Source organism: Photobacterium sp. GSS17 (genome assembly GCF_028621875.1).
GTDB lineage: Bacteria > Pseudomonadota > Gammaproteobacteria > Enterobacterales > Vibrionaceae > Photobacterium > Photobacterium ganghwense.
In genome coordinates, this window is the sequence record NZ_CP117518.1 from 1,499,183 (window position 1) to 1,729,868 (window position 230,686).

The 230,686-nt window shown below is 50.4% G+C and carries 209 protein-coding genes, 3 tRNA genes, 2 pseudogenes and 1 riboswitch (2 of these 215 cut by a window edge); of the genes and pseudogenes, 101 read left to right on the forward strand and 113 right to left on the reverse strand.

Annotated elements, in window-relative coordinates; translation table 11 throughout:
• Both PGW97_RS23120 and PGW97_RS23125 read right to left on the reverse strand, forming a co-directional pair.
• Positions 1 to 297 carry the start of a DEAD/DEAH box helicase gene (locus PGW97_RS23120; protein WP_207103858.1) on the reverse strand. It extends 1,182 nt beyond the left edge of the window, so 297 of the gene's 1,479 nt are visible here — the first part of the coding sequence; it begins with the start codon at positions 295 to 297; the stop codon falls past the left edge of the window.
• Between the two features lie 265 nt (positions 298 to 562).
• Positions 563 to 653 (reverse strand) — tRNA-Ser (locus PGW97_RS23125).
• Between the two features lie 184 nt (positions 654 to 837).
• Between PGW97_RS23125 and PGW97_RS23130 the strand changes: the two genes are divergently transcribed.
• The 7 genes from PGW97_RS23130 (at position 838) to PGW97_RS23160 (ending at position 9,270) form a co-directional block, all read left to right on the forward strand.
• Positions 838 to 1,161 carry a MazG nucleotide pyrophosphohydrolase domain-containing protein gene (locus PGW97_RS23130; RefSeq protein ID WP_207103859.1) on the forward strand — a complete coding sequence of 108 codons (324 nt, stop codon included), beginning with the start codon at positions 838 to 840 and terminating at the stop codon, positions 1,159 to 1,161.
• A gap of 530 nt (positions 1,162 to 1,691) precedes the next feature.
• Positions 1,692 to 3,302 carry a peptide ABC transporter substrate-binding protein gene (locus PGW97_RS23135; protein WP_273860649.1) on the forward strand — a complete coding sequence of 537 codons (1,611 nt, stop codon included), beginning with the start codon at positions 1,692 to 1,694 and terminating at the stop codon, positions 3,300 to 3,302.
• Positions 3,303 to 3,519: 217 nt separating this feature from the next.
• On the forward strand, positions 3,520 to 4,440 hold the full coding sequence (oppB, locus tag PGW97_RS23140) for an oligopeptide ABC transporter permease OppB (RefSeq protein ID WP_047886266.1): 921 nt from the start codon (positions 3,520 to 3,522) through the stop codon (positions 4,438 to 4,440).
• 10 nt (positions 4,441 to 4,450) lie between these two features.
• Positions 4,451 to 5,380 (forward strand): ABC transporter permease subunit, encoded by a 930-nt coding sequence (locus PGW97_RS23145; protein ID WP_047886267.1) that lies wholly within the window; start codon positions 4,451 to 4,453, stop codon positions 5,378 to 5,380.
• 54 nt (positions 5,381 to 5,434) lie between these two features.
• Entirely contained in the window at positions 5,435 to 6,466 is a 1,032-nt protein-coding gene (locus PGW97_RS23150; protein WP_273859966.1) for an ABC transporter ATP-binding protein, read from the forward strand.
• Positions 6,467 to 6,476: 10 nt separating this feature from the next.
• A complete protein-coding gene (locus PGW97_RS23155) occupies positions 6,477 to 7,472 on the forward strand; it encodes an ABC transporter ATP-binding protein (RefSeq protein ID WP_273859967.1) in 996 nt (331 codons plus the stop codon).
• Positions 7,473 to 7,482: 10 nt separating this feature from the next.
• Positions 7,483 to 9,270, forward strand: coding sequence for an aminopeptidase P family protein (locus PGW97_RS23160; RefSeq protein WP_273859968.1), 1,788 nt, complete (start codon positions 7,483 to 7,485; stop codon positions 9,268 to 9,270).
• Positions 9,271 to 10,028: 758 nt separating this feature from the next.
• Here PGW97_RS23160 and PGW97_RS23165 read toward each other — a convergent pair.
• The 3 genes from PGW97_RS23165 to PGW97_RS23175 all read right to left on the reverse strand — a co-directional run bounded on the left by PGW97_RS23165 (position 10,029) and on the right by PGW97_RS23175 (position 14,449).
• A complete protein-coding gene (locus PGW97_RS23165) occupies positions 10,029 to 12,332 on the reverse strand; it encodes a M9 family metallopeptidase (RefSeq protein ID WP_273859969.1) in 2,304 nt (767 codons plus the stop codon).
• A 316-nt stretch (positions 12,333 to 12,648) separates the two neighbouring features.
• Entirely contained in the window at positions 12,649 to 14,055 is a 1,407-nt protein-coding gene (locus tag PGW97_RS23170; RefSeq protein ID WP_273859970.1) for a glycoside hydrolase family 1 protein, read from the reverse strand.
• Between the two features lie 91 nt (positions 14,056 to 14,146).
• On the reverse strand, positions 14,147 to 14,449 hold the full coding sequence (locus PGW97_RS23175) for a PTS glucose/sucrose transporter subunit IIB (protein WP_273859971.1): 303 nt from the start codon (positions 14,447 to 14,449) through the stop codon (positions 14,147 to 14,149).
• 362 nt (positions 14,450 to 14,811) lie between these two features.
• Between PGW97_RS23175 and PGW97_RS23180 the strand changes: the two genes are divergently transcribed.
• Positions 14,812 to 15,582, forward strand: coding sequence for a transcriptional regulator (locus PGW97_RS23180; protein WP_273859972.1), 771 nt, complete (start codon positions 14,812 to 14,814; stop codon positions 15,580 to 15,582).
• Positions 15,583 to 15,604: 22 nt separating this feature from the next.
• On the opposite strand, the gene PGW97_RS23185 is transcribed toward PGW97_RS23180, so the two are convergent.
• The 16 genes from PGW97_RS23185 to PGW97_RS23260 form a co-directional block, all read right to left on the reverse strand.
• Positions 15,605 to 16,711 (reverse strand): phosphatase PAP2 family protein, encoded by a 1,107-nt coding sequence (locus PGW97_RS23185; RefSeq protein WP_273859973.1) that lies wholly within the window; start codon positions 16,709 to 16,711, stop codon positions 15,605 to 15,607.
• 79 nt (positions 16,712 to 16,790) lie between these two features.
• A complete protein-coding gene (locus tag PGW97_RS23190) occupies positions 16,791 to 17,375 on the reverse strand; it encodes an outer membrane beta-barrel protein (protein ID WP_273859974.1) in 585 nt (194 codons plus the stop codon).
• A gap of 33 nt (positions 17,376 to 17,408) precedes the next feature.
• Positions 17,409 to 18,050, reverse strand: coding sequence for an OmpA family protein (locus tag PGW97_RS23195; RefSeq protein WP_273859975.1), 642 nt, complete (start codon positions 18,048 to 18,050; stop codon positions 17,409 to 17,411).
• Between the two features lie 30 nt (positions 18,051 to 18,080).
• Complete coding sequence (locus PGW97_RS23200; protein WP_443147129.1) at positions 18,081 to 19,340, reverse strand: TadE/TadG family type IV pilus assembly protein; 1,260 nt, start codon at positions 19,338 to 19,340, stop codon at positions 18,081 to 18,083.
• A gap of 2 nt (positions 19,341 to 19,342) precedes the next feature.
• The gene (gene tadF, locus PGW97_RS23205; protein ID WP_273860651.1) at positions 19,343 to 19,885 is read right to left on the reverse strand and encodes a tight adherence pilus pseudopilin TadF; all 543 of its coding nucleotides are present in this window, start codon (positions 19,883 to 19,885) and stop codon (positions 19,343 to 19,345) included.
• A complete protein-coding gene (locus PGW97_RS23210) occupies positions 19,869 to 20,366 on the reverse strand; it encodes a TadE/TadG family type IV pilus assembly protein (protein ID WP_217393720.1) in 498 nt (165 codons plus the stop codon). Before PGW97_RS23210 ends, tadF begins: the two co-directional genes overlap by 17 nt.
• Entirely contained in the window at positions 20,353 to 21,129 is a 777-nt protein-coding gene (locus tag PGW97_RS23215) for a hypothetical protein (RefSeq protein ID WP_273859976.1), read from the reverse strand. The genes PGW97_RS23210 and PGW97_RS23215 overlap by 14 nt, the downstream gene beginning before the upstream one ends.
• Positions 21,119 to 22,000, reverse strand: a complete 882-nt coding sequence (locus tag PGW97_RS23220) for a type II secretion system F family protein (protein ID WP_273860652.1) — start codon at positions 21,998 to 22,000, stop codon at positions 21,119 to 21,121. The genes PGW97_RS23215 and PGW97_RS23220 overlap by 11 nt, the downstream gene beginning before the upstream one ends.
• On the reverse strand, positions 22,000 to 22,923 hold the full coding sequence (locus tag PGW97_RS23225) for a type II secretion system F family protein (protein WP_273859977.1): 924 nt from the start codon (positions 22,921 to 22,923) through the stop codon (positions 22,000 to 22,002). Before PGW97_RS23225 ends, PGW97_RS23220 begins: the two co-directional genes overlap by 1 nt.
• On the reverse strand, positions 22,920 to 24,203 hold the full coding sequence (locus PGW97_RS23230) for a CpaF family protein (RefSeq protein WP_217393714.1): 1,284 nt from the start codon (positions 24,201 to 24,203) through the stop codon (positions 22,920 to 22,922). The genes PGW97_RS23225 and PGW97_RS23230 overlap by 4 nt, the downstream gene beginning before the upstream one ends.
• Positions 24,204 to 24,205: 2 nt before the next feature.
• Complete coding sequence (locus PGW97_RS23235) at positions 24,206 to 25,435, reverse strand: AAA family ATPase (RefSeq protein ID WP_217393712.1); 1,230 nt, start codon at positions 25,433 to 25,435, stop codon at positions 24,206 to 24,208.
• Positions 25,436 to 25,439: 4 nt separating this feature from the next.
• The gene (locus PGW97_RS23240) at positions 25,440 to 25,946 is read right to left on the reverse strand and encodes a hypothetical protein (RefSeq protein ID WP_217393710.1); all 507 of its coding nucleotides are present in this window, start codon (positions 25,944 to 25,946) and stop codon (positions 25,440 to 25,442) included.
• Positions 25,943 to 27,229, reverse strand: coding sequence for a type II and III secretion system protein family protein (locus PGW97_RS23245; protein ID WP_254463273.1), 1,287 nt, complete (start codon positions 27,227 to 27,229; stop codon positions 25,943 to 25,945). Before PGW97_RS23245 ends, PGW97_RS23240 begins: the two co-directional genes overlap by 4 nt.
• A 52-nt stretch (positions 27,230 to 27,281) precedes the next feature.
• On the reverse strand, positions 27,282 to 28,088 hold the full coding sequence (gene cpaB / locus PGW97_RS23250; protein ID WP_217393706.1) for a Flp pilus assembly protein CpaB: 807 nt from the start codon (positions 28,086 to 28,088) through the stop codon (positions 27,282 to 27,284).
• A 9-nt stretch (positions 28,089 to 28,097) separates the two neighbouring features.
• On the reverse strand, positions 28,098 to 28,535 hold the full coding sequence (locus PGW97_RS23255) for an A24 family peptidase (RefSeq protein WP_217393704.1): 438 nt from the start codon (positions 28,533 to 28,535) through the stop codon (positions 28,098 to 28,100).
• Positions 28,536 to 28,539: 4 nt separating this feature from the next.
• Positions 28,540 to 28,749 carry a Flp family type IVb pilin gene (locus PGW97_RS23260; RefSeq protein ID WP_217393702.1) on the reverse strand — a complete coding sequence of 70 codons (210 nt, stop codon included), beginning with the start codon at positions 28,747 to 28,749 and terminating at the stop codon, positions 28,540 to 28,542.
• A 606-nt stretch (positions 28,750 to 29,355) separates the two neighbouring features.
• Here PGW97_RS23260 and PGW97_RS23265 point away from each other — a divergent pair.
• Positions 29,356 to 30,225, forward strand: coding sequence for a LysR family transcriptional regulator (locus PGW97_RS23265; RefSeq protein WP_273859978.1), 870 nt, complete (start codon positions 29,356 to 29,358; stop codon positions 30,223 to 30,225).
• Between the two features lie 109 nt (positions 30,226 to 30,334).
• Here the strand turns inward: PGW97_RS23265 and PGW97_RS23270 are convergent, their stop codons facing one another.
• The 3 genes from PGW97_RS23270 to PGW97_RS23280 form a co-directional block, all read right to left on the reverse strand.
• The gene (locus PGW97_RS23270) at positions 30,335 to 32,389 is read right to left on the reverse strand and encodes a PhoX family protein (RefSeq protein WP_273859979.1); all 2,055 of its coding nucleotides are present in this window, start codon (positions 32,387 to 32,389) and stop codon (positions 30,335 to 30,337) included.
• Positions 32,390 to 32,578: 189 nt separating this feature from the next.
• A complete protein-coding gene (locus PGW97_RS23275) occupies positions 32,579 to 33,400 on the reverse strand; it encodes an SDR family NAD(P)-dependent oxidoreductase (protein WP_217393696.1) in 822 nt (273 codons plus the stop codon).
• Positions 33,401 to 33,469: 69 nt separating this feature from the next.
• Entirely contained in the window at positions 33,470 to 33,976 is a 507-nt protein-coding gene (locus tag PGW97_RS23280) for a 2,4'-dihydroxyacetophenone dioxygenase family protein (RefSeq protein WP_047886277.1), read from the reverse strand.
• A gap of 267 nt (positions 33,977 to 34,243) precedes the next feature.
• On the opposite strand from PGW97_RS23280, the gene PGW97_RS23285 reads away from it, so the two are divergent.
• From PGW97_RS23285 to PGW97_RS23335, 11 genes are all read left to right on the forward strand, one after another.
• Positions 34,244 to 35,302: an AraC family transcriptional regulator gene (locus tag PGW97_RS23285; protein WP_273859980.1), complete on the forward strand. Its 1,059-nt coding sequence runs from the start codon at positions 34,244 to 34,246 to the stop codon at positions 35,300 to 35,302.
• A gap of 136 nt (positions 35,303 to 35,438) precedes the next feature.
• Positions 35,439 to 35,720 carry a hypothetical protein gene (locus PGW97_RS23290; protein ID WP_273859981.1) on the forward strand — a complete coding sequence of 94 codons (282 nt, stop codon included), beginning with the start codon at positions 35,439 to 35,441 and terminating at the stop codon, positions 35,718 to 35,720.
• 591 nt (positions 35,721 to 36,311) lie between these two features.
• Complete coding sequence (locus PGW97_RS23295; RefSeq protein WP_047886279.1) at positions 36,312 to 37,298, forward strand: TRAP transporter substrate-binding protein; 987 nt, start codon at positions 36,312 to 36,314, stop codon at positions 37,296 to 37,298.
• A gap of 75 nt (positions 37,299 to 37,373) precedes the next feature.
• A complete protein-coding gene (locus PGW97_RS23300; protein WP_273859983.1) occupies positions 37,374 to 37,898 on the forward strand; it encodes a TRAP transporter small permease in 525 nt (174 codons plus the stop codon).
• Entirely contained in the window at positions 37,891 to 39,198 is a 1,308-nt protein-coding gene (locus tag PGW97_RS23305) for a TRAP transporter large permease (RefSeq protein WP_207103863.1), read from the forward strand. The genes PGW97_RS23300 and PGW97_RS23305 overlap by 8 nt, the downstream gene beginning before the upstream one ends.
• An 18-nt stretch (positions 39,199 to 39,216) precedes the next feature.
• Positions 39,217 to 40,359 carry a beta-galactosidase BglB gene (bglB, locus tag PGW97_RS23310; protein WP_207103864.1) on the forward strand — a complete coding sequence of 381 codons (1,143 nt, stop codon included), beginning with the start codon at positions 39,217 to 39,219 and terminating at the stop codon, positions 40,357 to 40,359.
• A 287-nt stretch (positions 40,360 to 40,646) separates the two neighbouring features.
• Positions 40,647 to 42,155, forward strand: coding sequence for a rhamnulokinase (rhaB, locus tag PGW97_RS23315; RefSeq protein WP_273859984.1), 1,509 nt, complete (start codon positions 40,647 to 40,649; stop codon positions 42,153 to 42,155).
• Between the two features lie 11 nt (positions 42,156 to 42,166).
• Positions 42,167 to 43,459 carry an L-rhamnose isomerase gene (locus PGW97_RS23320; RefSeq protein WP_217392050.1) on the forward strand — a complete coding sequence of 431 codons (1,293 nt, stop codon included), beginning with the start codon at positions 42,167 to 42,169 and terminating at the stop codon, positions 43,457 to 43,459.
• Positions 43,460 to 43,485: 26 nt separating this feature from the next.
• On the forward strand, positions 43,486 to 43,827 hold the full coding sequence (gene rhaM, locus PGW97_RS23325) for an L-rhamnose mutarotase (protein WP_207103866.1): 342 nt from the start codon (positions 43,486 to 43,488) through the stop codon (positions 43,825 to 43,827).
• A gap of 18 nt (positions 43,828 to 43,845) precedes the next feature.
• Complete coding sequence (gene rhaD, locus PGW97_RS23330; RefSeq protein ID WP_273859985.1) at positions 43,846 to 44,670, forward strand: rhamnulose-1-phosphate aldolase; 825 nt, start codon at positions 43,846 to 43,848, stop codon at positions 44,668 to 44,670.
• Positions 44,671 to 44,886: 216 nt separating this feature from the next.
• Complete coding sequence (locus PGW97_RS23335; RefSeq protein WP_047886287.1) at positions 44,887 to 45,693, forward strand: helix-turn-helix domain-containing protein; 807 nt, start codon at positions 44,887 to 44,889, stop codon at positions 45,691 to 45,693.
• A gap of 105 nt (positions 45,694 to 45,798) precedes the next feature.
• On the opposite strand, the gene PGW97_RS23340 is transcribed toward PGW97_RS23335, so the two are convergent.
• Positions 45,799 to 47,169 (reverse strand): L-serine ammonia-lyase, encoded by a 1,371-nt coding sequence (locus PGW97_RS23340; RefSeq protein WP_273859986.1) that lies wholly within the window; start codon positions 47,167 to 47,169, stop codon positions 45,799 to 45,801.
• Positions 47,170 to 47,180: 11 nt separating this feature from the next.
• Positions 47,181 to 48,722, reverse strand: a complete 1,542-nt coding sequence (locus PGW97_RS23345) for a sodium:solute symporter family transporter (RefSeq protein ID WP_217392046.1) — start codon at positions 48,720 to 48,722, stop codon at positions 47,181 to 47,183.
• Between the two features lie 339 nt (positions 48,723 to 49,061).
• Between PGW97_RS23345 and PGW97_RS23350 the strand changes: the two genes are divergently transcribed.
• Complete coding sequence (locus tag PGW97_RS23350) at positions 49,062 to 50,366, forward strand: MFS transporter (protein ID WP_273859987.1); 1,305 nt, start codon at positions 49,062 to 49,064, stop codon at positions 50,364 to 50,366.
• Positions 50,367 to 50,463: 97 nt separating this feature from the next.
• Entirely contained in the window at positions 50,464 to 51,480 is a 1,017-nt protein-coding gene (locus PGW97_RS23355) for a nuclear transport factor 2 family protein (protein WP_273859988.1), read from the forward strand.
• A 549-nt stretch (positions 51,481 to 52,029) separates the two neighbouring features.
• Here PGW97_RS23355 and PGW97_RS23360 read toward each other — a convergent pair.
• The 4 genes from PGW97_RS23360 to hisD all read right to left on the reverse strand — a co-directional run bounded on the left by PGW97_RS23360 (position 52,030) and on the right by hisD (position 55,879).
• Positions 52,030 to 52,743 carry an alpha/beta fold hydrolase gene (locus tag PGW97_RS23360; RefSeq protein WP_273859989.1) on the reverse strand — a complete coding sequence of 238 codons (714 nt, stop codon included), beginning with the start codon at positions 52,741 to 52,743 and terminating at the stop codon, positions 52,030 to 52,032.
• Position 52,744: 1 nt separating this feature from the next.
• Positions 52,745 to 53,758, reverse strand: a complete 1,014-nt coding sequence (locus tag PGW97_RS23365) for a cupin domain-containing protein (protein ID WP_273859990.1) — start codon at positions 53,756 to 53,758, stop codon at positions 52,745 to 52,747.
• A gap of 92 nt (positions 53,759 to 53,850) precedes the next feature.
• Positions 53,851 to 54,585 carry an SDR family NAD(P)-dependent oxidoreductase gene (locus PGW97_RS23370; RefSeq protein ID WP_047886294.1) on the reverse strand — a complete coding sequence of 245 codons (735 nt, stop codon included), beginning with the start codon at positions 54,583 to 54,585 and terminating at the stop codon, positions 53,851 to 53,853.
• Position 54,586: 1 nt separating this feature from the next.
• Positions 54,587 to 55,879: a histidinol dehydrogenase gene (gene hisD, locus PGW97_RS23375; RefSeq protein ID WP_047886295.1), complete on the reverse strand. Its 1,293-nt coding sequence runs from the start codon at positions 55,877 to 55,879 to the stop codon at positions 54,587 to 54,589.
• A 289-nt stretch (positions 55,880 to 56,168) separates the two neighbouring features.
• On the opposite strand from hisD, the gene PGW97_RS23380 reads away from it, so the two are divergent.
• From PGW97_RS23380 to PGW97_RS23405, 6 genes are all read left to right on the forward strand, one after another.
• Positions 56,169 to 56,918 carry an HpcH/HpaI aldolase family protein gene (locus tag PGW97_RS23380; protein WP_273859991.1) on the forward strand — a complete coding sequence of 250 codons (750 nt, stop codon included), beginning with the start codon at positions 56,169 to 56,171 and terminating at the stop codon, positions 56,916 to 56,918.
• 136 nt (positions 56,919 to 57,054) lie between these two features.
• Complete coding sequence (locus PGW97_RS23385; RefSeq protein WP_047886412.1) at positions 57,055 to 58,008, forward strand: LacI family DNA-binding transcriptional regulator; 954 nt, start codon at positions 57,055 to 57,057, stop codon at positions 58,006 to 58,008.
• A 489-nt stretch (positions 58,009 to 58,497) separates the two neighbouring features.
• Positions 58,498 to 59,472 (forward strand): nuclear transport factor 2 family protein, encoded by a 975-nt coding sequence (locus tag PGW97_RS23390; RefSeq protein WP_273859992.1) that lies wholly within the window; start codon positions 58,498 to 58,500, stop codon positions 59,470 to 59,472.
• A gap of 51 nt (positions 59,473 to 59,523) precedes the next feature.
• Positions 59,524 to 60,519, forward strand: a complete 996-nt coding sequence (locus PGW97_RS23395; RefSeq protein WP_047886297.1) for a nuclear transport factor 2 family protein — start codon at positions 59,524 to 59,526, stop codon at positions 60,517 to 60,519.
• Positions 60,512 to 62,245, forward strand: coding sequence for a sodium:solute symporter family transporter (locus tag PGW97_RS23400; RefSeq protein WP_217392039.1), 1,734 nt, complete (start codon positions 60,512 to 60,514; stop codon positions 62,243 to 62,245). The genes PGW97_RS23395 and PGW97_RS23400 overlap by 8 nt, the downstream gene beginning before the upstream one ends.
• Before the next feature lie 326 nt (positions 62,246 to 62,571).
• Positions 62,572 to 63,579 (forward strand): LacI family DNA-binding transcriptional regulator, encoded by a 1,008-nt coding sequence (locus PGW97_RS23405; RefSeq protein WP_047886299.1) that lies wholly within the window; start codon positions 62,572 to 62,574, stop codon positions 63,577 to 63,579.
• Positions 63,580 to 63,599: 20 nt separating this feature from the next.
• Here PGW97_RS23405 and PGW97_RS23410 read toward each other — a convergent pair whose 3' ends face one another.
• The 4 genes from PGW97_RS23410 to PGW97_RS23425 all read right to left on the reverse strand — a co-directional run bounded on the left by PGW97_RS23410 (position 63,600) and on the right by PGW97_RS23425 (position 69,827).
• Positions 63,600 to 65,558 (reverse strand): M13 family metallopeptidase, encoded by a 1,959-nt coding sequence (locus PGW97_RS23410; protein ID WP_273859993.1) that lies wholly within the window; start codon positions 65,556 to 65,558, stop codon positions 63,600 to 63,602.
• A 378-nt stretch (positions 65,559 to 65,936) separates the two neighbouring features.
• Complete coding sequence (locus PGW97_RS23415; protein WP_273859994.1) at positions 65,937 to 68,018, reverse strand: protein-disulfide reductase DsbD family protein; 2,082 nt, start codon at positions 68,016 to 68,018, stop codon at positions 65,937 to 65,939.
• Between the two features lie 82 nt (positions 68,019 to 68,100).
• Entirely contained in the window at positions 68,101 to 69,156 is a 1,056-nt protein-coding gene (locus PGW97_RS23420) for a redoxin domain-containing protein (protein ID WP_273859995.1), read from the reverse strand.
• A gap of 47 nt (positions 69,157 to 69,203) precedes the next feature.
• Positions 69,204 to 69,827 (reverse strand): FMN-dependent NADH-azoreductase, encoded by a 624-nt coding sequence (locus PGW97_RS23425; RefSeq protein WP_273859996.1) that lies wholly within the window; start codon positions 69,825 to 69,827, stop codon positions 69,204 to 69,206.
• A 109-nt stretch (positions 69,828 to 69,936) separates the two neighbouring features.
• Between PGW97_RS23425 and pdxR the strand changes: the two genes are divergently transcribed.
• Positions 69,937 to 71,316: a MocR-like pyridoxine biosynthesis transcription factor PdxR gene (pdxR, locus tag PGW97_RS23430; protein ID WP_273859997.1), complete on the forward strand. Its 1,380-nt coding sequence runs from the start codon at positions 69,937 to 69,939 to the stop codon at positions 71,314 to 71,316.
• 86 nt (positions 71,317 to 71,402) lie between these two features.
• Here pdxR and PGW97_RS23435 read toward each other — a convergent pair whose 3' ends face one another.
• Positions 71,403 to 72,605, reverse strand: coding sequence for an NAD(P)/FAD-dependent oxidoreductase (locus tag PGW97_RS23435; protein WP_273859998.1), 1,203 nt, complete (start codon positions 72,603 to 72,605; stop codon positions 71,403 to 71,405).
• A gap of 162 nt (positions 72,606 to 72,767) precedes the next feature.
• Here PGW97_RS23435 and PGW97_RS23440 point away from each other — a divergent pair, with 162 nt between their 5' ends.
• A complete protein-coding gene (locus tag PGW97_RS23440) occupies positions 72,768 to 73,286 on the forward strand; it encodes an RrF2 family transcriptional regulator (RefSeq protein ID WP_273859999.1) in 519 nt (172 codons plus the stop codon).
• Between the two features lie 901 nt (positions 73,287 to 74,187).
• Here PGW97_RS23440 and PGW97_RS23445 read toward each other — a convergent pair.
• The 7 genes from PGW97_RS23445 to PGW97_RS23475 form a co-directional block, all read right to left on the reverse strand.
• Positions 74,188 to 74,264 (reverse strand) — tRNA-Asp (locus PGW97_RS23445).
• A gap of 41 nt (positions 74,265 to 74,305) precedes the next feature.
• Positions 74,306 to 74,396: transfer RNA gene (locus PGW97_RS23450), tRNA-Ser, on the reverse strand.
• Between the two features lie 116 nt (positions 74,397 to 74,512).
• The gene (locus PGW97_RS23455; RefSeq protein ID WP_047885138.1) at positions 74,513 to 75,205 is read right to left on the reverse strand and encodes a DUF4336 domain-containing protein; all 693 of its coding nucleotides are present in this window, start codon (positions 75,203 to 75,205) and stop codon (positions 74,513 to 74,515) included.
• Between the two features lie 185 nt (positions 75,206 to 75,390).
• Positions 75,391 to 75,816, reverse strand: a complete 426-nt coding sequence (locus tag PGW97_RS23460; protein WP_207103883.1) for a universal stress protein — start codon at positions 75,814 to 75,816, stop codon at positions 75,391 to 75,393.
• On the reverse strand, positions 75,816 to 77,138 hold the full coding sequence (locus PGW97_RS23465; protein ID WP_047885136.1) for a TRAP transporter large permease: 1,323 nt from the start codon (positions 77,136 to 77,138) through the stop codon (positions 75,816 to 75,818). Before PGW97_RS23465 ends, PGW97_RS23460 begins: the two co-directional genes overlap by 1 nt.
• On the reverse strand, positions 77,135 to 77,821 hold the full coding sequence (locus PGW97_RS23470) for a TRAP transporter small permease subunit (protein ID WP_273860000.1): 687 nt from the start codon (positions 77,819 to 77,821) through the stop codon (positions 77,135 to 77,137). The genes PGW97_RS23465 and PGW97_RS23470 overlap by 4 nt, the downstream gene beginning before the upstream one ends.
• A 135-nt stretch (positions 77,822 to 77,956) precedes the next feature.
• Positions 77,957 to 78,985: a TRAP transporter substrate-binding protein gene (locus PGW97_RS23475; protein WP_047885135.1), complete on the reverse strand. Its 1,029-nt coding sequence runs from the start codon at positions 78,983 to 78,985 to the stop codon at positions 77,957 to 77,959.
• A gap of 114 nt (positions 78,986 to 79,099) precedes the next feature.
• Here PGW97_RS23475 and PGW97_RS23480 point away from each other — a divergent pair, with 114 nt between their 5' ends.
• Complete coding sequence (locus PGW97_RS23480; protein WP_273860001.1) at positions 79,100 to 79,249, forward strand: hypothetical protein; 150 nt, start codon at positions 79,100 to 79,102, stop codon at positions 79,247 to 79,249.
• 197 nt (positions 79,250 to 79,446) lie between these two features.
• Here the strand turns inward: PGW97_RS23480 and PGW97_RS23485 are convergent, their stop codons facing one another.
• The gene (locus PGW97_RS23485; protein ID WP_207103885.1) at positions 79,447 to 80,898 is read right to left on the reverse strand and encodes an NAD-dependent succinate-semialdehyde dehydrogenase; all 1,452 of its coding nucleotides are present in this window, start codon (positions 80,896 to 80,898) and stop codon (positions 79,447 to 79,449) included.
• A gap of 143 nt (positions 80,899 to 81,041) precedes the next feature.
• Here PGW97_RS23485 and PGW97_RS23490 point away from each other — a divergent pair, with 143 nt between their 5' ends.
• On the forward strand, positions 81,042 to 81,965 hold the full coding sequence (locus PGW97_RS23490) for a LysR family transcriptional regulator (RefSeq protein ID WP_047885133.1): 924 nt from the start codon (positions 81,042 to 81,044) through the stop codon (positions 81,963 to 81,965).
• Between the two features lie 267 nt (positions 81,966 to 82,232).
• On the opposite strand, the gene lhgO is transcribed toward PGW97_RS23490, so the two are convergent.
• Positions 82,233 to 83,483, reverse strand: a complete 1,251-nt coding sequence (lhgO, locus tag PGW97_RS23495) for an L-2-hydroxyglutarate oxidase (RefSeq protein ID WP_207103886.1) — start codon at positions 83,481 to 83,483, stop codon at positions 82,233 to 82,235.
• Between the two features lie 113 nt (positions 83,484 to 83,596).
• On the reverse strand, positions 83,597 to 84,556 hold the full coding sequence (glaH, locus tag PGW97_RS23500; protein WP_047885131.1) for a glutarate dioxygenase GlaH: 960 nt from the start codon (positions 84,554 to 84,556) through the stop codon (positions 83,597 to 83,599).
• Positions 84,557 to 84,802: 246 nt separating this feature from the next.
• On the opposite strand from glaH, the gene PGW97_RS23505 reads away from it, so the two are divergent.
• Entirely contained in the window at positions 84,803 to 85,696 is an 894-nt protein-coding gene (locus PGW97_RS23505; RefSeq protein ID WP_273860653.1) for a LysR family transcriptional regulator, read from the forward strand.
• Between the two features lie 256 nt (positions 85,697 to 85,952).
• Positions 85,953 to 87,272 (forward strand): aspartate aminotransferase family protein, encoded by a 1,320-nt coding sequence (locus PGW97_RS23510; protein WP_047885130.1) that lies wholly within the window; start codon positions 85,953 to 85,955, stop codon positions 87,270 to 87,272.
• 328 nt (positions 87,273 to 87,600) lie between these two features.
• Here the strand turns inward: PGW97_RS23510 and PGW97_RS23515 are convergent, their stop codons facing one another.
• Positions 87,601 to 88,083, reverse strand: a complete 483-nt coding sequence (locus PGW97_RS23515) for a DM13 domain-containing protein (protein WP_047885129.1) — start codon at positions 88,081 to 88,083, stop codon at positions 87,601 to 87,603.
• 201 nt (positions 88,084 to 88,284) lie between these two features.
• A complete protein-coding gene (locus tag PGW97_RS23520; protein WP_047885128.1) occupies positions 88,285 to 89,178 on the reverse strand; it encodes a LysR family transcriptional regulator in 894 nt (297 codons plus the stop codon).
• Positions 89,179 to 89,364: 186 nt separating this feature from the next.
• Here PGW97_RS23520 and PGW97_RS23525 point away from each other — a divergent pair, with 186 nt between their 5' ends.
• The 3 genes from PGW97_RS23525 (at position 89,365) to PGW97_RS23535 (ending at position 91,810) form a co-directional block, all read left to right on the forward strand.
• The gene (locus PGW97_RS23525; RefSeq protein ID WP_273860002.1) at positions 89,365 to 89,802 is read left to right on the forward strand and encodes a PACE efflux transporter; all 438 of its coding nucleotides are present in this window, start codon (positions 89,365 to 89,367) and stop codon (positions 89,800 to 89,802) included.
• Positions 89,803 to 89,982: 180 nt separating this feature from the next.
• A complete protein-coding gene (gene tyrS, locus PGW97_RS23530) occupies positions 89,983 to 91,197 on the forward strand; it encodes a tyrosine--tRNA ligase (protein WP_273860003.1) in 1,215 nt (404 codons plus the stop codon).
• Between the two features lie 373 nt (positions 91,198 to 91,570).
• Positions 91,571 to 91,810, forward strand: coding sequence for a hypothetical protein (locus tag PGW97_RS23535; protein ID WP_047885125.1), 240 nt, complete (start codon positions 91,571 to 91,573; stop codon positions 91,808 to 91,810).
• Positions 91,811 to 92,209: 399 nt separating this feature from the next.
• Here the strand turns inward: PGW97_RS23535 and PGW97_RS23540 are convergent, their stop codons facing one another.
• A complete protein-coding gene (locus tag PGW97_RS23540) occupies positions 92,210 to 92,938 on the reverse strand; it encodes a hypothetical protein (RefSeq protein WP_273860004.1) in 729 nt (242 codons plus the stop codon).
• Between the two features lie 99 nt (positions 92,939 to 93,037).
• Positions 93,038 to 93,697: a hypothetical protein gene (locus tag PGW97_RS23545; protein WP_108092377.1), complete on the reverse strand. Its 660-nt coding sequence runs from the start codon at positions 93,695 to 93,697 to the stop codon at positions 93,038 to 93,040.
• Between the two features lie 226 nt (positions 93,698 to 93,923).
• Between PGW97_RS23545 and PGW97_RS23550 the strand changes: the two genes are divergently transcribed.
• The 8 genes and pseudogenes from PGW97_RS23550 (at position 93,924) to PGW97_RS23585 (ending at position 102,048) form a co-directional block, all read left to right on the forward strand.
• A complete protein-coding gene (locus PGW97_RS23550) occupies positions 93,924 to 94,181 on the forward strand; it encodes a hypothetical protein (RefSeq protein WP_273860005.1) in 258 nt (85 codons plus the stop codon).
• A gap of 907 nt (positions 94,182 to 95,088) precedes the next feature.
• Positions 95,089 to 95,742: a thermostable hemolysin gene (locus PGW97_RS23555; protein ID WP_047885122.1), complete on the forward strand. Its 654-nt coding sequence runs from the start codon at positions 95,089 to 95,091 to the stop codon at positions 95,740 to 95,742.
• A gap of 114 nt (positions 95,743 to 95,856) precedes the next feature.
• A pseudogene (locus tag PGW97_RS23560) lies at positions 95,857 to 97,545 on the forward strand (AMP-binding protein); the annotation flags it as partial.
• 135 nt (positions 97,546 to 97,680) lie between these two features.
• Positions 97,681 to 98,403 carry a TenA family transcriptional regulator gene (locus tag PGW97_RS23565; protein ID WP_273860654.1) on the forward strand — a complete coding sequence of 241 codons (723 nt, stop codon included), beginning with the start codon at positions 97,681 to 97,683 and terminating at the stop codon, positions 98,401 to 98,403.
• Positions 98,400 to 99,218, forward strand: a complete 819-nt coding sequence (locus tag PGW97_RS23570; protein WP_273860006.1) for an SDR family oxidoreductase — start codon at positions 98,400 to 98,402, stop codon at positions 99,216 to 99,218. Before PGW97_RS23565 ends, PGW97_RS23570 begins: the two co-directional genes overlap by 4 nt.
• Positions 99,219 to 99,243: 25 nt before the next feature.
• Positions 99,244 to 99,900 carry a tetratricopeptide repeat protein gene (locus PGW97_RS23575; RefSeq protein ID WP_443147130.1) on the forward strand — a complete coding sequence of 219 codons (657 nt, stop codon included), beginning with the start codon at positions 99,244 to 99,246 and terminating at the stop codon, positions 99,898 to 99,900.
• 2 nt (positions 99,901 to 99,902) lie between these two features.
• Positions 99,903 to 100,562: a response regulator gene (locus tag PGW97_RS23580; protein WP_047885120.1), complete on the forward strand. Its 660-nt coding sequence runs from the start codon at positions 99,903 to 99,905 to the stop codon at positions 100,560 to 100,562.
• Positions 100,549 to 102,048, forward strand: coding sequence for a sensor histidine kinase (locus PGW97_RS23585; RefSeq protein ID WP_273860007.1), 1,500 nt, complete (start codon positions 100,549 to 100,551; stop codon positions 102,046 to 102,048). The genes PGW97_RS23580 and PGW97_RS23585 overlap by 14 nt, the downstream gene beginning before the upstream one ends.
• A gap of 228 nt (positions 102,049 to 102,276) precedes the next feature.
• Here the strand turns inward: PGW97_RS23585 and PGW97_RS23590 are convergent, their stop codons facing one another.
• From PGW97_RS23590 to PGW97_RS23610, 5 genes are all read right to left on the reverse strand, one after another.
• Positions 102,277 to 103,698, reverse strand: a complete 1,422-nt coding sequence (locus PGW97_RS23590; RefSeq protein WP_273860008.1) for a DUF1835 domain-containing protein — start codon at positions 103,696 to 103,698, stop codon at positions 102,277 to 102,279.
• Positions 103,699 to 104,035: 337 nt separating this feature from the next.
• On the reverse strand, positions 104,036 to 104,773 hold the full coding sequence (locus tag PGW97_RS23595; RefSeq protein ID WP_217393044.1) for a GntR family transcriptional regulator: 738 nt from the start codon (positions 104,771 to 104,773) through the stop codon (positions 104,036 to 104,038).
• Between the two features lie 161 nt (positions 104,774 to 104,934).
• On the reverse strand, positions 104,935 to 105,219 hold the full coding sequence (locus tag PGW97_RS23600) for a DUF1330 domain-containing protein (protein WP_047885116.1): 285 nt from the start codon (positions 105,217 to 105,219) through the stop codon (positions 104,935 to 104,937).
• Between the two features lie 190 nt (positions 105,220 to 105,409).
• Positions 105,410 to 106,441: an LLM class flavin-dependent oxidoreductase gene (locus PGW97_RS23605; protein WP_047885115.1), complete on the reverse strand. Its 1,032-nt coding sequence runs from the start codon at positions 106,439 to 106,441 to the stop codon at positions 105,410 to 105,412.
• A gap of 76 nt (positions 106,442 to 106,517) precedes the next feature.
• Positions 106,518 to 108,131 carry a BCCT family transporter gene (locus tag PGW97_RS23610; RefSeq protein WP_047885114.1) on the reverse strand — a complete coding sequence of 538 codons (1,614 nt, stop codon included), beginning with the start codon at positions 108,129 to 108,131 and terminating at the stop codon, positions 106,518 to 106,520.
• 504 nt (positions 108,132 to 108,635) lie between these two features.
• Between PGW97_RS23610 and PGW97_RS23615 the strand changes: the two genes are divergently transcribed.
• The 8 genes and pseudogenes from PGW97_RS23615 to ribB all read left to right on the forward strand — a co-directional run.
• On the forward strand, positions 108,636 to 109,238 hold the full coding sequence (locus PGW97_RS23615) for an amino acid synthesis family protein (RefSeq protein WP_217393998.1): 603 nt from the start codon (positions 108,636 to 108,638) through the stop codon (positions 109,236 to 109,238).
• A gap of 8 nt (positions 109,239 to 109,246) precedes the next feature.
• Complete coding sequence (locus PGW97_RS23620; RefSeq protein WP_273860009.1) at positions 109,247 to 110,077, forward strand: alpha/beta fold hydrolase; 831 nt, start codon at positions 109,247 to 109,249, stop codon at positions 110,075 to 110,077.
• Positions 110,067 to 111,545, forward strand: coding sequence for an aldehyde dehydrogenase (locus tag PGW97_RS23625; protein WP_273860010.1), 1,479 nt, complete (start codon positions 110,067 to 110,069; stop codon positions 111,543 to 111,545). Before PGW97_RS23620 ends, PGW97_RS23625 begins: the two co-directional genes overlap by 11 nt.
• Before the next feature lie 13 nt (positions 111,546 to 111,558).
• Positions 111,559 to 112,071, forward strand: a complete 513-nt coding sequence (locus PGW97_RS23630; RefSeq protein ID WP_273860011.1) for a flavin reductase family protein — start codon at positions 111,559 to 111,561, stop codon at positions 112,069 to 112,071.
• A 22-nt stretch (positions 112,072 to 112,093) separates the two neighbouring features.
• Positions 112,094 to 113,551: an NAD-dependent succinate-semialdehyde dehydrogenase gene (locus PGW97_RS23635; protein ID WP_273860012.1), complete on the forward strand. Its 1,458-nt coding sequence runs from the start codon at positions 112,094 to 112,096 to the stop codon at positions 113,549 to 113,551.
• Positions 113,552 to 113,618: 67 nt separating this feature from the next.
• Positions 113,619 to 114,005, forward strand: coding sequence for a 4-carboxymuconolactone decarboxylase (pcaC, locus tag PGW97_RS23640; RefSeq protein ID WP_273860013.1), 387 nt, complete (start codon positions 113,619 to 113,621; stop codon positions 114,003 to 114,005).
• A gap of 33 nt (positions 114,006 to 114,038) precedes the next feature.
• Positions 114,039 to 114,629: an NUDIX hydrolase gene (locus tag PGW97_RS23645; RefSeq protein ID WP_047885107.1), complete on the forward strand. Its 591-nt coding sequence runs from the start codon at positions 114,039 to 114,041 to the stop codon at positions 114,627 to 114,629.
• A gap of 129 nt (positions 114,630 to 114,758) precedes the next feature.
• Positions 114,759 to 115,391, forward strand: a pseudogene (gene ribB, locus PGW97_RS23650) (3,4-dihydroxy-2-butanone-4-phosphate synthase); the annotation flags it as partial.
• A 108-nt stretch (positions 115,392 to 115,499) separates the two neighbouring features.
• Here the strand turns inward: ribB and PGW97_RS23655 are convergent.
• Both PGW97_RS23655 and PGW97_RS23660 read right to left on the reverse strand, forming a co-directional pair.
• The gene (locus tag PGW97_RS23655) at positions 115,500 to 116,438 is read right to left on the reverse strand and encodes an arginase family protein (RefSeq protein ID WP_273860014.1); all 939 of its coding nucleotides are present in this window, start codon (positions 116,436 to 116,438) and stop codon (positions 115,500 to 115,502) included.
• The gene (locus PGW97_RS23660) at positions 116,425 to 117,027 is read right to left on the reverse strand and encodes a hypothetical protein (RefSeq protein ID WP_273860015.1); all 603 of its coding nucleotides are present in this window, start codon (positions 117,025 to 117,027) and stop codon (positions 116,425 to 116,427) included. Before PGW97_RS23660 ends, PGW97_RS23655 begins: the two co-directional genes overlap by 14 nt.
• A gap of 450 nt (positions 117,028 to 117,477) precedes the next feature.
• Between PGW97_RS23660 and rnk the strand changes: the two genes are divergently transcribed.
• On the forward strand, positions 117,478 to 117,891 hold the full coding sequence (gene rnk, locus PGW97_RS23665; protein WP_047885104.1) for a nucleoside diphosphate kinase regulator: 414 nt from the start codon (positions 117,478 to 117,480) through the stop codon (positions 117,889 to 117,891).
• A gap of 264 nt (positions 117,892 to 118,155) precedes the next feature.
• Here the strand turns inward: rnk and PGW97_RS23670 are convergent, their stop codons facing one another.
• Positions 118,156 to 119,268 (reverse strand): M28 family metallopeptidase, encoded by a 1,113-nt coding sequence (locus PGW97_RS23670; RefSeq protein WP_217391820.1) that lies wholly within the window; start codon positions 119,266 to 119,268, stop codon positions 118,156 to 118,158.
• A gap of 572 nt (positions 119,269 to 119,840) precedes the next feature.
• On the opposite strand from PGW97_RS23670, the gene trpS reads away from it, so the two are divergent.
• A complete protein-coding gene (trpS, locus tag PGW97_RS23675; RefSeq protein WP_273860016.1) occupies positions 119,841 to 120,923 on the forward strand; it encodes a tryptophan--tRNA ligase in 1,083 nt (360 codons plus the stop codon).
• Between the two features lie 255 nt (positions 120,924 to 121,178).
• On the opposite strand, the gene fliJ is transcribed toward trpS, so the two are convergent.
• The 8 genes from fliJ to PGW97_RS23715 are packed head-to-tail and all read right to left on the reverse strand — an operon-like array spanning position 121,179 to position 129,157.
• On the reverse strand, positions 121,179 to 121,622 hold the full coding sequence (gene fliJ / locus PGW97_RS23680; RefSeq protein ID WP_273860017.1) for a flagellar export protein FliJ: 444 nt from the start codon (positions 121,620 to 121,622) through the stop codon (positions 121,179 to 121,181).
• A gap of 12 nt (positions 121,623 to 121,634) precedes the next feature.
• Complete coding sequence (gene fliI / locus PGW97_RS23685; RefSeq protein WP_443147145.1) at positions 121,635 to 123,008, reverse strand: flagellar protein export ATPase FliI; 1,374 nt, start codon at positions 123,006 to 123,008, stop codon at positions 121,635 to 121,637.
• Positions 123,009 to 123,012: 4 nt separating this feature from the next.
• On the reverse strand, positions 123,013 to 123,783 hold the full coding sequence (fliH, locus tag PGW97_RS23690) for a flagellar assembly protein FliH (protein ID WP_273860018.1): 771 nt from the start codon (positions 123,781 to 123,783) through the stop codon (positions 123,013 to 123,015).
• Between the two features lie 3 nt (positions 123,784 to 123,786).
• Complete coding sequence (locus tag PGW97_RS23695; RefSeq protein WP_047885174.1) at positions 123,787 to 124,812, reverse strand: flagellar motor switch protein FliG; 1,026 nt, start codon at positions 124,810 to 124,812, stop codon at positions 123,787 to 123,789.
• Entirely contained in the window at positions 124,784 to 126,502 is a 1,719-nt protein-coding gene (gene fliF, locus PGW97_RS23700; protein ID WP_047885099.1) for a flagellar basal-body MS-ring/collar protein FliF, read from the reverse strand. Before fliF ends, PGW97_RS23695 begins: the two co-directional genes overlap by 29 nt.
• 3 nt (positions 126,503 to 126,505) lie before the next feature.
• The gene (gene fliE / locus PGW97_RS23705) at positions 126,506 to 126,892 is read right to left on the reverse strand and encodes a flagellar hook-basal body complex protein FliE (protein ID WP_273860019.1); all 387 of its coding nucleotides are present in this window, start codon (positions 126,890 to 126,892) and stop codon (positions 126,506 to 126,508) included.
• Positions 126,893 to 126,905: 13 nt separating this feature from the next.
• On the reverse strand, positions 126,906 to 128,267 hold the full coding sequence (locus PGW97_RS23710; protein WP_047885097.1) for a sigma-54-dependent transcriptional regulator: 1,362 nt from the start codon (positions 128,265 to 128,267) through the stop codon (positions 126,906 to 126,908).
• Complete coding sequence (locus PGW97_RS23715) at positions 128,267 to 129,157, reverse strand: MotY family protein (protein ID WP_084712541.1); 891 nt, start codon at positions 129,155 to 129,157, stop codon at positions 128,267 to 128,269. Before PGW97_RS23715 ends, PGW97_RS23710 begins: the two co-directional genes overlap by 1 nt.
• A gap of 493 nt (positions 129,158 to 129,650) precedes the next feature.
• Here PGW97_RS23715 and PGW97_RS23720 point away from each other — a divergent pair, with 493 nt between their 5' ends.
• From PGW97_RS23720 to PGW97_RS23805, 18 genes are all read left to right on the forward strand, one after another.
• Positions 129,651 to 130,496: a FliM/FliN family flagellar motor switch protein gene (locus tag PGW97_RS23720; protein ID WP_053061813.1), complete on the forward strand. Its 846-nt coding sequence runs from the start codon at positions 129,651 to 129,653 to the stop codon at positions 130,494 to 130,496.
• Complete coding sequence (gene fliN / locus PGW97_RS23725) at positions 130,493 to 130,870, forward strand: flagellar motor switch protein FliN (protein ID WP_273860020.1); 378 nt, start codon at positions 130,493 to 130,495, stop codon at positions 130,868 to 130,870. The genes PGW97_RS23720 and fliN overlap by 4 nt, the downstream gene beginning before the upstream one ends.
• A gap of 60 nt (positions 130,871 to 130,930) precedes the next feature.
• Positions 130,931 to 131,671: a flagellar type III secretion system pore protein FliP gene (gene fliP / locus PGW97_RS23730; RefSeq protein WP_217391823.1), complete on the forward strand. Its 741-nt coding sequence runs from the start codon at positions 130,931 to 130,933 to the stop codon at positions 131,669 to 131,671.
• Between the two features lie 12 nt (positions 131,672 to 131,683).
• On the forward strand, positions 131,684 to 131,953 hold the full coding sequence (gene fliQ / locus PGW97_RS23735; RefSeq protein WP_047885095.1) for a flagellar biosynthesis protein FliQ: 270 nt from the start codon (positions 131,684 to 131,686) through the stop codon (positions 131,951 to 131,953).
• On the forward strand, positions 131,953 to 132,729 hold the full coding sequence (gene fliR / locus PGW97_RS23740; RefSeq protein WP_273860021.1) for a flagellar biosynthetic protein FliR: 777 nt from the start codon (positions 131,953 to 131,955) through the stop codon (positions 132,727 to 132,729). The genes fliQ and fliR overlap by 1 nt, the downstream gene beginning before the upstream one ends.
• The gene (gene flhB / locus PGW97_RS23745) at positions 132,726 to 133,853 is read left to right on the forward strand and encodes a flagellar biosynthesis protein FlhB (RefSeq protein WP_273860022.1); all 1,128 of its coding nucleotides are present in this window, start codon (positions 132,726 to 132,728) and stop codon (positions 133,851 to 133,853) included. The genes fliR and flhB overlap by 4 nt, the downstream gene beginning before the upstream one ends.
• Before the next feature lie 145 nt (positions 133,854 to 133,998).
• Entirely contained in the window at positions 133,999 to 136,092 is a 2,094-nt protein-coding gene (gene flhA / locus PGW97_RS23750; RefSeq protein ID WP_273860023.1) for a flagellar biosynthesis protein FlhA, read from the forward strand.
• A complete protein-coding gene (locus PGW97_RS23755; RefSeq protein ID WP_047885091.1) occupies positions 136,085 to 136,894 on the forward strand; it encodes an EAL domain-containing protein in 810 nt (269 codons plus the stop codon). Before flhA ends, PGW97_RS23755 begins: the two co-directional genes overlap by 8 nt.
• A gap of 347 nt (positions 136,895 to 137,241) precedes the next feature.
• Positions 137,242 to 138,114: a lateral flagellin LafA gene (gene lafA / locus PGW97_RS23760; protein WP_047885090.1), complete on the forward strand. Its 873-nt coding sequence runs from the start codon at positions 137,242 to 137,244 to the stop codon at positions 138,112 to 138,114.
• 566 nt (positions 138,115 to 138,680) lie between these two features.
• The gene (gene fliD / locus PGW97_RS23765) at positions 138,681 to 140,021 is read left to right on the forward strand and encodes a flagellar filament capping protein FliD (protein ID WP_047885089.1); all 1,341 of its coding nucleotides are present in this window, start codon (positions 138,681 to 138,683) and stop codon (positions 140,019 to 140,021) included.
• A 12-nt stretch (positions 140,022 to 140,033) separates the two neighbouring features.
• Complete coding sequence (gene fliS, locus PGW97_RS23770) at positions 140,034 to 140,423, forward strand: flagellar export chaperone FliS (protein ID WP_273860024.1); 390 nt, start codon at positions 140,034 to 140,036, stop codon at positions 140,421 to 140,423.
• Positions 140,416 to 140,730 carry a LafD gene (locus PGW97_RS23775; protein WP_273860025.1) on the forward strand — a complete coding sequence of 105 codons (315 nt, stop codon included), beginning with the start codon at positions 140,416 to 140,418 and terminating at the stop codon, positions 140,728 to 140,730. The genes fliS and PGW97_RS23775 overlap by 8 nt, the downstream gene beginning before the upstream one ends.
• A 3-nt stretch (positions 140,731 to 140,733) precedes the next feature.
• A complete protein-coding gene (locus PGW97_RS23780) occupies positions 140,734 to 141,942 on the forward strand; it encodes a flagellar hook-length control protein FliK (RefSeq protein ID WP_273860026.1) in 1,209 nt (402 codons plus the stop codon).
• Between the two features lie 52 nt (positions 141,943 to 141,994).
• Positions 141,995 to 142,480, forward strand: a complete 486-nt coding sequence (locus PGW97_RS23785) for a flagellar basal body-associated FliL family protein (protein WP_273860027.1) — start codon at positions 141,995 to 141,997, stop codon at positions 142,478 to 142,480.
• 7 nt (positions 142,481 to 142,487) lie between these two features.
• A complete protein-coding gene (locus tag PGW97_RS23790; protein ID WP_047885085.1) occupies positions 142,488 to 143,216 on the forward strand; it encodes a FliA/WhiG family RNA polymerase sigma factor in 729 nt (242 codons plus the stop codon).
• An 8-nt stretch (positions 143,217 to 143,224) separates the two neighbouring features.
• Positions 143,225 to 144,082 carry a flagellar motor stator protein MotA gene (gene motA / locus PGW97_RS23795; RefSeq protein WP_207103895.1) on the forward strand — a complete coding sequence of 286 codons (858 nt, stop codon included), beginning with the start codon at positions 143,225 to 143,227 and terminating at the stop codon, positions 144,080 to 144,082.
• A complete protein-coding gene (locus PGW97_RS23800) occupies positions 144,082 to 145,212 on the forward strand; it encodes a flagellar motor protein MotB (RefSeq protein WP_273860028.1) in 1,131 nt (376 codons plus the stop codon). Before motA ends, PGW97_RS23800 begins: the two co-directional genes overlap by 1 nt.
• A 236-nt stretch (positions 145,213 to 145,448) precedes the next feature.
• Positions 145,449 to 145,739 (forward strand): hypothetical protein, encoded by a 291-nt coding sequence (locus PGW97_RS23805; RefSeq protein WP_047885083.1) that lies wholly within the window; start codon positions 145,449 to 145,451, stop codon positions 145,737 to 145,739.
• 119 nt (positions 145,740 to 145,858) lie between these two features.
• Here the strand turns inward: PGW97_RS23805 and PGW97_RS23810 are convergent, their stop codons facing one another.
• The 13 genes from PGW97_RS23810 to flgB all read right to left on the reverse strand — a co-directional run bounded on the left by PGW97_RS23810 (position 145,859) and on the right by flgB (position 157,403).
• Positions 145,859 to 147,049 carry a sugar transporter gene (locus tag PGW97_RS23810; RefSeq protein ID WP_273860029.1) on the reverse strand — a complete coding sequence of 397 codons (1,191 nt, stop codon included), beginning with the start codon at positions 147,047 to 147,049 and terminating at the stop codon, positions 145,859 to 145,861.
• Positions 147,050 to 147,176: 127 nt separating this feature from the next.
• Positions 147,177 to 148,232 carry a flagellin gene (locus PGW97_RS23815; RefSeq protein WP_273860030.1) on the reverse strand — a complete coding sequence of 352 codons (1,056 nt, stop codon included), beginning with the start codon at positions 148,230 to 148,232 and terminating at the stop codon, positions 147,177 to 147,179.
• A gap of 14 nt (positions 148,233 to 148,246) precedes the next feature.
• Positions 148,247 to 149,143 (reverse strand): flagellar hook-associated protein FlgL, encoded by an 897-nt coding sequence (gene flgL, locus PGW97_RS23820; protein ID WP_047885080.1) that lies wholly within the window; start codon positions 149,141 to 149,143, stop codon positions 148,247 to 148,249.
• Positions 149,144 to 149,169: 26 nt separating this feature from the next.
• Positions 149,170 to 150,537: a flagellar hook-associated protein FlgK gene (flgK, locus tag PGW97_RS23825; protein ID WP_047885079.1), complete on the reverse strand. Its 1,368-nt coding sequence runs from the start codon at positions 150,535 to 150,537 to the stop codon at positions 149,170 to 149,172.
• 5 nt (positions 150,538 to 150,542) lie between these two features.
• Entirely contained in the window at positions 150,543 to 151,121 is a 579-nt protein-coding gene (locus PGW97_RS23830; protein WP_273860031.1) for a rod-binding protein, read from the reverse strand.
• Positions 151,122 to 151,130: 9 nt separating this feature from the next.
• A complete protein-coding gene (locus PGW97_RS23835; RefSeq protein ID WP_373689499.1) occupies positions 151,131 to 152,264 on the reverse strand; it encodes a flagellar basal body P-ring protein FlgI in 1,134 nt (377 codons plus the stop codon).
• The gene (flgH, locus tag PGW97_RS23840) at positions 152,264 to 152,941 is read right to left on the reverse strand and encodes a flagellar basal body L-ring protein FlgH (RefSeq protein WP_047885077.1); all 678 of its coding nucleotides are present in this window, start codon (positions 152,939 to 152,941) and stop codon (positions 152,264 to 152,266) included. Before flgH ends, PGW97_RS23835 begins: the two co-directional genes overlap by 1 nt.
• 10 nt (positions 152,942 to 152,951) lie before the next feature.
• On the reverse strand, positions 152,952 to 153,737 hold the full coding sequence (flgG, locus tag PGW97_RS23845) for a flagellar basal-body rod protein FlgG (protein WP_273860032.1): 786 nt from the start codon (positions 153,735 to 153,737) through the stop codon (positions 152,952 to 152,954).
• 183 nt (positions 153,738 to 153,920) lie between these two features.
• Positions 153,921 to 154,652 (reverse strand): flagellar basal-body rod protein FlgF, encoded by a 732-nt coding sequence (flgF, locus tag PGW97_RS23850; protein ID WP_047885075.1) that lies wholly within the window; start codon positions 154,650 to 154,652, stop codon positions 153,921 to 153,923.
• 27 nt (positions 154,653 to 154,679) lie between these two features.
• Positions 154,680 to 155,876, reverse strand: coding sequence for a flagellar hook protein FlgE (gene flgE, locus PGW97_RS23855; RefSeq protein ID WP_047885074.1), 1,197 nt, complete (start codon positions 155,874 to 155,876; stop codon positions 154,680 to 154,682).
• Positions 155,877 to 155,917: 41 nt separating this feature from the next.
• A complete protein-coding gene (gene flgD, locus PGW97_RS23860; RefSeq protein WP_047885073.1) occupies positions 155,918 to 156,601 on the reverse strand; it encodes a flagellar hook assembly protein FlgD in 684 nt (227 codons plus the stop codon).
• A complete protein-coding gene (flgC, locus tag PGW97_RS23865) occupies positions 156,598 to 157,035 on the reverse strand; it encodes a flagellar basal body rod protein FlgC (protein ID WP_047885072.1) in 438 nt (145 codons plus the stop codon). The genes flgD and flgC overlap by 4 nt, the downstream gene beginning before the upstream one ends.
• A gap of 5 nt (positions 157,036 to 157,040) precedes the next feature.
• Entirely contained in the window at positions 157,041 to 157,403 is a 363-nt protein-coding gene (gene flgB / locus PGW97_RS23870; RefSeq protein WP_047885071.1) for a flagellar basal body rod protein FlgB, read from the reverse strand.
• Between the two features lie 60 nt (positions 157,404 to 157,463).
• Here flgB and flgA point away from each other — a divergent pair, with 60 nt between their 5' ends.
• The 4 genes from flgA to PGW97_RS23890 all read left to right on the forward strand — a co-directional run bounded on the left by flgA (position 157,464) and on the right by PGW97_RS23890 (position 160,327).
• Positions 157,464 to 158,300, forward strand: coding sequence for a flagellar basal body P-ring formation chaperone FlgA (flgA, locus tag PGW97_RS23875; RefSeq protein ID WP_273860033.1), 837 nt, complete (start codon positions 157,464 to 157,466; stop codon positions 158,298 to 158,300).
• Between the two features lie 191 nt (positions 158,301 to 158,491).
• A complete protein-coding gene (gene flgM, locus PGW97_RS23880; RefSeq protein WP_273860034.1) occupies positions 158,492 to 158,773 on the forward strand; it encodes a flagellar biosynthesis anti-sigma factor FlgM in 282 nt (93 codons plus the stop codon).
• Entirely contained in the window at positions 158,766 to 159,251 is a 486-nt protein-coding gene (flgN, locus tag PGW97_RS23885) for a flagellar export chaperone FlgN (protein WP_273860035.1), read from the forward strand. Before flgM ends, flgN begins: the two co-directional genes overlap by 8 nt.
• Positions 159,251 to 160,327, forward strand: a complete 1,077-nt coding sequence (locus PGW97_RS23890; RefSeq protein ID WP_273860036.1) for a lytic transglycosylase domain-containing protein — start codon at positions 159,251 to 159,253, stop codon at positions 160,325 to 160,327. Before flgN ends, PGW97_RS23890 begins: the two co-directional genes overlap by 1 nt.
• 11 nt (positions 160,328 to 160,338) lie before the next feature.
• Here the strand turns inward: PGW97_RS23890 and PGW97_RS23895 are convergent, their stop codons facing one another.
• Together PGW97_RS23895 and PGW97_RS23900 are read right to left on the reverse strand one after the other, a co-directional pair.
• Positions 160,339 to 160,758, reverse strand: coding sequence for a GNAT family N-acetyltransferase (locus PGW97_RS23895; protein ID WP_207103904.1), 420 nt, complete (start codon positions 160,756 to 160,758; stop codon positions 160,339 to 160,341).
• A 199-nt stretch (positions 160,759 to 160,957) separates the two neighbouring features.
• Entirely contained in the window at positions 160,958 to 161,695 is a 738-nt protein-coding gene (locus PGW97_RS23900) for a complement resistance protein TraT (RefSeq protein WP_273860037.1), read from the reverse strand.
• 768 nt (positions 161,696 to 162,463) lie between these two features.
• On the opposite strand from PGW97_RS23900, the gene PGW97_RS23905 reads away from it, so the two are divergent.
• The 7 genes from PGW97_RS23905 to PGW97_RS23935 all read left to right on the forward strand — a co-directional run bounded on the left by PGW97_RS23905 (position 162,464) and on the right by PGW97_RS23935 (position 170,625).
• On the forward strand, positions 162,464 to 163,624 hold the full coding sequence (locus tag PGW97_RS23905) for an endonuclease/exonuclease/phosphatase family protein (RefSeq protein ID WP_273860038.1): 1,161 nt from the start codon (positions 162,464 to 162,466) through the stop codon (positions 163,622 to 163,624).
• A gap of 372 nt (positions 163,625 to 163,996) precedes the next feature.
• Positions 163,997 to 164,536, forward strand: coding sequence for a diaminobutyrate acetyltransferase (gene ectA / locus PGW97_RS23910; RefSeq protein ID WP_242551929.1), 540 nt, complete (start codon positions 163,997 to 163,999; stop codon positions 164,534 to 164,536).
• A gap of 23 nt (positions 164,537 to 164,559) precedes the next feature.
• The gene (gene ectB, locus PGW97_RS23915; protein WP_273860039.1) at positions 164,560 to 165,828 is read left to right on the forward strand and encodes a diaminobutyrate--2-oxoglutarate transaminase; all 1,269 of its coding nucleotides are present in this window, start codon (positions 164,560 to 164,562) and stop codon (positions 165,826 to 165,828) included.
• Between the two features lie 9 nt (positions 165,829 to 165,837).
• Positions 165,838 to 166,227: an ectoine synthase gene (locus tag PGW97_RS23920; RefSeq protein WP_273860040.1), complete on the forward strand. Its 390-nt coding sequence runs from the start codon at positions 165,838 to 165,840 to the stop codon at positions 166,225 to 166,227.
• Positions 166,228 to 166,293: 66 nt separating this feature from the next.
• Complete coding sequence (locus tag PGW97_RS23925) at positions 166,294 to 167,745, forward strand: aspartate kinase (RefSeq protein ID WP_273860041.1); 1,452 nt, start codon at positions 166,294 to 166,296, stop codon at positions 167,743 to 167,745.
• 314 nt (positions 167,746 to 168,059) lie between these two features.
• A riboswitch (Lysine riboswitch) is annotated at positions 168,060 to 168,229 on the forward strand.
• Positions 168,230 to 168,313: 84 nt separating this feature from the next.
• Entirely contained in the window at positions 168,314 to 169,906 is a 1,593-nt protein-coding gene (locus tag PGW97_RS23930; RefSeq protein WP_273860042.1) for a Na+/H+ antiporter NhaC family protein, read from the forward strand.
• Between the two features lie 302 nt (positions 169,907 to 170,208).
• A complete protein-coding gene (locus PGW97_RS23935) occupies positions 170,209 to 170,625 on the forward strand; it encodes a hypothetical protein (RefSeq protein ID WP_207103908.1) in 417 nt (138 codons plus the stop codon).
• 147 nt (positions 170,626 to 170,772) lie between these two features.
• Here the strand turns inward: PGW97_RS23935 and PGW97_RS23940 are convergent, their stop codons facing one another.
• Entirely contained in the window at positions 170,773 to 172,128 is a 1,356-nt protein-coding gene (locus PGW97_RS23940; RefSeq protein ID WP_047885059.1) for a GntP family permease, read from the reverse strand.
• A 316-nt stretch (positions 172,129 to 172,444) separates the two neighbouring features.
• Between PGW97_RS23940 and PGW97_RS23945 the strand changes: the two genes are divergently transcribed.
• The 4 genes from PGW97_RS23945 to PGW97_RS23960 all read left to right on the forward strand — a co-directional run bounded on the left by PGW97_RS23945 (position 172,445) and on the right by PGW97_RS23960 (position 177,887).
• A complete protein-coding gene (locus tag PGW97_RS23945) occupies positions 172,445 to 174,034 on the forward strand; it encodes an acyl CoA:acetate/3-ketoacid CoA transferase (protein ID WP_273860043.1) in 1,590 nt (529 codons plus the stop codon).
• A 103-nt stretch (positions 174,035 to 174,137) separates the two neighbouring features.
• Positions 174,138 to 175,082, forward strand: a complete 945-nt coding sequence (locus tag PGW97_RS23950) for a LysR family transcriptional regulator (protein ID WP_047885057.1) — start codon at positions 174,138 to 174,140, stop codon at positions 175,080 to 175,082.
• A 239-nt stretch (positions 175,083 to 175,321) separates the two neighbouring features.
• Positions 175,322 to 176,329: an HlyD family secretion protein gene (locus PGW97_RS23955; RefSeq protein WP_273860657.1), complete on the forward strand. Its 1,008-nt coding sequence runs from the start codon at positions 175,322 to 175,324 to the stop codon at positions 176,327 to 176,329.
• 31 nt (positions 176,330 to 176,360) lie between these two features.
• Entirely contained in the window at positions 176,361 to 177,887 is a 1,527-nt protein-coding gene (locus PGW97_RS23960; RefSeq protein ID WP_273860044.1) for an MFS transporter, read from the forward strand.
• A 32-nt stretch (positions 177,888 to 177,919) separates the two neighbouring features.
• On the opposite strand, the gene PGW97_RS23965 is transcribed toward PGW97_RS23960, so the two are convergent.
• Both PGW97_RS23965 and PGW97_RS23970 read right to left on the reverse strand, forming a co-directional pair.
• On the reverse strand, positions 177,920 to 178,843 hold the full coding sequence (locus PGW97_RS23965) for a LysR family transcriptional regulator (RefSeq protein ID WP_273860045.1): 924 nt from the start codon (positions 178,841 to 178,843) through the stop codon (positions 177,920 to 177,922).
• A gap of 75 nt (positions 178,844 to 178,918) precedes the next feature.
• Positions 178,919 to 179,551, reverse strand: a complete 633-nt coding sequence (locus PGW97_RS23970) for a TetR/AcrR family transcriptional regulator (protein WP_248827373.1) — start codon at positions 179,549 to 179,551, stop codon at positions 178,919 to 178,921.
• Between the two features lie 207 nt (positions 179,552 to 179,758).
• Here PGW97_RS23970 and PGW97_RS23975 point away from each other — a divergent pair, with 207 nt between their 5' ends.
• A complete protein-coding gene (locus tag PGW97_RS23975; RefSeq protein ID WP_273860046.1) occupies positions 179,759 to 180,904 on the forward strand; it encodes an amidohydrolase in 1,146 nt (381 codons plus the stop codon).
• A gap of 361 nt (positions 180,905 to 181,265) precedes the next feature.
• On the opposite strand, the gene PGW97_RS23980 is transcribed toward PGW97_RS23975, so the two are convergent.
• The 17 genes from PGW97_RS23980 to PGW97_RS24060 all read right to left on the reverse strand — a co-directional run bounded on the left by PGW97_RS23980 (position 181,266) and on the right by PGW97_RS24060 (position 199,912).
• Complete coding sequence (locus tag PGW97_RS23980) at positions 181,266 to 181,655, reverse strand: hypothetical protein (protein ID WP_047885052.1); 390 nt, start codon at positions 181,653 to 181,655, stop codon at positions 181,266 to 181,268.
• Positions 181,656 to 182,084: 429 nt separating this feature from the next.
• Positions 182,085 to 182,810, reverse strand: a complete 726-nt coding sequence (locus PGW97_RS23985; RefSeq protein WP_047885051.1) for a 3-ketoacyl-ACP reductase FabG2 — start codon at positions 182,808 to 182,810, stop codon at positions 182,085 to 182,087.
• On the reverse strand, positions 182,807 to 183,286 hold the full coding sequence (locus tag PGW97_RS23990; RefSeq protein WP_047885050.1) for a hotdog family protein: 480 nt from the start codon (positions 183,284 to 183,286) through the stop codon (positions 182,807 to 182,809). Before PGW97_RS23990 ends, PGW97_RS23985 begins: the two co-directional genes overlap by 4 nt.
• Positions 183,286 to 184,488, reverse strand: coding sequence for a beta-ketoacyl-[acyl-carrier-protein] synthase family protein (locus PGW97_RS23995; RefSeq protein ID WP_273860047.1), 1,203 nt, complete (start codon positions 184,486 to 184,488; stop codon positions 183,286 to 183,288). Before PGW97_RS23995 ends, PGW97_RS23990 begins: the two co-directional genes overlap by 1 nt.
• Positions 184,488 to 186,080, reverse strand: a complete 1,593-nt coding sequence (locus tag PGW97_RS24000; RefSeq protein WP_273860048.1) for an HAL/PAL/TAL family ammonia-lyase — start codon at positions 186,078 to 186,080, stop codon at positions 184,488 to 184,490. Before PGW97_RS24000 ends, PGW97_RS23995 begins: the two co-directional genes overlap by 1 nt.
• 82 nt (positions 186,081 to 186,162) lie before the next feature.
• Positions 186,163 to 186,570 carry an ApeI family dehydratase gene (locus PGW97_RS24005; protein WP_273860049.1) on the reverse strand — a complete coding sequence of 136 codons (408 nt, stop codon included), beginning with the start codon at positions 186,568 to 186,570 and terminating at the stop codon, positions 186,163 to 186,165.
• A complete protein-coding gene (locus PGW97_RS24010) occupies positions 186,567 to 188,303 on the reverse strand; it encodes an AMP-binding protein (protein WP_273860050.1) in 1,737 nt (578 codons plus the stop codon). The genes PGW97_RS24005 and PGW97_RS24010 overlap by 4 nt, the downstream gene beginning before the upstream one ends.
• A gap of 422 nt (positions 188,304 to 188,725) precedes the next feature.
• Positions 188,726 to 188,995, reverse strand: coding sequence for a phosphopantetheine-binding protein (locus PGW97_RS24015; protein WP_273860051.1), 270 nt, complete (start codon positions 188,993 to 188,995; stop codon positions 188,726 to 188,728).
• A gap of 58 nt (positions 188,996 to 189,053) precedes the next feature.
• Positions 189,054 to 189,809: a beta-ketoacyl synthase chain length factor gene (locus PGW97_RS24020; protein ID WP_273860052.1), complete on the reverse strand. Its 756-nt coding sequence runs from the start codon at positions 189,807 to 189,809 to the stop codon at positions 189,054 to 189,056.
• Between the two features lie 673 nt (positions 189,810 to 190,482).
• Complete coding sequence (locus PGW97_RS24025) at positions 190,483 to 191,715, reverse strand: anhydro-N-acetylmuramic acid kinase (protein WP_273860053.1); 1,233 nt, start codon at positions 191,713 to 191,715, stop codon at positions 190,483 to 190,485.
• Positions 191,716 to 191,758: 43 nt separating this feature from the next.
• Entirely contained in the window at positions 191,759 to 192,769 is a 1,011-nt protein-coding gene (locus tag PGW97_RS24030) for a M23 family metallopeptidase (protein ID WP_047885043.1), read from the reverse strand.
• A 9-nt stretch (positions 192,770 to 192,778) separates the two neighbouring features.
• On the reverse strand, positions 192,779 to 193,159 hold the full coding sequence (locus PGW97_RS24035; RefSeq protein WP_047885042.1) for a PilZ domain-containing protein: 381 nt from the start codon (positions 193,157 to 193,159) through the stop codon (positions 192,779 to 192,781).
• A gap of 603 nt (positions 193,160 to 193,762) precedes the next feature.
• Entirely contained in the window at positions 193,763 to 194,962 is a 1,200-nt protein-coding gene (fabV, locus tag PGW97_RS24040; protein ID WP_273860054.1) for an enoyl-ACP reductase FabV, read from the reverse strand.
• Positions 194,963 to 195,181: 219 nt separating this feature from the next.
• Entirely contained in the window at positions 195,182 to 195,640 is a 459-nt protein-coding gene (locus PGW97_RS24045) for a methylated-DNA--[protein]-cysteine S-methyltransferase (protein WP_273860055.1), read from the reverse strand.
• Positions 195,640 to 197,061, reverse strand: a complete 1,422-nt coding sequence (locus tag PGW97_RS24050) for a DNA-3-methyladenine glycosylase 2 family protein (RefSeq protein WP_273860056.1) — start codon at positions 197,059 to 197,061, stop codon at positions 195,640 to 195,642. Before PGW97_RS24050 ends, PGW97_RS24045 begins: the two co-directional genes overlap by 1 nt.
• A gap of 208 nt (positions 197,062 to 197,269) precedes the next feature.
• On the reverse strand, positions 197,270 to 199,033 hold the full coding sequence (locus PGW97_RS24055) for a SulP family inorganic anion transporter (RefSeq protein ID WP_047885038.1): 1,764 nt from the start codon (positions 199,031 to 199,033) through the stop codon (positions 197,270 to 197,272).
• Positions 199,034 to 199,459: 426 nt separating this feature from the next.
• On the reverse strand, positions 199,460 to 199,912 hold the full coding sequence (locus PGW97_RS24060) for an Lrp/AsnC family transcriptional regulator (protein WP_217392806.1): 453 nt from the start codon (positions 199,910 to 199,912) through the stop codon (positions 199,460 to 199,462).
• 111 nt (positions 199,913 to 200,023) lie between these two features.
• On the opposite strand from PGW97_RS24060, the gene rarD reads away from it, so the two are divergent.
• Complete coding sequence (rarD, locus tag PGW97_RS24065; RefSeq protein WP_273860057.1) at positions 200,024 to 200,923, forward strand: EamA family transporter RarD; 900 nt, start codon at positions 200,024 to 200,026, stop codon at positions 200,921 to 200,923.
• Positions 200,924 to 201,492: 569 nt separating this feature from the next.
• On the opposite strand, the gene PGW97_RS24070 is transcribed toward rarD, so the two are convergent.
• The 4 genes from PGW97_RS24070 to PGW97_RS24085 are packed head-to-tail and all read right to left on the reverse strand — an operon-like array spanning position 201,493 to position 204,348.
• Positions 201,493 to 201,774: a SemiSWEET transporter gene (locus PGW97_RS24070; RefSeq protein WP_273860058.1), complete on the reverse strand. Its 282-nt coding sequence runs from the start codon at positions 201,772 to 201,774 to the stop codon at positions 201,493 to 201,495.
• Complete coding sequence (locus tag PGW97_RS24075; protein WP_217392807.1) at positions 201,771 to 202,541, reverse strand: inositol monophosphatase family protein; 771 nt, start codon at positions 202,539 to 202,541, stop codon at positions 201,771 to 201,773. The genes PGW97_RS24070 and PGW97_RS24075 overlap by 4 nt, the downstream gene beginning before the upstream one ends.
• A 9-nt stretch (positions 202,542 to 202,550) precedes the next feature.
• The gene (locus tag PGW97_RS24080; RefSeq protein ID WP_273860059.1) at positions 202,551 to 203,588 is read right to left on the reverse strand and encodes a LacI family DNA-binding transcriptional regulator; all 1,038 of its coding nucleotides are present in this window, start codon (positions 203,586 to 203,588) and stop codon (positions 202,551 to 202,553) included.
• A 19-nt stretch (positions 203,589 to 203,607) separates the two neighbouring features.
• Complete coding sequence (locus PGW97_RS24085; RefSeq protein ID WP_273860060.1) at positions 203,608 to 204,348, reverse strand: MBL fold metallo-hydrolase; 741 nt, start codon at positions 204,346 to 204,348, stop codon at positions 203,608 to 203,610.
• Between the two features lie 182 nt (positions 204,349 to 204,530).
• Here PGW97_RS24085 and PGW97_RS24090 point away from each other — a divergent pair, with 182 nt between their 5' ends.
• From PGW97_RS24090 to PGW97_RS24110, 5 genes are all read left to right on the forward strand, one after another.
• Entirely contained in the window at positions 204,531 to 205,538 is a 1,008-nt protein-coding gene (locus tag PGW97_RS24090; protein ID WP_047885161.1) for an ABC transporter ATP-binding protein, read from the forward strand.
• A 44-nt stretch (positions 205,539 to 205,582) separates the two neighbouring features.
• Entirely contained in the window at positions 205,583 to 206,731 is a 1,149-nt protein-coding gene (locus tag PGW97_RS24095) for an ABC transporter substrate-binding protein (RefSeq protein WP_273860061.1), read from the forward strand.
• 68 nt (positions 206,732 to 206,799) lie between these two features.
• A complete protein-coding gene (locus tag PGW97_RS24100; RefSeq protein WP_273860062.1) occupies positions 206,800 to 207,633 on the forward strand; it encodes an ABC transporter permease in 834 nt (277 codons plus the stop codon).
• Positions 207,634 to 207,650: 17 nt separating this feature from the next.
• A complete protein-coding gene (locus tag PGW97_RS24105; RefSeq protein WP_047885029.1) occupies positions 207,651 to 208,496 on the forward strand; it encodes an ABC transporter permease in 846 nt (281 codons plus the stop codon).
• Positions 208,497 to 208,623: 127 nt separating this feature from the next.
• Entirely contained in the window at positions 208,624 to 209,727 is a 1,104-nt protein-coding gene (locus PGW97_RS24110) for a hypothetical protein (protein WP_273860063.1), read from the forward strand.
• Between the two features lie 336 nt (positions 209,728 to 210,063).
• On the opposite strand, the gene PGW97_RS24115 is transcribed toward PGW97_RS24110, so the two are convergent.
• The gene (locus PGW97_RS24115; protein ID WP_273860064.1) at positions 210,064 to 212,043 is read right to left on the reverse strand and encodes an alkyl/aryl-sulfatase; all 1,980 of its coding nucleotides are present in this window, start codon (positions 212,041 to 212,043) and stop codon (positions 210,064 to 210,066) included.
• Positions 212,044 to 212,225: 182 nt separating this feature from the next.
• Here PGW97_RS24115 and PGW97_RS24120 point away from each other — a divergent pair, with 182 nt between their 5' ends.
• Positions 212,226 to 213,110: a LysR family transcriptional regulator gene (locus PGW97_RS24120; protein ID WP_273860065.1), complete on the forward strand. Its 885-nt coding sequence runs from the start codon at positions 212,226 to 212,228 to the stop codon at positions 213,108 to 213,110.
• 199 nt (positions 213,111 to 213,309) lie between these two features.
• Here the strand turns inward: PGW97_RS24120 and PGW97_RS24125 are convergent, their stop codons facing one another.
• The 3 genes from PGW97_RS24125 to PGW97_RS24135 all read right to left on the reverse strand — a co-directional run bounded on the left by PGW97_RS24125 (position 213,310) and on the right by PGW97_RS24135 (position 216,542).
• Positions 213,310 to 214,878, reverse strand: a complete 1,569-nt coding sequence (locus tag PGW97_RS24125) for an ABC-F family ATP-binding cassette domain-containing protein (protein WP_273860066.1) — start codon at positions 214,876 to 214,878, stop codon at positions 213,310 to 213,312.
• Positions 214,879 to 215,398: 520 nt separating this feature from the next.
• Positions 215,399 to 215,713: a YbjQ family protein gene (locus tag PGW97_RS24130; protein WP_047885025.1), complete on the reverse strand. Its 315-nt coding sequence runs from the start codon at positions 215,711 to 215,713 to the stop codon at positions 215,399 to 215,401.
• Positions 215,714 to 215,801: 88 nt separating this feature from the next.
• Positions 215,802 to 216,542, reverse strand: a complete 741-nt coding sequence (locus PGW97_RS24135) for a dienelactone hydrolase family protein (RefSeq protein ID WP_273860067.1) — start codon at positions 216,540 to 216,542, stop codon at positions 215,802 to 215,804.
• 238 nt (positions 216,543 to 216,780) lie between these two features.
• Here PGW97_RS24135 and PGW97_RS24140 point away from each other — a divergent pair, with 238 nt between their 5' ends.
• Complete coding sequence (locus PGW97_RS24140) at positions 216,781 to 217,755, forward strand: glycosyl transferase family protein (RefSeq protein ID WP_273860068.1); 975 nt, start codon at positions 216,781 to 216,783, stop codon at positions 217,753 to 217,755.
• Between the two features lie 196 nt (positions 217,756 to 217,951).
• Here PGW97_RS24140 and PGW97_RS24145 read toward each other — a convergent pair whose 3' ends face one another.
• The 5 genes from PGW97_RS24145 to PGW97_RS24165 form a co-directional block, all read right to left on the reverse strand.
• Complete coding sequence (locus PGW97_RS24145; protein WP_273860069.1) at positions 217,952 to 219,970, reverse strand: methyl-accepting chemotaxis protein; 2,019 nt, start codon at positions 219,968 to 219,970, stop codon at positions 217,952 to 217,954.
• Positions 219,971 to 220,471: 501 nt separating this feature from the next.
• Positions 220,472 to 221,029: a GNAT family N-acetyltransferase gene (locus PGW97_RS24150; RefSeq protein ID WP_273860070.1), complete on the reverse strand. Its 558-nt coding sequence runs from the start codon at positions 221,027 to 221,029 to the stop codon at positions 220,472 to 220,474.
• 114 nt (positions 221,030 to 221,143) lie between these two features.
• Positions 221,144 to 221,617, reverse strand: a complete 474-nt coding sequence (locus tag PGW97_RS24155) for a GrpB family protein (protein ID WP_273860071.1) — start codon at positions 221,615 to 221,617, stop codon at positions 221,144 to 221,146.
• Positions 221,618 to 221,933: 316 nt separating this feature from the next.
• Entirely contained in the window at positions 221,934 to 222,569 is a 636-nt protein-coding gene (locus tag PGW97_RS24160; RefSeq protein WP_273860072.1) for a response regulator transcription factor, read from the reverse strand.
• A gap of 118 nt (positions 222,570 to 222,687) precedes the next feature.
• Positions 222,688 to 225,054, reverse strand: a complete 2,367-nt coding sequence (locus PGW97_RS24165; RefSeq protein WP_273860073.1) for a PAS domain-containing sensor histidine kinase — start codon at positions 225,052 to 225,054, stop codon at positions 222,688 to 222,690.
• 231 nt (positions 225,055 to 225,285) lie between these two features.
• On the opposite strand from PGW97_RS24165, the gene PGW97_RS24170 reads away from it, so the two are divergent.
• From PGW97_RS24170 to PGW97_RS24185, 4 genes are all read left to right on the forward strand, one after another.
• Positions 225,286 to 226,905, forward strand: coding sequence for an acyl-CoA synthetase (locus PGW97_RS24170; RefSeq protein WP_273860074.1), 1,620 nt, complete (start codon positions 225,286 to 225,288; stop codon positions 226,903 to 226,905).
• A gap of 96 nt (positions 226,906 to 227,001) precedes the next feature.
• Positions 227,002 to 228,372 (forward strand): solute carrier family 23 protein, encoded by a 1,371-nt coding sequence (locus PGW97_RS24175; RefSeq protein WP_047885017.1) that lies wholly within the window; start codon positions 227,002 to 227,004, stop codon positions 228,370 to 228,372.
• A 143-nt stretch (positions 228,373 to 228,515) separates the two neighbouring features.
• Positions 228,516 to 229,382 (forward strand): MBL fold metallo-hydrolase, encoded by an 867-nt coding sequence (locus tag PGW97_RS24180; RefSeq protein WP_273860075.1) that lies wholly within the window; start codon positions 228,516 to 228,518, stop codon positions 229,380 to 229,382.
• A gap of 730 nt (positions 229,383 to 230,112) precedes the next feature.
• Positions 230,113 to 230,686, forward strand: the 5' portion of a protein-coding gene (locus tag PGW97_RS24185; RefSeq protein ID WP_047885014.1) for a TDT family transporter. 401 nt of this gene lie beyond the right edge of the window; the window shows 574 of its 975 coding nt (coding positions 1-574); its start codon is at positions 230,113 to 230,115; the stop codon falls past the right edge of the window.

A 230,686-nucleotide genomic window follows, 5' to 3' on the forward strand; every position in this document is an offset into this window, starting at 1 on the left:
GTGACGGCTGTAGGTGTACACGTTTTCCTGTACCTGAGCCGCCAGTTCGCGGGTTGGCGTCAGGATAAGGGCACGGATGTGATTGCCCTTGACTCGCGGGCCATTAGCCAGGCGATCCAGAATCGGCAGCGTGAAGCCTGCGGTTTTACCTGTCCCAGTCTGAGCTGCAGCCATGACATCTTTGCCTTCCAGCACGGCAGGAATCGCCTGCGCCTGAATAGGTGAAGGGGTATCGTATCCTTTTTCCTGAACAGCTTTAAGGATTGGTGCAGAAAGACCTAACGAGGTAAAACCCATATTTGATTCTCAATTGTTGTTGATATAAACATTCGTCGCCAACGATAGTGACGAAAAGTCCGACATTCTGAGGTTTTCACGGCGGTGTAGCAACCAAAAATTGTCTTTTGCCCACCAGAAAGCAGGAAATCAGGGGGAAAGTGGGATGGACTGGAAGGTTACTTAAGGGAAATGAGCGGCACTGGCCTCTCTGGTTACATCCCAAGCAGTGGTTACCTGTCGCCAGATACGAAAAACCCCAGCATCTCTGCTGGGGTTTAGAATGTGGCGGAGAGATAGGGATTTGAACCCTAGATACGCTATTAACGTATGCCGGTTTTCAAGACCGGTGCTTTCAACCACTCAGCCATCTCTCCGTAAGTGCGGTGAATATTACGAATCCCGCGGTAGCTTGTAAAGGCCAAAATTACCCACACCGAATCAAGTGATTAAGGTTGCAGCGATAACATGGATTTTGTCGCCTTTCCGATCATTTCACCGGCTATTTTTCATGCATAATACCGTCAGATGTCAGGAATATTCAGTTAATCAGGAGACGTGATGCCTACCCTTACTCCCCAACCAACCATGAGTGACTTCCAGCACTATGTCGCGGAATTGGAAATCGAACGCAATTTTGCCCAGCAACCGGTGCTAGCAAAATGCCTGTTAATGGGTGAAGAAGTCGGCGAACTGTTTAAAGCCATTCGCAAAGCAGAAGGAATCGCCACCGATCCTCACTCAACAGTCGGCGACATTGGTGATGAGCTGGCTGATGTGTTTATCTACCTCTGCTCACTGGCAAACCGCTATGACATAAACCTTGAACATGCCTTTCGCCAAAAAGAAGAGAAAAATAAACAGCGCACCTGGTCAACCCGCTAAGACCGGGATGACCCACCAGAATTTCGGTGATCAGCTTCGGTGCCAAATTCTAAATTGATGATTCTGGATTGAAGTCGCTGAATTTGAGGCGCTGGATTGAAGATATTGGAGCTATATACAGGAAAGGCTTGGCAATGTTGCCAGCCCTTACCCGATGAGCATCCAACTACCTTGTTGTAACACTCGCACTCGAAGAAAACAGGGCGTAGTTTGAAGTGCGAGCCGCTTACTGTGACTTGTTTGTACGGGTTTTCTCAACTCCCCTCTCTGTTTTCTATTTTCTTTTCTCTGCTTTCTTTTCTCAATTGTTTTTCTCTGCTGTCAGTCCTCTGTTCTCAGCTCGCCCCTTGAAGCACTCGTCATTTAACCCTGTATGCTAAATCGGGTAGCACACTGAGAGTCTCACTTTTTAATCCTGCCAGTCTCAAATAACGGCCCTTTGTTAATGAGATGTAACCTTTTGTTGTGAGCGTTTTGTATACAATATACATTTTCTATCAGACCCACTCACACGGAAGTAAACGGATATGATGAAAGCCAAGAAGATCGTACTGCTCAGTACCCTGATAGCGAGTTTGCTTTGCCCGGCGGTAATGGCCGCCCCCTATCCGGCGGGAACCCAACTGGCCAAGAAACAGGAAATTACCCTGAATAATGGCGCAGAAGTCACGTCCATCGATCCGGCCAAGCAGGCTGCTGAACCGGCATTTAATCTGGGACGCGACTTATTTGAAGGGCTCACCACGCAGGATAAAACCGGTAAAACCATTCCGGGTATCGCGACCCGCTGGGAGGTTAACGACGACAATACGGTGTATACCTTTCATCTGCGCCCTTCCCGTTGGTCAAACGGTAAGCCACTGACTGCACAGGATTTCGTGTACAGCTGGCAACGTCTGATCAATCCTGAAACCGCCTCGCCGTATGCCTGGTTTGCCGCCATTCCCGGTATTGTTAATTCGAAGGCCATCATGAACGGCCAAGCTGATCCCGCCACCCTTGGCGTGAAAGCCATTGATGATCTGACGTTTGAGGTCACGCTGGAGAAGCCCGTGCCGTTTTTCGTCAAATTGCTGAGCCATCCGGTGCTGGCACCGGTGCCGCGTGAAATCGTTGAACAACATGGCAGTGCCTGGACCCAACCGGCACATATCGTGACCAATGGCGCTTTCACCGTTGCCGAATGGAAGGTGAATGAAAAAATGGTGATGGTGAAAAATGCCCACTACTGGAACACCGATGAGGTGGTGCTGGATAAAATTACTTGGCTACCAATTGGGGATGCCAACGTGTCACTGAACCGCTTCCTGGCGGGTGAGATTGATGAAGCCCTGTCGATCCCGGCAGCACAAAAGAACCGCATCCTGAAACAGTTCCCGGAGAAGGTCGCCAATACCGGTGCGTCACTGGGTTCGACATTCTACTACCTGAACACGCAATCCGGTGCGACCCAGGATTTGCGCGTGCGTCAGGCTCTAGCCTACGCCATTGACCGCGACATCATGACCCAAGCGGTGGTGAAAAACGGCGGGGTGCCAATGTATACCCTGGTGCCGCCGCAAACAGACGGGTTCCAGAGTTTTATCCCGGAATTTGCCACCTGGACACAAAAAGTCCGCAACCAGAAAGCCAAGCAACTGCTGACGGACGCCGGTTACGGCGCAGCAAATCCTCTTAAGCTGACTTTCACCATTCCAACGTTCTCTACTGACGTCAAAATCGCCACGGCGATGGCGGGCATGTGGAAAAGCGTGCTGGGTGCTCAGGTGGAAATCAAACAGCTGGAACCCAAGGTGTTCTATGCGTTGAAAGAACCGGGCAACATCAGCCGCGGCGGCTGGACGGCTGATTACAACGAAGCCTCAACCTGGCTGGATATCTTTGTTTCCAACGGCGAGTACAACGATTCCCGCTACAACAACCCGCAATATGATGAATGGATGCAGGAGTCCAAGTCCCTTTCCGATCCCGCCGCAATCTACATGCAGGCTGAAAAACAGTTGATCGCCGATATGGCCGTCATTCCGATGTTCCGCCCGGGCGATGATCAGTACCTGCGCCAGCCTTATATCGGCGGCTATGAACGCACAAATCCAGAGTCGGCATTCTATCGCAAGAACGTCTACGTCAAGGCGCACTAATGCCTCTGCCGGCGCACGTTTCTCGGTTTATAACCCGGTATTGAACTTGGCATGGCGACGCAGCCGGCACCCTGACCGCGCTGCCCGCTATGCCATTTTCTGCAAGCGTTATGGTCAGACTTCCACTGGCTGGGCTCTTCAGCTGGTTGAGAGGTTGATGTTGATTATGCGCTTCAAGGAAGCCGACATCGTTCAAATCGGTCAATAAGGTGACCTAATGTTTCTCTATATTTTTCGTCGTATGTTAATCGCCATTCCGACTCTGCTGTTCATCGCACTGGTGTCGTTCTGGCTTATGCACATTGCACCCGGTGGTCCATTTGATATGGAACGGCCAATGCCGGAGATCGTTCGCGCCAATATCGAGGCCAAGTTTCACCTGAACGAGCCATTTTTAGTGCAGTTTTTCATCTATATCTCAAACTTTGTTCAGGGCGATCTGGGGCCGAGTTTTGTTTATCAGGACTTTACCGTCACCCAGTTGGTCGCCCAGTCCTGGCCGGTTTCCGCCATTCTGGGATTGCTGTCGTTTGTAATTGCTGTCCCGACCGGCATGTTTCTCGGCACGGTGGCGGCTCTGAATCGCAACAGCCGACTGGATTACCTGCTGATGTCCCTGTCGATGACAGGCATCGTGATTCCGGCATTCGTACTGGCTCCGGTGTTAGTAACGGTGTTTTCTGTACACCTGGGCTGGCTGCCTGCCGGTGGCTGGGAAGGCGGCAAACCCGCATTTCTGGTGCTGCCGGTACTGAGTCTGGCCATCGGCTCCATCGCCAGCATTGCCCGGGTCATGCGCGGGGCGATGATCGAAACCCTGAACCAGCCTTACATCCGTACCGCCAAGGCCAAGGGGCTCTCAACCCGCTATATCCTGATTCACCATGCGCTACGCCCCTCACTGATCCCCATCATTGCCATGCTGGGTCCCAGTTTTGTCGCCGTGGTTACGGGCTCAGTCATCATTGATATTTTCTTTGGTACCGGTGGTATGGGTCAGCACTTTGTCTCTGGCGCACTGAACCGGGATTACGGCCTGGTGATGGGAATTACCCTTATCGTGGCCACGCTCACCATCCTGTTTAACCTCGTGGTCGACATTCTCTATACCGTCATCGACCCTCGCATTCGTATGTAGGAACCCGAGCATGTTAACGAAAAAACTCGACACACAGGCACTCACTGAATCACTGACCCAAACTCCCGATGCGGTAGAAGGCCGCAGTCTGTGGCAGGACGCCTGGGGGCGGTTCCGGCAGAACAAAGCGGCCATGGGTTCAGTAGGTGTACTACTGCTGATCGTCCTGTGCATCTCCTTTGGCCCATCCCTGTCATCGTTCGCCCACGATGAAATTGACTGGAGCGTAGTGGCAGAGCCCCATGAGCTGGGCCGACCGTCCCTGAGCTCCGGCCACTATTTCGGCACCGACGATCTGGGACAGGATCTGTTTGCCCGCACCATGCAGGGTGGTCGGCTGTCGATCATGGTTGGCTTCCTCGGCGCACTGGTGGCCGTGGTGATCGGCACCTTATGGGGCAGCATCTCCGGCTTTGTCGGAGGAGTCGTCGACAGCGCCATGATGCGGGTGATTGAGGTGCTGGACTCAGTACCCTTTATGTTCATGGTCATCATGTTTGTGACCCTGTTTGGCAACAATATCTATCTGATTTTTATTGTCATAGGCATGGTGTCCTGGCTCGGTATTGCTCGGGTGGTACGGGGCGTCACATTCAGTCTGAAAAAACGCGAGTTCATCGAAGCCGCGCATTCGATCGGGGTATCGCGACTGACCATTGTCCGCCGCCATATTCTGCCGAATGTTCTGGGCATTGTGATGGTGTATTCCTCGCTGATGGTGCCCGGTTTCATCATGTTTGAATCGTTTCTCAGCTTCCTTGGGCTTGGCGTGCAGCCGCCGGATACCAGTTGGGGCGTCCTGATCTCAGAAGGTGCGAAAACTATCGATGTTGCCATCTGGCAGCTGCTGTTTCCGTCTCTGTTTCTGGTTGCCACGCTGTTCTGTTTTAACTTCATCGGCGACGGCCTGCGTGACGCACTGGACCCGAAAGACCGTTAATCCGCGCAGCGCGTGAAAGCGCTGCTCACAAGGAAAAGTTCGCAAGGATAAGCAATGACGATTTTATCTGTAGAAAACATGAATGTGCGCTTTCGCACCCCTGACGGGCTGGTGCAGGCGGTCAGTGATCTGTCGTATTCCGTCAGCGCCGGCGAAACCCTGGGCATTGTCGGCGAATCCGGCTCAGGCAAAAGCCAGTCGGTTTTTGCCCTGATGGGGCTGACCGCAGACAACGGCATCACAGAAGGCCAGGCAAACTTCCACGGCACCAATTTACTTGGCCTGTCTGCTCGTGAGCTCAACCATATCCGCGCGGAAAAAATCGGGATGATCTTTCAGGATCCGATGACCTCGCTTAACCCGTTCGTCAAAATCGGTAAACAGCTGGCTGAAGTGCTGTGCATCCATAAAGGCATGAGCCGAAAAGAGGCCAACCTTGCGGCGATTGCCATGCTGGATGCGGTGCGTATTCCTTCCGCAGCAACGCGGATGAACCAGTATCCGCATGAGCTCTCCGGCGGTATGCGCCAGCGGGTGATGATTGCCATGGCCCTGTTGTGCAAACCTGAACTGCTGATTGCCGATGAACCGACTACCGCTCTCGATGTGACGGTACAGGCACAGATCCTGGCGCTGCTACGGGATCTGCAAACCGAATTTAACACCGCCATCATTCTGATCACCCACGACATGGGGGTGGTCGCCGAAATGTGTGACCGGGTGCTGGTCATGTACGGCGGACGTAAAATGGAAGAAGCGGAGACCTTCACGCTGTTCGATCGCCCAGCGCATCCTTATACGCAAGGACTGCTGCAAGCGATTCCGTCCATTCATGAAGACATGGATCGGTTGCCGACCATCCCGGGTAACCCACCCAGTGCGCTGATCAATCATCAGGGCTGTCCGTTTAAGAATCGCTGCAGTCTAGCTGAATCCGTCTGCCACCAGCAAATACCGGATTTTACCCGACTGTCTGCGACGCAAGCACTCGCTTGTCATCTCAAGGAACAGGCTTCTCACCTTGCTGGTGCGGCATCCCTGTCATCGTACAACGCCGTTCAAAACCCTGTCGTGAAATCAGCCTGAGGAAAACACCATGGAACACCAACCAACCTTGCTGTCGGCACGCGGATTGAAAGTCCATTTCCGCACAGGTCAGACAATTCTGCCACGCTGGCTGTCGTCGCATCGTCCCGAGGTGAAAGCGGTGGACGGCATTGATTTAGACATCTATCAAGGAGAAACCCTGGGGATTGTCGGTGAGTCCGGCTGCGGCAAATCGACCCTGGCACGCGCCCTGCTGCGTCTGATTGAACCGACAGATGGCAGCCTGTACTGGCAGGGAGAGGACATGCGGGCGTACAACAAATCGACGCTGACCCGCAAACGGCGTGACTTTCAGATGATTTTTCAGGATCCCTCCGCGAGTCTGAACCCGCGTCTGACCATCTCAGAATGTATCGCAGAGCCGCTGCTTACCCATGAACCCCAGCTTTCCCGTCGCGACCGCGAGCAACGCGTGTTCCAGATGATGGACAAAGTGGGTCTGCTACCCAGCCAGAGAAACCGTTATCCCCATGAATTTTCCGGCGGACAGTGCCAGCGGGTTGGCATCGCCCGCGCGCTGATCCTCAATCCCAAACTGATCGTGTGTGACGAACCCGTCAGTGCACTCGATGTGTCAATTCAGGCGCAGGTCATCAACCTTCTCAGCGACCTGCAAAAGGAGATGGGGCTGACCATGGTCATGATTGCCCACGACCTGAGCGTAGTACGCCACATCAGCGATCGGGTCATGGTGATGTATTTGGGTCGCCCCATGGAAATCGGCCATTTCCGGGACGTGTTTGACGATGCCCGTCACCCTTACACTCAGGCACTGCTGTCCGCCGTGCCTGTTGCCAACCCACAATTGGCCAGAACCCGGGATATTCAGCTGCTGCCGGGCGACCTACCGTCACCGCTGAATCCGCCGTCGGGCTGCGTGTTTCGTACCCGCTGTCCGCAAGCAACAGAGGACTGCGCCGAGCAACGTCCGCCACTGACCGGTAAAACCGGCCACCATATTTTCTGTTCACAACTTGATGTTTAAGGAAAAACTCATGAACCAACCGACTGTTTCGCAACGCCTTGCTCAGCTGCGCTCCCAAATGGCAGAGCACCGGTTAGATGCCTATATTGCGACCAACTACGACCCGCACGCCAGCGAGTATTCAGCTGCTCACTGGCTGGCCCGCCAGTGGATCACAGGATTCACCGGTTCTGCTGGCGAAGCGGTAATTCTGCCGGAAGGCGGCGGTTTATGGACCGATGGCCGTTACTACATTCAGGCCGAAGAGCAGTTAAACGGCAGCGGACTAGACCTGTTTAAGGCCCGCCTGCCGGAAACGCCGAGTATTCCGCAATGGCTGGCTGATACCCTGCCGTCCCAAAGTCGCATTGGGGTAGATGGGCGCACCATCAGCTATCATTTTTATCTGTCCCTGCAGGCGGCGGTGGCTGGCAAAGGGATCGATATTGTCCTCACTCACGATTTGATCGGCGCAGTCTGGGCTGATCGCCCTGCGCGTCCGGCCACGCCGGTGTTTAATCACCCACTTAAATATGCAGGACTGACAACGGCCCAGAAACTGGCGCAGGTACGCCAACTGATGTCTCAGGACAGCGTCGACGAACTGCTGGTTTCCACGCTGGATGATGTGATGTGGGCACTCAATATTCGTGGTGGTGATACCCTGTACAGCCCGATTTCGGAATCGTACCTGCTGCTGTCAGAGACTCACGCGACACTGTTTATTGACCTGCAAAAACTGCCGACAGACGTTGCCGCCCACCTTGAAACCCAGGGGGTGACATGCCAGCCGTATGAGGAGATTGCCACCGCCCTTTCCGGTCTGGCTGCCGATCGCCATTTCCGCTGTTGTGACCTTCACACGGATGCTCTGCTGGTCAGCAAATTGCCTGACACCGTCACACTCAGCCACCGATTAAGTTATTTCACTGAGCTCAAAGCCATCAAAAACGAGACTGAGCTGTGCAACATGAAAGAAAGCTTACGTCTGGATGGCATCGCAATGGTGAAGTTCATGCACTGGCTGGATCAGCAAGTGCCTGGGGGCAGCGTGACCGAGCTGAATGCTGAGCAGCAGTTGCAGGCATTTCGCTCCCAACAACCGACATATATCGGCGACAGTTTCCGGACCATTGCCGGTTTTGCCGCACACGGAGCCAAAATGCACTATGCCGCCGACATCGAAAGCAATGCCAACGTCGATGAATCTAACTTTTTCCTGGTCGACTCCGGTGGTCAATACCTTGGCGGCACGACCGACATCACCCGTACTTTCAGCTTTGGTCAGCTCAGTGAGCAACAGCGCACCGATTACACCTTGGTGCTAAAAGCGGTTATTCGCCTGACCCAGACCCGATTTTTGAAAGGTTCAACCGGGGCCAACCTGGACATTATGGCGCGAGGGGTACTCTGGCAGCATGGTATTGACTACAAGTGCGGTACCGGCCATGGCGTTGGCCTGTGCCTGAACGTGCATGAAGGACCACAAAACTTTTCTCAGTCTCACAAAGAAGTAGCACTGAAACCTAACATGGTGATCACTAACGAGCCGGGCGTTTATCGTGAAGGTGAATACGGCGTACGTATAGAAAACATCATGCAGGTTGTGGAATGTGAAGAAACAGCATTTGGTGCGTTTTATGGCTTCGAAACCCTGACTCTCGCGCCGATTGCCACGCAGGCTCTGAACCTGGAGATGCTGGACAACACAGAGAAACAATGGCTGAACACCTATCACGCACAGGTATATGCCGTGCTCAATGAGGCGTTGACGCTGCAAGAACGAAACTGGCTTCAAACGGCGACCGCACCGGTGTAAGCGCGGTGAGTGAAGTCAACGCATAGCCACCGGGTTTGTCTCCGGAAGCGATGGCGTTTACCTATATCCTTTGTGTCCCTCATTGCCAGCCACTGCCATCGTTTAAGGCTGGCCCTCACTTTCCTTGCTTCTGTTATGTTTTGCCGGCCCTGGAGCCGGCTTTTTTTCATCGCCCCAAGATGTGAATCTCCCCCTCACCATGTCATGCCATGATCAGTGACTTCAACAGAGACTTAAACTCGCTGCCGTTCACGCTGTGAGCCCTTCTGAGACGCCAACCAACTGACCTTTTAACGCTATAGCCAAGATATTCAGGGTCTTTATGCCGCGGCTAACATTGATCTGGAGGCATTGTTCTGGAGGCATTGAGGTAGCTGATTTTGAAGTGACTGGTTTTGAAGTAACTGGATTTGAAGTGGCTAGTCTTGAAATGGTTTGTTTTCAAGTTGATGGCTTTGATGTCGCTAATTTCAAGTGCCCTGGCTTTAAGCAATCAGAGTTTGAAGGACTTTGTTTCAGGACGTTCGTTTTAGGCCGATCTATAGCGAACAAACTTGGTGGCGAGCCCCATTATTCGGGCCTTTTCCATTATTCGGAGCATTATCGGTTTTGTGTGAGTCATATATCGGTAACGCGGCACGACAGCCCGTAGCCCTGCCACTTTTCGCCTTTCTTTCATCTACCTGGAGTCATGCTTTACATTCAGAATCAAAAAAGCCCGGCAAAAGCCGGGCTGCGAGAAGCACCACTGAAACGGGTTACTGACGACACTGGTTACTGCCAGCCTCTACCCGTAACGCTGCATTTTCAAAGGAACCCGAGACTTTCAGATATCCCCAGTAATTCGCCTGATGTTCCAGAATAATGCATTCACTGTTACCCATATTTGCCGATGATGCCTGCACATTGGTACCATCTGGCCAGTTCAGGTTGCTGTATTCCAGCGTCAGGTCGCCAGTCCCGTTGCCCGCCGTAATGGCAATGGTCTGATATTCACTGACAGCCGGAATACTGAACCACAATACGTCAGACGCTGAAGCCGTGTCGGCCAGACAGGCCGCTTCATCCAGTGCTAAACGCCCATCACTGATTTTTGGCAGTACTGCGCAGTTTTCCGGCAAGCCGGTATTACCACCAGATTCACCGCCCCCTTCATTACCGGAGCCTGTCCCCTCACCGTTCCCAGCGCCACTCTCACCCTTCACCAGCGCCTCGGTCCATTGGGCAAATTCTGACTGATACTGATTTGCCCAACCGTTAATGATCGCCTTGTATTCAGCCCAGCGTCCCTGTCGGGTGGCACTCAGCATACGTTGAACTTCATCAGGATGACGTTCAAACATGAACCGCACCGCCAGATATCCCCATCGGTAGATGCGATCCACATCAAAACCGTCATACGTCGTGTCAAACACCTGCGCCAGAGTGTACGTGCTACCATCCTGGATGGTGGCAATCGCCTGAGGATTATCATTTACCCGCGACACATACTCGGCCACCCCTTCGCTCCACCAGACCACAAGCTCGGTAGGCGTACCAAAATCGCCATACATATTGAACCGCCCATCCAAATAGTGGACGTACTCGTGCTCAAGATTCCAGACAAAATGGTCCGGGTTGGCATAGCTGGCTTCATACGCGATGAAATTGGGAATATTGCCCACATTGGCCGGATTCCCCTCGAGGTACATACCGCCGTTGTTGGTATCAATCCCAAATATCGGACCGGCATATTTACCGTAATCGGTATCGGAATCAAAAATATTCACCTGCAGCTGCGTATTATGATCATCAGCCACCGGCTGATTACCGGTTTCAAGCGTGGTGTGGAAAAATGACTCTTCATAAGCCATTTTGTCGCAAGCCGCGAGATGCTGTGCCTGCGACATATCCTGTGAGCGAATTTTAATCGTATCACTACAGATAAAAGTCTGGTTCAGCGCCGCATCACGCAGCGCGTCTTCAAAGCCACAGATGTTGAACTGGCTGCAATCAGCATAATAAGAGGCCGTATCCGCCGCCCCCAGCCAGATAGCATCTCCATCGCCATAGGACGGATACTGGCCGAAGATCGCGGTTAATCCTTCCGTGACTTTAGGCGCAATGGTCGCGTCCGTGTAGCGAGCTAACCGCCCCAGTTCTCTGGCCGCATTGGCCGCCATAAACTCCGTTGGCGAATTCACTTTCGTACGGTCCAGCGCAAATGCCTGTAAGGCCGTCACCAACGCAGTCTGCTCGCCAATCAGGCTGGTGTACTGATTGTTCCACTGCCCGCCAAACAAAATAGTAAAGACACCATTGACCGCGTTTCGCATATACCAGTGCTCGGCATATTGCGCATTCCAACGGGTCAGCCACTGCGTCACTACATCGAGATAGGCATGCTGTAGCCCAGCACTGTCCATCGTGATGATCACCTCGTTCAGCACCTTGCCATGAGCGTCGCCGTTGTCATAAAAATGGGTATTCTGGACAAACGCATCCACGGCACCTTTCACTGCCGGCGTCACCCACGACAGGAACGTGATATTGCTGTTATAAAACTCAGCGTAATACCCCGCCCGAAGATACAGATACAAGGCTTCCAGCTCATCACTGCCCCCGCCCGCATATTGCTGCGCCAGTGTTCGGGTATATTGTGCGACGTTATACATGTGGTTGGACGAAAACGCGGCTTCCTGTACTCCCGTGTCAGCACTAAACAAGGCATTGACACAACTGGCGCCCTGCTGGCGAATCGCGGCCATCAACTGGTTACTGCTGGTCGTCTGAAACTGGCTGAGATCACACTGTTCAACCGCATCCTGCTGAACCGATACCTGACGTTTCAGTAACGTTGGTGGTTCCGGCTGCTGAGTAGCATCTGTCGGACGATATTGCCGATCCGTGCGTTCAAGCCCGTGGATATGTTGCTCTGGCTGAAGCCTGGTACTTTGCTGCAGCAAATTTGGCTGCAACTTTTGTTGAACCGGCATGCCCGGGTGAGAAAACACCTCAGATGCATACACCGACTGACCCACAAGCAGGGCTGATACCGTTAACGCAAGTGCTTTAAGTTCCATCTTTTTCTTCTCTTGAAGTTAATGTTGTCATCCTTCAACGACTTCAAACAGGATGTGTAAATGCTATCACCAGGGTGACAGAAGGTAATGGTGGTATATTGTATACAATATGCAAATATGCAATCCCGGAAAGTCAAAGGCGGTGATGGAAATGAGAACCGTATTCAATTACAAAGCGAGAGGTTTCAGAGAAACACAAATTTAATGTGCATTCGGTTTTATAAAGTTTATCCGTTCATTGCGTTATCCGCAGAACATGAAAAACAGAAAAGGGCGCCTCTGCGCCCTTTGTTGAAAGTAAATTTACTCGGCTTCACTACCGGGTTAACGATGCCCCCTGTGTCCGAATCACATCCTGATACCAGTAAAAGCTCTTCTTGCGCTTGCGTGCCAGCGTACCGCTGCCATCATCATGGCGATCCACATAGATAAAGCCGTAACGCTTACTCATTTCTGCCGTCGAGTTTGCCACCAGATCAATCGGCCCCCAGCTGGTGAACCCCATCAGTTCAACGCCATCTTTGACCGCTTCATGCGCCTGTACCAGGTGATCATTCAGGTAAGCGATGCGGTAATCATCCTGAATCTCGCCGTTTTCATCCGGCTCATCACGAGCACCAAGGCCATTTTCGACAATGAAAAGTGGCTTCTGGTAACGGTCATACAGGAAGTTCAGCAAAATACGCAGCCCCTTCGGATCAATCAGCCAGCCCCACTGGCTTTTTTCCAGATACGGGTTTGGCACGCTGTCGATGATGTTACCCACTTCTTTCTGCTTCGGATCTGCACTGGCACACCCGCTGGCATAATAGCTGAAAGACACAAAATCAACGCTGGCACCGGCAATCTCTTCCAGATCCCCCGCGGCCATGGCTATTTCAATGCCTTTCTCACGAAAATAACGCAACATGTAACCTGGGTATTTACCGCGAGTCTGCACATCGCCGAAAAACAGCCATTTGTTGTTTTCATGCATGGCCGCCAACACATCATCAGGGTGACAGGTATACGGGTAGTTCATCGCACCCAGCAGCATATTACCGATTCGGGCATCCGGAATAATTTCATGACACAGTTTTACGGCCTTGGCATTAGCCACCAGCTGATGGTGGATGGCCTGATAGATTTCCTGCTCCGATGCCTCTTCAGGCAGACCAACGCCGGTAAACGGCGCATGAAGCGACATATTAATTTCGTTGAATGTCAGCCACAGTTTGACTTTGTCTTTATAGCGCTCGAACACCGTACGCGCATAACGGGCAAAGAAATCGATCAGTTTACGGCTGCCCCAGCCTCCGTATTTTTCGGTCAGGGCAAACGGCATTTCATAGTGCGAGAGGGTCACGAATGGCTGCATACCATGCTTGGCCAGCTCATCAAAAATCTTATCGTAGTACGCCAGCCCCGCTTCATTCGGCTCTGATTCATCGCCATTCGGGAAAATCCGAGTCCAGGCGATCGACAACCGCAGGCAGGTAAACCCCATTTCCTTGAACAGCACAATATCCTCCGGGTAACGATGATAAAAATCGATCGCCAGATCCTTGATCCCCGGTGTACGTTCATTACGAGGCTGATGCGGGCTCAGAATCCCCTTAGGCAGCATGTCTGACGTTGACAGCCCCTTGCCGTCAAGATCGTAGGCGCCTTCCACCTGATTGGCCGCAATGGCGCCGCCCCATAAAAAGTGCTTTGGAAATGTTGTCTCAGCATGTGTCGTCATGACGCTATCCTGCCTGTTAAGTTACCAACTGGCCCCATCCTATCCCAACCGCTATCAGAAAAATGAGGTCAGGAATGAAAAGCAATTGTTCCTATTTTAGCTGCTGCAACTTTTGCTCGATCAGCTGTGAGTAGCTGTTTGCTTTGAGGCCAAAAATAACCTGTACATTCTGATTATCCAGACGCACGACACCGAATGCGCCCAACTGTTTCAGGGCTTCACTGTCCACACGCCCGGTATCGTTAAGGTGCATTCTCAACCGGGTCGCGCAGGCTCCCGACTGAAGAATATTGTCCAGCCCGCCGAGAGCAGCTATTACGTCATCCACCTCCTGCTCAATATTCGGATTGGTTTTTGTCAGAAAATGGAAGAATTGTCGTAACCGATTGAGCATGTTTCCCCCTGTCATCCGCCGTTTGGCGAATCGCCTTGTCAGAATCTTTACCGCCAGCCCTAGCCACGCCATTCATTGCCGTAGCCATTAATTGCTCTATTTATACCATTCTTCACTGACTGGCGACTGTTCATGCGCCGCTCTGAAGTGCGAGGTTTCTCAAGAAACCACAACGACAAATGCAGTTCGCATACAATATACAATTTTGATCGTTATACTTCCTGAACGAGTCAGCGTGACAACTTAGGTACCTTGGGCACCTATGAGGGAACAAACTGACCGTCTTCTCAGCGACTCATGGCTCAGCGACTCGTGACGGCGACACCATTTGGTAATGAAAGATGTAAGACATGGAGGGAACCATGACGGTATCAGCCCAGTATTTACTGGCGGCTTTGCGGGAAACACTGAAGGTACGCAATATCAGTTACGCGCAGTTATCAGAATACTGCAGCGTGCCAGTCAGCAGTCTGAAGCGCCAGTTTCATAATCCGAGCCTGGGCATTGATAAAATCACGTTTTATGCCAGTTACCTGGACACCGATTTAGTGAAACTGTCGGAGCTGGCAAACCGTATTCAGCAACGGGACATTAAAGCCATCTCGCCGAATAATAATGCCATCTTCGCAAAACACCCGTATCTGTACGATTTCATTTACCTGCTGACATCGTTAGGCTGGTCGGTCGAGGATATTCAGACACACTTTACCCTGTCAGAACAGTCCATCATCCACTACCTGCGGGCGCTGGAAATGATGGGCTACGTGGAGACGATCGAAAAAACCCGGGTAAAACTTAACCCTCAAAAACGTTTTATTACGGAAGAAAACAGCCCCTTAGACAAGCTATTTGTGGCGCGTTTCAAAACCAGCCAGGACCGGCATCAGCAACGCCCCGCCATTTGCATGGCCCGGATTAAACTGACCGACGAGCAAATCCGCAAAATGGAAGGACAACTGTACGAACAACTGGTCAATTTCCACACCCAAAATCAGCAGAACCCGGATGCCACCCTGAAAAACGTGATGCTCTCTTTTGTCCCTGGCGAAGCCATCCGGCTCAGTGACACCCTACCCGAAGTTGACGGTGAGTTATTAAGAGAGGTGCTGAGGTTGCAGGGAGCGCAAGCTTAAAGGGCAAGCACTGCCCTTAAGCTCAGTTATCACCTAAATCAAAATGACGGAGGCAATATCCGCAAAGTCTCCAGATGACATATGTCAACGGCGCACTCACTAAACCATCAACAGCATAGTGCCACCCCAACATAAATGAACCAATATAAATAATGACGGCATAAATCCAGAATACCCAACCTAGCATTTTATTGATTGAATACACTCCCAACGCCATCAAAACGGCCATAGACACATGCATACTAGGCATAGCTGAAATACCACTTCCCAGCATTTCTTTGCCAGTTGAGTACGACTCCCATAATGCATCCTGAGTGCTAAGCGCCCAAAGTGATACCCAAGACCCATGTTCTATTAACCAAGCATCATGGGCATGAAGCAAACTCATTAATGGTTCATAGGTTGTATTTAATGGTTCTAACAAAGACACAAATGCAGGTCCGGCCGACGGTAAAAAATAGGCCAACGCATTTCCCAGTAAGGACCAGCTCAACAACCAAGACATTAGATACTGAAGTCTTAATTTTGAGATCGGATAAACCAAAAATAAACAAAGTACGACCCAAACACATATTAACCAGAAATTATAAAGGATATTCAATCCCAGTGTTATCCAAGGTGATTGAAAAAATCCATGAGCAATTTTCCAAGGCTCAACACCTGAGAAGAGAAACAAATCTAAACGGTGAAATAACTCATCAAAGGAAAATGGATTAAGTAATGGAATCAAAGCCTTCACCGTTGAAAAGCATGATGTGAAAGCACTAATGGCTGTTAATAGAAAGAAACTAGTAATAATCCGATTTCTCAGTTCATAAATTTTTATTAACTTAATCCAGAAGCAGAATAGCGGCCTTTTCTCAAGTCGTATTACTAATAAAAATAAATAACCGATAGAACTAACACATAAGGAAATGGATATTACAATAGGCAGTATTTCCATATATGATGTGAGTTGTATTTTACTTTCATATCCATTTACATTAGAAAAAATAAAAACAGCCATTATGTAAATAGCAATAAAAATATATATTGGTATATCAACTTTTAGACTTTCATACAAAATAAAAAGATCTGAACGCCAACTTATATTTTTAAAGTTTGAATAAAACTGAGTTATGACATTCATAAAAAAACCGAATAAGAGTTACTCATAAAAAGGACTCAGAGATTAATGAGCAGCCTTAAGTGATCCAACTAGTACCTAGTCAGAAGTGATAACCGACTAATAGCGAAATATTCTCTTCTATGAGAGAGTCACTAACATCATCGCCATCTAAGCTAGCTCGGCTCCATCGCAAACCAACACGATAATCAGAGAATACAGAATCAACACCCACTCCCCACTTGGGACCATAAATTGTTTTTTTATCACTGCTGCTAAGGTTCAATAAATTGTAACTACCTTTTAGGCGAGTCATGCTAAAACCCACCAATCCATAAAGATCAACAACCACCTTGCCTGTAACAACAAAACGCATTCCAATAGGCATGTTGGCGGCTATTGCATATTGCTCTTCAATTGTTGCAGAGAGAATGGAGCCATCTATGTTCTCCGTGTCACTCGCTTTATTATCGATATAGGATGCTTCCAGTTCTCCACCTAAAAACCAGTTATGAACATAATAATTCCGCGAACCCCAAATAGCGGAATACTGAGTGCCTTTCTCACTTTCCAATTTATGGGAAGCAGCTCCTACTGCAAGATAAACTTCCTGATTGTAGTCAGAGTTAATTTCTGATAAGGCAGGGCTTGACAAAAAAATTGATAAAACAAAAATAGACTTATTCATAATCATTCTCTACTATTTTTCGTCTTTAAAAACTTATAAAGAGAGTATCTCAACACGGCGGTTCTCTTCTCTACCAAGATTTGTCTCGTTGCTACTTATTGGTTCAGATTCACCTTTCGATGAAACAATCAATTTATTTGATATTGCACCTTTCTCTGTCAGATAGACTTTAACATTGTTGGCACGTTTCAGGCCTAATTGGTAATTATACGGCTCAATACCTGTTGAATCAGTATGACCTTCAACTAACCATATAGAGTGTTCACTTTTAATTTTGGTAAACAATCTATCTAAAACATATTTTGACTGCTCTGTTAAATTATATTGGTCAAATTTAAAGTATACTCTTGCAATAAGATCGCGGTTCTTAACTGATTCAATTATAGAATGACTAAGTAAAAAATCCGTACACTTTTTATCAATATCCAATTGACTTAATTGTGACCGAACAAATTCTTCTTCAGGGTCAACAAAATTTAACTCTTGAATCTGATAAAAACCACCTTGATTAAGATACAACTTATTTCCTTTCCCGACATGCACATCTTTCTGATATTCATCGCCTGAAATGTTACAGTACATTGTTATAGAGTCATTTAGGTGTGCATCATTTTCAGCATTCACACTCAGCGATACTGCCATCGCAAGTACGGCTGCTAATATATTTTTATTCATATTTGTCATTCTCCTCTTTATCTATGCGTTCTATTTAAGGTGACCAATCTCTTCAGTAATAAGCTCTAAGATTTTGTTGAGGATTTCGTCACGATTCTGTGCTTTGTAGACATTTCCTTCTCCTACACAGTCTTTCAGTGCTCTGTTTTCATGTGGATTATAATCAAACCCAATTACAGCTAGGCGAGCTTTAATTGGGCGATCATCTTCAGTCCTGTCTGACTCAAGACCCATTTTTATTTTTGAACACATTTTTCTATCCACTAAATTTTCAGCTACTTTTTTTTCTGAATCATTACCATCAGAAAGAACTATTAATAAACGACGAGAATTTTTACCACCTCTGAGAATTTGTGCACCTCTAATCAAAGCTTGATATGATGCAGTTCCTCCTTTAGGATAGAAATCATTAACTTTATAGTTAAATGAACTGAAATTGTCCGTTAATGAAATATCATAAAAATAACCACTATCATATCGTTCATTGCAATATTTTTTTGACTTTTCAACCCAAATAGTATTTATAGTCTCTTGGTAATCAACACCTTTATTAGAAAATTTAGCTTGCTCAAGATAGCACCAACCAGAATTCCAATAATTACTACCCGAGTACTTAGAATATGTATAGTAATTAAATGCTGAAATTCCGACCTTATTATTATTCCCAAGTTCTAATTTGTTAAATTTATCTAATTCATGTGTTACTTCTTTTATAATATCTATAAGATCTCTATATTTTCGTTGATAACCACCGGACCAATACCACTCCATAGATCCAGAAAAATCTGCAGCAAACATTACATCGACAGCTTCACTTTGGTATTTACGCGCTAAAGAGTGCCCTCTGGTAGAAAAAGTTTCTCCCATTCCAGAAATACTATCATTACCGGGAAACCATGACTTTTGAGCCGTTGTTACGTCAACTTCGTACTCAAAAAAACGAGATTCACCTTTTTCTAATCCTTTGACGCAATCACTAATTTGTTCGCAAGCTCGTTTATACACTTTAAGATCCGTAATAGACTCAATATCATTGATATATGCTTGAACAATATTCGTGGCTATAGATCTGTTTACTGCACTTGCATTTCCAGAGTTATTAGTACTTTGGTTAGGATCATTGTGTGCAGCAATTGCTAAAGCAGCAACTTCCGATGCATCTTCAATTCGTGCTTTTGTTTGAATGGCACGAGCACCATCGCTGGCCAAGGTGAAAATGCCAAACAACGCCGGGATCATCATGGCAAATAACAGTGCGGCATGCCCTTGTTGTTGTTTATAGTTGTTCACTATTATCTCCCAATCATAACTGATGAAGAGCTTACCCGTGCATAGCTTTCATTAATTAAAGAACCAAAAGTATTATCAGTTCGATAACATAGTGTCACTCGATACAAAGTTGCTTGTCGATCCCAACTCGTTACAACCGATAAATATTCAAAATCTTTTATAGTTTGAGAAAGAGAGCAAGAGTATGCACCAAAAATATATGTTTTAGGTAAATTAGCATGCCCTATGCTTTTAAAAGTCAGTTGTTCAACTACAGCACCAAAGCGTGAACTTTCATAACTGTTCAGAGTCCGTTGCAATGAATTGCTTGCAATTGTATAAATAATATTCGCTTCACTAATATTCTTAATTTCGTAATCTTCATCATATAATTGCGTACGCTCTTTTAGTACATTAACCAAAGAAAACGATAACCTATCCAGTTTTCCTCGAATAGATAATTTAACAATAACATCTGCACTAAAAACAAAGATAACACTCAGTACAATACCGACAATCGCAAACTCAACTGAAAAATTACCGCGTTGCTTAAATTTCAAATGCATCACGCTCATATTCCTGAATAACAATAACTTCACGGCTAAATATACTTTCTGCGTCCAGAAAATATGAAAAAACAGAAGAAAATCGATAATCAATGCGATAAACAGCTATAGGCTTATTTTTTTCAGGACCACCACACTCATTAATAACCTTATCATTAGGAACCTCGCAAGGTTCAATCCATAATCCAAGCCTATTTACACTATCCAAATACTGAATCGACATCGTAAATTTATTCGGATCAATAATGTTACCCCAAATTGATTGATGTCTACTTATGGCAGACCTGAATGAACTACGATATTCGGACTCTTCAGTTTTCGCCTCACGAGCAGATTCTGAGACAATTAAATCGCTCACTGCAGAAATATATGACATATAGCTCATCTCTACCCATGCCATACACATAATCCAAAAAGCCATGAAACCAAGAACAAATTCAATACTGGCAACACCCCTGACCCTTCTTTTACTGTACGGCATTATGTTCATCCACCATATCTGGATCTGCCGTACTCATTGCAACCCCTGTTGACAACGGTTCTGCACCTTTTAAGGCTAAATAGCGTTCTGTAATTTCTCGCTCATTAAATTTAAGCGCCAATACCCGCTTCATAAGATCAAAATCACCAGCCTTAGCCATTGCCATCATCAAATTGGCCTGAACCTGATCATCGAGTTTCTCATTCATATAAACTGGTAATAAGCGCTTGATAGCCACTTCATACTGTCCTTCAACAATATCCAGAACTGCCAGATTATTTTTGATTTTTATATCGTCATAAAGATGCTTACGAGCCAAATTAAAGTAGTGTCTTGCTTGAGTAATATCCCCCTCACTGGCATAAATAACGCCCAGTAAGTTCTCAACTTCCGCATTATCATCCTCTAGTTCATAAGCTCTTTTTGTCGTAGCCAAAGCTGCAAGAATATATCCCTGTTCAAATTCACTATTTGCTTGGATTAGTAATGAATTTATAGTAGGAGATTTCTCATTTAACTGCTCAATTGTGAACAACGCCGACTCAGCGTCGCCATAATCCAAGTAAGTTTGTGACAGTTTTTCTCTTACATCCCTAGTATTTTTTTCTCTAAGTTGAGATTTATAAAAAGAAATCAATTCCGGGTAATTTTTTGTATTAACCAACATTGTTTCTTTCGCGGAGTTAGTATCAAAACTGGCGTTGGATACACAGCCAGTTAAAGTTAAGAGTAAAACGGCAACATTAACATACTTAATATGCACCAGACATCATCCTCATAACCCCTGGTGCTGCAATCAAAATCACAATAGGCACCATGATGAAAACAATTAACGGAATCGACATCTTCGCTGCCAATTTCCCTATTTTTTCTTCAAGGCTAAGCATACGCACGTTACGTATATCTGCAGCCAACCGACTAAGCACACCATAGATAGAGCTTCCGTAATGCAGACTCTGTTTAAGAGTCATAACAAAACTTCGCATCTCATTTGTAGGTACTTTGGTATATAGTTCATCCAAAGCCTGATCAAGCCCGACAATTCGAGCACGATCATTGGTGCGATTAAGCAAGTGTGCAATATCCTTATCAAAACCCCGCATCTCCTGCGCCAAATAACTCATTGATGATTCAATGGTCATACCGGTTTGGACGCACATCGCGAGCAAATCAAGCAAGTAAGGCAGCTGGCTTGATAGCTTTTCCTGAAGCGCATTAGCTCTTACACTAAGAATCGTATCTGGGACAGAAATGCAGATCACCAACCACACGCACATATAGGCGATGATTGTGAGTGATGATGTAGCATCACTTATCAACCAATATATGAATCCTGCACCTATCGTAGCAGCCAGATATTTTGCAGGCATATAAAGATGAGCCAGTTTAAAATCATAGAATCCAGCGGAATAAAACTTACGTTCTATTTCTTCTGTATTCGTAGATACTGCATTTGGTAGTAGTTGATCAATTTTCTCAAACAGACTCTCTTCTATATTTTTTGATGCACCGCTAATAGAGAAATGACTTAATGTTTTTTTTCGCTTAACTTTACGCAACAGCAACCAGGCAAAAAGTGAAACCCCAAAAAATACAGACGTTAAAGCGATGAAAATAGTTTCTTGAGATGCCATCATGAGCGAACACCTCGCATCAAGGCCCAAATAATAAACATACCAATAGCTTCACTAACCAAGACATAATATAGAATCGGTTTGCCGTCAGGATTAAACATGACATATTCGTAGTTTTCTGGGCTCAGGTACTGAAGCATGAACAGAAAGACAAAAGGAATAGCCCCGACAATTTTGGCTGATGTCCTGGCTTCAGAAGTCAACGCATACTTTTTTTTCTCAACTGCGCGAGCATCGAACATAAGGCGATTTAATCTTGTTATGACTTCCTTCAACTGCCCACCACGGTGCATGTTTGCTCGTAATGTGATTACAAAGAATTGAAATGAAGGGTATGGAAATCGAGTACAGGATTTACGAAACACACCATCTGGTGACTCACCCAATTGCAACCTTTCTCCCATCAACTTGAACTCTTTCCCCACATCTCCTTCCAATGTTCGCCCTACAAACATGATGGCATGCATAATACTTTCACCAGAACTCACTGCGCTTGCCAGCATATTCAGCGCATCGGGAAAAGCTTCCTCAAACTGATTACGTTCACGCTTGCGTAACCAGAAAACCCCCGACACCATACCCAACGCTTCTACAATGCTCAGAACTATCAGGAGATTACCCTGGATAAAATTACGATTTAGATACAGCGCAAGCATTGCTAACAACACACAAAAAACCACAACTTTAACGACCGCTAATGTTCCGATTTGTCGGTATGTGTTATTAAAAAATCGGGATAGTTTTTGGCTGAATGTTTCGTCCGACAGTGACGTTAAATTCACAGCCTGGCGATCGTTATCCAATGTCGCAACAAGAATGGTTTTGTTAATTTCTTCTAGGTAATCGTAATGTTTCCTTTTCTGCGGCATTAGCAAAAAAAGAACAATCCCCCCACCAAGAATTAAAGCCAACCAGTAAATCATGCTGGTTCACCTAACTTGAAAGCTGCATTTAGCTGTCTTTCTAGTCCAAAGAAACGTGCTTTTTCAACTAAGACAGAGCGCTGCATTAAACCAGCTGTAAGGTAGTGCCCCCGAACTTTACCATCCTGACCATGTTGAGCCGATGGTTGAAATTTAAAAATTTCTTCCAGTACAACGTTGCTGCCTTCCAAACCAATGACTTCGGAAATACTCATCACTTTACGGCTACCGTCATGCAAGCGGCTTATCTGGATGACGAGGTCAACTGCGCTTACAATGGTACGTCTGATGGCTTCCAAAGGAAGATTATTCGTTGCCATCATGACCATGGCCTCAACTCGGGCAAGAGCATCACGAGGTGTATTAGCGTGCAAAGTTGACATTGAGCCATCGTGACCAGTATTCATTGCCTGAAGCATTTCAAATGCTTCTCCGCCACGACACTCACCAACAATAATACGATCAGGTCGCATCCTGAGTGCATTGATTACTAAATCTCGCTGCGTAATTGCACCAGTGCCTTCAATACCTGACGTCCTGGTTTCCAGACGTACAACATGCGGTTGGAGTAATTTAAGTTCAGCAGCATCTTCAATTGTTACGATGCGTTCTTTCTCAGAAATATACTGTGAAAGAGCGTTTAGCATGGTAGTTTTACCTGAGCCAGTACCACCCGAGATAAGAATATTCAGACGACAACGCGCTGCTATCATTAGTATTTGGGCCATCTCAGGGCTCATCGCACCAAACTCAGTCAGCTTATCAAGCCCAATACTTTGTTTTTTAAATTTACGAATTGATATTGAGGTGCCGTCAATAGCAATTGGTGGAATAACAATGTTTACCCGGCTTCCGTCTTGGAGTCGAGCATCACATGTTGGTGAAGAGTCATCAACACGTCGGCCAACTCTAGAAGCTATTCTCTTAGCGATATGAAGTAATTGGTTCTCGTCAATAAAACTGACTGGCGCTCGCTCAACTAAGCCATTTCGCTCAATGAACACCAGGTTATGACCATTAATCATGATATCGCTAATAGACTCGTCATCCATTAAAGCTTGCAGTGGCCCAAGTCCATGTAATTCATCAACAAGACTTTTAACATATTCAGCACGGACTACTGCGGCAACGGACCATCCCTGCCTTTCAATAAGCAAATCAACCGCGTTGCCTAACTGTTTACTCAGCTGCTCTTTTGACAAAGAGTTAACAGCTTCAGCTTCTAATGCATCAAAGATCTGATTACGAATCGCGACATAAATTGACTTATTCTGATCCATGATTATGCTCTCTGGGTCAGTCGTTTAAGCAGACTTTCTTTTGTAGGTTTTATAGCTTCACCAAGAAGCAGAGAGGTTATCTGACTAAAGCTGTTGCTGACAGGCATTTTCTGGGTATATATATTTTCTCCTCGCAATAGTGTCTTGCCCAGTTTAGGCTCAAACGGACAAACAACATCAACACTTTGATGTAGATATTTTTCTATTTCAGGAAGTTCAACCGTCGCACATTTCTCAGGCTTTGTATGATTAACAACAATGATACAGCGTGCTGTCGAGTTTTTTTCTTGAAGCACATTCATCACTCGAGTAGCGTCACGCAAGCTGGATACCGTAGGTTCAGTAACCAGCAAAACAACATCAGCCTGAGACGCAATATACTCTAAATCAGCCTTGCTGCTTGTCGATCCAGAAAGGTCTTCAATTATAAAGTTGGTTTGCGATGCTAGTTGAGCAGATAAAGTACGCGCATATTCTTTTAGCTGAGCATCGGATAGATCATCAGATTCAATCGCTAAAAGCGATAACATGCCATTCACTTTAGTTGCCATATTACTGGCATAGCCTGCATCTAAACTTGCGGTCAGTGCCCCAGGGGCAACCTCACGTTTTTTGAACTGTTTAAGTCCCAGCATAATATCCAGATTGCCGCCACTGAAATTATGGTCAACAATCACACATGAACTATTACGCTTTTCTGATAATTCTTTACTGAGTTCTGCAGTCAGCAACGAAACACCCACTCCACCTTTCGCACCCAATACGGCGACCTTTTTGGCACTTCGGTTTTTTCCCAATCCACTATTTCGCAGGCGGTTTTCGTTTACGTTGCGCACAAAATCAATTAGTTCAGTTTTTGTGATAGGCCAGAACAAATAGTAAAAACCCATCGCCTTAAGGTTACGAATCGTAGAAATCGCATCTTCACTGCCAATAACGATGACTGATGCACTGTTAGGCAATAGATGGCTAATGTGCTCCATATCCTTCGTCACATTACTGCTTTCATTCAGCTCCACCAGTACAATTTCAATGGTGGACTCACGAACGTGTTGACGAATATTGTCATCGTTATTATTGAGGATTGCCGGTGTCGTAATACCTTCAAAACGGAACGCTTCTTCAACCAACTCACGGCAGGCTTCCGTCTGATGAAATAACACCGAGGTAAGTTTTTCTTCTTTGGCTGGCTGCGTTTCTTTGTTTTTAAGTAAATCAACTAAATCAAACATGTATTCACTCACTTACAGACGTTGAAGTCACAGTGCTAGCCAACATTTTTTGTGGATTGACCATAGATGCCCATCGTGCATTCTCAGTAATACACCCATCAGCCGTACGTCCCATCATGCCTACACCCATTGGCTCACACAGCCCAACTCGAGCCGTATAACCTGTTGTTCCAAGTACAACATCAAATCTTGATGCTTCCCCAATACCCGGTATGACTTTGATTTGCTCTCGAGCTACACCTTTTTTTATAAACTGATTTTGAATTTGAGCCGCCAAGGTTTTTCCTCTTTGGCTTATCCATTGAATAGTTATCCCTTGCGAGAGCACGGCATGTCTGTGATCATTCCAAAAGGTATCCAGTAATAACTGAGAATCCGATGAACTTTTAATAGCGACAGAGTACGAAATGGGGAAAACGTCTACCGTCGTGCCATTACGTTCACCCACTTTTTCCGCACATCCCCCAACCAAAAGTAAAAGAAGCAACCATGAGCCTTTGACATTGATCATTTTTTAAATCCTCCAGTCGCTAACAACTCTTTAGCCCACTGCTCACCAGCACTCGGATAAGATTCTTCAAGCGCAAAAAATCGGCTCAGTGTTGTCGTTCTTTTCATCATTGGCAGTTGAACCTGAGAAGGATGAATTGGCTGAACGAGATTGACTGTGGCCACAATAATCAGCTCATTTTTATTACGCTGTGTTTGTGAATTTCGAAAAAGCGCACCAAGAATTGGAATATCACCAATGAATGGGACTTTCTTCAGGCTTTCTCTGTCTTCGGAGTTAAGCAACCCGCCAAGCACGAAGCTCTGTCCATCGCCCAGTTCTACTGTTGTCCTCGCACGGCGGGTTTTTAATGCTGGTAGGTTATAGGTATCATTTTCGTACTGAGTATCAAGAGAGCTCACTTCAGGAATAAGGGAGAGGGTAATCTTGTTGTCTTTTTTTACCTTAGCCATTAGCTCAAGACGTACGCCAAACTCTTTATAGGTGACATTCGTTCCACCATCGACGATAGTCACAACCGGTAACTCTCCTCCCACTAGGAAGCTTGCACTCTCGCCGGAGATAACCGACAAGTTAGGCTCTGCCAGCACCTGACCAACAGTGTCATCGCCGATAGCTGTAATGACTGTCATAATGTCAGAAGCACTGAAGCTTTTTAGTGGATTAACGAAAACCCCTGGCACATTGGCGCTAGTTCCGTATTGCACCCCAATCTGCTCTAAAAAGGATTGTGATACTTCAGCAATCGACAGCTTCACATTGACCTGTTTAGTTGCTGCCACCTCAATATTATTAACAATCCCCTTGTAAGTGGTTTGTTCCATAAAAGGAACCTCAACATCCTGCTCTGATATATTCCACTCATATTTTAATTTTTCGGCGCTTTTTTCCAACAACTCCCCGACCAATGCATAAATCTCATCTTTTTCCTGCTCAGTAGCCACTGTTCCATTCAGTACCACCTGATCACCGAGATTAAACAGGTCAACATTTGCATTGGGATACTTAACTGAGATGTACTGCTGTATTGTGCTCAGGCTTTTGTTTATCACCAGTTTGCGGCTTGCCAACGTACTACCTTGTTGATCAAAAATCAGCACTGAGCTGTGCCCCATCTTTTTGCCATAAACGACAACTTTACGTTTATCGATAACCTGATAGTCAGCAACCTCAGGGTCAGAGACAAAAACGGATGCAATATCTTGATTAACCGTAATAGTTTTTGCATCACCTTCAGCCATACTTATGACACTACCAGCATGGCCTGCCATTGAAACGACCATAAGGCTTACAGCAGTCAATAGTCGGCGAATTATCTTCCACATCACATTATCCCTATTTAATTATTGTTTTATTCGCGCGGTATTCGGTAATAGCCTTAAAATCCTGCAGTACATCTCCGGCGTCAGCATGAAGATCCAGGGGATTGTAACTACCTATAGATTTATGCACTTCAATGTCGGCAATTTTCTTGGCTACGGTCATTTTTACTGCCTGCTTTCGAGTAAGTTCCAAAATCAGAGTTACTTCTTCTGCTTCAGGTTGATTTCGCGTAGCTGAGATGACTGAACGCTTAACTTGAAGTACTTTGATGGCAGTTAAAATGGGTGTAATTGAAATAGATTGTTTAACCGCGCTATCAGCGTGTCCAACATTCACGGAGACTTTTCCCTTCGAACTAGTCAATGCCAACAGATCAATCAGGCTGCCATGATCAATCACTCCCCCCACCACAGCCGATGAGTCAACCGTTACTGGAAATGGCACGCGTTCAGGGGCTATTACATAGTCGATGTAACCGTCCTGTTTAGGCTCAATAATGTCATCTGAGGTGATGTATCCACCAGCTGTTAAAGATTGTCTGAATACGGTTCCCTGCTGCCAACTTAAATCAACATCACCGACAAAACCAAGTTCGTTGGCTTCTGACTCTGGTAAACGCTCTAACGCTAGCATCCGGCGCTCTATTCTCTCACCCGTTACAACATCTTGCTTCAAACGCCAGACTTGAATTTTTGGCTCCTCAGGCAGAGGTCTATCTTCAGTCTGTATTGGAACTGGTTGAGATAAGCTACCGGCCAAGCCATATAAGCCAAATAAAATGGCAGCGGCCGCCAGAGAAAAAATAATTTTAGTTCTCACAAATAATTCCTAAATCGACGCAGCTATACCCAGTAAACTGCCAATACAAATAGGCACCCCATAAGGGACGCCATACTGACTTTTAATACTTCTACAATTTTTTTCCAAAAACCACTGAGTACAACCAACCATGCCACCAAAGATAAGAATAGAAACTACGGTTAGCAGAAGATATTCTGGTGAAATAGCCACCGAGAAAGCTGCAAATAACTTTACATCTCCCGCTGCGATGGCTTTCAGTATGAACAGGACGAAGCCGATGAGAAAAATAGGAACGATATACACTGTAGCTGCATAATTGTCAGTTAAAAAGCAAAGCACGCTACAAACTGCAAAAACCGCGCAACATGAACGGTTAGAGATTATCCTACGAAGGACGTCCTGATAACAAATGTAAATAGAGATGGTGGCTAGCAGTAGCCACCACTCCAAAGAGTAATCACTCAAGCAATTAACCAGCTGAATTTGCTTTTGTAATATTACTTGAAATTGTGCTCATTGCGCCATCAAGCGCATCTTTAAGATCACCATTAAAAACAGCAAGTACAATTGCAGAAATAGCTACGCCAATAATCGCATATTCGATTGCTGTAACACCACGCTGATCGTTTTTAAAATTTTCCAGAGCGATTTGAGTTTTAATTGCCAGTTTAGTTAGCATTTTTTTTCCTTTTGGATGACGTTGTCAAATTTATGGCACATGCTAGTCGATAAACTGATGTTGTAAAGAATAGGTACTATAGGATTACATTATAGATTCATTGTTAATTTGTATAACAAAATTAACAAACGCCAATTAAAATATTAATTTCATATACTTACATTAACAATGATGTAATTAGTGATATTTAAAGTAAAATCAAACAATATTCTTTAAATATATAATGGTTTAAATCGTGCTTACGATCACACAAAAATACTTATTATATTCATTAACCACCGTTGAAAATTTATATAGCTCATGTTTAACCCAACCATATCTCACCCATAGTTATACCTAAAGGGAAATTATTCCTATTGAGTATTTTATTGATGTGATACTCATCCAGAAAACGTCACAAAACATTGATTCGAGTCACACTTTTTCCCCTTGCGACAAAACCGTACAATCGTTAATAATATTTAAACATTCTACCATTCCTTAGCTTTCTTAATTAATGTAACATCATGAGAATATTATTAATTATAGATTCTCATTGATTATATGAATCCTTGAACATAAAACATTAATGATAACAACCTTATAAATAAGAATAAAACTCATACAATGCAAACTAATTTAAAGCTTCAAGTGGACAGCATATTAGCGTTTGTTACGGTAGCCGAAGAAGGTTCATTCAGTGCCGCTGCAAGAAAGCTTAAAAAGTCTCAACCTTCTATTAGTGTGACAGTTCAGAATCTGGAGTCAGACTTAGGTTATAACCTGTTTGATAGAGTAAAAAACAAACCAGTATTAACGCACAAAGGAAAAGAACTATTTCAGGCGTCAAAATCATTAATCGAACAATATCAGGCATTAATAACAACTGCTGACACATTGGTTCGCTATGATAATAAACGTCTCGTTATTGGGATTGATCCCCTTGTCTGCTGTGAAAACTGTCAGTCCGTACTTTATAGTCTTTCTGATCGGTTCTCAGATCTTGAAATTGAAGTCTTACAACAGCCCAGTAGCATGTTGGCAGATAGCTTAGATCAAGGGATTATTAACATTGCTTTTGGGTTTCTTCAGCCTGAATTCGCGTCGAAGTTCGATCATATAGAAGTGAGCCAAATCAAATGCGCTTGGGCCGCTACACCAGAGTATTTTTCTCAATCCAGGCAATCCCATCACACACTCATTTTACATAATACTCTGGCCGATTTACGGCCTTATAGTCACAGCCGCTATCGAGTATGGAAGTTCGATCGCTTCAATTCAATCATCGAGCTATGCCTACAGGCTAAGGGACTGACCTATTTGCCGGAACACTATCTTTCTCACCATTTTAACTCTGGCCGTTTGGTACGAGTCTCTCAAAACGAACCACAGTCAGTAAAGCACCTTATGACATCCATTTTCTGGAGTCATAACATCCCTTTGACCAAAGAAGCAGCCTGGTTACTCGGTGAATTTAGAAAAATGAGAAATCACTGAAACCCTTAACAACTAAAACCCGCCAATGCGCAGACATTGGCGGGTTTTAGTTTAGTGGTTTGAGAATAAACGTTGAGGGTTAAGGGGGTTCAACGTTTAAAGCGCAGCGTTATACCGCCAGTTCACCACCGTCCTGACGACGAATGACGACAATCGATGCGCGAGCACGGACTGTGGTGCCATCGGGGGCGGCTTCAGCGGCATTGTCGCTGTATGGCCAGTTGCCTGGATGCTGGATTGATACAAACATCGAACGGTAATCAGGGCTGATGGTAAAACCAGTGACCTCGCAGCCATTCGGGCCGACAAAGAATCGTTTGAGTTCACCCTGATTGCCGCTGCCAATAGTTTGCTGATTACCGGCTTCATCCATCAGGTTGGATGGAACCACAGCCAGCATCTGGTCATTGGTATAACTGGTGACTTCTTTGGCGCCGTTGTCAGTCTGAATCCACAAAATACCGCGCTGATCGAAAGCCAGGCCATCCGGGCTGGCAAACTGGTTCATTTCATCCAATCCAGACAGGTTCACATCCGCAGTTGCGTCGGCAGATGAGCCAAAGACAAAGATATCCCAGCTGAAATCTGTGTGGTTTTCGGTTTCATCCCAGCGAATGACGTGGCCGAACTTGTTCAGCAATCGTGGGTTGGCCGGGTTAGTGCCGGTCTCTTCTGTACGCTTGGTGTTGTTGGTCAGTGTCAGGTACACAGAGCCGGTGATCGGATCCACCGCACACCACTCCGGGCGATCCATCGGTGTTGCCCCAACCAAATCTGCGGCACCTGCAGTGTTCAGGATGATGTCCGCCAACGTCGCGAAATGATCGGCCAGCATACCGCCGTCTTTGGTCAAGGCATCCAGTGTCAGCGGTAGCCATACGCCCTTACCGTCGGCATCAAAACGGGCAACATACAGCGTCCCGTCGTTCATGTACTTATCACCGGTAGCCAGACGGTCTGCAGGAGTTGCATCTGCCGCATCCCAAATCGCTTTCGAGACAAATTTGTACAGGTACTCGAATCGCGAGTCATGGCCCGAGTAAAACGTCAGCGGCTTGCCTTCTTCCAGTTTCCCGAAAGTACAACCTTCGTGACGGAAGCGCCCCAGCGCCGTACGTTTTACCGCGCGGGAGTTGGCGGTGTACGGATCAATCTCGACGATGTAACCATGGCCATTGGCTTCATGACGGTAATCGCTCAGTGCACTGCTGCCGGTTGGCGTGATATCAAAGCGACGGAATTCGTCCATTTGCTCGTCCGCGTGTCCGGCCAGGGTTTCCCAACGATAACGACCCGTTGCATCCGCACCAAGTGTGATACCGATACGTTCCTGATCGGCCGCCGCCGTTCCCTGATTCACAAAATATCCCGGCCAGTTTTCTTCGCAGGTCAGGTACGTCCCCCATGGGGTGTAGCCGTTGCCACAGTTGTTCAGGGTACCGCGCGCCTGGCTGCCGTCAGGTGAATAAGGAGTTACCAGATGCGAACTGTTCGCCAGCGGTCCGGCGATATCCATTGCCGTTGCCCCGGTATAGCGGCGGTTGCGGGCATCCTCTTTCACCACCCAGTTGCCGTTTTCCAGCGCGATATGAATAACGCTGACACCATGGGCAAAAATCTCTTTTCGTACCGCGTCAACATCAATACGGTCACCTTCGGCGTTAAACGTCGCATCGAAATCAGGATGCAGCTCAGCGGTCTCAATATATTCGTGATTGACGCAAAGCAGGCCTTCAGTCGCGCTGTCATTCAATGGGAAGAAATGCAGCCCGTCATGGTTCATGCCCACGGCATTCGCCTGATCAATCGCGGTGTTGCTGCCATCATTTTTCCAGTCCTGAGCAATGGTATTCAACGGGGTTCCCCAAGGCGCCAATACCTGAGCAGTATAGCCTTCTGCGACACTGACGGCATCCGTCAGCGAGCCCGGAATCGACTCAAATTTCAGTGATACGCGTGTCAGCGCGTCCGGCGTGTCGGTTGTGGTATTGCCGGAATCGGAGTTACAGCCGGTCAGTCCAAACGCTCCCATGGCCGCCATAGCGCTGAGGCCCATGCCCCCTTTCAGAATCTTGCGGCGGGAAACAAATGCATCCAGTACATCATCGAAGGTCGCGTTGTCACTTTTATTAAAACGAGTCGGGTTAAAAATTGCCTTGCTCATTGACTATCCTTGGCTGTCTTTAGTTTAGTGGTTGTTTTTAAACGCGCTAATCCTGAAGTGCCAAAGTGACAGCAGTATTGCCCTTTGATTAAAAGTGGAATAACAACATGTTGCATTGAGCATGTTGCAGCAAAGAGTCACGAGGTTCAGGAGAGCGCTTAACGCCCTCCCGTCGGACAATAAGGCCGGTTAAATGTCAGTTTGAGGTGTCTGAGACTGTCGAGCCAGCCCTTTCGCAATGATTCTGTCGACAATTCCGAACATGATGCTGTCCGGCGCAAAGCGGTTAATCAGGTAAATGATCTTCGCCCTGAACCCCGGAACCACCACGTGTTTTCGGGTGGCTAAGCCCGCGGCGATTTTCGAAACGGCCTCTTCTACCGTCAGCACCCCGGCCACCATTTTTTGTTCAAGGCAAATAGGGTCAATGGTCTGGTGCTCTTTTACCACCATAGGTGTGGATACTTCCGGCGGACAGATCACCGAAACATCGATGCCACGTGGCTTCAACTCCTGTCGCAACACTTTCGCCAGCCCCATCACACCAAACTTTGATGCACAATACGCCGCATAGGTATACACCCCGCTAACGCCTGCCATTGAAGAAATCATGGAGACATGCGCCCCCTTTTTCATGAACGGCAATACCGCACAGATAAAATTACGGGTGCCGAACAGATTGATCGCGACCACTTGCTCAAATTCAGACTGCGGCAGTTCAGTAAATCGTCCTGCCCGTAAGATTCCGGCGCAGTTGATAACCAGATCCGGGCTGCCCAGAGTATTAACCGCAGCCTCCACCTGCCCACTCAGTGATGCCATGTCACAAACATCAGCCTGCAAGCTGACAAGGTTTTGCGAAGCCCCCTGATACGGATACAGCTCTTCCAGCACAGATTCTGAAAATGACAGATCAAACAACGCAACGTTATGGCCACTTTTCAGGTAATGCTTCGCCAGTTGAAGACCTATACCGCTCGCTCCACCCGTAATAAAAATGTTTTTGCTCATCGATGATTCCTCGGAGAGTCAACAAGGCCGGCTCAAAACCGGCCTTTTATCAAAACGATAGAGGGGAGATTACTTCGTGGAGTAATCCGTTTGCGGTGGACGGATATACTTGGCCGGATCCAATCCATTGTCAGCGATGTGCTTTTCCAGAGTGGCAACGATAAAGTTAGCATCCAGCATGCCCAGATAGTTTCCTTCATCGTCAAAGTTGATGTTGGCTCCCTGAATAATCATGAGTGCTTCGGTCAGTTCTGTATTCGTTTCAGGTGTGATGAACTGATGAATTGAGCTGCCCGGTTCGTACAGGTAGCAACCTGCCGTTTGCGGCTGGTCCGGGTACTCTTTGTAATACCATTTACCCGACAGCGTCCAGAAGTGCACATTGCCGGTATGGTAGTGTGCCGGCAGCACCACACCCGGTTCAAACTGTACTCTCAGTGCCCAAACACCGTTGACCACATCAAGAAATTGCGGCTGAACATGCACCCCCGGTAAGAGGTCACGGTAAATCGGCAGGTCGTTATTGTTCAGGGTCAGTAGCTCATGGTGCTCATTCACTAAAAATGGAAATCCCATATTGCGTTCCTTTCTGTTCTTGTTGTCCAAATCATCATTCTCACAACAAGATTGAAACAAAATAGCAAACTTAGCATTGATAATTCACGCCAAGTTTTATACAAATACTGCCTGTGGTAATTATTCATACCGCAATGGCATTTTCCATTCATCGACAGACAGAAGGCTCAATAGCGTGGTTAAAACTAAAACATGTGCAAAAGCTAAAGCTGGAACACTGACTGAAAACAGGGTTTGAAACCAAGAGAGAAAGGATTCAGGGAAACGATGAAAAACTTATACATCCGCGGAGCAAACATCGCTCGGTTTGATCAGTTTGCCACTCAGCACCAGGTCAACCATCATGCCTTACTCAATGCGGTCGGGTTATCGGACGATGTGTTTTCCCACCCTGAAGCTCTGATTTCTTATCATCAGTTTTTGCGCCTCATTGAGCTTTCCCAACGCCACTTCTCCTGCCCACTGCTCGGGCTGGAATTCGGACTGTTTCAGAGCATTGCCGCTATTGGCCCGTTATTTCACCTCATAAACAACGCCCAAACCGTAGAACAGGCGCTAAGCGAGCTGATCAGCTATTTCCACTGGCATTCTCAGGGGGCTACCCTGCAGTTAACAGAAAAAGAAAATCAGATGTTGCTTTGCTATGAGCCCAGCATTTTCCTCGAGCAGCACGATCATGCGCAATGTACCGAAATAGCAATTGGTGTGGGGCTAAAATTGCTCCAGCTCTTCTTTGGTCATGCTTGGAAACCCAAGGCAATTTACATTCGTCACTATCCTCTGGCATCCGTCACGGAGTATCAGAAGTTGCTCCCTGTTACTCCTCATTTCAACGCTTTTCTGACCGGCATCGCGTTTGAGAAAAGTGCCCTGAAAACCACCCTGAACCATGCCGACCCGTCGCTGCACGCTCTGATAGAAAACCATGTCCACGCGCTGACCAATCTTACCGTTGAGGAGTTGCCGGACTATGTCCGCTATGTGCTCCATCACTTATTGCCTTCCGGAAAAAGCACAGTGGGCCAGGTAGCAAAATACATGATGCTCAGTCCCCGAACCCTGCAACGCTACTTGCAGGCTGAAGGCACGTCATTTCAGGCTATCCTGACAGAGACCCGGCAGCGGCTGGCGACACGTCATCTGACAGAATCCAACATGAGCATGGCTCAGCTAGCTGAATTATTGGGCTACAGTGACGCTTGCGCTTTCTCACGCGCTTTTGTGTCATGGTTTGGCATCGCCCCACGGCAGTGGCAACAACAAAATGCCGAGCGTAAATCACCCCGGATTCATTGTCGGCTACCTGCAATGCTCACCAAGCAGTGATTGCCTTGCGCACCACAAAAGCTCAGGAAAAACGCCTTGTTACGGCCCCTCCAAAAAAATTACCCACTTTAAAGGTATGGTTTAATCCGGTAGGCAGGGTAAAATATGTCGCTTTCATCTGCCAACTGTCGTTACCATGAGTAAAAAACCTGACAGAATCACCGCCATGCAGCAGATCATTGATGCGGTTAAAGAGGAATTTCCACTGTATCAGGATGATACTTTTGTCTGCGGACCGGATAACACCTGTGTCGGCTGCCCGAAAAAGTTAATGGAGCTTGTCGATTCTGAACTGTCTTACTGGCAGCACCAGCTCAACCGCGGCCTTCCGCCCACTTTCGACGAACTATACAGCTTTGGCAAACTGTGTAAAAACGTCCGCCGGGCACTGGTGAGAAATGGCAGGATTGCAGCGTAGAACGAACTAACGCCTGGTCAATGTTACGGGCGATCCGGCTTTCACATAGCGGGATAAATTAAAGACATCCCACTGATTTTTGACTGTCATTTTATTTACCTCAGCACCCGTTATCGTCCGCATTGTTTGCTTTAAAACCCGCTCGCACACTTTATGACTTACGGGTATCAACTTACTGGTATCCGCTTACTGCTCCCTTTCCTACCTATATTTTCTTTTCCTTTCTATGTTGCCTACCACAACGTCTCCCTTCGTGACAGGCCTCTTAAGTGTTTGCCATTATGGCAAAAGCACTGGTTTATACTTCCGTGGTTTTCTTCCTGCACTGCCAACATTTGTTCGATGTCAGAGGGAACGTCCATTTAGCCCCTCCCGTCTCCTCCCAATGAAGGCTCGCACCAAACTGTGATTAAAACATCGAAAAAGGGACAAAATCACCGTCACATTTTATCAGGTTGGCAGAATTACAAAGGTGGAGGACTTTCCAGGCTGCGATGATGACAAGGCTTAATACAAATCATCAACTGCTGCCAAAGTTACTGACCACCAACAACAGGCAGCGGAATAAAGACAAAAGTGTTTGGAGGATCCATGTCCGCTACCCGTACCCCACTGAAACTCATACTAGCGACATCTTTATTGCTACCACTGAGCAACGTCGCGCAGGCAGCAACGGTATTAAAACTGGCTTATGCCGAGAATAGCCAGCCTGTTAAAGAAGCGCTGCAATATATCGGCAAGGCTGTATCCGAGAAAACCAAGGGCGAAGTCACCATTCAGTATTTTCCCGACAGCCAACTGGGGGGCGAGCGAGAATTGGTGGAAATGGCACAAGTTGGTGCCATCGATCTCACCAAAGTGTCATCCGGTTTGCTGGAAAGCTTTTCACCCTATTACGGTGTCTTTTCATTACCTTACCTGTTTGAAAACCAAGAGGCCTTCTACAAGGTGATGGACAACCCGGACATTATGACCCCGGTTTACCAATCTACCGCCGGACAGGGTTTTACCGGTGTGGGTTGGTACGATTCAGGTGCACGTAGCTTCTACATGAGTAAAGGTCCCATCAAGACCGTTGATGACTTGAAAGGGAAAAAAATTCGGGTAATGCAAAGTGAAACCTCCATTAACTCGATGAAACTTCTTGGCGCGTCCCCGATCGCGATGAGTCAGGCTGAAGTCTATACCTCGCTGCAACAAGGCATCATCGATGGTGCTGAAAATAATGAATTTGCCCTCACTATTGCCCGCCATGGTGAAGTTGCAAAACATTACAGCTACGACATGCACACCCGCATTCCTGACATCATCGTAATGAGCAATCTGACCACCAGCAAACTCACGCCTGAACAGATGTCTGCGCTAAACGAAGCCATTCAGGAATCCATTGAGGTAGAAAAAAGCGCCTGGCAGAAAGAAATGAAGAAAACACGTGAACTGGCTCAATCCCAGTTTGGCGTTGAGTTCTATGACATTGACACTAGCCCGTTCAAAGCCGCCGTTCAGCCTATTTACGACCAGCTCCAAAATAAACCTGAACTTTATCAGTTGTTCCAACAAATCAGTCAGGTCAACTAAGCGTACCATGCTGCAGAAGGCCAGGCTGCCTGTCAGCCTGAGGCCTTCTCTGCACCAATATGGTCAGAGGTTATTATGAAAAAACTTAGACACTGGCTGGACCGAACCATAGAGATGTTCAGCTGTAGCCTTATCTGTGTCATGGTTCTGATTGCTTGTTGGCAGGTAATCAGTCGCTATGTATTTAACACGCCCAGTACATTCTCCGAAGAGTTCCTGCGCTTCTCGCTAGTCTGGCTCTCTGTCATCGGGCTGGCCTATGTTGCTGGAAAAAGTGAGCATATCAGCCTGACACTGTTTCTCGACAAGTGCCCTCAATCACTAACCACTTACTGGCAGATTGCCATTCAAGTGGTATTCATACTGTTCTCCGCCTACATCCTAGTCATAGGCGGCTGGAAAGTCTCATCCAATGCCATGCTGCAAATCTCTCCAGTTCTGCAATTGTCTATGGGCAAGGTCTATTACGCCCTGCCACTCTCCGGCGTACTGACAATTCTTTACTGCCTGCTCAATATTTCCGATCTGATTACTTCATTACGAGCAGCAGCATCAGACACGCCTGTATCCAATGAACTGGCAGGAGGTCGCTATGATTGATCCCGTCATCGCCTCTGCCATGTTGGTCGGGGTGTTTGTGCTGTTACTCGTCTTGGGTACCCCGATAGGGTTGTGTATCGTCATCGCTTCCGGAAGCACCCTGATGCTGGTATTGCCCTTCGATATCGCGATGTTCACCACCGCCCAAAAAATGTTCTCCAGCCTTGACAGTTTTGCCCTACTGGCTGTGCCGTTTTTTATTCTGTCCGGCGTCATCATGAATAATGGCGGCATTGCGACCCGTCTGGTCAGCTTCGCTAAGCTTTTCACCGGTCGCATTCCAGGCTCTCTGTCCTATACCAACATTGCCGGAAATATGATGTTCGGCGCAGTATCAGGGTCTGCCATCGCAGCCTCCACGTCTATCGGTGGTGTAATGATTCCGATGAGTGCTAAAGAAGGCTATAACCGTAACTTTGCCTCAGCAGTCAATATCGCCTCAGCTCCAACCGGTATGCTAATCCCGCCGACAACAGCCTTTATTCTCTATGCCTTGGCCAGTGGCGGGACGTCCATCGCGGCCTTGTTTGCCGGAGGTCTCGTTGCCGGCAGCTTATGGGGAATCGGATGCATGGCTGTGACCTATGTTGTGGCGAAGCGCAATAACTACCGTAATTTCTTTTCGCTGCAAAAAGGGATGGCACTGAAAGTCACCCGCGATGCGTTGCCCAGCCTGCTGCTAGTCGTGATTATTGTCGGCGGGATCGTACAAGGAATTTTCACTGCCATCGAAGCGTCGGCCATTGCAGTGGTGTATACCGCGTATCTGACGCTCATTCTTTATAAAACGCTGACGTTGAAAGACCTTCCCAAAATATTGATTCAGACTTTCATCATGAGCGGCGTAATCATGTTCTTGCTGGCTACTTCTTCGGCAATGTCATTTGCCATGTCGATGACAGGTATTCCCGGCGCATTAAGCCAGATGATTCTCGGAATTTCCGACAACCCGGCCATCATCCTGCTGGTTGTCACACTGTTCATGTTAGTCGTCGGCGCCTTTATGGATATTGGCCCTGCAATCCTCATTTTTACGCCGATTTTACTGCCCATTGTGCAGAAGATCGGGGTTGACCCCGTCCATTTCGGCATCCTGATGGTCTTTAACCTTGCCATTGGCACCATCACGCCACCGGTCGGTAGCGGTTTGTACGTGGGCGCCAGTGTCGGACAGGTAAAAGTCGAACATCTGATTAAACCCTTACTGCCATTTTATGCCGCGATCATCGTGATGTTGTTGCTCATCACCTATATCCCGGATCTCACCCTGTTTCTGCCAAAACTGCTTGGCGTAATGTAATTTATTTCTGAGGACGTTATGAACGTATTTCCCGTAAAACACAGTGATCTTCTTCGTCGGGTTGAACGCCCCCATCCACGCAAAGTGATTGTTGATAAAATCACCAGCCTGATTAACAACCTAATCAATATTCAAGATGAAACCGGTGAATTTCTGCTGCATCTTGATGATGGCCGAACCATTGATACCAAAGGTTGGGCAGGCTGGGAATGGACCCATGGTATTGGCCTTTACGGCATGTATAAATACTATCAGCAGACAAACGACCAGAGCGTGCTGAACATCATTGATGAATGGTTTGAAGACCGGTTTGCCGAAGAGCAAGCCACAAAGAACGTGAATACAGTCTGCCCATTTCTGACACTGGCATACCGCTTCGAAGACACCAAAGACCAGTCCCTCATACCTTACCTGGAAACCTGGGCGGATTACGTGATGTACCAGATGCCACGCACAGCAAGCGGAGGTATCCAGCACATTGTCTACAACAGTGAAAACCCGCAGCAAATGTGGGATGACACCCTGATGATGAGTGTCATGCCGCTGACAAAAATCGGCCTGTTGCTCAACCGTCCGGAATATGTTGAAGAAGCGAAATACCAGTTCCTGACCCATATTCAGTATCTGATGGATCGTGACACCGGCACCTGGTTCCACGGCTGGACTTTCGATGGTAACCATAATTTTGCCAATGCACGCTGGGCTCGTGGCAACAGCTGGGTCACCATTGTAATCCCGGATTTTCTGGAACTGCTGGATTTACCTGAACACGACGCTTACCGTCGCCACCTTATCCATATTCTTAATCGACAGGTGGAGGCACTGGCCCGCTACCAGCAAGCAGGAGGCCTTTGGTGCACCCTGCTGGATGATGAAGGCTCGTACGTTGAAGCCTCTGCGACCGCAGGATTTGCTTACGGCATTCTTAAAGCAGTACGAAAACGCTATATCGATCCGAAATACGCTGACATAGCCCATAAAGCCGTCGATGCTCTGGTCAGCGACTTCATCAGTGATTCGGGCGAACTACTCAATGTCTCGTTTGGCACCGCGATGGGGGATGATCTCGACTATTATCGTCAAATTCCACTCACATCTATGCCATACGGGCAGGCAATGGCAATTTTATGCCTGTCGGAATACCTGCGAACCTATCTTTGATACCTCTGGATACACGCCGTTTGCCCCACCTCTGGTGGGGCTTTTTTCGGCCGCTCATCTGCGCATCACGACTTCGATTTAATAACAATCATAATCAATAACCCTTCTGAATTCCTTTGTTAACCCACCGCAACAAGCACCAAATCGCTTAAAACAGGCAAGTGTGATGTAACGCACGCGGATATCGATAAAACTGACATTTCACCGTCTAAACCGGTCGTTTTTTTAAGTCTGACCTTCGCCGCTTTTCTGATAATGAGCCCATGAACGATACTCAGGAAATCCTTATGACCAATCAAGTGATTGCTATCGACATCGGCGCCTCCAGCGGTCGGATTATGGTCGCCACATTGGACGGCAAACGACTCTCATTGCAGGAAGTACACCGTTTTCCTAACCGACTGTGTCACCGAAATAATCAGGTATGCTGGGATACGGATGCGCTACTCGCTGAAATTTATCTCGGTATTCAGCACGTCCTCGACGCGGGCATTACGCCAGCGTGTATCGGCATAGATACGTGGGGAGTCGATTTTGTTTTACTGGATAAAGAAGGGCATCGCCTGGGTCAGGCTGTGTCTTACCGCGATAGCCGCACAGACGGTGTCATGGATGCATTTCTTGCAGAGCACCAGAATAAAGCAGAAGTGTATACCGAGACCGGCATACAGTTCTTGCCATTCAATACCCTGTATCAGCTTGCTGCCTTGCTCAACCCTGACTTACTTCCCCTTGAATCAGCGTCTTATCGCGGGACCCGTACTGCACCTGAGTGGCTGGGCGAAGTGGCGACTCTGCTGTTTATTCCGGATTACCTCAACTTCCGTCTAACCGGGGTCAAACACTGTGAATATACCAACGCTTCCACCAGCCAATTGCTAGGCAGCAACTCCCGGCAGTGGAGTTCGGCCTTGTTGGACAAAATCGGGGCACCGTCCCACTGGTTTCTGCCGCCACAACAGCCAAATCAGATTATTGGGCACTATCAAACCCAGGATAAAGAACGTCAGTCTCATCAGATACCCGTAGCGTCTATTGCCAGCCACGATACCGCCTCAGCGGTCGTTGGTACACCACTATCAGAGACCGGCGCCGTGTATCTGTGCTCTGGCACCTGGTCGCTCATGGGTCTTGAGCGTGCGGCACCAATCATCAATGCACTTTCACTCAACGCGAATATCACCAACGAAGGTGGCAGTGAAGGCCGGTACCGAGTGCTGAAAAATATCATGGGCATGTGGCTGATCCAGCGCTTGCAACAACAGTACCCGGCTTACAGTTTTTCCGATCTGGCTGCATTAGCAAAACAGGCACCAGCATTTGCTTACCTGATCAACCCTGACGACAAGCGTTTCCTGCATCCAAACAACATGGAACAGTCGATCATTGACTACTGTCTGGATACCGGCCAGGGCGCACCTGGTTCTTTGGGACAGATCGTCCGTTGCATCTATGACAGCCTGGCTCTACGTTACCGTCAGGTATTTTTGGAATTACAGCACCTGTCAGACTCACCACTGTCACACATCCACATCGTCGGTGGCGGAGCTCAAAACCATTTTCTCAATCAGTTATGTGCTGATATTTGTGAGGTGCCCGTGTGCGCCAATCCTACCGAAGCCTCTGCCATCGGGAATGCGCTTGGCCAGCTGGTTGCCATTGGCCGAATTGCCAACATATCGGAAGGTCGCTGCATCGTCCGCCAGTCATTTGAATTAACACAGTATTCTCCGAACGCCATTGCGGGGCTTAAACCTGCCATCACCTGTTTCGAACAATTAACTCAAACTCAGTAAAGGAAGTCACCATGCCAGTCACCGCGACCAGCACTCTGTCACCAACTCATGCCATTGAAACGGCCTATCAGTTAGCCCAAAACCACTTTGCGAAGCTCGGTATTGATACCGACAGCGTAATTCAGGCTGTTGATAACATCCCTATTTCTATTCACTGTTGGCAAGGCGATGATGTACGAGGATTTGAAAACCCGGATCAGACCTTGAGCGGCGGCATTCAGGCCACCGGTAATTATCCCGGACGAGCCCGTACCCCAGAGGAATTACGTCAGGATCTCAATCAGGCATTCAACCTGATTCCCGGTTGCAAACGCCTGAACCTGCATGCGCTTTATCTGGAAGCCGATGAACCGGTATCGCGCGATCACATTCGCCCGGAACACTTTGCAAACTGGGTCGAATGGGCCAAAAAAACCGGTACCGGACTCGACTTTAACCCATCCTGTTTTTCACACCCGCTGAGTGAAGATGGTATGACCCTGTCTCATCCCGACCCTGTCATTCGCCGATTCTGGATTGACCACTGCAAAGCCAGTCGCCGCATCTCTGAGTACTTTGGCAAAGAACTGGGTACCCCGTCGGTGATGAACATCTGGGTTCCAGATGGCATGAAGGATTTACCCTACGACAGACTGGGACCACGACAGCGGTTGATGGCTTCCCTGGATGAAATCATCGCCGAGCCTATTGATGTGAAATACCACAAAGATGCGGTCGAGAGTAAGCTCTTTGGCATTGGTGCCGAAGCCTACACCGTTGGCAGCAATGAATTTTATCTCGGTTACGCCAGTTCGCGAGACATCCTGCTGTGCCTCGATGCTGGCCACTTTCATCCGACCGAGGTCATAAGTGACAAGATCAGCGCCTGCTCTTTGTATGTCAAAGAGTTTCTGCTTCATGTCAGCCGACCAATCCGTTGGGACAGCGACCACGTCGTACTGCTTGACGATGAAACCCAGGCGATTGCCAATGAGGTTGTCCGTCATCAACTACTCAACCGGGTAAATATTGGGCTGGATTTCTTCGATGCCTCAATCAACCGGATTGCGGCCTGGGTCATCGGCACCCGCAACATGCGAAAAGCCCTGCTCAAGGCCATGCTGGAACCTCAGCACCAGCTTCAACATGCCGAGATTGATGGCGACTACACCGCTCGCCTCGCCTGGATGGAGGAATCACGCACCGCCCCCTGGTCTGCCGTTTGGGACTATTACTGCCATCAGCAGGGCGTACCCGTAGGTATCGACTGGTTGCAGCATGTTAAAGCGTATGAAGAAACCATATTGCGTCACCGCGAAGGCTAACCCGATTCAGCAAAAGGCAGAAAAAGATGACTCAGCAACAAAGTCAGCGACCAAAATTGCGGCTGGCATCGGTGATGCAGCTCAAACCCGGCACAGAACAAACATACAAAGAACGCCATAACGCACTCTGGCCAGAAATGGCCACTTTGCTGAAAACCCATGGTGCCCATCAGTATTCGATTTTTCTCCATCCGGAGACATTACAGCTGTTCGCCTACCTGGAAGTGGACGATGCCGCTCGATGGCAGGCTATCGCCGACAGCGAGGTGTGTCAGCGATGGTGGTGTTATATGTCGGACATCATGCTCGTCAATGACGACTTATCTCCGAAACACACCTCACTAACCGACATGTTTTATTTTGAGTGACGACAAGCAGGCAACCACATGAAACAACTGATTCTGAATGATGCCGTTCTGGCAGAAATCGCGAAAGTCTCTGAAGTGGCAGACTATCTTTGGCAACGGGAATGGGCAGAACGCAACGGGGGAAACATTTCCGTTTTACTGACAGATATTTTTGGCGAACTACCCGATGATCTTAATAGCTATCCATACCAAACGCTGGCGATGATTGGAGATGATACTTTCCCGCGTCATAGTGCCGGACACATATTTTTCGTTAAAGGTACTGGTGAGCGCATCCGCGAACTTCGCCGTCCCGATTTAGCCGGCTGTATTCTGCGCATTGATGATGAAGCCAAAGGTTATCACCTTCTGTGGGGAGGGGGTAACCGCTGTGACTTTGCTCCGACAAGCGAGTTTATCTCACATGTCGAGATTATCATGGCCAAACGTCATAGCGGCTCCGACGATCGCTGCGTCGTACATACCCACCCACTGGAATTGATTGTCCTGTCACACCACCCTGACTATGCCCATAGCGATACAGCTTATACCCACGCTTGCTGGCAAATGTTACCGGAAGTCAGAGCCTTTGTTCCCCGTGGAATTGGTATCGTGCCCTACTGCATGCCAGGGAGTAAAACAATGGCTGACGGCACCCGTGACAAATTGCTTCAACACGATGTTGCGGTATGGGAAAAACACGGCGCTGTAGCCACCGGCAGCGACGCATTAACCGCTTTCGACTACATTGATGTCGCCAATAAAGGGGCCAAGCTATTCCTGAAATGTCTGGCAAGCGGGTTTATACCGGAAGGAGTCAGTGTCGAAAATATGCAGGCATTGAAGGACACCTTTAATCTTTGAGATAACAAAGGCCTCTAATCGAGCAGTAGACAATCTGACGATGCCAATCTCAGTATCAAAAAGCCTGTCAGCGAAATTCATCACTGCCAGGCTTTTTTAAGCAAGATCACACTCAGGATATTTCCATTTTTTCTACATCATATCTATGATCTGCATCACTTGAGCCTATTGAGTGTTTTATCTACTTTAAAAGCTCAAGACCCCAGGAATGAAAATATGTTTCAATTAAATTGTGAAGACTTTTTCAAAACGTCTGACAGTACAATTTGTACCGAAATACGCTCGCCTCAGGAAGCCTACCCTGAGCATGCTCACGATTTTCATGAACTTATTATTGTGACCAAAGGAGCTGGTCAGCATATTATTAACGACGTGCCGACTAATTTGTCACAGAACTATATTTGCTACCTTTCCCCAAAAGACCGTCATCTGTACGAACAAGTCGATAACCTACATTTGACCAATATCTTGTTCAAGAAAAACAAGCTGGCCTACTCCCCGCTGCTGAAAAGCATGCTGCCCAAGGATGAAGACGAACAAAACAGTTGGTTCATTACTGCCGAGAGCATGAAAAAGGTAAACCTGTTACTCAACCAAATTGAGTATGAATCCCAGCATCACACCGTGGATTCACGGCTAATGACTGAAGCCTTGTTTCAACAGTTGGTAGTGGAACTCTCTCGTGGCCGATTATCATCAGCCTCTAAAAACGAAGCGGATAACAGTATTCTTAAGGTCATCGACTGGATTCAAAACAACTATGCGGAAGAAATTAGCATTAACACGGTGGCAGACCAGTTTAACGTATCATCACGAACATTGAGCCGCCGCATAAAGCAAATCACTAATCTTTCATTCAATAACTACGTTCACCGTGTACGCATCAACAACGCGATGAACCTGCTGCACTATTCAGAGCAGTCAATCACTGACATCGCCTTTCAGGTTGGTTACAAAGACAGCAATTATTTCAGCACCAAATTCAAACGCTTTACCAACCAGACACCGTCAGATTTTCGATAAAGAATGCAAACGCGCCCCAGAGCCGGGACAAAATTAAAGAGCAGGGCGAATAGCATACAGCCCCAGCGAATCTCACACCGAGGCGGTACAGATGTGATTGGCTGGTTATTCGCAAGGTGGCGCGATGTGAATCAGTGCCAGCCCACCCAGCGACGTTTCACGATATTTCTTATTCATGTCTTTGCCGGTCTGATACATAGTCTCAATAACTTTATCCAGAGAGATAAGGCATTTGCTGGTACGCTTTAACGCCATTCTTGATGCATTGATCGCTTTCATGGCCCCCATGGCATTTCGTTCAATACAAGGCACCTGCACCAGGCCACCGATCGGGTCGCAAGTCATTCCGAGTGAATGCTCCATAGCAATTTCCGCCGCCATGCAGATTTGTTCGTTACTGCCGCCACGCAATGCCGTCAGCCCCGCGGCAGCCATTGATGATGAGACCCCCACTTCACCCTGACACCCTACTTCCGCACCAGAGATCGAAGCATTGGTTTTATACAAAATACCGATTGCGCCTGATACTGCGAGGAAATCTTTCAGCTGCTTGGTATCCAGCGCCTTTATAAAACGATGGTAATACATCAATACTGCCGGAATGACGCCTGCGGCACCGTTCGTCGGCGAGGTCACAACCTGTCCGCCAGCCGCGTTTTCTTCACTGACCGCAAACGCGAACAGATTGATCCAGTCCATGATCTCCATCGGATCATTTTCAATGGCGGCATTGGCTTCCAGCTTTTTCAGCAAATTAGGTGCACGCCGGGTGACATTCAGCCCACCTTCCAGAATGCCCTCTGTTTCAAAGCCGCGTTCCATACAATGAGTCATCACACGCCAGATTTGTTCGGCTTTGGTGTTAATGGCTGCCATATCCTGAAAAGCCAGTTCATTTCGCAGAATCATGCCACCCAAGCTCATCCCATTCTTTTCAGCCCTGAGCAGCATTTCATCGGCAGAAGAAAAAGGAAACTCGACAGCGACCGGTTTCTCTGTACAGCCATTTTGCAACTCATCGCCAGTAGCAATAAAACCGCCGCCAATGGAGTAATAGGTCTCAAACGCCACGATTTGCCCCTGGCTGTCCAAAGCGGTAATGGTCATCCCATTTTCATGCAGAGGCAGATTTTCCTGATGAAACCGCATATCCGTCTGATAATTGAAGGCTATTTCATGACGGCCATCGAGCAACAACAGCCCCTTATCCATAGCTTGACGCATCGCCTGATTGGCACTTGAGATTTTGATGGTATCCGGCTTATTGCCCAACAGCCCCAGTATCGTCGCCCGGTCGGTATGGTGCCCGATCCCAGTCAGTGACAGTGACCCGTACAGATCCACCTGAACCCGAACTACCGATTCCAGTTTTGAATTAAGCAAACGCGTGAACTGGAATCCCGCAATCATTGGCCCATTGGTGTGTGAGCTCGAAGGCCCGACCCCAATCTTGTAGATATCAAAAATAGACAGCATAAACTCACTCATTATGTCAGTGCAGAATAAAGCCAATCAGGAATAACCATACAAAATGCAATGGTTGCGGCCGCAAACATCAGCAAACCGTAGTGGCTGGCAGTTGGCTTTGCAAAAAGGGACTTTTGATTTTTGAAGAAGGTTTGCTGTTCCGCCGTATTGCTCCCCCACCAATAACTGGTGACGATGCCACATAACAGGAACACAGCGGTACCGACAGGAGCAAACCAAGGCCAGGCGATGTTCAGCATCATGCAGCCAAATACCGCAGCCACGCTGGCAACACTGCCCACGATAATGCCCACCTCATTCGCGCGGGCACAAAATAACCCCAACAAAAATGAGCCCAGTCGAATACCGACAAAAATCGAAGTTAAACTCGCAATGGTTTTGAGTACAGATTCATTAGAAACCGCCAGCAATGCCGGAACAACCACTAAAGTGGCAGCTAGCAGGCTCATTCTACGGGCAATGCCGTCATAGTGACTACCCGGGGCTTCGGGGCGTACAAAGCGCTTATAAATGTCGAAAGTGACAACGGTCGCCATCGAATTATATGTAGAATCCAATGTCGACATAGCCGCTGCCGCCAACGCAGCAATCACCAGCCCGATGATGACGGGGTTGGTATGGTAAAACACAAAATCGAGGATCACTTCGTTACTGTTTGCAAACGTTGTGTCCTGATAGAACAGGCTTAACAATACCCCCAGTATCGAAAAAAACAGATAAATGAAAAAAGCGCCATAGCCGCAAAGCAGCATCGACTTCTGAGCTGTTTTTTCGCACTTGGTGGCTAAGGTACGCTGGATAATTAACTGGTTGGTGCCATACACGCTGAGGTGCAAAAAGCTGACTGCCACCACGCCCGCCCACAAGCTAGTGTCGACCCCCAGGTCAAACGTCAGGTTGACAATATTGAGGTGATCTCGAGACAGCACACTCGCGGTATTCACTTCCATCAGCAACACCGCAAAAATGGCGATACTGCCCGCCACTAACACCGCCGATTGCAGCATATCCGTCCATATCACCGTCGAGATACCGCCGGCATAGGTATAACCTGCAGTAAAGATACTGATGTAAATAATGGCCTCGGAGATACTGATAGGAAGCACCTGCACCAGAATCAACGACACCGCATACAAGATGACACCGGCTGAAATGCACTGCACAACAATAAACACGACAGAGTTTATTGTTCTGGCATACACCCCAAACCGATGTTCGAGATACTCATAGATTGACGTCAAACCCAGCTTGTAAAACACCGGCACAAAGAAGACTACGGCGAAAAAGATAACAATGGGATAGTTAAGATGAACGCTCATCGCTTCCATACCTGCGCTGTATACCCAACCGGGCATACCGACAAATGTCATCGCACTGATGTAAGTCGCCAGGATCGACACACCAGCGGTAAACCAACCAAATTGTTTGCCACCGGTAGAAAAGTCGCCACTTACCTTGTCGCGTCGATTCACTAAATAGCTGATTAAAATGGTAATTGATACGTATAACGCGATCACCACAAAACTTGAGTACGTAACCATTTTAAGGTTTTCCTAATCCCTGTCAGTGATTGATTTTCGAGCCATATTACTTAAAAAAACCCACCATGGATTAAACACCAACCATAACTGTGACTAGAATCACCAAGATTACTGAGAGACTATTCAGTAAGTGTATAACCAGTTCCTGAGTGAGATCCAGATCACCAAAACCCACAAAATGGGTACGCACTCATTTTAAACTTGATAATGATCACAGATCATTTAACCGGAAAAAAATTACTATCCTCAACGCAATGAAAACGGGAAGGATCCTTGAGCGATCATTATCCGTGAACTTAAAAGTCCACAAATCCTAATTGAAGTAGAGGTTTATCGGTCATGAATGCCAAACGACACATGAGCGAAGTTCCTATGATTCAAAGGGTAGCGGCCTATCTAGCGATTCTGGTCGGTTACTTTTTTTATTGTTATAACTTTGTAATTATTGATTACGTACGCCCATATATTGTTGAAGCTTACGACGGGATCAGCCTGTCAGATACAGCACAGTTCTATACCTGGCAATCCGTCGGTGCCTTGATTGGCGCATTGAGCTGTGCCTGGTTCGCCACAAAATTTGGTAAGAAATCCACGCTGATCGCCATCACTGCGTTAAACGGTGGCGCGACCATCATTAATATGATGTTTACCGACTACTCAACCTGGGCAGCGATGCGTTTCATTATTGGTCTTTCTCTGGGAGGCTATTTTACCGTTGCTGTCAGCCTGATGATTGGCCTGTTTACCCCGACAGTACGCGGGAAGCTGACCGCATTTGCTTCATCAATGTTCTCCGTTGCCCTGATGATAATGGGTGCGTATGCCGCCTTTATTTCAAGCGTTGACGCCCCTTGGGAAAGTTTGATGTGGGTCGGGGGTGTTCCGCCTCTGGTCGCCGCCGTGGCCATGGTATTTGTGCTACCGAGCGATAAAAAAGTGATCGCTTACGGGGAAGAAGATCAAGACATGGGATCACAGGCAGATCCTACCCAATCGAAAGCTAAACAAGGCTCCTGGGGCGAGATGCTGAGCAAACCCTATCGCATACTCACCATCACCTGCCTTCTTCTTGCGGGTCTGAACTTCTACGGCTACCAATTTTTCAGCGGCTTCGTAACAACGTACCTGAAAGAAGTGCGTGAGTTCGACGGCTCCACCATCGGTGTCATTTTCTCCATCTCAGCGTTTGGTTCTCTGTTTGGTGCCTGGGTTTGGGGGGCTATCGCCGATAAATTTGGCCGAAAAGTGAATGCCTTTGGCTTCATTTTGGCGGGCATCATGGCGTCGGTCTTCTTTGTAGCACCGGGAGATCTGATGATTGGCAGCCTCAACATGCTGGCTATTCTCGGCCTGATTTACAACTTTGGCCTCTCGGCTTCTGCGGTGTGGGGCGGTTACTTCTCTGAACTGTTTCCGGCTCATCTGCGCAACTTTGGCGCAGCCTTGTTCCACGGAGGCCGAATCATCGGCATGTGGGCGCCAATGGTACTGATCTTCATTCAAGAGCGTACGGATCTGCAAACGGCGATGTGGGGTTCCCCTGTTGTATGGATTGCGGCGGGTCTGTTGTGGCTGTCCCTACCAGAAACACTCAAAGGCGGTCTGTTCGACAAGAACAAGAAAGCACAAACGGCAAAAGCCTGACTGAAATGACATATCCGGTTGGTACAACCAGCCGGAACCCCAAACATCTTCAAGCCCTGCGCCCAAGCGGGCTCGACAGCAAACAAGAGAGATTACAATGGCGAAATATCAAGAAGCTAAAAGTGTTGTTCGCAACTATTTTTCGGCGATGGAAAACGCAACCCATGAAAACGTGGCCGAAGTGCTGAAGGCTCATACGTCTGACGACTATTTATGGCGCGGCGTGTACCCGTTCCGCGAACAGCAAGGAGCCCAAGCCGCCGCTGACGTTTTCTGGTCACCGTTGATGAAATCAATGACTCGCATGCAGCGACGTCAGGACATCTTTATCGGCGGTAATAACGAAATCAATCCTGATGAAATCTGGGTAATGAGCATGGGCCACTTCATGGGGCTGTTTGATACGGAATATCTGGGAATGCGCCCAACCGGAAAAATCATGAACATCCGATACGCAGAATTTAACTGTGTTGAAAACGGTAAAATCACGAAAACAGGTTTGTTCTTGGATCTGCTAGGTGTCATGGATCAGGCAGGTTGTTACCCACTACCACCATCAACCGGCAAACACTACGTGTATCCGGGCCCACGTAACCATGATGGCCTGCTGTTTGAGGATGCGGCATCCGAAGAAGGCATTGCCACACTGGCTCTGGTTAACAAGATGGTTGATGACCTGTCAGCTCTTAACGACAGCGGCGCGATGGGTTGCCCGCCGGAAGTGCTTGAAAAAAGCTGGTCGAAAGACATGATTTGGTACGGCCCGTGTGGTATCGGCGCTTCCTATACCATTCCACGCTACCAGCAGCAGCACCAGCTTCCCTTCCGTAATAACCTGAAGGATAAGAAGTTTAATGGCCACGTTTGCCGCTTTGCTGAAGGCAACTTTGCTTGTTTCTTCGGCTGGCCGAACCTATCTAATACTCCGATCGGCGGCTTCCTGGGAATGACTGGCGGTGAAATCCGTGCCGATATGCAGGTGGTCGATGTTTACTACCGTGACGGTGACAAACTTTCTGAAAACTGGGTACTGATTGACCTGCCATACTGGCTGAAACAGCAAGGCCTGGATGTGTTCGAGCGCACACAGAAGATCATGAATCCTCCACTTTAAGCCAGTCCTCAAGCCAATCTTACAATCAGTCCCAGCGTCCGAACGCTCCTCTGTTCGGGTGTCAGTACCCAACTTGTGCCTCATCATGGATGAGGCACTCTTTACCTCGACCTGTTGCCTCCGTCTCGACTGACAGTCTCTCATTGATTCAACAAACACGGACGAGAACCCACAGTGGTTCTCTTCAGCAAACATTCTTCAACAAGTTTTCTTCAAAAGCTTTCTTTAGCAAAAATTAAGAGACTGAGCAGAGCATCTGGCTCCAGATAAATGGCGATCAGATGTGGCTACTGCTCACGGGGAGAATGCTTCGATGGGGGATTTTTATATTGGCGTGACCTTCCACGTCGACGATAAGAGTTTGAATCACCTGTGATGCTAAAACTCTATTCCGACCGGGTCTAATGTCTGATTTACAATGACTCAGGCCGAGATCAGGTTGTCACTCAGAGACAGCCATCGCTCAGCCAAAGTGGTACGTTAAGAAAAGTGGCAAATGAACCAAAGTCGTGGAGGAACATAAATAGTGGAGGAGCCAAAGCGATCAAGTTAACTAAAGTGATGACTTAACCAGGCATTGATCCGTTGACCCACATTCACAGGCTGCTCTAACGTTGACAGGTGGCCACAATCCGCAATGATGTGTAAAGTGACGTCAGGTATCTGCTCTGCCATTAAAAGATGGTTACCGATAGGACAAAGCAAATCGTCCCGGCCAGTCACCACCAGTGTCGGCACACTTATATCACGTAGCAGCGGTCGGGCATCCGGACGTGAAGCCAGAGCATTTGCATGCGCCTGAAAAGCGTCGATACCCACATTAATGGCCATAGTCGAAATGCAGTCAGTCAACCGCGTGTCACCCAACCGACTCGGATGGATCAGCAGCGGCATCAGAACATCCGGTGTAATGGCCTCAAACTCACCATTCAGCGCGCGTTCCACCAGCGCATTGCGTCGCTCGCTCACCTCTGGTTTTTCATCAGCCGCATTAGTGTCCAATAAGATCAGCCCTTTCACCCGCTCGGGGGCCTGACGATATACTTCAAATGCGAGGATGCCCCCCATCGACAATCCGCCAAGCACAAAGTGCTCCGGGGCTTCCTGAAGCACCTTACTCGCCAGGTGCGTCATCGAGTCCAAATACCCCAGCTGAGCCGTCTCTGGCCTCACCCATTTCGGTAATGTCTGATTCACCTCAGCAAACAACGTCTCATCACACAGTAGTCCGGGAAGCCAGAGCAAAGACAGAGGCTGTGCCATGTTACACTCCTTTTGAACATCCCGGTTTACCCGGCAGATCCGATCCCATCACAGAGTAGGTAAAACTATTGCCACGAAGATTTTTCAGTGCATAAGATGCCCCTTCCGGCACACTGAATACATCCCCCCGAGTCAGTACCAGACGGGCCTCTTCGCCATCCTGTTCGACACAGACTTCGGTATCACCGTCAAAGTTAATAAGCACTTCTTTGACGCCACGATTGTGCGCTGGAATCGAGGCTCCTTCCGACAGCTCATACGCCATAATGCTTACGTCATCGGCACTCTTTACCTGAAAATCGTATTCCGCGGCCGGATGACCGGTTAACGCATATTGCTTTACGCCAGAAGAAGAAAAATCGCTGCTGATCGTGTGATAGTCACGCCGCAACGCAACAAATGGCATCATCTCCTCAGTAGTGTAGTTATCAAACGTGTTCAGCTCGTCTTGGGTCAGTAGCGGCATCAGCTCCTCCGTGTTCGGGATAGGATCACCGTCAACGGTATCCACCAGTGAACCATCTGCTTTGAGATACAACCCATAGCCCTGACTGTCTTTGATTACGTTTGGGTGCCAAGTTACGCCACCACCAGAGTCATCGCCACCCAGTACCGAGAACATGAAACCATAGTCACGCCCCACTACCTCGAAACCACGGAACAAGTTGGTCGGGATAGAGATAACATCACCGTGAGACAATACCGCTTCGTGTTCACCATTGTTGCCCCAGTAAAAACGGAACAGGCCTTTAAACACAATAAACAACTCCGCAGTGCGGTGTGAATGCAGAGAGTTTTTAATACCCGGCGGCTGACCGGCCGCCCCTATGTTAAATCCTGCCGTCTCACGGATATGGACATGCTGACGACTGCTTTCCGCAACGCCGGCACCAATAATACAAAAGTTGTCTTTCATATCGCTGCCCGGCGTACGGGCATCAATGAAGGCACTCGTACCGGGAATCAGCTCCAGGTAACGCACCAGGTTACGATCAATTGCTTGTTGCAGAGACATAATAAGAATCCTTTCATCCATTACAGCGCTTTTAGTCAGACGCTTTTTATAAAACGTCCTTTGTAAGATGCACTTTTGTTAAAGCTAAAGGCTCAGTTTCCCAGCGGACGGCCACCATCAACGGAAATTGTGTTACCCGTCGAAAACGTCAGCACTTCCGCCGCCGCATAAACGGCATTCGCCACTTCATCATCACTGGCCAGGCGTTTCAGCGGCGTCGACATTTCTTGTTGATTTCGCCAACTGTCATCTAAGCCTTTGACGAATTCGGTATCGACGAGGCCAGGAGCAACGGCCAAAACACGAATATCCGGCGCCAGTGCGCGGGCCAATGAGCGAGTCATGTTTTCCGTCGCCGACTTACTGGCACAATAAGCAATGTTGCTGCCCATGGCCGTCTGCGCCGCAATAGACGTGATGTTAACCACACAGCCACCAGCGTTTCTGAGTAAGTGAGTAAACGCCCTGACCATCGCAAAGGGGGCCCTGACATTGACTCGGAAGATCTGATCAAACAACGCATCACTCAACCCATTCAGATCGGAGTGAGCAACAAATTTGGTCATACCTGCACAGTTCACTAACAAGTCCAGCTTGCCGCCGATTTCAGAGACCTGAGCGGCCAGATTCACGATGGCGGACGAATCTTCAACATTGAGCGAATAAGCAAGATGGCCGCCCCCCGGCAACACAGAGAGCAGTTCCTCCGCCGCCTGTTTGTTACTGTTGTAAGTCAGGACAACACGGTAGCCGGACTGCGCCAGTTTTCGACAAATGGCAGCACCTAAGCCGCCACTGCCGCCTGTTACTAAGGCAATTTTTGACATATCACGCCTCTTCGACTTTGCCTTTGTAACGGCGAACCCGGATATCAGCCTGCTCTTTGTGGCCGGCAAACCCTTCAAGCGCACACAGCCGTGAGCAGTACTCACCGACTTTCAGCGAGGCAGCTTCACTGACACGCTGGTAAGTACAGGTTTTAATAAACTTGCCGACCCACAATCCACCGGTGTAGCGCGCCGCTTTTTTGGTCGGCAGGGTATGGTTAGTCCCGATACACTTGTCGCCATAAGACACATTGGTTTCACGCCCCAGAAACAGCGCTCCGTAATTTGTCATGTTAGTGAGGAAATATTGAGGGTCCCGAGTCATCACCTGCACATGCTCAGAAGCGATCTCATCCGCCACAGCCACCATCTCTTCATAGCTGTCACACACGATAACCTGACCATAATCGGCCCATGCTTTGCCTGCCACTTCCGCCGTCGGAAGAATCGTCAGCTGACGCTCAACCTCTTTGATGGTTTCTTCGGCAAATTGCACACTGTTGGTCAACAGCACTGCCGGTGAGTTATAACCGTGCTCAGCCTGGCCCAGCAGATCAGCAGCAGCCAGTTCAGGATCACAGCCTTCTTCATCGGCAATCACCAGGGTCTCAGTCGGCCCCGCAAACAGATCGATACCCACACGGCCAAACAGCTGGCGCTTTGCTTCTGCCACAAACGCATTGCCCGGGCCGACAATCATATCGACCGGGGCAATCGTTTCGGTTCCCAGAGCCATAGCACCCACGGCCTGCACGCCACCAAAGCAATAAATTTCATCCGCCCCCGCCATCGCCATCGCCGCAACAATCGCGACATTAGGCTGGCCATTAAACGGAGGGGCACATGCAATAACACGTTTCACGCCAGCCACTTTAGCCGTCAGGACACTCATGTGTGCTGAAGCCACCAGCGGGTATTTCCCCCCAGGGATGTAGCAACCCACACTGTTGACCGGAATATGTTTGTGGCCCAGCACGACACCCGGCAGGGTTTCCACTTCGACATCTTTCATCGAGTCACGCTGGATCTGCGCAAAGTTACGCACCTGCTCCTGAGCGAATTCAATATCATGACGAGTAGACTCATCCAGAGCATCGACACACGCCTGAATCTGCTCAGGTGTCAGACGAAACTGCTCTGGTGACCAATTATCAAACTGCTCTGATAGTGCGCGTACGGCACTGTCTCCACGATTCTCAATATCCGCCAGAATGTTCTCCACCGTCTGACGCACTTTCGCGTCGTTTGATGCTGAGACTTCTTCCGTGATTCCGTTTTTCAAAATGCGAGCCATGCGACTTTCTCCTTAATGAGCTGAGGCAAACGATAAGTTAATTTCGATATTTGGATACGAATGCAAAATAACGATAAACATAAAATTAACATTAAGCAAGATACTGTCTCCACCATCAAAAAATCCATCAAAGCACTGATTTTTATTGATTTTCGTTTAAATTATGAAGATTTTCAGGTGTCTGAATTCGATTTCAACCTCATTAATGATAAATAGATCACACAAATTTCACTCTTTATTTACAACTTTAAATGTTAGATTTTGCATACCTTTGCAACAGGAGATAACAATGTTCAATTTCAAACAATCAATCAGTGAGCAGGTTCTGTTAGGCACGTTTGTCAAAACCCCTCACCCGCACATCATCGAAGTGCTGGCAATAGCGGAACTGCCTTTTATTGTGCTGGATGCCGAGCACGCCCCTTTCGACAGGGCAAGTCTTGATGTCTGTATTCTGGCTGCAAGAGCACATCAGTTGCCTTGTCTTGTCCGGGTACCGGACAGCAACCCATCGACCGTGCTCAATGCTTTGGACTGCGGTGCGACTGGCGTGCAGATCCCCCATGTCTGTACAGCGCAACAAGCCGAAGACATCGCAAGAATGTGTCATTACGGAGAGCGTGGAAGGGGCTATGCCGGCTCAAGTCGGGCAGCATGCTACACCACCAAACCAATGGCACAGCACCTGTCAGACAGCAAAGCAAAAACGGTGGTGATTGCTCAGATTGAAGACCCGGAAGGCGTTGAAAATAGTGAGCGTATTGCGCAGGTTGAAGGGATTGATGCGCTTTTCATCGGACAGGTGGATTTAACCGTCGCCTATGGGGCAAGCAGTGTGAATGACGATCGTGTGACTCAGGCCAGTATCCGGATTATTGAAGCTGCAAAAGCGAGCCATAAACCGGTGGGCATGTTTGTCGCGACAGCCGAAGCAGCAAAACAGTGGGCAGAGCTGGGTGTGCAGTTTTTCTGTGTCGGATCAGAGCATAAGATGATCATCGACGGCTTCAAAAGAGAAATAAATGTGATGAATTCATAAGTTTTTTCTTCTACTTATTGAGGATTACCGGTCTCGACTAGACACGCAAATCATTCAGCTCATACACTCTTGGCTTACGCTAAGTTAGAGGAGTATCACCATTAAAGCGAAAGTGACTTCGATGGACGTCGCCAAAATGCTCGGCGTCTCACAATCGACGGTATCCCGGGCATTCAGTCCGACAGCAAGCATCAGCGAGAAAAAGCGCAAAATGGTGATGGATGCTGCGGCTAAATTGGGTTACACGCCTAACGCAATCGCCCGCGGCCTGATCTCCAACCGCTCCGGACTGGTCGCTATTGCCTTAGATAGCGAATCGAACCCGATGTACGATCTCCAGTCCCGGGCATTAGCACTCGAAATCCAACGGCGTGGCGGTCAGGTTGTTCTGTGCCCAATCGACAAAGATGATCTCGACCTGGCCATCTCGCGCGCCATTGAATATCAAGTGGATGGGTTAATCATTGCTACCAGTCGACTGACTTCTCGCGCTTTCGCCCAATGTGAGAAATTTGGGGTACACCTCAGCCTGATTAACCGTTATGCGGAAGGGATTAATGCCAATATCACCGGCATTGATAATCAGCTGGCAGGTAAACAAGCAGCAGAGTACCTCAGTCGCAAGGGACACAGGCAGTTAGCCTACGTCAGTGGTGATGCAGGCTCGATGACCAGTGAAGAACGCTGGCGAGGTTTTTCGTCTACATTGCAGGCACTGGGGTTACCATCCCCCATTTTTATCCAGGCCAAATATAGCTTTGAAGCGGGGCTGGCGGCAGCCAGTGAAATTTTGGGGCATGGGATGAAGCCCGATGCCATCTTCTGTGCCAACGATATTCTGGCCATGGGCGTAATGGACGGTTTGCGGCAAAAAGGCGCGGTGATTCCTCAAGATTATGCCGTCATGGGGGTTGATAACATTCCTATGGCAGCATGGCCGAGCTACAACCTGACCACCATCGCCCAGCCAATAGATAAAATAGTGAAGCGCACCGTCGAAGATCTGATGAACCGGATTAACGCTAATCAGGATGCAGAAGGCGCTTATCTGTTCGAAGAAGGTACTCTGATCGAGCGCGGCAGCGTTTAGGCACTTCAATCTGCTCGAACGGCAAAGATGCCGTTTTCACAAACACTAAAAAGCCCTGCCTTCTTGGCAGGGCTTTTTTATTGCCATCCCGTCACGTTCACCTTACTGCTTTCTGCTTTCTGCTTTCTGCTTACGCATAACGTGCTGGGTCCATCCCCCAACTGAAAAAGCCACATTGGATTCGTATCCAATTTAATTCGTCAGGATGAGGTAATCATCACTCGCCGTAAACGTCACTCCCCCACAGTTCTCCTCCCCATACGGTAATGGTTGAATATTCATAATCAGTGCCAACAAACGAATAGATTCATGCCATAGACGACGATTATTTCCTGTCAAAACGCTATTTATTATTTTATTAAAAACCCGATCGCGAGCACAAACCACACACACAAGAAAAACATTCCATTGACATAAACGCAACATTCTACGATTTTGGATACGTAATCAAAAACCAATTACAGCATGCATTCAACAAGGAGAGAGTTTATGGCTATGGCAGGCTTTGACCCAAAGTGGCGTGATTTTCCCGATTACATTCTGGGAATCACGAAAGAGATCTGGGAAGACAGAGGGCTGCACACTTTACAGCACTATTACGCGCCAGACATTATCGTACGGACGCCGCTTTCCATTGTGAAAGGTAACGACAATGTCATCAGTGCGACCATGGGTACACTCGCGGAATTTCCCGATCGCACCCTGTATGGCGAAGATGTCATTTGGTCTGGTAATCCCGAGCAAGGCATGCTTTCTTCCCACCGCATTATTTCAACCGCCACCCATGCCAACCATGGCGCATTTGGTCAAGCTACCAACAAGAAACTCCAGTTTCGCATCATCGCCGACTGCCACGCCATTAATAACCAGATTAACGACGAGTGGATGATCCGCGATGTGGCTGCCATTGCCCACCAGTTAGGGATAACTTCAGAAGCGTTCGCACGCCAGCAGATTGAACAGGAAGGCGGCGTTGAATCCAGCCCTTTCCCGTTTACCCCTGAGCAGGATGTCGCCGGCCCTTACACCGGCATCGGCAATGACAACGAATTCGGCCAGCGATACGAAGATATTCTTCAACGTCTGATGCGCGCTGAGTTTTCTGTTATTCCTCAAACATACGACCGGGCCTGTATCGGCGAATACACCGGCGGCCAAACGGCACTTTCTCACGCGGGTATTGATCAGTTCTGGATGTCACTCCGTTCAGCTTTCCCTAATGCCACCTTCAAGGTTCACCATCGCATTGGCCGTAACGACGACATGATGTCACCACGTGCAGCCATTCGCTGGTCACTAGAGGGCAAACATGAAGGCCACGGCATCTTTGGGAAGCCGTCAGGCAAGGACGTTTACATCATGGGTATCAGCCACGCCGAATTTGGTCCCTGGGGACTACGTCGTGAATTCACCCTGTTTGATGAAACCGCCGTATGGAAACAAATTTTGCTCCAACAGGGATAAACCGGCCCCCTCGATTAAGCCGTTCATACTCACATAATGTAAGGAAACACCATGTTTTTGAATAAAATAGAGCAGTTTTACCACGACTACTTTCGCGCTTCTGCCGATGAAAAAGCATCTATCGCCCAACAGTACTTGAACCCGGATGTGAAATGGTGTGTGGCTCACCCTGTTAATGATCTAAACAACCCTCAGTCTGCGCATGAGCAGTTCCTCATCCAGTTGCAATCCGCCTTGCCGGATATTGAGCGCCGCCCGCAAATCGTCATGGACGGCGAGTACGAAGGCCGTACCTGGTACAACTCGACAGGTTACTTTGTCGGTACGTTCGACAATGCCCTGTTCGGTATCCCGGCGACAGGCAAGACACTGTATTTACGTTACACCGAGCTTGTGTGTATCGAAGACAATCAGATCACCGAATCTTATATGATTCCGGATTTCATCGATGCCATGAATCAGGCCGGTGTGAACCCGCTGCGCAAGAGCCTGGGACACGACGGACTGGTTCCGGCACCGGCAACCTGTGACGGTTTTAACCACGGTGCGGTTTGCCCTGATCGCAGCCAGAAAAGTCTTCAGTTAGTACTGGATATGCTGGCCTGCCTGGGTCGCTTTGATGGCAAAGACCTGTATTCGATGGATCTCGAAAACTACTGGCATGACGACTTCATGTGGTACGGCCCGGCGGGTATTGGCACCACACGGGGCATTAAAGGTTTCCGCAACCACCACCAGGCACCATTTGTATTTGCGTTCCCTGATCGCGGGGTGACTGTAGACATTAATATTTTGGCTCAAAATGACTACGTATCCACTGGCGGTTGGCCTCACATGTTCGGTACCCATACCGGGCACAGTGGCTGGCTGGGCATGGCACCAACCAGTAAAAGAATCGATCTTCGTGTCATGGACTTCTGGCGTCGGGAAGGCGATTTACTGAAAGAAAATTGGGTCGCGATCGACATTATCCACATGCTGCTGCAACTGGGTTACGACGTGTTCGCGCAAATGAAAGAGCAACTGGAGGGGCCAACGTATGCATGAATTCGGCACACTCAACTGGTTAATTCTTGGCAGCTACATTGTGCTCACCCTTATATTGGGCGCGGTGATCGGTAAGAAAGTCACCTCAGCGAACCAGTTTGCGCTGGGTGACAAAAACATCCCATGGTGGGCCATAGGTATCTCAGTCGTGTGTACCTATGTGAGCGCCATGTCATTCCTTGGCGGACCGGCTTGGTCCTACAAGGAAGGGCTGTCAGTCATTGCCATTCACCTTAACTACCCATTGGTGATATTTTTCATCGTGTCGGTATTCATGCCATTTTTCTACGGCAACGGATTGACCTCGATTTATGAATACCAGGAACGCCGTTTTGGTAAGGCATCCCGCCTGACGCTGTCAATGATCTTCCTGATCAAGCAAGCCCTGAGCTCTGCCGCTGTACTTTATGCGACCGCGATGATTCTAGAGTTCATTACGGGTATCGACGTGGTGTATTGCATCGTCATCGTGACCGCTATCGCGCTGATCTACACCGTCATGGGCGGCATTGCGGCAGTGATCTGGACAGACGTGATTCAGGCCTTCATTCTGTTCGCCGGTGCCTTTATCATCATCGAAGCGGTATGGAACGGCATGCCTGCCCCCATGACGGATATTATGGTCAAGCTCAAAGCGGACGGCATGACCGATGCCCTGTTAACCAGCATGGATTTGAGCCAGGTGACGACCGTTTGGGCTGGTGTGATCGCAATGACCATGTTCCACACCACGGTCTACGGCGGTAACCAAATGATGGTACAGCGTTGCATGGCAGCCAAAAGCATGGGCGATGCAAAAAAAGCAATGCTGATGATGGGTTATGTAGCGTTCTTCATCTACTTCGTGTTCATTCTGCTGGGTGTGTTGTTCTACGCCTATTACGACGGCAAAGAGTTTGAAAACGGCAACACTATCATTCTGCATTACGCCAGTGAATACGGCATGCCGGGCCTGATGGGGATCATCGCAGCCGCCATTCTGGCCGCCAGTATGTCGAGCCTGGATTCCGCGTTCAACTCCATGGCGACCGTTTCGGTGGCAGACTTCTACCGCCGTTTTTACAAGCCGGAAGAGTCGGATGAGCATTACCTCAAAATGTCACGCGTCTTTACCGTTGCCTGGGCCATTTTGGTTATCGTGCCAGCGCTGATGTTTGCGACCAGTACCGGATCAGTGCTGGAAGTGTTGAGTAAAGCCGGTTCCTACTTTGTAGGGGCGAGTTTCTGTATGTTTGTGCTGGGTTTCTACTCTAAACACATTACAGAAAAAGGACTGCTGATCGGGGTCGCAGCAAGCTTCATTGCGATTTGGTATGTGGCAGTGGCCACCGACATTTCATGGCCATGGTACTGTGTGATTGGTGTGGTGGTGAACAGCGTGGTTGCCTATGTTGCCAGCCTGGCGTTGTCCGGCAAGCAGAAAACCATGCACCTGTATACGGTCAAAGGCCAGCAAGCTGAATTTGCCCGCCTGAACAAGCCCATCAAGCAAGACGGCTGGTATGTGGTGCCGGGTAAAATCGATGCACCCTGTTACGGCCTGCTGGTGATGTTTGCCTTCTCTATCGTCTTGCTCTGGGGCATCAATGAGTTTATCGATAATGCGCCGCTATTAATCAATTTTGTCCGAGGCTGCTCCGTGCTTATCGTACTGAGTTTGATTGGCTATATCGCTTATTCTTTCCGACGCCCGGCTCGCACTCAGGATGTCGAGCAAACCAATTAGTCGTAGTGATTATTGATAAGCGTACGTTATCAATAAACGAATCTTGGTTAACATTGGCAGATACAAGCCGCTCAAGTACCGCAAATGCTTGAGCGGCTTTTTTCACCAGCACTTTTGGTCAACACCGTTGCCGATCGTCGCGATTAACCGCTGTTATAATGCGATCCACCCGCTCGATAGGCCTGTTCAGAATTGGATTAACCCAAACCCATGAGTAAACTCTGCTTTACCCCTTTAAATTTCGAGTGTTAACCTGCCTCTATTTATGAATACGTACCTATTTATGTTACTCTACCGACTCTTCATCAGGCTGGTAAGCAACACACATGAATTCACCAAAAAACACGGTTACATCCAAAGATGTCGCTAAGTTAGCAGGCGTTTCTCAGTCCACGGTTTCCCGGGTATTTATACCGGGCAGCTCTGTATCCGAAAAAACCAAGCAGAAAGTGTTTGAGGCCGCAAAAGCTCTCAACTATCGGCCCAACGCCTTTGCGCGCAGCCTGACCACCAACGAATCCAGACTCATTGGTCTGGTTTTTCCGGATGCCGACTACCCTATTCATATGAAAACCCTGCAGCTGATTTCCAGTGAATTACAGAAACAGGGCTACTCGACGGTCTTAATCCCCTGGCAGGTTGACGAAAAAGACAATCACTCAATTCCGAACATCTTCCAGTACCGGGTTGATGGTGTGATTGCCGCTTCGGCCACCTTTAATAAGACCCTGTATGAAGAATGTGAAGAGTTCAATATTCCGGTAGTGCAATACGCGCGGGTGGTGGAAGGAACCAGAAGCAGCTATGTCATCAGCGACAACTATGAGGCAGGGCAACAAGCCGCCCAGCTCTTGCACAAAACCGGCGTTACGTCGGCCGTGTACCTGACCGGTGAAGTGCCAACATTTACTAACGTTGAACGAAAAAATGGCTTTATTGCTGAATTTGAAGAGCTAGCCGGGCAGACACCAAGAGTGGTTGAGGCGTCCTACGATTACACCAGCTCGCTGGATACCATCCGCGAGCTGTTACAAACATCACAGCGACCAGAGGCCGTGTTCTGTGCCACCGATAACCTTGCGATGGCTGTAATGGATGTTGCCCGCTTGGAATGTGGATTAGACATTCCTGACGATTTGCAGGTGATCGGGTTCGACAATATTCCGCAAACCGAATGGCTGAGCTACCAGCTAACAACGTTCCGTCAGGACTTTAAACGTCTGGCGCGCGAGTCGGTCAAAATCATCGTGGATCAAATCTGCAATCAGAACAGCAGCCTGGTCAAGATGATGGTCCCGGTCAAACTGATTGAACGTAAGACCACGAAGGTCTGATCACAGTCTTTCCTGGCGAACTACCAGATTTTCAGCCTGTCTGACGGCGGTAAGTACATGCCGTCGCCGGGGCTGATCTGGTAGGTATCATGGAACGCATCCAGATGGGGGAATATGCCGTTCACCCGGTATTTCCCCGGCGGATGCCCATCGATTTCCAGAAACTTCAGCAACGTAGCCTCGCGAAGATGGCTACGCCATACTTTCGCGGCCTGCTCAAAGAAATCACGGTTGGCTTTTTCTATCTGCAGTTTGAGCTCATTTTCATTGGCACTTCCCGCCGCTTTCACCATGCGAAGGTTGGCACGATGAGCAATATGCAAGCCGTTCAGATCCCCCAGAATTTCCCCCAGTTCCAGCTCACCGTTGAGGTAATGTCCCGGCAAAATCTCATACGCATTGGCCTGTGTCACCGCCCTTTTCGCTACCGCGTTAAATTTTTTTCTGTCCTCTGGTGTCCACCAGTTTCTCAAATTTCCCTCGGCGTCATACTGGCTGCCTTGGTCATCAAAACCGTGGCCGATTTCGTGACCGATAATAAAACCTATGCCTCCCATCTGAGCCGCATCGCTCCAGGACGCATCAAAGAACGGTGGCTGCAAAATCGCCGCCATTAGCATGAATTTGTTCGCTGAAGGCTGGTAGTAAGCATTTACCATGGTTGGGGCCTGAAGCCATTCATCCGGGTCGACAGGTTTGTTCAGCTTGGCCACCATTTCCTCATGGTCAAACAACGCAATCCGTCGTGTGTTGCCAATCAGATCATCCGGGGTAATTGTCAGTGCGCTGTAGTCCTTCCAGGTTTTGGGATAACCAATATAAAACCGCATTGCCTCAAGCTTGGCGAGTGCCTGTACCTTGGTCGGCTCACTGAAGAAGGTTGAATCGGTTATCGCACTCCGGTATTCCTCTTTAATGGCCTGAATGATTTTCTGGATCTGGGCCAGTTCGTCATCACTGAAATGATGTTCGACATATACCCGGCCAACCAGCATGTCGGCTTTTTCTTCCAGGAAAAAAACCGAGCGAAGCCATTGCGGCATGTCTTTCCCTGCGATACCCATTTTCCGGCGATAAGCATTTACTTCATCCTGAAAAGCGCTCGACAGCAACGCGGCATGCTCAGCAATCAACCGCATTCGAAGGTAGTCCTGCCAGGTTTCGATTCTGGTGTTGGCAAACAGCGCATTGAGCGCGACAAGGTATGACGGTTGCTTGACGACCATGTCCAGTTCAGGCTCAAAACCCAGAACCGACAGCATATCTTTCACCGGGAAATGGGGCAGAGTTTGTTGAAGTTTAGCAGTATCAAACAGGTTATAAGTTTTCTGAGGGTCCCGGTTCTGAGCAGGAGTCCATTGAATCTGCGCCAGCTTCTGTTCCAGATTGATTACCCGTAATGCCCTTTCCTTGCCGTCATTAAAACCCGCCAGAGTTAACATGTTTGAGATGTGCTCCTGATACAACGCCCGAATCTTCTGTGAGCGATCATCGTCGCCTACCAGCACGGCCTGCGTCTGGCCCAGACCGTACTGCACCACGGTGGCAATGTAACGAGAGGAATTTTTAGCATCATTGGTCACGCCAATAATCAACGGGCCACCCACTCCTAATTTTTCCAGTTCGGCGAAGGCTCTGGCTATGCATGAGTGATCCTTACAGTTATCGATCATCTCGAGCTCCGTAGTGAGCGGACGGATCCCCAACTTATCGCGCTGTTCGATATCGTTGTAAGAAAGGTATAAGTCCAGCAACTGCTTCTCGTACGGCGCTAACGGAGACGTTGCCTTACGCAACGTTTCCAGCGTATCCCATACCTGCTTGTTCACATTCAGAGTTACTTGCGTAAAGTTGTCGATGCCCGGTAAATCCTCCGGAATAGGCGTCTTTTCCAGCCAGTCGGCATTTACATATGTGTAGAAGTCATCCTGTGGCCGAGGCTGAGTCGCCGCCGTTGCAAAAGGAACAGATAACGTCATTAGCAGCCAAATTGATACAAACAACCACAGCAGACTGCAAACCGATTCAAAAACAGATTTCACATGCATGATTACGCCCTCTGAAGGCAGGCTACGCCATATCAATACCGTATAGTTTAGGGTAGTTGGTGAGGGTTGGTTTTGGGGAGAGTTGACTTCTGGGAAGAGTTAGGGGCTAGATAGAAGAAGGGGAAATTGGTATTGGACCATTTATGAGTTAGGGAGTTAACTGGGTTTACAGGTTACCGATCGTTTCAGTGTATGCATCACTGCCGGTAGATAATTGATTTGATTTAAATGAAAGGTATGCTGAGTTAAATGATTTTCGATTAGCTCTATACCAAGCCATATAAACATAGTTATATGGCTTGGATTTCATTACTGTTCGGACAACTGATTAAGAAGAATGTTGGGGGTTAATATCTGAGGCAGAATCTCTGGAACGTCTGACCCTTTTCGATACCATAAATAAAGTGGTACACCCGAGCGTTTATGCTTTGTCAGGAATTGAGTGATCACACTGTCACCATTGGTCCAGTCGCCGACCATGGATACCACACCCTGTTGATTAAACACCTCTTTCACGCTGTCTCGTTCTATCGAGGTGCTTTCATTCACTTTGCAAGTCAAACACCAATCCGCCGTGAAGTACAAAAACACATCGTGCTCAGTTTTCAACTCATCCAATTTTGCTTGATCGAACTGCAAAGCATTGGGCTCGATTTGAGATGGCTGTGCCAATGCATCTGAATCCCACGAGACCATCACTAACAGAGGTAACAGGCTCAACACAATGGCTGGCCACCAACGCATCTTGCGTTGTGAGACTTGCCATAAACCGGTTAGCCACAAGCCAAATGTTGACAGCATGGTCGCCGAAATGACCAACAGTGTGAAATCGCTGCTGGCCTGACGCATCAATATCCATAACAGCCCCAGCACAGTGATAAACATTGGCAGTGCCAGGATGCGTCTTGCGGTGACCATCCACGCTCCCGGTTTTGGCAGCACCGTCCGCAACCTCGGGATAAAGCTCACCAACAAAAATGGCAACGCCATGCCAAAACCTAACCCGGCAAAGATCATAAATGCGCTAACAACCGGTAACACTAATGCTGCGCCTAATGCTGTCGCCATAAATGGACCGGTACATGGAGTCGCGATAAACGCGGCAAGTACACCTGTCCAAAAATCCCCTTTTGGCCCTTTAGATTCTTGTAAGCTCGAACCAGACGTTATTGTCCCAAGCTCATACAACCCCGCCAGGTTAAAACCGATCGCATTCATCAAGATAATCAACGTCGCGATGACAACTGGGCTTTGCAGTTGAAACGCCCACCCCACCTGATGACCCAGCGCTCTTAACGCAAGAATGATACCTCCCAGCACCACACACACTAAGACAGCACCGAACGTGTAGGCTAGAGCACCGGTTCTGGCTTCTTTTTCAGAGCCTTGATGCGCAATGCTTAAAATTTTCAGGCTCAAGATGGGAAACACACACGGCATGATGTTGAGCAATAGGCCACCCGCAATTGCTCCCAGAAACGCGATGATAGAGAGAACGATGTCGTTATCCATCCATGAATCCGGCTGACCGGACAACGAACTTGAAGCATCGATGCGCTCTGCCTGAAATCGCAACGAAGTCCCATTATTGAGCTCGAGGACGCCTTCAAATAAGTCGCCATCCAAGTCGCCTTTCGTCGTAGTCATCGTGAGGCGATCATCTTTTAAAGTAAATTGTTGAGCGGCGCTGTTAGACATTAAATCGTTGATGACGGGATAAACGTGCGCGTTCTTAATATCGACGTTCTTAATATCGACAGAGCTGGGCAATGGCAAACGTAGCGTAAACGTCTCGTCGCTGGTGTAAAACTGCCCGGTTTCGTTGATGGGTTTAGGGATTAATGCCTGCCACTGGTTAAACCGATTTTGCAGAGCGCTATCTTTTGCACCGTCACCAACCGTCAACGTCGTACTCAATGACTGACTTTCCGGTAAGCAACTTTCTGGGTTGCACACCAAGTAATTGAGTTCGAGAACTAAGTCGACAGACTCACCGTCTTGATAATCTTTGCTGATCGTCAAAGGGGCTAACAGCACATATTCGCCGTGGTATATATAGTTCATTAAACCACTGGTGAGCAGTTGGCTCGGTGCAGGGTATGCAAAATCGCCAACAGTCACACCTTCAGGTAAAGACCATTTGAAATGATTGGCAAACCCAGCATCACCTGGGTTTTTCCAATACCCATGCCAGCCTTCTTGAGGCGTCATTTTTAACGCTAGCGTTTGTGTTTGACCAACAGACGGATGTTCAAGCTCTGGAATAATCGAAACAGACAGTAAATTGTTCGGGTAATCATATTGATTACTCAGCGCTTGAAATGAAACAATCATACAAGCGATAAGAGTCATTATGCGGACGAAAATAGCGACGCACTTCATGGCTTTCATCTCTAACAGTTAAAACGATGGCTGTTAATATTCATTTGAAATTAAAATAACAGCCATTGTTGGACTTTTATATCCTATAATTTCACAGTGATGCTAAAACATTATCAAATTCACTATCCTGTACAGATACTTTCGATTCAATGCGTCCATTCTTATCAATTAAAATAATCGTTGGGATTTGATTGACATCAAACTTTTCAAATAGCTTTCCATTACCATCAAATACAATCGGTAGACTGGTTCCATAACTCTTTTTATATTCGTGAAGTTCAGCAACTGAGGACCAAACATTGGTGGAGATAGAGACCCATTTCATATCTTCTGATTGAGATTTCACTTCGAGAAGTTCGCGCACTTTAGTACACGCCTTTGAAGACTCCGGTGCCGTCTCTTCCAAATACCATTCGCACCAAGGGCCAAAAAATACCAGTCCGACTTTGTCGCTATTTTTATGACCAAATTTTACTTCAAGGCTTTTGTCATTGATCGTGGTGAAATCTAAACCTTGCAACGTATCGCCGACTTGATACGCACGTGTAGTCGGCTCAGACGAGCTAGCGTAGGTCACCTTGTCAACGGAGGGTTGTTTAATGGCACGCTCAAGTTGATGATGAAAATCTTCGTCATCGACATGGCCAAAGTATGAAAACAAGCCTTGTTTATCAATCAACACATGTTGTGGGGTAACCCTTAATTGAAACGCACGAGCGAGTGTTCCATCATCAATCACTGTCGGCATCGTCAGTCCCATTTTTGCCATAAACGGCTTCACAGACTTTACGCTGTCATTAATACCAGTGTTCACGGATATCACTTCTATTTGATCATGGTATTGCTGGTATATTGCTTCGAACCCAGGCATTTGCTCACGACAAGGTATACACCATGTCGCCCAGAATTTGATATAGACAGGTTTATTTCCATACACTTCGCTCAAGTCTATGACGGTGCCGTCAATGGTGGTGATTTTCATATCCGGCGCTGGTTTCCCAACCAAAAGCTCGCCCGCCGATTTAGCGCGACGTTCACCGTCGGCTGAGTAGTCCATTTCTTCCGCATGAGCTTGCTGATATAAGGGAGTGAGGAATAATACTGTCGTAAATAAGAACTTTAAATATTTTTTGTACATAGGCTTCATATTGAGCATCCTATTTGAAGTGACTATAAAGGTTTAAGTAAGGAAATTTATAATAATTTGGTTTTGATGAAGTTTTCTTCTAGATGTGCCAATAGTTTTTGACGAATTAATTTAATATTATTTTCGATGACATCATGAGAAGAAACGGTACTTTCAATAGCGAAAAAACTGACACTGTTTATGCCAATCGTGCTGAGTACTTCTTTCATATATGGTGTAAAAAAGTCGGGTTGATACGCATCATTTCCTGAAAACTTCCCACCGGAAGAAATAAGCACATACACCGGTTTATCGTCTAATAATCCCCGTTTCCCGGTTGGCGTTATTGCGAACGTCTTTTGGGCTCGAACAACATGATCCACCCAACTTTTTAATCCGGAAGGCAACGAGAAGTTATGCATCGGAGACATCACGATCACCATGTCGGCTTCGACTAAATCGTCGATAAGTCGATTCGACAACGCGAGACTGCCCTTCGACTCATCATAATCTTGTTCAGTACTCGCCACGGAGATTGAATATTCGCTATCCACCTGTGGAAGTACCGTCACGTTTTCTTCCGTCACGCTCACAGGCGTGAGCATCGACACACGTTTAAGCAGGGCTTGCGCAAGGAAATATGTCGAGGACGCTTGTTGCCTCGAACTACTGTTGATCAATAGTATTTTCATATTATCTCCAAATCTTCGATCGTCACACCGTATTGGTAGTGATGTTACAAACTAATATGGCTTACAATAAGAGCCATAAGTTTAAGATTTTTATGGACCATGATTGGACATGCAAAAAGGCCAGAACAAACTGTTTGCCTATAAACTGGTTTACAAGCGTATTCACACCGCGATTTTAGAAGGCGTGCTCAAACCCGGTGAACGTATTCCATCCGCACGTGCCCTCGCCAAAGAAATGGGGCTATCACGTGGCAGCGTGGAAGAAGGCTACGCTCTTCTGAAATCCGAAGGTTTTATTGAAGCAAAAGGACAAGCTGGTACGAGAGTCAGCCAAAACCTTATTGAGCAACCGAAACCTTCTTTGAACGACGTGACCGTTCGTCAGCCCGGCTTTACCACCGATCTTCAAACAACAGATATCCTCCCTTTCCAACTTGGGATCCCTGCACTGGATGCTTTCCCCTTTAAAACTTGGGCAAGGATGGCGGCCAGAAACGCGCGCAATACCGCGATAGATAACCTGACGTATCCTTCTGTTTATGGCTTGCCAGAACTGAGATTGGCGATTGCCCAATATTTAAACTTGTATCGCGGGGTGCAGTGCCAACCGACGCAGGTATTCATTACTTCCGGCTATGTAAACTCCATAAAGTGGATCACCAAGGCATTGCTCTCTCCTGATGACAAAGTGGGTGTCGAAGACCCAGGTTATCCTCTCACCAAGTTGATCTTGGAGAATGAACGCCTGACTCCTGCTTTTGTGCCTGTCGACGGCAGTGGCGTAACAATTCCTAAAGATCGCGAGATTAAGGCTCTCGTTGTTACCCCTGCACATCAAAGCCCAACTTGCGTTTCTCTATCACTGCAAAGACGTCAGATGTTATTGGATTGGGCCGCTGGCAATGACAGTTGGATTATTGAAGATGACTATGACGGCGAGTACCGACACACGGGCTTACCGCTACCTGCTCTAAAGAGCTTAGATACTCAAGACCGCGTCATATATTCTGGTACTTTCAGCAAAGTTCTTTTCCCTAACCTCAGAACGGCTTACATTGTGGTTCCGCAAAACTTGGTGAGTCGTTTTGAACAACTCTCCGATTTGTATGCAGGCAATGTCGCCGGATTAACCCAACTCTGTATTTTCAACTTCATGCAAGAGGGACATTTCACCCGTCATATTCAGCGGATGCGCAAGCTATATCGCAAACGCAGAGAGTTCGCGGCTAAATTGTTTGCTCAATATTTGGGAGATAACGTCTCCATTGAGCCTCAACCTGGCGGGATGCACATGATATTAAAATTCAACGATCCCAGCTGTAATGACGTTGAGATTGCGAACAAGCTCTTACATGAAGGGCTCTATTCTCAAGCTCTGTCTCAGTGGTCTTTAAAGAAAACTCATCCAGGTTTGATTCTCAGTTTCACCAATATCAAAACAGAAGAAGAATGCACAGCGTTGATATTAAGACTAAAAGCACTGCTTTAAACCTCAATTTATAACGCGTTAAACATACACAGACAACGCGAGTAAACGGCGTTTTGTCTGTGCAGTTTAAAGTGCAATGACGTGACTTATACCCACGGAGCAAGCGGATCGGCTTGTTCCATGATTAAGTCCAGTTCCGCTTTCGGTGGGTAGATAAGTTCGTTGGTGATGGCTATTTTGATCTTCTTAGCGTCTTCTTTGACTGATTTGACTTTCTGATCCCAGCCCTCGGTAAACACCGCGCCCCATGAACCAAGATCTAAACAAGTCACATAGTTTTCTTGTTTGTATGGCAAGTAGTCACAATCTAATAGACTCGCGGCGACATTATGCCCAGCGAACTTACCCATTAAAATCGCATGCTGGCAGCTCATCAGTGCATGATTGCCTTTATCATCCGTTGCTGCATAAGCCACATCACCGGTTGCGAATATGTTCGACTGATCGATCACCTTCAATGAAGACTCAACATGCAGCCTGCCCTGCGGACCTTGCTGTTTTGCGAACACGTTCGTCAGATCATTCGCTTTGACGCCAGCCGTCCAGATGACGGTATCGGATTGAATTTCTTCGCCAGAACAGAGCCGTAAACCGTGTGCGGTGATTTCTTCAATCTGCGCATTGAGTATCCATTCAATCTCAAGATCGTCCGTCGCTTGCTTGATGACATCCTGAAGTTCTTGGCTGTAATTCGTACCAATTTGGCCATTACGTTCAATGATAATGACTCGAACAGGCTCGCTCTCACCCAACAGAGCTTTGAGTCTGGCAGGCAGTTCCGTCGCAATTTCAATGCCTGTGAATCCGCCACCACAAACTACAACGGTATTGCGAGCCTGAGATGACGGCTTGCTTGCCAGGCCATTGAGATGCTGCTCAAGCACCGCGGCGGTATCTATTTGGTCAAGATCAAAAGCATGCTCTGCAATACCTTTCACCATATCTCGGCGCAGGTTTGAACCTGCCGCTAATACCAGCCTGTCGTAGTGCTTGGTTACTAAGTTTTGGTTTTCATCAACATAAACAACGAGCTGTTTGTCCGACTCGATGTGGGTGACATTCCCTGTAATAAATTTCACCCCCATAGCCTCAAAAACAGGCATCAACGGAGACACCAGTGTCTGTACTTTCGACTCATAAAAGCGTGGGCGAACACGTAGTTCTGCAACCGGCGCGATGACAACAACACTGATGTCATCCGCTTTTTTTAGCTTTGCCAAACGTGCGGCACTCAACGCCGTCCACATCCCCGCAAAACCGGCACCGACAATCACTATTTCTTTGCTCATAAGAGATTCCTCGTTAATTGCTGACTCATCATTTTTTCGCAGCATACAAGAAAAAATAACTGCGACAACTTTGGTCGCAGTTTATTTTTGTAAGCGATTTCTTTATGCTTGTGGCAAGAGAGTGATTTAAACTCCCAAGTAATTAGAAACAGAGGGTAACTCATGGCTTTTTACAGCTCGGGCGTTGAGTACGGGATTCACTGCTTGGTGAATATGGTTGATGAAGATGGTGCTCCTAGAGAGATGTCAGTTCGAGAGGCGGCGAACTTACAGGGCGTACCTTATGATTATTTGGGTAAAATATTTACTAAGTTCTCAAAAGCCGGGTTAGTCGAAAGTTCGGAAGGCCGTAAAGGCGGCTACAAGCTTGCCAAATCGCCTGCGGATATCAGCGTTCTTGATATCGTGATAGCGATAGATGGTGAAAAATCTATTTTTGACTGTAAAGAAATCCGGCAACGGATGAATATCTTCACTGATGACGTACCCAAATGGGCATGCGAAGGGATGTGCGGTATTCACGCACTAATGAGAAAAGCTCAGAACCAGATGCAACAAGTCTTGGCTGAACAGTCAATTTTAATGCTTTCGAAACAAATGTATGCAAAAGCCCACACTACTTATGCTTTAGAAATTAAAGATTGGATCGGTTCGACTAGAAATTCAGAGCATAAAGCATAGCGATTACCCTTCCTTTAATAGGTTTCGGTCTCATCAAATCGTCGAGTAAGTCGGAACTCATCGTCTTTTATTCGCCAATCTATTGATTCAATTACCACTAGATTGGCAAAACAAATGACGATCTTTTTGCATCCACATACTGAATCGCAACTTATTCGCTAGACACGATAATCCAAGTCAAAACGAAACTGTAGATTCTGTTACGAGCAATGATTCTACCTTGCCTTGGGACATTTTCGGGTCAATAGCTATCACTTTCAGCAAAAGGAAAGACTAGCTGAGTCTGAACAACAACCACGAAAGCATAAGTCCAACACAAAAAAGCCCCGTCATTCCTGACGAGGCTTCGTTGTCGTGACGTGGCGGAACGACCGGGCTGGCGCTCCAGCGGGACTCATTTGCCCGCAGGAAACCCAACACAAACAAAAAAGCCCCGTCATTTCTGACGAGGCTTCGTTGTCGTGGCGGAACGGCCGGGCTGGTGCTCCAGCGGGACTCACTTGTCCGCAGGGCAAACCTAAAACCCAACACAAACAAAAAAGCCCCGTCATTTCTGACGAGGCTTCGTTGTCGTGGCGGAACGGCCGGGCTAGCGCTCCAGCGGGACTCATTTGTCCGCAGGGCAAACCTAAACCCAACACAAACAAAAAAGCCCATCATTTCTGACGAGGCTTCGTTGTCGTGGCGGAGCGGCCGGGCTGGCGCTCCAGCGGGACTCATTTGCCCGCAGGGCAAACCTAAACTCAACACAAGCAAAAAAGCCCATCATTTCTGACGAGGCTTCGTTGTCGTAGCGGAACGGCAGGGCTGGCGCTCCAGCGGGACTCACTTGTCCGCAGGGCAAACCTAAACTCAACACAAACAAAAAAGCCCCGTCATTTCTGACGAGGCTTCGTTGTAGTGGCGGAGCGGACGGGACTCGAACCCGCGACCCCCGGCGTGACAGGCCGGTATTCTAACCAACTGAACTACCGCTCCAATTCTTTATGAAATCCAGCTTGCGCCCAATTTCCAGAATGTGGCGGAGAGATAGGGATTTGAACCCTAGATACGCTATTAACGTATGCCGGTTTTCAAGACCGGTGCTTTCAACCACTCAGCCATCTCTCCGTAAGTGCGGCGAATAGTACGGGGTTCCCTGATGGCTGTAAAGCTTTAAAATCAGGAAATTGACCGACCGCTCACTAAAGCATCAAAATCGGCATATTTTCACTAAAAATACGCCTTTACTGAAGAAATCTGGCTGTAAGGTCAGAAAAGATCGTTTTTGCATCGTCCTCGATAATATCGCCGTGGGTCACGACAATACGTTCAAAATCCCATTGCCGGATGTGATCGATAAAACGGGCGAACGCTTGTTTGTCTTTAATGGTGAGCCCCATTTTCAGCGGCGGTGCAACACAACAGCCTTTAAAACCTATGGGCTCAAACACATACTTGGTTAACAATCCCGCCATGCCTTCGGGTTCCTGTTCAGGGTAGTTCTGGATCATGTCGGTAACGATGAGCGAGCGGGAGGGCTGATGAAAAAAGACGGTTTCGTTGAAAAGCGGGACATGTGGCATGGTTTCCCAGAGTAAGTCCTCTTTCCAGACGTTTTCCATCCCCTTCTGGAGGATATGGTAGTTTGACAGCGGCACCTTACGCGGTATGCCTGCACTGACATAGGCATCGGCGTCAGGGTAGGCTTCGCACCACTCTTGCAACCACTTGCTGTGAGCGTTATTAGCCGCGACGATGTATTTGACCTGACCAATGCCGTCGACCTGATGCTTCAGATGATCGGACATGGCTGTTGGTGAATGTACCCATACCGCCCCGTCGGCCAGCCGGATAATGGTCATTCGCAATCCCAAGCGGGTGCCCATCATCGACATCGAATCTTCGTGTACCCAAAGGTTTTCCCCAATCTGACGCATCCTGACCTCGCTTCTTGATGACCTGACGATAAATGTATATTGCCAGAGGTCATCAAAGATACCTGCCGACCCGATCACATTGCGTGCTACATCCCTGAAGTGACGAAATTTTTCGCCACTTCAGGAACCGTTACCGCAGGAACCATTCAGCATGAGTGTACAATCAGCGCACACTTAGTGCTTAATCACCGTGCCACCAGCACCGAGCAAGGAGCATGTCGCACAACCCGGGCAGCATTGGAGCCAAGCAGGTAAGAGCGAAACTTCGGCTTGGCTGATGCCATCACAATCGCATCCACCTTGCTTTCCCGTGCCTGCGCGACGATTTCATCAGCTACCACTCCGTTGCGGATCACGCATCGCCCACGATGGGGCTCAGGCACCAGGTTGGTCAGCATCAGTTGCAACGCCTCGCGGTGAGTTTTGGCATACCCGCCAAACGTGTCGCTGGACACGGTCGGCACCATGCTGTGATGGGCACGAGCATCTTCCACATACAGCATGTCGATTTTGCCGTCGTCATCAAGCAACCTCAGCGCCATGGCCAGCTCCCGCTCCACCACGGCGGAAAAGGCCAAATCAACCGGGATCAGGATGTATTTCAGTCTCATCAGTTTTCTCCCATTAATGTATTCGGCAGCCACAACACCACTTCAGGGAACAGCATGCACAGAATCAGCACACACAGTTTCAGCAGAATAAATGGGGTAATCGAGCGGTAGATATCCATCATGGTGACTCCCGGCGGCGCAATGCCTTTGAGGTAGAACAAGGCAAAGCCGTATGGCGGTGTCTGCACGGCGATTTCAATGTTCAGAATCATCAGAATACCGAACCAGATCGGGTCATAACCCAACGACACGGCGATTGGCGTAAACAGCGGCGCGCACATCAGGACGATGATCATCTCGTCGATGATAAAGCCCAGCAGCAGCATGACCACCTGAAGCAAGATGATGACAGCGATTGGCGGCAGCCCGAGATCGTGGGTAAAGTCGGCCACCATGTTCTGCACCCCACTGAGCATATGGAAGTTACTGAACAATGATGCCCCGAGAATAATCCACATCGACACGCTCACCAGCATGGCGGTTTCAAACCCGGAGGTTTTGAACATTTCCAGCCGGAATCGCTTAAAGGCAATGGCCAGCAGAATCGCCCCGAAGACACCAATGGCACCGGATTCCGTCGGTGTGGCAATCCCAGTAATGATGCTTCCCAGCACCGCGACAATCAGCAGCAGCGAGAAAAAACCGTCCCGCGCCGTGCGAACCTTCTGTTTACGGGTCATCTTCGCTTCGCTGCCGGTATCCAGCGGAGCTTTGGCCGGATTGAGCTTACAGCTGATAATCACGTAAGCCACCATCAGGACGATGGAGATCAGCGCCGGCACAATGGCCGCGATAAACATCCGCCCGACCGAGTTCTGGGTAGTGGCGGAGTACATGATCATCGGAATACTCGGCGGGATCAGAATCCCCAGGCCGCCGCCAGCCATGATCACGCCCAGCGCCAGACGCTTGTCGTAGCCACGTTCCAGCATCGGTTTGAGTGCGATACTGCCGGATGTCATGATACCGGCACCGATAATCCCCACCATGGCTCCAATCATGGAGCACACGCCGATAACACTGATCGCCAGCGAACCACGTACACGGCCGATCAGCATCTGGCTGGCATTGAACATGGCATCCCCAATCCCCGAACGGGTCAACAGTTGTCCCATGTAGATATACAGCGGAATCGCCAGCAGGATAAAGCTGAAGTAACTGCTTTCAATGGTGGTCGGGATCAGGTTGAAAATTCCCTCTCCCCAGGTCAGGTAACCAATGCCCATGGCGATCCCGCCCAGTGCCAGACCAACCGGAGCCCCCAGCGCAAAGCTGGCCAGAATACAGCCAATCAAAATCAGCGTCAGAACTTCAATGCTCATGCATCCTCCATCTTGGCTGATTGATATGTGGCAGCCGTTTCCGTATGTGAGTTGTCGCTCGGGCCTGCCGCTTTACGCTGACTTGCCTGATGATTTTCCGTATTCTCAAGGGCCTGCGGATGAATAACCGGCGCTTGCTCAGCGTCATTATGGGTCGCTTTGTCGACGATCAGGGGTTTGCCGGTGAGCAGATAGCAGACATCCTGAATCCAGTCGCTGGTGAGCTGCATAATGAAGATTGCGCTGGCTCCCATCATCATCACCCAGAAGTGAGCCATGGTAGGCGCCCACTCAGACTGACGGCGATAATTGAACTCAATCGCTTCCTCAAATTTGCCGAAGCTCATTTGTAAAATGACGGCCAGAAAAAAGATGGCCAGCGAATAGGAAAACAGGTTGAACAACGACTTCATGCGCGCCGATACCGTCAGGTACAGCACGTCCACATTGATATGGGCTTTTTTCTGCTGGGCCAGTGCGCCGCCGAGCGCTGCCACATAACCGAACAGGAACAGGGACACATCGTAGGCCCAGATTGTCGGGCTCCCCAGCACATAGCGGGAGAACACCTCAAACACCACCGTTGCCGCCAGCAGCGGCATCAGCAACGATGCCGTCCAGCCAACGCCGTAGACCAGACCATTCACACCGCGGCAATAAGCCGCCAATGTCATCCTTAACATTACTTCCTCCCCTTTAGCGCGTTCCCGGGCTTCATCTCATCAAGTCCGCGTCTAAAAGTACGCCTGAAAATTTCACGCAAATAAAACAGTGACGAGGGGCCGATCAGCCCCTCGCGATTTCCTTGTAAAAACGCCTTATTGTTGCTTTTGCAGAATGTCGACCATTCGGCTGCTGTATTTATCGGATTTGGCGTATTCGCTCCACAAGGAGTTAGCGGCTTCGCTCCACTGACGTTTGTCAGCTTCGCTTGGCTCTGGGCTCCACTGCATGCCTTTGGCTGCCATATCGGCAATGGCCTGCTGCTCCCACAGGCGAGACTTGGTCATCTGCTCACGGGCATGCTGGGCACTGGCAGTGCGGACGATGGCTTTCAGATCGTCAGGCAGTTTGTTCCAGGCCATTTTGTTCACCACAATCGGCAGCACCTGGGCACCGGCAATCGGCAGCGGGTACATGTATTTCGCCACTTCGACGTGGTTACCGTCACGGTGGTCAATCAGGTTACTGCCGATAGAGCCATCGATAACGCCGGTCGCCAGGCTGGTGTAGATTTCGCTCCAGGCCATAGAAGCCGGTGAGGCCCCCAGCTTGCGCAGGAACTTACCGTACGCGCCCGGCGCACGAATCTTCAACCCTTTGAAATCTTCAATTGATTTGATTGGCTCTTTGGTCAGCACGTAAACCGGTAGCTGAATGTAAGGTTCCAGCCAGACCAGATTCTGCTTGTCGTAGGCTTCGGTCAGTACTTCGCCCCAGCCACGCTCATGGAACAGCGCACTCAGCTCACCAACATCGTCAGTCATGCCCGGCAGGCCCACTTCCACCACGCCCGGAGGGAACTCGCCCGCGTGCATTGGCTGGAAAGGGGCACCCATGGTTACCAGACCGGATTTCACTGAACCCAGCACCCCGGTCTGACCCACGCCTTCTCCGGCATACATCATCTGAACCGCGATACGACCGCCTGACATAGCTTCAATGTTTTCTGCAAAATGTTTGTAGACTTCACCGTAGGCAGTCCCACGTGAATAAAGGTTCACAAAACGCCAGTTATGCTCAGCCGCCGCAGCCTGCGGAACAACAGATAAACCTGCTGCAAACGCAAGTACGCACCCTGCCAGTGTGCGCTTGAGGAAATGACGTCGTTTTGGGGATTGATACATCGGTTAGGCTCCTTGTCTTAGATGTCCATTTGCTGTGTGGTACAGCGTACGTGGCTTGTTTCACTGCCACTTCTTTTGTTTCCGCTTTGTTAAAATAATTACAAGTCATTTACTATGAATAAATATGTTTTTCTCTATCTAAAGTTTTACCGCGGTCAAACCTTCTGGTGGTTCTGTGCACAACCGACTGAAAAAACAGATAAAAAAAAGGCAACACCCGAAGGTGTTGCCAACATGCCGGATGGAGCCCTGGCGCCCCAATGACATTTCTCAAAGGACGAAATTTTACAAAATTCCTTCCTCCGAGCAGCGTACGCCTTCACGGCGCGGCAGCCCGGAATTCAGGAACACACATCTACACACTTACATTTACACTCACACTTGCATGTACAACCTGTGCTTACTGGTTGCACTTACAGAAAGCATTTTTCTGTCTCTTCGCGACAACAGGCCACAAGGTGTTACGCCCCCACACCCAAACACAGGTATTTGATTTCCAAATAATCTTCAATGCCATAGCGAGAGCCTTCACGGCCACAGCCGGACTCTTTCACCCCGCCAAACGGCGCAACTTCGGTCGAGATTATGCCTTCGTTGATGCCGACAATGCCGTACTCCAACGCTTCGCTCACCCGCCAGATGCGGCTGTTGCTTTCGGTGTAGAAATACGCGGCTAAGCCGTATGGCGTGGCGTTGGCACGTTCAATCACGTCCTGCTCGTTACTAAAGCGGAACACGGTGGTCACCGGGCCAAACAGCTCCTGATGGGCGATATCCATTGTTTCATTCACATCCACCAGTACCGTCGGCTGGAAGAATTGCGGACCAACATCAGACACAGCGCCACCGGCAGCCAGTACCGCGCCCTGCTCCAGCGCGCGGCTGACCAGACCTTCCACTTTACTGACGGCTCGGGCATTAATCAGCGGCCCGATATCCGTGCCTTTTTCCAGTCCGGCACCAATCTTCATCGCAGCAACAGCTTCCAGGTAACGGGCCATGAACTCGTCATAAATCGCGTCGTGAACATACAGACGGTTGGTACAGACACAGGTCTGCCCGGCATTACGGTACTTGGCAATGATGGCGCCCTGCACGGCTTTGCCAATGTCTGCGTCATCAAACACGATGAACGGAGCATTACCGCCCAGCTCCATCGACACCTTTTTCACCGTATCGGCGGCCTGCGCCAGAATGTGCTTACCCACTGGTGTCGAGCCAGTGAAGGACACCTTGCGCACTTTAGGATGGGTACACAGCACCTCACCCACCGTCGCCGGTGCCGAAGTCGTCACGATATTAACCACCCCGGCCGGAATGCCCGCCAACTCGGCCAGCTTAACCAGCGCCAACGCGCACAATGGCGTGTCTTCGCCCGGCTTGATCACAACGGTACAACCAGCCGCCAACGCCGGTCCCACTTTGCGGGTGATCATCGCAATCGGGAAATTCCACGGGGTGATCGCCGCCACCACGCCAACCGGCTGTTTGATGGTCAGATAACGGTTTTCCGGACGGGCCGACGGAATATGATCGCCGTAAGTGCGTTTCGCTTCTTCGGCAAACCACTCGATGAAAGATGCCCCGTACAGCACTTCGCCATAGGCTTCAGAGTATGGTTTGCCTTGTTCAGTTGTCAGCAGGGTGGCCAGCTCATCAGCATGCTCAACAATCAGATCAAACCAGGCTTTCAGCAGACCGGCGCGATGTTTGGCCGTCGTTTTTTTCCACTGTCCGAACGCCTTGTCTGCCGTCAGCACAGCGCGTTCCGCTTCTGCCGCGCCCATATCCGGCACGGTCGCAATCAACTCGCCATTGGCCGGATTAAACACCGGATGCGTTGCGCCGTTGTCTGCGTTAACCCATTGACCGTCAATAAAAGCCTGAGACTGAACTAACTTTAAATCTTCCATATACCTGCCCTTAACCGAGAACTCATACCCGGCTCATAGAATGATGTTGCGATTCCGTTCATAATGCGTGAACAGAATATTATCAATCGGGACAGCTGAATAAATTTTCACTGTTAAACCTGAAGTTTTACGGGCATAAAACTATGACAAGACCCTCTATGCCGGTAGGTCAAATCGGTGATTACGAGATCAAGCAACTGAAGATTTTCAAGACAGTTGCCGACTGCGGCGGTTTTTCGGCGGCAGAAACCGAACTGAATATCAGTCGCTCGACCATCAGCATTCACATTTCCAACCTGGAATCGCGCCTTAACCTGATCCTGTGCCGACGCGGGCGGGCGGGCTTTTCGCTCACGGAAGAAGGTGCCGTGGTGTATGACGCCACGGTTAAGCTGCTGGGCGAGCTGGAGAATTTCCGCAGCACCATCCACCACCTCGGCAGTCAGTTGACCGGCTCACTGACCGTGCTGTTCAGCGATACCATCAGTCTGGATCCCCGCGCCGGCATGCCGCAGGTATTCCGCAAATTCGCCAAGCTGGCCAGCGAGGTATATCTGACGTCTGAAGTGGCACGCATGACAGAAATCGAGCGGCAGGTGCTGAGTGAAGAGGCCGATATCGGCTTTATTCCTTATCACCGCAGTCTGGACGGGCTGGACTATCAGCATATCTACTCAGATACCTGCTATCTGTACTGCAGCAAGGACAACCCGCTTTATAGCCTGGATGAAGAAGAACTGAGTGATGAGATTATTGACGGGTTTCCGGTCGCTTATGCTGGAATGAAAACCCAGGAGAACATCAGCGGCCATCTGGCGAACATGAACCTTAAGGCCACTGCCTATAACTATGAGTCACGACTGGCGCTGATTCTGTCATCGCGCTATATCGGTTATCTGCCCGAGCATTATGCCCGCCCTTACGTGGAAGACGGTGAGCTGAAACCCGTCGCTCTTGATCGCCGATTCTACACGCTGGAGATCATGGCGATCACCAAGAAAACGTGCAGCGTTAACAAGGTGCGCTCATTGTTTATCAAAACCATGCAGGATCATTACCGGCAGTAGTGCTGTCGGTGTTATGTCGCCGGTACCGGAGTTTCTGTCGTCATGCTTATGGGCACCGCCGCCCCAACTAAAAAGCAACTCGACCAATACAGCTCAAAAAAACACAGCTCAAAAAATACAACAAAACCACCACTGCCATTATCAATGGCAGTGGTGGTTTTGTTTTTTTGTTTGGAAACAGCGGTGTGTTGTCGGCGCAGATTTTCTTTATCTGTTTTATCGACTTCATGTCGCTGACAACTTCACGTCACAGGCACCTTCTGCCGTTTACGCCGCCTGAGAGGTGTCAGCAGATGGGGTATCCAGTCCCTGCTTTTCAACCACTTTTTGGCAGATGTAATCCCCTATTGGCATGGCCGAGGTAGCAGCCGGTGACGGTGCGTTACACACGTGCAGGCTGCGCGGGCTGTCAGCGAACAGGAAATCATGCACCAACGTACCATCTTTAAGTACCGCCTGAGCGCGGATCCCGGCCGGATAAGGCTGCAAGTCTTCCAGTTTGATTTGCGGACAATATTTGTTGACCAGCTTGAGGTAGCCCGGTTTCCACCATGAGTTCAGCGTTTCACGCAAGCCGCTCTTCAGGTGCTGGCGCGTCACTTTCCAGAATCCGCCGAAACGCAGCATTTCCGCAGTGTCTTTAATACTAAAATTGATCTTGCCGTAGCCTTCCCGCTTCCAGCCCTGCACCGCATTCGGTCCGACGGTCACCGAACCGTCGATCATCCGGGTCAAGTGCACGCCAAGGAACGGTAAATCCGGATCCGGAATCGGGTAAATCAAGTGGTTGACGATATCGTTGTATTTTTCCGGCAGACGGTAATATTCACCACGGTACGGGATGATCTGGAAATCGGTTTTAATCCCCAGCATCTTCGTTGTGCGGTCAGCCATCAGGCCGGAACAGGTGATCAGGAACTTGGCCGATAACGTGAATTCGCTGCTGTCAGCACGACAGGTCACGCTCACTGCGTCAGCGCTTTCATTCAGTGCCGTCACACAGGTATTCATCAGCACCTCGCCGCCCAATGCGGTGAACTCTTCCGCCATTTTTTCGGTGACCCGGCGGTAGTTGACGATACTGGTGGTATGTACCAGCAAAGCACCCAGCCCAACGATGTTAGGCTCTTTGGCTTTCAGTTCATACTGATCAAGGCGCTCCACCTCGATTCCGTTCTCATGGCAACGCTGATACAGGGCTTCCATGCGCTCAAGCTCAACGGCGTTGGTCGCGACCAGCAGTTTGCCGCAGTTTTCCATTGCGATATCGTGCTTTTTACAAAACGCGACAGTGGCTTCCAATCCGGCCTTACAGAACTTGGCCTTCAGGCTGCCGGGCGCGTAATACACCCCGGCATGAATCACGCCGCTGTTGTGGCCGGTCTGGTGGGTCGACAGCCCCCCTTCTTTTTCAATGACCAGCACCGATTTCTCCGGAAACCGCTGCTTCAGCTGCCACGCCGTAGACACGCCGACAATACCGCCGCCGACAATCACATAATCGTAAACCTTACTCAAAACTCATACTCCAGACAGACGAAAAAACTCGCCGCAAACCTGCGGCGAGTGCTCAACAGGGACCGTTAACAGCATAACTCGCGGTTAGCGGACTGTTCGCGGATAACGGGCTGTTAGCGGGTAAAATGACCGCGCTGACGCAGCAGTTCACGAGTAAGGCCAGGGTTAGAAACAAATTTGTCACGGCCATGTAGCCAGCGGTGGTTATGAACCACCAGCATCGCACCCACCTGAACACGTACATTGAAGCAGTTGGTGTCGTTTTCCAGTGACTCGCCCATTTCGTAAAGGTACAGGCCCTGTTGCATGTTTTGTGGCTGAGCAAACTGATCGATAAACAGCATGTGCGGCTTACCTTCGCTGTCTTCTTCAAAGAAAACCGGGTGTTCGATGGAGTAGCCAATGTTCTTACTTGGCGGCGCGCTCCAAACAATGTTTTGTTTCGCCATCGGGTGGTGGTAGAAACGCTCCAGATCCTGCCATTCATCCACATGCAGCAGCAGCGAGTCACCCATTTCCATATTTTTCTCGTCCATCTTCATCATCAGGACAAAGTCGGTGCGCTCATTGACGTACGTACCGTCGTTGTGCAGTTCCATACGGCGGTGCGCCTGACGCAGGTAGCTGTCGCTGTTGTCTTCGTTACGCACGGTGAAACGAGCGTAGAACTTGCCGTACATGGCATCAAAGTTCGGCAGACCGATCAGGTGAGAGATGGCTGTTGACAGTTTTACGAAGAAATCACGCTGCTCGTCGGTATCTTCAAATTGTGCCTGAGCCTGCTCGTCACCTTCCAGCAGGAATGCCCCCGTGGTGCGATCCAGCATGATCTGGTTCAGCATTTTGCCCAGCTGGTAGTCACAGCTTTTATCCAGCGCATCCGCAACCGCAAAACGCAGGAATGGCTTGTATTCGATCGACTGTACGCTCCAGTTCGCGGTCAGATCAACAAAACGATCCAGCGTGTGTTTGGCAAGAGTGACGACCTGAAGGCGGGCATTTACCGAATGCGGGGCCACAGTGAATCCCGAAAATTCCTGAGTCTTAAGATAGTTTGCAGAAGCAATGGTCATAGCTGTAATCCTTGTAATACGTGGCTGTTTGCCGGTTCCATTCACAGTGTGTCGCCGCCTCCTGGCAGGCAACAAAACATTAACAAGGTCGTGACGATATTAACAATATATGGTAGAGATAGTTTCCATATATATTTTAGATAGCAAGCCAGATACCTTGCTTAATACATTGTCAGTAAAGGAAAAAATCTGGCAAGCGGAAGCCTGACCTCCCAACATTTCACCCGAAAAAAGGATTTCGTGATGATTGATCTCAAGCGACTGCACTACTTCAACGTGCTGGCCGAGACCGCCAACTTCACCCGCGCAGCGGATCAGCTTGGCATTGCACAATCGGCACTCAGCATCAGCATTCAGAAACTGGAACAGCAGCTCGGCCTGAAGCTGATTAACCGCAGCGATCGGCAAATGAGCCTGACCAGCGACGGCCAGGTGTTACTGCGTCATACCCGCCAGATCCTTGAAAACGTCGAACAAGCCGAAAAGGAGCTCCAGGAACGAAAAGGGCTGGAAAGCGGCGTGATTACGTTTGGTGTGCCGGCCATGCTGGGGTCTTACTACCTGCCCGATGCGCTGGCGCTGTTTAAGCAGACCTATCCAGGGATTCAGATCAACATCCACGAAGCCGGTACTGCGACGCTGGAGAAGATGCTGCTCGACGGCCAGCTCGATCTGGCGCTGATCCGTTCAGACCGCAGCCATGATCAGATCCGCCATGTCACGCTGGCCAAAGAGCAGATTGTTGCCTGTGTACGCCGGGATCACCCGTTTGCCAGCGAAGGTAAAGTCACACTGGAAGCTTTCTGCCGCCAGCCGCTGGTACTGTTTCGTAACGGGTATTTTCTGCGGGAATCCGTCAGCCGCTACTGCCAGCAACACAAAATCACGCCGGATCTACGGTTTGAAACCAACCTGATTGAACTGCTCAAGTCACTGGTGCGCAAAAACATCGGGATCAGTACCTGCCTGCCCATTATCGTGCGTGATGAACCGGATCTGGTGACGGTACCGTTTGACCCGCCGATCCCGCTGCATCTCGGGCTGGGGTGGAAATCCAGCCACTACCTGTCGAGCGCGGCGCAGGCGTTAGTGAAGTTTTTGCAAGCCGAGTTGCAGGCCGAATTGCCAATCCCGTCGTAATCCTCGTTGCACACCTCGTGGCAATTCTCGTTGCAAAAATCATTAAAAACCCCATTGCAATCATAGTGATACCTGGGTGGCAAACTTCGCGTCAATCGAGCAGAGGCTCGATTGAGCGCAAAACGGTAAACCCGGCTGGCCTGTGGCACATTGGTTTGTTTGAAGGAATTAAAACTTTATATTTAATCGCCGTCATTTTCCTTTTTCACACACCTCGATAACCTTTACGCAACAACCAACAACACAGAGCCAGGACATGAAAAAGAAAGTGAGCTATGACGCCTTCTGGATGCCATTTACGGCAAACCGCGATTTCAAAGCCAACCCGCGCATTATTAATCGTGCCGAAGGCATGTATTGCTATTCAGATAACGGGACTCAGCTGCTGGATGCCACGGCGGGTCTGTGGTGTGTGAACGCTGGTCACGCCCGTCAGGAAATCGGTGAAGCCATGGCTCGCCAGGTCGCCGAGCTGGACTACAGTTCACCGTTTAACTTCGGTCACGACATCGGCTTTGAATTTGCTGAGCGTCTGGTTGAGTTCACGCCAACCGGCCTGAACAAAGTATTCTTCACCAACTCAGGTTCTGAAGCGGTAGAAAGTGCGCTGAAAATTGCGCTGGCTTATCAGAGAGCCAAAGGTAACACCACGAAATTCAAACTGATTGGCCGCGAACTGGCTTACCACGGAGTGAACTTCGGTGGCCTGTCTGTGGGTGGTCTGACACCAAACCGTACCGGTTTTGGTCCGCTGCTGCCAGCCGATCACCTGAGCCACACCCTGGATGTTGAACGCAATGCCTTCAGCAAAGGGCTGCCAGAGCACGGCGTAGAAAAAGCAGAGCAACTGGAACAACTGATTCAGTTCCACGGTGCCGAGAGCGTTGCTGCCGTGATCGTTGAGCCGATTTCCGGTGCCGGCGGGGTAATTCTGCCACCGAAAGGCTACCTGAAACGCCTGCGTGAAATCTGTGACCGTCATGACGTGGTGCTGATTTTCGATGAAGTGATCACCGGCTGGGGCCGTCTGGGTTCACCGTTTGCTGCTCAGGAATTCGAGGTTACCCCTGATCTGATCACCTCTGCAAAAGGTATCACCAGTGGCGTGGTGCCTCTGGGAGCGGTATTTGCCAAAGATGAGATTTACGAGACAGTGGTGAACAGCGCCGCAGAAGGCAGCGTCGAGTTCTACCACGGTTACACCTACTCAGGCCACCCTGTTGCCTGTGCTGCCGGTCTGGCAACCATGGACATCTACCAGCGTGAAGGTCTGCTGGAGCGTGGCCGCGGTGAAATCGGTCAGTACTTTGCAGACGGCCTGCATTCTCTGAAAGGCATTCAATCTATCGTGGATATCCGTAACTACGGCCTGATCGGTGCGGTGCAGTTTGCCGCTCCGGCAGATGGCAAACCAATCGGTTTTGATATTCTGAAACGCTGCTACGACAAGGGCCTGCTGGTTCGCAGCATGGGTAACACCATCGCCTTGTCACCACCACTGATCATTGAGAAATCACACGTTGATCAGATTATCGACACGCTGGCAGCGGTCGCTAAAGATATTCCAGCCAAATAAGTAAAACGATTCACCCCCCGATTCGCCAGGATGTAACCTTTCGGCATCCTGGCGTTTTTTTGTCTGCATTTTCTGGCGCTAATCCAAGCCGTGTAAACAGCATCCACACCAGATACACCACTATGCTGATCGCTGAGGGACAAAGAGCCAGAGAGAAAATAACCAGGCAGCAAAAAGAGAGATTGAAAGAAAACAAATAGAAAATAGAAAATAGAAAATAGAAAATAGAAAATAGAAAATAGATAGAGAATAGACAAATAAAGAGGGAAAGATACCAAGCAACAGGCAAGCCCAACCCGCGAAGCAAATCACTGCCTGCTGAGGCCACTTAATGAGAGCGGTATTTGGCAGAGGTAATAAACTGACTGAATGCCTCGCACCAGATAATCACCGTATTGTACTGTTCAATATCTACCGACGGCGGCACATAAACCACAAAACTTTTAAAGTTTTTCACCGATCCGATATCTACCATCTGAGGTTTGAGCGTGTTAAACGCCGCTTCTGTCTCAACAAATTGAGGAGACAGATATACCCGATAGTCCGGCCCCGGTGCCATATCGCCGATAAAACTGATCGCATCCGGAGCAACCGCCACGGCACCTTCGCCCCAGTGCAGAAAATCACTGTCCTCCCTGTCCCGCACGAACAGGGTCAGATAACGCGCATTGAGCACCACCTGCTGCACGGCCTTCTGCGGCGGCGGTGGCGGTGCCGTCATCACCGGTAACAAGTAAATACCCAGCATAAAGCCGATAGCCAGCATCAGACTGTGGCTGACAATGTTAGGTATCCATTTCATGGCCTTCATGAACGCTCCTTCACGGTAGCTCGTATGCGGTAACCCCTGCTCGGAAGCCCCTTTACAGCAACCCCTTCGGATCACTCATTTATAATAGCTCTTTCAGCATTTCCCCGTCATATCCGCCCTGATACAAAGACCCAATTCGAGACAGCCATTTATTTCATAATCACGCTCGATTTCTTAAACACTCTTGCTGGGTGAAAAGATTTACTGCGTCATCCGGCGGCTGAACCATTTCGTGATCTGCTCAACCACAGCCTGCCGAACCGGACCACCGGTATGGCTGCGGGTCTGCAGCAGGTCAACCGTCGTCATCCAGCCGTTCGGTTCATACTCCACCTGCAACAGGGTAAGATCGCCCTTGGTCAGAAACGGCTGCGACAGAGATTCCGGCACAATCGCCCAGCCCAGCCCCTGCGTCGCCATATCTAACAGCAGCTGATGGGTATTGGCATACCAGACCTGAGGGCTGATTGCGTAGCTGAACCACAGTTCCTTACCGGCTGAAGACCGCTGGGCCAACTGGCGATAATTGCGCAGATCGGCATCATTAATCTGGGCCATGCCCGCCAACGGATGTGAAGGCGCAGCTAAGGTGATAAACCGCTCATAGCCTAACGTGACAAAATCCACGTTCTCCTGCATGCTGCCGTCTGCATAGACCACCCCGATATGGGCATCGCCCCCCTTCACCAGATCATAGATATCAAATGTTGATGCCGTCGTGATCTCAATCGTGGTCATCGGGTACTGCGCATTAATAACATCCAGATAGTGAAATAAAGAGGGAGCCATCAGGCTTTCTTCCACCGCAATGGTCAGCGCGTGCTCCTCTGCGGCTTCAAGCGCCAGCACTTTCTGATCCAGCCGCTGCTGCTGTAACAGCACTGAACGGGCAATGGGCAGCAAGGCTTTTCCGGCCTCGGTCAGCACCGGCACATTGCCGCTGCGATCAAACAACGTCTGATTCAGAGCAATTTCCAGATTAGCCACGGCCTGACTGACCCCAGATTGCGCCCGCTTTAACTTACGGGCTGCCGCCGAGAACGATCCGCATTCACACACTGCCGAAAACATTTTCAGCTGTTCAAAACTGTACACCTATCCTCCTGCGGCCACGGCGCATTTCGCACATCAATTTACCCCTCGATTCACGCTTCAATTCGAACATCAATCACACATCAATTCGCACATTTAAGGTATCACACATCGTGATGACTGCTAACTTTTCCTGTGAATTGGGATTGCTATGATGTCAGACAATTAACATTCATTTTTGAGAACACAATGACACTGCGAGAACGGTTATTCCATGCGGCTTTGTTTGAACTGCTGGCGATTATATTTTCAGTGATTGGCTTGATACTGCTAACCGAGCACTCGGTTTCATCACTATCAGGATCAATGATAGCAGTCGCCTTTATCGCTATGGTGTGGAACATGGCATTTAATGCTGCTTTCGACCGACTGGTGCCCGGAAAACGGGAAAACCGCGGCTGGCTGCTGCGCATTGGCCATGTCGCTGCGTTCGAAGGTGGCCTGCTGCTGTTCACCGTTCCGGTGATGGCCTGGATCCTTCAGGTCAGCCTGTGGCAGGCTTTCATTCTGGATATTGGGGTCACTCTGTTTATTACCTTATACGCCCTGATTTTTAACTATTGCTACGACCACTCCCGCGCCTATCTGATCCGCAAGGGTCACTATCAGCCTGTTACGGCTTACTAGCTTACGCCGTAACGCGCAGCCTAATACAAACAGTCAGTACAACAAGCAGCTAAAACTAGCAGTCTGAAACAGGCTTTTTCAAAAAACAGCTTCCCGCAGACTGAATGACAAAACCCAAATCCCATACCAACGCATAACAGACTTGTGCCATCCGGCCTGAAACATTGATGAGGAAAGATCATGCCTGCTAATCACCAGCTATCTACACACCTGTCAGTCGACGAAGCCTTTACCCTGCTTAAGCGGGGCGTCGATAGCATTACCCCAGAAGTGGCACTAAAAGAAAAACTCCAGCTGAACCGCCCGTTAATTGTGAAGCTCGGGGCCGATCCGACGGCGCCGGATATTCACCTGGGCCACACCGTGATCCTGAATAAGCTCCGCCAGTTTCAGGATCTCGGCCATCAGGTGATTTTCCTGATTGGCGATTTCACCGGCCGGATCGGCGACCCATCCGGTAAAAACACAACCCGCCCGCCCCTGACGACCGAACAGGTGATGGCGAATGCCGAAACCTACCAGCAACAGGTCTTCAAAATTCTCGACCCGGCCAAAACCCAGATTGTGTTCAACTCACAATGGCTATCGAAGCTGGGCGCGGAAGGCATGCTGAAGCTGGCTGCCAGCCAGACCGTCGCCCGAATGATGGAACGTGAAGATTTCAAACAGCGCTTTGCCGCAAACCGCTCCATCGGCATTCATGAATTTATTTACCCGCTGCTGCAGGCGCACGATTCAGTAGAACTGAAAGCCGACATTGAACTGGGCGGCACCGACCAGACGTTCAACCTGCTGATGGGACGTGAACTTCAGAAACAGCAAGGTATGGCACCACAGGTAGTCATTACCATGCCGCTGTTGGTCGGTCTGGACGGCGATAAAAAGATGTCGAAATCAGCCCATAACTACATCGGGGTGACAGAATCACCGGATGAAATGTTCGGCAAAATCATGTCGATTTCTGACGATTTGATGTGGAATTACTTCGAATTGCTGTCATTCCGCCCAATGGAAGACATTGAACGGCTGAAAGCCGAAATTGCCGAAGGGCGCAACCCGAAAACCGTTAAAGTGCTGCTGGCAAAAGAAATAGTTGCCCGCTTCCACAGCGATGCTGACGCCGAAGCCGCCGAACAGGCTTTTGAACAGCGCTTTAAACATCAGGTACTGCCGGACGATCTCGACGTTCTACCCCTGCCGCAAGGTGCCGCCATTCCTAACGTGCTGAAAGACGCCGGATTGGTCAGCTCAACGTCAGAAGCACTTCGCCTGATCCGTCAGGGTGCAGTAAAAATTGATGGCGAACGCCTCGACGATCCGCAGTTTATCCCAGCCTCGGGCAGCGCCATTTATCAGGTTGGAAAACGCCGTGTAGCCAAAATCGCCTTAAGCTGATTGGTCGACTCTGTCTCATCAAACAACCCAACAGGCGCGTGAAGGGCACGCCTGTTGGGTTTGTGTAAAAGCCATAAGTTCATTACTGGACGGAAATGTGCCAGTGTTTTTGCTAATTTAGCAAACCACCAATAACTAAACCATCAGTAGAAGTTCAGCTAGAAGGAGATACCTTCAGGTACATATTTGACTGCGCTTTTCTCCCTATGGACGATGCAGAGCTGGATTACGCATTTTTGAATGCCAACCGGAAAGCCCTTCAGGCGATCTACACAAACAATGAAAATGTCCATGTTTAACGATAAAAAAGAATAAACATGAACCTTTGGCTATGCTACCGTAAATTCGCTATTTAATTTGGTGGAGATAGATAATGAGCGGCAGTTGGGCTGACGTCTTTCCGTATTTTGCTGGAGCTTTAAAGCTTATTGTATTAGGTATTGGAGGCTACTTAGCTATTAAGTGGCATTTTGATGAAGAGGCAAGGGTGAGGGAAGAACAAGGCGTTGTATTTGATAGGTCAAGCTACATGAAAAAGATGGCAATGATACTAGTCTTTCTAGTCACCCTAGTGATTCTAGTGATTTATGCCACTAACTGGTTGCTCTACTGACGGGCTTTGCTGTTACGAACGATGTTTGGCGATTTCCAATTGAATAGCCACTTAATCAGTAGACACTTCGTATCATTACTAAAATTTGAGTGCAGTCGAACTCTTATATGTATATTGCACCTGTTCGAAATACATAATGAGGCATAAACGTGCTAGCGATGACTCGGCTGGCACGTCTCTGGACAGAAGCTAGTTAGATTAAATCGGCTAGACTCCCACTTTCAGATAACTTTTCGTATCCAAAAACATCAAAGACCACCATTGTTTACGGTGGTCGATTTGCTCGGAACTGGAAAAAGCTATCACCCGATATGTTTAACTCCAGGCTAAATTTGATTTTCTAGTATGTATGCAGTACGTACCAGTATAAACTCCTACCTCGACCTATCACACCGTTATTTAGCTCATAAGCAAGTCCATTCTACTCATCTCAACATTAGCCTTACCCGATATAAATGCGTTTCTTTGAGCTTCGTAAACTTCCATACACTTGCTATACTGCTCTTCCCTTAGTTTGTTTGTATCAACAAATGTCTTAACAACACCAGCCTCAACTCTGGTACAGTTTAAATTACTAATGGATGTAAGGAAAAACATGCCAAGTAACTCATCATTGTCACCCATATACGGCTTGGCAATGTCCACCTCATTCAATCCTGGAGTTCTCCACTTTTCTTCAATGTTGATGGCGAAGTCTTTCTCAGGGCAGAAAAGATACTTTGTCACTGAGTGAATGGCTTTAGCAATCCCCAGCCTTGGGTTTTTCATTTGTAGGCGTAGGATTAGTCTCTCTACTGAGTGGACCGAAAACCTAATATTGCTGTCATAGATGGACAACACGCCATTGACCCTGGCTATGTATGCACCAGCGAACTTCAGGGAGCTTTCATCGAACAGGACAATCATGCCATAGATGTTTTTCTCCTCGATGTAGAAGCCTGACATTGTTTTATCTTGAAAGAGATTCTTTACCTGCTTTCTGAGGTTCTTTTCGCCCTTCTCTTTGATGTGTATCTTCTTGAGGTTTTCAACGCATTCCCTTTGTAGAAACTTTCTTACCTTTACTGAATACTTCTGATCAATAGGAGGTGTTGGGTCCAAAACAAACTTATTAGCGGTAGTGCTCATACTTCATTCCATTTCTGGTGTTGGTGGAACATCAACAGCCACAATTATTTTGTCCATATTTGTGGCCAGTGACTGTTATCTTTGGGAGTTACGATTCATTTAATAGCCATCTATTGCAGGATGGTAATCAACGTCCACGTAATTATCCCATTCAGCGTCCCACGCTCTGGAAATATGATTGTTAATTAGCTTGCCGTCTAGATAGAAGAACTCTCGGTAATTGCGCCCAATCTCGCTCTCCACTTGTTCAATCACAAGCTTCTCAGCATCTTCGATTGTCCACGGGTTATCTTTCTCTCTGACAAACTCAATGCAGATATAGCCCCAATCATGCAGATAATCTTTGTCGCCATTCTCCGACCCGCCGGGAGCGATTAGACCACGTTGTTGTAATTCATCTACTGTGAGCAAACGTGCACCGATACGTTCAGCGAAGCCTTTGTTTAAGTATTCCTCTTGGAAGCTCTTTCTAGTCGTTATGAAATCACCTTCAACCTCTTTGTAGTCAAAAAGCTCCAAATCATCGTTGAACACTACAAGTAAGGAACTTTGCAGGTCAGGGTTAAACGGATTGATGGTAGCGCTAAACTCGTTTTGTTTGAGTCTTTTCAGGTAGGTATCTAAAGCATGGAAAGATGGATAACCAATCTCTTGAGCGGCAACTTCAAGTGCTTTCATGTGACCGATTTTCTTCTCTTTTTTGATAGCTTTAGCACGAGATTTTACTTTAGAAATGGATGGTCGGGCAATTTTAGTCATGGTCTTATTCCTACACGGATTAACCTTTAGATTCACTCCTAATCATCAGTCATTCCGCTTATCAAAATAAGATCAGCTAAAACGATAGATATGTTCATGGTTCCAATATTGGAGTTTGCCTTTGGAGTGGGCTGGCTGCCATATAGCCGCTGGATAAGATATCCAATGCATAGTTGATTGTCAAAGTGTTTATATCTCACACACACCATTTTCCACTAAGCACGGAGTGAAAGGTGCGGAGTTTGACAATGTTCTAGTTGTTTTAGGCAGAGGGTGGAACTTATACAACTGGGATCAATTACTTACGTGGTTGCATACGACATGTCTAGCAAACAGAATAGGTGCATTAGAAAGAAATCGAAACCTCTTTTACGTGGCGTGCTCAAGACCCAAAAGTAACTTGACAGTGCTTATCACTCAACACCTATCGGATGAATCATTGGCTCTCTTAATTATCGTAACTCAAGGCCCTTTAGAGAATTAGCGAGGACAGTCATATTAAGAAACTGCCTAGCCTCGCTAATGTAAGGTCGGAAATTGCCGAAACTTTCGGATAACTCCGGCGGATTCTGAGAAACACGATTTTCAACCTGCTCACACCCCAAATGAGCATGGTCTTATCCTCTTGCGTCGGATTAGATTTGGTAGGGAAAACGCACGCTCCTAGATATTGTAGAGTATAAGCTCTGAATGATTTAGGGGCATAAATGAGTTAAACATTATCAATTATAAACTTCATTTATGTCTTCTTACGTTCCCCTCTCCTCATCGTAAAAAAGCCCGCAGCTAAACCTGAGTTCTATCAAGAACCACAACTCCCATGACTCAGCGAAATCCTTTTCTTAAGATTTCTTCAGCCCCTACGACCAGAGTAAAAATTACACGGTAAAAGCCCCACAACGTGAAGAATATTTGGTTGAATACGCATTACACTTCAGAGATTTTTAAATATTTAAAACAAAATTTTAGACAAATACTCTTTATAAGAACACTTCATATCCTGTCATGTGCATAGAAAAGACAAAGATTTCCGACATTAATCGCACCAATTTGTCAGTACTGGCAATCATTCGCTGAACACAAGCTGACAACAAGTTTAAAACCCGATACGGAAAGTTTTCGGGACATCTTTCTGTCGTATCCAGTCACAATATAAACAAACAAGACACTGATAAATAAGAAAATAAACCATGTTTCTCAATCACGGATTTCTCTTTTTATTTTACAGCCCCACGCTGCCAGCGTTGTCGGTGATGAGCCAAGTGTCCGTAATCAATAAATAATCCGGTTTATGAGAATTTTACTTTTTTCTTTGGCAGATTTTCTTTCTTAAGGCTTTCTTAAGTTTTTCTCTCTAAGTTAGCAGTAACACCGCTTTCAGGGGAAAAGCCATGAGCAAGACACTTCAGCTTCGCGTGATTGACCGTCAACATCCGGAGCGCTCAAAAGTAGAAGAACACATTGCGCAACGTTACGAGAAAGCGTTTCATGCCCAGCTGTCAGAATTTATGCCGGTGTTGCTTGCAGTATATGGCGAACACGATGAGCTGCTGTCAGCCTGTGGCTTTCGGGTTGCCAGTGAAGAACCATTGTTTCTGGAACAATACCTGACGAAGCCTGCAGACGAACTCATGTCTGATGTTTTCCAACTGCCTGTTGGCCGCCATTCTCTGATTGAGATCGGCCAGCTGGCTTCTTTTTCTCAGGGCTCTGCCCCACAGCATTTCTTTTTGTTAAGCCAGTACCTGCTGGAACAAGGGTATCAGTGGTGCATTTTCACGGCGACCGACCCGCTACATGCCATGATGCACCGACTGGGACTCACCCCGATTCAGCTCAGCCTCGCCAGTGCCGACCACGTGCCGAACGCTGAAAAAATCTGGGGAAGCTACTACCAGCATCAGCCTCGGGTGTGCGGCGGCCAACTGCTGGCCGGTTACCAGCAACTCGCCAAGCGTTTCATGCGACTGCAGTCGTTGGCACAGGCGAGTTCAGGTGACATGTCTTCCGGCCATGCCGAGCCACCCCAACAGGCGCAAATGTGAACCTGATACAGATGCCGACAGCTACAACGCAATAAATGCACGGCAATTAACAACAAATTCATCACCACAGGCAGGGAAGCCACCCTCCGGCTATCTGTACTAAAGGGGAATCGGATGCACAGTATTCAGCCAGCAACACTACCAGCCACCGTTCTGGCTGCCATTGAGAATCAGGTCAGACTGGCTCCTCATTCACCGGCGATCGTAGGCAATGTGAACGCTCAGCCACCCGGTGAAAGGGTCAGCCTGACCTACCAACAACTGTCCCAGGCGGTCAATACCGCTCGCGATGCCTTGCTTGCCTTTGGTGGCAGGCGGCTCGCGCTTCGTGCCGAAAACGGCCTGGAGTGGGCTATCGCGGATCTGGCGGCAATGGCTGCCGGACTGGTTCTTGTGCCGGTACCGCTGTTTTTCAGTCCGAGCCAAGTTGATCACCTGCTACAGGAAGCCGACATTGACACCCTATGGGGACACTGGCCGTCTGACCTGCTGAATAGCCTTAGCGGAGCCGCAGGCGAACACGTACGCAATGAAAAAGTACACACTGAAAAAGTAACCACAGAAAAAGTAACCAGTACAAAATCCAGCGATGAAACAGACGAAGAAGTGAACGCCGAGGCCGCCAAAACAGCGGAATACCCAGCCATCGCGGGACTGACGGTGCGCCGCTACGTTACTCAGCCCAATTCTGGCAACTCAAGCCCTGACAAAAGCCAGACCAATTTGGTACTGCCTGAGGGTACAGCAAAAATCACGTTTACCTCCGGCTCGACCGGGCACCCCAAAGGGGTTTGCCTGAGTCAGGCGCATCTGGATAAAACCAGCCATACGCTGGCCTCACAACTGGTACTGGCCGCAAACGGGGATACCACAGCCCTGCCGCAACACCACATGGTGCTGCTGCCGCTGACCACCCTGCTGGAAAATATCACCGGTTTGTATGTCCCGCTGATGATGGGGATTCCGACCACGATTCTGCACGGCAGCCAGCTTGGCCTGAACGGCTCAAGCCAGTTTGATATCCGTCAGTTTGCAGCCGCCCTGTTCGAGTTGCAGCCGCAGAGTCTGGTGATCACGCCAGCCTTATTGGGTGCCCTGTGCCATCTGGCCGCGGCCTCACCCTCGGTTGCCAAACCGCTGAAGTTCGTCGCCGTCGGAGGCGCACGGGTTTCAGAGAAATTGTTGATGCAGGCACACCATTTGGGTATTCCGGCTTTCGAGGGATACGGTCTGTCAGAATGCGGTTCCGTGGTCAGCCTGAATACGCCTAGGTATAACCGACCAGGGTGCAGCGGTATGCCGTTGCCTCATTGCCGGGTCAGCATCAGCGACGACGGCGAAGTGGTAGTACACCACGCCGGGATGCTTGGGTATGCCGGTACCGATCCGTCTTCACATCATCCCGACACCATTCATACCGGTGATCTGGGTTATTTAGACGATGACGGCTTTCTGCATATCACCGGCCGCCGGAAAAATGTGCTGATCACCAGCTTCGGCCGCAACATTTCTCCGGAATGGGTCGAATCAGAAGCTCAGCCTTATCCGGCGTTGCAACAAATGTTGGTTGCCGGTGATGGCATGGAGCGCTTGATCGCCATCGTCGGCTTACCCGCCGTGCAGCGGCTTCATACAACCGATCTGCAGCACAACACGACATCGCAGGATGAAGATGCGCGTCAGATTCAGGCACAAGCCGTTATCACCGCCATCGAAGCACTTAACAGTCAGCTACCTGATTATGCCCGTCTGGGGGCCGTGATTCTGACCGACGATTTCCGCCAGTCCCCAGACTTATTTACCGCCAATGGCCGTCCGAAACGCCAGGCTTTCCATGACCGTTTTCAGCATGTTCTGGCCGAATTAGCCACCGAGCAGGTCAACCTGACACACGATTTTCAGCCCATTGTGAAATGGCAGCTCAACAAGGATACGACTATGACCAACGAAACCGCTTTCTTTGACCAGCTGGTGCAACACACCCAGCCTGCCCGCGACACCATGTATCGTGCGCCGGTCTTTGCTGCCTGCGCGCAGGGAAATGTCACCCTTAACACGTATACCGCGTTTCTAACTCAGGCATACCATCACGTAAAACACACAGTCCCACTGCTGATGGCCTGCGGCTCCCGATTGCCGGAACGCTATGAATGGCTGCGTCAGGCCATCGGTGAATATATTGAAGAGGAAAAAGGCCACCATGAGTGGATCCTCAACGACCTGATGGCCTGCGGTGCTGACGCCGATGCCGTTCGTGCCAATCAGGGCAAAGGCCGGGTCGGCAGCGATATTGAACTAATGGTCGCATACCTGTATCACCAGATTGACCGCTGCAACCCGCTGGCTTTCTTCGGCATGGTGTGGGTACTGGAAGGCACCAGTGTGGCCTCCGGCGGTGAAATGGCAGCGATGATCCAGAAAACCCTGAACCTGCCTAACAGCGCTATGAGCTACCTGATTTCTCACAGCTCGCTCGATCAGGAACACATTCAGCTGTTTGAAGGGCTGATGAACCGCATTACGGATCCGGCTGACCAACAAGCCATTCTTGACGGTGCCGACATGGTTTACCGCCTGTACGGGCAGATGCTGCACAACTTGCCAATTAGTGACAATAGCGCTGAGCAGGCCACCCAAGATACGCAGGGAGCGTGTGCATGAAACTGACCAACAAACGGATACTGCTGACAGGCGCGACCGGCGGCATCGGGTCCGCACTTGCCCGCCAGCTGGCTGCCAAGGGGGCAAACCTGATTCTTGTCGGCCGCAACCAGAGTAAGCTGGGCGCCCTGCTGCACCAGATCAGCCGGGGGGAATCGGTCACTCCGGCGCAACACCTGAGCCTGTGTGCCGACCTTTCGCAGCCGGACGATATCGAGGCGCTGCATCGCCAGTGCCTGACATGGCGCGATCAGGGAATCACCATCGACATGCTGATTAACAACGCCGGCAGCAACGAGTTTGCTTATCTGGCGCAGCGCAGCAGCGAGGCGATCACCCGGGAACTACAGCTCAACCTGCTGGCCCCGATCCTGCTGTGTCAGAAGGCGATGTCATGGCTGAACCGCCCCGGCCAGATCATGAATATCGGCTCGACATTCGGAGCGATCGGCTATCCCGGCTATACCACTTACTGTGCCGGTAAGGCCGGATTGTACCGGTTCAGCGAAGCCCTGAACCGGGAGCTGTCCGACAGCGGTATCACAGTGCAGTACCTTGGCCCACGCGCCACCGATACGGACCTCAATGATCAGCGGGTCACCGAATTAAACCAGCAACTGGGCAATAAAACAGACAGTCCGGAGGCCGTCGCAACGGCGATCGTGCATAGCCTCGAGCAGGAAACCCCTGCCCGCTGGCTGGGCTGGCCGGAAAAACTGTTTGTCAGACTGAACCAGTTGATCCCGAAGGTTGTGACGGCATCGATTCGTAAGCAACACGCAACCATCACTGATTTTGCAAGAAAACTGCCGTAACAGCGGCGAATGCACAGGAGATAAGATGATGAAACGTCATTCACGGATTTCTGCTTTGGCACCCGTCGCCGTCGCCCTGAGCCTGTTGGCAATGCCAGCCCTGACGCAAGCGGCAGACGACAACACGCTGAGCGATATTCAGCATCAGTGGGCAAAATGTAAATATGACACCTTCAACAAAGACAATCAGGTAGAATGTCTGGAAAAGCTGATTGATATCAACCAGAAAGCGGTAAGTCGTCAGCCTAAACGAGACGATCTGAAAGTCTGGCTGGCGATCAACAAAAGTACGCTGGCCGGGGTAGATGGCGGACTGAGTGCCCTGTCGCTGGTGAAAGAGTCTAAGTCTTTGCTGGAAAGCGTGATCCAGTCGAATCCAAACGTGCTGGAAGGTTCCGCTTATACCAGTTTGGGTACACTATACTACCAGGTACCTGGCTGGCCGATTGGCTTTGGCGATGATGACAAAGCCGAATCCATGCTAAAACGAGCCCTGGCGATTAACCCCAACGGCATCGACCCGAACTTTTTCTACGGTGATTTTCTGGCCCAGGACGGACGCAAATCCGAAGCCATTGCATACCTGAAGAAAGCCCAGAAGGCGAGCCCTCGTACCGGTCGCCAGCTGGCTGACAAAGGACGGCAGATGGAAATTGCCAACAAGTTGAAGGAACTGCAATAACCATGCGCATTCTGTTAGTAGAAGACGATGCCATGCTCGGTCAATCCATGGTGGCTTCCCTTAGCCGCCATGGCTATACCGTGGACTGGTTACAGCTCGGCAATGGTGTCGAGCTGGCGCTCAAAACCGAGTCTTTCATGGCCATTATTCTGGATTTAACCCTGCCCGATACCGACGGGCTGGATGTGCTGCGCCGCGTGCGCCGCAGTGGCCACACCCTGCCGATTCTGATCCTTACCGCCCGCGATGACATTGATGACCGAGTCAAAGGGCTTGATGGCGGTGCCGATGACTATCTGGTCAAGCCGTTCGCGCTGGAAGAACTGCTGGCTCGCCTGCGGGTATTAATCCGTCGGGTGGCAGGCAGTACCGATCCGGTGCTGGAAATCGGCGATCTCACCCTGTCGCTGAAAAACAATGACGTGTATGTACAGGGCAACCCGATCAAACTGACCAAAAATGAATTTAAGCTGCTGGCGACGCTGGCGACCCAATCCGGTCGGGTACTCAGTAAAGAAGCGCTGCAGCAGGCATTGCACGGCTGGGATGAACTGGCCAGCGATAACGCCATCGAAGTGCACATTCATAACCTGCGCAAAAAAGTCGGCAGTAAGCTGATTAAAAATATCCGCGGTGTGGGGTACATCATTGAAAACAGCTGACGCCAAGCCTTTTTCCATCAAACGCAGACTGCTCCTCACCTCGGTGGGGGTCGCTGCGTTTTTGGTACTCATCTCTTGGGTGTCGATTTTCTTTGAAGCCCACCACGAGATTGATGAAGTGTACGATGCCAGGCTTGGTCAGTCGGCCAAAATTCTGGCCCTGAGCATGCCGCATCTGCTGCGCGAGCCTGCTGATATCCGAGCCCAGGCGTATTCGGGCTGGTATCAGAACATTCAGCGCTACGGCGGCGGCGATGACGATACCCTCACCCCTTACGGGCACCCTTACGAACAGAACCTGATGTTTCAGTTCTACAGTCAGGGCGAGATTCTGATCAAATCACCCGGCGCGCCGGATACTCTGATCGGAGAGCCCGGTACGCTGGGTTACGGTAAAGTGGAGATTGACGGTGAGCCGTGGCGGCGCTTTCAGATTGAGTTACCCCCTCAGCACGGCCTGCTGAAACCGGCCTATCTGGTGGTGGCCGAAAAACAGGCGATCCGCCGTGAGCTGATCAACGAAATCGCGGTATCCACCGCCGCCCCACAGCTGATACTGATAGCCGTACTGGCTGTCACGCTGATTCTGATCACCAACAAATTTTTCCGTCCAATCAATGAGCTGCGTCAGGCGATCTCCGAACGACATATCAACCGGCTGGACGCCATAAGCGTCAAACACCCGACCATTGAGCTGGAGCCATTGGTCCGGCAGCTCAACTACATGCTGGGCGAGGTAGAAAAAGCCTGGAGTCGGGAAAAACGGCTGACCCAGACTGCGGCCCATGAGCTAAAAACCCCGCTGGCAGTATTACGCCTGAATGCGGAAAATGCCCTAGATGCCCTGAGCCGCCAGCAACACCATGAGCTGCGCTCTGACCTGCAACAGATTTTGCGCGGTATTGAGCGTACCGACCGGGTTATTCAGCAACTGCTTATGTTGTCCCGTGTTGAAGCGCACCATAATCAGCACATCGAATCGCTGGATCTGGCTGAAAACCTGCGTAACGTTATTGCCAATCTGGTGCCGCTGGCGCTGAAAAATGACCAGCATCTGGCCCTCGACGGACCGGAATCCGTCCGCATCATGGGCTACCCGATCCTCCTGTCGGTGTTGTTCAGTAACTTGATGGACAATGCGATTCGCTACGCCGGTAAAGAAGCTGACATTACCGTTACCCTGTCCACCACCAAAGACTGGGTAGAAGTCACGGTCAGTGACAGCGGAGAAGCCATTCCGGATAGCCTGAGGGATAAGATTTTCGAAAAGTTCTTTCGTGCCCATACCGAACGCGGTGACGGAGCCGGACTGGGCATGTCGATCATCAAAGATATTGCGTCGCTGCATGGCGGCAGCATCGAACTGTTACCGGCCTCCGGCCCTCGAGGCAACCAGTTTCGGGTGAAATTACCGGCCCGCTCAGCTCAGATTGCACCGGTAAATGTCATCGCCAAAACCCGGAAGGAGCCCCATCCTGCGGGTTAACCGCTGAACATCCGACACAAAGCGCGCAATATCTGCGCGCTTTTTTTATGTCTTTTCAGGGCAATTTTGCCTCTGAACGGTGCCGATATTAAGCACAAAATAGCCGTCACAAGCTAGCAGGCCCCAAAATATGTGGCACCAAATTAAGTGACCAAAAAATAAGTGACACCAAAGTAAGTGACAGAAAGTTAAGCCGCACAAAGAGGCCACACAGACAAAAAGGCGGGGTCAGCCCGACTTCAGCGTCAGGGTCGACAGATTCTGGTGATCCCAAATCCACGCACGGTCAGGGCGAACCGGTATACCGCCCACGGCGTACTCACCCCAACTGGCAGTTTGGCGATGCCTGACGACTTGCCAGCCCAGCGCTGTCAGTGCCAGCTTGTGGCGCATCCAGTCAGACTCCGTCAGGGGTTGTTGCCCAGTATTATCAACATTGTTCGCACTGTCCGGGTTGCTCTCTGCGATGCTGACACGCTGCACTAAAGCATTGTCTCCCACCAGCAGCGGCTTAATCACCGCCCAGAGCATGACATCCCCCAGAAAAGGCAGCGGCTCCAAAGCCTGATAGCGTTGGAACAGGGTCGTAAAAGGCACTCCTGTGTGGTGCTCTTTGTCCTGTATTAACTTGCTGTCGCCTGTCTGCCCGGTCAGAGCATCCCCTTCAGCTGCCAGCGCCTCCAGTGCCAGCCACTGGGTCAGTCCCAGCCCGGAGTTCTGATGCGGTAGTTCCTGAAGATGACGCCGCAATACCGCAGCCAGATTGGGCAACTGAGCCCATTGCCCTGACGAGGAGAGTAACCGCACTAACGACATGGGTGACTCATCACACAGCGCATCCCAAACCCGACTCGCCGTGGTCATCATTGCTTCACTGACCGGTCGTCGCGACTGCCACAATGCCCGCAAACCCTCCGCCGGTAATTGTCCCAGCCCGATAAACCTGTCCTGTCCCGGGAACCGGTTCACCTCAATCAGCTCAAGCACAGGCTGCGGTTTTTGATCCGCCCCGGACGGCACCATACGTGCACACCACTCGGCCAGCACCCGCACCATCATCAGCTGATCATAATTGTCGTGTTCAACCCACAGCACAAGCCGTTCATAGGTCGAGTCGAGCAACTGAGCGCGCTTTTGCTGCCCGTCGGCAAGTAACATGGCTTCCGTCGTGGTCGTATCGCCCATCGCCGTCAGTAAATGCTGACGAACAAAGCGCGCTCGCAAAGCCTCGCAGCGTCGGGGATCGCGGTCGAGAGGTCCCAGACAAAACGGGTCGATATAGGGCAGGAAATCGCCGGTGAATCCGGCTTCCGTCAGTCGATGCTGAATGTCGTGACCACACCGCACATGCAAAGTGCGTTGGTCACTGTCAAGCGGGGCGACCTTGTGCGCAATCTGCTGCCGGTGATAATCCAACTCGTCAGTGTGCACTTTCAACTGGGCCCAACTGGGCAAACCCAGCTCACGAGCAATAACCAGCTGAATATCAGCTAGCCGAATATTGTCCGTATTCAGCGCCATTGCTTTGGGGTGATGCGCCCGCACCTGCTGCCATTCTTGCGAATCGCTGTGCTTAAGGGCTTTCAGACGTTGCTTGGCTCGGCGTTTCAACACGTCGAGACGCAAGGAAAAAGCGTTGTGAGTTGTCATGATTTCACCTGTCTCATGCTTCTGTGCTCGCCCGGCAGAAGAGAAGGCAAAACAAGTTGTAGGCAGCGGCACAATCTGCCGCTCTCAGTTAAAGTTACCTTGGATTTCATCCTTTCCGCGAGCCGGTGGCGCAGGTGGCGCCTGCGGAAAGGATATAACAGCCGCCAAACGTTGCAAAGCGGGACGAGCGAGTAAAACCCAAAAACGTGAACGACCAACACATCACGCCGTGCGTTGCCGCGCGACTGGAATTCGCTTGCTTTTCAGCAACATTGCGACTTGTAGGCTCGATTTTTGAGCCTTAAGTGAATCTGAGCTACCCGGAAAGAAACAACCGTTAAGCACTGATCAGCAACTGCTCACTGACAAAAATTGTCGGGACAACAGACACGCCTTCCTTTGCCGCCATCGCCGTCAACGCCACTTCCGAGGCGCGCTGAATATGTTTTACGCAGGCTCGGTGTGCCGCGGCAACATCACGCTGCACAATGGCATCAACGATCGCGCTCATCTCTTCAATACTCTCCATGTATCGATTTTCCTGGGAAATCGATGTGGCACGCAGCAGGTTGATACGCGCCTGTTGCTGGCGCAGCAGTTTCGCCGCCGTCTGGTTACCGCACCCTTCATACAGCAGCTCGTAAAAATCATTGACGCTGTCGAGGATGTTGGAAACATTCCCCTGTGTCAGGCGGCGCGTCAGCAGATGAAGTGTGGTTTCCAGCATCTGCAGGTGCTTGTCAGACGCATTGATGGTGTACAGCTGAACAATCAGGCTTTCTAAGCTGGCTCGCAGCTCGTAAATCTCTTTCGCGGTTTCCAGCGTTAACTTGGTAACAATCGGCCCTTTGTTTTCCAGGTAATCAACCAGCCCTTCGGATTCGAGGTGGCGCAGTGCTTCACGTACCGACGTCCGGCTGACTCCCAGCATGTCACAGAGATCCCGTTCAACCAGGCGATCTCCGGGAAGAAGCTGAAAATTCATAATGGCACTGCGTAAGGTTGCCAGCACTTTCTCGCGCAACGGAATCCGACTGTTTTCTATCTTCATTAGTTGCGTGGGTTGCCTGATCATCTTGATATCCTACTGGTCGTGGGATGACATAGACCGAAGTAAACTGCAGCACCATGCATCCATATATTTAGTGTGGGCGGGGCTCATTATAAGTGATAGCAAATAACGATTTAAGGTAATTTTTGTGCTAGGAATGGCCTTTTCCACACATAACACTTTGATTATACACCTTCGACAATGACAACTTGTGCCGTGGCGATGCCAGCCCGGTGTACTTTGGCCTTCTGATAGCTGTCGGAATGGTAGCAGTTCAGCGCCTGTTCAAACGACGGGAATTCAATGATGACATTCCGTTGATGCTCGTTTCCTTCCAACTGCGTAAAACGTCCGCCGCGGGCCAGTAACTGGCCATTAAATTGCTGAAATGCCGCCGGTGCCAGGTCGGTATAAGAACGATATTTTTCAGGATGATGAACGGTGACATGAGCGATCCAATACCCTTTCATGATTCCTCCTAACCGCTTTGGGTTGCTGTCGAGTGATTTGTTAAGTTAAGTGTTGAGGTGCTTGCTGAGTGAACCACTTGGGTTAATGCCTGAATGAATGATTCGGTAAACAAGCGGGTCAAAATAAAGTCGTCAAAAAAGCCCCACCAGGCAGTGGGGCAAGGCAGAAAGAAACTGTCAGTCAAACCGTTTACTGAAAGGCAGGCATTACCTTTTCGATGAACAACTGCAGGGACTTTTTCTTCTCCTCAAAACTTAAACTGTTATCAGCCCAGTAGCTGTACTGGCTTACCCCCAGCGACTCGTAGTATTTCAAACGCGCGATGACCTCGTCCGGGGTGCCCACAGCCAGGTTGTTACGCAATGCCGACGGGCTAAAGCTCTCGCCGAGATCTTCCGTGCTCAAGCGGTTTACAAACCCATTGTCTGGGGTCTGTGTGTTTTTCGCCCAGGCCATGAACATGGCATACCAGTGATGCAGAGCGTCTGTCCCCGCTTGCAACTCCTGCTCATTTTCGCCGACGAACGTATGGCGAAGCAGCATGATATCGGGACGACTCACCTGCGGATTGTTCGCAATCGCGTCATTGAATTTGTGCATCAGATCCTGAACTTCTTCATCATCTTTTTGCAGCGGAGTCACCATGACATTGCAGCCGGCGCTGACGGCAAAATTGTGCGAATCCGGATCCCGGGCCGCAATCCACATTGGCGGATGCGGCTGCTGAAGCGGCTTAGGCACGCTGGTCGTGGTTGGGAACTGGAACAGCTCACCGTCATGGGCATAATCACCCGCCCATAACTTCTGCAGCGCAGGCACCATTTCACGCAGGTATTTGCCGCCATCTGCAGATGGCATTCCATTCATGACCCGATCAAATTCTGCCTGATACGCGCCACGGGCAATCCCGAATTCCAGGCGTCCGTTACACATGATGTCGGCCAGCGCCGCTTCACCAGCCAGCTTCACCGGATGCCAGAACGGAGCGATAAACGTTCCTGCGCCTAAGCGAATAGTGCTCGTTTTATCCGCCAGATAAGCAATGAAATTAAGCGGGTTCGGGGCAATGGTAAACTCCATAGCATGGTGTTCACCAATCCAGGCCATTTCAAAACCACCTTGCTCAGCAATTTGCACAAGCTCCGTCAGTTCAGCCAGTGACTGCTGGTGAGTTTTGCTCTCATCGTAGCGTTCCATGTGAAGGAATAAGGAGAATTTCATGTCAAGTTTCCTTTCTTGTCGTTTTGTTTGCTTGGGCTTGTCTTGTGATTGATAGCCCGCCATTGGATTGCCCTGATTACTTAGAAAGTGCCGGGGCGGGCTTAAATTTGTTCACTTTGGGTGCCGGGTCTTGGCTTGGTGATGCCTGGTATTCAGTGCTGGTATACAAATCTTTCATCAGGCAATACCCCATGACGATCAATACCAGGGAAAAAGGGAGTGCCGCGGCGATTGAAGCAGCCTGAAGCCCTTGTAAACCGCCAGCCATCAACAGAATACCGGCTACCACACCTAAACCTGCTCCCCATACCACGCGCATGCGAATTGGCGGATGGTCATCCCCCATCGACAGAATGGTGCAAATCACCAGCGTGGCCGAATCAGCGGAAGTAACGAACCAGGAGATAATCATCAAGGTTGCCAGAGCAGCCATTGGCCAAGTCAGCCAGTGCACATTAATGGCTTCGATGGTGCTGTACAAAACCATGGTCAGGTTTTCATTCACGACATCAGTCAGACCGCCCACGCCATGCAGTTCGATAAAGCTGGCTGTCCCGCCCATAATAGTGATCCAGGTGAAGGCACCCAGGGTGCTGCTCACGATGCCGCCCAGCATCAGTTCGCGGATGGTGCGCCCTTTCGAAATACGGGCAATGAAAATCCCCACATATGGGCCCCAGCTCAGCCACCATGCCCAGTAGAAAATCGTCCACCAGCCCTGCCACTGACGTTCAGGTTGAGGATCAACCCACAGCGACATAGATACGAAGTTCGCCAGGTAATCCCCCAAGTTGGTAAAGAATGCGCCAAATAAGTACGCCGTTGGACCGGCAATCACAAAGAACAGAAACAGGATTGAGCTGATGCGCACATTCCACTGGCTGAGCAGCTTAATGCCTTTTTGCAGACCAGAGACCGCAGAGAACGTAGCGACCGAACCCACCACGACAATCAGAATCAGCTGATTTACGGAGTTAATCTCGATACCGAACAGGTAGTTAAGCCCGGCGTTCATTTGAGAAACCCCCAGCCCCAGGGTTGTCGCCGTACCAAACAAAGTGCTGAAAATAGCCAGTAGATCAACAGCATGCCCAATTGGCCCGTAAATACGTTTGCCAAGAATGGGGTATAACGCAGAACGGATGGTCAGCGGCAACCCTTTACGGTACGCAAAATAAGCGAGAATCAACCCGACCAGTACATAGACGCTCCAGGCGTTGAATCCCCAGTGAAAAATGGTGATTCGCATGGCGATTTGCGCAGCTTCCTGCGTTCCGGGTGCAACCTGCGCCATTTCAGCAAAGGGATTTCCCTGAAGATAAGTCAGTGGCTCAGCGATGCTCCAGAACATCAGCCCCGTCCCCACGGCCGCACTGAACAGCATGGCAAACCAGGTGAAGTTATTGAATTCCGGGCGATCGGTATCTTTTCCTAACCGAACGTCCCCGAATTTACTGAAAGTTACCCAGACCGAAAAAACAAAAATAACGGCAACGGCGGCAATGTAATACCAGCCAAAGTTAGCGGTAATCCACTGCTTAACCCCGTTGTAGACCGTGTTTGCCAGATCGATCTGCAGAACGGAAAAAAGCACAAATGCTGACACCATAGCCAGAGAGGCTATGGTCATGGTCTGGTTAACCCCTCGAAATATCCCTTTCCTGTTAACCATGTTGTTATTGGAAATCATGCCGGATTGCTCCATATCACGCTGTTAATTGTGCCTTAGCCGAACTGCAGTAACCCTGTGGCCACTTCAACTTTGGACACCCCTTGTTATCTCACCAGCATCTGCGGTGAATATTTTAATGTGTTTCTTGGTATACCATAACACCAAAAAACCATGCTTCAAGGCATACAATTAACAAACACTTAACACACAAAAGACTATCAAACTATTGTTTTTATTGAGATTAATTTAAATAACAATAATAAAAACGAACACTTCAATAGATTATCTTTTTTAACATTTTGTGATCATTGATCACTTTTTGATAATTTAGTAAATATCTTAAGACACAGAACGCAACAACATAAACAATTGATTTTTAATGATAAATTGCAAATCTACATCAACCAGAGCCGCAGTTCATGGTTTAATAACGCTTTCTTTTTGACCTCTAAGTTTGGTATACCATAATACAACAAGCGGGAGCAGGTTCTCGCAATGACCTAACCAAAGAGGAAAACGGCAATGGCTTTTAACATCAGAAAGGTGTGCACCTATATCGAAGAAACCCATATCGAAGGCGGTAAAGCTGGGGAAAGACCGATCACAATGGCTGGCGTTGCCGTCGTTATTGAAAACCCTTGGCACGGAAAAGGATTTGTTGAAAACCTGCGTCCGGAAATCATTGATGGCTGTTCAGAACTGGGGGCCTTGATTGTCGATAAGTTATGCGCCGTCATGGGCGGCAGTGAAAACATTGAGGCCTATGGCAAAGCGGCAGTTGTCGGCGTTGAGGGTGAGATTGAACACGCATCAGCGGTCATCCACACCCTGCGTTTTGGCAACCACTATCGCGAAGCTGTGAATGCCAAAAGCTACCTGAGCTTTACCAACAAACGCGGTTCGGCGGGAACGTCCATCCAGATTCCGATGATGCACAAAGATGACGAAGGCATGCGCTCTCACTACATCACCCTGGAAATGAAGATCGAAGATGCACCGGCAGCAAATGAAATTGTGGTGGTGCTGGGTGCATCTGACGGCGGCCGCGTGCATCCCCGAATTGGCAACCGATACATTGACCTTGAAGAGCTGGCACAAGAAAAAGCCGCTCGTGAACAGCAATAAGGATGCCTATGGAAAGCATGAAATTAGTTGATGGAACCAGCTACTTTTCATGTGGAGATGGCGACACCGTTATCTTCATACATGGTGTAGGACTGGATAAATCCATGTGGGGCGGTCAGATCGCCGGGCTGAAACAGCACTTTCATCTGATTGGGTACGACATGCTCGGACACGGTGACAGCCCGGAGCCACCCGACGCTGCCTGTATTGAGGATTATGCCGATCAACTGGAACGCCTGATCAGTACTCTGGCATTGAACAAGCCTGTCACTGTGGTGGGCTTTTCGATGGGTGGGCTGGTCGCCAGAGCTTTTGCCCTGAAATACCCCCACCGTATCGACAGAATGGTGATTTTAAACAGCGTCTTTGACCGTACCGAGCAACAACGGAATAACGTGTTGTCCCGCTGTGACGAAGTGAAAGCAAAAGGACCGGGTGCCAACGTTGAGGCTGCGATTGAGCGCTGGTTCAGCAAAGAGTACCGCGGCGCTAGCCCGGCACAGATTGCCGCCTTTAAAAAGCGCATTATCACTAACAGCCCGACGGGTTACTTACAGACCTATCAGTTATTCGGGCAACATGATAATTATGGACGTGAGCGTCTTAAATCACTGCACATTCCAGTGTTGGTTGCCACCGGGGAACAAGATGTCGGTTCGACACCCCGTATGGCAAAAATGCTGGCCAGTTATCTGCCAAACGCAGACGTTGTGATTTTAGATGGTCAGCGACACATGATGCCTGTGGAATCTCCACAGATGATCAACGACATGTTGATGTCGTTCTTAACCCGCCAGCGTGAGCAAGTGACACTACAGGAGGTCGTTCATGGCGCTTGAGAAATTTCAGATGCTGATCGACGGGCAATGGGTACCCGCTCAGAGCGGCAAGACCTTTGACAGCTACAACCCGGCCACTGAACAGCCGTGGGCTACCTTCCCGTTTGCTGATGAGCAGGATGTGGATCGTGCGGTTCAATCGGCGCATAACACTTTTCTGTCTGCGGCGTGGGCATCGACCACTGCGGCACAGCGCGGAAAACTGCTGCGCCGCCTGGGTGATCTTATTGCAGACAACACCTCGCAACTGGCCGAGCTGGAAAGCCGTGATAACGGCAAGCTGATCCGGGAGACCCTTGCTCAGGTCCGTTACTTACCGGAGTTTTTCTACTACTTCGCCGGACTGGCTGACAAAACCGAAGGGGAAACGCTGGCACTGGATAAACCCGACATGTTCGCCTACACCGTTCGTGAACCGCTCGGGGTAATCGCCGGTATCATTCCCTGGAATTCACCGTTGTATCTGACCGCTATCAAGATCGCCCCGGCACTGGCTGCCGGTAACACTGTGGTACTCAAGCCATCAGAACACGCATCTGCCACCTTGCTGGAACTGGGACGTCTGGTAATGGAAGCCGGTTTCCCGGCAGGCGCTGTCAATGTGATCACCGGTTACGGCCTGCCGTGCGGCGACGCACTGACCCGTCACCCATTAGTACGCAAAGTGGCTTTCACCGGCGGCGGTGAAAGTGCCCGGCATGTGATTCGTAACTCGGCTGAAAACTACGCCAAACTCTCGCTGGAGCTGGGCGGAAAATCCCCCAATATCATTTTCAGTGATGCGGATATAGACAGTGCGGTCAACGGAGCCGTTGCCGGAATTTTCGCGGCCGCAGGGCAAAGCTGTGTGTCAGGCTCACGCCTGCTGGTACAACAGGATATCTACGACGAGTTCGTCAGCAAGCTGGCTGCCCGGGCGGAACGTATCGTCATCGGTGACCCGACTCAGCCTGAGACGGAAATGGGGCCGATGGCCACGAAAGCACAGCTGGAAACCGTTGAGAAATACGTCGATATCGCGTTAACAGAAGGGGCTCGATTGAGAACCGGCGGTAAACGTGCCGATCTCGCCGCAGGCTGGTATTACACCCCAACCATTCTGGAATGCACCCGCCATAGCGACACTGTCGTGCAGGAAGAAATTTTCGGCCCGGTCGCCACCGTCATTCCGTTTGCCGATGAAGCCGAAGCACTGGCGCTGGCGAACGATACCCAATACGGTTTGGCCGCTGGTATCTGGACGCAGAATCTGGCCAAAGCACATCGCATGATCAAGGGGATTCGTTCAGGCATTGTGTGGGTCAATACCTATCGTGCCGTTTCGGCGGCCGCCCCGATTGGCGGTTATGGCCAGAGCGGCTATGGCCGGGAGTGTGGCAGCGATGCCATTAATGACTTTACCCAGCTCAAAACGGTGTGGATTAACACCTCATCCGAACCGATGGCTGACCCGTTTATTATGCGTTAAGAAGGGACTCAACATGTCTATTGAACAAGCGACCACCGCCGTTTCTCCGGATCTGTACAAAAACATCATGGGGCAATTCCCTACCGGCGTCACTGTCATCACCGCGTATAACGATCTGGGTGATGTCGTGGGCTTTACCGCCAGTGCGTTCAGCGCATTGTCGATGGACCCGGCCCTAGTGCTGGTGTGCCCGAGTTACAACTCAGATTCATACCCGGTGATCAAAGACACCCAAAAGTTTGCCATCCACATTCTGGCCGATGATCAACAAGCCATTGCCTACCAGTTTGCCAAAAAAGGCATCGATAAGTCGCAAGGGCTCGACATCGTGAAAAGCGCCAATGGCCTGCCAGTCATTCAGGGGGCACTCGCGGTCATGGAATGCGAACTGTGGAATGACTATCCCGGCGGCGATCACGCCATTCTAGTTGGACAGATTCTCCACGCCGAGCTGGCGGATACCAACACCGTGTCACCGCTGTTGTACTGTCGCAGCAAAATGGGATCGCTGCCTGTAATGGGCTAATTACTCAAGCACGTTGAAAAGGATGACCACCGTGAAACTACATGATTCAAGCTTGTTCCAGACACATTGTTACATTGCCGGACAATGGGTAAATGCCGCCGATGGCGCCGCTCTGCCGGTCACGAATCCGGCCAACGGCGAAGTGATTGCGCACGTCCCTTCCCTTGGCGAAGCTGAAACCCTGACTGCAATCGAAGCCGCCGAACAGGCGCAGAAAGCCTGGAAAACGCTGACGGCGAAAGCTCGCTCGGCAGTGTTGAGAAACTGGTATCAGTTAATCCTCGATAATACCGATGATCTGGCCACGATCCTGACGACGGAGCAAGGTAAACCACTGGCCGAGGCCAAAGGCGAAATTGCTTATGCCGCCAGCTTTATTGAATGGTTTGCCGAAGAGGCCAAACGTACTTATGGCGAAGTCATTCCCAGCCACAAACCGGACGCACGCATCGTGGTTAGCCGTGAACCGATTGGCGTCGTTGGGGCGATTACGCCTTGGAACTTTCCTGCAGCAATGATCACCCGCAAATGCGGTCCGGCCTTTGCCGCAGGATGTGCTGTGGTGCTGAAACCAGCCCCGGAAACCCCATTGACAGCTTTGGCGCTGGCACTTCTGGCAGAACGGGCTGGCATTCCGGCCGGGCTGTTTAGTGTATTAACCGGAGATGCTGTCGCCATTGGTGGAGCCCTTACCCGTAGTAAAACGGTGAAGAAGATTTCATTCACCGGTTCAACCGCTATTGGCAAACTGCTGATGGAGCAATCATCTCACTCCGTGAAAAAACTTTCACTAGAGCTGGGCGGAAACGCGCCGTTTATTGTGTTCGATGATGCTGATCTTGACGCTGCGATTGACGGTGTCATGGTAGCCAAATTCCGCAATGCCGGACAAACCTGCGTGTGCGCCAACCGCCTGTATGTCCACGATGCCGTCTACGACGCTTTTGTCGACAAGCTGATTGAGCGCGTGGCAGCCCTGAAGGTCGCCGACGGCTTCGAACCCGGTGCAACCATCGGGCCATTGATCAATGCCTCCGCGGTAGCAAAAGTACAAAGCCATATTGATGATGCATTGGCCAAAGGAGCAACCAAGCGCTTTGGACAGACCCCTCTTGCGGGATCAGGATTCTTTCCGCCACACATCCTGACCAATGTCACTGACGATATGCGCGTCGCACATGAGGAAACCTTTGGTCCGTTGGCTGCCATTTTCCGCTTTAGCTCAGATGATGAAGTCATCGCCCGTGCGAACAACACAGATTCCGGGCTGGCCGCTTACGCTTATACCCGTTCACTCAAACGGGCCTGGTATGTCAGTGAAGCACTGGAATCCGGCATGGTTGGGATTAACGAAGGGCTGATCTCCACGGAAGTCGCACCGTTCGGCGGAGTGAAAGAGTCTGGGTTAGGCCGCGAAGGGGCCCGTCAAGGCATTGAAGATTACCTTGAAACCAAATACGTGCTGATGGGTGGCCTGTAAGCGGCCCTCCAAAGATGCATTGAAAGTGATGCGATAAGAAGTAACGCAATAAGAAAAGGATGACCGCATGACAGATAAATTCGAACAAGGACTGGCCATTCGCCGTCAGGTACTTGGCGCCGACTATGTCGACAACGCCATCAACAATGCCACTGATTTCACCCGCCCGATGCAGGAGCTGGTGACCACTTACTGCTGGGGTGAAGTCTGGGGCCGAGATACATTACCGCTGAAAACCCGCAGCTTAATCAACCTGGCGATGATTACCGCCCTGAATCGTCCGCACGAGCTCAAGCTGCATGTTCGTGGAGCCCTGAATAACGGTTGCTCAGAAGAAGAAATTCGTGAAGTTCTGCTGCAAACGGCCATTTATTGTGGTGTGCCGGCTGCCATTGATGCATTCCGTACGGCCAAAGAAGTGATCGATAACTATGAACCTGCGGTAAGCGCTTAGTACCCGGCGGACTTACCATCATCAGGAGGATGTATGTTGCATAAAACAATCCGGTATTGCTCACAGTGTGGCGCTGACGCGATCAGGCAACAGCAGCCTCCTGGTGACACACATTTACGGCCGGTCTGCCAGCAGTGCGGCCATGTTATCTACCAAAACCCGACAGTCATTGCCGGTTGTATTATTGAGCACCAGGGGAAATTTCTGCTGGGACGACGAGCCATTGAACCAATGGCTGGCAAATGGAGCATTCCAGCAGGGTTTATGGAGAACGGCGAGACCGTTGAACAGGCCGCTGCCCGTGAAGTACTGGAAGAAACCGGGGCGAAAGTGGATCTCCTCAGCCCTTACTCTATTTTCAGCGTTCCTCAGATGAATCAGGTCTACATCATTTTCCGTGCGCGTTTTGACGGCTTTGTACAACCGTTTGGTGATGAAACCGCCGAGTTGGCCTTCATGGCAAAAGATGAGGTGCCCTGGCACCACCTGACCTATCCGGCCATCGGCCAGATTCTGAGTCGGTATATCCATGAAGAAAGCCACGGCCAGTTTGGCCTGTATATGGGTAATTTCGATGTGGGTTTGGTACACCCTTTTGGCACCGCGAACTCGTGTTTCAACTGAACACCACCCGAGATTAAACACGGCCAATGCCTAAACACCAGGCACTAAACACTAAGTACTAAACCCTGGGTACTAAACACTAGGTACTAAACACTAGGCCAGGCACCAAAACGTAAGAAGGAAGACAACATGGCAATCAGCAGTATCGAAGCAATCATTGAAGATATTCGCCAAGGAAAAATGGTCATTTTGATGGACGATGAAGGGCGCGAGAATGAAGGTGATCTAGTTATGGCCGCCGAGTGTGTCACCCCCGCCCACATCAACTTTATGGCACGTAATGCCTGTGGCTTGATTTGCCTGACATTGACGCCAGAGCGCTGCGATCAGTTAGGTTTGCCTCTGATGGTGACCAACAGCACTGATCCACAAGGCACCGGCTTTACCATTACCATTGAAGCCGCATCGGGCGTCACAACCGGCATTTCAGCCGCTGACAGGGCACATACCATTCAGACCGCTGTTCGCCAGGATGCAATACCTTCCGATTTAACCCGGCCCGGGCACATTTTTCCTCTGCGGGCGAAGCCCGGCGGAGTCTTAGAGCGTGACGGTCATACCGAAGCAGGCTGCGATCTGGCACGTCTGGCTGGATACGAACCGGCCAGCGTCATCGTCGAAATCATGAATGAAGACGGAACCATGGCCAGACGCCCGGACCTCGAAATTTATGCACAAAAGCACGGCCTGAAGCTGGGGCTCATATCTGATCTAATTCACTACCGCCTCAACCTGGCTTCATGCCAGAACCATGTGCAGGAAACCGATCCAAAGCTGACTCGGGCACAAGCACAAATGCGTAAAGACACCATCGCCGCGTAATCCGCTCCGCCACTCCCGGTATAACAGAATGTAGGTGCGGCTTCTCCCCTACATTCTGAACCCCCAGACGGCATCAATCAGCTTAATCATCAGCTCCTTAGACACGCCGTTATCATCTTTTTCCGGCAGATATTCCACCAAATCCATGCCGACAAATTTAGGATGGGCTGCCAGCGTATGCACCAGCGTCAGTGCTTCGCGGGCCGTTAAACCGCCGACATTCGGGGTGGCGCAGGCCCGATAAATCGCACCGTCCAGGCTGTCGTAATCAAAGGAGACAAAAAAGCGGTCATAGTGAGTTTCTAATTGCTCAACTAATGTGCTCAGCATCTGTCGGAAACCATGACGGTCGATGTATTCCATGTTGTAGTTAGTTATTCCGTGACGCTCAAGCAATGCGGCTTCATTTGGCATCAGATCCCTGACTCCAACGTAATAGACCGATTCAGGCTTCAGTAGGCTGTCCGACGCCACCTGCCAACCGTTGTGACAGTACTCCCCCATCAGCATTGCCAACGGTTTTCCGTGAAGATTACTGGCCGGGCTATCATTGCAATCAGCATGGGTATCAATCCAGACCACCGCGACACTCTCGTTTCGCGGTTGGAAATAGTCCAGCGTCGCCTGCAGCGTACCGACAGTAATACTGTGATCGCCGCCAAGAATAATGGGCACTCTTCCCTGCTGATAGGTTGCCAAAACCTGCGGGTGTAGCAACTGACAATAGGCCGCCAGAGCCTGCTCCTTCTTCCCGTAATGGAGGTGCTGTCGAATCCGATCATCAGGCAGCACGTCACCCATATCCCGGATATCACCGCCCCAACGCTGATTTCTGACCGCTATCCACTCAGTCAGCCCCAGCCAGCAGCGCTCATCTGGCTCCCGCAATGGCTGTACCGTATTGTTATCAGTCGGTACAAAACCCAACTGATTAAACGGCGCGCCGATAATGTCAAACGACTTGCGTTCCGGTTTAGCTGTCGTCATGACTTTCCTCCTGCCCTTCGGGCTCCGGCAGAGCGGCTGCCAGCTTTTTCAGGTATTGCTTGGCAGCGTTGGCTTCTCCGCGACTGAGCCATTTCATGCAGGTTAGCAGTTCCCACATCAGCCCTTCGTCACCGTACGGATAGACCGGAAACGTCGCATGTTGCGGAGCGGGATCATCCGTCAACTTGCTGTTCACCACCCCCGCTTTATCAAACAACACCACGCAAGGCTGGCTCAGAGAAATTGCTTCCGCCACATCGGCACAGTGAATCTCGGCGCTGGTCAGGTCTTCGAACAGGTATTTTCTGAAGCAGGCTTTGTCGTTATGCTCCCCGATCAGTCGATAAAAAATGGCTTTTCCGGCTTCAAACGCAGCAAAAGATGACGCCGTCTGGCGATGAAATCCGTTCCGAGTAAAAAACAGAATATCGGCATCGGACACCCGGTCTCCCGTCCCACCCGCCAGCGATCCCACCAGCACGCCAGCCAGCACATCCTCATGACAGGCAAAAACCTCGACCGAGGAAGCAACCAACTGCTGTTGATGCGGTAAATCTTTTAAAAGCTGCGTATCCCATTCCCTGTTCACCTTACTCTCCCTTTTCTTGTGTTCTTGTGTTCTTGTGTTCTTGTGTTCTTGTGCGGCTGATTCTTAAGCAATAATTCAGTGCTTTACTGGCGCAAGCGGTTTACCTCATCACCATAAAAGGATGAAAGATTCATTGTCTATAAAACATTCTCTCGCCTGAGACTCATTCGTCATTATTTTTAATCATTACCCATCATTTTATTTATCAATAATGTTTATTTTGTTCATAAAAACGGTTGTTTTTTCCGCGTTTAAGAAGAGATTTTTTTCCGGATTGCCAACCCGGATGACTTGGAGTAGTATCAATATTGTTATATCAATTTTGGTTTTGAGTTTTTTGAGTCAGGTAAATCCTATACCTGGCTTTTTTTATTGCGCGCTTTTTATTTGTTCAGTCTGAATCCCTTTAATTAAGGGTCTAAAATGCGCCTTGTTTGATAGGAGTAACCAATGAGTTTAAAACCAAATATTATTATTTCCTCTCTGGATGCCGAACGCCTGGATAACCTGCTGGAGTCAATGGCTAACAGTGATCTGCCAGGACTGGCGGATCTGGAAGATGAGCTGGATCGTGCGACGATTGTCGCCCCGGAAGAAGTTCCCCCAACAGTGGTGACCATGAACTCAACCGTGCGTTTTTCTGTTGCCTCATCCAAGGAAACCTTTTGTTATACATTGGTTTACCCAAGTGATGTGAAGAAAGACGCCAAAAACATCTCAATTCTGGCCCCCGTCGGCAGCGCCCTGCTGGGGATGTCGCAAGGGGATGAGATCGAATGGCCAAAACCGGGCGGCGGTATTTTAAAAGTGCGAATTGAAGAGATTGTTGATCAGCCTGAGCGTAATGGTGATTTCCAACGCTGACAGCCGGTTCAACTGACTTTTCTGATGCCTAGCAGACAGTGAGTTTTTCGTTTCCGCCGAGGTCACTCTGTGGTTGACGAAATCTGAAACTTGATGTTCCGCTAATGTTAGGCATCACAGGGTTCCCTTCTGTTTTTCCCCGCATTCAACCGCTTACAAAAAATAACCACCACAGTGGTGTGGTGGTCGCAGAAAATAGCTGCACTTATCACGATATTAATTAATATTTTGAAACAAATGCAGCCAGATAAAAATAAACTTTATTTAATTCACATTAATATATTTATCACTGGTCAATAAGTTAAGAACAATATTGACATTATCGCTTACTTGCTGATTAACGCGCCCAGGGAATAATGTTTCCAGCTTATCGAGGCGATCAAATTCGGTATGCCAGATTTTTCCCCACTTCGTTTCTGTCTCACGATCGCAGGCAGTTTTTTGTTCCGCGTCATAACAGTCCCAAGCTGCCGGGTTAGTGGTTTGTGAGTAACCATCAAATCCCCATTCGCCGTTGATATTAAAGTTTGTCGCTTCAACATAAGCGATCGGAATACCAGCACAGGCAAAACCCGCATGATCTGACCATGAGCCAGTTTCACCTTCCGGATAGCCAGGAAACGCCGGGTGCACAACGTATTTCCCGTCTTCTCCTTTCACATCAATTGATGACTGAAGCATGGCATCACGCAAAGACGGCTGATAACTGTAATTGGCACCTGTCAGTCCCAGTTTTTCACACTTAGACTGGTACTCGGCGTAATCGGAGTGCGCGGCGTGCACATAAACGATGTCACCACCACCTACAGTGTCATAGTTAATCATGCCGATCACATTATCCAGTTTGCCGTTTTTCAGTGCATCCTGAACATAATGCAGTGACCCATTCAGGCCATTTTCCTCCGCCCCTGGCAGTAAAATGCGGACATTAAAAGGCAGGTCTGTCTGCTGAATTTTTTCCGCAATGGCAATAGCGGCCGCCAGACCGGCCCCGTTATCGGTCGCACCCAGCGAGCCGTGATCGGCGCCTGTTGAGTCATAGTGTGCAGCCAGCACGATGGTTTTATCTACCTTGCCTGCTTTCTCTACAATGAAATTGCGCGAGTTGAGTGTCTTGCCGCCTTTTTCATACGAAAAGCTTTGCACTTCAACGTCGTAGCCAAAGCCAGTTAATTTGTCGTAAATCCAGTCTCCGGTTTCCGTTTCTTTGGCTGTACCCGCTTCACGCGCGCCGATTCCTTCCGCTTCGTGAGCGACTTCCAGCAAATAGCCTGTGGCTTTCTGACCAAAATCGACAGCGGCGTCATCATCACTGTTGCATCCAGACAGGGCGACGGCCACAGACAAAGCCGTCAACGCAAAAATTCCTTGTTTCATCGTTATTATCCTTGTTTTGTATTGGCTAAATAATGCTTTGCGGCCCTATTATCTGGTTAATTGCGCAACAAAACGTGAGATATCTCTAAGAGAGTGATTTATTTATAGCCAGGTTTTCTTTTTGAGCATCAGATCATGTTACCGGCCACACACGCTTCCGGAGATTTCAGATTTACAATGTGAACCTGCATCCTTCCCCAGCTTCCATTGCCAACGGCCCATCAGTTTCGCCACCACAACCAAGCACCAAGCACCAAGCACCAAGCACCAAGCACCAAGCACCAAGCACCAAGCAGACCAGAGAATAGCCTCCTCGCAAACAAAACCGGATTTTCTGCCAATTTAAGGCGCTCATTTTGCTTTCATTCGATGGGCTTTAATGCTAGCTTGTCGCATATGCAAAATGTTTATCACTTCGCGGATACCACCGCATTCAACACAACATCTTGGTGGCACTCTCTTTTTTAAGAGCGGTGCTGAATACTTTTTGTTCAAAGCCGCCGGCAGGCAGGCTAATGAATAAACGTAGTTTCCCCTTGTCTCCGGCGCACCAAAACTAACCGGAGTTTCTCATGACCCAATCCAACGCATTGCCACCGACAACCAAACCGTTTCATCAGGCATACGAGCCATTGAGCCCGCAACCGCCTCTGTCTGTCGGCCATAAGATCCTGACTGGCGATCGGGCAACCGGCCAATTACACCTTGGCCATTATGTCGGTTCGCTGCAACAACGGGTGGCCCTACAGGCTCATAATGATCAGACCATACTGGTCGCCGACATGCAGGGGCTAACCGATAACGGGAACACCCCGGCGAAAGTGGCCGGCAACATTCTCAACGTGGTCGCCGATTACCTTGCCGCAGGTATCGATCCGTCACAAACGACTATCTGCCTGCAATCCGGTTTACCTGCCCTGGCCGAACTCACCATGTTTTACTCAAATCTGGTTACCATCGCCCGACTGGAGCGCAATCCGACGGTAAAAAATGAAATTCAGGGCAAAGGGTTTGGCCGTTCTATTCCGGCCGGTTTTCTGACCTACCCTATCAGTCAGGCAGCCGATATCACGGCTTTTCAGGCCACTCAGATCCCGGTTGGCGATGACCAATTGCCGATGCTGGAACAAACCAACGAAATTGTCAGGAAGATCAATAGCCTTGCCGGAAAACCTATCCTCACGGAGTGCCAACCCATGCTGAGTAATATGCCAAGACTGCCGAGTGTAGACGGCAAAGCTAAAATGTCGAAATCACTTGGTAATGCCATCACCCTTGATGCCTCTGATGCCGACATCGCAAAAGCCGTCAAAGCCATGTATACCGATCCGAACCACCTGACCGTTGATGCACCGGGACAGGTTGAAGGCAATGTCGTGTTCACATACCTAGACGCCTTTTATCCGGATCCTGCTTTTGTGGAAAGCCTGAAAGTGCATTACCGCCGCGGTGGCCTGGGGGATGGCAAAACCAAAGCTATTCTGACCGAGTGCCTGCAGGCCATGATTGCGCCGATGCGTGAGAAAAGGCAGGCGCTGATTGCCGATAAGCAATACCTGATTGACGTGTTGAAAGCCGGGACAGAAAAAGCCCGAGAGGAATCGAGCCAGACTCTGACTCAGGTAAAACAGGCTTTTGGATTAAACATTTTCTGAAAGAAGGGTTGCTCTGCCGGGCATCATCTCAGCGCGGCTGGCACACAGTTAGCGCGGCCAGTTCTGCAAGCTGCTCGCTTCAGGAGCAGCTTGCTTTAGGAACGATTGGCATCAGTAAGAGATCGTTTCATAAGTTGCTCGCTTCAAGAGCGGCCTCTTCAGGCACAGGCCGCGCTTTAATGCTGTCAGCTGTCATGCTGCGGTGACTCACAAGCCTAAACCCTCCGAGGTGAATGGTCATTCCGAGGTGGAGGGTTATAAGGGTTTTCGGCGATACCGGGCATTGATCAGATCTTCAACCTGCTTCTGCTCACGACGTGCCTGCTCGTACTGCTGCTTCGCTTTCCAGCGTTCCAGCAACGTTTCCAGGCTTTTCACTTTTGCCTGACTGGCTTCCAACTGCTGACGGCTACGCTGACATTCCGCTTCCATCAGCGCCTGCTCGTGCTGATGGTGGTGCAACATACGATCCAGCAGACCTTGTACTCGGGTACTGTTCATCAACATGGCACTGTTAACCCCCTGCGGGGTAACATGAGACTGCCACTGGCAACCGGATTTCAACATACCCAGCGCTTCCAGCTGTTGCTGAAAGTAATCAGCCTGCTGCCGCTGCTGAACAAACAGCTGCCCCAGACGATCCCGTTGCTGCTCGGCCATTTGTTGCAGTTTACCCACCGCCCTGACTTTCGCTTTCATCTCAGCACCTTATCAGTAACCGTTAGACGGGCTTGCCGGTTGGGCCGAACTGAACATTTGGGCCAACTGAGACAGACTTGCAGGGTAGTCAGAGACTTCCTGCACCGACTGTTGCAGATACGCTTTCAGCATCGGTTGCATCGCGACCGCCTGATCCAATTCAGGATCCTGGCCGGGTTGATAGCCCCCCAGTGGCAGCAACTCTTTGACCTGCTGATAGCTGGCATTGAGCTGACGAAACTGGTTGGCTACGGTCACATGGGAAATCTCAGTACAACTACTCATACAACGGCTAATTGAAGCATTGATATCAATCGCCGGATAATGGCCTTGCTCCGCCAGCTGGCGAGACAGCACAACATGGCCATCAAGGATGGCACGGGCAGAATCCACCACCGGATCCTGCTGGTCGTCCCCTTCCGCCAATACGGTGTAAATGGCGGTTAAGCTGCCATCGGGGTGTTCACCGTTACCGGCTCGCTCCAGCAACTGCGGTAACAGACTGAACACTGACGGCGGATAACCACGGGACGCCGGCGGTTCGCCCAGCGACAACGCAATTTCGCGCTGTGCCATGGCATAACGGGTGAGCGAATCCATCATCAACAGAACATCTTTGCCCTGATCACGGAAATATTCAGCGACCCGGTGACACAGTTTCGTGGCCCGCAAGCGCATCAGCGGTGATTCGTCGGCAGGAGCAGCCACAATGACAGCCCGACGACGGCCTTCTTCACCCAGATTACGCTCGATAAACTCCCGGACTTCACGTCCCCGTTCACCAATCAACCCCACCACAATCACATCTGCGGTGGTATTTTTGGTGATCATGCCCATCAGCACACTTTTGCCGACACCGCTCCCGGCCATCAGACCGATCCGTTGCCCTTTCCCCAGGGTCAGCAAGCCGTTGATCGCCCGGATCCCTACATCCAGCGGGGTATCAACCGGACGGCGTTTCAACGGGTTAATCGGGCGGGGATCCAGTGCGACCCGATCTCCCCCTTTCAGCGGCTCCCCATCATCCAGCGGCTCACCCAGCCCGTTAACCACCCGGCCTAGCCAGTGCTCTCCCATCTGCACGGTGCTGTCGCCATCCAGTGGGATCACTTTGGCACCGGCATAAAGACCGCCTAACTGGCGAATAGGCATCAGATATGCGACCGTATGATCAAAACCGACCACCTGCGCTTCAATCATTTCACCGTCATCGGCTTCCACCAGACAACGTTGCTCCAGCTTAAAGCGGCACCCGACGGCCTGCAGCATCAAACCGCTGACTTTGACCAGTCGCCCCGTGACTCGAGCCACCGGAATTGACTCCAAAGACGCCAGCGCATCACTGAGTTTGTCAGCCAATCCACTGCGGCTCATCTGATTCGGCATGACGTTACTCAACCAGCATGTCCTCAGCCACCGCGTCCTTAACGGTCTGGGCGTCACCATCCAGTAAGTGCTCACGGACATTTTCCATGCACGCTTCCAGACGTGCATCACAACTAGCATCCGCTTCGGCATGATCCGTAACCAGCTGACAACCACCAATCGGCAACGCGCTGTCCGGCACCAGTTTCCAATGAGCCGGCAAGTCAGGATGAATATTGGTAATGCGCTCCAAATCCTGTGGGTTGAGGTGCACCACCACTTTTTCGGTCTTGCCCGGCAGGGCATCCAGCGTCTCTTCAACCAGCGCCAGAATCTGTTGCGGCATCAGGGTCAGCTCAGCACGAATGACCTGCTGGGCAACCTTCTGTACCAGCTCACAGATCAACTGGCGCTGCTCGCGTTCTTTTTCCTGCTGCCACCGGGACAAGCTGGTGAACAGTTCGTTTACCGGTTTTGCCGCCGCCAGGAAAGCTGCCCGGCCGGTTTGCTCACCGCTGGCATAGCCTTTTTCAAACCCTTCTTTCTGTCCTTCTAGCAGACCTTGCTGAACACCCTGATCCAGGCCTTGCTTGAAGCCTTCTGAATGACCTTGCTGAAGACCCTGTTGAAAACCTTCTTCCAGCTTTTGCTGCACATCAAACTGCGTCTGCTGCCAGTTATCCTCCATATCCAGATCCAGCAGACCCGGCTCCCGGCTGATCGGTTCAGCCACCGGTGGAAAGCGATGCAGGCGATATTGTCCCGGCTGGAGACGCATGACTTTGGTTGTCTTCATCCGTTACTCCACCGTCTGTTCCTGATAAAGCAGCAGCTCGATATCACCGTTTTCTGCCATTTCACGCGCAATCTGCATGATGTCCTGACGGGCTTTTTCTACCCGGCTCAGTGGAACTGCTCCTTTCAGGGCCATTTCATCTTCCAGGTTCTTCACCATCCGCTGCGGCATCGCGCGTTTGATGGCCTGTTGCAACTGAATTTCCGAACCTTTCAGCGCCATCGCCCACAATTCAACCGCAACCGCCTGAACCAGCACATCCATGGTGTTGTCGCGCTGACGTCCCAGCACCATGAAATCAAACATGTTTTCTTCAATGTCGGACACCACGCTTTCATCATGCAATTTAAGCATTTCCATCAGCTGCCCCCGATCGCCGTCGAAACGGTTAATGATGTCAGCGGCCTGCTTCGCCCCATCAATCGGTGCGCTGTGACTGACAGAAACATGGTCGATACAGCGTTCAATCAGTTCCTGCAGATCCCGCGCGACTTCGTGATCGATCTCCTGCAAGCGGGCAATCCGGTAGACCAGTTCATCATGGTAATCCGGCGGCATTTTCGACAGTACCCGCGATGAGCTTTCCGGTGGCAGATAAGCCAAGAAGATTGCCTGCATCTGCGGGTGTTCCTGCGCGATAAACTTGGCCAGTACCTCCGGGTCAACCCATTGCAGACGCTGGATATTGTTACGCAGTTCATCGCCGTAAATATTATTCAGCAAACCCTTGGCAAGATCATTACCCAGGGCTTTTCGCAGTGTGTTGGACAGGTATTCTTTCGACGCTCCGCGAATCCCGCTGTGGGCACGAAAATCATCAAAGAATCGTTGAATCACACCTTTGGCTTTTTCACTTTTGATGCCGGAGAGGTTAGCCATGGCACGCGTCACCCGCTGAACTTCGTCACGAGAGAAGTGCTGCAGCACCTGCGCGGCAGCGTCCTCTCCCATGCCAAGCAAAACCAGAGCGGTTTTTTCAACGCTGCTGAACGCCTTCGCCTCAGCCATTTTTGCTTGTGTTTTGTTCATTTGCATTTACCCATTGTTTCAGGACTTCGGCCACCCGGACCGGCTCTTCATTTGCGATCAGCTGCAAGTGTTTCAGCTGAATTTCCAGCGGTGATCCCGGTGGAGGCAACAGCAGTTCATGGTGAGAATCCAGTGCGGAGCTGGTGCTTTCCAGCCCTTTCTCTGCCAGACGCTGGTTCAGGCGTTTTTCATGCTCACGCTCGGCCAGCGTCTGCACATCGGCGTTATAGTCGTCCTGCTCTTCCTGCGGCGGTGCAAATTCCAGCTCTGTCCGGCGGCGATCAATCCCGGTAAGGTGAGCAATCAGGGGACGCAGGACAAAGAAGATCATGGCCAGTCCCAGAATCCCGCCAATCACGTAGCGAAGCGGCTGCTGCACGGTCGGATCCTGCCACCACGGAATGGCGGGCGGCGCATCGATTTCAATCGGGGTAAAGTTGAAACTGAGCAGACTGAGGCTGTCGCCACGCGCTGCAGAGATACCAACAGCATCTTTTACCATGGTACTGATCTGCTGCTTTTCCTCTTCCGTCCAGGCCGTACCGTTTGGCGCCGCCGCTGCATTCAGCAGAACGGAAACGGTCAGCTTATTGACCTTACCCTGCTGATGCTGGGTATGTCGCACACTGCTGCCCAACGCGTATTGGCGATTCACTTCAGAGCGCTCGTTAGTGTTTTTACTGTCTTTGGGATCTTCCTTGCCGGTCACAGGCGGCTTATTACTCAGCGAACCCGGCACACCCAGTGCGATCTTATCAATCGAGTTATTCTGGATGCTGTGTTCCGTGCGAACCACCGGTGACGGATCAATGGATTCCCGGGTTTCTTCTACACGACTGAAATCCATATCCGCCGCGACCTGAACCCGGAAATTACTTGGCCCGACAATCGGTGTCAGCATATCTGCCGCGCGCTGAATCACCTGCTTTTCGAGGTTCTTCTGGTAATCGAGGAACTTGGCGTTCACCTTGCCGACTTCAGCACTGCCGATATCGGCACTCAGTAGGCGACCGTACTGATCGACCACCGACACGTTTTCCATTTTCATGCCGGTAACGCTGCCGACAATCAAATTGATAATGGCTTCAACCTGTTCATTTTTCAGGTCTTCCCCGGCTTTCAGCTCAACCATGACCGATGCTGACGGGGCTTCCGCCTGCTGTCGGACAAACAGTGTCTGACGGGGAATCGCCAGGTGCACCCTGGCATTGTTAACGGCATCCAGCGCGATAATGGTGCGAACCAGCTCGCCTTCCAGTCCATGGCGGTAGCGGGCCGTTTCCATAAACTGGCTGGTGCCCAGTGAAGAGTCGTCTTTCAGGGAGTCCAGCCCGGTCGGCAGCTTAGCCTTGATACCTTTGGCCGCCAGCAGCATCCGGATACGGGCCACTTCGCCTTCCTCGACCAGAACCTGACCATTTTCTTCCTGTAAGCGGTATGGGATACCTTCCCCTTCCAGTACCGAGATGATCTCCCCGGTATCAAAACGCTCTTGCTGACCGTAGAGCGGGCGATAATTCTGGCTGGAACTCCACAATGCAACAACGATGATGGCCGCCACAATCGCCGCCATCACCGCAGAAAGAACCAGATTTCGCTGGTTGCTGTGCCACAGGGATTTGGCCCTGGCCACCATAGCCTCAGCAGACGGTGCTGAGGCGGAAGTAGGTTGAGCAATAACTTCTGACATAACTTACACCGGCATTTTCATGACTTCATCGAACGAGGCGACGACCTTGTTGCGTACCTGCATCAGGGCCGAGAAAGACAAACTGGCTTTCTGGCTGGCGATCATCGCCCCGACCAGATCGTCACTTTGCCCGGTTTCCACCGCGGTCATTTTGGCACTGGCATCCGCCTGATGGGCATTGACACTGTCCAGTACCTGACGCATGGCTCCGGAGAAGGAAAGCGGCGGGTTGAGCGCTCCATCGGCGATCCGATTCTCCGTCACGATACGGGTATCGAGGGGATTTGCTGACACCACAAAGTCAAGCGCAATCCGTTGTTGCATATTCTGCATTTTGCTCAGCATCATCTGCTCAGACGAAGCCAGCTGAACTAAAGTGTTATTTGCCATTTTTCATCTCCTTTCAGGCGGCTGATCCAAGCTCAGCGTCCAGGTCTATTCCCTGCTCACGCATGGCTGCCAATTTGTATCGCAACGCCCGGGTCGACACCCCCAGCGCCTCAGCCGTCTGGGTACGGTTCCCGCCGAACTGCTTTAAAATGTCGAGAATGTACTGGAACTCCGCCATTTTTTTCGCTTCTTTATGGCCTTTGTCAGCTTCCGCCGGTCGACTCAGCGCCTGTCCATTCAAGACTTCAACCTTCGTCACCTCTACCGGCAACATCAGATCCTGAGCCGTAATGAAGTCACCATGACGCATCACCAGCGCACGCTGAATAACGTTTTCCAGTTCGCGAATATTGCCCGGCCAGTGGTACTGCACCAGTGCATTGCGTGCATCTTCCGACAACTGGCAGTTGCCCTGCTCGAGGTATTTGGAAATGAAGAATTGACCGAGAGGCAGAATGTCTTCCGGACGCTCACGAAGTGGTGGCCAATGCAGCGGCAGAACATCCAGACGATAATAGAGATCTTCCCGGAATGTCCCTTCCTGAACGGCTTTGCGTAAATCTTTATTGGTGGCAGCAATCACCCGGATATCCAGTTGAATGGATTTATGGCTGCCGATTCGCTCCACTTCCCGCTCCTGCAGTACTCGCAGCAACTTCGCCTGCAGCGCCGGTGCCATTTCTGCGATTTCATCGAGCAAAATCGTACCGCCATTTGCTTCTTCGAACTTGCCGCTCTGGGATTGGATAGCTCCGGTGAAAGCCCCTTTGGTGTGACCAAACAGCACCGCTTCCAGCATGGACTCCGGGATTGCCGCACAGTTAACCGCCACAAACGGTTTATCTGCCCTCAGCGAATGCTGGTGCACATACTGGGCCAACACTTCCTTTCCGGTTCCTGATTCGCCCGTGATCAGCACGGTGGCACTGGTACAGGCAGCCCGGTGCGCCAGTTGCAGTATCTGCTTACTGCGCCAGGATTCCGCCACGATATCGTCCATGGGTTTTTCCAGCGCTTCGACCCGCTGCAATAAACTCAGCAGTTGCGAGGCTTCAAACGGCCTTAGCAGGTAATCAGTGGCTCCCGCTTTCATCGCGTCGGCCGCCAGCAGTCCCTGATCCTGATCGACAATAGCAATCGCCACCGGCGTGTTACCTTTGGCATCCGGATTCAGCTGGCTGTGACGAATCCACTCGGTCAGACTAATGTCGTGCAAGTTAGAGCTGACCAGAGTGATCCCCCCCAGCCGGTTATGCAAAACAGCCCGGCCTGAAGTGAAATGACTGACGGTATAACCGGCCAGTTCCAGTACTTCAATCACCGGGCGGGCAAGATGAAAATCAGGTTCTATGAGTTGAATAGATTGGTGGCGCATTAGTCTGACTGGCTCCCTTTATCGTCCTGACGACGAATAACACGAACGGTCACCCGGCGATTATTCGCCTGGCCCAGCTCCGAGTCGTTACCGGCAACGGGATAACGCGCCCCGTGTGCACGAACCTGGATTAGCGATGCCGGCACACCGGCTTCTTCCAGTACACTGGCCACATCATCAGCCCGAACTCTGGCAATTTGCAGATTCGCCAGTGAAGAGCCGACATTGTCGGTATGCCCGTCAATCAGAATCCGCTTCACCGATTTATCCAGTCGGACGTACTCTGCAATGTCACGCAGGATTTGCTGCTGTTGCGATGAAGCAACACGCTGACCGGACTCAAACGGTAAGGTTAAATCCCTTGCCTGCTGGTACGACATTGCAGGCAACGCGGCTCGGCAACGCGTGAATTCGGTCAATGCGTCACGCAGGTGAACGCCCGGCAACTGCACCAGTACCGGAGATTCCAATGTTTGCGAAGAAACAGACAGCTGAAGCCATGCGCCTTCAGACATCGCTCGAAGCACATCATCCATTGCGCCATTAAAAATCAGCTCATGATTGGATACCTGGCGAGCCTCACCGACCGGCAGCAACTGCTCGTTGCGGCTCCACGGCGATTCCCACTGGTACAGTTTGGCAATCTGAATGGATTGAGGCAGCTGAAAACTTTCCACTTTAAAAGCCAATTTCTGACTTGGTTCAGCGATAAATGACACCTGCCCAAAATTATTTATCTTTTGATTTAATAAACACTGAAAATGGTCGCCTTTATATTCCCATTTAACTAAATCAATAGGAACTGCAATATTTTGAGCGTTTACCTGGCCAACTTGAAATGCCAAAAGAAATATCCATGAATTCTTACAGCACTTATTAATCATGAGCATTCCCTCTCTTGCCCATATTCTTTTTCATCTTTATTAGTATTCTGTACAAAATTCATTCAGTGTTTTACCAATGAATGAGATTGAATATTTTCATCAGATTTATAAATCAATAAGAAAACCCTCACCTTTTCCTGCCAATCGTGAATTATTGACACTCAGAGACGAGAATTTGACACTTCTCATTTTATTTCATAAGCCTAACGGCAATTGGAGCCAAACAAACAAACCATTTATTAACAATAAGTTAAACAATTTGCATAATAATTATAAGGTTAATTTGGTGAGGCACCTAAAAATTGCACTAAATGGAAAAGATGAAAACCAATAATTCTTAACGCTTTATATTATGTGGACTAAAGTCACAAATTTGAATTTGTAATATCATTGAATATAAAAATGACGGGGTAGACTGACCGCATTAACTTTTCTAGTTACATATATATTAATAATAAAAATAACTAAATGAGTTTCATATCATTAACCGGATGTAAAAATGAAATCTATTGAATTAGAGGGCGACCACCAATATCCGACGCTGAATACGGATTTGTTGGGCAGGCCAATCCATACGATACGGGAGGAACTCAGAAAGATTCTTGAAGGTTCAGTCTCAGGCATTCAAAACCAGATTCAGAAATGGCTGCTGAACTATTCCGTATCATTTCATTTCAATGAGATAACCTTACATTTCCCTGAACATGCCGAGGCGATGCAGACAGCGTCAACATTTTGTCACCAACAAGGCGGCCTGCTGAGCATTCAGTTGGAAAAAGCCTCGCTGCTGGGCCTGTCAGATCACTTCTACGGAGCGGCCATTCACCGGGCAAACGCGTCAGACACAAGTGCGCTTGCAGGTATCGCTCTGTCCAACAGTGACCTGCGTTTACAACAACGTCTTGGCCGCCTGATCGCCGATGCCATTGCGCCTGATGATATGTGGCAGAGCATGGAGGCAATCCCAAGCAACGATGTGGGTTTGCTAGTCAGGTTTACTCTGACTTGCGAGTCCCAGAGCGGCACATTGTCCGTGCTGCTTGACGGACATCTGATTCAAACCCTGATCAATGAACTGGAGCTGCAACCCCAGGATCCGGCCATTCCCCACCGATTCCGTCACGCCCTGGAAAAAACCCCGGTCAGTCTGCAAGCCGTGTTAAGCCGTAAGGTCATGCCGCTCAGCCAGGTTCTTGCCCTGCAACCCGGCGACATCATTCCGATCGATCTGCTAACCCAGGCACCGGTCAGTATTGGCCAGGAACATTTATTCAACGGACAAGTCGCTGATCAGAACGGTCAGCTGGTCCTGATACTGAAAGAAACCAAGGATTCCCATTCATGAGTGAGATGAACGAACAAACCGCATTCAATGCCGAGGATTTGAACTTCAATGATCTGCAACTTGAAGATTTCGATACCGACCTGGCTGCCTCCGCGCCAGCCATGGCATCGATGCCTGAGCGGGATCTGAGCTTCTTCCGCAAAATTCCGGTCACGGTGACACTGGAAGTGTCCAGTACTGAAATCTCTCTCGGTGAGCTGATGAGAGCCGGAGAAGGCACGGTTATCGAACTGGACAAACTGAATGGCGAACCGCTGGATGTGAAAGTCAACGGCTCGCTGATGGGACACGCCGAAGTGGTTGTGGTTAATGAAAAATATGGCCTGCGCCTGATTGATGTGGTGGATTCACCAATCAACTCCCTGGAACACTGATTGATGGCAACACCCACAATGACTCCTTTCAATGTCTCCCTTGCGGCCAGACGCCGCCTGATGATTGGCAGTGTTGTCCTGATCGGATTGCTGGCGCTGAGTGCCAGCTTTCCCACTCTGGCCGGTGACGGCGGCTTGTCCTTCCTAACAGTCACTGACGGACAAACTGAGCAGGAATACAGCGTTAAGCTGCAAATTTTGCTGCTGATGACGGCACTCAGTTTTCTGCCGGCTTTTTTGCTGATGGCAACCAGCTTCACCCGAATCATTATTGTTCTGGCGATTCTGCGTCAGGCATTGGGCTTGCAACAAAGTCCGCCTAACCGGGTACTGGTCGGGATTGCCCTGGCACTGACCATATTGATCATGCGCCCGGTCTGGACCGACGTGTATCACAATGCATTTGTGCCATACGATCAGGGAGACATTACCCTGATGCAGGCTTTTGACAGAGCTGAGAAACCGGTCAGCGACTTTATGCTGCGCCAGACACAACAAAGTGCCCTTGAGCAAATGCTGCGAATTGCCAACGAACCGCTTGATCAGAAAGCAGAGGACATCTCATTTGCTGTCCTGTTACCAGCCTTTGTCATTAGCGAACTGAAAACGGCGTTCCAGATCGGTTTTATGCTGTTTATCCCGTTTCTCATCATCGACCTGGTAGTGGCCAGTGTGCTGATGGCAATGGGGATGATGATGCTGTCGCCATTGATCATTTCCCTGCCTTTCAAACTGGTGATTTTTGTCCTGGTCGACGGCTGGGCAATGACCGTGGGCACCTTATCCGCCAGTTTCGGCTAGAGGGAGAATGACATGACGCCGGAACTTGCCGTTACCCTGTTTTCTGATGCTGTATGGGTCATTATCAACATTGTGTTGGTGCTGGTTTTACCCGGCTTAGTGGTGGGGCTGCTGATTGCTGTATTTCAGGCGGCAACCCAGATTAACGAACAGACCCTGAGCTTTTTGCCTCGTCTGATTGTCACGCTGCTAATGGTGATTTTCGCTGGCCACTGGATGCTTCGTCGCCTGATGGAGCTGTTTGATTACCTGTTCCACAACATTCCCGGGATGATCGGCTGATGGTCATCACGTTCGCGGAATTCAATGCCTGGCTGGGCCAGTTCTGGTGGCCGTTTTTCCGAATTGGAGCAGCGTTGCTGGCCATGCCGTTTTTTGGGGATGCGCTCATCCCGTTATGGGTACGGGCATTACTCGCCTTGTCACTGGCGGTGATCACGGCGCCCTTAATGCCTGCCATGCCAGCCGTGGATCTGCTATCCCTGTTAGCCATTGCACTGGCGTTCGAGCAAATGATATGGGGCATTTTCTTTGGCCTGATCATCCATTTGCTGTTCACCGTACTTACAATGCTGGGGCAGATTGTCTCTCTGCAGATGGGGCTCGGCATGGCCATGATGAATGACCCGGTCAATGGGTTGTCAGTGGCGATTCTCGGGCGAATGTTTCTGATCTTCTCCACCCTGCTGTTCCTTGCGCTGGAAGGCCACTTGGTGGTGATCGATATTCTGGTGCAAAGCTTTTACCTTTGGCCGGTCGGCTCGGGACTGGCCATGCCGTCCCTGCACAATGTCGTTGATCTTATCACCTGGATGTTTGCTTCTGCGCTGGCGCTGGCGTTACCGGCCATCGTTTCCATGCTGCTGGCTAACATCAGTTTTGGTGTTATGAACCGTGCCGCACCCAGCCTCAATGTGTACGCACTGGGTTTTCCGATGACCATGATTCTCGGCCTGTTCAGTATCCTGCTGTCTGTCAGCGGGGTGCCGGGACGCTATACCGAACTGGTTCATACCACACTGGAACAACTCCAGCTGTTTGTGACGGGAGGCGTATGAGCGACCATTCAGCCCAGGACAAAACCGAAAAGGCATCTCCCCAGAAAATCCGCAAAGCCCGTGAGCAGGGACAGATTCCCCGCGCCAAAGATTTCACCACTGCAGTGATCTTTCTGGTGGTGGCCGTCTATTTTTCGACGCAACTGTCCGACATCTGGCAAAGCATGGCTGGTATCTTCCGTTTTAACATGGCACTCACCCATGCCGATCTGGAGAACCCGTGGCAGGCCATCGAACAATTAGGTCAGAGTCTTGGTCTTATCATTGAGCTGTTGCTGCCGTTGTTTGCGGCCATCCTGGTGGCCACCTTCGCCAGTTCACTGGTACTGGGGGGATGGCTGTTTTACCCGGCCGGGGCACTGCCTAAACTCAGTAAGCTCAACCCACTGGCGGGTATCAAACGGATGTTTTCCAGCCGCTCGCTGGTTGAGCTGTTGAAATCAGCCCTGAAAGTAACGGTCATTTTTGCGCTGTTGTATTTCTATCTGGATCAGCACCTGGCTCAGTTGCTGGGGATGCAGTCGCTACCGCTGGAGCAGGGCGTAGTTGCCATCATGGTCATCCTGTATGACGGGGTATTGCTGATGGGGCTGGCACTGCTGCTGTTTGGCTTGATTGATATTCCCTACCAGCGCTGGGAGCACCTCAAACAGCTGAAAATGACCAAGCAGGAACTCAAAGAAGAATTTAAGAATAACGAAGGGCGTCCGGAAGTGAAGCAACGCATCCGCCAGATTCAGCAACAGTTCGCCCGCCGTAAGATTGAAAAAACCGTGCCGCAGGCGGACGTGGTGATCGTCAACCCGACCCATTATGCCGTTGCCATCAAGTATGACCCGGCGCTGGCAGATGCTCCCTTTGTGGTCGCCAAGGGAATCGATGAAACCGCCATGCACATTCAGCGTATCGCCCGCGAAAATGGGGTGGAGATTCTCAGCTCGCCGCCCCTGACTCGTTCGATTTACCACACTACCCAGCTGGAACAAGCAATTCCGAGTCAGCTGTATATTGCCGTCGCCCATATTCTCACTTATGTGCTGCAACTCAGGGCGTTCCGAACTGGCCAGGGCAATCAGCCTCAGCCGTTGCCGACATTTGTCATTCCAAAACATTTACAGCATTGACGCTTCCTGTCGTGCTTTACAGAGTGACCGATTTTGTTTGAACACCAACCACGTAACGCAAACAGATTAACGCAATTCAACCGGACAAGAGATAACAAGATGCTGACTTTGACTACAGCACGAAACGCCGTAAGAAGGACTACGCATGTTTAATTGGCTAACCCAACTCCGACAGTCGAGCAAAGGATATATCGGTATCCCGTTTGTTTTGCTCATGATCTTGGCTATGGTGATCCTGCCACTGCCACCGATGCTGCTCGATGCCCTGTTCACTTTCAACATTGTGCTGGCCATTCTGGTTCTGCTGGTCAGTACAACAGCCAAACGCCCGTTAGATTTCTCGGTTTTCCCGACTATCCTGCTGGTCGCGACGCTAATGCGTCTGACCCTGAACGTAGCCTCAACCCGGGTTGTCTTACTGGAAGGCCATAACGGCGGCGATGCGGCCGGTAAGGTCATTCAGGCATTCGGTGAAGTGGTTATCGGCGGTAATTATGTGGTCGGTATGGTGATTTTCGTCATCCTGATGATCATTAACTTTGTCGTGATTACCAAAGGTGGTGAACGTATTTCAGAGGTGGCTGCCCGTTTCACTCTGGATGCCCTGCCGGGTAAACAGATGGCGATTGATGCCGATCTTAACGCGGGTCTGATCGATCAGGAACGCGCCAAGCAGCGCCGACGGGAAGTGGCGAATGAAGCCGACTTTTACGGTTCCATGGACGGTGCTTCCAAATTCGTTCGCGGCGATGCCATCGCTGGTCTGCTGATCCTGTTTATTAACATTCTGGGCGGGATCAGTATCGGGGTGTTCGAGCATGGTCTGGGGGCGTCAGATGCCTTTAAAACCTATGCCCTGCTGACCATTGGTGATGGCCTGGTCGCACAAATCCCATCACTGTTACTGGCAACGGCCGCAGCCATTATCGTCACCCGTGTTAACGACAGCGATGACGACATGGCCGAGACGATGCGTAATCAGCTACTGGCCACCCCAGCGACTCTGTTCACAGTCGCCGGGGTGATGCTGGTGATCGGGCTGGTTCCGGGCATGCCTCATCTGGCCTTCTTCTCTTTTTCTGCAGTACTGGCCTTTGCGGGTTGGCGTCAACTCAAAGCCCCTGTTCGTGACACGCAGCTGGACGAAGTGCAGGCCATATCCGATGCCATGCAGCGCGATCAGGAGCAGCCACTGAACTGGGACGATATTCCGCATATTCACAGCCTGTCACTGGCTCTGGGATTTCGGCTGGTGCACCTGGTCAACAAAGAGCAGGGTGCGCCACTGACCCAGCGTATCCGCGGGGTGCGTAAAAACCTGTCCGAGCAGGTCGGTTATCTACTGCCGGAAGTCAACATCCGCGATAACCTGAGCCTGAAACCTAACCAGTACACCTTGTCGGTCAACGGTGAAATCATTGAACAGGGGATGATCGAACCGGATCGCCTGATGGCGATTGCCGTCGGGGAAACCTATGGTGACATAGACGGTATTCTCGGCAGTGACCCGGCCTATCAGCTCCCAGCGGTATGGATCCAACACGATGACAAAGCGCGCGCGCTGAACATGGGCTATCAGGTTGTGGATGATGCCACCGTGATTGCCACTCATCTGAGCAAAGTGATGAAAACGCACCTTGCCGAGCTGTTCACCCATGACGATGTCGACCTGATGAACCAGCGTCTCGCTCACCAGGCCCCAAAACTGGCCGAGGCATTGAGCGCGGCACTCAACCCAGCACAACAGCTGAAAGTTTTCCGCCAGTTGTTACTGGATCAGGTTCCCCTGAAAGATATTCGAACCATCGCCAACACCATGCTCGACAGCAGCGAGAACACCAAAGACCCGATTCTGCTTGCCGCTGATGTGCGATGCAGCCTGCGCCGAACCCTGGTGAGCCTGATCAATGGCGACAAACGGGAACTGAGCGTGTACACCCTCTCCGATAACCTGGAACAGATGCTGATGACGTCGCTGCAACAGGCTCAGGCAGGCGGACCTGTGATGCTCGACAGTTTCCCGATTGAGCCGAATATTCTGAGCCAGTTCCAGCAAAATCTGCCACTGATTCGCCAACAGCTGAAACAGCAGGGCCTGGCACCGGTTCTGCTGGTGATGCCGCAACTGCGACCATTACTGTCACGGTATGCCCGCACATTCGCCCAGGGACTGGCGGTGCTGTCATATAACGAAATTCCGGAAAACAAACAGATAAACGTGGTAGGCAACCTTGGATAACCTCACACAACTCAATACACTTCGCGCGTTTGTGCTGGGGCTGATGCCAGCGGCGGTAAGTCACAAGGATGACAGCATTGTGCTGGATGCACTGCGCTACAATGACATCCGCCATGTCTGTCAGGCCATTCGGCATACCCAAAGCGATGACGAATATTTTCAGCATCTGACCCTGCGCTTTGGCGGAAACAGCGAGCAGAGTGTTTACCGCTTTGCCCTGTCAGAGACCATGCGCATCAGCTTAGATCTCTACAGCCTGTATCTGGCAGTAAGGCTGATCCGTTGCCAGCTGGATGTTTATCGTCCGGCCACCATTCATGCCGTTGTCGTGCCCTTGCAGTCTGAGACGGTGAGCAGCCCGCAGGGACAGCAATTTCTGCGAGAAATTTACCGCCAGCACAGTGCAGCCATGGCGCACATCATTCCCTGCATCCAGCTGATTCACTCACTCCCGCCAGTGCCAGCCCTCACGCAGCAACTGCATTGGCTGAGGGCACAATCCGACAGGCTTTGGTTCGAGTTGAACACGCCCAGTGAACATCTGGTTTATACCCGCGCATTCCACCCGGACGCGATTAAAGTTTCCCAGCCCTTAACCAGTGAGGCCAGTCGCGACGGGCTAGAGCCGATCGCCGCTTTCACCCGTGAACAGCAGATTGATTTCATCGCTGGTCGTGTTGGCACAAGACAGGATCTTCACCACTACCGGTCACTCGGCGCGTCCTACTATTTCGGGTATATCCGGGATATTCCAAGCACGGTCAGAGAGATGCCACTGCGACTGGTAGCGTCAAACAACTAACCTGCCACATCATTTTTTCAGCCCCGTCAGCGGGGCTTTTTTCGCTCTGAATGCCAGTCCCCGTCCTCTGCCTCTGCCTCTGCCTCTGCCTCTGCCTCTGCCTCTGCCTCTGCCTCTGCCTCTGCCTCTGCCTCTGCCTTCCATCAAACCTTTCTGATTATCTAAAGGAAAACATTAAATTTTTTTTGACTAACTATCATGGATTTGCGCTCAGGTTCACCAATTCTATTCTCTCGCCGTTATTTATAGATTTATTTTTAATTCTTGATTAATCATCGCCAGAAGACGTCCGCATACAGTGGTTGAGCAGGAAAACATCCAGATAGATTTGAACGAGGAGAACTATCATGGCTCTATCAATGCACACTAACTACGCGTCACTGGTTACTCAAAACACCCTGAACAATACGTCTAACCTGTTGAACACAGCGATGGAACGTCTGAGCACCGGTTACCGTGTAAACTCAGCCGCTGATGACGCAGCAGGCCTGCAGATTGCAAACCGTCTGGACGCACAGTCTCGCGGCATGTCTATGGCAATGCGCAACGCCCAGGACGGCATCTCGATGATGCAGACTGCCGAAGGTGCGATGGACGAAATGACTAACATCGTTTACCGCATGAATGACCTGGCAACTCAGGCATCAAACGGTTCTGTGACGGCGACTGACCGTACAGCCATGAATGCAGAATACCAGCAACTGGGTGAAGAACTGGCTAATGTTATGGCTTCTACCAGCTTTGGTGGTCGCACCTTACTGGCTGACGGCGGCGGTGCATTTGAAGCTGCAGCAGTGAACTTCCAAATCGGCACCAACGCTGGCGATCAGCTGGCAGTGAATGTGTCTACAGAAGTTCAGAAGATCAATACCACTGTTGGTACTAAAGGTACTCTGGCTCTGGGTGATCTGACTTCAGAAGCTAACGCTCAAACGGCACTGACAACACTGACAGGCGCAAAAGGTGATGCTGGTCTGCTGGCTGATCTGGGTGCTGCACGTTCAGCACTGGGTGCGAATATCAACCGTCTGGAGCACACCATCACTAACCTGGGCAACATGGTAGAAAACACTTCTGCCGCAAAAGGCCGTATCATGGATACTGACTTTGCAGTGGAATCATCAAACATGACCAAAAACCAGATGCTGATGCAAGCCGGTACTACCGTTCTGTCTCAGACTAACCAGCTGCCAGGTATGGCAATGTCACTGCTGCGTTAATCAAGTCGCTCAGACACTCCTTTGGCAAGGCCTCCTTAACGGAGGCTTTGTTTTTTGTACATCAGCTGCCCCATGTACCCGTCCGGTTTACTCTCTTCATTTTTCACTTTGACTATCGACACGCATAACCTGTAAGCACTTGACTGAAAATAAGTTTCCCCCAAAGCAAGTGCATTTCGCATTGCCCACTGTTAGTTGTTCACTGTGCACTTTGCCTGATATCACGCCCGCCTGCTTTGCCCCCTGTGATGCCAGTTCCGTTCGGTCACTTAACGGTTAATTCCCGCAGCGCTCTGGTCGCCTCATTGCCTGGTGACACCAGCAAAATCAACGCTTTCCCATTGTATTTGAGAATCAACCCCCGCTCGCATCGATTCGCTCTCTGGAAACGAAGCAAAAACAGGAAAGCGGAATCAGCGGAACCCACAGGCGGAAGCGAGTAGCGGAAGCTTCACTTCCGCGCTGAGTATTTATTGTGCGTAAACAGCTGATTTTTATTACTTAAATGCAGTTTAAAGCTGGCACGGTTATTGCCAAACAACACTATCTCAATTAGGAGTGCTGACATGAGCTCAATGGATCCAATTTCGATGGCAACCCAGTTCGCCACCCTGGATGTCAAACCTTTCCAGACGCGTTACCAACTCCAGGCTGATAAATACCAGAGCCAGCTGAAAGCGCTGGGTGAGGTAGAAACCGCGCTGCGGGAGTTCCGCACCGCGGTCAACAAGATGAATACGGCCACGTCGGGCATTATCACGAACGCAGCCACATTGAGCGAAGAAGGCTTTTTTACCGCCAGCACCAATGCCAACGCCCTGACCGGTAACTACCAGATTTTCGTAGAGCAGGTCGCCACCGCGCATCAGATGTCGACCGGTATGCCAGCGGGGATCACGTCAACGACCGAGATTCCGACAACAGGTACGCTGGACTTCACCATCGATGGCGAAACATTCTCGGTTGATCTCTCCACCGTCGACAACGACGGCGACGGGAAAGCCACCATGGCGGAACTTGCTACCGCAATCAACACCAACAGCAATAACAAAGGGGTGAATGCCACGCTGGTTCGCGCAGATGGCGAAACCCATTTCATGCTGTCGAGTACCGAAACCGGCGTCGCCAATACGATTCAGGTGTCCGCCTCGGGCACCGGCCAGGCTTGGTTCGACGACGCCTTTACCAATACCACGGATATCAGTACCCCACAGGATGCTGTGATCTGGCTGGGGCCACAAGGCAGCGGACTGAAACTGACCAACGGCAGCAATACCTTCAGCGGTGTCATTGATGGTGTCGATATCACCGTTAACAAGGCCCAGAGCGCCGGTGACACACCGATTAGCATGGGTATTGCCGCCGATAGCGAAGCGACTAAAGAGCAGCTCAACACCTTCATTGACGCCTACAACAACCTGGTTTCAACCATCGATCGCCTGACCTCAACCGGCTCAGAAGACAGCAAACGGGGCGCACTGGCCGGAGACCCGACTACCCGTTCAATTGAAAGCCAGCTCAATAACGTTCTGCGCAGTCAGTTTGAAGGCAAAAGCCTGATGGAAGTGGGCCTGAGTATCAATCGGGAAGGCAAGCTGGAACTGGATGAAAAACGCTTTACGGCAGCGCAACAGAACAACGGTGCCGCACTGGAAGCCATGTTCAACGGCGACGGTAACCTGTTCGACTCGCTGGACAGTGCTATGGAGCCGTACCTGAAATTTTCCAGTGGCCTGTTTTCATCTCGAAAAGACGCGATTAAGCAGAACCTGTCACGAATTGACACCAAACAGGAAGCGTTACAGCGCAAATATGACATGGCGTACGACCGTTACCTGGCCCAGTTCACCCAGATGAATCAAATCATGACTCAAATGAATCAGACCAGCGGTCTGTTCGCAATGTAAAGGACCCTTTTTATGTTAATGCAAGATTCCGGTTTTAACGCTTACCAGCAAGTTGATCTGGATGCCCAGGCTGCCTCTGCTTCCCCGCATCAGTTGGTACTGATGCTGATTAACGGTTTTATGGATGAACTGGTACGAATCAAAGGCCACATCATCGCGAAGCGGTTTGCCGAAAAAGGCACGGGGATCAATAAGTGTATGAACATTCTGACGGGTCTGGACAGTGCGCTGGATATGGAACAAGGCGGAGAAATTGCAGCCAACCTTCACGATCTGTACGAGTTTGCCCAGTTTGAACTGTTCCGCGCCAGCCTCAACAATGATCTGAACCGCCTCGACAACGTCGAAAAGGTCATGACCAATATCCGTGAAGGCTGGGAAGGGTTCGGTACGCATGTTTAATGTCACTGCCGTCATGCTGCAACAGTGTCGCCAGCAGCTATTCCTGGCCGCACAGCGCCAGGATTGGCAAGTGCTGAGCCAGACCGATCTGAAGCTTCGCCGTCTGTTGACAGCATGCCGTCAACAGTATCGGCAATCCGGCCTAAATCCCGAGATTCAGGCTGAACTGGCACGTCTGCAACTGGAACACCAACGCGCGATGCAGGCCCTTTCGGAAGCCCGAGAGGAAGTCCAGATCCAGATCGCTGCCACCGGCGATCAGAAAGAGCGCTTTGAAGCCTATCAACTGGCTCTGAACATGGAGTAAAGGATGCAGACTTCCATTCTTCCTAACAATGGCTCCAACGCAATATCCGGCTCGGTATCCGAAGGCCTGGGTCTAAAAAATGCGTTCAGCCCGAAAAAAAGCCCGGTGCCTGAAGCCGGACATGACAGTTTTTCGTCAGCACGCGAGATAGCTCAGCGTCGCAAGCAATCGGACAACGCCACCCGCAATGATAAAGCACACGCATCGGCTGAACGAAACTCCCGTACTGACGAGGATGATTCATCTGCCGCCGATACGCCTGCTACCGGTATGTCTGCCTCTCATTCGATGCCAGCGAATCCGAAGGCATCGCCACATACCGGGAATTCTGCAGGACAAGTAACATCAGCTATGTCAGGAGAGATAGCAGCCGTTCCCGGGGTCATGTCCGCCACGACGGTTGGCACAGCCATGCCTACAGGCCTCACTGCTGGCTTCTTGATGACAGGTTCCTTATCTGCTGACGCCGTCAGCGCCAGCAATGGGCTGACCAGTACAGGCCCTAATGGCTGGACATCAGGCACATCGCCGGGTTCAACATTATCGGGTACACCTCTGACAGATGGGATGCTGGCAAGCCAGCGCAGTGTAAGCAACGGGCTGAGCGATGCCCTGCTGCCGGGAGCGGACAGAACCGCCACATTCACCGACACCCTCGGCACGGCCAATAACTCATTACATGGCTCATTACATAACTCATTGCACGGCTCGCTGGGCAGTGCAGGCGCAACTGGTGCCGGTCCGACAATGCCCGCTCAGTCAGCCGGTCCCGTGACTTGGGCAGCCATGCACCTTGACGGCAGCCAACCAGCCAAATGGGGCGAACAGATGCTGCAAGTACTGCACGACAAAGTTTCTCTTCAGGCTACTCAGCACCTTCAGGAAGCCCGTATCCGTCTCGATCCGCCGGATTTGGGCAAACTGGATTTGCTGGTGCGCGTGGAAGGTGATCGACTCAACATTCAGCTGAATGCTAACAATGCAGCCGTTCGGGATGCGCTGGTACAGGTCTCTGAACGACTGCGTGCCGAGCTTCAGCAGCAACAGTTTGTGCACGTCGATGTGAATGTCGGCCAGGGTGATCAGAGCTCGTCACACTCTTCCTCACAACCGGAAGATGACAGTTTCCAGCCATGGGTTCGGCAGGCGAACGACACCGCTGAACACAGTGAGCAGACTTCTTCAGATCACTGGCTGTCCCTGACCGCCTAAGCGTGTCGCTTTTATCGGCCAACCAAAGACCGCCAAGTAAGGACTTGCATTCATGACCAAAAAACAAATCACTACATTGCTTTTCGCCTCGCTGCTGATAAGCGTCATTGCTTCGGCGCTCACCTTTTCCGGGACGGTCTGGTACATGAAAAACCACCGCCAGTTCAACCTGGACGAGATGTTGACTAACTTCAGTTTTCAGACTGAGGAAGCCCCATCCGATCAACCGGTGTTTCATTCTCTGGACAAACTGGTACTGAGTGTCAAAGGCAGCCGCCAGACGCACTTCGTGATGCTGGAACTGGCCATTGCAACCTACCAGCCAGAGCGCATTAAAAACATCGACAACTACATGCCGGTGGTACGCAATGCCCTGCTGAAGCTGTTCAGCAACAAAACGTATGAAGAGCTGCAAAACCAGCCAACCATTGATGCCCTTCAGGAAGAAGTCAAACAAACCCTGCTGACGGCATTTGCCGACACCCACATCGCGCGCGATATCGACGATGTCCTGCTCACCAAGTACGTGATCCAGTGAGGCTACCATGCTTGATATGAACCCTGCCGATCATTATTGCGCCGAGCAGCCTGTCAGCGCTCAGCGTCCGGCGTTCAACGAAGACCGCCTGATACGCAAACACCTGATTCTGGTTAAACGCGTGGTGAATCAGCTGCGCAGCCATACCAGTACCCATTGCAGCCTGGAAGATATGCAGCAATTGGGCATGCTCGGTCTGCTCGAAGCGGCCCGCCGCTATGAAAATGTGGATGACCCGAATTTTCCGGCTTTCGCCGTGTGTCGGATTCGCGGTGCCATTCTGGATGAATTACGTCGTCTGGACTGGCGCTCTCGTCAAACCCGTCAGCAGGCCCACGAGCTCAATGACATCACCCGTGATCTCACCAAGCAGCTTGGCCGCCAGCCGAGCGAAGCCGAGATCATTGAGGCACTGGGTACAGATAAAGAAGATTACCAGCAGCGGCTTCACGCCAGTCTGGCGAGCGAAATGCAAAGCCTGGATCAACTGATTGAAAACGGGGCGGATATGGCCCACGACAACCATCAGGATGCCATTCAGCACGAGCAGATAAAGCGAACCCTTGAAGTTGCACTGACCAAACTGAAGCAACGGGAGCAACTGCTGCTCACGCTGTTCTATCAGCATGATATGAACCTGCATGAAATTGCCCTGGTACTGAATCTGACCCCACCCCGCATCTGTCAGCTGCACAAACAGGCGCTGAAACAGTTAAACCAATACCTGTCGTCTTAGGAGATCCCATGCAAAAGTTTACAGGTGCCCTGATTATCATTCTCTGCGTCTTTGGCGGTTACCTCTGGGCCGGGGGCAAGCTGGCCGCTATCTGGCAACCGGCGGAACTGCTGATCATTGCTGGTGCGGCCATCGGCTCCCTGATCATTGGCAACCCACCTCATGTGCTCAAAGACATGCGCAGCCAATTGCGTGAGGTGTTATCCCCCCGCAAGGATGAATCAGAGTTTTACATGCAGCTCATGGCTCTGCTGCAAGTGTTGCTGGAAAACATTCGCACCAGCGGTTTCAAGTCGCTGGATCGCCACATCGAAGACCCGGCCAATAGTGAGCTATTTCACCGCTACCCGCTGGTCGCAGAGCATCCGCAACTGGTGTCGTTTATTACCGACAATTTGCGTTTAATGGCAATGGGGCAGATGTCGCCTTTTGAGTTAGAGGGACTGCTGGAGCAGGAAATTGCGGCTATCGAGCAGGATTTGCTGTTGCCTTCCCGCTCACTGCAACGTACCGCGGAAGCCCTGCCGGGATTCGGTATCCTGGCAGCCGTTATGGGCATCATCATCACCATGCAGGCGATTGATGGTTCCATCGCGATGATTGGCTACCACGTTGCAGCCGCTCTGGTGGGCACATTCTTAGGTATTTTCGGTTGTTACTGCATTTTTGACCCAGCCAGTAATGCCATGGCGCAGCGCGTAAAACGTGATATGACCGCTTTTGAATGTACCCGCGCAACTTTGGTGGCATACGTAGCAAAAAAACCAACCTTACTCGCTATCGATGCCGGACGAAAACATATCCAGCTGGACATCAAACCTTCCTTCAACGACATGGAGAAATGGCTGGCTGAACAGGAGGGGTAATGCAAAAACAAGAGCACATCGTCTTTAAACGCGCCAGTAACCGGCACCATGAAGAACATCATGGAGGCGCATGGAAAGTGGCGTTTGCTGATTTCATGATTGCTCTTATGGCCCTTTTCCTGGTGCTGTGGCTACTACAGGTGGTGGATCAGAAAGAGCGGCGGGCCATCGTCGCTTACCTGAACAGCTCCAGCATTTTTGACGAAGGTGCCGGTAACCCTTTCGATACTGCCAACAGCCTTTCTCCGATTGATTTCGGCGGTGAAGCCGCCGATCTCAGCTCACACGATGCCGCGCAGACTATCACCTCCTTTTTTGACGGCAACGGTGACGGACCGGAAAGCGATGCCCTGATCCCCGGCAGTTTTGAAACTCAGGAACAGCTGACGCTGCTGGCTGAAGTAGTAGAAGAAATGGCCAAGCAGGCTGCCGCCCAAGGCAATGTAATGGTAGATGTTACCCCACAGGGACTGCGGATCATTTTGCAGGACGATTTCCGCCAGAACATGTTCAGTCGGGGCGGAGCCCAGCTCACACCGTTTTTCGAAGATCTGCTGCTGGCCATTGCCCCGATTTTCAAACAGATCAGTAACCAGCTGATCATCAGCGGGCACACCGATGCTACCCGCTTTAAAGGCCATTTCAGCAGTAAATCTAACTGGGAACTGTCTGCCTCACGCGCCAACGTGGCACGCCAGACACTCATCGCTGGCGGTATGCCCGAGAACCGGGTACTGCAGGTGGCTGGTATGTCAGATCGCGCCCTGCTCAATCATGAAGAGCCGGATGCAAGCGAAAACCGCCGGATTGAACTGTTTATTCTCACGACACCGGCAGCTCAGGTGCTCGACACCCTGTTTGGCAGCAAAAACCCGGATAACCCGGTCAATAAAGCGCGCCAGGCTGCAGAGCAGAACCAGCCGGTGCTCCGACGCCAGTTGGTTCAAAACCACCCGGTCAGCGATTCATACCGTCAGCCAGCGGCCACGTCGATGCCGGATCAGGAGCCAGGCCTGGTTCTAGATAAGGGGCTTGGGCCAGATCAGGGGCCAGGACATATTCAGGCAACTCATCAGGCAGAGGCACACTTACTCACCGCCAGAATTAGCCAACCATCACCGCTTTCCTGAGCCGACCGGTTGGACATGTTCCGAACGTTCGATGCATAACAATCAATACTTAACGTTCGGAACCGCTGAGGACAGTAAACATGAATCAAGCAGTAAACATAAACTTGTGGAACTGAATGGAAACAAAGGGATTTTTTGACACCATTCAACCATTGTGGAATAAACAGTGACTTTGCACCCTCCGCTACACGGTTATAATCGCCACCGTATTTTCAAGGAAGTCAGACAGGTCAACCATGGCGCACATTGAACGACGGACACGCAGACCCGATACCCTGCAAAAAACCTTTCTCTGGCTGATTGTGATAGATTATTGCCTTCTGGCAATGTTTCTCCTGAAGCTGAACGCCCTCACGCTACGACAAGGCACGCTCATCAGCCTGTTGCTGGTGTTCTATAACGTCATCCTGACCTTCTTGTGTTTCCAGCGGGCCAACCGCCGGGATGATTCTTATATTGTGTACCCGACCCTGTCAGCCACATTGCTGGCATTTATCTGTTTTCTGTATTTCTTTTTTCTGGCCTGACGAGGTCTTATCTTCGGGCTACCGGTCTTTTACCGGATTACCGGCAAAAAAATCCGAGGGGCAAGCACACCCTCGGATTTTTTATGACCAGCATAGTCCATCGGCTGAATTCACCTGACTCAGCGTATGGCAGGAAACCTCATCAACAGCACCATTATCAACACCAAAGACAGGCACGCAAACCCAGACCCGACGTAACCAATTTCCTCCAGCGTACGCCACTGGATTACTTTGCTGCCAATCAGTGCCCCGGCGCCAATGCCCAGATTGATGATGCCAGAGAACATCGACATGATCATATCAGAAGCATGAGTATCGATATTGAGTACCTTGACCTGCATCGCCAGACACACAATCATTAGCGCCGTACCCCAGAACACTAGCACGGTACTGATTGTCCAGGGATGTGAAACAGCCAGCAGCAACAGTGCCATACACACCATCACAACCACCGTGTTACCAACGAGCAGGCGGGTATTGGCCTTCTCCCCCCAGTAACCGAAAATGACGCTGCCCAGAATGCCTGCAATACCAAACAGAAGCAGCAGGAAAGTAGTGAAGTGCTCACTTACCTCGCCAATCCCTTTCATAAAAGGCTCAATATAGCTGTACGCCGAATAATGAGCGGTAAAGATCAGAAAGATAAACAGGTACAGCCCCATCAACGTTGGCTTACGCAGCAATTCCGGGAGTTTTTTCATCGAGCCGGTGAAAAGACTTGGCAATGGCGGCAACAGCCTGAACAGCGCCATCATGATCAGCAACGCCACGACAGCAATCACCCCAAAGGTGGTTCGCCAACCCAGCCATTGACCAATAATCCGACCCAATGGCACCCCGAGCACCATCGCAAGCGAGGTACCGGTCGCCAGCACGCTGAGTGCCAGCGTTTTCTTACCCGGCGGTGCTACCCGAATCGCGATAGAAGCGGTAATCGACCAGAACACAGCATGTGCAAAGGCAATACCGATCCGACTGGCTACCAGCATTTCAAAATTCCAGGCAATGACCGAGAAACCATGGCTCACGATAAACAGGGTAAAGACCATCAACAGGAGCTTTTTGCGCTCAATATGGCTGGTCAGCAGCATCATGGGTAGCGACATGGAAGCCACGATCCAGGCGTAAATTGTCAGCATCCAACCAGTAGTAGCCGGCGTCGTGTCAAAATCACGGGCGATGTCAGACAACAACCCGACCGGCACAAACTCAGTGGTATTAAAGATAAAGGCACTAAAGCCCAGCGCGAACACACGCAAATACTGACGATGGCGCGAAGGCTCATTCGTCACTGCAGCAGATAACGTCATAGTTTTAAAAAAGAGATAAACAGAAGAGAACAGGAGGCGGGGATTGTCTCGCCCTTTCGGTGTAAATGAAAGACAAAACCAGCCGGCAGGCTGGTTTTCATTCGCTGGCACATCCCAAAGACGGGCCTCAGCTGCGCAGCAAGGCAACCACTGTGTGTCGGTGAACATTGGCCTGCGCCGTGATCGCCTGATAGGTCGCGCTGAACCCACCGGAAAACTGGGCGGATAAATGGCTCAGTCGGCCTTCAGCGGCAGCCACATCGCCCTGAGTGCCCAGCCTTTCCAGCTGTTGCTCCATTTGCTGCGCCAACTGAGCCTGGTAGGCTTTAATATCATCCAGGCTCTGCTGAACCTGGCGCAGATGCAGATTCACTTTACTGAGAGTCTGACGGATACCGTCACGGTGCGCCGTGCTGATGGACAGGTCTTCAACCCCTTCAGGTTCAGGTTGCAGACGGATCTGATTGGGTTGCCCTGCCGGGTATCGATGTCCCTGCCCGGTAACCAGCACCTGCTGCTGTATCTGCAGATACGCACTGTCTGTCGTTTTAAACACCAATTCGCCGCCATCCGTGGCTGCTGCCCGCATTCCCAGCGGAATCAAATTCCGATCGAGTTGGCGTACCAGCTGTTTGTCATCCAGTCGCGGATCAAACTGCAGGGTAACGGCCCCCGCTTGCGGAAAATCGAGCCTGAGCTGCTCTGCCTGATGGCGTAACCGGGTCAGGTTCAGGCCGGGAATGGTAAATGCGCGGCCAGCCTGACCGTTCAGCTGAACCTTCAGTTGGGCATCCAAGACCCGCCCTTCCTGCGTGCGGGCACTGTCGAGAGTGTGACGAATAACCTGCTGGCTGTGTGCCAGCTTGTCATTCGACGATGGCGGCGCTGGTTGCTGGCTGCTCAGAGACTGTGCCAGAACTCGCTTCATCGATTGCAGTTCTCGCCCGACCTGCAGCAGCGCCTGCTGCGCCACCTGCACTGTTGTCGCCTGGTGCTGACCTTTTGCCAGCACGGCTTTGGAGACTGAAAAATGTCCCTGCGGCGCAGATACCATCCGGGCCGGACGAGTGGCCGGCACCTCAGCAGCGGAACGATCCGTCACGGCCGACGGGGTAATGGTGGTTTGACCTTGTCCGGTCAACCGGACGCTATGAGGGCCAACGTCAGCCGTTGCATTAACCATACGTCCCTGCCCTCTTACAGCTGTCCGAACAACGATAGTTCATTAATTTTCATATAACTGGCCTGCGTGGCCTGTAGCGCACTGATGTAATTATTCAGCCTGACCGACGCTTCGCCGTAGTCCAGCGCTTCGAGATCACCCGAGACCTTGTCGACAAACAGTTTGTTTTCACTGTGGCTGTTTTCCAGCAAATCCAGGTTGTTCTGACGACCACCGATGGTCGTCATTGCTTCCAGCACATTGGACAGCGTCGCATCAACCGCATTCAGCGCACTGTTCACTTCATCATGAAACGCCGCGGTTGGCTGTTTGAACTCGGCTATCACCTTATCGATGCGGTTGATGATGTTGTCGCCGCCAAGCTCAAGGATTTCACCAGCCGTGACATTGGATTCCATGGTCACCCCTTTCGCCACCGTCACTACGCGCTTATCGTTATTGCCGTTGATGACATAGTCGCTACCGGCAGCAACCAGTGACGGCTGATCGGTCTGGGTACCGGAAAACAGATAATTGCCTTCCTCGTCCTGAGCATTAAAGGTCGACACCAGACTATCACGCAGGCTTTCCAGTTCGGTGACAATCCCAATTCGGTCATCCTCACTGAGCGATTCATTTGCGCCCCACAGCACGAGATCCCGCATACTTTTCAGGCTCTCATTGGCGGCGTCCAGATACGTTTCCTGGCTCGACAGCGTCGTTTTAACATTGCTGATGTTATTGCGGTACTGATCCAGCGCCTGCCCTTCACGCTCCAGGTTCAATAGTTTGATCGAGTCGATGGGCGCATCAGAAAGCTTCGTCAGACGCTTGCCCGTTGACATTTGCTGCAGAACTTCGCCCAGCCCGGCATTATTGCTTTGCAAACTTTGCAGCATCATCTGACTGAACTGGGTATCACTGATTCTCATTTCATCACCTTTTCTGTGCGACGCCGTTAAAATAGCTGCAAGACCGTATCGAACATCTGATTGGCGGTACTGATCACTTTCATGTTGGCCTGATAGGCATTGGCAAACACCATCAGATTTGCGGCTTCTTCATCACTGTTTACCGCACTCAGATTGTCGCGGGCTGCCAGCGCTTGCTTATTCAGGCTTTCTGCTGCCTTGTGATCGGCACTGGCCTGACGGGTTTTAATGGCGGTCTCGCCAACCATCGAAGTAAACGCATCATTGATGGTGACATTGCCAAACCCACTGATGGCAAAAGACTGGTTACCAATCGCCACCAGCTTCTGCAGCACTTCGCTGTTGCCCGGCGTACCATCAGCTGAAAACGCCAGGTCTTCCGGAGACAAATCGGCCACCGTCAGACTGGCTGCCGGATTAGCCGGGTTGTAGGTAAACAGCGGTGCCCCCTGATTGCCGTTCAAATCCTTACCGGTAGCCAGCACGCGGTTGAATTCGTCCGCCAGGTTCGCAGCCATATCATTCAATGCTGCCAAATTGGGCTTGAGGGTCTCCAACTGATAATCATCAATCGCCCCCAACTGCCCGCCGACTTTTCCGTTCACCGGAAAATGCTGGCCGGAAAATTCCAGATTGAGCGTCGCCAGATAAGGATCTGTGTTGTCTGGCACCGTATTCAGCTGAGCGGCTTCCGATCCCAGTACCAGTGGCTGGCCGGAAGCCAGGGTCACCTGCAGGCTGCCGTCCGGTTGTTCTGTGGTTCTGACGTCCATCAGCTTCGACAGCTCGCCAATCAGGTTTTCCCGGGTATCCAGCAGCTGCGCGGCATTACCGCTGGTCGCTGAAGCTTCAACAATCTGGCGGTTCACATCAGCCAGATTGCTAAGCAGACTGTTGGCATGCTCTACCGCCGCACCCCGCTGATCGCTCATGTTTTTGTGCTGAGCGTGAAGTGATTCGGTCAGCGTATTGAAACGGCGTGACAGCGCTTCTGCTTCGTTAATCACCTGCTGGCGCAACGGAATCGACTGTGGTTTCACCGTGGCATCGTTGAGCGCCGCATACAATGTATCCAGTCCGCCAGACAGGCTGAACGCATCCGCGCCCAACAGGCTTTCCAGCTGGCTCATGTTCGACAAATAGCGCGAGGAATACGCGGCCTGGCTGTTGGTCTGCCAGGTTTGCTTGACCAGAAACTGATCGGCCACACGGCGAATGCTGGTGACTTCCACGCCCCCTCCGGCACTGTGGCGCCCCTGACCGCCCAGCGAGCTGGTCAGTACCTGTTGCCGGCTGTAACCCGGGGTGTTCACATTCGCCACATTCTGGGCGGTCACATCAAGCGCGACTTTGTTGGCATTGAGGCCAGACAACGCGATATTAATCATGGACATGGCAATTAAAGCTCCACTTTATGGATCAGGGGCTGCTGGAAAGCAACGGTGCCCATGGATTCCTGAAACATTTGACGGAAGGACACTCTTGGATCGTAGGCGGCGGCCAGAGCCGTATCATTAAACGCGGCCAGCCCCTCGTCAGACGAAGGCGTGGTGACTGCGGCAGTGCCCAATCCAACGCTATCGTTGGCTGCCGTTTGCGGCGCCGTAGCATGACTGACCGGCATTTGTGACAGCGCCTGACTGGCATGAGGCAGGGTCGGACTCAGCTGTTTAATCAGCATGTCAGCGATCCCGCTGCGCTGCTTTTTTGCCAGTTCGATGGCCAGCTGACCGTCATAAAAATCACGGTATACCCCCTGCTCTTTGCTGGAAAACGGATTGTCCTCCGGCGCCAGCACATCGCTGCTGCTGCGCATCTGACGCAGCACCATTTGCAGGAACATGGCTTCAAACTGGCCAGCGACCGTTTTGAGCGCCCCCTGCTGATCGGCCTGTTGCCGGATAGTGGCCAACGCGCTGTTGTCGTGGTAAAGCATGGCGTTCATCTGTGCCATGTCACCATTACTGTCTACTTTCATGCCCCCTCCTTAAATCACAACCAGTTCGGCGTTCAGTGCACCGGCTTCCTGCAACGCCTGCAGTATCGACATCAGGTCATCCGGCGTCGCACCCAGGCTGTTTACCGCACTGACAATGGTGTTCAGCTCCGTACCTTCCGGCCAGATATACATCTGCGCCGTATCCTGGTTAATGTCGACACCGGACTCATTCACGACTCGGGTTTCACCATTGGAAAACGCATTCGGCTGGCTGACCTGCTGACTCTCGGTGATCGTCACAGTCAGGTTGCCATGGCTGACTGCCGCTTCGCTGACTTTGACATGCTGGCCGATCACTACGGTACCGGTCCGGGAGTTGAACACCACCCGCGCCGGACGACGCCCTTCCACCACCGTGATATCTTCCAGCATCGACATCAGCGTGACCCGCTGCTGCGTGTCTTTCGGTGCCAGCATCTCAACCTTGCCCTGATTAATGGCGGTTGCCACTTCCGGGCCAAAAATGCCGTTAATGGCACGGGCAATATTTTTAGCCGTCGTGAAGCTGGGCTTACGCAGGTTCAGGGTGATGGTGTCTTTGTCATTAAAGTCAGACGGAATCTCTCGCTCTAGGGTAGCCCCGTTCGGGATCCGCCCGGTGGTCGGGGTATTGATGGTGATTTTCGAGCCACTGCGGCCCTCCGCCTGCACCCCGCCAACCACAACATTGCCCTGTGCCACCGCGTACACTTCACCATCGATACCACGCAGTGGCGTCATCAGCAGCGTGCCACCCCGTAAGCTTTTCGCATCCCCTATCGATGACACGACGACATTCAATTCCTGGCCAGAGCCGGACATTGGCGAGACATAAGCCGTCACGCTGACCGAGGCCACGTTCTTGAGTTTGGGATCAGTCCCTTCCCCAATCTGCACCCCAAACTGGCGCAGCATATTCGTAATGGACTGGCTGGTGAATTTCACCTGGTTTCGATCGCCCGTGCCGTCCAGACCGACCACCAGGCCATAGCCCACCAATTGGTTGTTACGAATACCCTGAATATCAACCAGATCCATAATCGGCATCGGGGTTTCCGCCTGTACCAGCGGCGTTATCAATACCTGGCTGCCTAACACGGCGGTGCAAGCCAACGCGCGGAAAAAGGTTCGGAGTGTCTGCATCAGAATGGTACCCATGGGCTATTGAAGAACTGTGTTAGCCAACCGGCAGCATTGCTGTCGGCCAGCGCGCCGCGGCCAGAGTAGGTGATGCGGGCATCACCGATACGCAGTGAGGACACCTGGTTGCGACGATCAACATCATCCACCCGGACAATGCCGGTCAGTCGAATGAACTCATCTCCCTGATTCAGGCGAATCCATTTTTCACCGCTGATACGCAGTACGCCGTTTGGCAGCACTTCGTGGACCGTTACCGTAATTCCACCCTGCAGTTTGTTGCCCTGCGAGCTGGAAGCTGCACCGTCAAAGCCTCGATTGGCCTCAATGTTGGCTGACAAATCATCCAGGGTGGTATTGCCAAAGGTCGGAGCCAGGAAATTCAGGGAAGAGTCCTTGCCGTATTTGGTGTTGGCTTTTTTGCTCGACTGGGTTTCTTCATCCAGCAAAATGGTCAGCATATCCCCAACCCGGTAGGCACGGCGATCCTGAAACAGTGTCATCATGTACTGGTGGCGGTATAAGCTACCGTTCTGCGCCTCAGGCAGCGCATAGTTGAGCGGCGGCGGCGCATAAGCCAAATCGTCAGGCTCAGGCGGCACAAATTCCGGACGGATGCTGCAGCCGGATAGCACGGCTGCAGACACACAGGCCAGCAAAGAGAAAGACAGACCTTTCATCATTGGCCCCTTACACCGACTGGGCGACAAACTTCAGCATGTCGTCAGCCGCGGACACGACTTTGGCGTTCATTTCGTACGCGCGCTGAGTGGTGATCATGTCCACCATTTCCTCGACAACCTGCACGTTCGAGCCTTCCAATGCCCCTTGTTTGATGCTGCCCGCGCCATCCAGACCGGCGATCAGCTCTTCGGCAGCGCCGCTGGCTTCCGTTTCACGGAACAGGTTACCGCCGATGGCTTCCAGACCCGCCGGGTTGATAAATTTCGCCAGCGTGATTTGTCCCAGATCCTGAGGTTGCGGGTCACCGGCGACAACGGCGGTCACGGTGCCATCAACACCGATATTCAGCTTGGTGGCATTCTCCGGCACCTGAATCTGCGGCTGCAACGGCAGCCCCTGGCTGTTCACCATCAGGCCTTCAGAATTCACATGGAACTGGCCGTTACGGGTATACATGATTTCTCCGTCAGAATTCTCAATCTGGAAAAAGCCCGCGCCCAGCACTGCCATATCCAAGTCCTGCGTCGTGTTCTGTGAGTTTCCTTGTGTAAAGACTTTCTGAGTACCGACCACGCGTACCCCGCTGCCCAGCTGTACCCCGCTTGGCAACTGATTCACCTGATCCACCTGAGCGCCCGGCTGACGCTGGATGCTGTAGAACAGATCTTCAAAGACCACCCGATCACGTTTGAAACCGACGGTATTCACGTTCGCCAGGTTGTTGGAAATGGCAGTCATCTTGGCGTCCTGCGCTGCCATCCCGGTCTTACTGACCCATAATGCTGAATGCATTCCTGCTTCTCCTCGTTGTTTGTTTCGTCGCGGATGCTGTGATGCTAATGCTTGTCATTTAAGCTTGGTTGCTTATGTTTCGTTGCTTATGTTTCGTTGCTTAGACTTCGCTGCTTAGGCTTTGTGACTCACGCTTGCCGCTTGCTTTTCGTCGCCTGTCTGCAGTAACCATCCCGCCTGAATTTAGCGATTACTCATTAACCGGTTTCCGGCCTGAGCCAGGGTTTCGGCGGTTTTCATCATCCGTACCTGCATTTCAAAATTGCGCGTCAGAGACATGACATTTACCAGCTCATCAATGGCGGACACGTTACTGCCTTCCAGATGCTCTGCCGCCACCAGCACCGTCGGGTCTGCCGCTAAAGCTTCTCCCTGCACAGCATGGAACAGGCCGTCGCTTTCCTTTTGCAGCTCCGTCGCCGCCGGTTTCACCAGCTTGAGCTGCCCGACTTCCACTTCCGCTCCACCGCCGGGCGGAATCACGCTGATCACACCTTTATCGCTGACTTCCACTTTCTGGTACGCAGGCAGCACCAGAGGGTCGCCATCCGCCATCAGTGGGAATCCATTGACGGTCAGGTTACCCAGTTCATCAACCCGGATATTACCGGCCCGGGTATAAGCCTCATTGCCAGCGGGCGTCTGCACCGTAAAAAAACCCTCGCCATTAATGGCGATATCCAGCGGTCGGCCGGTTTTGATCATGTCACCACTGTCAAAACGGGTAGACGCCGAGTTCGTGGCAACCAGAGTGCGACCGGCAAAACCGTTGCCCTGCAGTTGCATACTCTGCACCCGCTCCAAATCCGCCCGAAATCCGACCGTATCGGCATTCGACAGGTTATTCGAGTGCACATGCTGGGCCTTCATCACCCGGCTGGCACCACTGGTTGCGGTAAATAACAAGCTATCCATTACACTGATTCTCTCTGTCTTTCAGGCTTAAACCGCGTTGAACAGGGCCTGGGTCAGCTTATCGGAGGTCGAGATAGTTTTTGCGTTTGCCTGATAATTACGCTGGGCGGTCATCAGGCTCACCAGTTCACTGGTCAGATCCACGTTAGACCCTTCCAGCGCACCGGAGGTCAAGCTGCCTAAAGTCCCGGCCCCCGGATTACCGTTAATCGGCGCACCAGAGCTGTAACTTTGCATCCAGGAGGTGTTCCCTGCTTTCACCAGTCCCTGCGGGTTGGCAAAATCCGCCAGAATAACCTGTCCCTGCAACTGGGACTGACCATTGGTGTACGTCGCGAACACCATGCCGTTATCTTCGACCCGCACACCGGCCAATTCACCGGAGGCATGGCCGTTCGGTGAGTTGGTGCTCACGCCAAAATCCGCCCCAAACTGAGTGCTGCCCTCGAGATTAATTGCGACGTCCATCGGGTTGGCACCGCCCGGTGTCAGCGATACGGTAAATGGCTTGGTTGGTGCCGCCAGTGTACCGTCAGTGTTAAAGGTCACTTGCTGGGTTTTGGCTGGTTGATCAGCGCCGTCTACCTGCACATTGACTTGCCAGGTGTTATCCCCGGTTTTGGTGAAATACTGGGTCACGGTATGCGGGTTACCCAGCGAGTCGTACACCTTGGTGGTATATGACGAACTGAATGAGTCGGTATCGGTCGGAGAGAACGGATTCTGCGCCGTATCAATCACGGTCGCGCGGGCGTCAAAGTTCGCCACAAAGTCCACACTGTCCGTTGCTTTGGCCGCCAGGGATGAGGTTTTGATTTTCAGATCAGTGACGGCACCCGTTTGCAGGGTGTTGTTATTGTCCACGGAGTAACCCTGCAGCTTCATACCGCCATTGGTCACAATGTTGTTGTTCCGATCCGTCCCGAAAATCCCAGAACGGGTATAGAGAAGCTGCCCCATGTGATCTTTCGTCACGAAAAAGCCGCTGCCATTAATCGCCAGATCCAACGCACGTCCGGTGCCGTTAACCGGGCCATTTTTGGAAAAGTTCTGGGAAATCGCGGCCACTTCAACCCCACTTGGCTGCATACCGTTATACACGGCAGAAAACTCAGTACGGGATTCCTTGAAGCCGGACGTTGAAACGTTAGCAATGTTATTACTGATGGTGTTCAGTTGTGTGTTTGTGGCATCCAGACCACTTAATGCAATATCAAAACTCATGAGTGACTCTTTTTAGTACTGTCTTATTAAGTAATGTCTGGTTAAGCACCAAACTGACTAATCTGGTAGAAAGGAACACTGCCGACCCCGGCAACATTGACCAGCGTCGCACCGCCGTTACTGGGCACCCGCACCTGAGAGACTTCACCGGCCATCAGCATGACCGGCTGCCCCTGGCCCTTATCAACATTCACCGATACGGTGTACTTACCCGGCTTCAGCCCCAGAGCTTGCGGATCAATGGCAAAATCCACATCCCCCTGACCGTGTGCCCCTAACGGCAAAGAGGTCTCCTGACCGTACTCATCGGTGATCGTCAGCGTGACCATGTTCGAGGCATGCGCCAGTTCCAGCTTGCCGTGTTGCGGGCCGCTGCCCAGCTCCACTTCGTTGGTGTTCACAAACACGGTTTGCCCAACCAAACCAGCAGTAGAAAGCACCTGCATGTTATCGAGCAGTACCATGCTGTTTTGCATCACCTGCGCCATGTTCTCGGTACTCTGCACCTGAGAAAACTGCGCCAGCTGGCTGACATATTCCGTGCCATCCAGTGGATTTAACGGGTCCTGATTCTGCACCTGCGCCACCATCAGGGTGATGAACTCGTTCTGCAGCGAGGTCGCACTGTTTCGGTCAGCAGGGTTGGCCGTGACCGATCTTTCCTGACCGGCTGTCGCCGATACCGGTGAATCCGCAGTCAGGGCGGTAAATTGCGCCAGACTCATCGGCCACCCTCCCCAAGTCGCAGAAGCCCCTGCTGCATGCTTTTCACATTGCTCAGCACTTCAACATTGGTTTCAAAGCTGCGGGTTGCGGACATCATGTCGGCCATTTCAGCCACCACATCAATGTCCGGGTAATAAACATACCCTTCCCGGTTAGCGAGCGGGTTGCCCGGCTCATAGCGTTTCTCGGCGTCGCCGCGACTTTGCACAACATCCACAATCCGCACTTCCGCATTCGGATAAGCGTTTTCACCGGAAGCCAGTTGCGTGTTGCTGTACACGGTGGCAAAAACCGGCTTCAGTGCCTTGTAGGCATCCTCCGGGTTAGCAGACACGGCATCGGCGTTAGCCAGGTTACTGGCAACGGTGTTCAGACGAACGGTCTGAGCATTCATGGCCGAACCGGCAATCGAGTAGATATCGGTAAATGACATAGTGATTAACGTCCCTCTATGGCTTTGGCTAACCCGCTGAATTTCATGTTCATAAAAGTCAGACTGGTCTGAAAATCCATGTTGTTCTGAGTAAACTTCGCCTGCTCAACCCCCAGCTCAACGGTATTGCCGTCTTTGCTGTTCTGGTATGGCATGGCATACAGCGAAGAGATTTTGAAGTCCGGTACCGGCTTATCCACTTTCCCCGGCACGGTATTGCGCATAACGGTTTCAAAGCGCAGGTCTTTCGCAAGGTATCCAGGGGTGTCAACATTTGCTAAGTTACTGGCCAACACCTTGGTGCGTTGTACCCTGAAATTAAGCGCATCCGGGTGAACACCGAGCGCACTGTCAAAACTGATCGCCATTGAAATTCCTCAGGTCTGGCTGGTCCACGAAGCATTAATCAAGATACATGCCATCTTTTTATGATTTATTTATCAATACTTTACAATGCGACACGGAAGCGGAACTTCCGCCCAACGGAAGCTGAACGGAAGCGCCGTCAATCTCGTATTTGCTTTCTTTCCGCCCTGTTCGGCAGTGCCCTGCTGGGGATAAGCCATCCGCCCGCTTTCAGCGCTATTACCGAGCAGGCTATTGCAGCACAGACCATGACCGAGCAGGCGCTGGCAGATTTTGTCAGGCAGGAAATGCAGGCAGAGGTCGATGCCTATGCCCGGCAGCACCATTGGCAGAACGTGCAGACCGACATAGCAATCACGGTTCCCGCGGCCGTGCAGCACCTGCCGGTATGCCCGGAGCCGTTAACCATCGCGGCCAGCGACCTCAACAACCAGCCAGTGGGGAACCTTAAACGTCAGGTACGTTGTGACGGCGGCGCGCACCCTTGGCGAATAAATACCACTGTCAAAGTTGAAGTGCAGTTACCGGTTGTGGTCGCCCGAACCGCCCTCAACCGGGGCACCAAACTGGCAGCCGATATGCTGAAAATGCAGGTGATGCACTTTAACCGAGCGACTGATTTCGCCACACAAATTCCAAGCGTAACGGGCAAACGCACCGAACGCCGTATTCGCAGTGGACAGGTGATCCGTCCCGCTTCGCTGCAACAGCGCTGGCTGGTTGAAACCGGAGATGAAGTGCTGATCACCGCAAGGAAAGACGGAATGCAGGCCAGTACCCGGGGAATTGCACTGGAAGACGGGGGCAAAAATGAGCAGATTGAGGTTAAAAATTCCCGGTCAGAGAAAGTGATTAAGGTTCGCGTAACCGACTACGGCAAAGTTGAAACCGTTTTTTGACCCCTGTCTCTGACGTTGCTCTCTAAGAGACCTAATGCGAGATCTAATGCTGTTAGCTGATAAGCTGCGCTCAGCGAAAGGATCAATTCCACCACGGCGGTTGGCCCGCAACAGCATGCCTTGAAAGATTTAATTAATCCGATTTTTCGCCGCCTATCTTAATCAGACTCCATCAGCAACAGGAACTCAGGATGAAAATTGATAAAGTGGCTGGCAGCGCTATTACCCAAACGCAGTTTGACCATTCTTCGCGTCGCACTTCAACCACGGCAAGCAGTCAGCCGCGTCCGGAGCCTGGCATTCAGGTTGATACCCAACGCATGGCCAACATGCAGGAGCAACTGAAGCAGCTACCCAGTATTGATATGGACAAAGTCGTGGCAGTGAAAGACGCACTGGCACGGGGTGAGCTGGAACTGGATATTCAGGCGCTGTCTGGTGCCATTATGCAATTCCACACTGGCCATGAGTAAGACAGTGGAATCCGGTAAATCAGCCGCGCAAACCACCGCGGTCAGACAACAGCTTGTCATGCAGCTTCTGAAGGGAATTCAGCAAGACATTCAGCAATATGACGAACTGCAGCAGATTTTACAGGCACTGCAGGCCAGTTATCTGAATTTCGATGGCGAAGCCATGCAACGAATGATGCAGCGCCAGCAGCCACTGCTTGCCGTCTTAGCACAACGTTCAACACAACGAACAGTGCAACTGCGGCAATTGGGACTGCCAGCCACTCCGCAAGGTATTCGCAGCCTGTTTCAGGCTCTGCCACTGGCATTACGGGAAAAAATGCAGCAGCAATGGCAACGTCTTGAGTCCGTCATTGTGGCCTGTCGGCAACTCAATCAGCACAACGGGCAATTGTCCGCTTCGTTTGGGGAACTGTTAGCCGAAATCAGTCAGGACTCACAGCGCCACTATGCCCGTGACCAGCTGATGCAGATGTGATGTCGTTTGCCTCATCGCCGCCTTCGAACATGACAGCTCAAGGCATTACCGCTCCAGCAATTAATGCGACAACCCGTGCGGCAACCGCAGGGGTTATTGGCACCCTTACCGCACCCCAAGATCGTCATTTCTGCTTAAGTCATTTCCGCTTAAAGCGGCGCTTACTGCCATTGCTGGCAAGTCTGCTCCTGATGCCGGTGTCCGCCGCACCGCTATATACCGAGGCACAAACCGCTATCCCGGCGATGGACTGGGCAACCCGACCACTATTTTCCCCATCACAACCTGCGTTTATAGGACAGCGTTCACCCCAAAACACGGGCCGTCTGCGTTTTCCGGCAGAGTCTGAGGAATTCAAGCAACAGGTCAAAGCACAGCATGCGCGCCTTACCCCGCACCAACAGCGGATTCAGCGTCATCTTATGCGTCAGCGGCACACGATCGAGATGATTTATCGAGAGCTGGACAAGCGGCAGTTGCCCAGACAGCTGGTGTTATTACCTATGCTGGAGTCCACATTCAATCCGCTGGCAGTTTCACCGGCGAAAGCCGCCGGGTTATGGCAACTTATGCCAGCCACCGCCAAGCGTTTTGGCCTGAGCGTTACCCCAGAGCGGGATGACAGGTTCGACGTTAGCCACAGCACCCAAGCGGCGCTGGACTACCTGACTTTTCTGTACCGGAAATTCCATCAGGATCTGAACCTCACCCTGGCAGCTTACAATGCCGGTGAAGGCAGGGTCAGCCGGGCGCAAAGCAGTGACAAACAGCGATTCAGCCAGCTTCGGTTACCGGCAGAAACGGTCAACTACGTACATAAATTCCACGCCTTATTACAGCTGGTGGATGTGGCAGAACTGGCAACGCATCGCCCATATTCATCACACCCTATCGCCGGGCTCTTGGCTCCACAGCGGAGCACCGTTGACGCTAATGAAACCCGAAATGCAGATGAAACCCAATATGCAGAAGAAACCCAGGATACCCAGATCTTAACAACCCTGTTTGCCAAACGCACAGTGATCAACATGAAGCCGATCTCCCCGCTGATACCGGTGATATCGCCTGACGCTTAGTCCGCACGGCCTCAGCAGCGATAGCAAAAATGATGGCTACTGATCGCAAATCCCTCGGTCAGATAAAACTTATGCGCCGCAAAACGCTGGACACCGGAATCAAGATGAATTTCGTCAATATGATTCACTTCGGCATAGTCCTTAAACCAATCCATCAGATACTGGCCCGCGCCCTCTGAACGATGCGCCTCGTCAGTAACAAAATCGTCGATATAAAGATACTGACCACAGGATAACTTCTGCCCGGTCACAAAACCTGCCACCGACAGCACGTTACCGTCGCGCATCACGTATGCCAACTGATACCCCGACTTCATCTGCTGTATCAGCAGACCGATAAGTTCATTCAGCTCATACTGAGGACGCAATTGCTGAATAACCGGTGCCACGGCTGCCACTTCTTCCTGGTTTGAAACCAATATCACTTCCATTTTCAACCATCTCGCTTATTGTCTGTTTCCGTAAAGGATACCCACAGAGGAAAACGTACAAGCCTGATACCGGATTACGGTGAGTCCTCAGCGTTCACCTCAGGGAGCCCTTAAAATGGGTCAGGATAGCAAGCAGGTATGACAATACGCTGAAAGTATCGCGAAAAAAACCGCCTCCGGAGAGGCGGTCAGCATGGCATCAGAACACACCGGATATCGAGGTTGCCAGACCATCGACCAGTACCGGTTTAGCCTCTTCAAAGTCCAGGTTTACTTGATTGGCCGTTGATACAATACGGGTGTTGTAACGCTTTTTATTTTCGGTCAGCGTCGTATTGCTGGTGGTGTGGCTGGATGAGCCATTTTTCACATCTGCCGTCTGCGTGGTGTTCACCTTCAGGTTAGTTTTCTCCACAATCTGAATATCGGTGATCATGGCGTAGTTGACATCCTCCACCAAGGCATCAGCCGCGATACCAATGGCCGCACCAATCAGGCCTCCCGCAGCAATGCTGTTTCCGCTGGATGAGCGCGATGCGACTGCCAACATACCCAGTGTGCCACCCGCCAGCGCGGAACCATAGCCGTTGGTCAGAAAGCCATTCGCTTCACGTAAATCCATTTTATCGAGCTTGAGGATGTTAGACTGAAGCCAGTAATGCGCAGTCGCCGGATCATTCACAATCCGGTAGCCTTTCGCCACCAACCTGTGTTGCAAAGCGTCCGAGATATCAATTTGTTTATCCGTGGTATTACGGATTTGAACATAAATGGTTTTCTTATCCGCGGAAACAGGATCCAGCCAGATGGTATCTGACATTTGCGTCTGCACTTCCAGATTACGTTTTTTCACCGCCGTTGATACCGCAGAGCAACCGGATAAAACCATTGTTGACGCCAATACCACTGCCACTAACTTTGCCTTACTTGCCTTCATTCTCGGAATAATCCCTTGCTGTTAAGACTCAACATATGAAATAGGTAGCACATGATAGAGCAAAAAGGTGCTTACCGATAGTGATCAACTGAAAATTTTTTGTTAATCAGCAACATAAGTACAAGAACACCTTTTTGACCAAGATCGATGCAACAGCAAACCCCTCAACAGAAACACTCACATCTGGGTAGTTTGATGGCCGCAGCAGACAGCGCTGTAACAAAATTCCCCCTGTTCAAAAGGCTGCGAACCATCCCTCAGGCCTAACAGTGCGTTATGAACTGGGCTGGTAGCGACTCACGATATAGTGCAAGCATACCTCTCAGATCCCGTAAATTTTGGAGCCGTTCCTTGCCAGTTCCCCCCCATTGTCTGCAATCTACTGTGTCATACTCACAGATTTGCCGCACGGTGAAACGGCATTCTCAACGAGCCCGAAGAGGGATGAGAAGGATGTGGGTTCGAGTCTCCTGGAGCCTCGCTTCGAGCACAGTGGCAGCCTTCAGGTTTTCGCCGGCCATGTATTCATTCGCATTCACAGCACAGTTACCGGCTTCCTTACTTGCTGCTTTGCTCAGCTTTTCCTGGTGCGCTTTCTTCTGGAACGCTGTACTTTGGAAAGCTATTCGTTGGAGTACGCTGTCATGGAAACTATTGCCATGGAGAACTGTGCCTTGGAAAGCTGAGCCTTGGAGAGCAGTACCATTGAGAGTCGTGCCATGGAGAGCCGTTTCTTGGAGAGCTGCCCCCGGTAAAACAATCCTTTGGATGAGTGTTTTTGGGGCTGTAATTTGGGCAACGTGCACCATACTGACGGCGGCGCACGCATCAGGGGCCAACGCAACAAAAGCCAACGTAGCTGAAACCAACACAGCAGATGCCAAAGAAAATTCAGTGCGACACGGCGAGCAATGGCAAGCAAATGGCCATTCACAGGCAGATGGCTATTCATATGACAGCCCAATTGCCCGTTTTCAAATACCCCACATCCGGGTTGCCAGCTGGAATTTGCAATGGTTAAGCAGCCTGCCCCCCGCTGAACTGCGGAAAATCTACCCTGATGTTCCCCGTCGCACTCTCCCGACCCGCCATGCCGCAGATTTTCGTGTCTTGGCAGCCTGGGCTGAAAAACTAAACACCGATGTGCTGGCTTTTCAGGAAGTGGCGGATTCCAAAGCCCTGGATAAGCTACTGGGCAAGGGGCGTTTCCACTATGTTTTTTCTGATCGTCAGGCAATATCGGGAGCTTCAAACAGGCATCGTCCCTGGCCGCAGTTTGTCGGTTTTGCCCTGCGCAAAGAATTGGACTTTCAGCGTCACCCAGATTTAACCGCGCTGGATCTGCATGGGCGCCATTCACTCCGCTATGGCGTGGACATTTCCCTGATGGAGGGCGGTAAGCCGGTGCTTCGGCTTCTGGCAGTGCATCTGAAAAGTGGTTGTTCATTCAGCCAGAAGAAGACCCCAAATAAACAGAGTAAGCCACAAAAGAAGGCGGACCGGAAAGCCTGTCACCAACTGTTCCGCCAACAGCAGATCCTTGAACAATGGGCAGAAGAGCGGGCCAGAGAACCGGTTCCTTTTATCATTCTGGGGGATTTCAACCGCCGCCTGAGTGCAGAAAACGATCGATTCTGGCAGCAACTTAATGATGGTCAGCCTGCTGAATTGGCACTCAACCGTGCCGGTTATCCGTCCCACAGCCAATGTCCCAGCCGATTTTATGATCGCAACAAAAAGCGCTGGGTTACCCGCACTTTCCCCCATTTTATTGACCATATCGTGCTTGATAGACGCGCCGCTTTACTCATGCAGGCAGACTCATTTCGTGAAGTCGTACCCGAAGCGCACTGGTTACCTGACTACCAGTTGTCCGATCACTGCCCGGTGCAAATCACTATCTGGCTTAATGCATTAAATCGTCCCTAACGCCAACTTTCTGAGTCGGTTTTCACCGATAGAGGCCTCAACTACAGCGCCCTCGACTACAACCTCTAAAACAACCTCTAAAACAACCTCGAGAACCACCTCAAGAACAACAGCTTAAACCGCCGTTTCCTCATCAACAGCATCTCGTGCTGACGCAACCTCTCACCCAAAATAAATTAGAGAAATAAACAAAAACAAAGAATAAAAATCAATAAAATTGTCATTAAAAATTAAAACAAACAAATTAATCAAACAAAATCATATCGATAATAACATCAAACACAAACCGGAAAACATTTAGGGTTGAAACAAATTTTTAACGTCGTATGATAAAAACAAATTAATTAGAACTCTAAACATATGTGGCGACCAATGATTACGATGGCACCCTGGGTAATGAACCCGCATACCACAGCGAATAAGCAGGACGCGCTGACTTTTCGTAAACCCAGCAAGGAAGACGGGCTTGAGGTACACGAACTCATCGCGTCATGCCCACCGCTGGATACCAATTCCTCTTATTGCAACTTCCTGCAGGCAGAGCACTTTCGTGATACCTGCGTCGTTGTCGAGAAAAATGAAAACATCGTTGCGTTTACTTCGGCGTATCAACCGCCAAATCGCCGGGACACCTTGTTTATCTGGCAAGTGGCCGTCAGCCCGAAAGCACGAGGATGCGGTGTCGGCTTCCGAATGCTGGAAGCTTTACTCGACCGTCCGGAAAATGCCGGTATCCGCTATATCGAAACCACCATCACTGACGACAACAGGGGCTCGTGGGCGCTGTTTCACAAATTCAATCAGCATCACGGACGTCACGGTGACGTGACGACGTTTCTCGATAAACACGCTCATTTCGATGGTCATCATGACAGCGAATACCTGTTCAGGATCGAGCTCAAATCTAGCTAACTCTCAACCCAAAAGGTTAAAGAATGACAATTTTTCAAAGTCATGAGTCAAACGTACAGTGCTATGCACGCAATTTTCCGGTCATGTTCCAGCATGCCAAGGGCAGCTGGTTATACACAGAACAAGGAAATGCCTACCTTGACTTCCTGGCGGGCGCCGGAGCTCTTAATTATGGCCACAATAACCCGGTAATGAAGCAGGCGCTGCTTGATTACATCAGCCAGGACGGCCTGACGCACGGACTGGATATGCATTCCACGGCCAAGGCTGAATTCATTGCCCGCTTTAAAGATTTGATCCTCAGTCCGCGGGATCTCGACTACAAGCTGCAGTTCACCGGGCCGACCGGTACCAATGCGGTTGAAGCCGCCTTAAAGCTGGCACGCAAAGTAACCGGTCGCCAGAACGTCGTAGCCTTTACTAACGGCTTCCACGGGGTATCAGTTGGTGCACTGGCTGCAACGGGTAACCAGCACCACCGCCAAGGTGCGGCACAGCCATTACAGAACGTGACCCGCCTGCCGTATGAACATTATGCCGATGGCGTTGATGGCCTGACGCTTTTTAAAGCCATGTTGAACGATCATTCCAGCGGCCTGGACAAACCTGCCGCCGTGATTCTGGAAGTGGTTCAAGGGGAAGGCGGACTGAACGCTGCTTCTGATGAATGGCTACAGCGTCTGGAGGCAATGTGTCATCAGCACGATATCTTACTGATTGTCGATGATATTCAGGCGGGCTGTGGGCGCACCGGTACATTTTTCAGCTTTGAACCAGCCGGAATCAAACCTGATATCGTCACCCTGTCAAAATCCATCAGCGGCTATGGCCTGCCGATGGCCGTCGTTCTGCTCAAACCCGAGCTGGATAAATGGCAGCCCGGTGAGCACAACGGGACATTTCGCGGAAACAACCATGCCTTTGTCACCGCCTCGAAAGCCATTGAAATTTACTGGCAGGACGATCAGTTTGAACAGCATATCCAGGCCCGTTCGGCACAGCTGACAGACGCTCTCCAGCAGTTAGTGCCTCAATACCCGGCTTATTTCAGCGAACTAAAAGGCCGCGGACTGATGACAGGCATCGCCTGTCGGGACGGCGAGATCGCCGGTAAGATCGCACGCGCTTGTTTTGAACAGGGCTTAGTGATCGAAACCGCTGGCCCGGACGACGAAGTCATTAAATTCTTCTGTCCCCTAACCATTACCGAACACGATATGGCCAAAGGGATCGCGCTGTTTGAACAAGCCGTGTCAACAACAGCAGCCAACTTCATTAAAAAAGCCTCATAAGGAAAAATGATGATCGTAAGAACACTGGAAAACTGCCGTCAGACTAAGCGCCGAGTGGTCGCAGAAAACTGGGAAAGCGTCCGTATGCTCCTGAAAGACGACAACATGGGCTTTTCTTTCCACATCACCACGATTTATGCCGATACCGAAACCCACATTCACTACCAGAACCATCTGGAGTCGGTGTTCTGCATGTCCGGGGAAGGCGAAATAGAGGTCGTTGGAGGTAAAACCTACCCAATCAAACCCGGTACGCTCTATATCCTGGATCAGCACGATGAACACTATTTACGTGCCTATGGCGGCGATATGACCATGGCTTGCGTGTTTAATCCGCCGTTGACCGGTCAGGAGACTCACGACCAAAACGGCGTGTATCCACTAATGGAAGAAACCTGAGATTCCAACGACACAGACACCTTCACTTTGACAGTCACGCTGTGACCGTAACCAAAAGGATGAACTATGTCTCACACCGTAGAAAAAATCGGTGGCACGTCGATGTCAGCGTTCGATGCTGTGCTCGACAATATTATTTTGCGTCCCTCGCAGCGCTACAACCGAGTATTCGTGGTTTCGGCCTATGCCGGGATCACCAATGATCTGCTGGAATGTAAACGCACCGGCAAGCCGGGCATCTACCAGCTGATCGCCAAACGTTCACCGGACTGGCGCCAGGCCATGAACGATCTGGAGCAGCGCCTGCTGCTGATCAACGACAACCTGTTTGCCGATCCGGTGAACCGTCTTCGGGCAGATAAATTTATCCGCGCCCGGGTTCAGGATGCAAAACAGTGCATCACCAACATCCTGGAAATGTGCGAATTCGGCCAGTTCACGTTGCGCCACTATCTGCCTCAGGTCAGAGAGTTTCTCTCCTCCATCGGTGAGGCGCACAGCGCCTTCAATACCGCCCTGAAGCTGAAAACGCTGGGTATCAATGCGCGCTTTGTTGACCTGTCCAGCTGGAACAATCAGTACACCGGTGATCTGGATGATGTCATTAATCAGGCGTTTGCCGATATCGACCTGGGTCAGGAACTGCCTATCGTCACCGGTTACGCCTATTGTGACGAAGGACTGATGAAAACGTACGACCGCGGTTACAGCGAGATGACCTTTAGCCGCATCGCGGTGCTGACCGGCGCGCGGCAGGCCATCATCCATAAGGAATATCACCTCAGCAGCGCAGATCCGCGCATCGTGGGGCCAGAGTCGGTTCTGCCTATGGGGGAAACAAACTACGATGTGGCCGATCAGCTCGCGAATCTGGGGATGGAAGCGATCCACCCCAATGCCGCTTCCGGACTTCGCCAGAACAATATCGAGTTGAAAATCAAGAACACCTTTGAGCCAGAGCACACGGGTACGCTGATTTCAAATGCCTTTACCCCCTCGCAGGATCGGGTTGAAATCATTGCCGGGCGGGACAAAGTATTTGCGCTGCATCTGTTTGATCAGGCGATGGTAGGTCACGTTGATAATGTCGGCTACGACATCATGCAACTGATTCGTGAGTCGAGCGTCAACTTAATTGGCAAAGAGATGAACGCAAACTCAATCACCTACTACCTGACCGGTGGTGCCGATAACCTTAATCAGGTGTTATATAAGGCGGAGAAACGATATCCGAAAGCCGCCATTACCGGGCGACTGGTCGCAATGATTTCTGCCATCGGGGCCAACATAAACACCAATGAGGCACTGCGGCGGGGGATGCAAGCGCTGATGCAGGCAGAATGTTTTCCGATTGCCGCCCACTCATCGGTACGTAACGTCAACGTGCAGTTTGTGGTCGATGACAATGACTACCAGAGTGCCATTTGCACGCTGCATGAGCAGTTCTTCGCCCTGCCTGCAGAGACGCACACACCGCCGGACTCCCTGACTGAGTGCCAATCGGCCCACGTTGCCTGATACTACTAACGGCATATCAACCAATCAGCATATCAATCAACCAACTAATCAACCAACTGCCGGGACTTTTACCCCGGCGGTGTTGTCTCTAAACGGTCAGTCGCTTCGCTGTGCTGGATTGAGGTTTAAGGATTCACCGCTCTGTCAGCCAGCGTTTTTTCCGCCACAGCGCTTTGTTCAACAGTTCCTTGATCGAAAGCAATTCATAGTGCTGAATTAATAGTCATTGAAAGTGAATTGTATGCTGACATCGCTAACTAGCCGTATATAATAACATTTGCTGTGGGCAGACCCGTGTCTGCTCGCAGCAACCCTAAATCAGTAGAGGCGCGCTGCCTATCAGTAACCGAGCAGAGGGTGATACCGATGAAGCCGGGGAAAGGAGTCAGCGCCGAAGTGACTGAGTCATCAAACTCAGCCGCTGGGGCTGCGTCGAACAGGCGCAGCACTGCCATAGTTTTTCCTATGGAGCGCTACCTAAGGGGTAACACGTCATGCCTTGGTTGTCGATTTCGTTACATGTCCTTTTGGTAGATCTCCACCTTTAAGTTGTAGGTGAAATGAGATCATGAGCCTTGTTCCTTTTGCGGATTCTGCCTGGTCCGTGCTTCCCCCCTTGCTGGCGGTGTTGCTGGCTGTCGTCACCCGACAGGTACTGCTGTCACTGGGTGCAGGTATCGTTGCCGGTGCCCTGATGCTGAACCAATTTTCCCTGTCCCAGACCCTGAACTACCTGTATCAGAAAATAGTGGCTATCTTCTGGAGCGGCGGTGCCCTAAACCACGATAACGTCAACATGCTGATTTTCATGTTGTTGCTCGGTGCACTGATCAGTCTGATGAGTGTGTCCGGTGCCACTCAGGCCTTTGCCGACTGGGCAGCCGTACGGTGCAAGGATCGCCGTAGTGCCAAGTCCCTGACCGGGCTGATGGTTTTCATCTTCTTCATTGATGATTTCTTTCACAGCCTGTCTGTTGGCGCTATCTGCCGACCAGTGACCGACCGGTTTCAGATTTCACGCGCCAAGCTGGCCTACCTGCTGGATTCAACCGCCGCACCAGTGTGCGTCCTGATGCCGATTTCCTCCTGGGGTGCCTACATTATCGCACTGGTCGGCGGTATTCTTGCGGCCCACCAGCTAACAGACCAAAGCCCGATCGCCGCCTTTGTCGAAATGATGCCGATGAATCTGTACGCGGTCTTTACCCTACTGATGGTGATTTGTGTTATTGCATTCCAGCTGGATATCGGGCCGATGCGAAAGCATGAAGCCCGCGCCCAGCAAGGTCAGCTGTGGGATCACAGTAAAGGCCGTCCGCCGGGTCTGGATATGGAAACACCAGAAACCGCTCAGGGCGGGATGATTGATATGGTGTTGCCGATCCTGACCTTGACCGCGGCAACCGTCTTTTTCATGGTTCAGTCCGGTGCGGATGTGCTGTCCGGTAAAGGACAAGCCTTCAGCCTGATCGGCGCGTTTGAAAATACCAACGTTGGCCTGTCGCTGGTATACGGTGCAATCTGCAGCCTGGTGGTCTCGATGGGTCTGGCATTACGCCTAAAACTGTCGGCAAAAATCTGGTTGAAAGCCGCGCCGCAAGGAATCTCAGCCATGATGCCTGCGATCATTATTCTGCTGTTTGCCTGGACAATCGGCACCGTAGTACGCGACATGCAAACCGGCGTTTACCTCGCGTCACTGTCACAGGGCAGTCTGCCGGTAGAACTGTTGCCAGCCGTCGTCTTCCTGCTGTCATGTGTCATGGCGTTTGCCACTGGCACCAGCTGGGGAACATTTGGCATCATGCTGCCGCTGGCCGGTGACATTGCGGCAGCCAGTGACATCACCATGTTACTGCCGATGCTGTCCGCCGTACTGGCTGGCGCAGTTTTTGGCGATCACAGCTCACCGATTTCCAGCACCAGTATCCTGTCGGCAACGGGTGCCGGTTGTCACCATATGGACCACGTGCTCACTCAGCTACCTTATGCCGGTTCAGTCGCGTTCGGTGCACTGCTCGGCTATCTGGTCATGGGCTTTACCCATTCGTCCTGGCTGGGTGTCGCCGCCAGCAGTGTCTGGTTTGTGGCCTTCTGCCTGTTTGCCCTTCGCCGTCGTCAGAGCAACCCCGAGCTCAGTCTTGCATCGTCTGAAGCTTAACCGGTAAATCCGCCCTCTTCATGCAAAGCCTCCGCACGTTCAAGTGCCGGAGGCTTTTTTCTATTCGCTTTGCTGTCATCGCTTTTTTGCGTGGCTTTTTTGTGTTGGCATTTTTGTTGTGGCTTTCATGCATCAGCGGTGTCTCTTTTCTTGTCCGGGCTAGCCACAGGGCCGCACTATAGTTAAATCTATCACCGTCACTTCGTGATGAGTTGTTATGGCAGCTAGGTACCTATTCATAGTCGGTGTCTATGAGCGGTAGGTATCAATGAGTAGTAGGTGTCTATGAGAGGTAGGTGTCTATGAGCGGTAGCATCGCAAGACCTATCCCAGCGATGGCAAGATTCAGGGCGCTGCGGGGCGCTATGATTGCGGTCGGGATGAGTGTGTTTTCCGCAGTGTTTCCGGTGCATGCTGCCCAGAAACTGGATTATGTCAGTGCGGTCACAACACCGGGGACAGGTCGTCTGGTAACCATGGACGATTACTGGCTGCTGGCATTCAGCGATACCTATGACATTCGTCTGCCCGAACACGTCAGTAACGGCGAAAATTTGCAAATTCGTATCCGGGAAGATGGTCAGTGGCACACCGAGAATTTTCGGGTGCAGGCGATCAGTATCCATCACGACTTATGCCGGTTGCACAGCCAGCATCCCAGCCGGGATGGCCGCTTTCCGACAGACGCGATTTACGTGCAGCCCTGCCAGCAAGAATAACGCCCCTGTCAGCAGACCGCATATCGCGGTAAGCGCAGGGGCGTTTCAGTGTGAGAATAGCAGCCAGGTTTTGTGGCTACGCTTAAGTGAATAAGCGTAAGTGGCTAGGCTAAAATCACTTGCACATCAATTGATTACATAGGCTCGCTACACAAGCCCGGTCGTCAGGTGTACCACTATCACCGTAAAGGCAGCCAGCAGTGGAATCGCCATGGTCACCACAGCAATATCCCCGTAGCTTTGGCGGTGCGTCAGACGGCAGACCGCCAGTAGCGTAATGACCGCGCCACAGTGAGGCAATGTATCAAGGCCACCCGCCGCCAACAGCACCACACGGTGCAGCACTTCAGGGTTAATGCCCATGCTCATGAAGTCATTACCCAGCATGGCCAGCACCATCCCGGTACCGCCGGACGATGAGCCGATGATCCCCGCCAGGCTGGTTGAGGTAATCGCCACCTTAAACAGATCCGGAATATCAATTGCCGCAATCCCGGCTTTCACTACCACGAAGGCTGACAGCGCAGTAATCACCGCCCCGTAACCGACTTCCGAAGCCGTGTTAAAAATCGGCAGCAACGAACCCACAGAACCATCAAACACCTGCTTGTTTGGCTCAAACAGATACTGACGAAATGCCGCCAGCATAAAGACGATCGCCACGCCCAGAGCCAGAATCACCGGCCAGGTGCCGTTAATGTTCACCTCCAGCGCTTTGTAGTTATCGACCACTTCCGGTGACTTGAAATACACATTCGTCAGCAGGAAGTTGATGATAAACACCAGCACAATTGGTACCAGCGCCATGATCACCCCCGGCGCAGGATCCGATTCCTTACCCGCAGATTCAGCATCCGACTCTTCCCCATAGCCTTCACCGGCAGCCATTGCTTTACGCGCACGCATTTTGATCCAGAGCGTGCCAAGCACCAGCATCATCGTCGCCGCCAGCAAGCCCAGTACCGGCGCAGCATAAATCGTAGTGCCAAATGGAATGGTCGGCATAGTGTTCAGGTACTGCGGAGTTCCCGGCAATGCCGTCATAGTAAAGGTAAACGCCCCCAGCGTGATAGCTGCAGGCAGCAGACGCTTCGGAATGCCTGCCGCGCGGAAAGTTTCCGCCCCAATGGGATACATGGCAAACACCACCACAAACAGTGACACCCCACCGTATGTCAGCAGGGCTGTCGCCAGCACAACAGACAAAATCGCGTGGCGTGGCCCCAGATTTTTAATGATGAATGCCGACAGAGTACGTGCCGCACCTGAGGCTCCCATCAACTTGCCGAAAATGGCACCGGCAATAAATACAGGGAAATAAAGTTTAATGTAGTTCGCCGCCGCAGGCATGAACACGTTTGAAAGTGCATAGAGGGAAGGGAAATCACTGGTTAACAACGCCGCCGCCATTGCCAGAATCGGGGCAAGAACCAGAACAGACACACCACGGTAGGCAAAGTACATCAGGCCCACCAGGGTGAGTAAAATTACAGCAACATCCATATTTTTTCTCCGGGTCACGTCATGTGTAACAGGTCATTAACATGCTAGACCGAGCAGCCATGATTGAAAATACCGCTTTTTTCCGTCTCAGCGCCGGACGGACCCAAACTGGGATCCCAGTCAAGGTATTGCCCTATTCCCTGGCAGATTACGAACAGGCGAAAGACATAAAAACCATTTTTTATCAGATAGTTATTTCTTACACATGACGGTTAACCGACAGATATGAAAATAACAATTTCATCTGTGGATATTAATTCGGCATGAAACACTTCATACACTTTTTTGACAACTTAATCGTGAAAAGGAAGTACGAATGCCAGTCAGCCAACTTACCGCCGAGCAGGCGGCCGCCTGGGTTGAGAACGGACACGCTGTGATGCTGGGAGGATTCATTGGCTCCGTGGTGCCGGAAATGCTTGTTAAAGCACTGGGCGAGCGCTACCGCCAGACGGCCAGCCCACAAGGCTTAACGCTGATTTTTGCCGCTGGTCAGGGAGACGGAACAGGGCGTGCCGCCAACCATCTGGCCAAGCCAGGATTGGTGAAACGGGTCATTGGCGGACACTGGGGGCTGGTACCCGAACTTCAGCAAATGGCACTCAGCAACGAAATCGAGGGGTATAACCTGCCTCAGGGTGTGATTTCCCATTTACTGCGGGATACTGCCGCCGGTAAACCGGGCACACTCACCACCACGGGTCTGGATACTTTTGTCGATCCCCGTCTGGAAGGCGGAAAAATCAATGCGGTGACCACGGAAGATCTGATCAGTGTGGTCAATCTTCACGGGGAAGAGTACCTGTTCTACCAGCGCCTGCCGGTTGATATCGCCATCCTTCGCGGCACTACCGCTGACGAAAACGGCAATATCACCATGGAAGACGAGTGTCTGGTGGTTGAAAATCTGGCCGCAGCCCAAGCCGCACGTAATCAGGGCGGCAAAGTGATCGTTCAGGTCAAACATATTGTTCCGGCTGGCACCTTGGATCCGCACAGCATCAAGATCCCGGGGATCTTTGTCGATGCGATCGTCAAGTGCGACGATGAAGGCGATCACATGCAAACTTTCGCCACCGGCTTCAACCCGGCCTTTGTCACCGGCCCCTCTCACCGCCATGCCGCTACCCGCTCTACAACGGCAGCGGGAGCAACAACACTGGATCCTAAAACCCTGATCGCCCGCCGTGCCGCGATGGAATTACAACCGGGGGCCGTGCTGAACCTCGGAATCGGGGTACCGGAGTACATCGCCACCGTTGCCGGTCAGATTGGTCTGTTGGAGCACCTAACGCTGACGGTCGAGCCCGGCGCGATCGGCGGATTACCGGCCAGCGGACTCGACTTTGGGGCCAGCCACCATCCGGAAGCCATCATTACGCAGGATCAGATGTTTGATTTCTACGACGGCGGTGGCATCGATCAGGCGTTTCTCGGTCTGGCCCAATGCGCGCAAACCGGGGACATCAACGTCTCGCGGTTCGGTGACAAACTGCCCGGCTGCGGCGGGTTTATCAACATCACTCAGCATGCCAAATCGCTCTACTTCTGTGGCACATTCACCGCCAACGGACTGACTATTGACGTTGCTGATGGCGAGCTGAAAGTGTTGCAGGAAGGCAAGCTGCACAAATTCGTGTCCGAGGTTGAGCAAATCACCTTCTCCGCCAAGCGGGCCATCGCAACCGGCCAGCCGGTCCGGTACATTACGGAACGGGCCGTTTTCCGGCTAGATCCGACCGGCCTGGTGCTGGAGGAAATTGCCCCGGGCATCGATCTGGAACGTGACATCCTGGCGCAAATGGCGTTCCGCCCGCAGATTGATCCGGCCCTGAAAACCATGCCGATTGACATCTTTCAACCTGAGTTTTCCTTCACACCCGCTGTGAGCTCGACCAAAGGCTGAGCAGGAACTCTGTGAAGCCCACTGCAACTTAACCCTGCCTTGGTTGTCTGCACCTATTCTCCGGGCATCATACCCCCGGAGAATACTGCAACAAGGATGTCCTATGTCTCAGCACCCGGTCGGTATCAACGCCCGCCAGCAACAACTGGATAAAATTGTCTTTTTCTGCTCAGTCATCCAGCACGGTTCATTTCGTGAGGCGGCTGACGCCTGGGGAATTTCCGCCGCAGCGGCCAGTCGCTGGGTCAAAGAGCTGGAAACGCTGATGGCCGTCGAACTGGTGAAACGCAGCACCCGCCAACTGATCCCGACCGATGCTGGGGAACTGCTTTATCGCCGATTTTCGGCATTACTCCCTGAAATTGATACTATCTGCTCAGAAGTCGAGCACATGGCCGATGAGCAGCGCGGGGTGATTAGCATCTCTTCCACGCCCCTGTATGCTGCGTATTTTCTGCGCGAAATTATCGCGGAATACATGGAAATGCACCCGCAGGTTAACTTCCGCCTGTTTATTGAGGCCGGCGAAACCGACCCGCTGCGCGTTGATTTTATGATTCGCGCGAAGGCCACCAATCGCGAAACCGAAGAAAAAGACTCTCTGCTGATCCGCCGCCCTTTGCTGAGTGAGCCACTGTACGCCTGTGCCGCTCCCAGCTACCTGGCCCGTTGCGGCACCCCGACCGAGCCGGAAGCCCTGCGCGAACATCGCTGTCTGTATGCCAGTACGCTGGTTGGCGGCAACCGCTGGTACTTCCGCCTTGATGGCGTGAACAGGCCTGTCACCATCAGCGATGCCATGGAATGTGACAACAGCGAAATTCTGCGGGATATGGCCATCCGGGGAGCTGGCGTGGCGTACCTGCCCCATTCGGTAGTAAGGGAAGCACTGGCAGATGGCCGCCTGAAAGTCCTGCTGACCGATTTTGTTGCCAGCCGGTTTGACATCAACCTCTATTATCGCCCCCGTCATCCGATGCCAGCCCGTTGTCAGGCGTTTAAAGATTACCTGATTCAACGTACAGAAGAGATCATGGCACAGCGCTAGCGCTACACCGGTTTTCACACCGCATTCTTCCAGCCGTGGTGACGACTCACCGCGGCTTTATTTTTCACATCGCACGGCTCTCACCCTGTTTGTTCTCATCCTGTTTACCGGCTTATCAGGCTCACAGCGACTGATCGTTCCATTTTTTGGTCAGTAACATTCCACTCTTTTCGCTCGCCCATTATCGTACCAATCAGTACATTTTCTACATTAGTCAGCCATAAGAAGTCACGACGATGATGAAGAAAACCCTCATAGCTCTTACTGCCCTTGCTACCTTGTCCTTCGGGGGCTGGAAATACTGGGCAGAGCAAGACTATGTCACAACCGACAACGCCTACATAAAAGCCGATATCACGGTCGTTTCACCGGAAGTCAACGGACGGGTCGTTGAGCTGTATATCGCAGATAACCAGTGGGTAAAAGCCGGTGAGCCGCTGTTTGCCATCGACAATCAGGACTATCTGGCCAATGTGAACATTGCCAATGCCGCCATTGAAGTCGCCAAGTCCGCATTGGCCAATAACCAGTCCCGCATCAGGCTGCAACAGGTCAGCATCGAGCAGGCGAGCGCCGCCATTCAGGGTGCAAAGGCCAATGCCAACCTGCAGCATTCCGAACGCGCACGATTCAGCAAGCTGCTTCGCTCTTCGTCGATCAGCCAGACTGCATTTGATAGTCAACACACCAAGGCCATTGAAGCCGATGTGGCGCTGAAAAATGCCCACCTCGCGCTGGAAGCCAGCAAGAAGCAACTCGACACCCTGTCTGCCGAGCGGGAACAACTCAAAGCCCAGCTTCAGCAGGCGGAATCGAAACTGGTGCTCAATACCATTGCGCTTAACCGCACCATCGTCAGGGCTCCGGTGGATGGCTTTGTGGCAAACCGTCAGGTGCAGACCGGGAAATTTGTCCAACCGGGGATGGGGGTTGTCACCCTGGTTCCCCACAATGTCTGGCTGGATGCCAACTTTAAGGAAACCCAGCTTACCCATGTGACGGCGGGTCAGTCGGTGGAAGTCGTCCTGGATATGTTCCCGGATACACCAATTACCGGCACGGTGGATTCCGTTACCCCGGCAACGGGTGCCCAGTTCAGCCTGCTGCCGCCGCAAAACGCCACCGGGAACTTTGTCAAAGTGGTGCAACGAGTGCCGGTGAAAATTCACCTGACTCTGCCGGATCATTTACAGGGCCGGGTGTACCCGGGACTGTCGGCCATTGCCAGCATCAAAGTCACCCCGTAATGCCTCTCGTCAGCCCCATAGGATCACGTGTATGAAGCGTTCGCTTTCCCTGGCCGTTCTGGCGTTGTCAGCAATGCTGCCCGTCGGCCTGACTTCGGCGATGTTCAAGGCTATATCTACCCATATGGCCGCCAGTAATGGCCTTTCTCTCGATGAGATCAGCTATCTGAATATCGGATTTACCATTGCCCAGATAGTCACTCTGCTGTTTACCCCGCTCATTATGCGCCGTTTTCGGCCCAACAGCGTGCTGTGCCAGACATTAGTACTGGCAGCACTGTCGCACCTGGTGCTGGCAAACACCATTCAGATGCCGGGGATCCATGGCGGGGTATGGCTGGTGCTCGGCGTCTGTGCGAGCCTGATCATGGTCAGTATAAACCTGCTGGTACTCGATGGCTGTAACTACCGGGAAATGACGCTCATCACGGCGCTGATTCTGCTGTGTTCAACCTTATTACCTATGGGTGTTTACCCTTGGCTGTTGTCCTGGCTGGCAGATACGATTGAGTGGCAGCTGCTTTCATATCTGCTCGCAGGCATACTGCTGATTGCCCGTTTTCAGGCCGACTTTATCGCCGATGTTGCGCCATTTGATAGCGCGAAAAAATCCCATGCCCTGCCCTATCTGATCATGGCCGGCGGCATAACACTCGCGGTGTTTCTGCTCATGCGCGGTAGCTATTACAACTGGTTTGATCATACTTTCTTTCAGCAAGCCACACTGGTGGTGGCGGTACTGGCGCTGGGCGCAATGGCTCTGATGAAAGCTGCTCAGCGCACCGGTCACACCATCAATCACAAAGTGCTGACCAATTTGCATAATAACGTCTTTATGTATAACGGGTTTCTGGCGGGGTTCGCTGTCACGGCCAGCGGGGCGCTGGTGGCTAACTTTCTCAGCCATGTAATGCACTACAGCCACGAAAACGCCGGGCTGATCCAACTGCCGTCGTTTCAGGCAATGTGCGTCGGTATGTTAATCAGTGTGGCGGCCGCCAACCAGAATCGGTTTCCCAGCGACATGATCACGCCTATCGGGGTGGTTTTGATGATCATTTCCATCGTCATGTTCAGCCATCTGCCGAGCTATGTCGGCCCGGAGGCCCTACTGTTCCCCCTGTGTCTGCGGGGACTGGGAGTGGGGCTGCTCAATGTGTCCGTGACCATCGCCATGCTGGCACATTTTAAGCCGGAGCAACGCCCGGAAGGGATAAGTGTCTTCTACATTTGCAGGACATTCGGGGGACTGATTGGCTCTGCCATTTTCGCCCGAATCATGCAGGTAACCAGCTCAGAGTCGATGACCGAGTTGTCCCGGACGCTGGATCACGGCAGCCAGACCATTGAGCAATACACTCAAGCCGTACAGCGTGCCGTTCTGACCCAAGGCTTTTTGCCTTCCGGCCAGTTAAACGCCGGTCAGCTCAGCCAGACCTTACAGCTGGAAGTGTCAACCCTGTCGCTCAACAACACGTTCCTCTTTTTTGTACTGGCTGTATTGCTCATGGCGCCGGTGATCCTGATTGGCAAGAAAATGGTTAAAAAGCAAAAATAGACATTCATTTCCACTGTAAGACTAAAATGCCCCTAACGTTGAGGCAGTGAGTATTTAGCCGCTGCCTCCGCAAAATTGACCGTCAGAAAATCAATCAGCAACCTGACACGACGGGGGATATGTTCGCGATCGTGATACACCAGATTGACCGGTAAACACCTGCGATGTCGCTGACCGAACAGAGGAACCAGTTCCTTATCTTGCAACGCCGGAATCACCTGAATATCCGGCAACATTGCAATCCCGAAGCCCTGCCGGGCCAGGGTCAGTGCCATATCTGACGAATCAACCACCGTCATACTGGCTGGGCCCAGATCCATCACGCGCACTGGGTCCTGAAACCACCACTGCTTAAGTTGATCTTGCGACAGCTCGCGAAAAATCAGCTTATGGCTGAGTAATTCTTCCGGCTCAGTCGGACAACCGAACTCCGCGAGGTAATCAGGGCTCGCATAATAATCAGCATACATGTCACCGATGGTTCGAGCGATAAGGTTGCTGATCACCGGTTTTTCAAGCTGGATGAGCAAATCAAAACGCCGCTTGGGAATATTCCGCTCCACAACTTCCTGCGCATGGAACTCCAGTTCGATGCCCGGGTACTGGCGACAAAATTCACGCAGATGCTCACCGATACATTTCAGCAAAGGCGATACACACAAAATGCTGATCTTACCGGCAATTTCCTGACGATGAACCGCCATTTCCTGCTCCAGCACCTCAACCTGAGAAAGCACATCAAGACTGCGGGCATAAAAAATTTCACCGGCCTCGGTTAACGCGAAGTAACGCGCACTGCGGCTGATCAGCTTGACGTTAAACGCCTCTTCCAGCTCTTTCATTTTCCGACTGACGCTGGACTTCGGCATCGCCAGAAAATCAGCCGCCTGTGTAATGCCGCCCTGCGCGACCACATGCTGAAACAACTTCAGCGAGTCCAGTTTTAATGATGACATAACGCGTCCCCTGTTTGGGATTCTGCCCGGTGAAACATGAGCTGCCTGACTTAAACAAACAGCTTGGTAATCAACTTACCGAGCTGGCTGGTACATCCGAATAAATGCCGATACCGACTGGCGGATCTGTTGATCCAGACACTTCTTATCGGGCAAAGGTTTACCCAGCAGCGTGGTATAAAAAAAATCCTGCTTCAACAAAGCCAACAAGTTGCAGCATGCCTGCTCTGGCGACGGAATGGCCAGCTGCTGTGCCACCTTATCTGAAGCCAGATACGCGATCAGATACTGATGTTTTTTATCCGGCCCGTTGGCAAGAAAGAAATCTGTAATGTCTGCGTGCTGATGAAAGTCCGCCGCGACGATCCGATACAATCCCAGCACCGGATTGGTACACAGCCGATGAATGTAATCCTGCCCGAAACTCACCAGGCACGATTCCACCGGCAAAGACGCTTTTTCTGAAAAATCGAACACGTCTTCCAACGACTCAAGATTGTGAGCCAGTACCGCTTTGAACAAGCCTTCTTTGCAGCCGAAATAACGATAAAGGGTTTGTTTGGAGCCACCGCAACGCTGAACGATCTGATCCAGTGCTGTATCTCTATAGCCCTGCTCAAGAAACAAGATCGTGGCAACTTCCAGGATTTTTTGCTGTTTGACGACCGTTGAAGGACGTACAGCGAGTTTCAGAGATGGTTGCATCATGCCTCCCGCCCGACCAAAACTGTACCAATTAGTACAGTTTTGATTATAATCGCCGTCCCCCCAGAATGATACCTTTCCGCTCACGTAAGTACGGCAATGCTTTCTTCAACACGCAGCGTCTCCTAAGGTTGCGATCCCGCTCACAACCTTCTCACCCCACCGGGCGTAACCTATTCAACTTGTTCACTATTTCGATTGTGATGCGCTATGGAAAAGACGTTACCGACACAGAATTTTGACCCCATCCTGTTTCGCCGCACCCTGCACCAATTCCCAGAACTATCGGGAAAAGAACAGACAACGGCGCAACGCATCATCAGCCAACTTAACGCATTCGGGCTTACGCCCAGGACAAACATTGGCGGTCACGGTATTGTGTGTGAAATCCGCGGTACCCGGCCCGGCACGACAACCTTGCTGCGCGCTGATTTTGATGCCCTGCCGATTGTGGAAAAAAGCGACCATGCACACTGCTCGCAACATCCCGGAGTCATGCATGCCTGCGGCCATGATGGCCATACTGCCAGCATGATGGCGGTTGCACGCCACCTCGCCAGCCACCCGCCAGTCTCTGGCAGCGTCCTGCTACTGTTTCAACCGGCGGAGGAGACGGGCACCGGTGCGGCTGACATGTTGCGAGATCCGTGGCTGGCCGGTCAGGCCGTCAATAATGTATTCGCGTACCACAATCTGCCGGGTTACCCGCTCAATACCGTGATCACCCGTCCCGAAACGTTTGCCTGTGCTTCAACCGGTGTCACCATTACCCTGGAAGGCAAAACCTCCCATGCTGCCAAACCGGAAAACGGCATTAACCCAACCAACACCCTCATCGCGCTAATGCAGGAGTTACAACAACTCCCGACCCGATTCCCTGATGTGTTCTCGTTAGTGACCATCATTCATGCCACACTGGGTGAGCCCGCGTTTGGTACCGCGCCAGGCGACGCCCAACTGCTCGCTACTCTGCGCAGTGAACAGAGTGATGTCCTCAAGGCAATGCAGCACGCGGTAGAAGCCGCAACCCGGACATACAGTGAGCAAACCGGGCTGCGCTATCAGGTGAGTTGGCAGGAATCATTTAACGCAGCGGTTAACACACATCACCACAATGAACTGGTGCAGCGTGCCGCCAGTGAACTGGGGCTTCCTGTCTACCAGCTGCAAGAGCCGATGCGCTGGTCAGAAGACGTTGCCGAATTTCTGGCCTGTTGGCCTGGTGCCTTGTTTTGTGTGGGCAGTGGTGAAAGCCACCCGCAACTGCATAATCCGGACTACGATTTTCCGGATGCCCTGATTGAGACAGCCAGCGCACTCTTTCTTCATCTGATTGAGATGCTGCATAACCGCTAACCACTTCAAATAACATTGTTAATAGGCCCCTTTTCTTAATGACAAAGGGTTAAGAAATGGGGCTAAAATACCGAACGCCGGGGAAGCGCTGAATCTGAGGAAAAGGGAAGATGGAACAAGAGAAAAGCCCAAACAAGAAGATAGAAGATAGAAGATAGAAGATAGAAGATAGAAGATAAGACTATGCAGTTAAACGGATGTCATGCCGTAGATAGCGCGACGGGGTTAAGTGCCCGGCGTTAATTTTCCTGCATTAGATTCCCTGCGCTCTATGTCAGGTGTAAAGCACAGGGGAAAACTGCCACGCGAGAGACAGAGAGCGGGTACATGAAAGGAATGGGGACAAAAAAGGTGCCGCGAATTAGAAACCAAACTCAAAGTTTACCGAGCCACTGTCAACATCCAGATCCCGATCATTTCGGACTTCACCTCCCGCTTTGACGGAAATACTGAAATCGTCAGTGGCCCGAAAGCGCATGCCCGCACCAAATTCGGTCGGGGCTACCGTGTTCACATTTTGATTAATACTGTTTTCATCCACCATCCGGTTATGCACCGGTCGGCTGCCTTCACCAATAAATTCAAAGGTCTGGGATGACTGGCGGGACGCATCAATGAACACATCACCAAGGGCGCGTTCTTCGCGTTGTGCCTGCTGTTCAGCCAATATTGGCCCCAGCGGCAACGCCTGCTCTTGAGCCTGACTGACCAACGGCAAACAACAGATCACGATTCCCAGTTTCCAGTTCATTTTTCGTCCTTTCCCCTGTCCTGAGCCCTGATTCAAGGTGTTGATTCAAGGTATTGAATCATGGTGTTGATACAAAGTGTTAATTGGCGGTGTTGCTTTGAAGTGTTCATTTAATGCCAAAGCCTGATTACATCCGCAAACCAGCCACTTATCTGGCCATTATCTGTGCTATATCCGGCAAACCCATTTACCGAAACACCGGCACTCACTGTGGCTCAAGTGCTCGCGTTGTTAAAATTAAAAACTGAGAAAGAATCTACACTTACCGCCATCAATCAGCAAGCGAGGTATAGCTTGGCAATGTGTGAACAGTTGTAAATAACCGCGCTTGATCACTGTTACGCGCACATATTTTTCAGGTTTCAAGGTTTCAAGGTTTCAAGGTTTCAACATATCTTCGGCATCCGGCTTGCTACTACCATAACCCGATTACAATAACCCGCCATTCACCGAAATCACCTGACGTGTCACGTATCCTGCGATGTCTGACATTAAGTAGCTGACCAGCCCCGCCACTTCTTCAGGCTTTCCGGCACGCCGTATTGGGATCTGCGGCAAAACCTGCGCTTTGAGATTATCATCCACCAACCCGGTCTCAATCAGCCCCGGTGCTACGCAGTTCACGGTGATATTTCGCTTCGCCAGTTCCAGTGCCAACGCTTTGGTCGCACCAATGACTCCGGCCTTGGCAGCGCTGTAATTGGTCTGGCCGCGGTTTCCCATCAGCCCCGACACGGACGCCAGCGTGACAATGCGCCCACCTTGCCGGTTTTTCACCATCGGCATTACACAGGGATGAAGCACATTGTAAAAACTGTCCAGATTGGTGTGTACCACACCGTCCCATGCCTCTTCGGTCATCGCCGGAAAAGCCATATCCAGTGTGACACCGGCGTTGCTGACAATACCGTAATAAGCGCCGTGCTGCTCAATGTCGTTTTCCAGTTGCTGGCGACACTGCGCCCGATCCCGAATATCAAACTGAATCAATCTGCCTCGACCTCCCAGATATTGAATCTCATCCAGCGTCTGCCTGGCCCCGGATTCATCTCGACCGTAGTGCACCACCAGCGTAAAGCCGTCTTTGGCCAACTGGCAGGCGATGGCCCGACCAATGCCTTTGCTGGCACCGGTTACTAATACCTGTCTGGTCACGTTCTTTGCTCCTTGTCATGCGGATTAACCACCATTTGCGCCAGTTTCGCCGTCGCTGGGACGTACACATTCAACTGACAGGTCGCCACACTCTGTCCCTCAATCTCAATACGGCATGAAAATACCGCCATGCCCTGATTGTCCAGAATGCGTTCACCATACAAATCCAGCACGGTGCCGACATCAAAAGCCGAAACCTCAGAGTGATAACGGCGGCTGCCCAGTAAGAAACCGATATCGGGCTGTCGACCGGCCTGCCAGGCCTGATAGCCGGCCCAGCCAGCCACCGTTTGTGCCAGCAGCTCGATCCCGACATAGCCCGGCAGATGCTGACGCTGCGCATCAAAAAACGGGTTAAGACCGGACACACGCGTACGGCAGTGAACCTGTTCCGGCCCCACCGCCACCAGCTCATCAACCATCAGCATCGGTTTGGTATGAGGTAATAGATAAGACAACTCAGGCAGTTCTCGCATCACAACACTCCAAAAATCAAGCTGACGTTATTGCCGCCAAAAGCAAAAGAGTTACTCATAATAGCCGGCTGACGCAGTGCCATCCCCGGTGACACCAGTGAAATTGGTATATCACCGATCTCGCCGTCGTTTACCTGAGTCGGCAGGGGCAACTGATGGTGTAACACATGCCAGCAAATGGCGGCTTCCACGGCACCAGCCGCTCCCAGAGTGTGGCCAGTCAGGGGTTTGGTGGAACTGACCAGCACCTGCGACCCAAACACCCGGACAATGGCGAGGCTTTCCATCGCATCATTCAGCTGCGTGGCGGTTCCGTGGGCATTGATGTAACCAATCTGCGCGGGCGATAAGCCCGCATCAGCCAATGCACGACGCATCGCCCTTTCAGCGCCCAGCCCATCCGGATGGGGAGCAGAAATATGATGCGCATCGGAACTGTCTCCGGTTCCCAGCAAAGCTATATGTGGCGTATTGGGCTCCCCCTCATGAATTCGCGGCTCACGACTCAGCAACAGAAACGCCGCGCCCTCGCCGATATTGATCCCGTTCCGGTTCTGACTGAACGGATTACAGCGTTCTGAAGAGAGTGCATCCAGCCCATGGAAACCGTTCAGTGTGAGCTGACACAGAGAATCCGCACCCCCTGCCAACACCGCATCAACCAGACCGGACTCCAGCAAGCGCTTAGCCGAAATCAACGCCCGCGCACTGGATGTACACGCCGTTGACAAGGTGTATACCGGCCCCAGGATATCGAAATAGTCAGCAATAAATTCCGCCGTATTGTCCGGCTCTTGCTGGTGATAGTGGTAATCGTCCGGGAACGCGCCATTTTCCAGAAACGCGGTCATCGCCGCTTCCCCGTCAGCCATACCAAAGGTGCTGGTGCCGACGATCACCGCGACCCGTTCACGCCCATAGCGGGCGATAGCATGTTCAATCTCCGGCTTAATATCATTCAAAGCAGACAGTGCCAGCCGGTTGTTGTAAGTATTCTGATGGCTAAACCTTGCCGGAATCTCCGGCAGAGGATCAACAGCTCTGCCAACCACCGTTTGCCCGCCACTGTTCAGGCTGTCTGTGGTCACTTGCATGCCGGGGGCATCGCCGCTTTGCAAGCTGTGATGAATCACCGAACGGGATAACCCGAGGGCACAATGGATGCCGCAGGCGTGAATATAAATGGGTTTGTTGCTATTCATCATCCGTCCTTATGACCGGATACCCGGTTTCGCGGCTCCTGAGGATGCGGATAGAGCAACCACTGCTGGTGTTGAATCATATGCACCACGCGGCGTAAATCGGCTTCAAGCGGGCGGTCTTCAACCACCGGCTCGAAATCCTCCAGCACGGCGTACAACATTCCATGGAGGGCCGGGCTGAGTTGCTCCGGCTGCAACTCGCCCTGACGCAAACGCAGTACCATCGCCTGCGTTGACGCCAGCAAAGCCGCCGACGCTACCTGCTCGGTCAACTCCAGTACCCGCAAACAGTCGCGGGACGCAATAGTCCCCATACTGACTTTGTCCTGGTTGTGGCACTCGGTGGAACGAGAAAAGACACTGGCCGGCATCGTGTGCTTCAACGCTTCTGCCGTCCAGGCTGAGATCCCGATTTGTACTGCCTTGAAGCCATGATTAATGGACGCTCGATTTCCTTGCGCACCACTCAGGTTTCTGGGCAGGCCGTTATTGAATTTATGATCCAGTAACTGCGCCATTTGGCGATCCAGCAGATCTGCCAGATTCGCCACTGCCGTTTTCAGGGTATCCATAGCCATGGCAATGTGACCGCCGTAAAAATGGCCGCCATGCAGCACCCGTTCGTTATCGCCATCAATAATGGGATTGTCGTTGGCACTGTTCAGCTCATTTTCGATCAGCTGGCGCAACCAGGGCAGCGTGTCTTGCAACACCCCAATCACATGAGGCGCACAACGCAGTGAATACCGGTCCTGAAGGCGGTCGCTGTTTGCCGGCGGGGCATCGCTTTGCAGATCAGCCCGCAGCCAGGCGGCAATCTGCTGTTGACCGGGATGCGGTTTAACCGCGAAAAGCGCTTCATCAAAATGGAAGTCATTCCCCTGCATCGCAACCGATACCATGGCGGTGATTCGTGTCGCCAGCTGCGCCAGATATTCCGCCCGGCTGAATGCCAGACAAGCCAAAGCGGTCATCACCGACGTGCCGTTCATCAGCGCCAGTCCTTCTTTCGGACGCAATGTCAGCGGAGTAATGCCAAGTTCAGCAAAAACCTCCGCCGTGGGGCGTACCGCATCGCGATAAATGACTTCCCGTTCGCCAACTAAGGCGGCAGCCAGATAAGACAAGGGCGTTAAATCCCCGCTGGCTCCCACCGAACCTTCCTGTGGGATATAGGGCGAAATCCCCAGATTGAGCAAGGTGACTATCTGATTCAACAGCTCATGGCTCACACCGGAGACCCCTTGTGATAATGAGCACAGCCGGGTTGCCAGTACGGCGCGAGCCTGATGTTGAGTCAAATGTTCACCCAGTCCGCAGCCGTGAAAACGGGTCAGATGCAGCGGTAATTCAGGCACCAGCTCTGGGGGGATCGCAACCGTACAGGAGTCACCATAACCGGTTGTCACCCCATAAATGACCCCATCGTCCTGCAGTAATCGCTCCAGAAAAGCAACGCCACGGTCAATTTTGGCGGTAAACGCCGCGTCCTGGTTCATGGCTGCCGGGGCACCATCAGCAATGGCAATGACATCTTCAATCGTCAGCCGCCCGGCACCAAATCGAATGGGTTGAGGTTTCTGAGTCGTCATAACATGTTCCTTGTTTTGCCTAGCCTTGTTCGTTATGTCTCGCCGGGTTCGTTCTAACTAACTGTTCTCGTTTTAATAGCAGTCAACATGCTGAGCGGTTAGATCGCTGAGCAGCAAGCGGGAAAAGTGAGATAACCCCTGAGGCATGCTGGTGGTGACCATCCGGGGAGCGGTAGGCAAATTTAAGCTTGTGCTTTTCAGGTAGCCATTCAACCGCCAACACAACCGTTGCGGCTGGTAGGATCGGTGCCTGAAACTTTACAGACTCCATCCCGCCAAACCGATCCGGGGTCTGCAGGTAAGTCACAGCACAGGTGACCGCCCATTTGAGTTGCGCCACGCCGGGTAACACCGGCTGCGCGTCAAAATGGCCGGAAAAATAGATAATCTCCGGGTCTATCCGGCATAACAGTTCACAGACATTGCCACGAACGGTTTCTTGCAACACGGTCGGAAAACGTGTCTGTTGATCTCGTTTATCCCTGTTCATTGCTTCCCTTTTCTCATTGGCTTGTCTTTGTCATTACTCACCTTCGGACGCAAACCGTCCGTTGCGGAGAATAAACTCACCAGTTCTGACCACTGACGCTTTCCCTGTGCATTAACCGGAATGGCCTCGACAAAACGGAAACGCCGAGGAATACCGACCGGTTCCACCCACTCCCGCATGGCCTGACGTAATGACACGGCAAACGGCCCTTTGCCCAGCCGTTCAAACGCAGCCAGCCCATCGGGTGACAATGTCAGCACGGCGGCTAACTGCGCACGTTGGTACTGCTTATCTTCAATGACTGCTGCATCCGCAATCCAGCGATGTTGCGAAAGCCGCCCTTCCACCTCCGGCAGCGAGATGCGCTTTTCTTCGATTTTCACTACCCGATCGACCCGTCCTTTGAGATGAAACTTGCCCTCAGGCCGTAATTCACAGGCATCCTGAGTGACATACCAATCGTTCGAGGGCAGATAGGGAGATCGCAGCATTAGGCATTGTTGCGGACTGAGTCGGGCTTCCAGCCCCGGGAAAAGCTGCCACGCCTGTTCATTCTCATCAGTCTGGACGGTCGCCGATTCGGCACTCTGCGTACTGTTCTGAGTGAGAGCTTTCTGAGTAGGAACTTTCTGAGCAAGAGCTGGCTGAGTAATGGCCTGCTGGATAAAAGCTTGCTGAGCGACGACCTGCTGGCGGTGAGCAATTCCGCCAGTCTCGGTACTGCCGTAAATTTCAATCGGTGGCAGCCCCAACAGCTTCGCCACCCGCCGAGACACCTCGACTGACAGTGGCCCGCCGGAGGAAAATACACCGCGATAGGATTGGGCTGATGCCGTTGTCAACCGTTTCAGCAACGCCGGACTGGTGATCAATACGACATCCGGTGACGCGTTCTGAATAACTTGCTCCGGGTACAACCAGTTAGTGCGGGCGAAGCATCGTCCGGTGCACAAGGGCCATAACACCCGGAATAACAAGCCATAGATATGCTGGTGGGAAACCGTACTGGTGATCAATAAGGCCCCTTTGCTGTCGCCACTGCCGCCTTGCCTCCCCGCCTCAGGAGACAAAGCGTCATGCTCGTCAAACATTGCCCCCCAACAGGCTTCCAGCCCCTGAATTTCCGCATCCAGTAAATCGAGTGTTTTATAAACAGGTTTAGGCGCACCACTGGAACCAGACGTAAACAAAATCAGGGAAATGTCTGACAGTACCAGCGGCTCAATCAGCTCAAACAGCTCAGGTCGTTCCGCCGATAAACTTGGCAGCAACGCAATCGGGGACACCAGAGTGTCTTCCCTTTCCGTTCTGACATCCTGCTCTGTGGTGGTATTAAGGCCACAAACAACAAGTAACGGTACTGATGCTGACCCGACGATTAATTCTGTATCACTAAGCACACCATCAAACTGATCCGCTAATTCTGCCAGTGCACCAGGGCGTATATTGCCGGGCAGCACCAACACTTTACCGGCACAAGCCGCAGCCATAAATGCCACGGCAAGCCAATAACTATCGTCAAAACACAATGCCCAGCGTTGCTCTGATCGTTGGCGCAAGACCCGCTGCCAATACCCGACATCACAGCAATAGTCCTTCCACTGCTTTGTGCCCTGAATACCAGATGCCACCCGAAGCGTCCGTGGACGTTCCGTCCCCAGCAAAGAGGACAACGATATAGACAACGGCGATCTGGGTAACGGCGATCCGATTTGCTGGTGATTCAATGCCATTCGCTATCCTTAGTCTGTATTACCGACGCAACATTCTGCCAGTGATTAAAGACAGAATGTCTAGCCTTCAGAAACGGTGAAAAGTCAGAAATCAATAGCCGCGTGAAGTGGCGCCGATTAAAGACGGCAGGCCCATATTTCATCATCACATTGATAAACTATTGCTTAACTGCCATCGCTAAAAATGTGGCTGTTTAACATGATTGAAATACGGCCTAAAAGCATGATCTTAAATACCAGTGTCTTAAAATCCAGAGGTTTAAAAACCAGTGCATTCAAACCAACGCATAAAACTAGCACCGTAAAACTAGCGTCTTAAAATAAACACATTTATTACGGACATAAAAGTACGCTATAAAAAATGGCCGTTAAATGCCAACGCCTTCCATCCTTATTTTCTATTGCTCGTTGACTTTTCGGATTCAGAGTGACGCTGACGGACGATGCTCAGAAATAAATTTGGCCAGATTTTCTACCGATGCGAAATTAGTCCGCGTATTACTGTCATCCATATCGAGAATAACGCTGTACTGATTTTTAATTGCCAGGCCCAGTTCCAGCGCATCAATGGAGTCTAATCCCAGTCCATCACCAAACAGCGGCGCGGTCGTTTCAATATCCTCAATCGAAAGATCTTCCAGATTCAGCGTTTCAATAATGAGTGCTTTCAATTCCTGATGTAATTTTTCCATGATCATTTCTCCTTTCTATTTCATGTTCTTGCCCACCCAGTCGGGTAACGCAGAAAATTCAGGTTCTGGCACGTTTCCAATGCCAGCAATACCGGGGTTCCCGCATCGTCCAGCGCCGGGCTTTCGACACCAGTGCGTCTACGAGCATCAAGCCTTGCGGTAAAGGGCTGCAATCCGGTGAGTCAATCTGAAATCCTACGTGGCGGTTTGATTGTCTTTGCCCCTGGACCAGAAACTCTTGCCCAGACGTCAGCAACAATCCCAGGGCATAACCGCGGAAATCCTGCGTTTCATACTGACCGTAAGGATCAGGCAGAGGCTCATCAAAATCGACCAGCAGTACGCGATGCGTCGGATTTGAGGCCAGGTAAGCCGCGGCTTCAATGCAAGCAGCGTGCAACGATGAGCGGGATGCCGATACCGATGTCGCCGCAACGGTCTGACCGGCAATAATGGTAAACAGTCCTGTCGCGGTATTGTGGACTGACTGAGAAAACGCCATCGGCGATGCCGGTTGTCCGGCTAACACCGATTGCAACAGCTGGCTAGTTCGGGTCAGTTCGCCATGGCGGCAGGAAAACACAATATAATCAACCGATTGTTCACGAGTCAGAGACACGGCCACCTGAACCGCTAACCGGCTCAAGGTGCTCATTCGCCGCTTTTGCATCGGAGGGATCGCATCACTGGGGACGAAATGTTCATTATCTGGCCAGGCATATCCATTAGCCTGCCAGTCGGCCCATTGTTCAGGCTGACTGATGCCCGGCGATAATGCCATCCAGTCTATTACATCAAATTGAATGCCTTGCATGAAATGAAACCCAGCCAGTTAATAACAATTATGTTATTTGTATTTTATTTATTACCTCTATTATTAATGCATTTAATTTAGTATGACAACTATTGCAAGCTTTTATAACCCAATCAATTTTAAAAATTCTGCGTTATACCACAAACCAAGTGGTTTATTTGATAAAACACTGCTTTCGCACAGAAATATTTTACTCACTCTCTGATATTTAGAAACCTACTGGCTTCATGCAGTAAGTCGCTATTACGCTAATAAAATCTAATCCCTGAAATGAAAAACATTCATTGATAGATTTATAATACCTCTATACTCATTTAATAAGGCGATACTGTATTTAACGCACAATTTTTTCTGCCATCATGGAAATAGTATCAATTGACACTGCTAAGCTTAGTATTTATTGAAGCCAAACGTCTGTAGCCTCGACGATATTTTTATGAAGACTGAATGGTGGTGACCGGAGATAATTTTACGAAAGCGGAAGCCATAAGGTTTCAGAAGCCGGCGTTTAAAACCGGCTTATTTTCTGTCATATGCGATGACTCATTGCTCGTCCAGTTTAGGCTATTGGGGCACCTGAAATTAACCCTGCAGCTACCCCAGAATAAATCCAACAATTAACCAGGTAATCAACTCAGCAAACAAGCTGGTAGCCAAGTCGACCTAAGGCACATCAATCTGCCGGATAAATCACACCTAATGATGCAGGGCGGCTTGCTCCGGTCACTTCCGGCACGTTACTCGGCTGGTTGTGTATCCGCTGCCGGGCCAACCAGGCAAACGCCATCGCTTCCATGTAGTCCGCATCTACCCCTTCATCACGGGTATTACCCACCAGCCATTCCGGCAGCAACGCAGACAATCGTGCCATTAGCGCCGGATTGTTCGCACCGCCGCCGCAAACCAACAGGCGTGGGCTTGCGCCAAACTTAAAGGTATGTACCTGATCTGCAATTGTTCGGGCGGTAAACTCCAGCAAAGTCGCCTGCACATCTTCCGGAGCCAACCGTTCACCTGTTGCCGCAGCAACAAGTGCCAATTGCTCGTTCAACCAAGGCAGGTTGTAATGCTCCCGACCAGTGCTTTTCGGATAGGTTTGGGTCAGATAAGGATCGCTCAGTAACTGAGCCAACAAGGTCGCGTGGCAACGCCCAGACCGGGCATACGCGCCGTCCCGATCATACTTGTCACCCTGCTGCTGATAAATCCAGGCATCCATCAACATATTACCGGGTCCCGTGTCATAACCGACAACCTTCCCGCTGTGAACGTCCGTTATGGCTTCCGCTTTTGAGTCTACCCGAGCATTCTGCCCGGCTCCCCCTGCCATGCCAGCCACAGTACGGGATGGCGGAAGCACAGAGATATTCGCAATACCGCCAATATTGAGGACAACTGTCGTCGAGTTAGCCTGGGCGAATAAAATGCGGTGAAAAGCCGGTACCAGAGGTGCTCCCTGGCCACCCAGCGCCATATCTTTGCGACGAAAGTCCGCCACCGTGGTGATCCCGGTTTTGGCCGCGATAATGTTGGCATCCCCGAGTTGGGTGGTAAATGGGTATTCACTCTCCGGATGGTGATACACGGTCTGGCCATGGTTGCCAATGGCGGTAACATCCTGAGGAGAGATTCCCTTTTGCCTTAACAGCGCATTCACCGCATCCGCAAACAAGTGGCCGAGACGGTGATCCAGTTCACCGATCTGACGCAAGTTGGTGGCTTGCCCGAGACAGACTTCCAGCAAAGCATGTTTCAGCTCATCCGGCATCGGGTGATCGTAGTGAGCCTGCAGGCTAACTGACACCGGCTGTGCGTCGGACGCCTCATGCTCTATCGCCACCAGCGCCACATCCACTCCGTCCAGACTCGTGCCTGACATCACCCCAACATATAATTCCCGGCTCATCCGCTACCCTTCATGATGACTTACAGAATAGTCACTCACAGGACTACAGCTTTGACACCTGAACCTGGTCACCGTCCGAATGTTGCTCAGCCAGATTATTGGCCGTCTGCAACGTCGGGTTGTAACGAGGCGTTTGAGTCAGCTGTACCTGCATCGAAACCATATTATTGATCATCTCCAGCAGCGACGCCCACTGAACCTTGTTTTCTTTCTCAAACAGGCTTTCGAAATTATCCGGCGTCCATTCAACAAACAAACGCGGATTCAGGGTTCGATCCAAAAAACGGATCTCATAATGCAGATGCGGCCCGGTCGATAGTCCCGAGTTGCCCGTCCAGCCCAGCAAGTCACCTTTGTTGACATAGTTGCCGCGTTTCACATTGAACTTACTCATATGGGAGTAAGAACTGGTAAAACCAAATGAGTGGTTCAGGCGGATGAAGTTACCGTAACCTTTGTTACCCGAGCGCACGACTTCAACAATCCCATCTGCCGGTGCATAAATCGGTGTGCCAATTCTGGCTGAAAAGTCGAGACCGTGGTGGAATTTTTGCTTGCCAGTAACCGGGTGTACGCGGGAGCCATAGCGGGAAGACATCCGCGTGTCCGGCGTTGGGCTGCCGTTGGGAATAAGACGGAACAATGTTGCCCGCACCGCCGAACTGACAGCCGCACTGTCAACCCGCGCTTGCAGCGACATATCTTCACCGTCTTCACCGTTGACACCAAGTACCGCTTCAACATCGTCGATACGCTGTGTCAGCAGCGCCAGTTCGGCTCGCTTTTCTTCCAGCTCCTGGCGTAGTGCCCGGTTCGCTTCACTCTCTTCCGACAAAGACGCCATTAAATGGCGGGATTGCTTATTCAGCACATTTAATTGCTTGGATGACAGCTGGCTTTCCTCGTAAAGGGAATACACGCTGTAACTGCCGCTTCCTGCTAATACCAGCACAGAGGCAGCGGCCAAAGCAAAATATCGTTTCTTAAAGCGGTTGATTAAATAATGCGAGGTGCCTCGGCTATGAGACACCGAAATACAAATGTTTTCTGACATGGGGACCTGCTACCGCTCTTCATCATGATGTAAATCTGCGAGTTGCTCTAACTCTCGATGTAAGAGCGCATCAGTGCCCACGTTTAATTCGACCAGACGCCGAAGGTGACTGGCGCTTTCTATATCAATATGGTGTATATGCATATGGAGATAATTAGCGTCATGACTGACCAACCGGGCCTCCAGCCTCAGTTCAATGTCACTTTCGTGCAAACAAAAAGCAATAACATATTGGTTATCTTGTGAATTATATTGCCAGTCGTGAGGACAAGTCATCAGCAGTCCCTTCAGGGACAAATCCAGTACTTCTGCTCGCCACTCTCCGGATGCCTGTTGCAGCATAGCCGGAGCACGGTAAAGAATGCGACGAAAATGACGACGTTCAATCATGAGCCCTTCATTTTGTTGTTCTTTTATAAATTGAATTGTAAAGATAAATATGCATATTCACCAGAAATATCCTCACATAAAAAGATATTATTAATAAACTGATAGTTAAATCACACAGATATATTCAGTCTAGCCTATCCCACAAAGCAAAATAACGTGATATTGATCGTCACCCCCAAAAAAATATGACGATTTATTAACCAATGCTCGTCATATATTTGACAGCTATAGCGGTTAAACCCACCAATATGAAGCTACTCCTGGCACGATAAACCTCTCCCCATCACCAATCGATACACAAGCAGAATCGGGCATACCAATACAGATAAAGATACAAAGATAAGAAAGAGAGAGAAGGTAGAAGGTAGAAGGTAGAAGGTAAAAGGTAAAAGGTAAAAGACGAGGCAATCAGAGATGAAAGAGGCAGAGCAGAGATAAAAGAGACAACGCAAAAGAAGTGCGAAACAGGCTGTCAGAACAGCCCGCTTTCATAAAGATAAAGCCATCGAAAACCACTCGGCTAGTTAAAACTCTGACAGTCCCCGTCAGCGCAACCAAGAGCCCTGTCAGCCAATAAAAACAGGGCACAGTCAAAACGACAAACTAAGGTTCCAGCACTTTTAGCTCTTGAAAATCAATCTCTTGATGGTAATCGACGTCTTGCAGACCAAACCCGTTTAATTTCAGGAAATCTTCCCGATAACCGGCATAATCTGAAACGGATTGAAAGTTTTCCGGCGTTATCATTGCAATTAGCTCAGTGACGGCCAGCTGTACGTCTTCTGCCATTTCCCAGTCATCCATTCTAATCAGCCCTTGCTCATCCCGCGCGATGTGCTGCTGCCCATAGAGACGGGACTGAAACAGCCGTTGCATCTGCTCGATGCATCCTTCATGAGTTCCGCTCTCTTTCATCACCTTAAACAGGGCCAGAATATACGGTCCAAGTGCAGGGATAAATACACTGGCTTTGGTCACCAGAGCTTTGCAGACAGCCACATCCGCCCCGCCACCAATGGCATTCAGTTGGCGGTTAATAGCAGCCGCTGTGGCATGCAAATGCACTTTCGCCCGCCCCAGTGTGCCCTGATGATAAATCGGATATGTGATCGCCGGTCCGATATAGGAATACGCCACAGTGCGGCATCCGGGAGCCAGTACACCGGCCTGCAGCAGCGTATCTATCCACGCAGCCCAGTCATCACCCCCCATCACTTTGACAGTCGCTTCGATCTCGGCGGGCGTCGCCGCATCCACCGTGACGGTGTCCAGCTGCCCGGTTTCGAGATTTACCGTCTGACCGGTCAGTGGTTCCCCCACAGTTTTAATCACAGAACGCCACAACTCGCCGGTTGCGGGATCAGGACGCACGCCCGTTGCCAGACTATAGACCACTAAATCAACCTGGCCACCCAAATCGGTTCTGATCGCTTTGATGACCTGATCCCGCACCTCCGGCGAAAACGCATCTCCGATAATATTGGTTGCCACCCGACCGGCTTGTTCCGCTTCCTGACGGAAAAAAATGTTGTTATACCAGCCTGCTGAGCCCACACCTTTTTCGCTCGGTCCTCGTTCAAAAGAGACTCCGACAGTATCGGCCTCTGCGCCCCCAAAAGTCAGGGCGATACGCGATGCCAGTCCAAAACCGGAGGACGCACCCAGGATCAGAACCCGTTTCGGTCCGGCTTGAATTGGCGGGGCTGAGCGGACATATTCAATCTGCTCCCGCACGGCCTGGCGGCAACCGTAAGGATGAGCCGAACGGGCTATCACCCCTTGAATCACAGGTTCAATGATCATAAAAACCTCGCTTGCTGGCACATAGCTCTATTGTGGCGTTACAACTGGCTCATGAAGCCGACTAGACAATGAAATGAATAGACAAACAAATGAGTTGACGAATAAATAGACAAACAGTATCCCCAATCATTCAGACTACAAGCGGCTTAAACGGCCACTGCCGGTCAAATTGAAGGGCACCAGCATAGCGACAGTACCAACGTCTCGTTTTGCGCCATATCAAGCTCGTGACGGGTCTTCATGCGTCAGTAACCAAACTTTTATGTCCAGCCCGCCCGCGTAACCGGTCAGCTTGCCCGAGCTACCAATGATGCGATGACACGGTACAATGATTGGCACCGGGTTTTTACCGTTCGCCGCCCCAACCGCCCTGACGGCTTTAGGGTTACCGATAGAACGGGCAATATCACCGTAAGAACAGGTTTCCCCAAATTTCACGGTATCCAGCGCCTGCCAGACCTGATGCTGAAATTCAGTACCCGCCATATTCAGCGGCACCTCAAACGTCTGCCGTTCTCCGGCAAAATATTCCGCCAGCTGCTGGCAACAATGGCGTGTCACGTCACTCGGCTGCTGCGGCGTATCCGGAGCGGCGGCAAACTCAATGGCCTTCACGCCATGCTCGTCAGCAACAACGTTTAACATCCCGATCGGGGTTTCAATCAATTGATTACTCATTACAAGGTATTCCATAAATGTAGGGTCAGGTAGCTACGCCAGGGTGCCGCTAGTGCAGGTTGGCATTCGCAGTGCTCAAGCGCTTTTTTCACGCCGAGATCGCCGTCCAGGAAAATGTCCGGATCGCTGCACCCTCGCATACGCAAATAGTTTACCGTCCAGGGTCCAATGCCCGGCAACGCCAGTAAGGCATCGGGATTATCCAGCGGATGCTCTGCCGCAAACCGGGCAAACTCCCGCAGTGTCTGGCGTCGTCTTTCCGGCATTCCCAGCTGGTTCAAATCATATTCCAGCAGTTGTTCCGGGGTCGGGAAAAAACAATGGGCGTCAGTGTTTTCAGGATTCATTGCCACTATCTTGGCCACCAGGTTTCGCGCGGCTTTGACTGACACCTGCTGACCCAAAATGGCGCGAATACCTGCTTCAAACGGGCTCCAAATCCCCGGTAAGCGCAACCCCTCCACCGGTAGCGGTAACACCGTTGCTCGCTCCAGTGCAGTATCTATCACGCTCGAATCGGCATCCAGATCCAAACATCGCCGGATGGTAGCCAGTACCTGCGGCAGCACGCTCAGATCATCGAGTGAAATAGTGATGATGAAACGGGTATTGTCAGCATCATGGCGGGCGGTAAACCACCCGTGATAGATACGGGCTGACTGAGCCGTGCCATCCGTTTTATCCTTTTCACCAACAACATCATCAGTATGGACAAACTGAAACGTGCGACCGTAAGAGGTGTTATCCAGCCATTCCAGCCCTTCAATCAACCGCGAGGCGTAAAAATTACGTACTCCCGCCCAATGATAAGGAGGACGATACGCCAGACTGACAGAGAATGTCACCGCCCCGGAGACAGGCTCTCCCGGTTGTTTACGAATCTGAGTCGGTGCCAGCGAAAAATGCTGTTTAAAGCAGTCATTGAACCGACGGATACTGCCAAAACCACTGGCCAGCGCAATGTGGGTAACTGGCAGGCGTGTTTCATGCAATAGTTTTTTCGCCAACAAGCACTGCTGATACAGGCTGTACGCCTTGGGCGACAACCCCAGTTCGTCCTGAAACAGCTTACGAAGATAACGATCCGTCACCCCTAACCGTTCCGCGAGCCTGGCAATGCTACCCGCAATCAGCGCCCCTTCATCGATCAGACGCTGTGCGCGACGGAGTGTCGTGTTTTTCCCCAGCCAGGCGGGCGAACCCGGCGCACTGTCCGGACGACACCGCAGACACGGGCGATACCCTGCCTGCGCAGCCGCCACCGCCGAATCAAAATATTCCACGTTTTTTTCCAGCGGCGGCATAGCGGGACAAATTGAGCGACAGTAGATCCCGGTGGTTTTCACCGCCGTAAAGAACAAACCGTCATAACGGCGATCACGGGCCATTCTGGCCTCATGACATTGCATTGGGGTTAGCATGCCTGCTTCCTTTGTTCAGGCTGAAGTCATGCTTTTAGTCTACCCCGTCAAAAAGGCAATACTAGCCATTTTCGGAACTGAACGTTACTCAGTGGAGAATCGTTTCCAACAGAGGAATACTGGCAGCTTCTGTGTTGTCATCTTCGGTGCTCGTACTATACAGATGCTGGCACCTAACATTTAGCACTTAGCACCGAATAATGGCACGTTAAGCGACCTCAGGTATCGGCTTCGGCGCTGGCTCCAAATCAGGTTCTTTTTGCACGGTTGGTACTTGCCCCTCACCAACAGCACTGAGATAACAGCCACTGAGTTTAATCGCGAGGTACATATCGGCACGAAGTAAGATACCGCCTTCGCTGGTGCTGATACCTGTCAGCTCACACCACTGCCGCAAGCGACGTTTTCGCCCGGCCAGGATTAAGCGAATACCCCGTTTTTTAAGGGTTTCATGAACTTCAGCCAGCGTTGCCATCACGCTTAAGTCAAGGTGAGTAAAACTGGATACGGCATCTACCACCACACACCCGACATCCTTCGTATGCTCCGTATGCTCTAACAAACGGCGTTTGAAATAAGGGGCATTAAAATAGGTCAGCGGAGAGTTAAAGCGATAAATAACCATGCCCGGAATCGGCGAGGCTTTGCCTGTGCCATCAATAGTGCGAATGGTGCCTTCTTCATCCAGACCGAGGATCTGATCGCTTGGACGCATGACGATGCGCAAGAACTGAAACAGCCCCAGAAGTACCGCTAAGGTGATACCCGGAATCACGCCAACCACCAACACAGAGACAAAGGTGATGGTGGCAAGATAAAAGGCGTCTTTGTCGCGTTTCCTTAATGTCCATATCGCTTTGAGATCGAGCAGCGACAGGGAGGCGATAATCAATACCACCCCAAGTGAAGCAATCGGAATAAATTGTAAAGGCTGATAGATAAACACGGCGATCACCGCAATCGTAATCGCCGCAATAATCGAAACCAGCTGTGACTTTCCGCCATTGGCGTCGTTTACTGCGGTGCGGGAATCTGCGCCACTAATCGCGAAGCCTTGTGAAAACGCGGAAGCGATATTGGCAAAGCCCAGCGCTCGAAATTCTTTATCAGCATCAATGTCATAACCATTTTTCGCCGCAAAACTGCGCGCCGTGAGCATCATGCTCACAAAGCTCACAATGGCAAGGTTCAGGGCGGGCACCACCAGTTCACGCACCACGCCCAGTTCAAACTCCGGAGTTTGAAATTGGGGCAAACCACCTTGAGTAACACCGACAACGGAAACGCCCTGTTCTTCCAAATGAAGCAGCCAGACAGAGGCGGTCGTGACAAGTATCGCGAGCATCGCCGCTGGCCAGGTAGGGCGAAAGCGCTTCGTCACCAGATAAATCAGCACCGTGGCGATACTTAACCCCAGAGTCGGCCAGTGGAGTTCAGCCAACCGTTGGGGAGCCTCCCACAAGCGTTCCAGCAGATAACGTTGCTCGTATTTCAAGCCCACGACTTTGGCAAACTGGTTAACGATGATGGTCAGTGCCACACCGTTGAGCAACCCGAGAAGAATCGGACGAGAGAGAAAATCAGCAAAAATGCCTAATTTGAGGCGGCTGGCCAGTATGCACCATATCCCTGTCATGGCGGTCATGGTCATCACCAGCTGCCAGTGTTTGATAGGGTCGCCTGCAGCAAGCGGTGTAACTACGGCAGCAATCACCGCACAGGTCGCGGCATCGGGGCCAACGATGAGTTGTCGGGAAGTGCCCATGAAGGCATAAACCAGCATCGGCAACACACATGAATAGAGGCCGATAATCGCCGATACGCCCGTTAATTGCGCGTAAGCGATGGCGACAGGTAATGCAACCGCCACCACAGAAAAAGCAGCTCGAATGTCATTGGCGAGCCATTCATTTTGGTAATGCTTAAGCTGAACGAGCCCGGGAAACCACTGCGAGAATAATGTTTTGGTCAACAGATTTACCCATATATACGGTTAAGTTACTGTAAAGTATACATCATACTATTGTAACGTCCGTGAGCTATTTATCAGTCGACAAGCGTTAGGGCTGACACGGTGAGATTGCTCCGAGCCCAGAGGAATTAAGGGGATTAAGAATTAAGCAGGTCACGGATAAGCAAGCGCGGTCCCATCCTTACAAAGCACTCACCTCAACGAAATTACGTGCATCCAAGCGACTTTTTGCCATTATTTTTATTAATGGGTTACTCATTTAATGAAGGTGCTAAAAGGGGGCTATTCACTTTGGTTGAGATGCTAGTTTTACGGGTTCCACAAATTGACGCTCTCGTTCAGCGAGCTTCCCTCAATCTATTCCCCCACAGCATAACTTTTCAGCATGATCTCCTACATCCCTTACAGCCTTTACATCCCTTACAACTAGAGCACATCCAGCGTCGCCTTGACGCGATCTAATACCACGATGGTTCTGAACCATTTCACATTTGGGTTACTGTGAAATAATTTATCGCAGATCTCCTGAAAACGCTGCATGTTCGGCACAAGCAACACCAACATAAAGTCTGCCTCACCGGTCACGTAGTAACATTGCTGAATTTCTGGCCCGGAAAAGCTGTCTTTTAGTAACTGCAAATCCACCATGTGCGTTTTATCCGCCTGAACCTCGACCAAAATTGTAATCACCTGATTCAGCTTATTAGGGTCTAAGATCGCGACATTTGCCTGGATATAGCCGTTATCTTTGAGTTTTTGAATACGACGTTGCACAGAGGCCGTGGACAGGTGAACCGCCTCCGAAAGTTCGCGTAAAGGGATCTGGCAATTCTTCTGCAACAACTCAAGCAGTGCATAATCATATTTATCCAGTGTCATGATGATTTTCCGGGTGAGAAATTTTCTCACTAACAGTATGTATTTAGAGCACCTTTATCAAGAAGCACGCAATAAAATACAGCCATCTAACCACTCACTCGATATCAACGTATGCAAACTCGCACTAATACCACTGTCGGTGTCACCCTGAATGTCATTGCGTCGGCTCTCTTCGCCCTGATGTTCGCTTACACCTCACTGCTCAAAGACCTAGAGGGGCTGGAAATTTACGGCTGGCGTATTTTTCTCACCTTCCCACTGTTAACATTATTCATTCTGATACAGGGCTATTGGCCTCAAGTTGTCATCATTTACCAACGATTACGCAATGAACGCCATTTTTGGCTCACTCGTCTCGCCTCATCCTTTCTGGTCGGGATTCAATTGTGGCTGTTCATGTGGGCTCCCGGAAACGGATACGGACTCGCCGTGTCCCTAGGGTACTTCATTATGCCCATCACTATGGTGGTTGTCGGCAGGTTTGCTTTCAAAGATAAAATGTCTCGGTTCCAGCAACTGGCTTGTTTGTTTGCTGTCGTTGGAGTGGCCAATCAACTCGCGATCTCTCAAACCCTGTCGTGGCCAACACTTGTAGTATGTTTAGGCTATCCCGTCTACTTCTGGTTACGGTACAAAACCGATACCAATAACATTGGCTGTATCTGGTTTGATATGATGCTTAGCCTGCCTGTCAGCCTCTACTTTATTTTTCATAGTGGCCATGTGCTTTCCGAACTACCAATGAGTTTTGATTTGCTCTGGGTGGTGGCAGGCTTAGGTATCATCAGTGCCCTTGCTCTCGCGTTTCAATCGTTATCAGCCCCGCATCTCAACATCAGCCTGTTTGGCTTGCTCGTGTATGTGGAGCCTGTCCTGTTGTTAGTAGTTGCTTACTTGCTGGGGGAAACCATCAGTCCGAAAGAGTGGCCTACCTATATCGCGATTTGGCTGGCGGTCGTGGTCTTAATGCTGGAAGGGGCCCGTAGCCTGAAAAGAGCAAAACATAAATAAATCAATGCTTACAAAGCGATTACCCAAGCAGGAGGATATTCACAGCTTGCTTGGGCGCTCTCAGACAAATCCAACAGCATCGATTAGCGACCACAATTAAAAACAGCCCCCGCTAAACGGGGGCTGCTGACGGTACGCGATGATATGCGAAACGGATTCGTGCATGAAAAAATCAGCGAACTCAACTATAAATAAGCCAAGCCTAAATTGAAGTCATTGTCAGCATATGATGGAGACGATAGTTAAAAATATTAACATTTTAATGAATACATATGCCGCAATATTTTTATTTTCGCATCAATTATCGAGTTAATTAGAAAAATTGGGATTTTAATTTTCACCCTAAAAAATTAGGGTGAATGATTAATTTAATAACCATGGATATAATTTATTTCCCAAAGACATCACGACCACAGCCATCATATCATTATTAATTTTCACATTAATGGAAAACTTTCTAACTAGGCATGATAAGTTCCATTTGATAACGCAATTAAAGTGCCTAATATTACGTGACAACCCACGTACTACCTCTACTCAGACATAGCCTGATTGTGTACGGAAGTTAACTAATTGTCGACCTTACTTATTGTATCGCGGATCTTCATTGAAAGTATGACACCCGACAAAATGAGCGTAATGAGATTGGCCATAATTAATGGTAAATCTCTGACTACCACACCGTAGAAACACCAGAGAAAGACACCAAAGACAAATATACAGTACATCAAGAGTGAAATGGATTCGGTATTTCTTGACCGAATGACTTGCAAAACCTGAGGAATAAACGAGCAGGTTGTACAGATGGCTGCACCATAGCCAACAAGGGAAATATTATCGATAGCGATCATGAAAATTGTTCCATATAGGTGTTGAGGACAGGCCACAGACGCTGAGTACTGACCCAAACAGGATTCCCATTGATTAATCCATCATTGGCCAGAAAGTCGGGGACACATCCGCCAGCTTCCTCGACCAGAAGTAACCCCGCAAGCGCATCCCAGCTGTTGAGGTGCGCTTCAAAATATCCATGAACGAGTCCTGAAGCAACATGAGCAAGCATCAGCGCACCAGCGCCAAAACGTCGATGATCGACGTTGTTTTCATCTAAAATGGTCAATAGGTTTATTACGTCTGAAAGTGGTCTGCGGTTAGAGTGGCCAAGCCCAATGATAGACTGGCCTTCCGCTTCATTTTCCATCTTTAAACAACGTCCGTTCAACCAAGCGCCCTGCCCCTTTCGAGCCGCAAAGAATTCATCCCTTTCCGGCGCATAAATATAACCCAGTTCAATTTGATCATTATTTACATAGGCAACGGAGATACACCAATAATCCATCCCTTGTATATAGTTGGTCGTGCCATCAATTGGGTCGATCACCCAAATCCCTTCTTCCCCTGCGGTAATGCCGCTCTCTTCACCCAAAAAGCCATCCTCAGGGAACAGATGACTGATGACGCTTTTAATCTCAGTTTCAACTTCCCTGTCGACCTGGGTCACAAAATCATTCTTACCTTTGACTTCGATCGTTAAACCTTGTTTGCGAAAAGACAGCGCTTTGTCTCCTGCAATTCTAATTGCCTTTTCCAGCGCTTCCAGTTTCTCTGCTGTTTTCATTTTCGTAACCTATAAATCCTGCGTGTGGATTGGTGATGAGTTTCTTGTGATGAGTTTGACCGGAATCAGCTCAACTCTCTGTTCCATGTCCTCATGACGCGCTCTACTTTCCAGGCACCATAAGGCACGCTTAGCCGTTTCGACGACGTCATGCTCTATCGTGGTCAGCCGGTAGCTATATTGAGCTGTTAAAGGCGTGTTATCGAAGCCAATGATGTGAAAGTCTTTGGGCGCATCCAGCCCATTTTTTCGCATGCCATCGAGAAAACCACAGGCCATGAGCGCTGTGGCACAGAAAATCCCATTGAGTCGTTGACCAGAGGCTATCAACTGCTCAGCAGCAAGAAATCCACCTTCATATCCATTTATTTCCGATTGAATATCAATATATTCATGGTCCTTGTTTTCTAACCAGCCCTTGAGTGAACTTTGAAAGCCCTTTTCCCGATCTAAACCCGACCAGGTCGAGTGTTTGTAATTCAGCCAACCGATTGAACGGCATCCGGCAGCGATCAGCTGATCGGCTGCCAATTTGGCGCCAGCGTGGTTATCAGAGCAAACGACGTCGACTTTGGGCAGATCTATTTCTCGGTTAATACCGACAATCGGAATACTGTATTGAAGACACTCTTTAACCAACGCCTCCGGCGGCTGACCGGAAGTTACGATGACACCGGATACTCGGTATTGCGTAAATCGGCGCATGGTTTCATCAAGTTCATCCCCCGGACGGACCTCAGTCACCATGGACTGGTAGCCTCGTGCCTGGATCTCTTTTAACAGGGCTTCCAGCAAAAGGCTTCTGAAAGGGTCATTGATATGCGCGACAACCACCCCTATCAGCTGGCTACGGCGCCGGTTTAAACCTTGTGCCAGAAAGTTCACCTGATAACCGAGTTGTTCAGCCGCTTTCAGTACTCTTTGCTTCGTCGCTTCCGAGAGACTGCCGTTTTCAGTAAACGTCCTGGAAACAACTGATCGTGATACGCCGGCCAAATTCGCCACATCCTGCGCGGTCACGACATTGGGTTTATTTTTGGTGCTCAACTTGGTATCCACCATTTTGTCATTCTGATAAATCGATGGTTAAACCATCGTGACTCACAAACAGATATTCGATTGTTGCTGCGCTCTGTTTTATTTCCGCAATGGCTTCATCCCAGCAATGATAGAGGCCGAGCCGTTTTATATTGGATTTTTCTAACAAAGCTTTACAAGCGTAGAAGTCGCCGTGGGATGAAGTTTCATCCAGGGCGTCAAATGAAGCACACTCCTGGAATGCCAAATCTGTATGTTGCATTAAATCAATCGAAGCCTGAGTCGGCCTGCCATCACCACTATAAAACAACTGCTGCCCATCAGCTGAAATTCGTACTGCCCTATTCGTCAACTCATGCTGTGTTTCAGCCGTTTCCAACTGCCAGTGATTCCATACAAAATGATCCGTGATCATTTGCCAGTGAACTTCGAAGCACAGTTCTTTGGCTGGCCAGTTGGCAAATAAGGCGAGAAACTGCAACGGAGATTTATTTTCTTCCTGACAAAAAATAGTCACAGGCTCAGTACGGTGATGGCTTTTCCAATAATTAAATAATGCCGTGAGTCCCGTGCAATGATCCGGATGAATGTGAGTAAAATATATAGCGCCTATTTCGTTGACGCTTGTAGAACGATTATATAAAGCCCGAGGAACAGTCGGACCACAATCTATCAATAACTGGTTACCTGTATTGTCTGTTACAAGTAACGACGATGTATTGCTTATTTTTGAGAAAGCACTTCCACATCCAATAACTTCAATTTTCATTGTTTAAACCAAACTTTCTTCTTTCATTAATTAATTTGTCATAAAGCGAGCTCAAAGTACGCTCATATAATGTCTGTTAAGTTTTGCATTTTTTTTACACGTCAATGAACACGTGTTCATTGACGAAAAAAAATCTAAGCATCAGAAGTGAACTTTATATATTTCTGATTTTCGAGGTAACAATGACTAGTTTGAACATTCAGGGCTTATGTGCCGGTTACGGAGATAAGCAGATACTCTCAGATATAAATCTAACCGTTCATCAAGGCGAGATGATTGCTCTGCTTGGTCCTTCCGGTTGCGGTAAAACGACGCTACTGAATGCGCTGTGTGGCTTTCTTCCTGTTTCTGAAGGCGAGATCCGGTTTGGTGATAAAAACATGACCAACCTACCGGCAGAGAAACGAAATATCACCATGGTTTTTCAGAGCTACGCACTCTGGCCGCATATGACTGTTGCGCAGAACATCGGCTATGGCCTGAAAGTGAGAAAGGTTCCCGCCCAACAAATTGATCAAAGGATCGATGAGTTTTTGGCAATCGTAAATCTAGAAGGGCTAAAAGATCAGAAAGTCACGGATTTATCCGGCGGCCAACGCCAACGCGTTGCTTTGGCAAGAGCTTTGGCAATTCGGCCAGACATTTTGGTTCTCGATGAGCCGCTGTCGAATCTAGATGCAAAAGTAAGACTTCAGGTACGCCATGAGATTAAATCTTTGCAAAAGCAATTTGGTTTTACATCCCTCATCGTGACCCATGATCAGGAAGAAGCCCTGGTCATGGCGGACCGCATTGCTGTTCTGAATCAGGGGAAAATAGAGCAACTGGGTACATCTGAGGAAGTATACAACCAGCCAAAAACGCCTTTTGTCGCAGACTTTATGGGGGCGGACAATCTGGTTGTCTGGCCTGAAAACAGCAAAGGGCTGCAAATTTATTTCCGAAGCGAGAAAGCGCAATTGGTGGAACAGAATTGCGAAACACCCCGTCGCTCTCTTTCTGAAGAGAACGGGCTGCAGCTTTCCGGAAGGGTTTTGCAAAGTGCGTTCTTTGGTCACAGCTATCGCGTCAGCGTAGAGTGTGATGGTCAGCTGATTCAAGCGATTCATCCGACTCCTCTTGAACCCGATTTAAACGTTTTATTACGCGTACCCCACCATTCGCTCCATATGTATAGCGGGCAACACTGACGATTCACTAACCCACGAGTAACTACCTAAATTAAGGACTAGCTATGTTTGTAAAAACCAATATGACTTTACTGACAGCTATTGGTGCAATTCTTGTTTCCGGCGTAAGCCAAGCGGAAACAACACTGAATGTCGCATCTGCAGGAAGCCAAAACATGGTCGACTACGTAAAAACTTACTTAGCGCCAAAGTTTGAAGCCGCACACCCAGGTGTCAAGATTAATGTTGTTGGTACCGGCCCTGGCGATGCAGGCTCTCATAAAATTCTGGAAAAGCTCTCTGCTCAAAATAAGAGTGGCCTGAAAGCGTGGGATATCGATGTCGCGGTTGTCCATCAAAAAATTGGTGGAGAGATGGTTCAGCAAGGGCTTTTAAGTCGCTACCGGGACGATATCAATACAGGCGCGATGGTTACTCGTGATAGTGCCAGAAATGCGCTGGGTACCAATGTTGATGGGTATGTCATGCCAATGTTCCACAGCCAGACAGCTATCGCGTATAACAGCGACCTGATCCCGACACCCCCAAAATCATATGATGAGCTTGTTCAGTGGGTTGAAAATAATCCGAAGGCATTCGGCTACAACGGCATCAAGAACGGTATGTCTGGTGTGAGTTTTGTGACGGGTTGGGTTTATGCATATGGCTCGGATGCAGATAAGCTGTCAACCAAGCCATACCAAAAAGGTGTTCAATCTCAGTGGGATACCGCGTTCGAAAAGCTGAAAGTGTTTAACAAGAACATCACTTTCACGCCGGGTAACGCCGGTACGCTAGACATGCTAAACCGTGGCGAAATCTTCATGGGACCAGTATGGGTCGATATGTTCTATAGCTGGAAAGAACAGGGCAAGATCCCGCCTTCACTGAAACTAACTTTGCTTGCTCCGGGCATGCCAGGACAGCCAATGTACTACGTCGTGCCGGACAAAGCGGCCAATCCAGAGCTCGCTCGCGAGTTTATCGAGTTGGCTACCAGCCCCGACATTCAAGCTGAGGGCATCGTGAAACGTTTCAACTGGTATCCGGGCATTGATGCCACACACGTGAAAAAACATCTGGATAAGCAGAGCTGGCAGAAGTTATTCGCGGAAATTACGCCGGAGGATCTCTCTCAGTACGGTAAGAGTTTCCCGATCGCACCCTATTTTGATGATATCAAAGAAGGTTACGAGCGTAAGGTTGCAAATTAATCGCTGTATGCTCAAGAGGTTACACACCTCTTGAGCTTTACATCGTGGCTGATTTCACTGGAAATATTATGCATTACAACCCAATCAAAAACATCTCGATGGTACTGCCGGCGGCATTCATGGTCGGTCTGTTTTTCCTCTACCCATTAGCCTTTTCTCTTTTTTCCGCGCTGTTCACCGATACTGGTGCGTTGACGACAGCGCATCTGGAGAATGCGGTCGAACTGTACTCCAACGATATTCTGTTTACGATGATTATCGTGCTGAGTTCAATGGTCATTTTATGTGTGCTGTCGATATTCATTGCAGCAATATTACGCCTCTCTCCCTTTACATCGCTCGTTCGGGTTTTAGGTGTACTTTATCGACTGCCTTTGTTCATCCCACTCATCGTGACAGCTCAGATGATGAGAACCTTTTTAGCTAAAAATGGGTTGATGAATAACGTTCTCATTGAGGCCGGGCTATTTACACCTCTCGAAACCATTTCATTTCTGGGCTGGAGTGGAATCATCATTACTTTTGTCTGGAAACAACTCGCTTTTTCGACGCTGCTTATTTCCGGGGCGATGTCAGCCATCGATGAATCCCAGGTCCGTGCTGCGAGAAACTTAGGGGGCTCAAGAACTCGGATCCTGTTTCAGATTCTCCTGCCTCAGATTGTCCCAACAATTGGTGTCGCCATGGTCCTGTCTGTCGTGACGATGATGTCAGCATTATCTGTACCGCTGATGATAGGCACAGGCACACCCACCATGATGACCGCCGACATGGCATTTCGAATTAATTCTTACGGTGATTACCATACCGCAAATGCACTGGGCCTTATTTCTTACTGCATTTGTGCTGCGTTTGCCTGGTTCTATCTTCATCAGAATCTTAAAGATAAGGCTGGTGTATAGTGAGTAGAGAACTAACAATGCGCTCTTTGACCAGAGCAAATACATTCCGATTTTCAAACTTAATACGTCTGGATGCCTTTCCACAGCTTGTCTTTGTGATATGTCTGGCATTGATCATGTTCGGCCCGATCATCAATTTGCTTATCTGGACTGTGGCCGAGGTTTGGTATTTTCCTTACACATTACCCTCCCAATGGGGGCTTAAATACTGGGATCAGGTGTTCAGCCCTTATAGTGATGTTTCCGGCTCACTAACAACCAGCATCTTGATTGCTTTGACCACGGTTGCGGTCTGTCTCTCCGTCTCAATACCTGCGGGTTATGCGCTTTCTAAGCAACAGATGCCTTTCAGAATATTCTGGATGCTTTTGTTTCTGATCCCTCAGGCGTTTCCTAACCTGACGGTGTACATGAACATAGCAAGAATATTCTACGACTTCGGACTCAACGGGACTTTTCTCGGGGTCGTCTTGGTACACAGTGTCCATGGTCTGATGTTTTCGGTTTGGATTAGCGTCGCCGCTTTTTCCGGCATAGACCCTTTGATGGTCCGGGCATCCAGAAATTTGGGCGCAGGCCCTGTCTATACCTTCTTCCATATCACTTTGCCTCAAGCGACACCGGGTATTGTGGCCAGTGGTATCTTCGTGTTCCTTGAATCACTTGATGAGTTCACCGGAACATTCTTTGTCGGTGCGCCAGAGATAAGCACCTTACCGCTCCTGTTATATACGGCAAGCATGGAAGGCAATTATCAAATCGCATCGATTACGGCGCTGATACTACTCGTCCCATCGATTCTGTTCATGTTTATTATCAGCCGATTTATATCACCAGAGATGTTGTCAAAAATTGGGCGGTAATAATAAATAAAACAGCATGATAAAGATCTAAACATTAAATTTAACCATTATTTTCCCGGTTAGAATTCAACGTCTCACCATTTAAATATCTGTAATTAATCTGAATATTAAAGATGGAACTTTAAAAATGAAACATATAATACCAACTGTTATCTTGGGTTTAAGTAGCTCAGTCTATGCAACCTCTGATGCTTATCAACAGCCTCGGTTAAATCTTTCCATGGTTCAAGTGTTGTCCAGCCTTGCTGATAGCTGCCAAGCATTTGTCGCTGATACTGAAGTTGATCACAGCTTTGAGATTAGTGACCACCATCAATCTTTTGCACTGTCACACCAGTGGAGCAATGGTACCCATACCGCGTTTATTTCCCACTCAGAAACGGGCTCAGATGATGAGGGACAAATTCTCGCATTTCAGGTCACAGAAAGTATGTTTGATCCAAACCAAGACCTCATTTCCGGCCACGAAACCATGCCTCTTGAAGATAAAATTTATATTAGTGAGCGACACCCATCCGGTATTGCCTGGTTACCTGCGCCCACGAACAGCGCAAAGGATCAGGGTTATTTACTTGTCGCCTCTCAATATGAAAAAACGGTTCGCTTTCGTAAATTCACCATCGACGGCGACAAAGGGCAGGTGGCGACATTGACTCAAACGGATCATAAAATAGAAGAAATCACAGATGTTTGGATTAACCGCCATGAAGATGACTATTGGTTAATTTTACACGACATGGACAATGCACAAGGCGCGGCGTACAAGGCATCGGTGGCAGATTTATTTCAATATGGCACCGATAACGAGGGTGAAATTAACATTCGCGCTTTCTCCTATGTCAACAGCTATACCTCACCATCCAATACAGGCTGTAACAAAAGCCTCGGTCAAAATGCTCAATTAGTCGAAGATAGTACGGGGAACTGGTTTATCGTTCACGCCTATACAGACACCACATGTGGCGCAAATATGGGGACAAACCAAGTCAAAGCTTACCCTGCTTACTTTAACGATGACGGCACATTTAGCGTCGCAACCAGTCCTACCCCGGCAGCTTCAACCAGCGTGGGCTATTCCATCAGTGTTACCGACGAAGGAGCCGATGGCGCGACTGGATTTAGAGTCACGAACGACGGACGACTCGTGGTCTATTTGGGGGGACAATATGCATCTTTAGACGGGTTTGACTATAAAACGTATTTGAAAGAATGCCGTTCATCAAAATATTGACCACTGCTTAACTGCTTAACTGCTTAACTGCTTAACTGCTTAACTGCTTAACTGCTTAAAAATAGAATAGACGCTCACATGTTTTGAACGTCTATTCTTATTAACACCTTCAAATATAGCGTTATTGCATAATAACCAAGTGACTAAAAAGCGAATGAAAACTATCCCTAATTAGCTAAGCGGAGAATTAGCATTTCCATTCACAAAAAACACTGCCAGATACTCCCATGGAATCAGTAAATCATAGGAACAATAGCAATCGTATTCACGCACACAGTTTTCTGTTTAATCCCGCTATCAAGAAGTTCATCGCTTTGAATCAAGCTGGGCGTCAGATTACGGCGTGACAATCCCGAAATCATTCGCGAAGGTATCAAAAATACTCATCAGCTCGTTCAGCTTCTGGCTGTCTGAAACCTTGAATTTTCCGGCTTTGATCAGCTCTTCAAACGACGCTTTCCGGGCAAGTAAGTCCGCCAGATCCGATTGACTGAACGTCAGCGTTAAATCGGCGTGATCCAGTTGGCGATCCTGATACGTTTTCAGCACTGAGTTCGACAACAACATGGCATATTCACCCGATTCAGAATTCTGATCCCCCGAAACCTTCAGATTCACGACCATGGTTTTACCTGCCGCTTTTTCAGGGTTCACCCTAACAGTCAGCGACTCCAGAACAGAGCGCACTGGCATATTTTTCGCGATGGCAGTGGTGTCTGGCGTAGGCGCAGGTTTAAATCCTTCCCGCAATTCTTTCGCACCTATCAGGTAGTTATTCCGCCACGGACCAGACTCAGACTGATAGCCCAGTTGCTCCATGGCATCGGCTTCTAAATACCGGGCCTGGGCATTCGACGGGTCAGCAAAAACAACGTGATTTAGCAAAGTCACCGCCCAGCGGTATTCGCCCCGTTCAACCGCTTTTTGAGCAATCTGGACCACCTGATCAGCCCCGCCCATGGCTTCCACATATTTCGCCCCGGCTTCTTCAGGCGGCAGCGGGTTCAAATTGGCTGGGTTGCCATCCCACCAGGCACCAAAATAGAAGTCGTAGGTTGCGCGGGCATTATGCGAAACCGTGCCGTAATAACCACGGTTGTACCATTCTTTATCCAGGGATGTCGGCAATTGGATACTGGCTGAAATCTCATTCGGGGTGTAGCCCATGTTGGCCAGACGCAACGTTTGGTCATGGACATACTGATACATGTCGCGGGTCTTCTCCAACTGATTTTTGATCTTCGCTTGCCCCCAGGTTGGCCAGTGATGCGATGCAATCATGGTGTCGGCTTTGTCACCATACAGCTGAATGGTCTCATCAATATAGCCCGCCCACTTGCTGGCATCACGGGTCTGCGCGCCACGTAGGGTCGAAATATTATGAATGGTATGCGTCATGACTTCTGAAGCCAGCAGAGTGTTATATTTCGGCATAAAAGCCATGAATTCTGCCGGCGCTTCCGAGCCATTCGCCATCTGGAAATCAAACTCGATCCCATCAATCTTGTGTTTTTCACCGGTTTTGTGAATCAGCAATGTTGGCTCAACAATTCCCGGCACACCGGTCGATGTCGTTTTGCCTAAACCCGCATCGACCAGGCCTCTTGGCCCCGGCTCTGCAAGGTTTCCGTACATGAAACTTGCACGGCGTGACATCAGGTTCCCGGCCAGCACATTTTCAGAAATGGCATGCTCATAGAAACCTTCTGGTGCGACGACGGCGACTTGACCGGCATCGTACGCTTCCTTGGTGGTCACCCCCCAAATGCCGCCGAAGTGGTCGATGTGTGAGTGGGTGATCACCACCGCCGTCACTGGCAATTTCTCAACATGCTGATTCAATAACGCCAGACCGGCTCTGGCCGTTTCTTCGGAGATAAGCGGGTCGATCACAATCCAGCCTCTTTCACCCCGAATGAAAGATATGACCGACAAATCAAAGCCGCGCACCTGATACACGCCGTCCGTCACCTTAAATAGGCCCGCCTTGTTATTCAGCTGAGCCATGCGATGCAATGACGGATTGATTGTGTCGATCTTCTGCTGCGCATCCACAAACTGATAAGCATCGAAATCCCAGACCACATTACCGGCTTTGTCACGTATCGTTTTTTCTGGCCAGGTCGCAATAAAGCCTCGGCTTGCAGCACTAAAGTCATCGCGATTATCGAAATTCAAAGAGCTTCTGACCGCTTCATTTTTCTCAATGGTATAAATACTGGCAGGCTTGCTGTCAGGTGTAATCTCCATTGAGGCCATTACCGATTGCGAAATCAATGCAATCGACAGATAAACAACAGACTTTTTCAACTTCATTTTCTATCCTTATTTCCAGCAGCGCTTTTGTATTCATCACTTAAATATGTCGATACCCGTATACCCCGGATCAACACAGGTCAGGACGTCACAGATTCAGCCGAGGCTCAGTTGACGCTCTTAAAATGTCTGTTTAGTCTATCGACTCTCAATTGAACTGTTGGAAAGGCGTATTTGACTGAATGGAAAGTCATGTTGATTTAAACTTGTTACGGACCTTAATCCTGGTCTGTAAAGTGAAAAGCCTGAAGCTTGCATCTGTCAGGCTGGGGATTTCTGAAAGCGCCGTCAGCAAACAACTTTCCCGCCTGAGTGAACAATTAGACGAAGTTCTGTTTGAACGAACCCCGAGTGGACTGGAGCCAACACCCTATACGCAACACATTTTACCTCAGCTTCAGTCCTCACTGTCTGCCATTCAGACAACGCTCCGGAAGAAGTCGTTTGATCCAGCCCAATGTCACGATACCCTGACCATCGCCTTGCCGCTGATCACGCTGGATAAATTTGGTCAGCAAATCTATCAAAGCCTCAAACACGCTTTACCCAAAAGTAAGATCGTGCTCTCGACCTGGAATCCAACCACCCTCACAGCCATGGCCCAGGGTGAAATTACATTGGGCGTCCATTACTGGAATGCTGATATTTCTGGTGAGATTTATCAGAGAAAAATTACCGATGATGAGTTTATCGTTGCGATCGCACAATGTCATACAACGGCCAATTTTGATGTCGTCAGAAACTGGCCGTTTATTATGCTGCGCAGCAGCGGTTGGAATGATTACAAATCGCCGTATTATGAAAAGTTCGTAACTTTGGGATATACCTTTGATTTTGAATATCAATTAGACAGCCCGCAATTGGCTTATCAGTTTATGAACAATGAACGCGTCGCGATTCTCACCACGCTAAAAAATATTCCGGCAGGTTTTAAGCGTATCCCGACACCGGACGCATCACGTTTTCAGGGCACGCTGTCCAGCTACACCCAACTTGTCAATCGGTCTAACCCGTTACACCTGTTTCTGCACCAGAAGCTGGTAGAAATTTTTACGGCAGCAGAGTAGCGCAGCAAAACCATTCCAAATCAAAAACACACGCCTATCGCAGTGTATTTTTAATATTCAACAACTTAATAGAAATTCACTATGGGGAGTTTCTAACAGTAATTACGGTTTTGGGGTGTAGCGATTAGCTTCAGTCAGAGAGGGGCCGTTTCATACCCCCTAAGACTAGATGTGTGCCCTGACTTTGCATTTAAAGAATTTACAAAGTCACTTGTCGACTGGCCCCAGATTCACGAATAAAGTCATGATCATGACTAATGAGAATGAAGCCGCCACGATACGTCAGTAAAGCCTGTGCCAACATGATTTTCGACTCGATGTCGAGGTGGTTATCCGGCTCATCAAGCAACAACAAAGGTTGGGTTGGTTGATGACTAACAATCAACATCGCTAACTTCATCTTCTCGCCGCCACTAAGCATGTAACCAAGACGATATACACTGTCACCACGAAATCCAATACCTGCCAGCAATGTTCTGGCATCGCTCTCTTTCATTCCGTCGCAATGTTGTATCAAGTTATCCAGCAACGATAGCTCGAGACTAATTGTCCCGAAATGTTGGTCGAGATAATACAATGGCGTATTCAACTGCAGTTCCCCTTGTTGCAGCGAGAACTCACCTACTAGCGTTTTCAACAACGTTGATTTACCACAACCATTTTTACCCATCAGATGTATCTTATCACTGGCATAGACTTGCAGCGTTATAGGTCGAACGCGACCAAAAGGTAATACGCCTTCAAGTATCGAGACCACTTTACGCAAGCGACTTTGACTGTCTGCCAGATACAGCTTTTGGCTTTTCATTTGCTCTTTTCTCGCTTGCAACGTCTGCGCTTTTTCTTGTAAGTGAGCTTGACGACGTTGCTCGTTTTTTTTGCGATTCGCCGCACGTGCCGTTGCTTTGTCTTTCTTTCCATCAAGTAAAATCGTCGCCTGGCTGCCCTCTTTACGTAACTTGTTACCTTGGGCTGCTCTTTGCTCAGACTTTTCTCGATTTCGCTGCGCCTGCTCTTCCAACTTTTTTTTCTGCTTATCAATGCTGGCGAGTTGTCGCTCTACGGCTTGTAACTCGATACGTTTCTGTTCGGCGTAAACATCGTAATTTCCGCCAAACACCTGCACGCCAAGCCCAGAAAGTTCCCAGATTTCGTCCATTTCACGTAATAACCCGCGATCATGGCTGATAAGTAAAATCGCCCCCTCAAAAACTCGTATCGATTCAATTAACCACTGCTTTGCATGAGTATCAAGATGGTTAGAAGGCTCATCAAGAATCAGCAACTCAACGTCGCTTTCAAACAACTGCCAAAGCTGTAATCGAGCTAGTTGGCCACCGCTCAGATGAGAGCATAAAAAATTGGGTTCTGGTGGTAAGCCCATGTCTATAAGTTGCTGAGTCAGTCGCAAGGATAAATCCCATTGCTCACCAATCACGTCGAACCATTGCTCTGCGCAATCACCTGATTCAATCTGTTTTAACGCTTCAATCACGTCGGCTTTACCTAAAAACTGCGCAATAGACAGCCCATCAGATAATAAATACGATGGTTGCTGGCGATACACCGCGAAGGACTTTGGTAACGTGACCGTACCGCTTGAAGGTATATGTTCGCCACTCAATATCGCAGCGAATACCGATTTACCAACACCATTGCGACCGACCAACCCCACTCGGTTCTTTGTCATGGAGCATGACAATTGTTGAAACAACGTATCACCGTTATCAAATTGATGACTGATATTGTACGCCTGTAAGACTGGCATAATTTGCCTCCCGTATGACAGGGGCAACAGCCGCAGCTAGACAGTTTTAGAGATGAGTTCTATGCAAACACACGCGCTTATTCAAACGATGCAAATACCCAAAAATATGATTGCACAGAAATATCGGAAAGTGAGCTACGCCTACTAACCCTGTAAATCCAAAAATAAAATGAAAAATGGATGACAGGTTTAGTTATTCATGTTGGCGTAATCTCCTAAAGAAATGTTGGATGTAGAGTATGTATTTGGGAATAGCAAGTCAAGGCTAGCAATCATAACACCTTTCTGTACATATCCAAGTTAGCCATTCCCTAGATCAGTCACTCATAAATTGTATTAAGTTTATTAAAACCGCCTCATAACTAGTCTTTGATTAAGTGAGATTTTTACTTTCCCCATGCCTGGCTAAGCTCAGAACATGTTCAAAATAAAGCCCCCGATTAGCGGAGGCTTTGATTCGTACACTTTTGCGCTGTAACTGCCTGTACGGCAGATAGAAGTGCAAAACCAAAAGCATTCATTACTTCAGTTTTACAGCGGTGCCATACACCATAATTTCAGAGGCGCCTTCCATGATAGCGCTGGTCGTGAAACGGACATTCACGATAGCATCAGCCCCCAGAGCCACGGCTTCATCAATGGCTCGCTGGGTTGCGGTTGCACGGGCTTCATTCAGCATTTCCGTATAGCCACGGATTTCACCACCGAAGATGTTCTTCAAGCCGGCCATAATGTCGCGGCCGACATGCTTCGACTGCACCACATTACCGGTAACCGTACCCAGAGTTTCGGCAATTTCTCGCCCCGGAATATCCGGAGTTGTCACATACAACATATCTGAAGCCTCGCTAATCAATTGTTATGATGCGGAATTTGACCATTGATGCCACTTAAGGTTCAGGCTATCGCTTCGCGGGCTTATTTTATTTTTCCGCCAGATACGTCAGAAACCGCGCCCATGACTTTCGGTCAGCCTCTTCCCGATAGCGATCAGACCCGAATACTGTGAATGCATGAGGCGCACCGCTGTAAACGATCAGTTCATTGTCCACCCCGGCTTTTTCGAGCGATTCCGACAACGCCACCAGATCTGTCATGGGAATGGCGGTATCGGCCGCCCCGTGGAACACCAAAACATCCCCTTTGGTCTGGCTGTAATCCTGCCCTTCAGGGGTTGCCAGACCGCCGTGGAAGGTCACAAAACCTTTCATGTCTGCGCCGGAGCGAGCCAGTTCCAGTACCGCTGCACCACCAAAGCAATATCCCATTGCAACGGCATCATTGGTATTGCCGCCCAGATTTTTTGCAGCAGCCAATGCCCCTTGCATCAGGGCGCGCATTTTCTCACGGTCTTTATACAACTCACCGGTATGTTGACGACGATCTTCGACCTCGGTCGGCCGCACACCGGCCCCAAACAGGTCTGCAGCAAACACCGCATATCCTTTGTCGGCCAACATCTGCGCCCGCTTCACTTCGTAATCAGTCAGTCCGTCCCAGTCATGCATCAGCAATACCAACGGCGCGTCTTTTCCCGGTGATATGTAATAACCCTGATAAGGCTGGCCGTTGACTTCATAGGCCACTTCTTTGCCTTCAACTGCCCATCCGCTGGCTGCATACAACCCGCATATTGCCACTAAACACGCTGTTGCTTTTTTCATGATGCCTCTCCTGTCTGTGGTCGTCACTGCAATTAAGTGTAGAAAAAAACGGCATCTGTGAAGGTATAAGCTATAAAGGTTATTTATTAAGTGGCTGAATTGTGAGGTGGTAGCATAGCCGTCCTATCGCGTCGCGACGAAGACAGCTAAAACTTATAACGTTGCCATTTACCAAGCTGTCTCGAAACTCAACACTCCACACAGACTGGCCTGATGCCAGCGATAACACGGAATTACTATGACTGCGTTCTCAGACTACATCAAACTCGTTGGCCGGGGTGAGAAAGGGCGCCGCCCACTGACCCAGGACGAAGCCCGTGACGCCCTGAGGCTGTATCTCGACGGCAAAGCCGAGCTGTTGCAACTGGCCACCCTGTTAATGCTACAACGGGTTCGTTGCGAAACCAGCGAAGAAGCCGCCGGATATATTCAGGCCCTGCGCAGCCGGATTGATCCTGCGTGGCAGGCTTTGGATGTTGACGTCGACTGGCCCTGCTTTGCCGGTAAGCGCCGTCAACCACCTTGGTTGCTGCTCGCTGCCAAACTGCTGGCTCAGAATGGGATCCGCATCATGCTGAGCGGCCATAAAGCCGTCGATGCTGTCAAATATCAGGTCGAAAGCGCATGTCCGTCATTGGGTATCCGTCAGGCCAGTACCCCGGATGAGGCGCGGCAAGTGCTGGCGACAGACAACATTTGCTATATCCCACTTTCCAGTTACTGCGAGCCTCTGGTTGATTTGCTGGCACTGCGTAACCAGGTGGGCCTGCGAACCCCACTCAACACGGTTGCCCGCTCACTCAATCCAACCGCGGCCCAATTCGGGATTCACGGCATTTTCCATCAGGGGTATGAGCAACTGCATGCTGAAGCCGCCCAGCTGGTCGGTGATTTGAACATGGTCGCATTCAAAGGTGAAGGCGGGGAAAGCGAGCGCAGCCCACGCACGGCATGCCGAGTGGCCGGGGTAAGAAACGGAGAGGTCTACCAGGAAGAATGGCCGACCTATCTGGAAGGCGCATCGGGGAAACATGGCGAGATCAGTGGCGACTACCTCAACCAAGTGTGGCAGGGCGAAGCTGTCAATCACTATGGTGATCACGCAGTCATCAGTACCGCAGCGATTATTCTGAAAATGATGGGTGTATGTCCGGATCAAGACAGTGCACTTGAGCAAGCCAGTACTTGGTGGCATCAGCGTCATCAGGTTTAGCGGTCGTATGTAGCGATCACAATGTTCAGTGCCAGTAACCAGAAAACAGGGGAACAATACTTACGCGCAACTAGTAGCTAGATTTAGCTTTAATCTACCGATTCAACACAAATTAAAAGGGGCTGACCAATCAAGGCCGCCCCTTTTCACATTTGTGGTTCAGAGCTTTTGGTTTTAAGTTCTGGGGTGTAACTTGTCAGTCTCGGATATTGCCGTACGTGCCAATTTTGAACTGATCCACTTCCGCGGACAGCTCTGCCATTCGCTGTTCAATCAACGACATTTCGGCATGAATATCGGCAATGGCCTGTTTCGTATTACCTGCCAGTTCCAGCAGGCCGTCTACATCACTGTCCACGCTGCGGGCGGTTTGCGATTGTTGCTCAGAGGCAGCAGCAATACTGGTATTGAACTCCGCGATCTCATTGACATGGCTAATCAGCCCTTCCACCAGCCCTTTAGTCTCTGACACGACATCCTGCGTCTGATAACTGGCTTCCCGGCTCTGCTGCATGTTGTCATACGAGATTTTGGCATTCTGTGAGATCCCCTCCAGCAGCTGACGTATATCTTCCGTGGACTGCTTACTGCGCTGTGCCAGCACCCGCACTTCATCTGCCACGACAGCAAAGCCCCGTCCCTGCTCACCCGCGCGAGCAGCCTCAATCGCCGCATTCAACGCCAGCAGGTTGGTCTGCTCAGAAATAGCATTGATGGTATCCAGAATGGCCGAGACGCTGCCCATTTGCTGCTCCAGCCCCTCAATGCAGGTGTAAGTGTTATTCACGTTTTCCAACAGGTGCGAAGTAGACTCCATCGACTCCTCACTGTGGGTATAACAGGATTCAGCCCTGCTACGCACCTGATCGGTACTGTGCTGCGCCTCACTGGTGATTTCCGCCACCTGCTCACTGGTTTGGGCCATTTCCGTCATCGCCGTCGCGATACTGTCGCAGCGAGTATGCGTCAGCTCACTGTCCTCCCGCGCCTGCGCAATAAGTGCGACCATCTTAGTCATTTCGTCCCGGGTTCGACTGGCAACATCATGCGCTTTCTGCAAGGTGTCGGTCATGCTACCGGACAGGCGGTCCAGCTGACAGGCGATGCGTTCAAATTCATCGTTTCGGCCTTCGGCCAGACGTTGCGACAGATCCTTGTGTTTGGCCATCTCAGAGAGCTTATCAACAAAGTTGTCGACTCGGCGACTCAAAGCGCGTAGCGCAATGATAGTCAGGCAGATCAACGGAACAATGATCAAGGCGATCATCCCGCCGTATCCCATCAAAGCCCACTGATTTTGCGATTTATCAGCCTGAACGTGATGAATTAATTCGGCCGACAACTCATCACGCATCGCTTTCACCAACCCGATACGTTCAGTAGCCAGACGGAACCAGTCCGGAGCCGTCGGCCCTTTCAATTCGCTAAGATTAGCTTTCTGAGACAGGAAAGACTGCTGAATAGACGCCACCTGTTGCCAGGTTGAATGCCGCTCAGCACTGTCAAGGCGCGACAGCCATTCACCGGTCAGCAGCAACTTAGCCTGACGCAAAGCATACTGCTCAGCCTGAATAAATTCCGCGATTTGCGCATAGCGATCCAGCGAGCTTTGCCCGGCAGCAAACGCACCATTCAACGCTCCTCGTGCCATCCCGGCTTGCTCTTTAATCACCAGCAACTGTAACAGCCCCTGCATCTGCTGTTTCAGCTCAGGATCCGTAACAAGCGATAACATCACTGACAGATTATCCAGCACCAGATGATTCAGATTGGAGTAATATGCAAATGGGGAATCTACCAATTGCAGGCTATCGACCTGACGCCGAATCGACTGACGGCGATCCAGCTCCTGCTTTACCGCGGCCTGCAGGGTTTGAGTCATTTGCGGTTCGAGGTACGCCGGTGAGAAGTCCAACAGCGCTTGATAGGCTTGATCCGCTTTAACCCGTTGCTGTTTCAGTTGTTCAACCTGCGGTCCCTGCCCTTTGGCACCCACGACCCCGGCGGTTAACCCTCGTTCCACCGCAAACTGGTGGGCAACCTCATCATAAAGGTTAAACAGCCGGACCGTTTCTTCGGCTCGTTCAGATGCATCAAGCTCGTTGAGCAAGGTTCGGATATGTATTCCCGTTACTGACAATAACAACACTGTCGGGATCAGGAAGACGATCAACAACGTGCGTTGAATCGTCAGGTTTCGGAGCAGGTTATTCATAAGTAACCTCTTCTAATTAAAGGCAATCCATTGACACATCCAATGTAGCAAACCTGACGCGGGTAGGGTCTTTTTTGCGCTCACTATTTCATCAATTCATGATCATGCTCACCCGCCGGCAAAGCCGTCAGAGTGCAGGTTCTCGCACACAGCTTTCATCACTTAAAAAGCAAATGAAAAGAGAAAGAAAATCCCACAGACAAATAGACACAAATAAAAGCACTTAGTCGCCACCACCCTAAAGTGGTCACAAAACAAACAGCGCGGTGTGAAATTTACCATAAAGTTACCCACCGTTTTTGTGGATAAAGTTATTTATATCATCAAAATCAGCATCTTATAAAATGCAACAGCACAAAACCGTTTTATTTGCATAAAATTGACAAAAGGATTTTGACAAACTGAGGGGCAAATAAGTGTTGTAAGTATTGTGTAACTGTAGCCGCTTCGGCTCGGCGGCATGAATATACCCCACAGTGGCATTCCTTGCAGGGCTGTTTGTTATTTCGATTTTTTCAGCCACTGCTCTTTCGTTATCTGATATAAGCAATGCCGCTCTAAATGGTGTCCTTTCGCCACCAATGGATGACTAAAATCTTGATGTGTATTAACCATGCCCAACTTCAGCATTACTCGTTGCGAAGGTGTATTTTGCAACGTGGTAAAAGCATAAACGGCTGGTGCAGCTATCTCTTCGAAAGCAAACTCTAACGCTTTTTGCGCGGCTTCTGGCGCATAACCTTGTCCCCAAAAGGCCGATGACAACCGCCAGCCGATTTCAATAAACGGGACATTGGGAAATCCACTGTTCTCATCCTGGTAATGTAGCCCGACAAAACCGATAAATTGTCCTGTCGATTTCAATTCAACGGCCCAAAAACCCCATCCTCGTTCTGTAATGAGACGCCGAAATTTATTGGCTTGCTCATCACTTTCTTCACGAGAAAGAGTGGTAAGGAAATATCTCATCACATGAGGATCGGAACATAATTCAGCATAAGGCTGATAGTCTTCACTCTTCCACTGACGTAAAATAAGTCTGTTTGTTTCCATTATCATTCTTATATTTCAAGGTGGACGTTAAATTTGAATATACACATTCATTGACACGACCACGCAATATACAAGGTTATGTATAATGCTGCAGTTCGTAATAAAATCCTGAACATCCCGCTATATCTGAGCTAGAACTTGCTTAACAAAAGCCGATTTTTTTCGACGATATTCTTCCTGAGGCCGACCTTCACAAGACATTTTGAGTTCATTGTACTCTTGAATTAACGAAGAATTTGCACGCAATGTATCGCGAAACACCAAAAAACATTCAAATGCAGAGCGATTGGAAACAACCTGACATGCAACCTCCTCATCTGCGATTGATTCCAACATACAAAGTTCGGAAGTTCTGAGTGTGTCCACTTTCTCTTGAAACCCTAAAGTCGTAAGTATTTGGACGGCAAGTTCTAACTCGTTGGCCTCTACGCCGACAAAAATATCCAGATCACCTTTCGACACCGCTTTCGGTATTGAAGATGCACCTATATGCTCAATAATTGCATCAGGAAGTAACTGTTGTATTTCGCGCTTGTATCGAAAAAACAACGCCTCACAAGAGGCTTGATATTGGTCCGCTCTGTAAAATTTCATATTTCCTCGGAAGGGAAAAACACTCTATATATTCGGGCCCGTACCTGTGAGTCTGATTGATTGGGTGCTGTCATGTAGTCCCCATTCAATCCTTAACATGAACATGCTCTTCAATAGCCTACGCATTTCACTCAATCAGGCTTTCATATTTATATCGAGTGTTTGATTCTTAATGAATAATGCCTCATTACCGTACGCAATGAAACTTCAGTGAGCAGACTTTAAACAGGTTGCTTCATCGCCTTCATGTTTTCTTCTTACATGTTTGCTGCCGACATGTTTATGGCTTATGCGTCGATGCTTAAACGTGCGATGCTTACTGACTTGCCCGCAAGTCGAGCGGATCAACCATCCCGGCGGCAATAGCGATACCGACCAGAGCTGGCAGGTGATCGGCTTCAAGACGTTTCATGACTCGCGAGCGGTATAAATCGACGGTTTTGACACTGATTCCCAGCTGTTCGGCGATTTCTCTATTGGTATACCCTTTGACCAGCGGCAGAAAAATATCTTGCTCGCGAGGTGTGAGGGCAGACAACTTTTCCTGTATCGCCTGCTGAGTACCGTTACCTGTAATGGTGGGTTTATGATTGAGTGCCTGCTGAACACTGTCGAGCAGCAGTTGCTCATTGTAGGGTTTTTCAATGAAATCGACCGCGCCGGCTTTAAACGCCCGCACCACAATGGGTACATCAGCATGGCCACTAACGAAAATAACCGGCAGGTGGATACCCCTACGATGCATCTCTTCCTGCACATGCAGCCCCCCCATGCCCGGCATGCGAATATCCAGCAATACGCAGGCATTAGCCTTGGGATCACACGCCGTCAGAAAATCCTGACCGCTGGCAAACGGCACGGCTTTTAGCCCCACCGACTCAAACAACCAAAGGGTTGAATCACGCATTCCCTGATCATCATCAACCACATATACAATCTGCTCACTCGGCATGTCATGCTCCTAACATCAAAGGCGAGGGGTTCCTGATACCCCGCGGCTTATCCTTGTCTGGCCTCTTCATCCTGACACCGGCTTTTTATGCAAAGCCAGCGACTTCCATTTTCTGGCATCACTTCTCTGTGTTGCTGCGCAGCGGCAACCAGCAACAAAACGTTAATCCTACCCCATTTGAGGATTCAACATCGAGACCACCGCCAAAACCTTCCATAATGGTGCGGCTCATTGACAGCCCCAGCCCCAATCCATCCGGCTTACTGGTATAAAACGGGGTAAACAACAGGTCATGTTGATCCGACCGGAGTCCGGGGCCTTGATCGGAAACCCGAATATACAACCAGTCGGCACAGGTACTGACTGTAATATCAACCTGCGATTCCTGCTGCGGGCGATGCTCCCAATTAGCTTCAATGGCGTTGCGCAGCAGGTTAATCAGTACTTGCTCCAGCAAAACAGCATCACCATAAACTGGTGGCAGCGTTTCCCCCTCTCCAGTTTTCATGGCACTCAAAATGGTCTTGGCGTTCAAGGTCTTTTGGGGCATGTCACCGTCTTCACTCTTTTCACTATCGATGGCACGATACTGAATAGTCACTTTGTGCCGACTGGCCTCCCAGGCACAGAGATCTATGGCTTCCCGGATAACCGTATCGATATCCAGCAATTGAATATTGCGAGACCCTTTGCGCAAAAAACTCCGCAGTCGACTAATGACTGCCGCCGCGTGGCTGGCCTGATCACTGATTAACCGAAGCCCCTCAGCCACTCGCACGGTATTGTCGGGAGTCTGCGGGAGGGTTTTCAAGTATCGCTGACTGGCACTGGCATAATTCATTACTGCGGCCAGTGGCTGGTTTAACTCATGGGCAATCCCAGATGCCAGTTCCCCCATCGTCACCAGTCGTGCCGTGTGTGCCAGTTCGTCCTGATGGCGTCGTTGCTCAGCCTCGCGTAATTCCCGCTCTGTCATGTCCCGTGCCACCAGCGAAAAGTAATATTGCCCCCCGGCACCTTTGTGAGCCAGTAACACCAGTGAGGCCACAAAACCGGTTTGCTGGTTGAGCGGTAGCAGTTTCACTTCGGAAGTCCACGCCCCCAGCCGGATAGCCCCCGGCCAACCTTCCTGACGCAGCCTTGCAAAATCCTGTGGGGTCAGTAATTGCGCGAGATTAGGCAGAGGGCTCTGCTCGCAAATACCCAGCGCATGACGAGCAGAAGGATTCACCATGGTCAGCTGCCACTGTGAATCAGTAAACAACACCAAATCCGTATTGGCCCTGACGACTTCCGCCAGCCGTCGGTTTTTCTCTTCGGCCCGCACTCTGGCCGTGATATCCCTTGAAATGCAGACGATTTCCACCACGTCACCGGTGTAAGTTTCCCGAATGCCGCGACATGCGGTTTCAAACCACAGGTAGTGCCCATCGTGATGGCGAATTCGGTAAGTCAGGGTCAAATAGCCGTCGCGTTCCAGTGCGTCGGCAGCCAGCGAAAGTGAGTGCCCCCTATCACGCGGGTGCAATAATTTTCTGACCGATAATCCACGTAATGCTTCTGGCCAGTAGCCCAGCAATGTCCACGATGCCGGCGAGGCATCCAGAAAACGGCCATCGGGAGTATGGCGAGAGATCAGATCGGTGGTATTTTCGGTGATCAGACGATAGAGCCGCGAGGCAACAGCGGCTTCGCGTTTACTGCGAATTTCCTCGGTCGCATCGCGACAACGCACCAGTACCGATGCCAGCGACGGTTCGGGAAGAAACTGCCAGAGTAAGTACTTACCTTCCCATTCCGATTCCACTTCCCCTATCGCCCTCTTCTGGTGGAGACAAGACGTGATCAGCTGTACGTAATTAACCGGTAAGAGGCTCTGCAGCGACGATTCTGGCCGGTGGGCCAGCAGATTCTGCATGGCGGCATTCATGGCTTTCGGAGTGGCTTGCCGGTCAAAACGCACACCGGGCAACGGATCACTTTGCAGCAGCATCACTGCAGGTGGTTGCTCCGGGCGATTGGCCAATAACGCTTTGAGCATGGTTCCCATCGCGCCCAGCGGCTCGGCATGGCAAGACTGTTCAGTAGCGATAACCAGTACACCATGCCCATCTGCCGTTTGTCCGCCCGGCATCAGGGCAATCGCTCCCCCTTGGGTTATTCCGGCACGACGCAAACGCCCCGCCAGCCAGGTCTCGCCCTGACGGATATCAGACAGTGGCACACAAACCTGTCTCAGTAGTTGCTCATGCAGAGTCGCGTCGCTGGCTTGAAGCGGATCGCCCTGTCCCGGAGGTAAGGCTGGACCGCCACCATCATGGGCATAGATCTGCTCATTCGGCTGCCAGCTTAACCAGTATGCCTGTTGTACACCGGGCCAGTAAGAGGTATAGCGACACAAGGCTGCCGCCTGTTCCGCTGCCGACCCTTGCTGCAATAAACGCAACCATAAATCGAGATAAAGCCGTGCCTGCTCGCTTTCCATGCCACCTTCCTAAGCCGCTGTTATCAATAATATTCTTCCTGAAACTTCCGAGGATTTCTGTATTCGGAGTCGAGATATAGTAAAAACACTATAAGACTATAGGCTATTTCCATAATCCTTACAGACTTGCTATAAATTATCACATGTTAAAAAAACATTAAATTTACGAAGCCAGTTTGATAACAAACTTTATCTGATAACGGAATAACCAGTAAGTAAGAGGGATATTACATGTCAATGTATGATATGGGTCTGACACCTTGCGCAGTTAACCACATCGCACTCACCCCGTTGAGTTTTCTGGAGCGCACCGCTGCCGTCTACCCTGAGTACCCAGCCGTCATTCACGGTTCCATTCGCCGCAACTGGTCAGAAACCTATCAACGCTGCCGTCAACTCGCCTCGGCTCTTTCCGGCCGTGGCATTGGCAAAGGGGATACCGTCGCAGTCATGCTGCCGAACATTCCGGCTATGTTGGAAGCCCATTTCGGCGTGCCGATGATCGGGGCGGTTCTGAACACGCTGAATGTGCGCCTGGACGCGGAAGCCATCGCGTTTATGCTGAGCCACGGCGAAGCCAAGGTACTGATCTGTGACCGCGAATTCCATGAAGTAATCCGCGACGCGCTGGCTCTGCTGGACAATCCGCCTCTGGTTATTGACGTAGACGATCCGGAATATGGTGAAGGTGAAGCAACCAGCGAACTGGACTATGAAGCTTTTCTGGCTGAAGGCAATCCGAACTTTGAGTGGCTGTGGCCGGAAGACGAATGGCAGGCCATTTCTCTCAACTATACCTCTGGTACCACCGGCAATCCGAAAGGCGTGGTCTACCACCACCGCGGAGCTTACCTGAACTCGCTGGGTAACCAGATGACCTGGTCAATGGGCCAGCACCCGGTCTATCTCTGGACCCTGCCAATGTTCCACTGTAACGGCTGGTGCTACCCATGGACCGTAACTGCTCTGGCTGGCGTCCACGTGTTCCTGCGTCGGGTTGACCCGCAAAAAATCCTGACCTTGATCCGTGAACATCAGGTCAGCCACCTGTGTGGCGCACCGATTGTCCTGAACGCTCTGATCAATATGCCCGATGAAGCCAAAGCAGCAATTGATCACCCGGTCAACGCTATGGTCGCCGGGGCGGCACCACCCGCCAAAGTCATCGGCGATGTGGAAAAAATGGGCATCAAGGTTACACACGTTTATGGCTTAACCGAAGTCTACGGGCCTGTCACCGTCTGTGCATGGCATGAAGAGTGGGATGCGCTTACCCTGGAAGAACGAGCCACCCTGAAGTCCCGTCAGGGGGTTCGTTACCCGACCCTTGAAGGCGTAATGGTGGCCGATATTCAGACCCTCAAGCCGGTAGCCAAAGACGGCAAAACCATCGGTGAGATTTTCATGCGCGGTAACACTGTGATGAAAGGCTACCTGAAAAATCCGGAAGCCACCGCAGAAGCCTTTGAAAGCGGCTGGTTCCATACCGGTGACCTGGGCGTGTGCCACCCGAACGGCTATATCGAGATCAAGGATCGCCTGAAGGACATTATCATTTCCGGCGGCGAGAACATTTCTACCATCGAACTGGAAGACGTGCTCTACAAACACCCGGCCATTCTGGAAGTGTCCGTCGTTGCCAAACCGGATGAGCGCTGGGGCGAATCACCTTGTGCCTTCATCACGCTCAAGCAAAGCGAATATGCCACCGAGCAGGAAATTGTCGAGTACTGCCGCGAACATCTGGCTGGCTTTAAGATTCCGAAGACCATTATTTTCACCAACCTACCAAAAACCTCTACCGGAAAAGTGCAGAAGTACGTCCTGCGCGACTGGGCGAAAAAGCTCTGAACCACAACGCAAAACGGGGAGCACCCGCTCCCCGCTCTTTGCGGGCAAACGCAACGCATAACAATCATAATCCAACACGTGAACAAGGAAGACACCATGCAAGTTTATAAACGACAGCAGGGGTCCGAGCAGCCGTTCTGGCTACTGGGTCCTTTTAAGGTTCGCCTGCCTTTCATCCATTACCGCTGGGAGTTTGCGGAAATGCTTCAGGCGCTGATCATGTTTGTGGTCAGTCTGGCGATGATCCCCCTTTTAGAGAAATACCTCGGTCTGCCCTATGACATCGCACTGGCCTACGTTGTGGTCTGTGGCATCGGCTTCATGCTACCGGCACTGCTTGGCGTTCCGTTTGTTCCGGGCTGGATCACTCCCGGCATTCCGGTCGTTCTGTTGTTCCTGGGTGACTTTAAGCCAGGGCCGGAAGCCATACAGGCCCTGTTTGCCCTGCAACTGTTGGTGTTTATCATTTTCCTAGTGCTTGGCCTGACCCGTTTAGGCTCCGTCATGGTCAAACTGGTACCGAATTCACTCAAGGGTGGGATCATCATCGGCGCGGGTATCGCAGCTCTGATGGGAGAGATTTCCAGCGGAGGCCGCCTGGCCGCCACGCCTATCTCACTGGTTATCGGCAGCCTGATCTGTCTTTACCTGATGTTCTCAGTCTCGTTCAAAGGGCTGCTGGAACGGGTTCCGATGGCGAAGAAAATTGTGAATTACGGCATGGTACCGGGCATGATTATCGCGATTCTGGTGGGCATCGCGGTGGGCGAATACCCAATGCCCGATATCCGCTGGGGCATTACTCAGCCAGATTTTGCCGGCATGTGGCAGTATCTGCCGTTCAGTGTCGGATTCCCGGGGCTGGATGTCTTCCTGATGGCCGTTCCAACCGCAGTGATTGCTTACATCATTGCGTTTGGTGACATCATTGTGGGCCAATCACTGATGCAACGTGCCGATGAGCTACGTACCGACGAAGTGATTGAAAACAATATCGATCGGGTACACCTGGTCACAGCGATTCGTAATGCCCTACACGCCTTTTTCGCACCTTACCCGGGTTTGGCCGGGCCACTCTGGACCGCCGTTGCGGCAACAATGGCCGAGCGCTACAAGCATGGACGCGAAGCAATGGACTCCATTTACAGTGGCTCAGGTACTTTCTGGATCACCGGTTTTATTGCCCTGTTCGCGCTGCCGCTGGTCAGCTTCTTCCAGCCGGTACTGCCGATAGCCCTGTCTCTGACACTGCTGTTGACGGGCTATATCTGCCTGATGGTAGGATTGGAACAGCTGAACAACAACACCGAACGCGGCATCGCAGGAACCATGGGTGTCGTACTTGCTGTGTATGGTGCCAGCTGGGGTCTGGCGACCGGCGTCATTCTTTATATACTCATCGAGCGCACGCATCTCCTGCGCTTTCGGGTCAAAGAAAAAGACAGTGAGGCCCTGAATAACGGCTGAGTGCCGAAAACAGAATAACGCCAGATTTGGCAAAACAAACGACTGGGACAGGCACAACCTGTCCCAGTTGCGTTTACCGTATGATGACTATTTAAACTATCAATAATAACGATTTCAATAACCACACTTTCAAGGAAGACAGTATGCGTATTCTCTCTACCCTGACTGGCAACAGCCAGAAACTGGACGGTGGTGCCATGTTTGGCAATGCGCCCAAAGCCCTGTGGAGCCGCTGGATGGAAGCCGATGAACAGAACCGTATTCGTTTAGGCTGCCGTGCCCTGCTGGTACAAGAAGCGAACCGCAATATTCTGGTTGAAACCGGTATCGGTGCATTCTTCTCCCCTGACCTGAAAGCCCGCTTTGGCGTTCAGGAAAATCACCACGTGTTACTGGAAAGCCTGGCGGCCCATGGCCTTAGCCATGAAGATATCGATATCGTGATACTTACCCACCTCCATTTTGACCATGCCGGCGGACTGCTTTCCGCCTGGCAATCGGACTCACCCAGTGAACTGCTGTTCCCTAATGCCCAGTTCATCACCGGTGCCCGACAATGGACCCGAGCACTGGAGCCACATTCACGTGACAGAGCCTCTTACCTGAGCGATATCATGGAGCCACTCGCACTGAGCGAACGGGTTATTCTGGTCAACGACGATGGCTACGTGCCGGAACTGGGGCCTGACTGGCGCTTCCATTTCAGTGATGGCCATACCCCGGGGCAAATCCTGCCGGAGATCATGATGCCTGACGGCCCTGTCGTCTTCACCGGCGATCTCATTCCCGGCGCGCCATGGGTCCATTTACCTATTACGATGGGGTACGACCGTTTCCCGGAAGGGTTGATTGAAGAAAAAGAAGCCCTGTTGAGCGATTTGCTCTCCCGTAATGGCCGCATCGTCCTGACTCACGATCCGGATGTTGCCATGGGGCGAGTAGTTAAAGATGAAAAAGGGAAATTCACGCTGAGTGAAGCGGTGGCGGAAGTCAATGGCCTGACTGCGTAGCCAAAACCACGTCAACAAAGCCCTGGACCATCTGCGTCCAGGGCTTTGGCGTTATAAACTCAAAAACATCCATAAAAACCAATAAATAGATACCATCAGTGGTTTCACATAGAACGCCAGTCATCAAACCGACGAAGGCAGACACGGCAATCACAACAGCCACACAGCAATCTCGAGAGCGCTAAAAAATGAAAAGCCGCACCATTGCAGTGCGGCTTGGATTAAGAATTACTCTCTATCTCTATTCTGTTGTGCCTCATGTACCCGAACAACAGCACATCAAGGACGTTGATAATAACAACTTGAGGCTTCGCCACTCATTACGTTGAGTATGCCGGGTCCGATGCAGTCAATTCTTTAAATCGGACAATTGCGTCTTTGGCGAAGAAGTATAAACGTTTTGTTTTGTCACTTTCCAAATTGTCATCCAGGTTTGGTTTTTCATGCCTCTCCCGGTAAGGTTGATTCACATCAACCCGCTTCCTGTCGCCCTGAGCCTCTCCAGAACACAGCCCATACATCCGCAGGCTTGAATCGAACAGCTCAATGACAGGTCACAAATTAAATATGGTACGAAATTCTATTTTTGGCAAACTGAGTTTCGATCCTCGCTGCTCAAATTGTGATCCCATCGTGTAATTCACCGGCCCTCAAGTGCCGATTTTCGTTAAATAACTGTGTAAAATATCGTTTTCTTTGTTCCTTATTTGTCAAAGGCGCATTAATTACAATGACGGCACTTGCCACGACATTACTACGCGTTCCTACCGCACAAGCGGCACTGGCTCTGGCTACGACCGGAACAGGGCTGGCATGGGCGTTGTTTTTTCCGGCTCAGGCCAGCTGGATCCGCGGTCTCTTTGCGTTAGCTGGCGCAGGGCTGCTGCTGCCGGTTATTCTGAAGTACCTGCTCAACCGGGATCGGTTCATTCAGGATCTGCGTCATCCGCTATACGGCAGCCTTATGGCTCCTATCTCAATGTCGTTGATGGTTCTGGCCGATTATTTGGCTACCATTCATATCGAATGTGCGCGGTTACTCTGGTATCCCGCACTTACGCTCCATTTTTCTATGATGGTGTTTTTCTTTTTCAATCAGTTAAGAAAATTCCGTCTGACCCATCTCTATCCAAGCTGGTTCCTTTACCCAGTGGGCGCAATCAGCGGAACGCTGGCCGGTCCACTACTGGGCCATCACCAGTTCGCACTGACCATGACCAACCTGTGCATCACCATTTACTTTCTGATGCTGCCGGTCGTGCTTTATCGCCTGTGTTTTGCCGGACGAATGCCCCGCCCTGCCC

Coding starts and splice junctions, on each gene's coding strand:
- PGW97_RS23130 (WP_207103859.1), top strand. CDS start 838: ATGCCTACCCTTACTCCCCAACCAACCATGAGTGACTTCCAGCACTAT.
- PGW97_RS23135 (WP_273860649.1), top strand. CDS start 1,692: ATGAAAGCCAAGAAGATCGTACTGCTCAGTACCCTGATAGCGAGTTTG.
- oppB (WP_047886266.1), top strand. CDS start 3,520: ATGTTTCTCTATATTTTTCGTCGTATGTTAATCGCCATTCCGACTCTG.
- PGW97_RS23145 (WP_047886267.1), top strand. CDS start 4,451: ATGTTAACGAAAAAACTCGACACACAGGCACTCACTGAATCACTGACC.
- PGW97_RS23150 (WP_273859966.1), top strand. CDS start 5,435: ATGACGATTTTATCTGTAGAAAACATGAATGTGCGCTTTCGCACCCCT.
- PGW97_RS23155 (WP_273859967.1), top strand. CDS start 6,477: ATGGAACACCAACCAACCTTGCTGTCGGCACGCGGATTGAAAGTCCAT.
- PGW97_RS23160 (WP_273859968.1), top strand. CDS start 7,483: ATGAACCAACCGACTGTTTCGCAACGCCTTGCTCAGCTGCGCTCCCAA.
- PGW97_RS23165 (WP_273859969.1), bottom strand. CDS start 12,332: ATGGAACTTAAAGCACTTGCGTTAACGGTATCAGCCCTGCTTGTGGGT.
- PGW97_RS23170 (WP_273859970.1), bottom strand. CDS start 14,055: ATGACGACACATGCTGAGACAACATTTCCAAAGCACTTTTTATGGGGC.
- PGW97_RS23175 (WP_273859971.1), bottom strand. CDS start 14,449: ATGCTCAATCGGTTACGACAATTCTTCCATTTTCTGACAAAAACCAAT.
- PGW97_RS23180 (WP_273859972.1), top strand. CDS start 14,812: ATGACGGTATCAGCCCAGTATTTACTGGCGGCTTTGCGGGAAACACTG.
- PGW97_RS23185 (WP_273859973.1), bottom strand. CDS start 16,711: ATGAATGTCATAACTCAGTTTTATTCAAACTTTAAAAATATAAGTTGG.
- PGW97_RS23190 (WP_273859974.1), bottom strand. CDS start 17,375: ATGAATAAGTCTATTTTTGTTTTATCAATTTTTTTGTCAAGCCCTGCC.
- PGW97_RS23195 (WP_273859975.1), bottom strand. CDS start 18,050: ATGAATAAAAATATATTAGCAGCCGTACTTGCGATGGCAGTATCGCTG.
- tadF (WP_273860651.1), bottom strand. CDS start 19,885: ATGCATTTGAAATTTAAGCAACGCGGTAATTTTTCAGTTGAGTTTGCG.
- PGW97_RS23210 (WP_217393720.1), bottom strand. CDS start 20,366: ATGCCGTACAGTAAAAGAAGGGTCAGGGGTGTTGCCAGTATTGAATTT.
- PGW97_RS23220 (WP_273860652.1), bottom strand. CDS start 22,000: ATGGCATCTCAAGAAACTATTTTCATCGCTTTAACGTCTGTATTTTTT.
- PGW97_RS23225 (WP_273859977.1), bottom strand. CDS start 22,923: ATGATTTACTGGTTGGCTTTAATTCTTGGTGGGGGGATTGTTCTTTTT.
- PGW97_RS23230 (WP_217393714.1), bottom strand. CDS start 24,203: ATGGATCAGAATAAGTCAATTTATGTCGCGATTCGTAATCAGATCTTT.
- PGW97_RS23235 (WP_217393712.1), bottom strand. CDS start 25,435: ATGTTTGATTTAGTTGATTTACTTAAAAACAAAGAAACGCAGCCAGCC.
- PGW97_RS23240 (WP_217393710.1), bottom strand. CDS start 25,946: ATGATCAATGTCAAAGGCTCATGGTTGCTTCTTTTACTTTTGGTTGGG.
- PGW97_RS23245 (WP_254463273.1), bottom strand. CDS start 27,229: ATGGTCGTTTCAATGGCAGGCCATGCTGGTAGTGTCATAAGTATGGCT.
- PGW97_RS23260 (WP_217393702.1), bottom strand. CDS start 28,749: ATGCTAACTAAACTGGCAATTAAAACTCAAATCGCTCTGGAAAATTTT.
- PGW97_RS23265 (WP_273859978.1), top strand. CDS start 29,356: ATGCAAACTAATTTAAAGCTTCAAGTGGACAGCATATTAGCGTTTGTT.
- PGW97_RS23270 (WP_273859979.1), bottom strand. CDS start 32,389: ATGAGCAAGGCAATTTTTAACCCGACTCGTTTTAATAAAAGTGACAAC.
- PGW97_RS23275 (WP_217393696.1), bottom strand. CDS start 33,400: ATGAGCAAAAACATTTTTATTACGGGTGGAGCGAGCGGTATAGGTCTT.
- PGW97_RS23280 (WP_047886277.1), bottom strand. CDS start 33,976: ATGGGATTTCCATTTTTAGTGAATGAGCACCATGAGCTACTGACCCTG.
- PGW97_RS23285 (WP_273859980.1), top strand. CDS start 34,244: ATGAAAAACTTATACATCCGCGGAGCAAACATCGCTCGGTTTGATCAG.
- PGW97_RS23290 (WP_273859981.1), top strand. CDS start 35,439: ATGAGTAAAAAACCTGACAGAATCACCGCCATGCAGCAGATCATTGAT.
- PGW97_RS23295 (WP_047886279.1), top strand. CDS start 36,312: ATGTCCGCTACCCGTACCCCACTGAAACTCATACTAGCGACATCTTTA.
- PGW97_RS23300 (WP_273859983.1), top strand. CDS start 37,374: ATGAAAAAACTTAGACACTGGCTGGACCGAACCATAGAGATGTTCAGC.
- PGW97_RS23305 (WP_207103863.1), top strand. CDS start 37,891: ATGATTGATCCCGTCATCGCCTCTGCCATGTTGGTCGGGGTGTTTGTG.
- bglB (WP_207103864.1), top strand. CDS start 39,217: ATGAACGTATTTCCCGTAAAACACAGTGATCTTCTTCGTCGGGTTGAA.
- rhaB (WP_273859984.1), top strand. CDS start 40,647: ATGACCAATCAAGTGATTGCTATCGACATCGGCGCCTCCAGCGGTCGG.
- PGW97_RS23320 (WP_217392050.1), top strand. CDS start 42,167: ATGCCAGTCACCGCGACCAGCACTCTGTCACCAACTCATGCCATTGAA.
- rhaM (WP_207103866.1), top strand. CDS start 43,486: ATGACTCAGCAACAAAGTCAGCGACCAAAATTGCGGCTGGCATCGGTG.
- rhaD (WP_273859985.1), top strand. CDS start 43,846: ATGAAACAACTGATTCTGAATGATGCCGTTCTGGCAGAAATCGCGAAA.
- PGW97_RS23335 (WP_047886287.1), top strand. CDS start 44,887: ATGTTTCAATTAAATTGTGAAGACTTTTTCAAAACGTCTGACAGTACA.
- PGW97_RS23340 (WP_273859986.1), bottom strand. CDS start 47,169: ATGCTGTCTATTTTTGATATCTACAAGATTGGGGTCGGGCCTTCGAGC.
- PGW97_RS23345 (WP_217392046.1), bottom strand. CDS start 48,722: ATGGTTACGTACTCAAGTTTTGTGGTGATCGCGTTATACGTATCAATT.
- PGW97_RS23350 (WP_273859987.1), top strand. CDS start 49,062: ATGAATGCCAAACGACACATGAGCGAAGTTCCTATGATTCAAAGGGTA.
- PGW97_RS23355 (WP_273859988.1), top strand. CDS start 50,464: ATGGCGAAATATCAAGAAGCTAAAAGTGTTGTTCGCAACTATTTTTCG.
- PGW97_RS23360 (WP_273859989.1), bottom strand. CDS start 52,743: ATGGCACAGCCTCTGTCTTTGCTCTGGCTTCCCGGACTACTGTGTGAT.
- PGW97_RS23365 (WP_273859990.1), bottom strand. CDS start 53,758: ATGTCTCTGCAACAAGCAATTGATCGTAACCTGGTGCGTTACCTGGAG.
- PGW97_RS23370 (WP_047886294.1), bottom strand. CDS start 54,585: ATGTCAAAAATTGCCTTAGTAACAGGCGGCAGTGGCGGCTTAGGTGCT.
- hisD (WP_047886295.1), bottom strand. CDS start 55,879: ATGGCTCGCATTTTGAAAAACGGAATCACGGAAGAAGTCTCAGCATCA.
- PGW97_RS23380 (WP_273859991.1), top strand. CDS start 56,169: ATGTTCAATTTCAAACAATCAATCAGTGAGCAGGTTCTGTTAGGCACG.
- PGW97_RS23385 (WP_047886412.1), top strand. CDS start 57,055: ATGCTCGGCGTCTCACAATCGACGGTATCCCGGGCATTCAGTCCGACA.
- PGW97_RS23390 (WP_273859992.1), top strand. CDS start 58,498: ATGGCTATGGCAGGCTTTGACCCAAAGTGGCGTGATTTTCCCGATTAC.
- PGW97_RS23395 (WP_047886297.1), top strand. CDS start 59,524: ATGTTTTTGAATAAAATAGAGCAGTTTTACCACGACTACTTTCGCGCT.
- PGW97_RS23400 (WP_217392039.1), top strand. CDS start 60,512: ATGCATGAATTCGGCACACTCAACTGGTTAATTCTTGGCAGCTACATT.
- PGW97_RS23405 (WP_047886299.1), top strand. CDS start 62,572: ATGAATTCACCAAAAAACACGGTTACATCCAAAGATGTCGCTAAGTTA.
- PGW97_RS23410 (WP_273859993.1), bottom strand. CDS start 65,558: ATGACGTTATCTGTTCCTTTTGCAACGGCGGCGACTCAGCCTCGGCCA.
- PGW97_RS23415 (WP_273859994.1), bottom strand. CDS start 68,018: ATGAAAGCCATGAAGTGCGTCGCTATTTTCGTCCGCATAATGACTCTT.
- PGW97_RS23420 (WP_273859995.1), bottom strand. CDS start 69,156: ATGAAGCCTATGTACAAAAAATATTTAAAGTTCTTATTTACGACAGTA.
- PGW97_RS23425 (WP_273859996.1), bottom strand. CDS start 69,827: ATGAAAATACTATTGATCAACAGTAGTTCGAGGCAACAAGCGTCCTCG.
- pdxR (WP_273859997.1), top strand. CDS start 69,937: ATGCAAAAAGGCCAGAACAAACTGTTTGCCTATAAACTGGTTTACAAG.
- PGW97_RS23435 (WP_273859998.1), bottom strand. CDS start 72,605: ATGAGCAAAGAAATAGTGATTGTCGGTGCCGGTTTTGCGGGGATGTGG.
- PGW97_RS23440 (WP_273859999.1), top strand. CDS start 72,768: ATGGCTTTTTACAGCTCGGGCGTTGAGTACGGGATTCACTGCTTGGTG.
- PGW97_RS23455 (WP_047885138.1), bottom strand. CDS start 75,205: ATGCGTCAGATTGGGGAAAACCTTTGGGTACACGAAGATTCGATGTCG.
- PGW97_RS23460 (WP_207103883.1), bottom strand. CDS start 75,816: ATGAGACTGAAATACATCCTGATCCCGGTTGATTTGGCCTTTTCCGCC.
- PGW97_RS23465 (WP_047885136.1), bottom strand. CDS start 77,138: ATGAGCATTGAAGTTCTGACGCTGATTTTGATTGGCTGTATTCTGGCC.
- PGW97_RS23470 (WP_273860000.1), bottom strand. CDS start 77,821: ATGTTAAGGATGACATTGGCGGCTTATTGCCGCGGTGTGAATGGTCTG.
- PGW97_RS23475 (WP_047885135.1), bottom strand. CDS start 78,985: ATGTATCAATCCCCAAAACGACGTCATTTCCTCAAGCGCACACTGGCA.
- PGW97_RS23480 (WP_273860001.1), top strand. CDS start 79,100: ATGAATAAATATGTTTTTCTCTATCTAAAGTTTTACCGCGGTCAAACC.
- PGW97_RS23485 (WP_207103885.1), bottom strand. CDS start 80,898: ATGGAAGATTTAAAGTTAGTTCAGTCTCAGGCTTTTATTGACGGTCAA.
- PGW97_RS23490 (WP_047885133.1), top strand. CDS start 81,042: ATGACAAGACCCTCTATGCCGGTAGGTCAAATCGGTGATTACGAGATC.
- glaH (WP_047885131.1), bottom strand. CDS start 84,556: ATGACCATTGCTTCTGCAAACTATCTTAAGACTCAGGAATTTTCGGGA.
- PGW97_RS23510 (WP_047885130.1), top strand. CDS start 85,953: ATGAAAAAGAAAGTGAGCTATGACGCCTTCTGGATGCCATTTACGGCA.
- PGW97_RS23515 (WP_047885129.1), bottom strand. CDS start 88,083: ATGAAGGCCATGAAATGGATACCTAACATTGTCAGCCACAGTCTGATG.
- PGW97_RS23525 (WP_273860002.1), top strand. CDS start 89,365: ATGACACTGCGAGAACGGTTATTCCATGCGGCTTTGTTTGAACTGCTG.
- tyrS (WP_273860003.1), top strand. CDS start 89,983: ATGCCTGCTAATCACCAGCTATCTACACACCTGTCAGTCGACGAAGCC.
- PGW97_RS23535 (WP_047885125.1), top strand. CDS start 91,571: ATGAGCGGCAGTTGGGCTGACGTCTTTCCGTATTTTGCTGGAGCTTTA.
- PGW97_RS23540 (WP_273860004.1), bottom strand. CDS start 92,938: ATGAGCACTACCGCTAATAAGTTTGTTTTGGACCCAACACCTCCTATT.
- PGW97_RS23545 (WP_108092377.1), bottom strand. CDS start 93,697: ATGACTAAAATTGCCCGACCATCCATTTCTAAAGTAAAATCTCGTGCT.
- PGW97_RS23555 (WP_047885122.1), top strand. CDS start 95,089: ATGAGCAAGACACTTCAGCTTCGCGTGATTGACCGTCAACATCCGGAG.
- PGW97_RS23565 (WP_273860654.1), top strand. CDS start 97,681: ATGACCAACGAAACCGCTTTCTTTGACCAGCTGGTGCAACACACCCAG.
- PGW97_RS23570 (WP_273860006.1), top strand. CDS start 98,400: ATGAAACTGACCAACAAACGGATACTGCTGACAGGCGCGACCGGCGGC.
- PGW97_RS23575 (WP_443147130.1), top strand. CDS start 99,244: ATGATGAAACGTCATTCACGGATTTCTGCTTTGGCACCCGTCGCCGTC.
- PGW97_RS23580 (WP_047885120.1), top strand. CDS start 99,903: ATGCGCATTCTGTTAGTAGAAGACGATGCCATGCTCGGTCAATCCATG.
- PGW97_RS23590 (WP_273860008.1), bottom strand. CDS start 103,698: ATGACAACTCACAACGCTTTTTCCTTGCGTCTCGACGTGTTGAAACGC.
- PGW97_RS23595 (WP_217393044.1), bottom strand. CDS start 104,773: ATGATCAGGCAACCCACGCAACTAATGAAGATAGAAAACAGTCGGATT.
- PGW97_RS23600 (WP_047885116.1), bottom strand. CDS start 105,219: ATGAAAGGGTATTGGATCGCTCATGTCACCGTTCATCATCCTGAAAAA.
- PGW97_RS23605 (WP_047885115.1), bottom strand. CDS start 106,441: ATGAAATTCTCCTTATTCCTTCACATGGAACGCTACGATGAGAGCAAA.
- PGW97_RS23610 (WP_047885114.1), bottom strand. CDS start 108,131: ATGATTTCCAATAACAACATGGTTAACAGGAAAGGGATATTTCGAGGG.
- PGW97_RS23615 (WP_217393998.1), top strand. CDS start 108,636: ATGGCTTTTAACATCAGAAAGGTGTGCACCTATATCGAAGAAACCCAT.
- PGW97_RS23620 (WP_273860009.1), top strand. CDS start 109,247: ATGGAAAGCATGAAATTAGTTGATGGAACCAGCTACTTTTCATGTGGA.
- PGW97_RS23625 (WP_273860010.1), top strand. CDS start 110,067: ATGGCGCTTGAGAAATTTCAGATGCTGATCGACGGGCAATGGGTACCC.
- PGW97_RS23630 (WP_273860011.1), top strand. CDS start 111,559: ATGTCTATTGAACAAGCGACCACCGCCGTTTCTCCGGATCTGTACAAA.
- PGW97_RS23635 (WP_273860012.1), top strand. CDS start 112,094: ATGACCACCGTGAAACTACATGATTCAAGCTTGTTCCAGACACATTGT.
- pcaC (WP_273860013.1), top strand. CDS start 113,619: ATGACAGATAAATTCGAACAAGGACTGGCCATTCGCCGTCAGGTACTT.
- PGW97_RS23645 (WP_047885107.1), top strand. CDS start 114,039: ATGTTGCATAAAACAATCCGGTATTGCTCACAGTGTGGCGCTGACGCG.
- PGW97_RS23655 (WP_273860014.1), bottom strand. CDS start 116,438: ATGACGACAGCTAAACCGGAACGCAAGTCGTTTGACATTATCGGCGCG.
- rnk (WP_047885104.1), top strand. CDS start 117,478: ATGAGTTTAAAACCAAATATTATTATTTCCTCTCTGGATGCCGAACGC.
- PGW97_RS23670 (WP_217391820.1), bottom strand. CDS start 119,268: ATGAAACAAGGAATTTTTGCGTTGACGGCTTTGTCTGTGGCCGTCGCC.
- trpS (WP_273860016.1), top strand. CDS start 119,841: ATGACCCAATCCAACGCATTGCCACCGACAACCAAACCGTTTCATCAG.
- fliJ (WP_273860017.1), bottom strand. CDS start 121,622: ATGAAAGCGAAAGTCAGGGCGGTGGGTAAACTGCAACAAATGGCCGAG.
- fliI (WP_443147145.1), bottom strand. CDS start 123,008: ATGCCGAATCAGATGAGCCGCAGTGGATTGGCTGACAAACTCAGTGAT.
- fliH (WP_273860018.1), bottom strand. CDS start 123,783: ATGAAGACAACCAAAGTCATGCGTCTCCAGCCGGGACAATATCGCCTG.
- PGW97_RS23695 (WP_047885174.1), bottom strand. CDS start 124,812: ATGAACAAAACACAAGCAAAAATGGCTGAGGCGAAGGCGTTCAGCAGC.
- fliF (WP_047885099.1), bottom strand. CDS start 126,502: ATGTCAGAAGTTATTGCTCAACCTACTTCCGCCTCAGCACCGTCTGCT.
- fliE (WP_273860019.1), bottom strand. CDS start 126,892: ATGGCAAATAACACTTTAGTTCAGCTGGCTTCGTCTGAGCAGATGATG.
- PGW97_RS23710 (WP_047885097.1), bottom strand. CDS start 128,267: ATGCGCCACCAATCTATTCAACTCATAGAACCTGATTTTCATCTTGCC.
- PGW97_RS23715 (WP_084712541.1), bottom strand. CDS start 129,157: ATGCTCATGATTAATAAGTGCTGTAAGAATTCATGGATATTTCTTTTG.
- PGW97_RS23720 (WP_053061813.1), top strand. CDS start 129,651: ATGAAATCTATTGAATTAGAGGGCGACCACCAATATCCGACGCTGAAT.
- fliN (WP_273860020.1), top strand. CDS start 130,493: ATGAGTGAGATGAACGAACAAACCGCATTCAATGCCGAGGATTTGAAC.
- fliP (WP_217391823.1), top strand. CDS start 130,931: ATGATTGGCAGTGTTGTCCTGATCGGATTGCTGGCGCTGAGTGCCAGC.
- fliQ (WP_047885095.1), top strand. CDS start 131,684: ATGACGCCGGAACTTGCCGTTACCCTGTTTTCTGATGCTGTATGGGTC.
- fliR (WP_273860021.1), top strand. CDS start 131,953: ATGGTCATCACGTTCGCGGAATTCAATGCCTGGCTGGGCCAGTTCTGG.
- flhB (WP_273860022.1), top strand. CDS start 132,726: ATGAGCGACCATTCAGCCCAGGACAAAACCGAAAAGGCATCTCCCCAG.
- flhA (WP_273860023.1), top strand. CDS start 133,999: ATGTTTAATTGGCTAACCCAACTCCGACAGTCGAGCAAAGGATATATC.
- lafA (WP_047885090.1), top strand. CDS start 137,242: ATGGCTCTATCAATGCACACTAACTACGCGTCACTGGTTACTCAAAAC.
- fliD (WP_047885089.1), top strand. CDS start 138,681: ATGAGCTCAATGGATCCAATTTCGATGGCAACCCAGTTCGCCACCCTG.
- fliS (WP_273860024.1), top strand. CDS start 140,034: ATGTTAATGCAAGATTCCGGTTTTAACGCTTACCAGCAAGTTGATCTG.
- PGW97_RS23775 (WP_273860025.1), top strand. CDS start 140,416: ATGTTTAATGTCACTGCCGTCATGCTGCAACAGTGTCGCCAGCAGCTA.
- PGW97_RS23780 (WP_273860026.1), top strand. CDS start 140,734: ATGCAGACTTCCATTCTTCCTAACAATGGCTCCAACGCAATATCCGGC.
- PGW97_RS23785 (WP_273860027.1), top strand. CDS start 141,995: ATGACCAAAAAACAAATCACTACATTGCTTTTCGCCTCGCTGCTGATA.
- PGW97_RS23790 (WP_047885085.1), top strand. CDS start 142,488: ATGCTTGATATGAACCCTGCCGATCATTATTGCGCCGAGCAGCCTGTC.
- motA (WP_207103895.1), top strand. CDS start 143,225: ATGCAAAAGTTTACAGGTGCCCTGATTATCATTCTCTGCGTCTTTGGC.
- PGW97_RS23800 (WP_273860028.1), top strand. CDS start 144,082: ATGCAAAAACAAGAGCACATCGTCTTTAAACGCGCCAGTAACCGGCAC.
- PGW97_RS23805 (WP_047885083.1), top strand. CDS start 145,449: ATGGCGCACATTGAACGACGGACACGCAGACCCGATACCCTGCAAAAA.
- PGW97_RS23810 (WP_273860029.1), bottom strand. CDS start 147,049: ATGACGTTATCTGCTGCAGTGACGAATGAGCCTTCGCGCCATCGTCAG.
- PGW97_RS23815 (WP_273860030.1), bottom strand. CDS start 148,232: ATGGTTAATGCAACGGCTGACGTTGGCCCTCATAGCGTCCGGTTGACC.
- flgL (WP_047885080.1), bottom strand. CDS start 149,143: ATGAGAATCAGTGATACCCAGTTCAGTCAGATGATGCTGCAAAGTTTG.
- flgK (WP_047885079.1), bottom strand. CDS start 150,537: ATGTCCATGATTAATATCGCGTTGTCTGGCCTCAATGCCAACAAAGTC.
- PGW97_RS23830 (WP_273860031.1), bottom strand. CDS start 151,121: ATGAAAGTAGACAGTAATGGTGACATGGCACAGATGAACGCCATGCTT.
- PGW97_RS23835 (WP_373689499.1), bottom strand. CDS start 152,264: ATGCAGACACTCCGAACCTTTTTCCGCGCGTTGGCTTGCACCGCCGTG.
- flgH (WP_047885077.1), bottom strand. CDS start 152,941: ATGAAAGGTCTGTCTTTCTCTTTGCTGGCCTGTGTGTCTGCAGCCGTG.
- flgG (WP_273860032.1), bottom strand. CDS start 153,737: ATGCATTCAGCATTATGGGTCAGTAAGACCGGGATGGCAGCGCAGGAC.
- flgF (WP_047885075.1), bottom strand. CDS start 154,652: ATGGATAGCTTGTTATTTACCGCAACCAGTGGTGCCAGCCGGGTGATG.
- flgE (WP_047885074.1), bottom strand. CDS start 155,876: ATGAGTTTTGATATTGCATTAAGTGGTCTGGATGCCACAAACACACAA.
- flgD (WP_047885073.1), bottom strand. CDS start 156,601: ATGAGTCTGGCGCAATTTACCGCCCTGACTGCGGATTCACCGGTATCG.
- flgC (WP_047885072.1), bottom strand. CDS start 157,035: ATGTCATTTACCGATATCTACTCGATTGCCGGTTCGGCCATGAATGCT.
- flgB (WP_047885071.1), bottom strand. CDS start 157,403: ATGGCGATCAGTTTTGACAGTGCGCTCGGTGTTCACCCGGATGCGCTT.
- flgA (WP_273860033.1), top strand. CDS start 157,464: ATGATTTATTTATCAATACTTTACAATGCGACACGGAAGCGGAACTTC.
- flgM (WP_273860034.1), top strand. CDS start 158,492: ATGAAAATTGATAAAGTGGCTGGCAGCGCTATTACCCAAACGCAGTTT.
- flgN (WP_273860035.1), top strand. CDS start 158,766: ATGAGTAAGACAGTGGAATCCGGTAAATCAGCCGCGCAAACCACCGCG.
- PGW97_RS23890 (WP_273860036.1), top strand. CDS start 159,251: ATGTCGTTTGCCTCATCGCCGCCTTCGAACATGACAGCTCAAGGCATT.
- PGW97_RS23895 (WP_207103904.1), bottom strand. CDS start 160,758: ATGGAAGTGATATTGGTTTCAAACCAGGAAGAAGTGGCAGCCGTGGCA.
- PGW97_RS23900 (WP_273860037.1), bottom strand. CDS start 161,695: ATGAAGGCAAGTAAGGCAAAGTTAGTGGCAGTGGTATTGGCGTCAACA.
- PGW97_RS23905 (WP_273860038.1), top strand. CDS start 162,464: ATGAGTGTTTTTGGGGCTGTAATTTGGGCAACGTGCACCATACTGACG.
- ectA (WP_242551929.1), top strand. CDS start 163,997: ATGATTACGATGGCACCCTGGGTAATGAACCCGCATACCACAGCGAAT.
- ectB (WP_273860039.1), top strand. CDS start 164,560: ATGACAATTTTTCAAAGTCATGAGTCAAACGTACAGTGCTATGCACGC.
- PGW97_RS23920 (WP_273860040.1), top strand. CDS start 165,838: ATGATCGTAAGAACACTGGAAAACTGCCGTCAGACTAAGCGCCGAGTG.
- PGW97_RS23925 (WP_273860041.1), top strand. CDS start 166,294: ATGTCTCACACCGTAGAAAAAATCGGTGGCACGTCGATGTCAGCGTTC.
- PGW97_RS23930 (WP_273860042.1), top strand. CDS start 168,314: ATGAGCCTTGTTCCTTTTGCGGATTCTGCCTGGTCCGTGCTTCCCCCC.
- PGW97_RS23935 (WP_207103908.1), top strand. CDS start 170,209: ATGAGCGGTAGCATCGCAAGACCTATCCCAGCGATGGCAAGATTCAGG.
- PGW97_RS23940 (WP_047885059.1), bottom strand. CDS start 172,128: ATGGATGTTGCTGTAATTTTACTCACCCTGGTGGGCCTGATGTACTTT.
- PGW97_RS23945 (WP_273860043.1), top strand. CDS start 172,445: ATGCCAGTCAGCCAACTTACCGCCGAGCAGGCGGCCGCCTGGGTTGAG.
- PGW97_RS23950 (WP_047885057.1), top strand. CDS start 174,138: ATGTCTCAGCACCCGGTCGGTATCAACGCCCGCCAGCAACAACTGGAT.
- PGW97_RS23955 (WP_273860657.1), top strand. CDS start 175,322: ATGAAGAAAACCCTCATAGCTCTTACTGCCCTTGCTACCTTGTCCTTC.
- PGW97_RS23960 (WP_273860044.1), top strand. CDS start 176,361: ATGAAGCGTTCGCTTTCCCTGGCCGTTCTGGCGTTGTCAGCAATGCTG.
- PGW97_RS23965 (WP_273860045.1), bottom strand. CDS start 178,843: ATGTCATCATTAAAACTGGACTCGCTGAAGTTGTTTCAGCATGTGGTC.
- PGW97_RS23970 (WP_248827373.1), bottom strand. CDS start 179,551: ATGATGCAACCATCTCTGAAACTCGCTGTACGTCCTTCAACGGTCGTC.
- PGW97_RS23975 (WP_273860046.1), top strand. CDS start 179,759: ATGGAAAAGACGTTACCGACACAGAATTTTGACCCCATCCTGTTTCGC.
- PGW97_RS23980 (WP_047885052.1), bottom strand. CDS start 181,655: ATGAACTGGAAACTGGGAATCGTGATCTGTTGTTTGCCGTTGGTCAGT.
- PGW97_RS23990 (WP_047885050.1), bottom strand. CDS start 183,286: ATGCGAGAACTGCCTGAGTTGTCTTATCTATTACCTCATACCAAACCG.
- PGW97_RS23995 (WP_273860047.1), bottom strand. CDS start 184,488: ATGAATAGCAACAAACCCATTTATATTCACGCCTGCGGCATCCATTGT.
- PGW97_RS24000 (WP_273860048.1), bottom strand. CDS start 186,080: ATGACGACTCAGAAACCTCAACCCATTCGATTTGGTGCCGGGCGGCTG.
- PGW97_RS24005 (WP_273860049.1), bottom strand. CDS start 186,570: ATGAACAGGGATAAACGAGATCAACAGACACGTTTTCCGACCGTGTTG.
- PGW97_RS24010 (WP_273860050.1), bottom strand. CDS start 188,303: ATGGCATTGAATCACCAGCAAATCGGATCGCCGTTACCCAGATCGCCG.
- PGW97_RS24015 (WP_273860051.1), bottom strand. CDS start 188,995: ATGGAAAAATTACATCAGGAATTGAAAGCACTCATTATTGAAACGCTG.
- PGW97_RS24020 (WP_273860052.1), bottom strand. CDS start 189,809: ATGCAAGGCATTCAATTTGATGTAATAGACTGGATGGCATTATCGCCG.
- PGW97_RS24025 (WP_273860053.1), bottom strand. CDS start 191,715: ATGAGCCGGGAATTATATGTTGGGGTGATGTCAGGCACGAGTCTGGAC.
- PGW97_RS24030 (WP_047885043.1), bottom strand. CDS start 192,769: ATGTCAGAAAACATTTGTATTTCGGTGTCTCATAGCCGAGGCACCTCG.
- PGW97_RS24035 (WP_047885042.1), bottom strand. CDS start 193,159: ATGATTGAACGTCGTCATTTTCGTCGCATTCTTTACCGTGCTCCGGCT.
- fabV (WP_273860054.1), bottom strand. CDS start 194,962: ATGATCATTGAACCTGTGATTCAAGGGGTGATAGCCCGTTCGGCTCAT.
- PGW97_RS24045 (WP_273860055.1), bottom strand. CDS start 195,640: ATGAGTAATCAATTGATTGAAACCCCGATCGGGATGTTAAACGTTGTT.
- PGW97_RS24050 (WP_273860056.1), bottom strand. CDS start 197,061: ATGCTAACCCCAATGCAATGTCATGAGGCCAGAATGGCCCGTGATCGC.
- PGW97_RS24060 (WP_217392806.1), bottom strand. CDS start 199,912: ATGACACTGGATAAATATGATTATGCACTGCTTGAGTTGTTGCAGAAG.
- rarD (WP_273860057.1), top strand. CDS start 200,024: ATGCAAACTCGCACTAATACCACTGTCGGTGTCACCCTGAATGTCATT.
- PGW97_RS24070 (WP_273860058.1), bottom strand. CDS start 201,774: ATGATCGCTATCGATAATATTTCCCTTGTTGGCTATGGTGCAGCCATC.
- PGW97_RS24075 (WP_217392807.1), bottom strand. CDS start 202,541: ATGAAAACAGCAGAGAAACTGGAAGCGCTGGAAAAGGCAATTAGAATT.
- PGW97_RS24085 (WP_273860060.1), bottom strand. CDS start 204,348: ATGAAAATTGAAGTTATTGGATGTGGAAGTGCTTTCTCAAAAATAAGC.
- PGW97_RS24090 (WP_047885161.1), top strand. CDS start 204,531: ATGACTAGTTTGAACATTCAGGGCTTATGTGCCGGTTACGGAGATAAG.
- PGW97_RS24095 (WP_273860061.1), top strand. CDS start 205,583: ATGTTTGTAAAAACCAATATGACTTTACTGACAGCTATTGGTGCAATT.
- PGW97_RS24100 (WP_273860062.1), top strand. CDS start 206,800: ATGCATTACAACCCAATCAAAAACATCTCGATGGTACTGCCGGCGGCA.
- PGW97_RS24105 (WP_047885029.1), top strand. CDS start 207,651: ATGCGCTCTTTGACCAGAGCAAATACATTCCGATTTTCAAACTTAATA.
- PGW97_RS24110 (WP_273860063.1), top strand. CDS start 208,624: ATGAAACATATAATACCAACTGTTATCTTGGGTTTAAGTAGCTCAGTC.
- PGW97_RS24115 (WP_273860064.1), bottom strand. CDS start 212,043: ATGAAGTTGAAAAAGTCTGTTGTTTATCTGTCGATTGCATTGATTTCG.
- PGW97_RS24120 (WP_273860065.1), top strand. CDS start 212,226: ATGGAAAGTCATGTTGATTTAAACTTGTTACGGACCTTAATCCTGGTC.
- PGW97_RS24125 (WP_273860066.1), bottom strand. CDS start 214,878: ATGCCAGTCTTACAGGCGTACAATATCAGTCATCAATTTGATAACGGT.
- PGW97_RS24130 (WP_047885025.1), bottom strand. CDS start 215,713: ATGTTGTATGTGACAACTCCGGATATTCCGGGGCGAGAAATTGCCGAA.
- PGW97_RS24135 (WP_273860067.1), bottom strand. CDS start 216,542: ATGAAAAAAGCAACAGCGTGTTTAGTGGCAATATGCGGGTTGTATGCA.
- PGW97_RS24140 (WP_273860068.1), top strand. CDS start 216,781: ATGACTGCGTTCTCAGACTACATCAAACTCGTTGGCCGGGGTGAGAAA.
- PGW97_RS24145 (WP_273860069.1), bottom strand. CDS start 219,970: ATGAATAACCTGCTCCGAAACCTGACGATTCAACGCACGTTGTTGATC.
- PGW97_RS24150 (WP_273860070.1), bottom strand. CDS start 221,029: ATGATAATGGAAACAAACAGACTTATTTTACGTCAGTGGAAGAGTGAA.
- PGW97_RS24155 (WP_273860071.1), bottom strand. CDS start 221,617: ATGAAATTTTACAGAGCGGACCAATATCAAGCCTCTTGTGAGGCGTTG.
- PGW97_RS24160 (WP_273860072.1), bottom strand. CDS start 222,569: ATGCCGAGTGAGCAGATTGTATATGTGGTTGATGATGATCAGGGAATG.
- PGW97_RS24165 (WP_273860073.1), bottom strand. CDS start 225,054: ATGGAAAGCGAGCAGGCACGGCTTTATCTCGATTTATGGTTGCGTTTA.
- PGW97_RS24170 (WP_273860074.1), top strand. CDS start 225,286: ATGTCAATGTATGATATGGGTCTGACACCTTGCGCAGTTAACCACATC.
- PGW97_RS24175 (WP_047885017.1), top strand. CDS start 227,002: ATGCAAGTTTATAAACGACAGCAGGGGTCCGAGCAGCCGTTCTGGCTA.
- PGW97_RS24180 (WP_273860075.1), top strand. CDS start 228,516: ATGCGTATTCTCTCTACCCTGACTGGCAACAGCCAGAAACTGGACGGT.